Below are 230,686 nucleotides of genomic sequence, written 5' to 3'. Positions count from 1 at the left end.
TAGATAAATTTTAGAAAGCGTATCTTTTCTGTAAGGAAGAGATGCAGAAAAACAAGCCGCCATTACATTTTTAGTAAGGGTGGCTTGTTTTTTGGGTTGAGGTTGTAAGTTTAAGTCTTTAAGTCAAGAAATCCAAATTTGATTTGTATAGTTGAAATAAGAAATGATATTTTGATATTTGTGTTGGATACTTGTAGTCGATATATAATTACAATATAATGTAAGTAATGTATATAGTATATAAGAATAATAGGTGCACTTCCCATGATAAGATCATGATGACAAAGTTCAAAATTGGAGAAGAGAAGTTTTTTCAATTATAATTACTAGATAATAAAATCTTTAATATGGAGGGTAATGTAGAATGGAATATACATGCTTCAAATGCAAAACTAAAGTGAAAGCAGAAGAAAGATTTATAGCTTATTATGGAGAGGTACTTTGTCCTGAATGTTCAAAGGGAGTAGAACCATGTTCAGATGAATTTGAACTCTTATTTGATATTCCTAATGATTTTAGAGAAGTGTATTATTACTTTAATAAAACAGATTTAATGATTAAGGCACAATTAGAATCCATAGAGCATAGCAGAGAAGAGGTGTTTATTAGATTTGCAGGAGGAAGTTTATCAATTTGGAAGGAGTCAAAAGTTTCCAAGGTAGAAAAGCCAAGAGGATGTAAGGGAAAATTTGAGTTTTGCTATTCAATTCGAAATTGTGATGGAGATTCATTAGGATACATAGGTAAGCCATGTAAAGATTAGTTGCAGAGTTTTGATTGAAATGGAGGATATAAAGTATTGAAATCAAGTTTTATAATGGAATTATTACTGATATCATTATTACCGTTAATTGTATTGCCTACATTTATTTTTATAATTTATAAGCTTTTTTTTAGCAAAGAAAAGGAAAGCTTTAGGAATAGGTTAGAGGCCAATAATATTCTGTCTCTAAAAAGTATAATTTGCATGCTTATTTTACTTGCAGTGTGTCTGTTTGGAGTATTTTATAGTATCAACATGTGGAGGGACTTACCTTATGTTATAACTGAAAACTATCCTGTTGTAGAGGGACAAGTCACCAAAAAGATAGATATTGCTGGAAGAGACAGTCATATACTTATTGAAATAAATAATAATACATATACTTTACATGGTTCAGTAGATCTTTCAGTTGGAACTAAGATAAGGATAAAATATTTGCCTAATACAAAAGAAATATGTGAAATAAGTTGGCTATAGAAGACGTTTTATTGCATCAAGTATTTAAATGTAATGTAATAGAAAGACATTAATTGCATTTCTCAAGGTAATTAATGTAGAAAAGTGATTTTCGCAGAGGATTGTATAACCCAAAAGTGCAAACTAATTAAAATTAGTCTGCACTTTTTTATTTATGAATTATAGGCAGTGCATATAAAATGCAGGTTATTTTATTTCTGTTCCACCCCATTCAACAACGGCAAATCCCTTTCTTTCAAATGGAGTAAGTTTCTGCTCTTCTATTTTTATAGACTTATTTAATGGCTTGAAAACCATCATTACTCTTAATATAGAATCTGGTTTTGGTGTTATATTAAGTTTAGCTAGATTATTGTATTCTTCGCCAGCAAAGGTTACAAGATTGTATTTGTTATTTTGCATAATAGGAAGCCAATATACTATAAACTCATTATATTCTTTTGGAGTTAATCCTAAGTATTGTAGCTTTTCTTGAAGAAATTTTTCAGTATCAGATCCTTTTACTACAAATCCTTTTGACATATCCCATTTATGATTAGAGACACCTTCCCAATACAAATAAGAATATTCCTTATTATCAGAGGTATTTATTAACGTTCCATCAGGGTGGGCAATTACTTTCCAACCATCGTTATATTTAGGATAGGTACAAGTAAGTTTACCTTTATAATCTAGTTTTACATTTACAGTTTGATTTGAAGTTGGATAAAGATAAATTACAGGTTTTTTAGTGCAACCTGAATCACCACAACCTACTAAAAACATTGATATAAGGGCTAAGGTTAGAATAACAACTTTGCTTTTGATATTTTTCACAATAATTTTCCCCCTTAGAAATTAGCATTGTTTCCTGCTTGAATTATTTGATAGCATGGAATTTTGCGGAAGTTATATACACCAATAATACCATTTATTTCTATATAATGTAAATAGCAAACAATATGATAAAGAGTATAATTATTGATGAATTAATGGTTATGTTATAATTAAAAGTTGTATATTAAATGTAAAAGATAGATACTACTTATGATAAATTTTTTGGGAGGATATTATTAATGGATAAAGAAAAACTTTTATGGATACGTGATTACTTAAAAGAAATGTATAAAACTCCGATTCTTGAAAACTTTCTTCAACTAGAAGTGGATGAAATAGAAGAGGGAAAAGTTAAGTATAGTATGAAAGTTATAGATAGACACTGCAATATATATGGTTTTGTGCATGGAGGAACTTTAGCATCTATTTCTGATGTGGTGATGGGAGTATCATGTTTAACTTTGGGGAAGCGTATAGTGACCACAGATATGGGAGTTAGTTACATAAAAAATGTTTCAGCAGGAAGTACAATTACAGCAATTGGTGAGGTTATAAGTGATGGTAAAACTATAATGCGAGCAGTAGGAAGGATTTTTGACGAGAATCAGCAGTTACTTGTTAGTTCACATGCGTCTTATTATGTTCTTGGTGATTTTTCTGAGGATGATTATAAAATATAAGGTATCTGAAAGCAAATAGGTTTATGCGCTAGTCTGTTTGACTTGTTATTTATTTTCAGAAACCTAAGGAATAAAACTGGAGAGACTGTTCCCAGTTTTATTTTTTTAGGCAAAATCAATTATATTTAAGTGTATTTTATTCAAGCATCATTTCATTAAATGCATTAAATACGTATTCAGGATCTTCTATAACTGCCATATGACCATAGCCTTCTCCTACAAATAATTTTCCATGTTTTAGATTAGACATAATTTCTTTTTGCTTTTCAAGGGTTGTTAATGTGTCTACAGAACCATAAAAAGCGTATACTGGAATATTAATGTGAGGTAAACCAGAGTCGACATTTAAAACTTTATCTATGGCAAAATCATTGTTACAGGCCTCTGGTGATGCTGTTGTCAGTGGCAATTCACTTGCAAGTCTATCTACAACTTCTTGTGATACATTAGAGCTTTTTAGATTATTAAGAAATGCAGTTAAAGCTTCTATCTTATTATCATAATCTGTTATATGACCTAAGTCTAGATTATTCCAATTTGAAGAACCATCAACACTTCCTATACATTCAACAATATCACCATATCTTATTGCAATATCATAGGCAATGGAGCCACCTAAGGACCACCCTTGAACAATTGACTTGCTATTGAGTTTACCTTCTTTAATGAGTACCTTCATGAACTCAGCAACACTATCTGTTAGTTCTGAAAAAACTGATTTAGATTGTGCTAAATCTCCATAGTGGCCAGGGGTATCTACTAATACTACATTATATCCTTTATTAGCATAAAGTCTTCCATATGGAACCATTCCTAAGGCATTAAATGTAGAACCGTGAATTATAACAATAGATTTTTTTGATGTTGGATCACCTAATTGAATGTACGACATTTTAAGTCCATTTACATCAACTATTTTCCTTTCTAAATTTTCTGAATTCATTACAATATCCTCCTTAAATTAAAAAACCATAGTAATATAATATTTATCCTGTCAGTGGGTTAGTACTAATTCATATTTAAATAATTTGTAAATTGTATATAATATATAGGTTTAATTTTTATCCGATAGCTAGCATCCGTAACACTCCAACCGTATATGAAACTCCTCTTCCTAAAGTCAGATGAGTACTCACAGAGTAAGCGACCATCATCAAATCATAGATTTGAGATGTCTGCTTAACCGATTCACACTAAATCATAGATTTAGGTTTTCTGCTTAAGTTGGAGATAACGGCTGCACGCTCCTGGATAAGTTCAACTAAGATTCAGATTGGGATCAAACCCCACCTGAATCAAGTTTCACTTGATGTATATATTTGTTGATTGTAGGATTGTAATATCTTATAATTGTGAAAAACATTAAGTGAATGAGAGTTATGAATTGATTACGGATAGTGCTTGAAAAAATATTAATAATCTTGGATTTCAAGCAATTGGAGAATAGGGATAGGTGATTGAATGAAGAATTTAATTGGATTTAGAATATTAAAAACAGCAGTAGGAGCATCACTTGCCATAATTATTGCTCAAGGTATGGGATTAAAGTATGCAGTAGCAGCAGGAATTATAACAATTCTAAGTGTTCAAAACACTAAAAAGACTTCTATAAAGTTAGCTTTGCAGAGAATTGAATCTACAGCGTTAGCCTTATTAATTGCGAGTATATTATTTTTTATACTGGGCTATAATCCAATTACTTTTGGGCTGTATTTAGTGATTTTTATTCCTATTACTGTATTTTTGAAAATTACAGATGGAATTGTAGTAAGTTCTGTTTTGGTAACGCATTTATTAGCAGAGAAGTCAATATCTTTGTTTTGGGTAAGAAATGAGTTTTTGCTTATGGCAGTTGGTGCAGGGATTGCTATACTATTAAATATATACATGCCTAAAATAGAAAATGAGATTAAAGAAACTCAACAAGATATTGAGGAACATATGAGAAGCATTTTATTTCAGATGGCACAAAGTTTGAGAAAGCAATCAGTTAATGTGGAAGAAGAAGCTTTATTTAATGAATTAGAAGTTAAATTGAAGCAAGGCAATGAGAGTGCATATAGGCATTTGAACAATTATATTATTAATGATACGAAATATTATGTTCAATATATGGAGATGAGGACTTTACAATATGAGATATTAAAATATATGAGAAGTCATTTTATTAAATTTTACATGACTTTTGAGCAGACAGAGATAGTTGCAGCATTTACAGAAAAGGTAGCATTAGATTTTGGTGAATATAATACTGCAGAAGAGCTCTTGCGGGAGTTAAATGAAATTGTAAATATATTTAAAAAGCAAGAACTACCTAAAACAAGAGAAGAATTTGAAAACAGAGCAATGCTTTTTCAGTTTTTAAATGACATGGAGACTCTTTTAGAGTTAAAAAAGAGTTTTAGTAAGAAGTTCAAGGTTAGTTAATATATTTAATATGGTTTGGAGAGAACAACAGTAATATTTTAAATTTCAAACGTATTCCAGTGTTCTATTGAGGAGATTTTTCTTTTTTAAGAAAGTGAAAGAAAATCAAGAGCACAACAAAGTAGGGGGAGTGATTTAAATGGCATTGAGACAGCTTAGATTTTCTGATGATGAAATATTGAGAAAAAAGAGTAGAGTTGTTGAAGTGGTTGACGATAGAATAAGGCAGATACTAAATGATATGGCAGATACTATGTATAATACTGAAAATGGTGCAGGATTAGCAGCACCACAAGTTGGTATATTGAAAAGATTAGTTGTAATTGATATGGGACAGGGACTAATAAAGTTAGTAAATCCTAAAATAATTAGTGAGGAAGGAAGTCAAGAAGTGATAGAAGGCTGTTTGAGTGCACCAGGCATTTGGGGTAAATTAACAAGACCTGCTAAAGTAACAATACAAGCATTAAATGAAAATGGTGAAGAAATTACATTGACAGGAGCAGGCGATTTAGCAAAATGCTTTTGCCATGAGATAGATCATTTAGATGGAGTGCTTTTCACAGATTTGGTTACTGAATATATAAAGTAGTTTTCTTTTTTGATGGGATGAAAAATAGTAAATATAGTGTTTAGTTAAATTCTAAACACTATATAAGTAAACTATTGTAGTGGAGAAAAGGATATTTCCCCAGTACCAACCATTACTATAATATCTCCTTCTTGAATAGGGCCGAGTTTTACTAGTTCATTTGTCTTCTTAAACCTTAAAAATGTTTTTAGAGTACCACTACAATCAATTACCGTTACAGTAAGAGGCTTATCAGGAGTTATCAGTTTAGCTGTAATATATTGTCCGGTATATGTGGTGGCATTATAGATACCTTGCTTATAAGTAGTGGCAATAGGGAGTGGTTGTGGTTGTGCTTGTACTTGTGGAATTTTAGGAAATATAAAAATAGATATTAGAAAAAATACTAAAAGTTTTTTTATTTTCATATAGCACCTCCATTTTATTAGTATTTTGTTTTTCAAATTACAATATACACTTTATTGATAATTAAAGTGTAAATAGTCTTTTATATTACAAAACTAAAATAAGCAAATTGTAGATTTGACCAAGTAAGATATAGAAATGGTCTTTGAAAATTGAATAGTGTGATATTTTTTTGCGGAATTCTAGAAATATTATGTAAATAGAGGTAAAATAAATTTATTTAGTATCCAAAAAGAGACTAGATAAATTGGTTAAGAAGATTCAAAATGGTACATTTAATTTAAGATAAAATACAAGGTATAAAAGGAGAGAAGCATTATGAATATTTTTATGAGATTTCCAGAGGGACGAGCAAAGGCACTTACATTAAGCTATGATGATGGAGTGGAACAGGATATAAAGCTTATAGATATTATGAATAAGTATGGTTTAAAGGGTACTTTCAATTTAAATAGTGGAGCATATGCTGATGAAGGGACAGTCTATCCAGAAGGACACATTCATCGTAGAATGACTGAAAAGCAAGTTACAGAACTATATAAGAATTCAGGACATGAAGTTGCAGTACATGCTTTAACGCATGCGTTTCTGGATCAATTACCTACACATGTGGCCATTAAAGAAATATTGGAAGATAGGGAGAACCTTGAAAAGCAGTTTGGAACTATGGTTCGTGGAGCAGCATATCCATATGGTACTATGAGTGATGAAGTTGTTGAAGCACTTAAACTTTGTGGCATAGTATATTCAAGAACAGTAGTATCAACAAATGATTTTAGAATTCCTAGGGATTGGCTTAGATTAGCAGCAACCTGCCATCATAATTCACCTGAACTTCAGAACTTAGCAAAAAGGTTTGTTGAGGACAAGATAGAATGGACACCATATCTATTTTATTTATGGGGACATAGTTATGAATTTGAGGAAAACAATAACTGGAATTTAATTGAGGATTTTGCTAAGTACGTAGGAAATAGAGATGATATTTGGTATGCAACAAACATAGAGATATATGATTATATTGATGCTTATAACAGATTAATATTTAGTGCGGATGGTAAATGTGTAAAGAATCCATCTAGCAGAAAGATTTGGTTCCAATATTCAGAGAAGCTTGTTGAAATTGAAGCAGGTGCAATGATAGAGATTTAAGATTAAAGATAATTAATATAGGAGAATAATGAATATGGCATATGAATATATTTTATTTGATTTAGATGGAACCCTGACTGATTCAGGGGTTGGAATAATAAATTCTGTGGAGTATGCTTTACAAAAGTGTGGTATTGAGGTTAAGGATAAAAATGAACTATATAAATTTGTTGGTCCTCCCTTAACAGATTCTTTTGAGATGTATTATGATTTTTCAAAAGAAGAAGCAAATACAGCTATAAAGTATTATCGTGAGTATTTTAGAGAAAAGGGTATGTTTGAAAATCTAGTTTATGATGGGATTGAAAAATTGCTTAAGGAATTAAAAGTTAACAACAAGAAACTTATTGTAGCAACATCTAAGGCGGAAGTATTTGCAAAACAAATCTTAGAACATTTTAATATTGCAGAATATTTTTCATACATTGCAGGTAGCAATCTTGATGGGACAAGAGTTAAAAAGGCTGAGGTTATTAAATATGCTTTAGAAAGTTGCAATATTGAGGATTTATCAAAAACTATAATGGTTGGAGATAGAGAGCATGATATTATTGGTGCTAAAGAGGTAGGTTTAAAATGTATTGGTGTTTTGTATGGCTATGGAGATAGAAGTGAGTTTGAAAAGGCTGGTGCAGACTTTATTGTTGAGACGGTTTCAGATGTGGAGCAAGTTCTATTAGGATAGTATATTTTTATTGGTTAATAATTAGTAGTTTTTATGGATATTAGGGGGAGAATATTATGAATTCAAAAAGTACAACTTGCAAGAAACCTGTGAATATTAATGGTGCAGGAGTATTACTGATAGATAAAGATGGTAAAGTGTTATTACAACTTAGAACAGATAGTAATTCATGGGGAATTCCTGGTGGTTGTGTTAATGTAGGAGAATCATTACAAGATGCTGCCAAAAGAGAAGTTTATGAAGAAACAGCATTAATAGTTGATGATTTACAACTATTTAATATTTATTCAGGGGAGAAACAACACTGGATTTATCCTGATGGTAATGAAGTATATATTATTAATACTGTATTTATTTCAAATAGTTTTCATGGGATTATGAAGGCAGATGAAGTAGAGAGTAAAGAACTTAAATTTTTTAATATAAATAATATACCAACAGAAATCATTCCAACAAATGTGCCTATTTTAGAAGATTTGAAAAGTAGAATTAATAATTAAAAGGATAATTTTAAATCACTTTGGAATAATAAAATTGATACAAATACAAGAGCATTTTGTAGTTAATTTTGTTAAAGAGGAAGTGGTTTTATGAAAATAGAAGGATTTTTCAGTGATATAAAATCAGCAAATGGAACTGTTGATAAGCTTAAGAGTGCAGGTTTTACAGGGGCTTTTGTAGATATAAATGAGCACAATAACAATGCTTATTCAGAAAGAGGTCGTTTAGGAACAGAAGAGATATCAACTTTGTCAGAAGCAGTTTTAGGAGAAGGGAACAATAGAGGAGAGAGTGTAAATTCTCCATTAGCAGCAGCTAGTCCAATGGTTAGTGGCATGGGTGGTTTTGAAGAAATAGCTAATATTAATTGCAAGGTAGTAGTTGAAGTCAATGATGGAAATATAGAGAATGCAAAACAAGTAATAAAAGATATGGGCGGGACTACTGACGACCCTAATGCTAGAATACCTAAGGGGCTTGATAATATAAATGAAGAAGCTCTAATACTAAGTAACATAAAAGAATAAATTACTGAGGAGATGGTGCAAAAGCACCATCTTTTTTTAAAATTAAGTAGAAGGAAAGTAGAAGTTATTCAATGATAGTAACATTATAGATTCAAACTTACAAAATGTTTCAATTTGTAATTGTAATACAGAAGGCATGACAATTGATGGGGTGCTTGTAAGTGACCTTATGCAAGTATATAGATTAAGCACAAACTTCAAAAAGTAAGTAAGCAGAAGGGTTACTTACTTTTTGAGGATATTTAATATCAAAGTAGTTAATTTAAATATGATTTTTTAGATTACTATGATACAATTTATGTATAAAGTTTTGAAAGGAGAGACTGCCAATGAGAAAGATGATTAGTTTAGGCTTTAAATTTATAACTACTCCTGATATGATCATCGAATGCAGTTTAGATTTATAACTAAGATAAAAATTATAGTTATGTTTCATAATGTACCGATAGATTGATTCAACTGGAGTAGTAAAAAACTATTTCAGGGTATTTTTTATGCCCAAGTTTTGATTTTATGGAGGCATAGTGATAATGAATTGTGAATTAATTAAGGAAAATGGAACTAAAGATATAATAGAAGTAGACTCAAGGTTATCAACAGAAAGGTTAATATTATTACCATTATATCCACATCAACTTGCATTAGCTGTGGATGATTATTCAAAAATGCAAAGTGACTTAGGACTAAAAGTTGTAAAAACATCTCTTGATGAAGAGCTGGAATATGCGATGAAGATAAGGTTACAGAAGGTATTATTAGATGTTGATAATTACTTATGGTTAACCAATTGGGCTATAATTCATAAAGAAGACAAGCAGATAGTAGGTTTTATCATGATTAAGGGATGCCCCAATGAAAATGGTGAAGTAATTGTTGGATACGGTATTGATGAGAACTATAGAAGAAAAGGATATGCTACTGAAGCATTGCGAGGATTAACTCAATGGATTTTTAAAGATTCAAAAGCACTTTTTGTGATTGCAGATACGGAGAAGACTAATATAGCATCTCACAAGGTATTACAAAACGTGGGTGCTCAGAAATATAAGGAAGCTGATGAGTTAGTATGGTGGAGAGTCCAGAGACAAAAATAAAACTTAACGTTAATTTATATAAATATTTGAGAAATATTCTTATAAATGGTACATAATTGTTTATGAGATTGAAGAAAAGCAAAAAGCTGTGGTAGCATTATGAGTGTTACCACAGTTTTTATTATTTAAAAACTAAACTTAGTGAAAGTTATAAAGGGGTTTTGAATATTATACTTAAAGCTATGTAATATATTCAGTAGTTTTAAAATTCTATAATTGTTTTAAGTAATATTTATATAAAGGGGAGTTTTATATGGGATATAGTATAAAAGATAAAATAGCAAGTTTGTTAGGAGAAGTTTCTAGTTTAAGCTTAATAAATGCAATAGGACAAACTGGTGATATTAACTTTATTCCTAAAGCAGGTGAAAGTGATATTGATATATTTGTGTTTGGGCAAGAAATTCCAAGTTATGAACAGAGAAAAGTTATATATGATAAGAATAGTGATTTATATGAAGAGTGTTCTATGAATGTTTGTGAAGGAGGAGTTTGGGGAACAGGAGATGTATTTATTATAGATGGTGTTGAAACAATGCTAATGTACTTTACCATTGACGAAACTTTACAATATGTATCAGATGTTTTAGAAGGGAAAAGGTTAGATAGCGTTGAGGGGTTTTATCCAGTTGGTCGTTGTGCAACATTAAAAAATATTAACATTATTTATGATGAAGATAAATTTTTGAGTTCTTTAAAAGAAGAGCTTTCTATATATCCCCAATCATTAGCAAAACAAATGGCAGAATTTCATATGAGTAGGGTGAATGATGAAGAAGATTTTAATAGGGCTTTACTAAGAAAAGATGTTATATTTTATCATCAAGTTCTTGAAGCGTCCATTGATCATTATTTACAAGCATTATACGCAGTTAATAAAACATATTATCCAAGTAGAAAAAGAACTAAACAATATATAGATTCTTTTGAAATGAAACCTGTGGATTGTTATAAGAGGTTACTTGAAGTGATTAAATTTGGAGCAGATCCAGAACAGCTTGAAAAATCATATAATGAGTGGTGTAACTTGGTTAAAGATTTAAAAAATATCACTAATATTTAATAATGCTGTTTGAAGAAATATTAATACTATCATATACCTTGAGAAACTTTACTAGCGAGATAACCATAAGGAAAATATTAGAAAGTAAGTATTCTTTAGTTACATGCATGTGGTAAAATATAGTTTAAGAGATGTGAGTAATATTATTATTTGGAGGTATAGTTTATGAAAGTTCAAGGTATTTACATTCCACTTATAACACCTTTTGCTAATGATAAGGTAGATTTTGATTCCTATAAAAGAATGCTTGATTACTATATAGGTAAAGAAATCAATGGGATTATTCCTTTAGCAACTACAGGAGAGATTCCAACCATTTCTGAATATGAGTATGAGGAAATAATAGAGAAAACTATGGAATATAATAATAATCGACTTCCAGTGTTTATTGGTCTAGGTGGAAATAATACTAAAGAAGTTATAAATAAGCTAAAGATAGTAGAGAAGTATAAGGTGGATGGAATACTATCAGTATGTCCATACTATAGTAGACCAGATCAGAGAGGAATATATGAACATTTTCTAAAGATTTCAGAGGCCACTGCTTTGGATATTGTTCTATACAACATACCATATAGAACAGGTAGAAATATAGAAAATGATACTATATATAAACTTGCAGAATTAAAAAATATTGTTGGAGTTAAAGATTCTTGTGGAGACATAAAACAAACAACTGATTTGCTTCTCAACCCACCTAAGGATTTTTCAATAATGACTGGAGAGGATATATTGTTTTATACAAACTTAGTTTATGGAGGGGATGGTGGTATTATGGCATCTTCGCATCTAAGAACAGATGAGTTTGTTGAAGTTTATAAGGCAATTAAAGATAATAATCATAAAGTAGCCCTTGATAAGTGGAAAGAGTTAGCTAAGTTTATTCCAATGCTATTTGAAGAACCTAATCCTGCTCCAATTAAATATTGCCTAAGTAAACTGGGACTTATTAATTCTGATGAGGTGAGATTACCTTTAGTTGAGATAACAGATACTTTAAAGAATAAGCTTGATAAAGCTTTATCTTTGTAATTTGAGAAGAATATAATTGCTGAGGAAAGATATTAGAGACATTAGACTTATAGATGAATATATCAAAAATAATAAATAAAATCTTGGTATTATAGTTATATCCTGAATAAAATAGGTCAATAATATAAAGGATTGATTATTATTTTAGGAGGATAGATGCTATGAGCGAAAAGAAAGATCCTAGTTGTGCAAGCCAACAAGAAAAGGAAAAGAAAGCAAATAACGCTGGAAATAAACATTCTAAAAAAACAAATAAGAAAGACTAATATTGAAATAAACTAAAGCATAGTGCAGGGAAACTTCTAGATTCTCTGCACTATTTGTGTTTAATAATAAACTTTTGAATATGAGATATATTAATATATAAAACTTCATCCAAAGATAAATTTTTCATTATTTCGCTAACTCCTTTAGAGCTTCATCATATTTATCAACTATGTTATTGATTAAATCTTTAGTCTCTTTTTCTTCTTTTAATTTAAGATATTCAGCAAGGTCAATAACCTCAGATAATTTTTCATCAGAAATATCTTCAACAACTTGTAATAATTTTTCTGCTAATGTCATATAAATTCCCCATTATTAATTAGGTAATATGTTAATATTATATCCTATAATTCTAGTGTTATAAAGAAAATAGATATATGGAGAATAAATAAAAATGTTTTTATAGGCAAGATTTGTATTGACAATATCGATACTCGATATTAAAGAGGTGAGAGATATGGCAAGGGAACAATTTCAAAACTTAACAGAACCGATGTATTACATACTGATGTCTTTACTTGAGGAACGGTGCGGAGTAGATATCATGGATTCAGTAGATAAAATTTCAAAAGGGCGTGTAAGTGTTGGTCCAGGAACTTTATATGCTCTTCTAGGTAAGTTTGAAAAAGAAAGTATGATAAGAGAAACTGAAGTGCAAGGTAGAAAAAGAAGTTACATAATTACTGACAAAGGAAAAGAAATATTATTGGAGGAATACAAAAGATTAATTTCGCTAGTGGAGGATGGAAAGATGTATATGGGGGAGAGATTATGAGTTGGAAAGATACAAAGATAACATTTTTTAATTATTTTCCGTATGACTGTGCAGCTGTGGAAGAATACCTTGAGAGAATGGAAAGACTGAAATTTTTTGTACTGAAGATGATAAGAAAATTAGACCTATCCATACTGATGCAGAGGAGAAATTCAAAGAAGTCCTTAAATCATCAGTATATTATGTGCTTTGTCAACTTTTATCAGTGTTTGTATTGATTTTAGCTATTAAAAACACCATATTTAGTGGAAATACTGAGCATTTATTAGCTTCAAATCTTTTTATAATACTAGGAATGTTAATGATATTTTTCTTGATTTTAGGAGTTATACAAATAACGAGTTTTCTTATTTGGGCAATAAAAGCTAGGCATCAGATAGTGAAAAACAAATTTATGCCATATAATACCTATAGGCAGTTAAGAGTAAGAAATATATTAACCAATGCATGCATTTTGATTTATATGTTTATATTCTTAAAATATTTAATTTTCACAACTACAAATAAGTGGCAATTTGCTCTGCTTATTTGTATAATTATATTTTCTGTAGTAATTATGATTTATGTTAATTCAGTGATAGAAAAGAAGGCGTTTTTAGGAAAGACTAATGAAGCAATAATTATTCTTAGTACAATATCTTTTGTGGTGTTTATAGTTTTTCTCATAGTCAATATAATTAGGCCGAGTATTACAACTAGTAATGAAGGGAGTATCCAGAGAGAGAATGCTAGTTTGCTGTTAAGTGATTTTGGATATAAGGAAGACAAAAGTGCAAATATTAATTTTTATAAGAGTATTTTAGCCACAAGAACAACATGTTCTGAAGAAAATAGTAACAACACTTTATCGTATACAGTATTTCAAAGTAAGTATTCATGGGTGATGGATATTCAAAAGAAAGAACGATTAATGAGATTTAATAAGCTTGGCATTTATAAGATACAGCACAGTGTCAATATACCAAGTAATATTGAAATTTTCACATATGATGATAAGAAATCATTTGTTTTAGTGTCTAAAGATAAGATAGTAGATATTAATAGAAGCTTCTATTATACAAGTGATCAGGAATTCTTGGATAAGGTATGTAAAAAGTTATTTTAACAGCTTAGTTATTGCTATATCTATGTAAGCTACTTCCACAGAGAATAAAAATTGTATACCCCTATTAGAATTGTGTATAATTAGTATATGGAAATAAGTTCTATAGAGGTTGGGGGATACAGTTGTGAGAATTGAAACTGAAAGATTAATTTTAATACCAATGGATTATGATTTTATTGTTAGTAAGCTAGAGAAAAGAGAAAGCTTATTGGAGAAGAATGGAGTAAAAATAAACGAAGAGTATTTTTATAGTTCTGATATCATAGATATTTTACCTATGATGAAGGAAGAGGTGTCTAAGAACGGTGTAGATGGCTTTGGACCTTGGCTAATTATTTTAAAAGATACTAATAGAATCATTGGAAGTTGTGGATGTCATGGAGCACCTGATGAAAATAAAGAAGTTGAGATAGGGTATGGCATAGATGCTGATTCTAGAAGAAAGGGTTATGCTTCTGAAGCTATAAAAGCTTTTATAGCTTGGTTAATTGAAAACAAAGATTTAAATGCTATATTAGCTGATTGTAATTTAGATAACTCAGCCTCTGCAGGAGTATTGAAAAACAATCATATGGTAGAAACTAAAAGAGATGATAAATTAATCTATTGGAAGTTGGAAGTTAAATAAAATTAATTTTAAATACAAGACTATTAAGTAAGAATAATAGGTAGATTTGGGTTTTATCCCAATCCACCTATTTTTTATTACATGCTACATTCCAAATTTCAGGCAATCTGGATTTTATGAAAGCAGAACACTCAGAGAAATTGGTTATTAAATTACTAGTTTAAAATCATACTTTTTATTAGTTTCATACAGTTATTAGTGGTTTTTATAAGACGAGCTTTTAATTATTATTTATTTGAGGTTAGAACAAAATTATTTATAATTTCATTTGTTACATAGACATCTTTATTTTCTGTTATAAATATAGCATCAATACCCTTTAGAGTGTTAATTATTTCTAGAGATTTCTCTAAACCAAGGACAAAGCAAGCTGTTGATAGGGCATCAGCAGCGATTGATTCTCCTGAAATAACAGTAGCACTTATTAAATTTGATTTAGAAGAGCACCCAGACTTAGGATCTAAAATATGGTGGTATCTAGTATTACCCTGTTGAAAGTATCTTTCATAAGCTCCAGAAGTTACAACAGATTTATTTTGTAGTTTTACTATTCCTAAATATTGGCCTCTAGGTCTAAATGGATCTTGTATGCCAATTTTCCAGTCTTTATTTTCTTTATTCTTCCCTAAAACTTTAACATTTCCACCTATGTTTATTAATGCTGACGTAACTCCAAAACTTTTATATATTTCGATAGCCCTATCAGCTGCAAATCCTTTAGCAATAGCACCTAAATCTATCTTTTGTTCTGGTTTCAAAAGCATTACTGTTTGCAATTGTTCATCTATTAATATATCTTTGTAATTTATTAGGGGTAATTTTTCTTTAATTTCTTTTTTGGAAGGTATTTGGGGAGTTTGGGTAAAAACTCCCCATAGCTTAATTAGTGGGGCTAATGTAATATCAAAGGCACCATTAGTTATTTCTGAAAAATACACAGCATTTTTTATAACAGTTAAAGTATCTACATTAACTTTAACTGAACTTTTACCAGCAGAATCATTTATTTTACTTACATCACTTTGAGGTAAGAAAAAGCTCATAATATTTTCAATTCGTTTCATTTTTGTTTCAACAGTTTCGTAGATGTATTCAGCATTTTCGTGCAAGATTGATTGCTGAATTATTGTTCCCATGCAATAAAATTGGTTACTATAATAATTACACATCTCTTTTTTTAACTCCAGTTAAATGTTTACTTTTCAGCTTTGTCAAGTGCTTTGGAAACAACTTCTACGAATTTGTTATATGACCAAGTTGCGCCTGAAACTGCATCTACTTTGTCTATATCTTGAGTTTGGATTAATTTGGGGCCATAGGTTATAGCTCCTTTATAATCACTTCTGCATTGTTGTTGATATAATGCAGAATTTGGGTAAACCTCCTCATAGGTTTTATCAAAAACTCGTCCATTTTGATCAACGATTTTCCATTGAACATCAGATATTTTATTATTGCTTATTTTTAAAGTTGCTTCACTATGAAATCCCTCAGTGCCAGCATCTGTTTTTGCTTCGTAGGTTCCATTTTTATACTTGTTTTTTTCTCCTTCAGCAACATTTTTACTTTGGCAACCCAAACTTGAGCTTACAGTCACTAAAATTGCAATCATAATTAAATATTTCTTTTTCATGGTAACACTCTCCTCTGTAATTTATTACCTAAAGTGTATCATATATTAAATTGCAAAGGATGAAACAGGACAAATGTGTCCTGGACAAAATTAAATATTTAAAATATTACTTTTATACCATTGTGCCTGATCTTTAAACCAAGCAATTACTAATTCTTTATCCTTATATTTCGGTGGAATCTGTTCCCATAGTTCTAGATAATAATCATGAAAAGCATTAGCCATAGTTTCTTCTGTAATGGTGTAGTGTATAATATAATTATTATTAATCAAATCAAAGGTTGATATAATAACAGTATCTGCCTTTACTTCCCAATGAACTCCTTGAAAAAGCTTTGCATATTTTTCAGTTAAAATACCTAATTCAAAATTTTCATAGGTTTCAAGTAAATATATTATATACTGTAAATGGGTATATATATCCTCTAATTCTGGCTTTTGGTATTCATTAAAATAAAGATATTGTCCAGTTTTTATCATATGAAGCAAACATTCTAAATCTACAAAATACCTAACTTTATATTTAATAATATCTTGATAGAATAACTTAATTCTTTTATTAAGCCGTTCTAGATGCAGTTTTCGTTCGTATTCTTTTTCAATAGACCTATCAATGTATTTTTTCCACAAAGAAATGGGTATTGTCAAAGAATATAGTTCTGAGGTTTGAACAAAGAGGTCTCCGGGATATCTATCTTTATTAGTAACTACTTCCCAGTATTTTTCAATATTATTATACATGGTCATAAGACTACGGGTTTGACGATACATCTTCATTACATGTTTATAAATTGCATCAATGCTTTCAGACTGGTCATAGAAGAAGGCACTATCAACAAATTGATTACTATCTGCTCCAAAACAGTGCATAGCTCCAAGCCCCTTTACAATTATAAAATCAACAGGAGGATTCTCAACTCCATACTTTACAAAGTAGGAGGGAAAAAATTTGTTGCTAAAACCACACCATTCTATAATTTCCTTAACAAGTTTTAACGACCTTTCTGTATTTCTATTTAATCGATAAAGATAATGTATCGTCCATCCATTTTCTAATAGAATCCTTATAATACTTGTCCATATACTATAAAGTTCAGGGGTTCCTTCAAAATAATTAGTTTCACTTTGAAAAGTTATATATATTTCTTTTTCTAGTAATGTTTTATTATTAGCTGCTTTTTTTAAAAGCATAATAAAAGAGCTAAGAACGTTTTCTCTTCCGCTTATAAATTTCATAATAGTATCCTTTTTAATTGATAAATTATATGGATGACCTTTTTGTAAATTAGAAGTATTATGAGTTTTTATACATTCTAAGAGTCCTAGAATGTCTTTTTCATTAGTTTCATTTTTCTTTGAAGCTTTATTTAATGATAATGAGTATATTTGAGAAGCCTTTAAAACCTCTTTTAATAAAATAGAAAATTCCTTATCGTTGTCTAAGTAAATACCTATACTACTTAATTCGTTTATAAAATTGGCTTTGCAGCTATCTGATTGATTTCTGTGCAGAAAAGCATGGGAGATTTTATTTATATATTCTGATTGAAGAGATGGAATTCTTTCACCGCGAACCCATCGTCTTACGTAGGATGGATCTACATTAATTTCTTTAGCTAGCTTACTAGCAGACCACCCTCTAAAAACTAATAATATATTAAGACATTGTCCAAATTCTAACTCCATTTTTATGCAAACCTCATTTATTCTTAATTTATCAATCTTTTTCATACGAAGTACTTTTATTAGAAATTAAGTTAATTATACACTTATTAAATAATTTTACATACTGATCATGGTGTTACTTTCTTAAAATACGGAATATACTTCATTATCTGTATATTTTTAAAGCTGGAGATTGAATAAATTGTTTTACAATTCAACTGTGTGTTAGTTTGGTACTTTTCTCTCTAGAAACAAGATAAGTGCATATAGTAGATAGGTAAATTAGAGATAATGGGACAAGATCAAAAAGTGAGTTACCAGAAAATATAGTATTTACAAAAGGACCTGGTGCATAGATTTCTCTTGTATTCCAATAATAATATTTCCAGAAAAAAATCAAGATCCCCGAAAATAATAGGAGGATATTGTAACGAAATTTACTTCTTTTATTTTTTATGAAGCAGTATAAAGTAAACATAAATATAAGAAATAACTTAGTTGTACAATTTTCTATACTTGTAATAATTGGTGAACTATCTGAATCACTAAAATCAAAAGGTAACAATAATATAAACATAGTGATCATCACTGCATACATAGCATACACTAAACCACGTAAAATTTTATCAAGAATTTTTAGAACTTTCATAATTATATCCTTTCAAATAGAAGTTTTTTGTAATTAACTATAGATTACATCTAGTGAGAAAAAATGTAAATGAGGTGTGAGTCTAACATGTGTAAAGAAGAAACAAATTACGATTAAGGTAAGTTATAAAAAATAGCATTGACATATAATTCATGTTGCGTAATTATATAAGTAAAATGGAAATAGGGGGTATATTGTGGAGGATTTTAAAAGTATTTGTATTACATATTTTATAATGCTAGGATTAACCTTTTTGTTGAAATATACAAATATATATAAATTTAGTTGGTTGTCATTCCCTTTGATAAGTTTGTTAGTGATAGTTCTCATGATAATTTTGTTTATAAAACTTAATGTCAATTTGAAAAGCGCATTAATATTTTTCGCTATTATACTATTATTAATGATGATTATTGCTATTGATAGTAATTCATTATTTGGCAAATATTCAAATTATGGATTATACATTCCACCATTAGTATTTCCGTTTGAATTATTAGCAGGAATAATAATTCTTACTTTGCCATTTCAAGGAATACTAATACTTGTAAAACAATATAATTTGTTAAACTACTCTTGCATAATGTTTCCTACATATATAATTATTATAGCTTTAATGGCAGTAAGTGCTATGAAATTATTTAAGAGAAAGAAATGATACATTATTCAAAACAGTTGACAAAAGCAGTCTATAAAGCTGCTATTTGTTTAATATTCATCAATGTTGGATTTAAAAGTAAGAATCAAATAACTAAAAGAAAATGAGTAATTTCATAATGAAGCTAACATAAAATAAGAATTTAAGTTTTATCTTGTGTTGGCTTCTTATTTTTCTTATTTGAAGCATAATTATACGGCGTATTTACAAAATAAATTTTTAGTTTTATAATATTATTTGTAATTAATTTCATACTATGTAAATTGAAGAAAATATATGAATAAAAGTGTAAAATGTAGATATAAAGTTCATGTTTCATTGCGTACAGATATGAATACATAGCACGAGCGTGATGTGTCTGGCAAAATTTATCTGTGAAATATCTTAAAATTAACAATGACTCAACTTGCAAAACATAGTTGCTAGTTGAGTCATTGTTGTAATACCTTCAATTAGGATTGATAATATAAACCTTAAGTTAAACAAAACAATTAAACAAATAACTTATGAAAGGATGGATTTTTACGTGAAGAATTACTTTAAAAGCGAGTTCAAAAGAGCTCTCTTTGGGAGAAATGCTCTTATTTCTTTTTTAATCACATTAACAGTATTAATTATAGCACTTCTAGAATTTTCTTTTCCCTTTTTTAATTTAAAAAGTTCATTTGATGCAATAGACATTTTTATAAGAATAAGAAGCACTTCAAATGCTGCTTTTCTCGTTATAATATTTCCGTTATTGGCAAGTATTATTTTTTCAGATTCGTACCTATTAGAAAAAGAAACAGGATTTACAAAATTTATATATTCAAGATTATCAATAAAAAAGTATGCTTGCATCAAAGTTATAGTGAATGCTATTGTTAGTGCTCTGGTAGGAATTACGGTAAGTTTCATAATTCTTATGCTTTTGATTTATAAATATGGAATTAGAGTAACTAATCAAGTATTAGTAGGTGGTCCTTTTAGTTATTTACTTGATTCAAATACAGGTAGAGTAGAATATGCAATTATACTTGTTTTAATTACTGGGGTATGTTATATGACTATTGCAACCTTAGCTTTGGGAATATCAGCTTGGATTAAAAATAGATATTTAGCTCTAATAATTCCTTTCTTTTATTATATTCTTTGTGGAACTCTCTTAGAGATATTAGGAGTAAATAGAGTATTCAATTTTAATTTTGCACAAATCTATGATTTAAATATTATAGTAAATACCCCTCATGTGTTCATCTATCCAATATTATTATTAGCAGTAGGGGTTATTTTGTTTTATACAGGGGTGATTTTGAAGAATGAGAAAGATTTATAATTATATAGCATTCAAAATTAGCTCAACAAAGTTATTTGTATTTTGTACAATATTAGTTATTTACCAATTTTCATTATTAATTAATTTGATTTCTAAACCTTTGCCATATAATATTTACGATTTCATATTGGAAAACTTTTCGTATTTATCGCTGTTTTTTACTATAAATTTATTTTTTCTAGTGATGATATATAATATTTTTGACAAAAAAAATTTTTATAATTATTTAAGCATTAGGTTTAGTTCAAAGCAAGAAATTTATAGAGGAAATGTATTTTTTGCATTTGTTTTTTCTATAGGAATTGTCCTTTTTATCACTATTATATCTATTCTATTAGGAAGCTTTATGAGTTTTCATAACTCATGGAGTTCATACTTTTTTCATCAAATGACAGGTAATATAAATTTATCTTATAGCAATGAAGCTATTAAGTTAATTGTACAAAAATTAACTCCAATATCATTTGTATTTATTACAAGTTTATTTACTGCATTATACTTGTTTTTTATTGCTATGTTTTTTATTGTGTGTAATATAATTTTCAAAAAAAGAGTTGTTTCCCTTATATTAGTAATTTTATTAAATGCTTTAAGTAAAGCTTTTGATTCTTTTGGTACTATAGCAAAATTTTCATTTAGTAAAAATATCTATATTGTGACTTCTTCAGCATATGAAGTTACTAATAATACTTATATACTCTTTAGATTAGCTTACTGGATCATATTAATTATATTAATGTACTTTATAGGAAATATATTAACTAAGAAAAAGGATTGTAGTTATGGTGATTAGCATGAAAAAATATTTGAGAATGATAAAAAACAATTTACAATCAGTCTTTTCTATAGGCAACCTAGGTTGTACTATTGCTATCTTTATTTATTTGTTTGCAGTGAATTTTAAATTTATTGACTATTCTCATAAATTTAGAGAGTTTATTGAAATAATATTCATGGGCCCTATTAATTTAACTAATAACATAATTCAAGTTTTTACATGGATACTTTACCAATTCTTTTTAATTTATATGATAGGAAACTATTTCTTCAAAGAGCTTGCAACAAGAAGTATATATGTTATTCCAAGACTCAGAAACAAGCAATATTGGCATATTTGCTTACAAATTACTGCCTTTTTGGTCTGTATCATATATTTTGCTTTAGGAATTTTTATTAGTTTTATATGTGGAATTTCATTAAATAAAACTTTTAATTTAAATAATGAAGTTGAAATTTTCAAAATAATAATGTTATTAGGACTCTCAAGCTATTACCTGGTAACTGTATATATTTTTAGTACTCTGATTACTAGAAAACACAATCTATCATTTTTACTTTTGATAATAACTGCATGCTTATCAAACACACTCGGTACTATTTTCAGAATAGATAAATACCTTCCTTTTAATCAAGGATTAATTATAAAACATATGATTTATAAATTCAGTTATCAGTGGTCATTTATATTTTTAGCTATTTTAATATTTATAAACTTGATTTTTATCAATAGGTTTATAGTAAAAAAAGATTTATTTGAAATTACGCATTGATTATAGGAGGAAAAACATGAAAAATAACAAAGTCGTAGAAATATCTAACTTGACAAAAGATATAAAAGGAACAAAGGTTCTTAGTAATATTAATTTGAATCTTGAAAGTGGTAAAGCATATGGAATAGTTGGCAGAAATGGTTCGGGTAAAAGTATGCTATTTAAGGCTATTTGTGGTTTAATTAACCCAACAGAAGGTGATATAAAAGTATTTGATAAACCTATTAAGAATGGCAGTTTTCCTGATAGTACAGGCATAATTATTGAAAATCCAGGATTTTTACTTCAATACTCAGCTTTTAAAAACCTAAAAATCTTAGCTAGTATAAATAATACAATAAGTGATGAAAAAATAAAGGATACAATTACTTTAGTTGGATTAGATCCTAATGATAAAAAAAGCGTAAAGAAATATTCTCTAGGTATGAAACAAAGGTTAGGAATTGCACAAGCACTTATGGAAGATCCTAAGCTATTAATACTTGATGAACCAATGAATGGCCTTGATTCAGAAGGTGTAAGGCAAATTAGAAAACTGCTTTTAGATTTAAAATGTAAATCAGTTACAATTTTATTAGCAAGTCATAACAGTGAAGATATAAGTGAAATATGTGATTATGTATACACTATGGAGAATGGTGTTTTAAGTGAAGCATAAGTTACTTTTGGGGACATCATTGTCCTCAAGGAACTTATGTAACCCCTGTTCCATTTAAAGATACCAGCATAGGAATAATAAGTGGTAAATGCGTGGAATCTCCTTCTGTATACTGTCACCCGATAATGAATTTGCTTGTATACATGTTGTAGAGTCAATCATTAATTGTGATATAGAAGATAAATGGTAGTTATATAAACAAAGTGGAAGTAAGAGGTGACTATATTATGAAAGATTTCAAAAATATTTGTATTACATATTTTCTAATTTTAGGATTAATGCTATTGATAAATCGTAGTAGTATATATGAAATAAGTTGGTTGGTATTTCCTTTAACAAGTATAATTATTTTAGCCATTATGGTTATTATATTTATAAAACTTAATGTTAATTTAAAAAGTGTATTAATATTTTTTTCTATTATACTAATATTAATGATGATTATTGCTATTGATAGTAATTCATTATTTGGAAAATATTCAGATTATGGATTATATATTCCATCACTAGTATTTCCACTCGAATTATTAATAGCTTTAGCAATATTAACTCTTCCATTTCAGTGGATAATAGCATTGTTAATAAAATATAATTTATTGAATTATTCCTGTATAATAGTTCTTATCTGCATAATTACCATAGCTATGATGACATTAAGTGTTATGAAATTATTTAAGAGAAAGAAATGATATATTATTTCAAACTGTTGACAAAAGCAGCCTATAAAGCTGCTTTTTGTTTTATATTCATCAATTTTAGTTTATGGTAATCACACTATACTTTATTATGATACTTATAAATAATATGGTAATTCCATTACAATTCAACCTTGTGTTAGCTCCATATTTTTCTTTCTAGAAACAAGATAAGTGCATATAGTAGATAGATAAATTAGAGATAATGGTACAAGATCTAAAAGTGAATTACCGGAAAATACAGTATTTATAAAAGGACCTGGTACATAGATTTCTCTTGTATTCCAATAATAATATTTCCAGAAAAAGATCAAAATCCCCGAAAATAATAAGAGGAGATTGTAACGAAATTTACTCCTTTTATTTTTTATGAAGCAGTATAAAGTAAACATAAATATAAGAAATAACTTAGTTGTACAATTTTCTATACTTGTAATAATCGGTGAACTATTTGAATCACTGAAATCAACAAATAAAAATAGTATAAACATAGTGATCTTCACTGCATACATAGCATACACTAAACCACGTAAAATTTTATCAATCATTTTTAGAGTTTTCATAATTATATCCTTTCAAATAGAAATCTCCTGTATTCAATTATAGCTTATATATAACGAGAAAAATTGTAGATGCAAAGGTTAAGTTAATATTTATATTTTATATATAATCAAGTTTTATCTTGTGTTAGCTCCTTATTTTTCTTCTTAGAAACAAAATAAGTGCATATAATAGATAGATAAATTAGAGATAATGGGACAAGATCACATACTGAATTGGCAGAAAATATGGTATTTATAAAAGGACCTGGTACAGAAAACTTACCTATATTCCAATAATAATATCTCAAGAACAAGATTATAATCCCTGACAATACAAGGAGGATGTTATAACGCAACTGACTTCTTTTATTTTTTACGAAGAAGTACAAGGTTAAAATAAATATAAAGAATAAAATGTCCAAATAACTAATATCTAAGGTTTTTGAAATGTCATAAGCCATTAAAATGTATGCTCCGTATAGTGTAAGTAGCCCGGCATACATAGCATACACTAAACAACGTAAGATTTTATCAATCATTTTTAGAGTTTTCATAGTTATATCCTTTCAAATAGAACTCTCCTGTATTCAATTATAGTTTATATATAACGAGAAAAATTGTAGATGCAAAGGTTAAGTTAATATTTATATTTTTTATATAATCAATTTTTATCCTGTGTTAGCTCCTTATATTTCTTCTTAGAAACAAAATAAGTACATATAGTAGATAGATAAATTAGAGATAATGGGACAAGATCAAAAAGTGATTCTGTAGAGAAAATACTTTGTATAAAAGTTTTTTCAAAATATCGTCTGCTGTTAAAAAATTTAAATCTAATAATAATTATTACAATTCCTAAAGCAAATATTATTAGAGTATTTTTGTTTTTTCCTGATTTATTCTTTATAAAGAAGTAGAAAATGAATGCAAATATCATACTTATTAATCCTAGTTCAGTGAAAATACGTTCAAATCTAAAATTACTAAAACTTAAACTAAACAATACAAAGAGTATTAATCCAATTGTGCACATAGCATAAACTAAACTGCGTAAAATTTTATCAATAACTTTTAGAATTTTCATAATTATAGCTCCTTATAATTAAGGATTAAAGATATTCTATATCCCTAGGATAGGTAGGCCGCCATTTCAAGTTTGTATTCTGCTCAATTGTATTAAAAAGTTTTGACCTTTCTTCTGGTGTACTAATAAAATTAAAAGGAATTAGTAATTGAGAGTTATTACTATATGTCCTGATAAATATATAATCATTAATAATGTGGAGACTTTTAAATGCAGCCCATTTATAAATCCGAGAGCTCGAAACAGTAGTAATTTTTATGCCAGAATCAACAAGTTCTATAGAACTTGTTTCAAATAAGTATTTATATTTGTTTTCCGAAAACCTTTGATTATACATATTTTTTAATAATTTAAAATGTATCTTTTTCAAATTTAAAGATAGATTTAGGACTATTAAAAATGTAATTAAAACTATAATGCTAGAGTGATATAAAATAAGTATAAGAAGAGCAATTAGAAAGCTAAAAAGTAATATTAGCAAAGTAAGTGGTGTAGTTTCACGTTTATAGCAGTTAGTACTTTTTATATGTGCAAAGTGAAAATCAAGAAATTGTTTTTTGTTTATAGTATATTCAATCATCAATAAACCACCTCAAATCAAATAAAAATAAATTTTTCTGGAAACTTTTTATTTACTATTAAATCAGTTTTTTCACAAATAACATTAACAAAATTATTTTTTTCATCTTCACATTTAAAACAATTAACAGGAATTACAATTTGCTCATTGCACATTATAATCAAATAATCATCAACTTCATGGATACTTCTTACATAATCCCACTTATAAATTGTTTCACTAAATAAATTCATATACTCTACACCTTCTGTATTTAAAGTGATGCTTGCTTCAGCGAACAAACTTGAATATTCTTCTATCTTATACATTTTAATAAGTTTTCTTTTTGTGATGTAAATTTTTAATTTTGTGTCAAATAAAATGACTAAAATAGCCATAATTATAAGCACATATTCGCAATATAAAATAGATTTCTCAGAAGATGATGGTAATATAAGATATAGTATAAGATACACTAAGACAATAAATTCTTTAGACACTATAGCTTCTAGACGAAATTTTTTTACGTCCCTTGCATGTTTCATATAAAAATCAACCAAATCCTTTAGTACCAGTTTATATTTAATATTCACTTACTAATCACTATCCTTTCTATAGCAAGTTACATAACTTTTTCAAGCTCAAGCTTTTCTGAATTTGACTTTTCTTCAAACTTTATTAGTAATGCTTTAAATTCTTCTTGATTTCTTACCACGTCAAATATATCATTTTCAAAATAATCAACATAGTTAAATTCCTTTGAAAGAGCTATATTTAAACTTTCATAAAAGGTCTTTGAGTCATTTTCAATCAAATTTATTATTGCGAGAATCATATATTCATCAAAGATGTTATTATCAATAGCAATAGCTTGCTTTATATACTCTTTGGCCTGTTTAGCTTTGTTCATCTTTAATAATGCATGAGCAAGATTTGTATATGCTGTAGCATTATTTGAATTAATTTCAATAGACTTATTGGCAGTATCTAGGGCCAAATTATAATCTCCTAATCTAATGTAAGTAGCAGATAGCAAATCATAAGTGTCACTATTTTTTTTATTTAAATCAATAACGTCAGAAAAATATCTTGCAGCTCTGCTATAGTTTTTCTTGCGAAAATATACTTTAGCTCTATAGGTATGAGCTAAAAGATTACTTGAATCCATATTTAAAATCACAGCAGTGTCTTTAAGAATACTTTCATAATCTTTGAGTTTCCAATTGAGAATTATTCTAGGCTTATAAGCTTTAGCTTTATTAGGGGCAAGTTCTATACACTTTGTTGAAAGTTCTAAGGCTTCAGCTGATTTTTTTAATTCAATAAGGGTCATAGATTTACCAACATATGCTGATAATTTATTTGGATTTATTCTTATTGCTCTATTATAGTGATTTAATGCAACATCATATTCTTTTAATTCTAAATATCTATTCCCTGCAGCAACTTGACAATAATACATAGGTTTTTTTGTGATCAGCAAATATAATAATAAGATTGCTACAACAGCGCAAAAAATTAACATAGTAAACTCCTTTCATATTTTAAAATATATCTATTAATTAGCTTACATCTAATAGGAAAAAATGTAAATAAAAAACTAATGTTATATATTCCTTTTGTGCCAATCTAATCAATATACTAATTACAAACAGTTAAAGTAAAGGGGTTTATGTAAGAAAAAATAAATTATATAAAAAATATAAAAAAATTTATAAAATCTATTTACAAACAATAATAATTATTATATAATAAAAATTGTCAAGAGGATGACAAAGAAATTTAAGAAAAACAAAAGAGTAATAAAATTAGAATATAAATAATTAGAATAAAAATTAAATTAAATAAGAATTTGGAGGAGAAGAATTATGAAAAAATTTGTATGTACAGTATGTGGTTATATTTATGAAGGAGATGCAGCACCAGAAGTGTGTCCAGTATGTGGAGTTGGAGCTGATAAGTTCAAAGAACAATCTTCAGAATTAGCATGGGCAGATGAACATGTAATAGGAGTAGCTAACGGAGTTGATCCAGAAGTTGTTGAAGGATTAAGAGCTAACTTTACAGGAGAATGTACAGAAGTTGGAATGTACCTAGCAATGTCTAGACAAGCTGATAGAGAAGGCTTCCCAGAAATAGCTGAAGCATATAAGAGAATAGCTTTTGAAGAAGCAGAACATGCATCTAAATTTGCTGAATTACTAGGTGAAGTTGTAGTAGCAGATACAAAGAAGAATTTACAAATGAGAGTTGATGCTGAGTATGGTGCTTGCGATGGAAAGAAACAATTAGCAACATTAGCTAAGAAATTAAACTTAGATGCAATACATGACACAGTACATGAAATGTGCAAAGATGAAGCTAGACATGGAAAAGCATTCAAGGGATTATTAGATAGATATTTCGCAAAATAATAAAGAGCATAGAATATAGTGTTATAAAAAGAGATATTATAGTTTGAATTTTAAACTATGATATCTCTTTTTTTATTGTAAAGTTTATTTTGTAGTGAAAGGGATATAGCTAAAGTTTTTCTGCTCTGTATTTTTGGGGCGTTATTCCAACAGAAATGCGGAATTTTTTTGTAAAATAACTTTGGTTTGTAAAGCCACTTAGTTCAGTAATTTCAATAAGAGAATATGTCGTTTGACTCAACAATTTTTTTGCATAATCAATACGAATGTCATTAACATACTTAATTGGTGTAGTTCCAAGCAGTTTTTCAAAGCACCGTTGGCACTCTCTTATGCTTACTGATACAGAACTTGCTATTTGCTTCAAAGTAAGTTGCTTCTGGAAGTTTTGCTTTATATAATCCATCATAGATCTTAGTCGATTTATTTCGAGTATGGTTTCAGTATTGTTTATGTTGTTATTGCATTTTATCTGACCGCAAATATAAAGAATTAGCTTTGAAAGGCAAATTTTCACTTCTAATTCATAACCCCAAGAAGCATTTTCTAATAGTTCAAAAGCTTCATATATAAGATTTAAAGCAAAATTATCATTTTCACAATCAGCCTTGAAAATAATATGTGAAATATCAGGATTGTTTATAACAGGATTAATATATTTGGTCTTAATAATACTATCATTGCTATCGTATATCAGAGAAGAATGAAACAGTATATTTGGTAGCATACACATGATATTTTCCTTACCGTTGGCATACTTATGTATAATTTTAGAGTTTATAAATATTCCATCATTTTCACAAAGTGTATACCTAAGATTGTTTATATATATATCAACACTACCTTTCGAAGCAAAGGCAATTTCAAACTCATCATGCCAATGCCAGTGATATGAATTATTGAAATAAGTATCTATATAAGAAATACATTGAATACCACCTGCATCATGAGTGGCAATTTCTCGACGATTTATATCAACAGGAAAAACCTTTGTTTTTTTATTTGACATAATTTCATCCTCCAATTTTCTTTGTCGCTTTTGTTATATAATATCACAGTTTTGTTATAGATTTAGAGAAACAATTGAAATATTATTATAAATAGCAAATAAAAATAATTGAGAGGAGTTATGAAAATGAAAAAGAATGTAATAGTAATACTTGATGACTACTGGCATCCTAAAGCAAGCATTGAACCGCTTATTGACCTGCTTTTTCCAGAGACTTTATGGAACTTGATAGTAACAACAAATCCTAATGAACTTTTGAACTGCAAAAGTGCGCCAGATTTGTTTGTTACTTTCAAAGATCCGATTGAAAATGACCAGATTCCAACACCTATATGGTGTGATGATGATTGGAGTAAAGTAATAAAAAAAGATATTATCAATGATGGTATGGGATTTCTTGCTGTACATTGTGGGTTAACAGATTTACCAGAGGATCATATGATAACAAAAGATATTTTATATGCCCATTTTGTTAGTCATCCACCTTTCTGTGAGGTTACTTTCATCCCAGAAAAAATGCATCCCATAACAAACGGTATTGATAAATTTATTTTTCCCACAGGCGATGAACATTATATAATAGATATGATTCCTGATTCTCCAACAGAAATACTAGGTTATACTGTATCCCAAAATGGAAGACAACCCGCGTTATGGGCGCATGAACTTGGAAATGGGAAGGTATGTGGGGTTACTCCAGGTCATAATACTGAAAACTTGACTTGTCCTCAGTATTTAAAGCTTTTACAAAATGCTATTGAGTGGTGTACGCGAAAATTATAAGGACAATAGTTTACTTCATTTTTTGAGTTTAAGAAGTCTCTATTTGATTTGAAATAATATTTATATTAAATCAGATAACAGGAAATTTAATATATGATACACAATATTTCAAAGAATTATAAGGATATTTTTATAGACAGCATAAATAACTTAAATCTTCTTAAAATAATGCTATAAAGCAATTTTAGTTAAATAGTGTTCTAATATTATTCAATAGGGTAATGGATGTGAGAGGGGGGGATTTATGAAAATAAATTATAGAAAAATAATAGTTTTAGTACTTCTTATCACATATTGTATTGGATTATGTAAAATATGTAGTGCTGAAATTATTAACAACCCAACTCCAAATAATATTCTAAATAAGGATAGGCTAGAAAATATAAAAGAAAAAGGAGTATTAACTGTTTTAACAACTAATCTTCCTCCATTTTCGTTCATAGATCCTAAAACTAATAAGGAGACTGGAATATATATAGATTTAATAAATAACATTGCAGAACAACTGGGTGTACATAAAATAGAATTCAAAGGAGTCCCATTTTCAGAGTTATTTAAAACATTAAATACTGACCCTAGCATAGATGTAATAGTTACTGGACTTACCATTACAGACGAACGTAAACAATTAGTAAGTTTTACTGACCCATTATCTAAAAGTTCAGAAGTTATTATTATACCTAAAGTTTCATTAATTAATTTTGAAGAAGATTTAAAGAATGTAGTTATTGGGGCACAAAGAGGGACAGTTCATGCGGAGTACGCAGAAGAGTGGAAAAAGAAAGGTAAAATAAAAGATTATATACTTTTTGGAGATATTTCTGAATTATTATCGGCAGTAGAGACAGGAAGAATAGCTGCTGCAATAGCAGATTCCACTGTTTCAGATTACCTAATACATAGAGATAAGTTATATTTAAAAATAATAAGACCATATACGCCGGAATATCCCAAATTTGTAGCAATAGCAGTAAGAAAAAGTGATACTAATTTGTTAAATGAGTTAAATAGAATAATTAATGATATGAAAAATTTTAAAGTTATCGATAAAATTTTTGAAAAATACGGCCTAGGTAATGAATATTCAGTGGGCAAAGGACAATAGATAATTTAGGAATCTCCAAAAAACAATAGATTGTTGTTTAAATATAGTTCTTAGAGTATAAAAGTTATTGTAAATAAGCAGGCATCTACTAAATAGCAGATGCCTGCCTCATATTTTATAAGGTTAATCTAGCAACCAATTCCCCATCTTCAATTTCACCTGTTTCTTTAAAACCAAAAGATGCATAAAGTGTCTTTGCTACTATATTTTCTGGTTCATAGGAAAGCTGAATTGATGAAGCTTTTCCATGAGGAAAGGTTTTGATCAGTTCAAGAACTTTTTCCATAGTTTTTCTGCCATAGCCTTTGCCTTGGTATTGCTTATCAACCATGAATCTCCAAATCCAATAGGTATTTTCATCAGTAGATTCATTTGCTTTACTATATGCTAACATTATAAAACCCACCATAGTATCATCACTATAGATGGCATAAGGCATAGGAATGCATTCATCATTAACTAAGGCAACATATGCTTCTGCAAGACTGTTTACATTAGGTGCTACAAAGTTTTTTGGTCTTCATTTGGTTGTAACTTCACACATTCATCAAAATTGTAATATGTGATTTTTCGTAATTCTATCATAAGTCCCCCTTGAATATATAATTATTTGGATAAATATTGATATAATTATATTTTATAGCATATAATTAGGAAATACCAGTATATAGATTGTTTATTAGGCATCAGAAAGGTACATACATTTATATCCATCATATAGAAAACTATGTATTTTTAGATGCTTTACATGATTAAAACTAAAAGAGTACAAAATCGCATATTACTTCGATTTTGTACTCTTTTTTTAGTATTGTCGAAATTTTATTAATATTACAAATTACTCTGCACTCTTAAGGGATTCAATCATATCAATTTTATCAAACCTTTTGTACATAGCTACATTTACAACAATAGAGAAGAATAGTGTAAGTAGTATTGAATATAAGAAGTAGATTGGACTTATGCTTCTCATAAACATCATTACATTTGTTTCTGCTGTTGAAACTACATAAGTGTCTAGGAAGATACCTATAAATATACCAGCTAAGCTTCCTAAAACAGTAAGGATTATATTTTCTCTATAAATATAAGCAGCTAATTCATTATTATAGAAACCTAAAAGTTTAATTGTAGCAAGCTCTCTTCTACGTTCATTAATATTAATGTTTGTTAGGTTGTAGATCACTACAAAGGCTAGAATTCCTGCTGAAATTATAAGAATTAATACAACAGAGTTTATACTGCTCATACTTCTATTAAAGTCAAATTTCACATTGTTTTTAAAAGTTGTGGAGTTTATTTTATCTATTGTTTGTAAATCCTTTGATAAAATTTCTTCACTAGCTTCTGAAGTATTTTTCAAAAGTCCATAGAAACTATTTACCACAGGGTCTTTACCAGTGACCTTTTTATAATAATTAGGACTCATGTAAATATAGTGTTGTATATAATGCTCTGTTATAGCAGATATTTTTACATTATAAACTTTATTATCTACAGTTAGTTCAAAGGTATCACCTAACTTTTTATTTATAAGCTTTGAAAGCTTTTGAGTGATGATAACTCCATTATCATCTAGTTTTAAATTTCCATCCTTATTTGACAATTCAATGTATTGATTAATGTCAGTATTGTTCTCAGGTACTATTAAATAAGCATCCTCACTAGATGAATCTACTTTTTTTGCAGTACTATTTTTTGAGTAGTAGAATAATGTTGATTTTATATTAGAATCTTTTGAAATTTTATTTTTTAAATCATCTTTTTCTTCAAAATTAATAGTGTCCTTAAGTGAAGTTGTCATCTGATACTTGTATATTTCATTGAATTGTCTTTGTGTTGCTCCTACTATACCTTCTTTAAGACCAAAGCCTGTTACCATCAAACCAGTACAAGCACCTATACCTATTACTGTCATAAAGAATCTTTGCTTATATCTAAAGATATTTCTTGCAGTAACTTTTTGAGTGAATTTAAGTTTTTTCCATACAAAAGGCATATATTCAAGTAATATTTTTTTACCAGCCTTAGGTGGCTTAGGTCTTAACAATGAAGCTGGAACTTCTCTTAATTCTTCCACAGTTGCACCAACTGCAGCTATTGTAGTAAATAATATTGCAATTAAACATGCCTGCAAGGCAATTCCTACATTAAAGAATGCTACTTTATTTGGAATAGAGTACAGGGAACTATAGGCATTCATTATTAGTGGTGGGAATAGCTTAAATCCAAAGGATATACCAAGCAAGCTTCCAATAAGACTGGCAGCAAATGAGTATATCAAATAGTGCGAAATTATAGCTAGTCTAGAATAACCTAATGCTTTGAAAGTACCTATTTCTATTCTGTTTTCTTGAACCATTCTTGTCATGGTTGTAAGACTTACCAAGGCTGCAACTAAGAAAAATATAAGAGGGAAGGCCTTGCCTATGTTATCAATTCTATCACTATCTTGTCTATAGGTTTCATATCCTACGTTAGCGTTTCTTCCTAATACATACCATTCTGGATTTTTCAAATCTTTAAGTTTTTGTTTGTTCTTACTGATTTCAGCTTCTCCATCAGATATTTGTTTTTTTGCTTTTTCTTCTTCAGTTTTAATTTTAAGTGTGTTTTTTTCAAGTTCTTTTTTCCCATTTTCAAGAGTAAGTTTTCCTTGAGTTAATTTATTTAGCCCATCTGCTTTAGCTTTACTAAGAGCTAATTCTCCCTGGGCAATTTTTGCTTTATTCTTTTCCAATTCTGATCTTCCAGCATTTATTTTAGCTTCTCCTTCTGCAAGAGCTTTTTCATTAGCAGCTAGTTGTTGTTTGCCAGAAGCTATTTGTTTCTCTGAATTATCAAAGGTATTTTTTAAAGCTTGTATATCGAAACTTCCACTAAATAAGGATATCATTCCACTTTGCTTCAGAGAATCATAGATAGTGTCGAAATTCTTTCCTTTTATATCATTTTCATAAAAGTGTTTTATAGTATTATATTTAGCAATATATATAGGGTTATTTGGAGCTGAATCTATAAGGGCTTTAGCTTTTGCAACTTCTCCTGCTACAGCACTATCAATATTAGAAGCAGCTTTTTGCTTTCCAGCAATTAAGTTGTTTTCACCAGTCTGAAGCTTAATCTTTGCCTGCTGTAATTGAAGTTTACCCGCTTCTAATTCTTTAGCTTTTGAATTTAATTGATTTTCTCCAGCTGATAGAGCATTTTTGCCATCTTCAATTTGCTTTTCTCCATCTTTCATTTTCTGATTGAAAAGAGCTTCATTATCTTTTAAATCTTGCTCACCTTTTGTAAGTTTATTTTTTGCATCATCTAAGGCCTTATAACCATCAGTAAACTTTGTTTCGGCTTCCTTTTTACCTTTATTAAGCTTATCTTCAGCTTCTTGAATTTTTTTGTTTGCTGAATCTAAGACTTCTTGATAACGTATTTTTCCTCGTTCTTCTCCAAGAGATTTAAGCTTTTCTTCAAGTTTTTCTACTGAAGTTTTATATTCTTCATTGTTTGATAAGCTTTCTTTTGATTCATTAGAATTTGTCTTAACGTAGATTTCAGTGTAAACCTCACTTTTGAATACAGAAGGAAGTATATACATAAATCCTCTAACAGCACCATTTCCTATGGAACTTAATTGTCTCTGTGCTGAAATATATAGGGGAGACTGAGCTGTTCCAACTATAGTGAACTTAGTATTTGTGAGATTGTCCTCTATTTTTTTATCAGTACCTGATTTTATTTCAATAGAATCACCTAGATTTAGCTTATATTCCTTTAAAAATTTAGCTTCTACTACAGCTTCATTAGCGTTAGAAGGTAGCCTACCACTTAACAGTTTTATTTTATTGATTTCATCTTGGTCTGGAACTGAATTGATGTTTAAAACTAATGATTTTTCATCTTTTTCTGTAACTGCATCTAAGGAATATGAACCTTTGGCATCAGCTACACCTTGAACATCCTTCACTGCTTTTAAATCAGCATCAGTAAGACCTAAAGTAGAGATTAGTTTATAATCCATAAGATTATTTTGTTCAAAATAAATATCTCCAGACTTTTTCATGTCTGGACTGGTTGATCTAACACCTGCATAAAAAGATACACCAATGGCTATGATTATCACTATAGATAAAAATCTAGAGAGAGTCTTTTTTATATCTCGAAATAAGTTCTTAAAAAATGACTTTCTCATATGCTTACCACTCAATGCTTTCTATAGATACTGGATTAGGGTTTTCTTTAATGCTCTCAATTTTACCGCTTTTAACTGTTATGACTTTATCTGCAATTGGTGCTATAGCTGAATTATGAGTTATTATTACTACTGTCATGTTATATTTCTTAACTGTGTCTGAAAGTAACTTTAGTATGGATTTTCCTGTATTATAATCAAGTGCTCCTGTAGGTTCATCACAAAGAAGTAGTTTAGGATTCTTTGCAAGAGCTCTGGCAATAGACACTCTTTGTTGTTCTCCTCCGGAAAGTTGTGATGGGAAATTATACAGTCTATGCTCAAGACCAACATTTTTTAGTACTTCAACAGGATCCATAGGATTTTTGCATATTTCTACTGCAAGTTCCACATTTTCAACTGCATTTAGGTTTTGAACTAGATTATAAAATTGAAATACAAAGCCAATATCTTCTCTTCTATACTGGGTTAGCATTTTTTTATTATATTTGCTTATGTCGTTACCATCTATAAAAATACTGCCCTCTGTTACATGATCCATGCCCCCAATAAGATTAAGGATGGTGGATTTTCCTGCCCCACTTGCACCTAAAATTATAACAAGTTCACCTTTACCTATTGAAAAAGAAACATCGTCAACTGCTGTTATTGCTACTTCACCTACGTTGTAGCTTTTCTTTACATTTTTTACTTCTATGAAACTACTCATAAATTACCTCCTATGTAACTATTTCTGAACCGTTGTTCTCTTTTGAATTTAAAAATAACTGTTACTCAAGGTTCTTAAGAATAAATAGCATTATTCACTACACTGGAATATTGCTTACTTATTTTTGGAGATACCAAAGATTAAGTAACAGATTAAATCAATTATACATTGAGTTTTTTTTCTATATCTTTGTATAGGATGTCAATTATACTTAATATTAAACTTCTGACTTCTTCACCATCATTTTTTTGGTCCACGATAATAGAAATGCTTTCAACAAGATTATTTGCAAGTAAATATATAAGAAAATTATCTTGAAGAACCTTCCCTTGTGTAGATAGATGGTAGCACATAATATCAGTGACTATTTTAGTAACAAAATCTATAAAGGTATTTTTACAGTTCTCATATTTAGAACCTTGACTTTTATTAAGTAATATAGCTATTTCTAAACTACTCTCTTTAAAGATTCCAGTTACTTCTTCAGTGAGCTTATAAAATACGTTGCAAGCTTTATCATTTAATTCAACTTCATGAAATTGATTTATATAATTCATAAGTCTATTATATACAGAGCCAATAATGTCTTCATATAAAGCTTCTTTACTGTCAAAGTATTTGTATAGATTTCCTACAGATGTATTAGAATTTGAAGCTATGGTCCTTATGGATGCACCTTTATAGCCTACAGTTCGGAATTCCTTTATAGCTTCTTTTCTTATTTTATCCCTAACTTCATCCTTTAAATATTGCATTAGAAAACCTCCGTTCTCTTTTAAAGAATACTCCTAATAGCATTAGCTTGTCAACAATAAACTTAGTTTATAATAGGACAAAATAAAGCATAATAGAATGTGAGTAAATTACTTTATTTTGATATACTAGAGTTGATAAGATTGGAAAAAATTGATTTGTTATTAGGAGAAAATTAAATGAGTAATTGTTATAAAATTAGAGGCAAAGAACTTTATACAGAAGTTCTAGGGGAGGAATCAGCTCCAGCATTGTTGTTTATTCATGGTGGACCAGGTGGCATTGGTGCTGCAGATTTTATTGAATATCAGGGAAATAAATTATCAAAGAATTTTAGGATTATAGCTCCAGATCAAAGAGGTGTTTGGAGATCAGAAGGAATTTCAGAGGAAGAAAGTATTTCTCTTGAAGATATCATTGAGGATTTTGAAGAACTGAGAAAAAAGTTGAATATAAAAAGCTGGTCATTACTTAGTCATTCATTTGGTGGATATTTAGCTGTTCTTTATGCTAATTTATATCCAGATTCTATTGAAACCATGATATATGAATGCCCGTCTTTTAGTTTTGAACTTTCAGAGCGTTCAATGTTAAAGGCTGCAGTAGATGAATTGATTAAGTTAGGTGGTTCAGAATCAGCAGAAAAATATTTAAAAGAATTAGAAGAGGTTAAAGATTATAAACAAATCAATAAATTACTTATGGAAGTAATAAATGAACTTGGAGCCAATGCAAATAACTTTATGTGGTTTGGTGATGACAAGCAGATTATTGAGAAAATAGCTATGAGTACTACGGATGGTGGAATTCTGTGGGCAAAATCCTGCAATACAAGGTGGAGATTACTTAGTGATTGGAGAGTATACAAGGATGTGTTTTCAGAACTAGAAAATATAAATAAGCCATGTTTGTTGCTTAAAGGGAAATATGATCCTATAACCTGTGAAATTCAAACTAAAGAATTTATAAGTAGAGTAAAAGATTCTGAAGTGATTATGTTTGATTTCTCAGGGCATTACGTTAGAGTAGAAGAACCTGATAAGTACTGTGAAGTTGTAACTAATTATTTATATAAGCATAGGAAATAGTAGTGGATGTATGTTTTAACGAGTGTGGTTGATAAGTTTAGGGTCATGTCAAAGGGTGCTACAAGAAGTGTGGCACCCTTTGACATATACATTAAATTGCTAGTGCTTAATTGGACGAAATTCTACATGAAGTTCTTTTTCTAAAGTCTTGGAATATCAATATTAATTCTAGTACAAATATAATTGACAAATAAATAAAGGTTGTATACAATATAATTTATAACAATGAATTTTATTTATATTAAATTTAGAAGCAATAAAGGAGTAATTTATATGATAGAAATAATTTTAGCCATTTTAATTTGTGCAGTAGCAGTTGAACATATTTTTATAATGTTACTTGAGATGTTTTTTATTCAATCTTCCGTTGCTAAAAAAGCCTTTGATTTAGATAGTAAGTTACTTGAGAAAAAAGAAGTTGGAGTTATGTTCGCTAATCAAGGATTATATAATGGATTTTTAGCGGCAGGGTTACTTTGGAGTTTTGTTTCACCAGCAGTGATGGTGAATCCATTAAGATATTTCTTCTTAAGCTGTGTAATAGTAGCTGCTATATATGGTTCAATTACAGCTAATAAGAAAATAATATTTACACAGGGTGGGTTAGCTATTTTAGCAATGATTATGCTAATTTTAAGCAGATAGTTTAATATTAAGAATTTTTCTATAGGTTATATTTGAGAATTATATTTTGAGCTTAAGGAAATATTAATTTATGTATTTAGTTAGATATATTTTTATAAGAGATTTTAGTTGAAGATATCAAAGTATATCTAGATATTAGATTTTAACTTATAAATAAAGGAGGAATTAATGATGAATCATTTAATAATTTTTGCACATCCAAATCCAAAAAGTTTTGGAAAAGGGATATTAGATACTGTGGTTAAAGCGTCTGAAGAAAAGGGAGCAAAGGTAGTAGTTCGTAATTTATATGAAATGGGCTTTGATCCAATACTTAAACCATCAGATTTTGAAGCATTTCAAAGTGGAAGGGTACCAGAAGATATTGCAGCAGAACAAGAACATGTAAAATGGGCAGATGTTATTACCTTTATCTATCCAGTTTGGTGGGCTTCAGTTCCGGCGATATTAAAAGGATATGTTGATAGAGTTTTTTCATATGGCTTTGCTTATGAATCTGTAGATGGAGTTATAAATGGATTATTAAAAGGTAAAAAGGGACTGCTATTCTGTACAACAGGAACACCAAATGAAGTGTATGCTGCAAATGGAATGCATGATTCAATGAAACAAACAACAGATCAAAGTATATTCAATTTTAGTGGCATAGAGGACGTAAAACATGCTTTCTTTGGAGCAGTTCCATATGTTTCTGATGAAACTCGTGGGGATTATTTAAATGAGATAGCAAAAATAGTTGCAGAGACATTATAATTTTAAATTAAGAAGAAAATATAATAAAAATAAAAAAATCGCAGTTCACTGAATTTGCGATTTTTTTATGTGCTTATAATATTAGTTGAAGTATAAGTTTTTATTTTAGATATTCTATTTTTGATTAATATCCTCAGGAAATAGTTTATCTTTGTAGTAAGTATCTGCTTGATATATTACTGCTAAAGGATTGTGGCATAAAACTCTATCTTTTACAGCAAAGATAGTTACAGGAGCTTTTGAATATTTTATAAATAAAGAATCGTGTCCAACACATAGACCAACAATGATATTAAGCTCTGTTTCAGATTCATTTAAAAATGTTGCTTGGCCAATTGGGTTACACATAGCTACTTTTGTATTATTTATATCAATTAACTCTCTAGAAAGGTGTCCGTTTTTACATATTACAGAACTTACTTCAAACCCATGATAGGAAAGCACCTTACTAATAATCTTGCTTTCTTCAACCAATCCTATGCAAAAAGCTAATCCTATTTTCTTATACCCACATTTCTTTGCAAAGGCAATTGTTTCTTCTAATCTTGTTTTTGTTCCATAAGAGTCACTTACAATTAAAGAAGAAGCTTGGGCAATATTATGATTTTCTTCATCTTTATATAATGATTTTATTTCATCCATCTCATCATTTAAACATGGACAGTTTTTTGGAGCCATATCTAATTTACCACTACTACATGCATGAATTGAGCATAAAGCACAGTTGTACATAATTAATAATTTCCTCCTTTAATTTTGTATTTGGGTTAACTATGGTTGTTAGAAAATACATTAACATCTATAATATAGTTAAATTTTGTCCTATATAAAAGGTACAGATTTTATAAAATTATGGGTACAGAAGGAGATGAGAATCATGTTTTCTTTTAGTCCACTTATAGATAAAACAGCAGATAAACCTATATACTATCAGTTATATGAGTATATAAAACAAGAGATTATTAATGGAAATATTAAAGGAAACGAAAAGTTACCATCACTCAGAAAACTATCACAAAGTCTTCAACTTAGTAAAAACACTGTTGAATCTGCATATGAGCAATTATATTCTGAAGGGTATGTGAAAAGAATTCCTAAGGTTGGTTATTTGGTTGAGGAAATACAGTTCGAATTATTAAGAGAAGATAAATTTATAGATTCATCAAGATTTACAGATGAGAATAGTGATGCAAAAATGAAATTTAAGTATGATTTTGCACCATTGTATATGGACAAGGAATGTTATGATGTAAAACCACTAAAGCGTATAATTAATTCAATTTTAAATAAAGAGTTTGAAAGTATGTTAAGCTATGGTGATCCTCAGGGTGAATATGAATTGCGTTGTGAACTTGCAAAATATATCTTTGAGAATAGAGGAGTTCATTGCCAACCAAATCAAATAATTGTAGGAGCAGGAACCCAGTATTGTTTAAATTTAATTTGTCAGATGTTACGAGAGAATTTTGAGTGTATTGGGATGGAAGAGCCAGGGAGTAGTTATATAAGATATATTTTTGAGAGAAATCAGTTTAATATTCAACCAATTAATGTAGGTATGGAGGGGCTAGACGTGGGGCAACTTGAAAATAATAAAGACTGCAAAATTGTTTTTGCTACTCCATCACATCAATTTCCAAAAGGAGTAATTATGTCTGCAAAAAATAGATTGCAGCTCTTAAATTGGGCTCAAGAAAACGATGGAATTATTATTGAGGATGATTATGATAGTGAAATGCGATTTGTTGGAAAGCCTATTCCTGCATTAAAAAGTTTAGATAAAGTTGATAGAGTAATATATTTAGGGACGTTTTCAAAACTGTTTATTCCATCTTTACGAGTGAGTTTTATGGTATTACCTAAATGGTTACTAGAAGCATACTTTGAAAAATATAGAATGCATTCTCAAACCGCTTCAAAATTAAATCAAATTACTTTAGCAAGGTATATGAAGCAGGGGTATTTTGAAAGTCATCTAAGAAAAATGAAAAGACATTATGAAAATAAGTATAAGATAATAACAAAAGCAGTTCACAATTATATGGGAGATAGGGTGAATTTAATAACAAGTAGTGCGGGAATGAGAGTTATTTTAGAGATTAAAACAAATTTGACAGAGGCGGAAGTTGTTAATCTTGCAAGCTATGCTAATATAAATATCTCTCCTATCTCAAAGTATTATATAGAAAAGAATTCTTCTAGCAGCAATGGATTAGTTAGAGTTTTAATTTCATATAAAGGAATACCAACCAATGAAATAGAACAAGCTATTAGATGCTTGAATGATGCTTGGTTCAAAAAGTAAACAAAACTATATAGAAGGTTTTAATGGTATTGCTATAAATTGGGGTTCTGTTACAATTAAATTAGTTAGTTTTTATCATAGAAGTATTAAAAATAATGAGAAAATGGGGAGATAATATGGGTTTATTTAAAAAGAAAAAGAAAGAGGAAAAGAAAGAAGTAGAAAGAGGGGTAATGACCTTATATTCTGTAACCATAGATAGTGAAAATCTTTATAAAGCTGCAAAGAAAGAATTTTCAGAGGTAACAAAGTCTATTGAAGAAATAGAGGGTGGCATAGAGTTTACTTTTAAAGATAATACAAAGTTGGAGTTCCATTTGAATGATGACATAAATTATGTAGCTAGACAGATAGATGGCATGGCAAATTTCTTTTCTGAATCACCTTTAGAAAATAAGGAAGTATTAGAGCATGCCATAATTCAAATTCGTATGTTTACTTGTATTGTTGGGATTATTTTTGATATGAACGCGGATGAAACAAGAACAAATTATATTATAAATACAATATATAAGATAGCTGGAGAAACACAAAGTTTGATATTATATCCTACTATGGAATTGTTCACTTCTGAGGGTAAATTACTTATATCTAGAAGTGGAGAAACAGAGTTTGAAAATTATTATCCAATTGTGCCTTCAGAACTTTTAAAAAGAGATATGGAGACAACACCTAAGGATGAAGAAAGATATACACAAATCATTAAAGAATGTGATGAAAAGAATATACCTCATACAAGCTTCATGTTAGGAACTCAAATTATGGAATCTGAAGTAGTTGTTCCACCAGTAGAAGAAATTGCAAAGAGAGTTGTGGCAATATTTTGTGTGGCATTAAAGGGTGAATGCTTGCTAATGGAAGGTGGATCTTTGGAACTTGCAAAAACTGAAGTTGAGCAAATGAATGCAAGGTATGGAATCAAAGAGTTTTTTAGTAAGCGTGAAAAAGAGTATATTGAAATGGATGAGCCAGATAGAGTTACATCTATACAATTTTCTTGGCAATATGAAAGATGTGCTGTGTTGTTGTGGGCGCTAGGTTTTATAGAACTAAATGCACAAACTGAAATTTGCAATGTAAGAGAGATAGCAGGCATATTGAGGAGTTATAACTCAATAGATGAAATGGTACAAGCATCCAATATTAGAAGCAATGAAGAATTACTTGATATGCACACAAGAATTCTATACTATGATTGGGCATGTGTAGATGCAAGAGTACAGGGAAAAGAAGCTCCAGCATCATTAGATTCAGGAGTGGTTCAGGAACAACACTTTGCTTTAAATTGGTTAATAAGTGCTAATGGACAATGTGATTGGGATGATATTTGTCCTAATACTTAAGATTTATATTATGAAGGGTTAATACACTAAATTTGATGTATTAGTCCTTTTTGTTATAGTAAGGATTCTCAATCAAGTCTTTAATTACACCTTTGTATATTGAACTTATTATATCTCGTACAAATGAAGCTAGCTCTTCTGGTGTTTCTTTCATTCCACTTTTAAGCCATTTTTGTATAATGCCAAGTTGAGCAGATGATGCGATTGCTGCAAGGTATTTTATAGGCAACTTTTCAGCTGCATCACTTACTGGTACGTTTAAGACAAGCCAATCTTCAACTAAGTTTCTAATCTTCATTTGGAAACTCAAGTCTCCATTTGGTCCTAATATGATTTTCATGAAATCAGCATTCTCATTTATGTATCTATAAATAGAAATGAAAGTGTTTAATACAGCTTCTTCATTAGCAGGAAATATAAAACCACTGGTAAGTTTCTTTTGTGAAGTCACTACTATTTCATTAATTTCTCCTAGAATCTCATTTTCTATCTGCTCCAGCAAATCATATTTATCTTTATAGTGAAGGTAAAATGTACCTCTATTAATATCCAGAGCATCAGTAAGATCTTTAACTGTTATCTTATCAAAATCTTTTTCACCCATTAGCTTTACCAAGGTATCTATTATCAATTTTTTTGTTTTATCACTTTTTAAACTCATAAAGTCCTCCAAAAGTACAATAATAAACATATTGCACATAAGTGTTCATAAATTAACACTTTGCATTACGGTGATTATTGTTAATATAGCTATCTTAATTATAATGGAATTATGGAGAAGCAAGCAATAGGAGAATGATAAGGAGGATGACTATGGATATTGTAAAAGTTTCTAATGTAGTTAAGAAATATTCAAAGGTAACAGTTTTAAATAATATAAACTTAGAAGTAAAAGAGGGCGAAATTATAGGTTTGATTGGACCATCAGGTTCAGGAAAAACTACTTTAGTTAAGTCAATAATGGGTATGGAGAAAATAGATAGCGGAATGGTGGAAGTGTTGGGAGAAAAAATTCCTAACCTTAAAGTTCTAAATAATATTGGATATATGGCGCAATCTGATGCTTTATATGAGGAGTTAACAGGAAAAGAAAATCTAGAGTTTTTTGCGAAGTTATTTAGGCTATCAAAAAGTGAAATAAGGGAAAGAATTGAGTATACAGCAAAGCTTGTTAATCTTGAAGAAAACTTGTCTAAAAGAGTAGGAAACTATTCTGGTGGAATGAAAAGAAGATTATCCTTAGCAGCTTGTTTGATTCAAGACCCTAAGTTACTTATACTAGATGAACCAACAGTTGGAATTGACCCAAAACTAAGATTCAGCATTTGGAAAGAGCTAAAGGCCTTGAAGCAGCAGGGAAAAACAATAATTGTAACTACTCATGTAATAGATGAGGCAGAAAAATGTGATAAGTTGGCCTTGATTAGAGATGGGCAGATAATAGCCACAGGCAGTGTTGCAGAGCTAAAAGAGAAGTTCAAGGTTAATACTGTGGAAGAGATCTTTATGTAAGTCTATTTTGATTTATTATTGATTGTTAGATGTCTTATGAGGAGGAAAGAAAAATGATAGTAATGGCGTTAGTAAAAAGAATATTGCTTCAGAATATTAGAGATAAGAGAACATTGGCACTGATGATGTTTGCTCCTTTGGTTATCTTATCCTTGGTGAATTTTATGTTTACTTCAGATGATACTGTAAAGCTTAAGGTTGGTGTGTACTCAACCAGTGACAGCTTCAATGATGAGTTAAAAGCAAATGATATTGATGTTATAAAATATAATGACAAGGAAGATTTGAAGAAGAAAATAACTAGTGATAGCTTAAAAGCATTTATCAATCAAGAGGATGACAAGTTATATATAACATATGAAAATAGTACTCCTTCTGATAGTACAAAGGTAAAGGCAAAGGTTCAAGGAGCCTTAACTAAAATACAAGTAAATGATTTAAGAAAAATGACGCAAAAAATGAGCAAAAATGCTGGAAGTTCCAAAGCAAACTTATCAATAGAAAATAACTATGTGTATGGGGATGAAAATTTATCTTTCTTTGATACTCTTAGTCCTATATTAATCGGTTTTTTTGTATTTTTCTTTGTATTCTTAATTTCAGGAATATCCTTATTAAAAGAAAGAACATCAAAAACACTAGAAAAATTGTTATCAACTTCAATTAAAAGAAGAGAAATAGTACTTGGATATTTACTTGGATATGGAATATTTGCTGTTGTGCAAACTATAGTAATAGTTCTTTTCTCAATTTATGTATTAAAGATTAGAATGGCAGGGAGTATTTCATTAATGTTATTGACCAATATTATTATAGCCTTTGTAGCCTTATCCCTAGGAATATTATTATCAACCTTTGCAAATTCAGAATTTCAGATGATGCAGTTCATACCTATTGTGGTAGTGCCACAAATATTTTTCACTGGATTGATTCCTATAGATACTATGGCTGATTGGCTTCAAAAGCTTGCTCATATCATGCCACTATATTATGGAGCACAAGCCTTACAAGGAATAATGGTAAAAGCTTATGGATTTGCAGATATACAATTTTATCTTGGAGTCTTATTATTATTTGCTTTAGTGTTTTATGTATTAAATGTATTGGGATTAAAGAGATATAGGAAGATATAAATTATAAATCTATGATATAATAATATTTTTAAAAACTAAGGGTTTTAAAGTCATAATTAAGTTTATGGCTTTTTTATTTTATCCGATAGCTAGCATCCGTAACACTCCAACTTCTTTAAGTTGGAGATAACTGCTGCACGCTCATGGATAAGTTCAACTAAGATTCAGAGGGGGATCAAACCCCACCTGAATCAAGTTTCACTTGATGTGAGATATTTTTAAAGAGTTTACGTTTATATAGATGAAGGTACCTTTAGAAAGGAAGAAACGAATGATAGATGAGAATAATTTTATTCAAGCACTAATGTATAAGGATTTCAAAGCCCTAGATTATTTGGTAGATAAATATTCTGATTTGGGGTTAAAGGTAAGCTATAGCATATTAAACAACAGGGAACTTAGTGAGGAATGTACTAATGATGCTTTGCTTAAAGTTTGGAACAACATAGGTTCGTTCAAGGGTGATAGTGAAAGTTTTGCCAAGTGGTTTGTGGTTATAACTAAAAGACAAGCTATAGATATTTTAAGAAAAGAAAAGAAGCATAGCTGTAAACTAGAGTTAAAGGAAGAACTGGCATATTCACTTGAAGATACTGCATTTGAAGCAGTAAATAAGAAATTAGAGAGGCAATCATTAAGTGGATGTTTAGAAAAATTAGATGAAGGTAGCAAGGATATAATCACTAGACGTTATTTTAAAGATGAAAGTGTAGCTGAAATAAGTACTGATCTGGGTATAAGTAAAAGTGCTGTTAGCAACAAATTATTACGAATAAAGAAAAAGCTAAAGCATGTATTCATGGAGGAAATTTATAATGAGCGATGATTTCAATAATATAAATTTAGAAGATGTAAACTTAGAAGAATATGATTCTATAGATGTTAGATTTTCAGAAGAGGAAAAAGAGAAATTAAAGAAGAATTTAAGAAAGAAAATTATTAAAGATAATAGTAAAGTTAATAAACGTGGTTTAGTGGCAGCAGTAGTTGTTATATTAATATCAGTACTAGTAATTACTAATGGTAATAATGTGTTTGCGAATATGTTACCTGTATTTAATAAATTATATGAGGGTTTTGGTTTTAAGTCAGAGTATCTACCTCAATCTGTTTATGTGGGTAAAACTTATGAAGAAAATGGTGTTAAGATTACCTTAGAAAATTTGATAGGCACGAAACATGTTATAAAGGTAGCTGTAAAGATTCAATATAATTCTAAGTGGGCAAAGTCAAAGAGACCTTTGGTTCATTTAGGGTATGATTTTGAGGGGCAATCTCCTGGTTCCACTGGAGGATTAGGAAACATTAATGATAATACAGAATTGAGAGTTACTGATTTTATGTCAGAAAATGAATTCCCAAGTAAGGGAAATTTCAAGTTTGAAGCTATAAGTGATGCTTTTAAACAACCGTTAGTTTGGAATATGAAAGTAGATTTTTCAAAGATATTTAGTGAAACTATTGAGAAGCAAGCAACTATGGGTAAGGATATTGGGGTTAATATTAGCGATATTGAAGCCAATAGATTAGGTGTAGTTGTTACTAGCAATAAAAGTTTGGGTTTTACAGAGTATTTCTTTAAGATAAATAATAAGATATATCCTTTCAGCGGAGAAGGTTTTGGAGTTGAAAATGGTAAGTGTTACAATGTATCGCCAGATATAGGATATAACCTAATAAAAAATAATAAGACAGTCCAACTTATAAAGCATACCAACGAAGGTTATGAAAATACAAATAGAAAAGAAGAAACAAAAGAAGAAGGGTTAAAGCATGATGAAATAGAGGCAAAACAACTAGATGCTTTTCCAAAGGGAGAAATTAATGGAGTAAGTTTTACAAAATCTATTACATTTAAGGATGGCAATAAAGCTGAAATATATAAAATTGATAGAAGCAACGGTAAAATCCATGCTTATGTTAGAGGCAATGATAAAAAGCAAGTATTTAATATGATTTTAAGTTTATATTTAAATAATGGTAGTTTTGCTGAAAATATAGAAGATATAGGTGATGGATATATTGTAGAGTTTAATGATTCCTTTAAGTCTGATAAAGTAAGTATTAAAATGAGTGGAGGCGTATTAGACTGCAAGGGAGATTATAAGGAAGAGCAGTCAGAAATTACATTGAAGTAGAAAACTGAAAAGCACATATATAGCTTCAAATAAGACAAAGAGCTACCTGGATAAACCAGGTAGCTCTTTTATAATATTATCTATCTTCTCTAAGCATGTAGTCATTTCCGTCTTGATCTTTAAAAGTCATCATTTTTCCATAAGGCATAGCTTTGATATCTGTAAGTTCAACGCCATTTTCCTTCATTTTATTATGTGCATTTTCTATATCACTAGTGCTTAATATAACAGAAGGATGTAGAACATTAGCTGATGGATTTTGAGAAAGCATAGCATTTTTATCATATAAAATGAAAGTGGTAAATTCATTTTCACTTGGACCTACCTCTAACCATTTCATTGTTGGACCCATGGCTTGCTCAAATTTAACTACAAAGTTTAACTTTTCAGTCCAAAACTTTTTAGCTTCCTCTTGATTATTTACATATAAAGTTATTTTGCCTATCTTGTTTATCATTTGCATATCTCCCTAATCATAAAAGTATTATTCATTTTAAATTAGTATACACCATAAATATAAAAATTACTTGCTTTCTTCTAGATTAGACTTCTGTTTGATGAAATATCTTTTAGATGGATAGGTAAGCATAAGACCTAAAAAGGTTTCTGTAAAACCGGGCATACTATATTGTGGTTTAATTTGGGTTACCATAAAAATTATAGATGTTGTTAAAAAGAATAAATTATATGATAGAAGTAAGTAATATGCCCAACCCTTAATTTTATAGTAACCGTAGGCGATAGTTAGAAGAATTATAATGTTTAATATAGTAATTACCCAATCTATAAAGCCAGACATTGGGGAAAAGTAAATATTAACTTTTTCGAAGATTTTATGAATTGGTAGCATTGCTAATATGAACAAAAATGCATAAAACAAAGTTAAATCTGCAATAAAGGTTACTAACATAGGCCTTTTTTCTTTCATAACTATTCACTTCCTAAATATTGATAAATAAATTATACCATGCATATATTGTAAAATATATACTTACTAGGAGTGTTTCTATGAATAGAAATTTATATGGGGAATTTAGTCTTTAAAGAGATTGTTTAGCATAATTCCTTGATTTAAGAAAAAAGTATACTATTATCAAAACAGTAAGCAGTGGTGAAATATATTCAGGTACTTCAATATGAAATCCTTCAAGGACCATAATAATACCAAGACACATTACTGAGTACATAGCTCCATTTTTAAGATAAACATATTTTTTTATTTTATCTACACTTCCTAGTGTAATCTGTCTAACTACAATAGCCCCGATTCCATTACCTAAGATAATTAAGGGAATTGACATTGTAAATGCAAAGGCACCTAAGACTCCATCAATTGAGAAAGTAGTGTCTATTATTTCTAAGTATAGTATTTTACTTATATCTGACATTTGATTGGTATTGTTAAGCAAATTCTGTTCATTTTCTTCTGCATTCTTTTTGAATCCATCTGTTATGAAAAATGCAGAGGAACCTATTACAGCTGATAAAGCAAGAGCTGGATTGTATTTTAATGATACTGCCACAATAATAACTAAAATAATTGAAGCAACAGCGTAAAACCAAGCACCATTTTTTAAAAAGAATTCTTCAGTTGGGAGCCCTAAATGTTTGTCTTCAATAAATAACCAATGAAGAAATAAGAATACAAGAAACACTCCACCTCCAAGCATAAGTATAGGAGTTGAATATTCTATAGATTCTATTATGTGTGGGTCGTTTGAGAAGGTTGCTGTTAATGCACCAATAGGACCAAGACTTGGATTTGTGGCCCATACAATAGCCCAAGGCAATAAGCCTCTCACTATAAAAACTGCAAACAATATTCCATACAGTAAGAACCATTTCTTTGCCTTTGGGGACATGGTGGATAAAACTTCAGCATTTATTACAGCGTTATCTATACTTGAAACCACTTCAAATAGACATAACCCTATTACTATAAAAATAATTGATATGATTTGCATAAAAAGTTCATCCTTTCAAATAAGAATTATATTTTTAAAAATAAGTGATAACAGTATTATTTACTTTCATCAATCAATATATTTATTTTTTTATGATTTAATTATAGAGGAATTTTGACAATTTGTTATTGCATTTATCAAAAAATGAACTCCTAATTTTGGTTGAAATATGATATAGTGTACAGAGACAAGTTTGCAGTTTATAGTAGAGATTAGATTAATTGAAGATATTTTTGATTTTTTTAGTTGTTATTGCAATAATAGTATGTTGTTATTATTCTAATAAGTCTGGATAAACAAAAAAGCTAAATAAATATTTAGTTTTAAATGCTTATGATAAATAAATGTTTAAGAAACACAATAACATTGATTGTGATGTTATAAGTAAACCAAGAAGTTTTGATAGTAATGTAAAATCCAAGGTATTTTTTGCAATAGGAAGATTTGAATATCAAAACTATAGGAGAGAAAAATGAGTAAAATAGTTTTATTACGTTTAATATTTATATTTTTAGGATATATATTTTTCAATAAGATGTATCATGGAGAAAATAAAAGAGAGTATATTATGATATCACTAGTCATAATTACATGTCTTAATGTAGGTATTAATATGCATTATAGTACACATTTTATGAGGCTAGTGCAACAATGGTATATACCATTAATAGCTGTAGTATTAGCTATAGTGTTCATAGTGAATTTTAACTTAAAGAAAAGTAAGCCAACTTTAGATACTATTTTGATATTAATTATAGTGATTAGTAATTTAGTAATTTATGCTTATGGAAACATTGCTAATCAAATTAAATTTTTCAATATATGTATAGTGTATGTCTGCATAATTTTAATTGGATATTTATATAAGTTTCTTGAGGGTTATGATTACATAAAGATAGTTGATTTTTTTAGTTATATAGCAATTGCAAATGGTATTTTAGCAATTGCTCAGTATATAACTAATAAAAAGTTGTTGATAGGACAAATTAATAGTAATATTTTTTATGAACAGTCAGGTGTGTTAGTAAAAAGAGTAGTTGGATTGGCAGGTACTAGTAATGCAGCAGGAAACTTGGGAACTATATTATTTGCAGTGGTATTTTTTAATTACTTAAGAAGTAGAGAAAAAAAGCATCTAATAGCATTAATTATTACATCATTTTTTTCTATTTTAACTTTGACAAGGATAGGTTATTTAGGGATTACACTTGTAATAATCACTGATTTATTAATGTTTTATAAAGAAAGTTTAAAAATACTAAAACAAAATAAAGTAATTATATTTATATTATTGATTATAGCAGTTATTTTAGTCACAATATTTGGGTATAAAGTTTATAATATTTTATTTTTGCAAAGAGGAAATACACAAGGTTGCAGAATAGATCAGTTTAAATTAGTATATAAAAATATAATAAAAAATAATAGCTTCTTTCATGGTATTGGAGCAGGTCAATATCAATATTATATTTATTATTTCTTCAGATATTGGGATATAGATATACATTCACAGTATCTGAACTTATTGGCAGAGAATGGATGGGTAATGCTGATTGTATTTATAAGCTTCAATATATGTGTATTTATAAAAGCATTGAAAAGATGTTCAAATAAATTAGAAAAATCATTTATAATTGGACTGTTCTTAGCTAATCTAGCTTGCTGTAATTTTAACCCTAATCAGGATTATTTTATAAACAATATCATGTATTACTTGGCAATATATTTATTCGTATATAAGACTAAAACAGAAATAGCATATGATTAATATTGCTTAATGTCAGATTAGTTATTGTTAAGTTTTGACCAGTTACAAAAATATTGCCAGTGCTTAATTCTGTTATTACAACATCATCTTCTCCCTTAATATTAAAAGCAAAGGTGTATATTGTGTTTTGTTTGCAATTCTTAGTCAGTACATATAAATCTACCATTTTAGCGTTTCTTGATATCAAGAAATATAGATATTTTATTACATGAATAAGGCTCTCATAGTATAGATATACAGCTATGAGAGTCTTATTTTATATACTATGGTTCGAATTATCAAGGGATATAGAAACAACTCAATCCATTTTTGGCCAGTATTTCATATAAGGTTCCATCAATCTTCATTTCCTGTAATTTTTCATTAATTGCAGCTAATAAGGTAGAGTCTTCTTTCTTTAAAGCATATCCCGCAACTAAATTTATCTCTGACTTATACTGACTTGGAGATAAAATTCTAAAATTTGAATTTGGTTTTTGTAAAATAATACTTACTTCTGTCATGGAATCAGCAAGCATTGCATCAATAACATTGTTTTCTAAGGCTGTTTGCAAAGAAGTATTGTCAAAGAATTTAATATAGTCTCTAATAAGTCCTTGATCTTTCCATTTTTGTGCCAAAGACTCATAAAGTGTACTTCCAATTACCCCAATAGTTTTATCTTTTAAGTCAGCTTTACTTTTTATATTTGAAGTTTTTGTAGTTAATATACCATCCATTTCAGTATAAATTGGCATTGTAAAATTCACAAATTGCTTACGTTCATCAGTGATATACATTCCTTGTGCTATTAGATCAATTGAAGGATTCCTAGTTAATTCTTGTATTATGTTAGGAAAAGATATGTATGTTGGTTCAATTTTTTTAACTCCTAGTCGTTTTGCTACCTCTGTTAGTATATCTACATCAATGCCTTTAAGTTTCCCAGTAAAAGCATCTTGGTATGAATAAGGAATTATGTTAGGGGATAATACATTTAATATACCAGTACTCTTTATTTTCTGTAATCTATCTGTTAGTTGCACAGGAGCTGGTTTTTCAGTTAGTGTTTTTATAGGCTGTGCATTTGCAAACATGGGAATACTTAAGCTAAGAATTAATAAAGTTATGAATTTAAAAAAACGGTTCACATTAACTCCTCCATTAGCAATATATAATTTACTAAATAAATTTATCTTTCCTTGAATTTAAAAAGATTATTCTTAAAACATTATAAACTTATTGCCAAAATGGTCAAAAGTATATATTATTAAGATATACGAGTTAAATTATAAGAAGGTGAGCTAACATGGATGAAATATTAAAAGAATTATCGGACAGAGAATTAGGCATACTTAATATAATTCAAAAGAAAGGTTCTATTACAAAAAAAGACTTACAAATAGCAGCAGATGTCAAACTGACCACATTAAATAGAGCAATGAAAATTCTTGCAGATAACAATTTAATAGTAGAAGTAGGTACTTGTGAGTCTACTGGTGGTAGAAAAGCAGTTGAGTATTCTGCAGCAGAAAAAGGCATTTATGTTATTGGAATTGATATATCAAGAACATATGTAAAATTAATTTTATCAAATCTAAGGATGGATATTTTAAAAAATGAACAGTTTTCATTAGATCATACTTTTTCACCTGAAAAAACAGTTAATGAAATATGCATTCTAATAAAAAAATTTTTATTAGAATTATCAATAGATAAAACAGAAGTTCTAGGAATAGGTATAGGAACTGTAGGACCAATGGACAGAGGTAATGGGATTATTTTAAATCCTAAAGGTTTTTTTCATTCTGGTTGGGCCAATGTCCCATTGAAAGAGATGATTGAAAGTGAACTATCTATTCCCTGCTTTATAGATAATGGAGCTAATACTGCTATTTTGGCTGAATACTCTATTGGAAAGGGTAGAGGGTTAAAAAATGTTGTATACATACATTGTGGAGTTGGAATAAGGTCTGCAGTGATAACTGATGGTAGTATTATTAGAGCAATTAATGATTCAGAGGATGCATTTGCTCATATGGTTGTAGATATAGATGGAGATGATTGTGGTTGCGGCAATCAAGGGTGTATCGAAAGTTATGTCTCTCTTAAAGCTATTGCAAAGAGGTCAAAATTAAAGAGAGAACAATTCATATCTAGTAATGAAAAAGAGAATAATTATAATGAGAGTCTAAATTCTGAGCAACTAGATAATGAAATTACTAAAGAGATAATAAATAAGAGTGCTGAGGTTTTAGGAGTTGGGATAGGGAATCTTGCTAGAATATTAAATCCACAATTAATAATATTAAGTGGTCCTTTAATAATGAATTATGATTTATTTTACCCTAGAGCAGTTGAAGTTTTTCATAAAAATAATTGCATGAATAACCAAGTAGAATTCAGTAAAGGTGGAGAATTAAAAGAAAGTGTTATAGCTATTGGTTCATGCCTTATGGTGATAAATCATTATCTAAAAAATTAAATAAGAATTTTTAGTGAGGGAGAGATATAAGTGACAATTATAATTTTACAAATATTTTTAATATCCATTTTAGCTGGTGTGTTAGGATCTATTCTTGGCCTTGGAGGAGGTATTATAATTACCCCAGTATTAACTTTACTTTTTGGTGTAGACATAAAGTATGCTATAGGAGCAAGTATTGTATCAGTAATTGCTACATCTAGTGGTGCTGCCATTGCATATATAAAAGATAGAATTACTAACATTAGAATTGGGATGTTTCTTGAAATAGGAACAACTACAGGGGCAATTACAGGAGCATTTTTAAGTGGAATTATTAGTACTAAATACCTTTATATTATTTTTGGATTATTGTTATTATATTCAGCTGTTGCCATGCTAAAAAAATCTAAAGATGAACTTCCTAAAGATGTGGTGACTCATCCTATGGCAGAAAAGTTAAAATTAAATGGGGAATACTATGATAAAGTTTTGCAGAAACAAGTTCAATACAATGTAGCTGGAGTTTACGGTGGCTTTGGAATGATGTATGTAGCAGGAGTTATTTCAGGTCTTCTTGGTATAGGTAGTGGTATATTTAAAGTTATGGCTATGGACATATTTATGAAGCTTCCTCTAAAAGTATCAAGTGCTACTAGCAATTTTATGATAGGTGTAACTGCAGCTGCAAGTGCTGGAGTATATTTACTAAGAGGTAATATAGATCCTAAAATATCTGCGCCTGTAGCTCTTGGCGTTTTATTCGGAGCCACTATTGGTACTCGAATTATGCAAAACTTAAAAAGTAAAACAATAAGAAAAATATTTATACCAATTGTTGCCTATGTTTCAATACAGATGATTATAAAAGGAATGGGGGTTAAATAATGAGTGATAGTAAAATTGATGAAATGGAAATAATAATAAGTAAGTTTCTTAAAATAGGAGTTTTATTAAGTGCATTTATTATATTTATTGGATTTGCAATGTTCTTAGTTACTGGAGACAGTGGCTATGCAAATAACACTTTTCCAACAAATCCTGGAGATATTTTCAAAGGTCTTATACAACTAAAATCCTATGCAATAATTCTAACAGGGTTATTACTATTAATTGCTACCCCTGTTTTTCGTGTAGGAGTTTCAATTATAGTATTTATAAAAGAAAAAGATTATTTATATGTAAAAATTACTTCTCTAGTTTTCTTAATATTACTTATTAGCTTTGCCCTTGGAAAAGTTGAATAAAATCGTATGGGAACTTTTTAACGAGTTCCCATTGTTTTTGATTTTTTAAATCTCTTTACTAACATTCCAAGTCCATATCCTATAAAGCAAGTTATTAAGCCTAAAGGGGCTGTTACCAATGCTAAGGCAGGTCTATCTATCAAAGTATTTACATTATAAAATAGAAGTCTAAATCCATAGAGAGGCCCACTATACCATATATAAAATGGGTAAAGCACTAAATCACTAAATTGGGTATTTGAAAAAATCCAAAAAAGTAGAGAAGTAATGATATCAATACTCCAATATATAGAAATGTATTTTATATATTTTCTTTGATTGGGTAATCCAAAGAAAAGGCTAAATATAAGCCAAGCTAATAGAAATATTATTCCAATATAAAGATTATCAATACAAAAACTATAACCTTCATAAAATTCTGGCCAATTATAACACAGTGCAGTGCAGGTAACGGCTATAGCAAAAATAAAGATAATAAATTTATATAAAATTTTCAATGGAAGCATCCCCTTAGTTTTATGTTTTCATTTAATTTTACGATATATTATTAAATATAAAATAACATTTTTATTAAATTTCCTTAAGTAGAAATTAATAAAAATGTTATTTTTTACATGTAATTACTGCTTGAATTGAATGGTGTGTAAAAATATAATTAAATTATATAAATTTTACTTTGATTAAATTATATGGTAAAGAAGATTGCGTGGAATAAAAAGTACATTTTGAATAGTATTACCTGTTATAAATGCTAGTTCTTATTTAAAGAATCATATTTTAAAAATCACTAGAAGGAGAACATTGCGTAATGAATAACTATTTTTTAAGTGAATTAAAAAGGGCTATTTTTTCTAAGAAAGCTTTAATTTCTTTTCTTATATCAATAATAGCATTGATTTTACCATTTATATTGTTTATAGACTTTCCAATAGGTCTTGAAACTATAAGACGCCATTATGATGCAGTAGATATTTTTATAAGAATAAGGAGTACTGCAGAAGGAGCTATACTTGTTGTTATATTTCCATTACTAGCTTCACTTATATTTTCTGATTCTTACTTAGTAGAAAAGGAAACCAAATTTGTGAACTTTATATATTCTAGAATGTCAGTTAAAAAGTATGTATTTATAAAGATTATAGTTACTGCTATATCTAGTGTAATAGTAGGAACAGTATCAAGTTTTGTAATGTTCATATTTTTGTTTTCAATATTTGGAGTTAAATCTACTGATGTAATTGAAGTAGCTGGTCCATTTAGCGCTTTATATTATTCTAATAAATATTTATATGGGATTTTAATAATAACTATTACGGGGATATGCTATGCAGTGATATCAGAACTATCATTAGGATTATCAGCATGGATAAAAAATAGATACTTAGTTCTAATAATTCCATTTTTTTATTATATCTTTTGTGGCACACTGATTGAGATTTTAGGGATAAATACTATTTTTAATTTTAATTTTTCACAAATATATGCTTTAAACATAATAATGTCAACAAGCCATGAAATTTTCTATCCAATTCTGCTGTTGATGATAGGAATTATTTTATTTTGCATAGGAGTTATAAAACGTGAAAAGGATTTATAATTATATTTTATTTAAGATTAATACAACGAAAATATATGTATTTTCTATAATTTTGATTATATATATATTTGCATTAATGTTATTCTTGATCCGTTCAGGGAATAACATTAATGTTTATGATTACATTATAGATGTTTTTTCATATTTATCATTATTTTATAGCATAAGTGTACTGTTTTCTGTTATGATTTATAATATTTTTGGCAAGGGAAACTTTTACAATTACTTATGCATTAGATTTAAAACAAGTAGGGAAATATATATTGCTAATATATTAAGTGGATTTGTTTTTGCAATAGGAACTGTAATTTTTGCAGTTATTGTATGTTTATTAACTGGAAGTTTTATGAGTTTCCATAATAATTGGAGTCAATATTCCTCATATATTATGAATTCAAAGGTTAACCAATCATATTATAGTGAAGTAATTAATAATATAAAGGCAAACTTAACTCCTGTTGAGTATGTTTCTATCCTTGTATTGTTTACCACATTATATCTATTTGTTATTTCTATGGTTTTTAATATATGTAATTTAATTTTTAAAAAACGTGTAATTTCTTTTATAATTGTAATTATTTTAAATATGTTAAACATGGTTATTAAGTCAGGGGGCATGGCGGATATATCCTTTGTTAGTAATATTTACATATTAAATGCGAAATTAAGTGAAGTTACTAATGGTATATATATAATATCACGATGTATGTATTGGATTATATTAATCTTCTTATTATATATTTGTGGGTTAATATTGACAAAGAAAAGGGAATGTATTTATGGAGAATAATTCAAAAAGTATTTTGCAAATCACAAAAAATAATATCAAAGTAGTTTTTTCAATACCAAATATATTTTTTATAGTTGCTATTTTTATTTATATTTTACTGACACAAACAGATTTAATAAAGAACACTGGCAATTTTGGAGAAATAATTAAAAATATATTTTATGGAGTAGATACTTTAGAGGGTAATATGATAAAAATATTTTCATGGGTGTTATATCAATTTTTTATTATTTTCATAATAGGTAACTTCTTTTTTAAAGAGTTAGGTGTAAGAAGTTATTATACAGTTTATAGATTTAGAAGTAAAAGACATTGGCATTTGTGTTTACAAATAGCAAGTCTTTTATCATGTTTTATATATTTTATATTTGGAACGATTATAGTATTCCTATATAGTGTTGTATCAAATAATAATACTAGTTTAATTAATATTAAGGATATAATAGAAGTAATCTGTTTATTGTGTGCTTCAAGTTATTATCTAGTAACTGTTTATATAATATACGCTTTAATCAGCAAAAAACATGCTCTATCATTTATAGCCATATTAATTACAGTTTTATTTTCAACCCAATTGGGATACATTTTTAAGGTTGATAAATATATTCCTTTAAATCAAGGAATAATTGCAAAGCATGTAGCAAACAATTTTAATTTTGCATGGTCAATAATATTCTTGACGATTTTTATAATTATAGATGTGTTTATAATTAACAACATAATAGTAAAAAAAGATTTATGTGAACTTACTCACTGATGGTATTGTAGGAGGAATAGTTGTGGAAAAGGAAGAAATAGCTGTAAAAGTTACTAATGTAACAAAGGATATTAAGAAGACAAAGGTACTTAATAATATAAATTTAACGGTTAAAAAGGGACAAGCATATGGAATAATTGGGAGAAATGGTTCTGGTAAAAGCATGTTGTTTAAAGCGATATGTGGATTGATTAATATAACAGATGGAGAAATAGTGGTATTTGATAAGTCTATAAAAAATGGAAATTTTCCTGATAAATTAGGCATGATCATTGAGCATCCTGGTTTTCTACCACAATATTCTGCCCTTAAAAACCTTCAAATATTAGCAAGTATAAATAATGCTATTGACGATAGTAAAATAAAAGAAACCATTGCTTTGGTGGGATTAGATCCTAACAATACGTTACCTATAAAAAAATATTCCTTGGGGATGAAGCAAAGATTGGGCATTGCTCAAGCACTTATGGAAGATCCAAAACTATTGGTACTTGATGAGCCAATGAATGGCTTAGATTCAAAAGGAGTGGAAGAAATACGTAAAATTCTCTTAAACCTAAAATCCCAATCAGTCACAATTTTATTAGCCAGCCATATGCAAGATGATATAGATGAAATTTGTGATCATGTATATAATATGGAAAATGGATTTTTAACAGAAATTAAATAAAATTTCTGTTATTTTTTTATAAGTTCTATTTGATAACACAAAAAAACAGCCAAGCACCTATAGAGCTGGCTAAATAAAAAATGACCTTTGCATCATAATACTCTTGTGTTTTTATAGTGTTGGAATTGTTTTTAGTATTTGATTCTCTTTCGACGATAAATTTGACATCATATTTATTATCATTTAAGTTATATGCTTTTTGAAGTTTTATACTAGTTTTTAAATTTTCTTTATTAGCATTTTCCCCTATCTGATTGAAAAGATGATCTAATAAATTAAACTGACATAAACCAGTACTATTATCAAAGGTTTTGGAATCTCTAAATAAAGAAAAATATTTTGAAGTAATACCATGCCAAAATGTATCACTATCTAAAGAATCTTCAATCTTAAAGATGTCTGTAAGTATATCATGTGTAGGTGAAGTTATATTTTCACTAGTAATTTCTTTCATTTGAGATAATTTCTTTTGTTCTTGTTTTATAGAATTTTGTCTTTGAATAAAGCAAAAAATGAAAAGTGAAGATATAGCTACAATTATAGAGATAAAAAAATTTTAAAGAATTTAGATTTACCTTTCATATATAAACTCCTTTTCGGAATATTTAATTATTTGTATATTATTGTATCAAAAGTGTTTAATAATATCTATTTCAAGTTAATAATTAGTACTAGTCTATGTTTTAAATACTTATGATTCCCAAAGTAGATAATTTTATTTAATTGTGATATAAATTTTAAGTTAAGTTATTTTATATTAGGCATATAAGAGCAAAGTATTAATATAAAAGTAATTTGTTGTAGTTTTTGGATATATGTTAGAATTTACTTAAACGTGCACTTTGCTATTAAGTTTGGTTATATATTCCGCGAAAATAAGAGTGTATAATTTTAAATAAAGGGGGAATATATGATGAAAAATGTAAAACGAAAGATAAGTTTAGTTTTAAGTGTCTCATTGATAACTAGCTTATTAAACACTGTAAGTTTTAATGGAGTTGCAATAGCAGCTAACAACAATGTTTATGCCCAGACATTAACTAAAAAGGCTATAGGGGTAACATCAGTAAAGCTAAATAAAGTAGCAGCTACCCTAACAGTAGGAAGCAAAGATAATTTAGTAACAACAGTATCTCCAAGTAATGCAACAAATAAGGCAATAAAATGGACAACTTCTAATGCTAAGATAGCAACAGTAGATGCTACAGGAAAGGTAACAGCAGTAAGTACAGGAAAAGTTAAGATTACAGCTACTACAGTAGATGGAAGCAAGGTAGCAAGTTGTAATGTAACTGTCAATCCAGTAGTTAAAGTAACATCAGTAAAAATGTATCAAACTTCACTTACATTAAATGTAGGAGGTGGCAGCTTTTTAGAAATAATGGTACTTCCAACAAATGCAACAAATAGGGAAATAAAATTAACATCTTCAAATGTTAAGGTAGCAACAGTAGATAACATGGGAATAATAAGAGCAGTAGGTGTAGGAAAAGCCAAAATTACAGTTACTACAGTCGATGGGAAAAAGACAGCAAGTTGTAATGTAACTGTTAATCCAGCAATTAAAGTAACATCAGTAAAGCTAAGCAAAACAACAGATACCCTAACAGTAGGGGGCAAGGATAATTTATCTGCAACAATAGCTCCAAGTAATGCCACAAATAAGGAAATAAAGTGGACAACTTCTAATGCTAAGATAGCAACAGTAGATGCTACAGGAAAAGTAACAGCAGTAGGCGTAGGAAAAGCTAAAATTACAGCTACTACAGTAGATGGAAGTAAGATTGCAAGTTGTAATATAACTGTTAATCCAGTAGCTATAATTAATAAAGCAGTAACCTTCAAAGATGCAGAATTAGAACGAATTATTAGAAATGTTATACATAAAGAAACTGGTACTCTATATAAGAATGATGTTGTAGGTATTACAGATTTAAATGCAGCAGACTGGTATGTAAAAGATATTTCAGGAATTGAAAATTTAACAAATATACAAAAACTTAATTTACAGACTACATCCGTAAAGGATATAAGTCCATTAAAAGGCTTAACTAAGTTAAAAGAACTTAATTTAAGTGGTGTTCAAGTATCAGATATAAGCCCATTAAAGGGGTTATATAATTTGCAGTCAGTGAATTTACAATCTACAAATATAAGTGATATAACTACATTAAAGAGTTTAACTAATTTACAAGAGCTTAGCTTAGGATATAATAATTTAGGCAATAAATTAGATTTACTTAGTGGATTACCTAAATTAAAAGTTTTACATTTAAATAATAATCAAATAAAAGATATAACTATGTTGAAAAACTTAGTTAACCTAACATATGTTGATTTGAGTGGAAATCAAATAAGTAATATAAGCACATTGGGGAATTTGACAAACTTAACAGGCATTAATTTCGCTGATAATCAAATAAGCGATATAAGTGTGTTCAAAACTTTAACTAAGTTACAAAGCATTACTGCATATAATAATAAAATAAATGACATAAATGTATTGAGAAACTTGACTAAGTTAACATATCTTGATTTAGGTGAAAATCAAATAAGTGATATAAGTCCATTACAAGGATTAATAAATTTAGAATCACTAAGCTTAAATGATAACTCTGGCATAAGTAATATAACACCATTAAAATCATTAACTAATTTAAAAATTCTTATTCTAGCTTCTGATTATAATATAAGTGAATTTAGTTCTTTAGAAGGATTAACTAAATTGCAACAATTAAACTTACACAATATTGTAGTATATTATGATCAAATGCAAGCTTTAAAGAAAGCATTACCTAAATGTATGATAACTCAATAAGCTTAAATCTTCACAATATTAAATAAGGTTTAATTATATTACAATAATCAACTTGTTTTGTAATATTAATCTTTTGTGGTGCCACACTAGCAGTTTTCAACAACTAATGTGGCACCCTTATTTTTTACGATTTCTTACTTGTATCTTCATCTTTTATATCTTCATTTTTACCTATATAATATATAGATGCTAAAAGTTCTATAAAAACTGTAGAAGGAATATTTTCTTTTACTTAATCATTTTTAGTTACAATATATATTTGTCCATCTGCTTGCAATCCTGCAAATATTACATCTTCTAAGTTGTGAACATTTTTCAATTTTAACTGTTCAAGAACCCATTCTTCGTTCTTTTGAATTTGTTCTAAGTGTGTATACAGTATATTTCCATCTAAGATGAGCTCTACCATCATGCCTGATTTAGGCTTTTGAATATGCATATCTTCTGCTGTCACTGTATTCTTTTCTGCTTTTTTTAAGACACTAAGTTTACCGTCAGGCTCCAATATGGCTATTTCAACATCAGTAATATAAAATATATCTTTTACTCTAAGTTGCATGAGTAAATCTCCAATATTATATTTAGCCTTTTTCATATTTTTAGATATAACTTTTCCATTATTTATTATTAATAGAGGTTCACTATTTATCAACAGTCTCAATTTTATATTTTTTAAAGTTATCTCTGAAATTAATAAAGTAATAAGACTCCATATGATAATTGAAAAGCATCCCTCAAATACATTTACATTTTTATCAACTGAAGCAACTGCTGCTATAGAGCCAATTGTTGCTCCAAGAACATAGTCAAAATATGTTAGTTGAGAAAGCTGTTTTCTACCCATAATTCTTGTGAAAAGAAGCATAACCAAATATGTAGCAACTGACCTAAGAAATAGAATTAAATAATTATTCATTTATCCACCTTCCAATCAAATAATACCTATATATTATTTGCAATTCATTTCAACTTATTTATTTTAATTTTCATTAGAGATAAAAATAAAGAAATTAGTGTGTAAAATTTAACAAAAAGTTATTGACCATTACCTTAGGTCACCCTCTATAATTAAATCAATGAGAATTTAGATGTATTAAAATAATTAAGTTTATATGCCTTACTAGGAGGGTTTTATGGAGGAAAAGTTATATACAGCAGGCATTTTCGCCAACAAAGCTGGAGTTACTATTAGAACTATAAGATTTTATGATAAACAGGGTTTGCTTAGGCCATCGGCCTATAGTGATTCTGGTTATAGGCTTTATACAGATAGTGATTTTGCTAAACTTCAAAGGATATTAACATTAAAATATATAGGATTTTCATTAGCAGATATTAAGACGGCTATAGATAAATCAGATGCCGAGAGCAATTTAAAGACTTCTCTACAGATGCAAAAAGAAGCTATGCATAATAAAATTGCCCATATGAAGCTGGTTATAGATGCAATAGATAAGGCTGAGGATATGGTCAATACAAGTGAGAACTTAGATTGGGACAAGGTGATTGACATTATCAGGGTTATTAATGCGGAGAAGAGTATTTTAGAGCAATACAGAAATTCATCCAATCTTGTTAAGAGAATAAATATTCATGATAAGTTCAGTGTAAACAAGACAGGGTGGTATAAGTGGCTTATGTCTAAGTTTAGGCTTGCTTCAAATATGAAGGTTTTAGAACTTGGATGTGGAAATGGAGTGATGTGGCAGTACTATATTAATGAAGTACCTGAAAGTTGTGAGATTATGCTTACTGATCTTTCAGAGGGGATGCTTAATGATACTAGACTAAACCTAAAAGAGTATGTTGATAGGTTCAACTTTAAGCTTGCAGATGCTCATAATATTCCGTTCAAAGATGAAAGTTTTGATGTAGTTATAGCTGACCACATGTTGTTTTATTGTAACGATAGAAGAAAAGTTTTTGAAGAAGTGCAAAGAGTGCTTAAAAAAGGTGGATATTTTTACTGTTCAACAGTAGGGAAAGGGCATATGAAGGATTTGGAGAAGTTACTTTATAGTTTTCATAAAGATCTTGTTATGTCAGAATTTGATATAGCTTCAGAATTTGGTTTAGAGAATGGTGAAAATCAGCTAAGTGAATTTTTTCAGCAAGTTAAGAGATATGATTATGAAGATAACTTGCTTGTAACTGAAGCTGAACCTCTAGTACAATATGTATATTCTACTCATGGCAATGTAAATGAAGTTTTAAAGGATAGAAGGGAACAGTTTGAAGAATATGTAGAAGAGGAAATGCATAAGGCAGGCAGTATATTTATTACTAAGAAATCAGGTTTATTTGAAAGCAGAAAATTATAGGGGATGATTATTTATGGAGATATCAGTATCAACGGGATTATATTATACAAAAACTTATATTGAAATACTTGGTATGATTAAGGAGACAAGCTGCAAGAATATAGAGATATTTTTGAATCAAGCTTTTATTGATGTTCCAGTAGAGGAACTAAAAGAAGAAGTTGAAAAGAGAAATTTAAATGTGTTAAGCATTCATACACCATTAGAATTTATAGCTTTTCCAAGAAAAGAAGATGAAGAGTTTTGGATAAAGAAAGCTATTGAAATGGCCAAAGTTTTTAATGCACAAACTATAGTAACTCATATGGTTTATGAGGATTATTCTAAAAGATGGATTAACTTAGATGAGCTTCATAAAAAGAATATTTTAAAATACAAGGATACTAAAGAAGTATGCTTAACCACAGAAAATTTCCCTTATGTTGAGGCAGCGAGCTTTCTAGGAAAAGAAGCAGAGTTTATAGAATTTATTGAGGACAATGATGTAAACATAACTTTTGATACAACACACTGTGCTGCAAGTAACGTATCCATTCTGGATTTTTATGAAAAAACCAAGAAACACATAAAAAATATACATTTAAGTGATTTTAAAGATGGAGTAGAGCACATGATTTTAGGACATGGCAATCTACCATTAAAAGAACTGCTAGGAAAGTTAAAGGAAGATAACTATAAGGGAACCATAACTGTAGAGTTAGACTTTGACAATAAGAAAAGAAACAATGTGGAGAATCTTAAACAGGCATCAGAAGAAATTCAGAAGTGTATAGGTTATATAAATAAGTCCATATGCTAGTTTATTTTGAGATGCCTAAAGAACTTTGAGAATTGATGAAGAAAGTAATGTTAAATTAAGATAAACTACCTTATTAATTGTAACTATGAGTGGAGTTACAACTAGTAAGGTAGTTTTAATTATTATAAAGGTAAATTAGATGAGAAGTTTCTTTTATTTAGTATTCTAATAGTGATATTAAACAGAAAATATCCAATTAAAGAAAAGATAAAATTAACTATAGCATAATCTATATGACAACTACCAAATCTAAATATAAGTTCAACAACTTCAAATAAAATTACTACAAAAATTAAAGCTTTTACATTATATATAATGTTATGGATTTTATTTAGTGCTGATGGGATAAGGTAGCCAATTGGTATAAAAAAGGGGGCTATCGAAAGTTCTGTAATAATAAATCCATCTATATGATGATTTACAATTCTCATTATTATCATTCTGAAAGGAACTAAATTTGCAAGTTGATAACAAAAATTGGGACTAAAGGTAAGACATAAATTTGTTCGTAAAATTAGAAAAAATAAATCAATGCTTATTAATATTATCGATAGGTATTGCATGAGTTTGGGTACAGTGTTTATGTTTGAATTTAATTCATATGAAAATTCTTCTTCAGTTCCTAATTCATTTAAGGCTTTATTTAAAGCTGCATTTTTATCTAAACCTGCAGCTATATAGTTATCATATTTATTATTGAAGCTCGAATATAAATATTCCTTTAAATCACTTTTTTCATCTTTTGAAAGATTTGTATTTCTAATTATTTTATTGATGTGTTTATCAACGAAACTATTCATTATTGATCTTCCTCCAAATTTATTAAATTATTTATTAGTGAATTAATATTTAAGTAGTCTGAAAGGTTGGTTGTTAGATATTCAGAGCCTAAGGGTGTTATTTCGTAATACTTTCTGCGAGGATACGACAGAGTTTCAGACCAAGAAGATTTTATATATCCTTGTTGTTCAAGTCTAAGTAATGCTGTATACAAGGAACTTTCCTTTAGCGTTATAGTACTATTGCTTAATTTATCTATAGTGCTAGCTAGCTCATATCCATAAGTTGTTCTTTTAGATAAAACAAGTAGAAGTATGATATTTAAAGTTCCTTTAAGCAACTCTTTGTTCATATAAATTATCACCTCTATTACATCATAACAAGTTATACTTCGTATTACAAGGTATAAATGAAAAAAATGTATATTATGACAAATTTAATTATGGTATAATTTAATCAAGATATTTAAGCAGTGAGTAAGCATATATATTAAATTATTTGGAGGAAACATATATGTATAATATTACGCAAATTAAGGCTGGTTCTAATTGTTACCTTGTATCACAAGAAGATTCATCTATCTTGATAGATACAGGATTAAAAGGAAATGAGAAGAAAATATTAGAAGCATGCCAAGGGAAAAATGTAAAACTAATTGTGTTAACCCATGGTCATATTGATCATATCCAAAATGCGGCATATCTTGCAAAACAATTGCAGGTACCTATAGCAATGCATAAAAGTGATGTTGTTTTGATACAAAATAATCTATGTCGAGAAATGAAATCGAAAGGATTTCTTGGGAATATAGTGAGATTTTTCTCTGTAATGAGTGCAAAACATACAGTGATTCAATCCTTTATTCCAGAGGTGATTTTAAAAGAAGGAGATAAGCTTCTAAAATATGGAATAGATGGAGAGGTTCTTGAATTGCCTGGTCATACGGAAGGTTCCATCGGGATTATGTTAGGAAACAATTTATTCGTAGGAGATGCATTAATGAATATGTTTGGCCCTGGAGAATCATTGCTGTATGAAAATTATGAAGAGATGCAAAAGAGTGCAAAGAAAATTACAGATGAAGGGAAGAAAATAATTTACTTTGGACATGGGAAGGCAGTTGAAAACCGTAGATGGGTAAGATGATATGCAAAGAAAAATTATATAATATTTAAAATCAAAAGCACTAATCTCAGAAGATTAGTGCTTTTATTAGTTAGCAGGGTACATTTTAAAGAATATGCCTCTAGCAATTGGTCCTACTATAAGTAATTGAAGAGGTAGTGCACATATAAAGTTCATTCCCCAAGCTTTTAAAAACAATAGTGGAAAGTCTGCTGATATTCCCATGTGAGCAGCTGATACAATTAATGTTATACAAAAACTCATGCCACAAACCATGAAAAATGAAATAAGTAAAACTTTCTTAATTAGTGGAGCATTATGATCTACTATTTTTGCTACAATTGATTTTGCAATTTTACCAACAACGAACCAATCTAAAATTAGTGCTACAAAAAAGACAGGCAAAAAGCCCATTAGAGTTTCCTTTAGTAAAGAACTATTAATTCCATTTCTTAAAATAACATTGTATAAAGCCATTCCGAAAACCATTAGTGCACAACATATAAGTGTAAATATAAAATTTTCTTTTTTATTTTTTCCCATTATGAATCTCCTTTTATAATAAATTGTAATCTTGGTTGACAATTTATTATAGCATCAAAATTTAAACATTGTCAACTTGGTTGACTATACTTTAAGCTATAAATGTATTATAATAAACATATGAAATTCAAAAAGAAATCTATATCAATGCCAAGTATAGTGCAAAGGAATGTGTATTTTATTAGAATATAAATAGTTTACTGGTATAATAGGTTGTTCAAGAAAAAGAGTTTAAACAAAAGAGAGGTTATTCTTATGATGGATGATTATTTACAAGAGTTGAATTTAATAGATTTAATTAGTGAAAAGCATAAAAAACTTCGAAGGGAAGTTATGAAGTTATGGTTAGAAAATGGAGGAGAAGAAGTGACTGACACTGAAGCTCATATGCTTGCAATGCTAGAGAAAAGCAGCCTTACCATAGCAGAAAGTGCAAGAAAGGTAGGGGTAACAAGACAGGCAGCTCATAAATGTGCCAAAAAGTTAATTGAGCAGGGTTACATTAAGATGGAAGATATTGAAGGCAACAAGCGTGATAAGCTAATTGTCTTAACGGAAAAAGGCAAGGTTTATTGCAGTGAAATGTTGAAGATAAAAAAGAAGATGGAAGAAGAAATCTCTATGAAAATAGGTAGAGATAATGTTGAGATGATAAAAATGTATCTAAGAAGAGATTGGATAGGAGATTAAATAAGTGGAAATAAATAAGAAATCACTATCATTGAAAACATGATAGTGATTTTGAATATATAATCATTAAGCTTGAGGTTTCAATATAACCTTTATGCAGTTGTCTTCTTTGCCATCAAATATTTTATAGGCATGTTCACCCTTATCAATGGAAAGCTTATGAGTTATTATATCTCTTGCATCAAATTTACCATTTTTAATTAAGTCTAATATAGGGTCTATGTAAGAGTTAGCAGGACATTGACCCATTTTCAATGTTACATTTCTAGAGAAGAAGTCGCCTAAAGGAAAGTTATTGTATCTGGCTCCATAAACTCCTGTTAGCATGACAGTTCCACCTTTTCTTACTGCCTGAGTTGCTATTTCAATGGCGGATTTTGATCCTCCTTGAAGCTTAAGCATTGTTTCTACCTTTTCAATATTAGACATTTTACCATCCATTCCAACGCAGTCTATAACAGCATCTGCTCCTCCATGAGTGATTTCTTTAAGGTATTCTCCAGTATTATCATGTTCCTGAAAGTTTACTGTTTCTACTTGGTTGTATTTTTTGGCATGTTCTAATCTATAATCTATACAATCAACAGCAATTACTCTTTTTGCTCCCTTATATATAGCCCATTTTTGTGTTAATAAGCCTACAGGACCGCAACCTAGAACTACTACAGTGTCTCCTACCTTTACTCCAGCCATATCAACGCTCCAAAGGGAAGTTGGTAAAATATCAGTTAAAAATAGAACTTGCTCATCAGTTAGTTCTTCTGGAATGACTTTAGGACCTACGTTAGCGTAAGGAACTCTTAGATATTGTGCTTGACCGCCATCATAACCTCCAAAAGTATCACTATAACCTAGTATTGCACCAATTTCTCCATTAGAATTAGAATTATCGCACTGACTCCATAAATCATGTTCACAATACCAGCAGTGGCCACAAGCAACAGGAAAGGGAACAATGACTCTGTCACCTTTTTTTAAGTTACTTACCTCTTTGCCAGCTTCCTCAACTATTCCCATAGTCTCATGACCCAATATAAAGCCCTTTGGCATATTAGGAACAAGTCCATGAATTAAGTGAAGATCTGATCCGCAGATAGCTGTTGAAGTTACTCTTACGATTATATCATCAGCTTTTTCAATTTTAGGGTCTTTAACTTCTTTTACTTTAACATTTCTTATACCTTCATAAACAATTGCCTTCATTAATTTTCACCTCCGTTTAATACTAATTAGTATGACCATGTGTAATTGTTAATATAGCTATTTTTAAAGAAAATTCAGCTCATATTTAAGAGACAAAACGTTTCACTGGTAGTATAATAATGTTAACAGAGTAATAAATATACACAAAATACTATGGGAAAAGAGGGGTAGAAATGGAAGAAACAAAATTTTTCGTACAAGAGATTTGCAAGGATGTTTATTTAATTGATGCTGATGGAAAGTGTGCAGCATACTTAGTAGTAGGTGAAAGTAAGGCAGTCTTAATTGATACAACTTTGGGCTTCGGAGATATATATTCTTTGGTAAAAGGGCTAACAAATTTGCCAGTAGTTGTTGTAAACACCCATGCACATTGTGATCATGTATGGGGAAATTATCAATTTGAAGAAGCATATATATCAGAAGCTGATATGACCTTGTATAAAGAGACTTTTTCAGCAGAGGAAAAAAGAAAGCTATTTGAAATGAACATGAGTCATAATCCATCTGCTGATATTAATGAAGAAGAGGTTGAAAGCTGGATCAATCTTAAATCATGCAAGGTATTACCAATAAAGGCTGGAGATGTGATAGATATAGGTAATAAGCAATTGAAAGTTATTGAATTACCAGGACATACTGCTGGAAGTATTGCCTTATTAGATGAGCAAGATAAAACCTTATTTGGAGGTGATTCTATAATAGGATGGTTGTGGATGCAGTTACCAGAGTCTGTAACTTTAACTAAGTACCTAAATAGCATGAAAGAACTTAAAAAACATTGTTCTGAGTTTAATTATATATATACTGGACATGCTAGATGCAATGATAAGCCATTTAATGTATCTATAATAGATGATATTATAAATGATGTGGGGAAAATTATTGACGGAACTGTAGTTGGGTCTCAGTTTAAGGATGAGAGATTTGAAGGTTTAGAGTGCAAATTTGAAAATTGGAGCATTTTATATGATGGTGAGAAGGTTAAATAGAGGAAGAAAAAATATATAAATTTATATTAGTATTGCAAATAAATTGTTAATACTATATAATGATTACAATTTAATTTTGATAGGGCATCTGAAAATAGACTAGCATATAAGCCTATTTGTTTTTAGAGGTCTAAATAAGGAGAGGTATTATGAACGCATTTAATATAAAACTAATAAACTTTATACATCATCATCACTAGCAAGACTTGGTCTGTAAAAAGCAGATGCAAGTCTATGTTTGTAGGCTTGTATCTGCTGGTGATGATGAATTAAATGCATTCATAATTTGTTGAGCCATGTAGGAGATACGCCTACATGGTTTTTTTGCATTTAAAATATTATATGAGGAGAGATATATATGAAAAACAATAAAATAAAACCAAGTATACTACCAGGGTTTATGGAATTACTACCAAGAGATCAGCAAGCTTTTAATGACATAGTAAGAAAAATCACAAAGGTTTATGAAGAAAGTGGATTTCTGCCAATGGATACACCAATAATAGAAAAATCAGAAGTGCTACTTGCAAAATCAGCAGGAGAAACTGAAAAGCAAGTATATAGATTTAATAAGGGAAGCAATGATTTGTCCTTAAGGTTTGACTTAACAGTGCCAGTGGCAAGATTTGTAGCTCAATATTTTAATGAGCTGACCTTCCCATTTAAAAGATATCAAATAGGAAAAGTATATAGAGGGGAAAGAAATCAAAGGGGAAGATATAGAGAGCTTTATCAATGCGATATAGATGTTATAGGCAATGAAAAGTTAAGCATAAATAATGATGCGTTGGTAATAAGTATGGCATCCAAAGCATTTAAGGCGATAGGCCTAGAAAATTATAAATTTCAGATAAGTAATAGAAAAATATTAGCTGCAATATTAAAAGAATTAGAGATAATTGAAACTACTGAAGTTATGACTTTAATTGATAAGTATGACAAGATTGGTGAAACTTCATTTGCTGAGCAATTAATTGAAACAGTTGGAGCAGAGAAGAGCAGTGTTATAAATAAGGTAATTAACATGCAAGGAAATGGTGATGAGATGATAGCTAAATTAGAAGAGCTAAGGATAAACTCACAAGAACTGAAAACAGGAATTGAGGAACTTAAGCAAGTATTAAGTATGCTAACAATTTTAGGGGTAGGGGAAGATGAATATGTTGTAAACTTAAAGATTATAAGAGGATTAGATTATTACACAGGAACAGTGTTTGAAACCTTTTTGTTAGGCAATGAAGTTTATGGCTCTATTTGCTCAGGTGGCAGATATGATAGCCTAGCGCAAAATTATACAGATAAAGTCTTACCTGGAGTTGGGATATCTATTGGGCTTACCAGGTTGTTCTTTGTTCTAAAAGAAATTGGTTTTATAGATAAATATGTAGTTGAAAGTTCAGTGGAGTATTTAATTATACCAATTGGGGATACCTTGGAGTTTTGCGGAGAACTCTATAAGAAGTTGTTAAGCAGTGGTAAAGGTGTAGAAATTTATTTAGAAGATAACGATAAGTTAAAGAAAAAATTAAGTTACGCAAATAAATTAGGCATACCTAAGGTTATTATTGTGGGTGAAGATGAAGTTGCAACAGGCGTAATAAAGGTTAAAGATATGATAAATGGAGATGATTATATATTAAATGCTGATAAAATATAAGATTATATTAGAGAAGTGTATATAGCAACACTATACAAAGGCATATAGAATATTATATAATTTAATCATATTTGGGAAAGACTGTATTCAAAATTTTAAGAGAAAGGAGAGTTTGTTATGGATCAACTTTGGCCAATGAAGACACGCAGATGCTCCAAGCGAAGACCACAAGAAAATATATTTAGAATAATTCGTTTGGAGCTAAATTTTTAAATAACTGATATTATGATAGAGCATATCCATCATAAAAGGGATTTAATAATTTTGCTCTAAAGAAATATAATTGTGGTTTTTGCTTTTAGGCATCTGAAAGTACAGAGGTTTATATACTAGTGTATTTGGACTGGGTGTTTATTTTTAGATGTCTCAACCTAAAGAAATATTAGGGAGGAGCAAATATTATGGATTATATTAAAGCACAAAATGTTCTGCCAGAACACATAGTGAAAATAATTCAACAGTATGTTGATGGTGGATATATATACATTCCTAGAAAAGAGGAAAATCACAAAGCTTGGGGAGAAAATAGCGGTACAAAAGAAAGCCTTAAAATGCGCAATAATGAGATCTATATTAAATATATAGAAGGAATGAAGATTGCAGAATTGGCAAAAGAATATTTTCTCTCAGAGCAGAGTATACGTAGAGTTATAAGCAAAGAAAAAGAACTTTTCTCAAGAACTCTACATAAATGTTTATGAAATTGAATAATTGGCAAAAACTGTGGTACTATCAAGGTATAGCCACAGTTTTTTTATTTTTAAGGCAAACATGATATGAGGGATTAAGAAAGTGATTAAAGTTAAGGAAATTGTGGGACCTTCAATTTAAAGAAATAAGAAATAGTAAGGGGATAGATTGATGAATAATGTGGATATAGAGAAAGATTGGAATGATATGGCTCAGGCATATGAAGATTTTACTGCAGGTGAAGATTCATATAGTAATAAAATTGAGTGGATGGCAATAAAAACTATGCTTCCAAATCTTAAAGATAAGAGAATAATTGATTTGGGGTGCGGAACTGGAAGGTTTAGTTTTCTTTTTGAAGAGTTTCAACCAAAGCAAATTGTTGGCTTAGATATGTCAGAAGCAATGATCAAAATAGGTAAGGAAATTAAAAATGAAAGAGGATCTATTGTACAATTTTTGCACAAAAATATAGAAGATATGTCTGAAATTCAAGATAATAGTTTTGATTTTATTTTCTCATCAACTACTCTACATTATATAGAAAATTTGAATAGAGTAATGAGAGATATTTATAGGATTCTAGCTAAGGAAGGTACATGTATTTTATCTGTAATCAATCCTGTTTATTCAGCATGCTATCCAGTAATAAAAGATGCTGTAAGCTTTCCAAAGGATGAGGATTGGACAATTAGATATTTAGATAAAAGCTTAAGGGCCTATATACAGCCTTGGATTGAATACAATGATAACATTGAGGATAGTCTTTCATATAGTTATCATCATACTATGGCAGACTATATAAATGCTATTGTTAAATCAGGAATAGTAATTGAAGAATTAGTAGAACCATTACCACCAGAAGAATGGAAGACTTGTAATTTGGACAGATATTTAGGGTATATAAATACTCCAGTATATACAGTTTTTAAACTTAAAAAGTGTATATAGAATTTAACTATTATGTTTGGAGGGATTCGATGATTTATTATAAAGATGAGAAGATCATAATTAGAGATATTTGCAGTGAAGATGCTATTAATCTGTTTATTTGTAGGATAGATAGAGAAATAAATTTACATGATCCAAGACCACTTCCTCACACCAGTAAGGAGTTATTGGCTGAATGTAGGGATTATTGTAATACATTTGATAAGGAAGTAATGAACGAAGTTATTGAGGAAAGAAAGTACAAGTATTTTATTATTACAAATAATACAGGTGATTTTATAGGCTTTGTTAATTTATTTGGTATAGATAAGGCTAAAAAGCAAGGTGAGATGGGGATAATTATAGGAGACAAGAGATACTGGAGAAGAGGAGTTGCATATACTGCACTAAAATTAGTTATAAAATATATATTTGAGAATATGGATATTGATAGAATATATATTGAAACTGGTGAAACCAATGAACCAGCCTTGAAATTGTTTGATAAGCTTGATTTTAAGCAGTGTGGTGAATACATTGAGGATGAGAATTTCAGGTTTATAGTTATGGAAAAATGCAGGAGTGAGTTGATAGTATGATTAAAGGGAATAAGATATCTTTTAGACCAGTACAAATATCTGATGCTGAAATTTTATGCAAATGGTATAACAATGGAGAGTTGATGAAGCATGTAGGCTTTAATAATGGACTTAATACAAGTGCAGACAAGCTTTCAGCGAATATAGCTAAAGAAGTTGAAGATAAAGATAAAAATAGAAGCAGAAGGAGATTTATTGTAATAGAAAATTCAACAGATATGCCAATAGGTGAAGTATCATTTGGAAATTTGGATTTAAAAAATAAATCTTGTGATATAGGAATAAAAATTTGTGTTTTAGACAAGCAAGGCATGGGGTACGGATATGATGCTTTGAATACATTCTTAAATTACCTGTTTAAGACCTATAATCTGCACCGTATAGAGTTAGACACTCTATTGGAAAATGTAAGAGCACAGCATCTTTATGAGAAGGTTGGGTTTAAGAGAATAGGCCTGAAGCGAGATTGCTGGTTAGACCCGCAAAATTGCTACAGAAGTGCAATATTGATGGATATTTTAAGAGAAGAATTTATTGTGAAGAGGATAATTAGGAAAAATTAAAAGTGTTATGGGGGAGCAAGTGAAGTAATGAAAGTACATTTTCAAGAATTTAAAAACGAAATAGATACTCTAGTTGAGTTTCTAACATCAGATACTTGGGAGTTTTATGGAACACCAAATCCGAAGCCAGAAAGAATTAGAGCAAGTTATGAAAATAATTATTATACTGGTGATGACTGTAAAACATTTTGGATTATTTCAGAGGATGACATAAAAGTAGGGACATTAAGAGTATATGATTTAGAAGATGGTGATCCATTATTTGATATAAGAATTTTAAGTAAATGCAAAGGTATGGGAATTGGAACAATAGCTGTTAATTGGCTTGTTGCATATGTATTTAATAATTATTCTGATAAAGATAGAATAGAAGCTAATACAAGACAAGATAATTATGCGATGAGATGTGTATTCCACAAGTGTGGTTTTGTTAAAGAAGCACACCACAGAAAGGCTTGGGTAGGTCAAGATGGGATACCCTATGATGCAATTGGCTATGGAATTACTAAGGAAGATTGGCAAAGTGGAAAAGTTACTCCTCTAAACTGGAATGATTTTAAGTGCTAGCACTTAAAATCAATTAATAACTTGTAAATACTTGTAGGACAGACATAAATATGTTAAATTAAACTAATAATATTTAAGAAAATTATGTTTTTAAAGGGGTATTTATGAGTGAAATTATTAAAATAACTGAGGAACAAATAATTGAATGTACAGACCTTTATATAAATGTGTTTAACGCAGCACCATGGAATGATAATTGGACAGTAGAAACTGCACGTAGAAGATTGAATGATATGTATATTGCACCTAATTTTGAAGGGTTAGCTTATGTTGAAGCTGGAAAGGTGAAGGCAGCAGTCTTTGGCAACTATGAACAATTTTATGATGGCATACATTATAATTTAAGAGAGTTCTTTGTGTCTAATGAAATGCAAGGAATGGGAATAGGCAGCAGATTGATAGCTGAATTGGAGAGAGCCCTAAAGAAAATAGGAATTACAACAATATATCTATTTACTTCTAAAGGAAATAAAACAAGCGAGTTTTATCTGAATAATAATTACAGTGAGTGGGACGGTATGGCTATGATGGGGAAGGATATATAATTTATTAGAGTGTGGACAAAATCCACACTCGTGTTTTTTTATTAAAAGATTATTTGTAGACATATGAGATTGATATAGAAATTTTTTGATTATACCTGAATAGAAGATTCTTGTGATTTATGGTGTGATTTTAGTTTTGATAATAAAACATATACTATATAACCTAATAAAGAACCTAAGGTATTCATAAGAACATCATCAATTTGTGCATATCTGCCAGAAAACATTTGAAGAAACTCAATGCTTCCAGAGAATATCAATGCAATTAAAAGATTAAGTAACCACTTGCTCTTTATTTTTTTAAATATTATTGGTGTGAAAAAACCAAATGGAGCCAAGAGAAGTAAGTTTAATAACATGGCAGCTGATAAGCCATCTTCAAAGGGCTTAAGACTATAATGAATGTGACCATTTAACACTTCTGTAAATCTAAACTCCATACCGATGATTCCTGTAATCCTTAATATTGTATAAACATTAAGAATCCATGCAAACTCACAGAGCATAATAGCAGGTTTAAATTCAATCTTCCTTTTTATAAGCCATTTTATACAAGTTATAAACATAAAAATAATAAAAGATATAGGTACACTTTTTATAACAAAACCAATTCCCTCTCTAACATAGTTTGTTAACATATTAGCAATCTCCTTTTACTGTACAACTATAATGTTTAATTATATACATATTATACAATTATTTCAATATAAAAGATAGAAGGTTTTTATTATATGGCATATATTTATGATACTGTGAAAAGAATGTAAAAAGTTGTACAATAGTAGGAAATGTAGATGTTCAATATATAAGATAAAAGATATAAGTATTAAGGGGGAAATAAAGTGGAAAAAGATACAGATTTAAAGATTTCAGACATGTTAAAGTTATCAAAGGATTTATGGGAGTTACATAAGGACACATGGTCACCTATGGAGCCTGCCTACGGGAGAAACTCCATTCTTTATATGATTGAAGAGATAGGAGAGGTCATTGCAATAGTAAAGAAGAAGGGTGAAGAAAATATTATGGAAGACCCTGTAGTAAGGGAAAGATTTGTTGAGGAGCTTGGGGATGTTGTGATGTATTTTATGGATGTTTTAAATAGATACCACATAAGTGCAGAAGAATTTTCTAACGAATATCTTAAAAAGATGGAAACAAACATGAAGAGGGACTATGAAAAGCAATATAAGGAATTGAAATAATTTTTGCAATTTAAAAGGCTATGTACTAATTTTAGTGCAATAGCCTTTTAATGTATTATATAGACTAATTAGCGAGCAGATACAAGCTTCAATCCAACTATGCCAACTACTATAAATCCTATACAAATTAATCTAATTATATCAAAAGGTTCTTTGAATAATATTATTCCTAAAATCACTGTACCAACCGTACCAATTCCAGTCCAAATCGCATAAGCTGTGCCTAGCGGAAGATTCTTTAATGCTAATGATAAAAAATAAAAACTTGTTATCATACCTGCTATTGTAAATATACTTGGCAGAAGTCTTGTGAATCCTTGGGAGTACTTCAATCCTACAGCCCAACCTACTTCAGAAAAACCTGCTAAAATTAAAAAAAACCATGTCATAAGTTTCACTCCTTATAGCTATGAATCTGTTTAGTTACATATCTAGCAGTGCTTTTGAAATTTCATCCATTCTTTCATCAGATATTCCAAGTTTTTTCTTAAATCTTTCATCATTTATTCTTTCTACAATTACCTTGTCTGGAGACAATTCACTAATAACATTTTTTATCTTATTAACAGATTCATCTGTATCGTTGTAGCCTTTAATAATTGTTACTTCTAAAATAAATTTACCTTCATATTTTTTATTAAATAAAATCATATTTGAAATATATTCTTTAAGTGTATATCCTTCAATTGGTCTTTGGATTTTTTGAAAGTCTTCTTCAGAAATTGCTTTTATCTCTCCAATGACTTCATCACACTTAGCAGCTATTTGTGCATATTCATCTCTACCCAATAAATAGCCGTTGGATAATAACCTTACAGGTACCCCTTTACTTTTTATTAGAGCTAAAATATCACTAATTTTACTATTTACAAGGGCTTCACCTTTTGAATTGATATAAACTAATTCTGGTTTATGATTTTCTATCATATCTTCAAGTTCCTTTAGTGAATTATCCATTTCATCAAATGACCGCTGTGTATCCACTTTGTTATAAGACCTTCCAATAGGGCAGAATATGCAGTCAAAATTACAATGCTTTTCAGGAAGTATATTTACTTCCAATACCCTTTTACCATCTTCAATATAAATATCTTTGTAACTAAAATTACTCATTACTATATCCTCCTTGATTAAAAAAATTAAAAATAAAAAAAGCCTAGGGAAATATTATTAAAATATCTCCCAGGCTTTTATCCTTCCGTGTACACAGTAAACTGTGCGCTTTCTCTCGGACCTGCCAACGATAAATTGCGGAACCCTAGAAAACTAAACTATATTTTATTATGGTTTATAAACATAAGTGAATTTTATCATAATATATAGCCTAAATCAACTTTATTATAACTAAGTTTTTAATAGGAACGGTTATTCTCATAAATGAATAAGATGGCAATAGAAAACTAATTAAATTGAATTAAAAGCTGAAGTTTTTTATTGAATTATATGTTTATTTAAATTTGGAGGATAACTGTATGAATAGAATGGTTTATAATTTTCTTGTTAATATGACATTTGATAATAGTGACGTAGTTAATGTTAAAGAAAGATCAATCACATCAAGGCAATTTCCTTATGAAGTTAAAGTTATAGCTGAAAACTTGTATGTACCTTGGGCTATTGCAATAAGTGATGAGGGGAAATTATATGTTACAGAGAGGTCTGGAACTATTAGAATCATTGAAAATGGTAAGTTGTTGTCACAGCCCTTAATTACATTTAATGCACCTTTTATAAGTCAAGGAGAAGGTGGGTTGATGGGAATTGTTTTAGATCCAAATTATTCACAAAATCATTATATGTATGCTATGCATTCATATTCAGAAGGGAATAAACTTTATAATCGTGTTGTCAGATTAATTGAAAACAATAATACAGCATCTATTGACAGGATTCTTATAGATAGAATTCCATGTGGATCAATTCATAATGGTGGAAGGATTAAGATAGGACCAGATAAGAGATTGTATATAACAACAGGGGATTCAGGGAATCCACAGCTGGCACAAGATCCTGCAAGTAAAGCAGGAAAGATATTGAGAATAGAATTGGATGGGAGAATTCCTAAAGATAACCCAATTATTAATTCACCTGTTTATAGCTTAGGTCATAGAAATCCAGAGGGGTTAGCATGGAATTCAAAAGATGTTTTGTATGAATCTGAGCATGGACAATCAGCACATGATGAGATAAACATAATACAACCAGGAGCAAATTATGGATGGCCAATTGTTCAAGGAAGTGATAGTTCCACTGAGATTACAGTACAAAAACCATTAATACACAGTGGCGAAGATACTTGGGCACCATCAGGTATTACCTTTGTGAGTAAAGGTCCATGGGAAGGAAAATTACTTGTTGCAAATTTGCGAGGACAGCAATTACTATCTATATCCTTTAATGAAAATGGGGTAGGAGTGAAAAATGTAGAGTCTTGGCTTAAAAATCAGTATGGACGATTACGTGAGGCAATTGAAGCAAAAGATGGTTCAATTTACTTAACAACAAGCAATAGGGATGGCAGAGGAAATCCTGATATATCTGATGATAAAGTTATTCAGCTCATTCCAAAATAAAGTAAGTATTGATTGCAATAATTTGACAATATAAATTATGATAAGTATAATTATGGTAATGAAATTGAAAGGAAGTGTTTTTATGATGTTTAAAAAGAGCAGTGTATTAAAGGTGGTTTTTGAATAACACGCCTTAGATACTATATAAATATATTATCACTTTGCGTGTTGTTCTTTTACCACGGTAACTTGAGTTAAAAAGAATAACATATCAAAGGAGATTATAAATAATGAGAAAATTTGAATGCTGTGAAGAATATTACAATAAATATGGAAAGTTTTTTGAAGATAATAAAATGCTTGGACCTAATGCTATGTGGCTGATTGAGATTCTTTGCGAAAAGATGGATTTAAAGCCAGGTATGCGTGTGTTAGATATGGGATGTGGTATGGGACTTACATCAATATTTCTTGCTAAAGAGTTTGGTGTAACTGTATTTGCAAATGATTTATGGATAAGCCCTACTGATAATTATCATCGTTTTGTTGAAATGGGGGTAGAGGATAAGGTATTCCCAATTCATGCAGAAGCTCATGCATTACCTTATGCAGAAAATTATTTTGATGCAGCAATAAGTATTGATGCATATCATTATTTTGGTACAGATGAGATATATCTACCTAACTATTATTCTAAGTTAGTTAAGCAAGGTGGACAATTTGGAATTGTTAGTCCAGGTCTTACAAGAGAGTTTAGTGATGGCTTACCAGAAGCTATGAAGGCATATTGGGAGGCAGACATGTACTGTTTCCATAGTGCAAAGTGGTGGAAAGATTTGTGGCAGAAGACAGGTATAGTTGATGTAAACTATGCTGAAACTATTGAAGATGGTAAGGAAATCTGGAGGTCAACTGCTGATTATGATTTACATGATGCAGATTCAGAAAATTATCTTACACTTATAGCCATGACTGCTACTAAGAAGTAATAATAGCATAAGTGTTTATATTAACAATAAATAGTAGAAGTATTTGATGAATTAGAAAATCCTCAGATGATGGGGGTTTTCTTTTTTGTACTTTTCAACATGACTATAATATGACATATAGTTGTTCAATTAAGTATGTTATCATTTCAACAAAGAGATAGATAAAGTTTATCTATCTAATTTGTTTAGGAGTGTTATTATGAACTTAAACTTTAAAATACAGTCATTATATGTGTGTGTAAAGGACATGAATCGAGCAATAAAATTTTATGAAAGATTATTAGGACAAGAAGTTACTGAAAGAGATGAAATATATAGTGTTTTTGATATTAATGGTTTTAGATATGGCTTGTTTGCTCACGAAAAGATGAAGGAAGAGAAGTCTTGGGGGAATAATTGCTTACCAAGTCTAGAGGTTAATGATATAGATTCAATTCAAAAAAGATTATATGAATTAAATTGTCCAATAGTCTTTCCATTAACAACTATTAGATGCAATGAGGTTTTAGAATTTAAGGACAGCGAAGGAAATTGCATAGAGGTTACTTGCAGAATAAAATCTTAAAGAATTAGAACATGTGAAATGTAATTTGGAAATAATGTAATAACAGCAAGTAAAATCAAGCAGTAAGCTCTCTATTTTCCTATAATAAATGTAGGGCAGTTGAAATGAGGTGAACAAACGAATGTATGAGTGGCAGAAGCAAATTCAGATAATCGTTGATGAAATTGACAAATGTATTAAAAATTACAATGATGAAGCATTAACACTACGATTTCTTTCTCGCAGACTGGGTTATTCCGAATTTTATACAACGAGAAAATTTAAAGAAATATCAGGTATGCAATTTAGGGAGTATCTAGGAAACAGAAAATTAGCCTTTGCACTAAAAGAAGTGAGGGATAGTGAAAAAAGCATTTTGGATATTGCTTTTGATTATGGTTTTTCATCACATGAAGCTTTTACTAGAGCTTTCAAGAGAACATATGGTGTAGCTCCAAGTGAATACCGAAAAAATCCTAGTCCTGTCGTTCTTCGCACAAAAATAAACCTTTTCGACCGCTACTTTTTAGGATTTGGAGAGATTGGTATGATAAAATCTACAGATGATATTAAAATTTATTTTGTGACCATTCCTGCACACAAGTTTTTGCACATTAAAAACTATGAAAGTAATGGTTATTGGGACTTTTGGCAAAAGCAAAGTCTTATTCCGGGACAAGATTGCGAAACAATTTCAGGATTACTCGATAGTATCAAGGGCAAATTGGATGACCATGGTGGGAGTGAATGTAACAGTGGAAGTGGTCAGATTATGGCATACATTAATGACCCAGAGGGCAGACTCTGCGATTGGGGTATTCCACGTACAGAGTGTTATGGTGCACGTCTTCCCGTTGATTATAAAGGCGAAGTACCCCCACAAATGCTTATGATAGATGTTCCCGAAGCTGAGTATATTGTTTTTGAACATGGGCCATTTGACTATGAGCAGGAAAATCGTAGTGTGGAGGAAAAGATTGAAAAGGCAATGGCAACTTTTGATTTTACAGGCACCGGTTACTGCTTTGATACTACCCCTGGTAGAATAATTTACTTTTATCATGATCCAGAAAGGTTTTTTAAGTATATCAGACCAGTGCGTAAGTAAATAAAATCCACTTAAATGACCAATTTGTAATAGAAAATGCAAGATGGCTGACCTCAATGAGTGTAAGCCATCTTGCATATATAAATATATATATATTTATTTTAGCATGTTGCCATATACTGACCGAATGTAAAAAAACATTTCTATATTGTTTATTATATAAAGAAGCCAGCATTCTAGGTAGTTTATCTTACATTCTACAGACAGAAAACAAACGTAAGGAATGAGGCAACTGTATGCATTTAAAGCATAAATTGTAATCATATAAAGATATATTGAAATATGGGATATGTTAAATTATACTAATTATGTAAGGGAATATAATAGGCTTTGTCTTACTGCTACATTGCCATGGTATAATTCTGCACTTTATATTGCAGGTATTATATCATTCAAGTATTAGAGCATATCTACATAAGTGATAAACAAATTATAAATTTATATTTAGGAGAAGAATATGTATACTTACAAGATTATTATTTTTGATTTAGATGGTACTTTATTTAAAACGGATACAGTATTTATAGATGCCATGCATGATACCTGCATGTCAAGAGGAATGGAACGAATTGATAAAGAAAGACTTCTTAAACTTATAGGAAAACCTTCAACTGCAATATGTAGGGAATTATTTGGAGAAAATTTGAGTGAAGATGAAATCCAAAGTATTAGGAATGAACTTAAAATTAATGAGGATAAGCTAATTGTTAAATCGTCACAGTTATACGAAGGTGTTAAAGAAATGTTAAGTACCCTTAAAAATGAGGGGTATACATTAGGAATTTGCACTAATGGCAGCAGAGAATATATGAGTAAAATATTATCTCATTTTAACATAGAGGAATATTTTGAAATTAAAAAATCAAGAGTTGAGGGATTGAAAAAATTTCAAATTATAAAGCAAATACTAGATGAAAATGCAAGCTGTAGTGCCATTGTAGTTGGAGATACTGTTATAGACTTTGATGCAGCTGATGCCACTAGGTGCTTATCTATAGGTGTATCATATGGATATGGTGGAGATGACTATAAAAATTCAGATTTTATTGCAGATAATCCAGCAGATATTTTCAAGATTATTAGTAAGATTAATGGAATTTACAAAGAAGTTGCAGGACAAATTCTGAATATAAAGCAAAAAAATAAACCATTAATAGTAGGCATTAATGGTGTAGATACCTCTGGAAAGTCAACATTTACAAAAGAACTGGTCAGATACCTATTTAAGATTGGGTTTAGAAGTCAGACTATTTCTATAGATGACTTTCATAACCCTTCAATGATAAGAAACAAGGAAAACAATCCTATTATTTCATATCTCAATAATGCATTTGATATTGCGAAAATTGAGAATGAGATTATGAAACCTCTTGTAACTGAAAATAAATTAGATAAAGAACTTTTACTGCTAAATCTTGAAACAGATAGGTTTATCAATAATAAGAGGTATGTTATAGATGAAGACACTATTGTACTTTTTGAGGGGGTACTGCTCTATAGAGAGCCACTTAATCAATATTTTGATTTAAGAATATTTATAGATGTTTCCTTTGATGAAGTATTAAAAAGAGCAGCCAAGAGAGATTTGAGTATACTTGGAGCCGCTGTAATTGAAAAGTACACCAATAAGTATATACCTATACAAAAATTATATATAGAAAAATATAATCCGAAGGTTTTAAGTGATATTGTTATTGATAATAATGATTATTTGAACCCTAAAATTATAAAAAGCCCTAATGTTAATTCAACAGGATATTTGTAGAGATGAAAGCTTAAGGAAAGGGCATTTTATAAATCAAATTCAAATGAACATTGTAAGGAATGCTCAAATCAGAAAGAAGCTTTGTGAGGGTCTTGCTATTGATGAATTGGCAGTAGAGTATTGTCTTGCAATTGATAATAAATTGGCTTATTTATTGAATTATCTAGTGATGGAGTAAATGAAAGCATGATACTTGTCCCAATCTGTACCTTAGAGTTTTAAGGAAACTGTCACTTTTAAATATGACAAAATCCATTTACACTATACATGTTAACATAAATTGAAGAAATTACTATGCAAAATACAATAAGGAATTTTTAGGAGGGTCAAGTATGGTAAATAAGCAAAGATTAATAGATGAATTCGTAGAACTAGTACAAATTTATAGTGTAAGTTTAAAAGAAGGTGCTGTAGCTAAGGTTTTGGTAGAGAAATTAAATCAATTAGGTTTGGAAGTATATATAGATAATGCAGGAGCTAAAGCTGGTGGAGAAACTGGCAATATTATAGCTACATTGAAGGGAAATAAACCGGGGAAAACTGTATTGTTTGGTTCTCATATGGATACAGTTAGAACTGGCGAGAAAATAAAGCCTGTAATAGATGAAGCAAATGGTATAATTAAAAGTGATGGAACTACAGTGTTAGGTTCTGATGACAAAGGCGGCATAGCTTCTATATTAGAAGCTATAAGAATAATAGAAGAAAATAATATAGACCATAGCGATATACAAATAGTATTCTCTGTTTGTGAGGAAATAGGGTTATTAGGTTCTAAATACTTAGACTATAGTAAGGTAAAGGCAGATTATGCATTCATGTTAGATGATGGTGGAGCCCCTGGAAAAGTAATAGTCAAAGCTCCAGCTCAAGATAGTATAAAAGTAAAAATAAAAGGTATACCATCCCATGCTGGTGTATGTCCAGAAAAGGGTATAAGTGCAATAATGGTTGCAGCTAGAGCTATAGAAAATATGAAGTTATTAAGAATAGATGAAAATACTACAGCTAATATAGGTGTTGTAAATGGTGGAATTGGTACTAATATAGTTATGCCAGAACTAGAAATATTAGCAGAAGCCAGAAGTTTAGATAGCTCAAAGCTAGATGCTCAAACTCAACACATGGTAGCAACCTTCGAGCAGGCAGCAGCTGACTTTGGTGCAGAAATAGAAATAGAAACACAAAGAATGTATGAAGCTTTTTCTATAGATGAGAATGATGAAATAGTTAATACATTAAAGAAAGTTTTCTCTAAAATGAATATAGACCCTACTGTTGTTGCTTCAGGTGGTGGAAGTGATGCAAATATATTAAATGCTAATGGTGTAAAAGCTGTTACCCTAAGTGTGGGAATGGAAAACGCACATACATTAGAAGAATATATAAAGATAGAAGATTTAATCACTTCAGCTAGAATGGTGGTGGAAATAATAAAGCATATTTAATTACATTGTCGTAAAATTTTCAGGATAATCTACTTAAATGCAAGAAGAAAATATTACTTATAAAAATTTACGTTATAACTGTTACGGGGGAGTGTATCATAAGTAACGGGAACTTGTAGCCTTAGCTATTGATTTTACTTAGCTAAGGCTATTTTTATAAATAGAAATAGTATATTATAAGCAATATTGACCTTACAAAATATGTTACAATAAGGGAAGAAAAGCAACTTTTAATGAAGTTAAGTATACAGTAAACAATAATTTATAGGGGGTAAGTTATGAAGAATATATTAGTTACAGGTGGCACTGTGTTTGTTAGTAAGTACATAGCAAAATATTTTCAATTAAAGAAAGATTGTGAGGTTTATGTTTTAAACAGGGGAACTAAACAACAATTAGAGAACGTTAATCTAATATGTGCAGATAGGAACAATTTAGGAGAGTGTCTACAGAAATATTCCTTTGATACCATAATAGATGTATGTGGATATAATCAAAAGGATATTAAAAATATACTAGATGCTGTGGGAGAATTTAAAGATTACATATTTATTAGTTCGTCAGCAGTTTATCCAGAAACAAATATGCAGCCATTTTCTGAAGATCAGAGTGTTGGTTTAAATTCAATATGGGGCAAATATGGAACAGATAAGATTGAGGCAGAAGAGTATTTATTATCAAGAGTTCCTAATGCATATATTCTAAGACCACCTTACTTATATGGACCGATGCAAAATGTATATAGAGAACCATTTGTATTTGAATGTGCATTAAAAAACAGAAAATTTTATATTCCTAACGATGGAAGAATGAAATTGCAGTTTTTTCATGTAGATGACTTATGTAAGGTTATTGAAAAAATTTTAGAAAAACATCCTAAAGAGCATATATTCAATGTTGGAAATTTAAATTTAGTAGATATAAATACATTTGTTGAACTATGCTATAAGGTGGTAAGAACGCCTTTAGAAAAAGTATATGTAACTAATCATGATAATCAGAGAGATTATTTTAGTTTTTATAATTATGAGTATAGTTTAGATGTATCAAGACAAGCTGAATTATTGCCAAAGCAAAAAGATTTATTTGAGGGATTAAAGGAATCTTATGAATGGTTTAAGGATAATTCTAATGAAGTTGTAAAAAAGGATTATATTAATTTCATTGAGCAAAATTTTTGATTTATTAGTTTTTTGGATGAAGTATAAAAACTTAAGTTAAAATAATTGCTCCAATTATTTTAATGGATAGATTGAAAGAATTAATGATTTAGGTGTGTTTTAAATGATTAATGCTAAATAAATATAGATAATAAGAGGTGTGGATCATAATAGGATTTGCACCTTTTGTATATCATTATAATGTTAACTTTATTATATTGAATAAAAACTGAAATATATTAAAATATAACTTGAAGACGTGTAATTTTATAAGTATGTATAAGATAGTTGCTAATAAGTATATTGAAGTATATTGAAAATTAAATTTGGGGTGTTTTATGATAAATAATCTAAGAAAGAAAATGAATCAAAGTGAGAATGGAATATATCAGATCTTGTATAAAGCATTAGTTTCACTTAGTTTTGGTATTCTGGGCTTTATTGGGATCTTTTTTTCGTTAAGAATAAAAATTAATCAATTTAATTTAGATTTTATTTGGAGCCTAATGTTCCCCATGCTTGTTACTCAAGCGTGGGGAATAAAATATGGACTTTTAAGTGCAGTTATTGGATTAAGTGTGTTTCATCCTTTTTATCTTTGGGGAAATGAGGGGTGGGCATGTTTTGTTAGTTTTTTTAGTTCTATTTTTTGGTTTGGGTTGCATGGATATGGAGCAGAGAAAAGAAAACAGTCCACAGTGTATTGGTATAATCTTTATTTTATTGAGATGCTTTGTTGTTTACTAAATTTAGTGTTGTATTTTTTTATCTTTCCACTCTCAATAAAATACAATACACATTATTTGTATAAGGATGTTATTACCACTGTTGACACTTGGGATATTAATACGTTTTTGGTAAAAAGAACGGCTCAAGATTTTTTCATTATTATTGGATGTGATACAGTTCTATTACTACCAAGTACAAAAAAAATATTTTTGTTTAATGTAGAAAATAAATCAAGACATAATGGGACTATTTTAGCAAGAGCTTTGATTAATTGCATAATATTTTGTTTTCTTTCAGTATTTATAGAATATTTATTAAATTTAAGAAATAAATTATTTGAAATATCTCAAATCTTAGATGCTAGGAATGGAGTATATTTCATTATTCTTACAATGTTCTCTATGGTTACAGGAAATGTTATAGTACGTTACCTCGAGAGAAAACAGAAAGCAGAGGAGCTTGTTAGACAAAGCGAGAGAAAATATAATGATATTTTTCAAAATATCATGAACCTTTATAGTGAGACGAAAATTGATGGAACAATAGTTGAAATATCCCCTTCTGTAAAAAAGATATTAGGATACGAACAGCATGAGATTATAGGGAAAAACATAGGAATAATTTATAAAAAACTAGAGTTTAGAAAGCAAATATTAAAACAGTTGTTGGATGAAAAGAATATTGAAAATATAGAATTTCAAGGGAGAAAGAAGGATGGTACAGAATGTATTCTTCTGGCAAACTTTAAATTGGTTATTGAAGAAGATGGAACGGAAAAAATCATCTGTATTGGAAGGGATATTACTGATTATGTAGAAGCTAAGAGAAAGCAAGCTGAGATTCAAGAAGAATATAAGATTATTTTTGATAAAATGCTTGATGGGATGATCGTAAGCGAGTTTATATATGATGAAAATGGTGAAGTTGTAGATATAATAGCAACTAAAGCAAATCAAGCAATTGAGACACATCTTGGTTTAAAGGTTTCGGACGTTATCGGGAATACATATATAAAATCTTTTGGGGGAAACAAATTAACTATGGAAAAGTTCCATAACATATTAAAAACAGATAAGCCGTTAAAATATGAGGCTTTTACAGTAAGATTTAATAGAAATTTAGTATTAAATGTTTTTAAACTTAATAACAAACAGGTAGCGATCATGTTTCATGATATCTCTGAGATAAAACAGTTAGAAACAAAGCAGAGAGAAATGACAGAGCGTTTAGAAGCAGTCTTTGAAAGTACTGATGATAACATATATTCAATAGATAAGAATTATCACATTTTGAATTTTAATTCAGCATTAAAAAATCATATAAAACAAAGTTATAATTCTGAGATTTGGAATGGAAAGAGCATACTAGAACTTTTACCAGACGATATTGTAAGTGAGTGGAAATCACTTTATGATAATGCAATGAGCAAAGGAAAATATAGCTTTGAATATTACAACATTAATGATAAAAGATATATGGAAGTAGTATTTAATCCGATATATCATAACAAGGAGATTTGTGGAACAGCTGTATTTGCTAAGGATATTACAAAAAGAAAAAAAGCAGAGCAAGAACTTATAAAGATTAACAAAGAGCTGGAATACCTTGTAGAAGAACGCACTAGAGAGCTTAGAAGTACATTAATAGAATTAGAAGCGTTTACTTATACAGTGTCACATGATTTGAAGTCTCCTTTAAGGACAATTGATGGATATAGTAGAATAATTCTTGAAGATTATGAAGAAAGCCTTGAAAAAGAGGTTGCGAATATGATCGGTAATATTGCTAATGTAAGTTGTGATATGATAGAGCTCATAGACAGGGTACTACAATATTCAACTACTTCTAAAGAAAATATTCAAAAGGAAAAAGTAGATATAAGAGAAATGTTTATAAATGTATTTAATGAGATAAAAGCAACCTGTGTAGAAAGAAATATTGATTTTAATGTAGAAGAAGTAATGCCAATTGTAACTGTAGATAAAACTCTTATAAGGCGTGTAGTTTATAATATATTAAGTAATGCAGTGAAATTTACAAAGAACAAGAAGGTTGCTATTATCAATGTTAGGTATTTACAAAAATCTAATGAGCAAATATTTTGTGTAGAGGACAATGGTGTTGGTTTTGATATGAAATACTCGAAGAAGCTTTTTACTATGTTTCAGAGACTTCATAATAAAGAAGATTATGAAGGAAGTGGAATCGGATTAGCTACAGTTCATAAAATAATTCAGAAGCATGGAGGAGAAACGTGGATAATGAGTAGGTTAAATGAGGGTACTAAGGTGTTTTTTTCTATACCTATAGAAAAAGGTGATTAAATGTATAAGGTAATGATAGTTGATGATATGGAGATAATTAGGATTCAGTTGAAAAGACTAAAAGTATGGGGAGTAGTTTCAGATTTCGAAATAGTAGATGAAGCTAGGAATGGACACGAGGCACTTATAAAACTTCAAACTAATACTGTGGATTTAATTATAACTGATATACGTATGCCTATGGTAGATGGTGTTGAGTTACTTGAGCAAGTGATGAAAAAAAAGCTGGCGTCTTGTGTTGTACTTTTAAGTGAATATAGTGAATTTGAATATGCCAGAAAAGGATTAGTATTAGGTGCTTTTGATTATCTTGTTAAACCAATAAATTCAAATGATATTAGACAGTTACTTGATAGAGCTAAATTGTTAATCAGTGAAAAGAAAGAAGAAGAGAAAAAATTAAAAGAATATAATCCTTTATTAGATGTTGCACAGATATTAGAATTGCTTGAAAGTGGTACAACAGTAGAAAATTTAGCTCATTCTATTTTTGATAAATTAGTTTTGGAACATTTTGATAAAATAAGAATGCATCATTTTATCACAGAGTTTTTTCAGGCAGTATTGGAAGCAATAAACAATAATATGCCGTGGTTTATAAAATTTGCTGATTTAAGTTGCATTAAGACTTTAAAACTGTATAATGCAACTTCTTTAGAGGAATTAAGGGATATATATATTTCTTGTATCAAAGATTTAGAAGTGCAAATTATGTATCTATATTTAGGTAAAAGCTATGGAAGTTTAATAAATGAAGTAAGTATATTTATTTTGAATAATGTGGAAAATGAAATCACATTATCTACAATAGCAACTTATATGCATATGAATAAAAATTATCTATGTGAAATATTTAAGAAAAAAACCAGGATGTCACTATTAGAGTACATAATAAAAGTTAAAATAGAAAGAGCTAAAAAGATGCTTAGAGAGTGTGAAGATAGAGCTTATGAAATAGCAGATAAACTGGGTTATAAGGACCCAGAGTATTTTAGTAAGCTATTCAAGAAGTGTTCAGGTATGTCACCAACAGAGTATAGAAAATTAAAAAGTTAAGTAAGAAGTGAAAGCTTGTTTAGGAGTCTAATTATAAATGTATAGAGTAATTTATTCTGAAAGGTAATACTTTTTCTAGTTATTCAATAAAAGCAATGTATCATTTGAAATAAAATGTACATTGTTTTTTATTTTTAAAAGCTGAATTTTTTCTGGGTAAGATATAGACTTTTTTCATTAAGTTTTCAATAAAAGCAATGTATAATTAAAGCAATTTGTAATAGAATTTATTTTTTATAATCTATGAAGTAGTTGAAATTGGAATGTGGAGATTTTAACTTTTTATTAACAGATAATTGAGTTGATTAAAGAATGAAAAACAAAAAAAGAAGAGAAGATTTTGCGAATATGGAGGGATATTAATGAAGTTTTTTAATAATTTAAAAATGTTATATAAGCTGATAATAGCTTTTGTAATAATGATAGTATTTATTGGAAGCGTTGGGTTTATAGGAATATCAAATATGAAAAAGATTAATTCAAATGTTTCAAATTTGTATAATGTAGATTTGATAGGTGTAAATGACGTAGGTACTATTTATGCTAATCTTCAGAATATTAGAGCAGATATTTTACAGATTTTAGATCCTAAAAAAAGTAGTCAAGTTTCTAGTTTAGTTGATGATATAGACAAATTGCAAGAGAAAGATAAGAAACTAGTTGAAGAGTATAAAACTACAATTACTACTACACTTGATAAGGAACAGTTTGCACAGTTTGAAAAATTATTAGGTGATTATAGAACTGTTCGTAATCAAATTATAGATAAAGTAAAAGCTTCAGATTATGATGGAGCTAATGCCATTTATCCTGAGGTTTCTAAAATTAGGGAAGAGATGCTTACGGCATTAGATAAAGAACGAGATTTAGCTATGAAAATGGCTACTAATGATTATAATAGCAGTGAGGAAATTTTTCATAGTAGTACAATTACTGCGGTTAGTATAATAGTAATAGCTATTATAGTAGCAATTATTTTAGGTACCTTTATATCTATTGTAATCTCAATGAGACTAAAAGATATTCTAGCATTTTCTGAAGCTATAGGTGATGGAGATCTTACAAGAACTATTAATATTGATTCAAATGATGAGATAGGAAATGTTGCTAAGGCATTAAATAAATCTAATGATAATATTAAAATTCTGATAAGTGAAATAATGAACGGTGCTAGTGATATGAGTGCAACAAGTGAAGAGTTATCTGCAACTGTTGAAGAAGTATCATCTAAAATGCAAGTTGTAAATGAATCAGTAGAACAAATATCTAGAGGAGTTCAGGACTTAAGTTCAACTGCCGAGGAAGTTAGCGCATCAACAGAAGAAATAAGTGCTAGTACAAATGAACTTGCGAATAGAGCAAATGATTCTAAGGTAGCTGTAATTGATATAAAACAACGTGCTTTTGATATAAAGGTTAAAGCTTCAAAAAATATAAAAGAAGGTACAGATGTATATAATCAGAATCGTTCCAATATTTTAAATGCAATTGAAAAAGCTAAAGTTGTAGAAGATGTTAAAATTATGGCTGATTCAATTGGTAATATAGCACAACAGACGAATTTATTAGCTTTAAATGCTGCAATAGAGGCAGCAAGAGCTGGAGAACAAGGAAAGGGATTTGCAGTAGTTGCTGATGAAGTAAGAAAACTTGCAGAGGGAGCCTCACAAGCAGTTGAAAATATTCAGAGTATGGTTGGTGAGGTAAAGGCAGCAGTTAATGAACTTTCAAAGAGTGGTCAAGATGTACTTGATTTCATGGAGAAAGATGTAAAACCAAATTATGAATTCCTTCTAAATACAGGTATTTATTATGAAAAGGATTCTGAATTTATGAATGATATTGCAGAGGAAATTTCGACTTCTTCTGAACAAATGAATGATGTTATTGAGCAAGTAAGCATTGCTATACAAAGTGTATCCGCAACTGCAGAAGAATCAGCTGCAAGTTCTGAGGAAATTGTAAATAGTGTCAATGAAGTGACTTTTGCTATTGATGAAGTTGCAAAATCTGCTCAAAGTCAAGCAGAACTTGCTCAAAAATTAACTGATATGGTACAGCAATTTAAATTGTAATTTTGATGTTAGCTTGTTGAATAGTGATAAAGTGGAAAATCTTCTAGTGTGAGGATTTTCCTTTTTTGTTTAGAATATTATTAATTTGGCATTGGTATTAAAAATTAAAGCTGTGAATATTGATATAATACTAGGTTAGTAACTATCAGGATTTTTAAATAAATTATTTAAGTGCCAACAATTATATATGATATAATTAAAAAAATGGGCTGGATAAACATAAGGTTATTTAGATATAAACATATAAAACAATAAAATTGTAAACATATAAATATAGAAATATATATAAATATTTATAGACAAAATCAGTGTTGACATGAATTTTCATCTTTTAATAAGTTTAAATATAATTCAGATGGGGGCTTTTTATGTTAATTAGAGAAATAGAAGAAAGAGATAATGAGCAAGTTGAGTCGCTTATAAGGACTTGTTTAATAGAATTTGGTGCTAATAAACCTGGATGTGCATGGACTGATCCTAATTTGGGATGTTTTTATCAAGTTTATCAAGATCAGAAGTCTAAATATTGGGTGGTTGAAAAAGATGGCAAGATAGTGGCTGGTTGTGGTATAGGGCCAGTAGAGAAGAAGAAGGATGTATGTGAATTGCAAAAGATGTATTCTCTAAAAGAAGTTAGAGGAGCTGGGATAGCAGAGCAATTACTAAATTTATCTTTAGAATTTGCAAAGAAACATTACAAACAATGCTACCTTGAGACTTTTGAAAATATGGTGGCAGCGAATAAATTCTATAAAAAGCATGGATTTACTCAATTAGACAAACCTTTAGTTGAAACAGAGCATTATGCTTGTGATGTTTGGTACATAAAAACATTATAGAATAGCTATCATAATGGGTTTTGAATAACTTAAAAACAATATATAAATTAGGGGTGAATGGAATGTTTGGATTTGGAAAGAAGAAAAAGGAAGAGGTTAAGGTAGAAGAACAGGAAGAGGAAGTAATAAAAGATGGATTTATGCCCGTTTATAATGTGAAGCTGCTTTATACTGAAGAGCCCAAGCTTAATTTAGAAAATATATTGGCAAGACTTAAGAAAAGTTGCGGAGAGATTGATGTTATCACTGCAGACAATAATGGAGATATGATGGCAGTAGCTTTCAGAGAACATGTGGTTACATATAAAGATGATAAGAAAGTGCCATCGCAAGGAGTTATACTAAAGGCAAAGTTCGAATATGACGTTGATAAGCTTCAAGGAGCACTGCAACAAAGCTGGATGTTTAGAGATGTTGAAGAAACTGTTATAAAGGCAAGGCATCAGTTAGTAATAACAGATATGATGGCAGCTGGACTTGAATACAAGGAAAGACTTAGCTTATTTCAGAATCTAGTAATTGCAGTGTTAGAAGAAACAGATTGTATAGCAGTTAATTGGGATCCAAGTGAACAATTTGTTCATAAGGAGGATTATCTAAAAAATGTAGCAGAAGATTGTCTTTATGCAGCAGTTAATGTGAGATTTTATAATGTAAGTGATGGTGATGAAGGTGATATGCTAATGGATACCTTAGGTTTATCAGCCTTAGGAATACCAGATTTGCAATGTCACTTTAGAAATTTAGATCCTAATGCAGTAAGTAATATGCTATATAATACAGCACATTATTTATATGAAAAAGGGGATATTATTGAAGATGGACATACAGTACAGGGATTAAAACCAGAAGATAAATGGTTATGTCAACATGAGGTAGCCTTAGCTGGACCTGAAAGAATAGTTATAGATATAAATCCAGGCAAGGGATTTGCTTCTGGTAATAGAAATTAAAGATTGAAACTGGAATTGTAAAATCTGAAACTTTGAAATATTTGGAAATGGATATAGAAAAGCTTTTTCAGTAACAATAATGTATTAGAGGTGATATTTATGGACGATGACAGAGAACTATTTTTAATGCAGCAAAATTATGGAACACTTTTTTCTCTTACTAATAAGATTCAAGTAAAAGCTGATAAATGCTTTGGAAGTTTAACTTCAAGACAACTAATGGTTATGATAGCAATAGTTCATTTACCTGAAGAGGAAACAACGATTAATAATATAGCTAGAAAGTTAGGGACAACGAAGCAGAGTGCAAAACAACTAATAACTATAATGGAGAATAAGGGTTATGTTGTTACTGTACCGAGTAAGAAAGATAAACGTGCAGTGAATATTAAAATCACAGAAGCTGGAAAGCAAGCAACTATGGAATGTGGCGAAAAAGGAATGTATTTTATTCAAAAACTTTTTAAAAGTTTTTCAATTGATGAGTTAGAAACCTTATGGGGGTTTTTAAGGAGATTATATAATTTTGATGGTGAAGAACATGATGGTTTTGAAGATAGAATTGATTTTGAACGAGTTGTAGATAATAGAAATGAGTTAGAAGATTCATAGGAGTTTTCTAACTCTTATTTTTTGCCTAAAACTAAAAATAGGTTTTTATTAAACAGAGTGTAAAAAATTATAATTTTTATTTAGACAGTATATTGACTAAATAAAAATGCAGTGTTATTATAAATTAGACAGTATACTGACTAATTAAAGAGGTGAATATATAAATGAGTAATGTAGTTACAGTTAAAAACTTGGAAAAAAGTTATGCTAGTAAGAAAGCAGTGAATGGAATAAACTTTGTGGTTAACAAAGGTGAAGTTCTTGGTTTGTTAGGTCCTAATGGGGCAGGAAAAAGTACAACCATTAATATTTTATCTACCATTTTATCTGCTGATGGTGGTGAAATAAATATTTTAGGACATGATTTACAAAAGAATGCAAGGCTTATTAAGCAAGAGATTGGAATTGTTCCTCAAGATTTAGCTATTTACGAAGAAATCTCAGCTGAGAAAAATGTTCGATTTTTTGCAAGTTTATATAAGTTTAGTGGAAAGCAGTTAGAAGCCTGCGTTAAAGAAGCATTAGAGTTAGTGGGACTTTATGAAAGAAAAGATGATAAACCAAAAACATTTTCAGGTGGAATGAAGCGAAGGTTAAATATTGCCTGTGCCATAGCTCATCAACCAAAGCTTATTATTATGGATGAACCAACGGTTGGTATTGATCCTCAATCTAGAAATCATATTTTAGAATCAATTAAAATCTTAAAAAAGAAGGGAGCCACAATCATATATTCCACCCATTACATGGAAGAGGTAGAGGCAATTTCAGATAAAATTATTATTATGAATGATGGAAAAATTATTGCCAATGGTACAAAGGAAGAATTGAAAGAGAAATTTGATGATGAAGTCGAATATTCTTTTCATGTAGATAAAATAAATAAATTAGATGATAGTATGTTTAATAAAGTTGATGGAATAAAAAAGGTTAAAGTTTTTGATAACGTAGTTGAGGTTACAGCTGAAAAATCAAAGGATAATCTTAATGGAATTATATCTGAAATTATTGCAAAAGGATGCATGATTCAAAATATGAATGCTAAGGAAGCATCTTTAGAAACTGTATTCTTAGAACTTACAGGAAGGAATCTAAGAGATTAGGGGAGAAAGTATATGAGATTTATAAGAATAATTAAATTTGATTTTATGAATATTCTAAGGAATCCAATGTTGGTAATCTTCAATACAATTTTTCCTTTGATGATGATTGCAGTTATGGGATTTATAACAAAAGGAGGATATGAAGGAAGTATAAGTTCTTATGATTATTATGGAGTTACAATGATGATATTTACAGCTCTATTTGTGGCTGCCACAGCTACAAATACCTTTATGGAGGAGAAAGTTAAAAGAGGTAATACACGTATTATATATGCTCCAATATCAAAAACACAGATATATTTATCTAAATTGATTGCTACTTATATTTTGGGCACAGTATCATATAGCATTATAATGCTTTTGGGTCAATATGTTTTGAATATTAACTTTGGAGGAGGAAATATATTTTATATAATTCTTTTAATTAATGTGTTAACTCTATTTGGATGCTGTTTAGGCATTATGTTCTGTTGCATATTGAGAAGTGAGGAAAGTGCCAATTCTGTAATGCAGCTTCTATTGTATTTCTTTATTTTCTTTGGAGGTTTATTTTTCTCTGTTGACAGTCTTGGAAAAGTTATTGCAAAAATATCATGTTTATCACCAATAAAATGGGTTACAGAATGTGCATTTAAAATCATTTATGATAATGATTTTAGCTTGTATTTACCTACTATTGCTATAATGCTTTTAGGATCTATTGCTTGCATTGTAGTATGCCAAATTGCTTTTAAACCGGAGGAGTATGTATGATGAATGTAATAAATATATTTAAAAATAATTTTCAGAGGATTTTAGCAAAAAAAGCAGTCATCATCGTGGCATTAGTGGTGATACCAATTCTAATTGGAATTGCTGTATTCTTTTCTGGAAGGATAATGATGAAGCAACATATTGCGATAGTTTCAACGCATGAATATAAAGTACCACAAAGTGATATAGTTGAGGTAGACGTACTCAACAAAAAACCATCAACTTCAAATCTCCTTTTAGGAAAATATGATGCCATTGCAGAAGAAAAAGGTAATGGAGATTATGAGATAACTTCTATAAAAAGCAAGGCAGATAAACAAGCTGTTGAGAATTTTTTAAAGCATAAAAAAGCTTCACATGATAGTAAAGAAGGACAAACCAATACTGGTACAGGAACAAAAATTTTAGGTTTTATTTTAATGATTGTCTTGATGCAAGGTGTTGCACTAATCACACTATATCCTGAGGATAGAACTATGAAAACTTTGAAGAGGGTATTGATATCCCCAGTGAGTGAAAAACAATATATTTTGGCTCAAGAGATATTTACATTTATTTGTTTATATGTACCTACGTATTTAGCTGTTGTTGTTACAAAAATATGTTTTGAAGTGGAAATTGGGTTTAGCTTAGGGATGATAGGAATATTGATAGCTATTCTTTCTGCTCTTTCAACAGCGCTTGCTTTATTTTTTGCATCAGCACTTGATAGAGATATATCTTTAGTAGCTAGTGGAATTTACACCATAACGTCTATACTAGCAGGATGTTTCTATTCATTCACTGACAATAATAAGATTCTTGATAGCATTTGCAGTATATTGCCACAGAAAGCATATATGACGATGATAAAAGGAGTTGAAAATGGCAAAGGGATATTAGAATTTAAAGGACAACTTATTTATCTACTTGGGTGGATAGTAGTGTTCTGGCTTTTGGGAAGTGTTATTACTAATAGAAAAATGAAAAAGGGTATTTATTAATGTGCCAAGCTATGTCAGATGGAGATATTTCTGATATAGCTTGGTGTTTCTAATTTAAAACTTATAATTTTAACCATTCGTTTATCTTAATTGCCATGTATAATTTGAAAATATGTTTTCCATTGGTTAAATCTAAGCCGGTAATTTCACTAATTTTATTAATTCTGTAAGACATAGTATTTCTATGGATAAACAGCTTTTCAGCGGCAGTTGAAATACTATTGCCACAAAGAAGATATTCATAGAGGGTGTTACAATATTCAGTACCATTTAACCGATCATACTCTAATAATTTATAGTAGCCAGGGTGGCAGAATATCTGAAGATCTTCTCTTTTTTGAGATTTTGAAAAGAAGTGAAAAAGAACTATATCCTCGTAATAATATATATTTGAATCTTCTTTATCAACAAGCTTTCCAATTTCATATGCTTTAGAGGCTTGATGATAGTAAATTCTTAAATCGTCTAATACAGAGAAAGTTCTGCTAACTCCACATTTTAAGTTGTTTTTTTCCAAGACATCTGTAATATTCAATATTTCATTTTTGTACTCATCTTCACAACTATAATTTACAACTATTATTAGGGAGTTGTAGTATTTTGCAAACTTGCACATGCTTGTCTTCCTTATTAAGGTGGCGTATAAGTAATCAAAAAACCAAATCGTATCATCCGATTCAGATAAAGGAATCTTTATAAGGCATAAAAATTCTTTCAATGTCCAATTAGCAGTTGCCAACCTATTTTGCAGAATGCTGGTTGTTGGCACTTCATTATTAAGCAAGTCTATTATTATATTTTCATAAGCCTTATGAGTCAGACCTTCTTCATAAATGTTGTTACTCATTTCGATAGAAATGATATCAGCCAGAACATTTACTATATCTAAGTTGCTTTGCTCAAATTTATTATTAATTTCATAAACAGCCATGTAGCCTACAATTTTATCTTCAATTTTTATTTTCGTTACAATTCTATGAATATTTTTAGCTATGCCGCTTTTTAGCAGAATAGCCTTATTGCTCGTAAGTGTCATTTTAGTGATACCTTCATTTCTAAATTGGTTAATAGATTTTTGACTACAATATCCATGAATTCGAGCAAATGCCCAAGTAGGTTCGTCTATATCAACATCCGACATTGCTAAAACTTTATATGAAGTATTAGTTATAATAAGGGGATTTCCAAGGATTTCACTTCCTACCTTCACTAACGCCTTTAAACTGTTTCCTTTAGTTAATGCGGAAAGAATTGATGGTAAATTAGAAGCTAAATCGATTACTTTACGAAACTGCATTTGTATAGTATTAAAAAGTACATCAAATGGAATGAACTTGTCCCATATAACAAATTCACATTTTATATTTATATCTTTTTTGAAAGGAATATCTGGTATTAAAATAAGACCTATATTAGGATTTTCTAATTGGATATTTTTAATATCAGAAACAAAGCCAATATATAGGGTATTATCTTCTAGTGGAATAGATTTGAAAATTGGATTAACCATATTATATGAGGTGTTTTTTTTATTATTAGTTTGAATATATAAATTATCTTTATTAAGCCGCATTAATAACTTTTTTAGTGTTAACATTTATATTCTCCTTTCAATCAGATATGTGCGCTTTGCACTTTTTATAATGACTATATTTTGAATTCTGCCCAATGTCAAAGAAATAATGAAACCTTATAATATATTAGGCGAATAAATACATAATATGTCGATTTTTAAAAAAATTAATAAGCTTATCTATGTAAAAAACTATGTTTTAAATTTGAATCGTAAGTAAAATAATAATTTCAATTAATAATACGTAAGTTATTATAACATATACTAACAGATATAGATTATTAATGATTTGAGGGATTTTATGGAAAGATACCAGATTTAATAAATGAAGCATAGAACAAAGATTTAGTTATATTAATTAAAAATATAAATATAAGATTATATAATTAAGGATACAAGGGGGATATAAATGAATTTTATAAGAAATGTAAAAGTAAAGATTAAGTTGTTGGTGTCGTTTTTGATTGTTGCTGTATTTATAGGGATTGTAGGTGGAGTTGGTATAGTATCACTTAAAAATGTGGATAAGAGTGCACAATTAATGTATTCTCAAAACCTACGTACGGTATACATATTGACAGATATGGAAAAAAACCTTACTGAGATAAGAGCTTGTTTAGTATCGTTAGTTTTTAAAAGAGATAGTTCTCAAAAAAGTGAATTAGAAAAGACTATTACAGACAATCAAACTCAGGATGAAAAATACATGAGAGAATATGAGAAATTTTCAGTAAGTGATGATGAAAAGAAAATTTATGATTCATTTTTAAGCTATTTAAAACAATATAGAAGTTTAAGAGATGATATTATTAAATCTATAAATGAAAATGATTATGGGAAAGCAGCTGAAAAATATTCTGAAGTACCACAAGTTAGAGTTGCAATGATTAGTAGTCTGGATAAATTAATACAGACAAATTTAAATGATGCTAAGGTTGCAAATAATGATATTAATTCAATATATAAAATGTCAAACATAACTATATGTATAATTACTTTATTAGGATTTGTAATGGCAGTTATTCTAGGAATATTTATGACTAGTGATGTGAGTAAACCACTAGAAAAAATAAGAGATTATGCAAACAGATTAGCTGCATATGATTTTTCAATTCCAATTAATATTACAAGGAAAGATGAATTTGGACAAACTGGTGTTCAATTAAATAGAGCTCAAGAAAATGTTAGTACTTTAGTTAAAGTTATTCAAGAAAAATCTCAAGATATAGGGGCTTATAGTGAAGAACTTTCTGCAACAGTTGAAGAATTAGCATCAAAGACTTCAAGTATAGACGAAGCGGTAATTAACATTAATAATAATATGCATGATTCAAGTGCAGGAACTGAGGAAATAAATGCGTCTATCCAAGAAGTAGATTCAAGTATTAACATACTTTCTCAGCGAGCTATTGATGGAAGTAATAATGCAAGTGATGCAAAAGAAAGAGCAATAGAAGTAAAAAATAACAGTCAAAAGGCAATAGAAGATACTAGAGCGATATATTCTGAAAAGCAACAAAGGATGTTAAAAGTTATTGAGGACGGGAAAGTAGTAGATGACATTAGAGTTATGGCAGATACTATAGCAGATATATCTGAACAGACTAACTTGCTTGCATTAAATGCAGCAATAGAGGCTGCAAGGGCAGGAGATTTAGGTAAAGGCTTTGCAGTTGTGGCAGAGGAAGTTAGAAAGCTTGCGGAAGAGTCAGCACAAGCAGTAGGTAGTATTAAGCAAACAATTATAATAGTACAAGAAGCATTTAAGAATAGTGTTGATACAGGAAGTGATATATTAGGTTTTATAAATAAGGATGTGCATGAGCAATTTAATTCATATGAGGAGACAGGAAATCAATATTATAAAGACTCCGACTTTGTAAGTAAGATTTCAGAAGAAATTGCCACGATGTCAGAAGAAGTGACTGCTACAGTTGGACAAGTAAGTGAAGCAATGCAGAGTATGGCAGAAGCTGTTCAGAAATCCAGTGAACAAGCTGAAATAATAAAGGAAAGTGTTAGTGAAACTACTGAGGCTATAGCACAGGTAGCAGTAACGGCTCAAAATCAAGCGGAGCTTGCTGAGAATCTTAATGAGATAGTTGAAAAATTTAAAGTTTAATATAGGATTATAGTAAGGATAGCGGATAATTTTAAGATAAATTATCTACTATCCTTGCATCTTTATATAGAGAAAAATGACTAATGTTAATGATTTAATAACAGATCCAACCTTGTTCTGAAGCAATGTGACCATGCTGGAAGATAACCTGCTTGAACTGCTACTCGTTGAGAAATAACATTGCTACAATCCGTGCTGTAATATGGAATATATCCACGCTTAAGTACTTCAAGTGTTAAGGCATTTACCAGAGTGGTCGCAAGCCTATTCCCCCTATATGATAATAATACATCAACACTTATCTGCCACATAGTTTTGCAGTCAGCACTTGCAGTTGCTATCCCAACAACTGTATCTTTATGTTTGGCTATAACTGCTACCATTTCGGGATGTTGGCTATTAATATCATATTGCAAAGCATAATTAAAGTCCTTCAGCGCATAAAGCTTTTGTATATCATCTTTTTCAATAATTTCATATTCAAACTCGTTACTTCTATTTAAAAGAGAGAGATGGTCTAAATTCGGAAGAAAATAAGGGTTGACCCCATAAACAAATGGCATATTCAATGTTTCGTATCTCGTCTTACCTTCAAGTTGCTGATAAATCAATGGCAAAATATCAGTAGATGCATTGATTACTACCCCATTTCCCATTGTAATCATCTCCAATCGTGGTGTTACCCATGGGAAAGGTCGCCTTCCTTCATTTTTCTTTGCTTCTGTGAAAATTAAGCCGTCTTTAACAAAATCATCAGGCGAGCAATTATAATCAATGGCAAGTTGATTGAGTACACTGCCAATCATAATTTTTTTATCAATCATAAACTTATCCCCCTTCTTTTAATCAAAAATATAAATTAACATCCATTTTCAACACTAATTTAAAACATGTCCTTATTTTTATCATAGAAGAATTAAAGTAATGTTTTTTCAAGTTCCTCTAGGTTTCTAATGATATTTTGATTTTTATCTATGATTTTATTGTAGATATAAGATTGCTTGTCTCTACATAGTAAAAATGAGGTAATACCAAGTTTTTCAGCTCCATCACAATTTCTTTTGTTGTCATCTATGAATATTGCTTCGCAAGGAAGTATATTAAGTTCCTCTAGTGCTGTTTTGTACATTAATTCATTGGGTTTTGTGATTCCAAGCTTTGAAGAGATGACAAAGGATGGGAAATAACCCCTTAAACCAGCTGCCCTAAATATATTTTCAAGAGAAGGCCAAGCGTCTGATATTACAGCTAGTTTATATGTTTTACTTAGTTTAGGAATAACATTTATGGCATCTTCAAAAAAGCAATATTTATTAGGATTATATACATAATCCTTTGTAATGTTAGTTATGTCTTCTTCAGTTAGCTTCAGTTCAGGAAGGCACTCTGTAAATATACTATAATACTTAAAAAAGTGTGTATATTCTTCAGTTTCATCTACAATTAGCTTTTGAGAATTGATGTAGTCACCAGCTTTAGTAAAAGCAAGGTCTATTCTAGATTTTGATATGTTATTAAATATTTGCTTATCTACATAAGTGAAAAAGTTAGGCGTTATAAACCAATGTCCCGTACTTGAAACATTTAATACTCTGCCTGAGTCAAATAAAATAGCTTTAATGTTGTTTTTATTAATTGATGTTTTCATTAGAAATCCCCCATAGCTTATTTTAGAAGTAATGTTAATAAAATTCATTTCTATATTTTTCAAAATGCATCTTTATGGTAATATATTAAGTAACATACCTCAATAAGTATGTATAACTATCAAATCTACTTGAAAAGAGTAGAATATTAAGTTGAATACTTTTCAAGTAACTTGATAATCAATATAGAATAAGATGTGGTGATGAAATTGAAAAAGGATTTATGTGAATTGAGGGAAATAGATGAAAAAGTGAAAAGTAAGCTGGATTTTATTAAGAGCAATCCAGAGGCTACACTTGATGATATTAACATAGTAAAGGCTGCGAAAAATAATATATACGAGCAGGTTTCAAAAACATTTATATATAATTTAAAAAAGCTTATTCAACTAGAAGCAACTCAAAAAAGACTGGCAAAGAAAATTGGACTTTCAGAGGATTTGCTTTCAAAATATAAGTCGGGAGAAGCTTTTCCATCTATAGAAACCTTGATTTATATCTGCAAAGTATATGGTATAAGTTTAAATAAGTTTATATCAGAGCCATTAACTGCTGTAGATATTGAGAAATTAGAGAATGAAGAAGAAATAGAGTTTAATATATTTGAAGATAAATATTATGTATATTTCCTAGTAACAAACATAGCTATAGAAGGTGCAATTCATGAGGGAACTGTTGAGTTTTCTAACGATGATGTGAGATTTAATATTCTTTCAAATGATGAGGTAATTAAATATTTTACAGGTAAATATACAATTTCAGATAAACTAATATTTTTCAATTTAGAAAGTATAGATGATGGAATCTCTTATATTAATATGATAAAACCTAATGTAAATAAGAATAAGTATGTTGGTGGGTTAGCTATGCTTATGTTACCTTCAGATGCTAATAGCAAGCCTTGTGTGCAAAAGATTTTATTTAGCAAGATAAAGTTAGATAGGGAATTACATTCTAATGATATAAAAAAGCTTTTGAACTTTTCTGTTGATGATACATCCTTTGGTAATATGAAGATATCTCAAGGGGAAGATGAGGGAGCTTATAATTTTATAAGAAAATTAGGCATCTGAAAATAGACTAGCATATAAACTTAATTGTTTTCAGATGTCTTATTATAAAAACTTAAAAGGCGGGGGAAATATAATGACAAGTAAAGAAAAAGAGTTAAAAGAGAAATTAACCAAGATTAAAAACAATAATTATATACTAGATGGGGAAGAAAGTTATTTCAAATTAGCGTTAGAAATGATGGAGAATATAGGTTCAACAGATCCAGAACTTCGAGATGAACTTATATATGGAATTTTATTTAATTGGATTATAGAGAATAAACTTGTTCAAGAACAACTTAAGGAATTGCTAAGCATTAGTTTAGATAAAGCACATGTTTTTTACAAGTTAGGGGATAATGGTGAGGATTCTGTTTTTACAAGAACTTTCTCAGTTTTAATAGTAGCACTTATTATATACAAGCATAATCAGGAGGCTTTCTTATCAGAAGAAGAACTGCATGATGTTAAGGATAAACTTGTAGAATATATGCTTAAGGAACAAGATATTAGAGGGTATGTAGAAGTGAAAGGATGGGCTCATTCTGCTGCGCACACTTCAGATGCTTTAGATGAATTGGCACAGTGTGATTGTTTTAATAAAGAAGATTTATTGGATATATTAAATTCAATAAAAATTAAGGCGTGTACAGGCTACTATGTGTATATTGATGAAGAAAGCGAAAGAATGGTCAATGCAATTGAGAATTCATTTAAAAGAAAACTTCTTAGTGAGTCTGAAATAAAAGAATGGTTGAATGGTTTTACAATTAAAAATGCAGAATACAATTATATGCAAGGTTTTCATTCTAAGGTGAACATAAAAGATTTTTTAAGGAGTTTATACTTTAGATTATTAGAGCAAGAGGAATATAAGTCTATTGTTGAAGAAATAAAGAATATACTTAATTCAAAAACATTCAACAGATATTAATTTATACAATTATAAAATCATAGTATGAAATTATTTGCGTTCTATTTGATAAACATAATAAATTCAAAGGATGATAATGTTAAACTGATAAAATGGTAATGATTACTGCATAAGTTTTATATTAATGAATATAAATGAAATAAAAAGCTCTTTATTTTTTGAAATAAGGAGAGTATGATGTAAATATTATATTTGAAAGGGATGATTTTATATGGGTAATGTTCAACAATTTATTTTGCCTGTAGTGTTAGGTGTAGTGGGCTTGATCGCTTTATACTTACTAATATTTAAGGTATTGGGACTTAGAATAATTGGAACAAATGAAGTGGGGGTTGTAGAGAAGTGGTGGTCTCCAAGTGGAAACTTAAAAGATGGGAAATTTATAGCTCTTAATGGAGAGGCAGGTTTTCAACCAGATGTTTTAAGAACAGGTATACACTTTAAGTCTTGTTTAGTTTATAAGGTGGCAAAATGTCCTTTAGTAACTATACCTCAAGGACAAATAGGGTATGTATTCGCTAGAGATGGACAACCTTTAAGTGAAACTCAAACTTTAGGTAGAGTAGTGGAATGTTCTAACTTCCAAGATACTAGATCATTTTTAGCTAATGGAGGACAAAAAGGACCTCAAAGATCAATACTAAGAGAAGGAACTTACGCTTTCAACTTAAGTGCATTTATTATTTTGACAGAAGCTACTGACTATTATATAAACATAGGAAACAACAGAGAAGTAGAACAAATAAAAAGAATGTCTGATGACTTAAGAGCTCAAAATGGATTCAGACCAGTTGTTATTAAAGAAGGTACAAGAAATGCTGCTGGGGAACCAATTAAAGATCCAATGGCAATTATAACAATACAGGATGGTCCATCTTTAGCTAATGGAGAAATTATTGCTCCAGTAGTTGGACAAGATCCTTCACAACCAGAAACCTATCATAATAACTTCCAAAATCCAGAGGCGTTCTTAAAAGCTGGTGGATATAGAGGAAAGCAGTATCAAGTAATTAGTGATGGTACTTACTTTATAAATCGTCTATTCGCAAGCATAGACATTATTCCAAAAACAATAATTCCAGTTGGTTTTGCTGGAGTTGTAAACTCTTTTGTTGGTAAACAAGGAATTGATGTAAGTGGAAGTTCATATACTCATGGAGAACTTGTTGAAGAAGGCTGCAAAGGTATTTGGGCAAATCCATTAAAGCCAGGTAAGTATTCATACAATCTTTCAGCTGGAATTTTAACTCAAGTTCCTACTACAAACTTTATATTAAAATGGGTTCAATCTGAGGTTGGCGGACATAAGTTTGATGAAAATTTAAAAGAAGTAACTTTAATAACTAGAGATGCTTTTGAACCAACATTACCACTTTCAGTTGTTGTTCATATTGATTATAAAAAGGCTCCACTTGTTATACAAAGATTTGGAGATATAAAGAGACTAGTTGATCAAACTCTTGATCCAATGGTTTCATCATATTTCAAAAATGTTGGACAGAAGATGACTTTGATCGAGCTTATTCAAAACCGTTCTGAAATTCAAAAACAAGCTACAGAGGAAATGAAGTCAAAGTTCCAAAACTATAACTTAGAGCTTGAAGAAGTATTAATAGGAACACCTTCACCAAATGGAGATAAGAAGATAGAAGAAATCTTAAAGCAATTAAGTGATAGACAATTAGCTAAAGAAAAGATTGAAACTTATGGCAGTCAAATGAAGGCTAGTGAGAAAGAGAAGGAATTAAAAGAATTCCAAGCTAAGTCAGAGCAACAAGCAGACCTTACTAAATCAGAAATCAATATTAAGATTCAAGATAATGTTGGTAAGGCTGAACTTCAAAAAGCTATACAAGATGCAGAAAGACAAAAGACTCTTGCAGATGCAGAGGCTTATAAGGTTAAGAGACTTGCAGAAGCAGAAGCTGAAATGAAGGCTAGACTTGGTATCGCTCAAGCGATTGCAACTCAAGAACAAGTTAATGCTTACGGTGGACCTCAATATCAAGTAATCCAAGATGTAATGACTAAGTTTACAGAAGCTATTAAGGCTGGTCAAATCAATATAGTACCTAATAATGTAGTTACTATGGGGGGCGCTGAAGGTAGTGGCAATGTAAATGCTGTAGAAAGTCTTCTTGCAGTTTTATTATCTGAAAAATTAGGAGTTGATTTTAAATCTACTGCTGAGGAAGGTGACTTTGCAAAGAAGATGAAGGAAGATATTTATAGAAAAATGAATGAAGAGAAACACGATAATAATGTAAAGCCTAAGGAAGAGCTTGAAGTAAAAGATAGTGTTACTGAAAACAAATAATTAATATAGTTTATAAGCTTGAAAATTCTAGATGATTATAGGAATTTTCAAGCTTATTTTTTATTTATTTTTGTTCCATAGGGCCTCTACTCTTGGTATAATGAAATTAAGCATAACTTGGCTCAAGTGGAGTCAATCTCCATGGTGATTTAATTAAATTTATTTAGGAACCGTAGCTGCTATATTAAACTTAAGGCAGTAGGAATGTTACACAGGCTATCTATTAGATAGCAATATAGAATGGGGGGTAATGTATGAAAAGATTTTTAAAATCAAAGAATTTTGTATTAGCATTCGTTTTAGTATTCTTATTACAAAATGTACAAGTACTTGCTAGTACTACTACATCAAGTAGTGTTCCAACAACTAGCATTAAACAAGTTTCCACATCATCTATAAAAGTTTCAGCAAGTTCAACTGTTGCTGTAAAATCACTATCAATAAATAAGTGGTCTTTATCAGCTCCTATAGCATATAAGGAAACTTTAAAAGCAACTATATCACCAAGTAATGCAACAAATAAGAGGTTGGAGTGGAGCTCTAGTAATCCCAAAGTAGTTAAAGTTGATTCTACGGGAACAATTACTGCATTAGCAGTAGGAAATGCGACTATTTGGGCAGAGTCAGCTGATAATTGGAGGATTTTTGATACTTGTTCTGTACAAGTTCTTCCTTCTGTGTCTGGAGTAAAACTTAATAAAACTTCTACAACAATAGCGAAGAATGGAAAAGAAACATTACAGGTTTCGATACTTCCTAGTAATGCAGGAAATAAGAGTGTAACTTGGAGTTCTAACAATTCTAAAGTTGCTACAGTAGATAAAAATGGTGTAGTAACTGGAATAAATGATGGTACAGCTGTTATAACTGCTAGGACAGTTGATAAAGCAAAAACAGCTACATGCACAGTTAAGGTTGTAACAGTTCCAGTTACAAGTGTAGGTCTTAATAAAACTTCTACAACTTTAGCGAAAGGATATAAGGAAGCATTAGCTGCTACAGTAGCCCCAAGTAACGCTACAAATAAGAATGTAACTTGGAGTACAAGTAATCCTAAGATCGCTACAGTAGATAGCAATGGTGTTGTCACAGCAACAGGAGTTGGAAGCGCTGTAATAACTGCAAAAACAGTTTCTCAATCAAAGGCGGCTTCATGTAAAGTAACTGTAAATGATATAACCGCTCAATATAAACCATCTAATTTTAAGAATCAATACATAGAAGTTAAAGCAGTAAATTCTAATACATTAAGAGTAACAGGTAAGCTTATCAATGGTTCTAAGTATTTATTAGCTGATGTAACAGATGTAAAAACAGGAAGTACACTAAAAAATGTAATGTCACAAGCAGATGCCAATGGAATGTTTTCTTTTGACTTTCAATATAATTTTAATGCTGGAAGTTATAATATAAATGTTTTTGAGGGCGATGTTCAATATGGAACTTATCATGATTTCTATTATGGAATTCAATTTAATAAAAGTTCTAGTGGAATATCATTCCCAGTGTCTAAAGTATATCAGTATGATGTGGACAAGTTCAAAGCTTATAAAGTAGAAGCTAAAGATACTGTAGTGAACGTAAACTCACAAGCAGATAGAAACAAGATTAAGGATTTGGCACTTCAAATTACTAAAGGAAAGACCAACAATTATGATAAGCTTTTAGCAATAAATAATTGGGTAGCTGATAATATATATTATGATTATGATATGCTTAGTGGAAAAACAGGATACAGAGATGCCATAGGAACTCTTAATGCAAAGCGCTCTGTTTGTCAAGGATATGCAGAATTAACTGCTGCCTTAACAAGATCAATTGGTATACCATGCAAAATAGTTATTGGCTGGGGAAATAACAATCATACAGATTGGAGTACTCTTAAAAATGGACAAAGTAATCATGCATGGAATGCAGCTTATGTAGATGGAAGATGGGTAATATTAGATACTACTTGGAATTCACGAAATGAGTATGAAAATGGAAAGTATACAAAAGGTGAGAAGCGCTATAAGTATTTTGATGCAACAATAGAAGGTTTTTCATGGGATCATAGAATAGAATCAACATACTAATTAAAAAATTTTAGAAGAGATAATTTATATATAGCAAGCTGTTTAAGCTAGAAGTTCTATCAACAATAATGAACTTCTAGCTTTTTATTTATAAGATTGTGCCAATAAATTAGAAGTATGCTATTATTTTAGTTATAGACCAAAATAGTATAGTAAGTTAAAAACATTTGTATGAGAGGAATTTAGTATGGATATAGAAATAAAGCAGACCACACATGAATTAAGAGAAATTGTTAGATTTATTTATAATGTTTCAAATGAAGATTTAGAAGAACAGTTTTATGGAGAGTTACAGCAGCAAATATATGAAGAAAATAAAATTAAGTTGGAGAATTTCATAAAGAAGGAATATACCAAAATTAAAAAGAGCAGTAATAAGTTTAAGAAATTAATGACTTTAGAAGATAAAGATAGGGAATTTTACTTTATTAATATGTGTAAGAAGACAGCCTGCGTAGCAGAAATTCTAATTTATAATATTAATATGGATTTGATAAAAGAATTACATAATGATATGAATAACTATGATGAAAATTTCTTTAGAGAACAATTAATATTGGGAATTAATCAGGAATTTGCAGATGAAATTTCAGAAAAAGGTGATCAATTTGAACAATTATTAGATGATAAAAGTATACTAAATTTTATTGATTTATTAGATACAATAGAGATAAATGAAGATGCTAAGTGGAAACTTATACAAGTATATAAGAACCCAAAACCTCATTACATGGTATTAGTCGAAATAATATTGAAAAATGAGGATGCTCACAAAAATGCTTATAAGGAAGTTGAACAATTAGTTCATAAATTTATAGAAGATTTTCAGAAAGATCCTCAGGGTAAATATGTTTATATACAAGAAACTATAGGAATTAAGTTAAATAGTAATAAGTTAATAATATATCCAGCAGTAGCAAGATTTAATGCTTTGACTATGGATTTAAAAGATGGTTGTGAAATATTGCATTATGGAATTTTGTTTGATAAACTCATGGAAGGAGTCAGAACTATTGGAAGTGATAAGGCTCCAATTATTAATGTGCTAAAGCCATTAAGTGATAAAAGTAAGTTTGAAATAATAAGATTACTAAAGAATGAAGAAATGTATGGTCAGCAAATTGCAGAAAAATTAAAGCTTACCACAGCTACAGTATCTTATCATATGAATGATTTAGTTGTTGCCAATTTGGTGTGTTTAGAAAGAAGAGACAGTAAAGTTTATTATAGCTTAAATAGAAAAGCTATTAAAGAGTTTATATCTGAGTTAGAAACTTATATGCTTTAACGCATATGAAAGTATATAGGTTTATAGGTGAGTCTATTTGGACTGGTTATTTATTTTCAGGTGCCTAATATACAAAACTACAGAAAGATTTAAATTAACATAAATCTTTCTGTAGTTTTTTATATATATAAAGGTATTGTTATCAAAGATTATAGTAAGCTTTTTGAAAACGTGTTTCACTTAATTAGTATAATAAAAATATAAAATTATATTAGATGAATATCTAATTAGTAGTTGACTATCATCTAACTGAATGGTAAAATTTAATAAAAAAGGGGGCTTTAAGATGGAGATTACAAAAAGTTCGTATGGAGTTGTATTGAAAGAAAAGAATTATTTATTGTTTATGATCGCAAACTTGATTTCAAGATTTGGGGATTCTGTGGATGCGATTGCTTTTGGATTTATGGTATTTAAGTTAACAGGATCAGCATCCTTGATGGCATTATTATTTGGGGTTAATGCCGTACCTACAATGATATTTCAACCTTTTGCAGGAGCATTGGTTGATAGGTTCAATAAGAAGAAGGTAATTGTTTGCTGTGATTTAGGCAGAGGATTAATAGTAGGAGGCATAGCCATTTTATTTATGACAGGACTTTTAAGTGTTCCAGTTGTATTTATAGCTACATTCATCAATTCTACATTTGAGTCGTTTAGATCACCAGCTGGTGGGGCAATTATACCATTAATACTTTCTAAGGAGAATTATACTTACGGGATGTCATTATCTTCTACTTCATCAAGAATTGTAGAAATTGTAGGATTAGCAGTTGCAGGTGCAATTGTAGGTATACTAGGGGTAAGTGGTGGAATACTAATAGATTCTTCTTCATTTTTTATATGTGGTTTAATAATGTGCTTATTAAAGCCTGTTGGAGATATTAAAAATAAAGTAGATATTAGTTTCAAATCATATAAGGATGATTTAAAGAGTGGCTTTAAATATTTAATGAAGAGCAAGCTGTTGTTAAACTTAATTTTATTTACTCCGCTAGTAAATATGCTATTGGTTCCCATAAATACATTAGGAATTGTGTATGTAAGTAACAGTTTGAAATTAGGACCAGAGGTATATTCAATCATTCAAATTTCATTAATAGTAGGAATTGGACTAGGAAGTTTTGTTTTTCCTAAAGTAAGTGAAAAGGTAAAAGGTATAAAAATATTTATAGTATCTGGAGTGCTGATTGGCATACCATATGCAAGTTATTATTTTATACCTGGAACAACGTGTGTAGAGATAATTTTAGTACCAGTAGGCATTATATTTGGATTGGGAGCAGGTTTGATTATGATGCAGCTTAATGTGCTTGCAATGCAAAAGATAGAAAAGGAGTATATGGCGAGAGTTTTTGGGATAATGGGAGCTTTGGCTATGAGCGCAATGCCTCTTGGTTCAGTAATAGTTGGAGGACTATGTTTAGTGCTAAGCACAACTCAAATATTCTTAGTGGTAGGAATACTTACTGTACTTTTGTTCTTATCTCAAGTTTTTAATAAAAATATTAGATCGTTATAAAGATTTAAACAAATCTTAACAATAACTGTGTTAAATTTAATTTATTTGTAAATATATTCATTAATAAAAGTGTTACTCTAATATAAGAGTGACACTTCTATTTTTTATGAGTGATAAGGCGTCTGAAAGGATATAGGTTTATAGGCTAGTTTGCTTAGACTTGTTATCTATTTCTAGATATCTAAAATAATATTTGAATTAGTGCGAACTGATGAAATTTAGATTATATTTAAATTACGATAACATTGGGGGATGTTGAAGATGAAAGAAAACAAATTGGAAGATTATATGAATTTTACAAAAGCAGTTTATGGTGATAAGGATCCAGCGCATAATTTTAAGCACATTAGGAGAATCTCTAAAAGATTAAAAATGTTTATTGAAGCAACGGATGAACAGATGAATTTGCAATTATTATATTTTCTTGCTGCCTTCCATGGATTAATAAAAAAGATTGCATCAGATAATTCTTTTAAAGAAGAAATCATAGTTTTTCTGAAGGGTCTAGGATGGTCAGACTCAGAAATAGAAAATGGCTTTATTTCTTTGGGGAGACATATAGACAATCCTATTACAATAGAAGAAAAAATAGTTCATGATGCAAATTATGTTGAGTTGGTAGGTGCGTTTGGTATTGCTAAAGCTTTCACAACAGGTGGAGCTAAAGGACAAAATTATGAGGAGACCATAAAGATTTTTGAAAATGATTTTCTAGAAAAGATAGAATTCAAAACAGCTTTAGGTAGAAAGATAGCAAACAAGAGAAAAGATTATACACGAGAATTTTTAAACATATTAAAAACAGAATTATAATATTAGTATGTTAATATTTTTATAAATAAAGGTTGTGAAATTTGAATTATAAACTTCATGACCTTTGTTCATTTTCAACTATAAACAGTAAACATAATTTATAGATTATTTTAGTATAAATAATTAGATTGTGGTAAAATAGAAGAAATGAATTTGTCGTGTGTTCATTTTTATAATTTTATTATAAGTAATTATATTGTAGGGGGAAAGGTTATGGGAAATTTTTGTACTAAGTGTGGTAGACCATTAGAAGAGAGTGAAGTTTGTAATTGCGAAAATAGTAAAGTTGTACAACAAGTAGCTCAAGAAACGAACGTTCAAAGTGAAGAAGTTAAACCAGAAGGTGAGCAGTCTGTTAAAGTTATGCAACCAGAATGTCAACAAGAAACATACCAAGAGGAACAGTTACAGTTTGAACAAAAATCTATTGAAGGTGAACAAAGTGGATTTAATCCACCAGTAATGAGTTCAAATCCACAGCAGCAATATCAAAAAAATGTTGCTCCAGATGCTTTTGGGTTATACATAAGACGATTTTTTATGGTTGCTAGGAAGACAGTAAAATCACCAGCTTCAATGCTTAAAGCATTTGTAAAAGCCAATGACTATAAAGTTGGACTAGGCTTTATGGGAGTTGATTCAATCATATTTGCATTGTTTGTAACACTTTTATTTGGTAAGCTTAATTCAGCTATTTCAGATTTCAGCAGTACATTAGGAATATTTAGTTCAATAGGGATGAGCGCTTCTTTACACTTTCCACTAGCAAAGATATTTTTTGCTACTTTGATATTAACTTTCTGCGGAGCTTGTGTTTTAGCTGGGATATTATTGTTCTTTACAAAGGTTATATTTAAGTATAAAACAAATTATAAGCAAATGTTATGTGTAGCCAGTGCAAAGAATTTAGCATCAGCTCCATTTGCTTTAATAGCTTGCATAGTTTTAGTAGTAGTACCATCATGGAGTTTATACATTATATCTTTTGGAACTTTACTGGGATATTTTTATGTAGCAGTGGCTATGAAGGGTACAGGAGTAGTTGATGAAGATAAATTAACATATATTTTATTCTTATCTTTTGCAGCTATGGTAATTATTTCTGGACTAGTTATGAGAGTAGCATACAAAATGTATCTACCATCAGCATTTACAAGTAGCCTAAATGGAATGAGATCATTTAGGGGATTTAACAATTAATCAGTATAAACAATAAAAGAAACCTCAGTAGATTTATTAAAAGTCTACTGAGGTTTTTATATAGTCTATTGAGATATTTTAAAGTTTATAGAGTGAACTTACCAAGAAGTTCTTCTAATGTGTTTACTAAGTTTTTAAGTGATTCAGAAGCTTCTCTAACATTAGCTACTGAGCTTAATTGCTCATGTACTGTAGCAGACACTTCTTCTGTAGCAGCTGCTGACTGTTCACAAATAGCAGTTATTCCTTGAATTGAATCTACTACAGATTCTTTACTAGTTTTAATATCATCTATGTTTGATATTAATGTATCTACTTTTGAACTAAGGGTTTGGAAAGATAATTTTATATCTGCGAAGGATTGCTTTGATTCATTTATTGAATTATTAACTTCTATAATGTTAGAAGTTGAAGCATCCATATTCTTTTCAGTAATACTAATTTCGTTACGAATATCATTTATTATAGTCTCAATTTTCTTAGTAGAATCGGCAGTTTGTTCTGAGAGAGCACGAATTTGTTCTGCCACGACTCCAAATCCTCTACCGGCTTCACCAGCTCTAGCAGCTTCAATAGCAGCATTTAAAGCTAATAGATTTGTTTGAGTTGAAATCCCGTTTATTGTAAGGACAATATTTTCTATAAGTGAAGATTTTTCAGCTAGTTCCTTAACACTATTACTTGTCTTAAGTTCTATTTCAGTAGTGCTTTTGATTTTATCCATTAAAGTATCAATAGATTTGATTGCTTTATCATTATATGTTTTAGCTGTCTCAAATTCAGAGTTAAAAGTATCTGTGATGCTTATGATGTTTTCAACTTTATCAGATAAAACTCCTAATTTTTCAGAACTATCTTGTGCATCATTTGCTTGGGCTTCAGCACCATTAGCAAGTTCTATAACTGTACTGTTTATAGCAGTAAGTGAATCTTGTAATTCTTCAGTTACTGAATTTAAATTAATTGAGTGACCAGAGGTAGTATCAGAACATTTTTTAATATCTATTAATACATCTTTTAATATTTCACGCAGATTTAATACTGCTTTTCCTATAATACCTGATTCATCTTTGAAATTATTAATCTTAGAAAACTTATCATTTTCCCTAAAATCAAGAGTAGAAGTAAGATTAACAAGTCCTGTAATAAACACTATTGGGTCACTTAGTCTCTTTCCTATGAATAAAGCTATTATAGAAGTTATAATACATACAATTAAAGTTATAATTATTGATAGTATTATATTGTTATTTATAACTTTAAATATATCTGATTCATCAGCTGATACAATCATTATGTTGCCATTATACAGTTTGGTATAAGCTAGTACTGATTTTATACCATCTTTTTCATAATACTGTATTCCTGAGTCTTTTGATATTACATCCACTGTATTGCCTAATACTGTTTTTAAAGTATCTTTGTCAGTATATTTTTTATCAACTAAGTATTTAGTATCTTTATTAAGCAAGGAGGCATGTCCTTTGTCATAAATCTTTACATTATTTATCATATTTTTATAATCATTAAAGAATAAGTCAACAGCGATTACTCCGATTAATTGATTATTTATGTATATTGGTTTTGTGTATGCCATTCTCATGCTAGTAGAACTTGAATCTGTATGTGGGTCACTCCAAAGAGCAGTTTTACTGTTTATAGGATTGTAGTACCAAGTCATATCTGGATTGTTAGTTTGAAATTGGCTCTTAGTGAATTTTTGCAATTGTGTTACATCTTTTTCACCAGCTTTTCTTTCAAAGATTACTTGATAAGCTGAATCTGTCAATTCTGGATTTATTATTAGAGCTACGCCTAGTAAATTAGGTTGTCTTGAAATTAAATTTTTCATTATTGGAGACATAAACTTAGCATAACTGTCAGCATATGCTTTATCAGTTTTTACTTTATTTAAATCAAAACTTTGAGAAAAAAGAGACTCTAAGTTATCTACAGTATTTTTAGTAGATATAAGTCCTTCATTTATTGTTTGAGCTTTATTAACAGAAGTCTGAAGTAAATTGCTCTCGGCATCAGTTTTTAGTGCGCCTTTACTTACTATATTTGTTGCAGTAGTAATAATAATTGACGTTACTAAGCAAAAGAAAACAATTGCTGCAATTATTTTTGTAGATATTTTTTTCATAATTATATACCCTCCCGTGGAATTTAAAAAAAAATTTAATTATATAATAACATTATCGAAAATATTTTAGCAAAGTCGACAGGAAATGTTTAGACATACTTGCATATGAAGGAATGGTTCAATTCTCCCTATTCCACTTTTTACAACACCAAGCCATAATTTTTAATATTTGCTGTAAGTTTATCGCTATAATAAAAAATAGAATGCTAAGTTGTTTTATAGCATACAGGAGTAAACTTATGAAAAATTTAAGATTTTAACTAATGAAACTACAGAGATAAAACTGTATAATTTATACATAGATAAAATAATTTAATATTATTATGAAATCAAAATTAAGCAAACCAAAGCAATAATTTGGCTTGTTTTTTTAATAGGGGGAAATATGAAGTTAGTTTTAAATAATGTTCAAAAGCAATTTGGTGATAAGCAAGTATTGAAGGATGCTTCTTTTACTTTTGAAAAAGGAAAAATATATGGGTTATTAGGACGTAATGGAGCTGGTAAGACTACACTTTTTAATTGTATAAGTGAGGATATCGGATGCGATGGTGGAGAGATTATGCTTCAAGAGGGGGAAGATGATAAGAACACCTTAAGTTACTCAAAGGTTGGATATGTATTTTCAGAACCAGTATTACCAGAATTCTTGACTGGACACGAATTTTTAAAGTTTTATATAGATATAAACAAGGACAAGATAAAAGATCTAAGAACTATTGATGAGTACTTTGATTTTATGAAGATTGGTAAGGACGATAGAAATAGACTTATAAGAGGGTACTCTCAAGGAATGAAAAACAAAATGCAAATGTTATGTTACTTAATTACAAGACCAGCAGTAATTTTGTTAGATGAACCATTAACTTCATTTGATGTTGTAGTAGCAATTGAAATCAAAAACTTACTAAGGAAAATCAAACATGATCATATAATAATTTTTTCTACACATATTCTAGAGTTAGCCACAGACCTTTGTGATGAAATTGTAGTTTTAAATAATGGAGAGCTTGAGCATATAGACGATAAAATACTGAAAAGTCCTGATTTTGAGAAGAATATTGTAGAGATATTAAAGGAGGAAGGAGATGCTTAGTACATTCATAAACAGCTATAAGGTATCTTTTGCTGAAGACGCCAATGTATTGATACATTTTCTAAAGAGGGTGCCTTTAATAGGAAAGAAGATTCCAGATAAATTGTATGGACAAACAGATGCTAAGATAACAGTAGGAGTAATAAGACAAGTTTTAAATGTTATAGGACAATTTATAAAGAAATCTCTATATTTAGGACTTGTAGCTTATCTGCCAGCATGGTTTATAAATAAAAGTGTGAGTCCAAACATGTCAATAATGGCTACAGTTTTGATTATTTTTACTTTTATGAACTTTTTTGAAGGTTCCATAGTAAATGTAGTGATTTTTAATCCAACCAAGGAAGCTTTCAATATGATAAATCTAATGAGAGTAAATCCAAGAGATTATTTTCTGTCACAGATAATATACAAATTGGTATCTAGCATAATTTACTTTATGTTACCATTACTAGTAATAGGATTTTCACCTATACAAACTATTATGCTGTTATTAGAATTAACAGGGTTTAGACTTTTGGGAGAGTTTATACATGTATACTTTTATGAAACAAAAAAGGTAGCTCTTGTAGATAAAAATTGGTTAGCAGGTCTAATTGTTTTGTTAGCTTTGGTTGGTGCTTACGGACTTCCAATATTAATTAATGGCAGTATAGATTTTGCAACAGTTATTTTTAATCCTATATTTTTTATAGCAGTGATAATTATAGGAGTTTTAAGCTATTTATACTTATATAAATTTAAGCATTTTATGATTTTAGCAAAAGCAACAGTGACCAAGGCTGTTATATTTAACAAAGACAATATAATGAAGGATGCAAGGTTTGCAGATGTAAAGATAGATGATAAGAAGATGTCTGCAGATTTGCTTAACACTGAAAGATTTAATAACAAGCAAGGGTTTGAATATTTAAATTCTATATTCTTTTTCAGACACAGAAAGATAGTAGAGAATGCAATAAAAATGAGGGTAATACTCATAGTTGCAGTATTTATTATATTTGGAATAATAATGTTTTTTGTACCAAAGTTTAGAGAACAATCTATAAATTTAATTACAAATGCAATGCCAGTTTTAGTTTTTATTATGTACTGTTTATCAACTACAGAAAGAATTTGTAAGGCAATGTTTTTTAATTGTGATAATAGTCTTTTAAGATATGGATATTATAAAGAAGGCAAGGTTATACTTGCTAATTTTAGAGCTAGGGTTAAAAAGATAATATTCTTTAATAGTATTCCGGCACTTACAATATGCTTAGGAATGCTAATTATAGGTATTGTTTTGGGGGGAACTGGCAGCATATTAAAGATAATTCCTAATCTTTTATGTGTATTATGTTTATCGGCCTTTTTCTCAATACATCATCTATTTATGTATTATGTTCTTCAGCCATATACATCAGAGTTAACAGTGAAAAGTCCACTATTCTCTGTGGTTAACGCGGTAGTATACTTTATTTCTTATATGTGTCTTAGAATTAAGGTTACATCATACTTTTTTACATTAGGAGTAATTGCAGCAACAGTTGTTTATATGATAGTTGCAGTTATATTAACTTATAGACTTGCACCAAAAACTTTTAAATTAAAGTAGGTAGTAATATGGGAAAGAAAAAAACAATAATTATTTCAATTACCACAGTAATTTGCTGTTGGATTTTTAACATAGGATATTTTTATATGAACAAATTGAAAGCACCTGTTTTCATTGAAAATTATAAGGAAATAGAGGTATATGAGAGTTTACCTTCTAAAGAAGAAATGAGTCAATATGAAGATGGTTCTACATTTGAGGGATTAACAAAGGAAGAAAAAATAAAACAACTTACTCAGGTGAGGTTTCCTAATTTTAGTTTTTTTTATATTACTGATAATAATGAGGATGAGATAAGGCAAGTGCAGTTTCCTGAGTTAGGGAATATGAATATTGATGTATTTCCACAGCTTGTTAATAGTTATAATAATCATAATCTTATGAGTATTGATATATCTGACACCACAGGAAGTGGGCTTGAGTTTAAAGATAAAATATTAGCAGAATTAAAGGAGGGTAAGAATAAAATAACTAAGATGACCTACTATACTAGAACAGGCAAAAGGTATGAGGTTAATTTAGGAGAAATATATTTCATTGGTCCTTTTAAAAATACTGAAGATTTCTCCATTTGCAGTAAATGTGGTAGTGGAGGTTCTACTGATGGTACTGGGTATGCATATTTTAATGCAAACCGAGATTGCTACATTACTTCAATAAAAAGTAACATTAGAAAAGAAATTGATGAGATATTTGAAATAAATATGAACTCTACTAATATTAATAAATTAAATTTTCCATATAAGGTGAAAAAAGATGTGAATATTAAAATAGATTATGTAATAAAAAAAGAATCTTATAAATCTATACAAGGAAATATTACATTAAAGATGGAAAAGGGAGAGATTAAGCAAGAAGTACCTATGGATTTAGAAATGAACTCCATAGGAAGTAATATAAGATTAGATAGCAAATTCGTCAAGGCTATAAAAGAAGGTGGAGGACAAGCACATGAAGTGGGGACTAAATAGAATTTTTTGGGGATTCATAATAATAACCTTTCACATTAATATAGGACCTATCCCTATTCTACCTGATTTTATAGGATATATATTGATAGGCAATGGTCTATATTCAATTATTAATATAGACGGAACGGATGAATCCTTTCTAAAAGCTAGAAAAATTACAACTATTATGGTTATTATATCTATAATTAATCTGTTACTAAATATAGTTCCTACAGAGAATAAAACTCCTAATATTTTAATGTCTATTTATGGAGTGCTTGTAAGTTCAATAGCATATGTGCTTTACTATTACATTATAAAGGGATTAAAAGAAGAGGCAATTAAGAAGGAATTGTTTGATTTTGCTCGCAGTTTAGAAAGAGTATGGTATGCTATTCTAGCATGTATGACAGTACACTTATCATTATTAGCCTTCAATATTAATTTTATCAGAAATGAACATTTTACTATTGTACTTTGGGGGCTTTGGATTCTTATTCTGATAGTAAGAATTGTATTCTTAAGATATTTAAGAGTTGCATATAATGAGTGTGAAGAAGAAAATTGAGAAAGAATGACAGGTATAGTTAAAAAAATAAATGACTATAAAAAATAGAGGTACCCGCAGAATTAGGAACCTCTATTTTTTATACAATTGGGTTTAGAAAACTTCTTATCTACAACCTAGAAAAGGTTTATTTTGATGCTTTCTTACTTTTCTTTTGGCTATAATTTTTCTTTGGAGATTTTGAATCTCTTGAACTCTTTTCTGGAGTAGCAGTGAGCTTTTTATAATTTCTATCGTATTTTGAGTATTCTTCTATAAGCTTTTTATTTTTAGCAACAGAAAAGCCGAACTTACCTATAGCAAATTTACTCATTGGATAATATTCGCCATGGCAATAGGATATAAGTTTTGCTTCTTCAAAGTGGATTTTACCACTATCATCAATTAAAGAATTATCAATATGAGAAGAAACCACTTCAGCTAAAATCATATCATGAGAACCAAGGGAAATTATTTGTGTAACCTTACATTCTATATTTATTGGACATTCGTTTATGTAGGGAACAGATATTTTTTCTCCATCAATCATAGTGAAGCCTAATTCTTTAATCTTGTTTACATCTCTACCTGATCTAACTCCACAAAAATCTGTTTGTTTAACTAAGTTATAGTTAGGAACATTTACTGTGAACTCCATAGTTTCTTTAATATATTCATAAGAAAGACGTTCAGGTCTTACAGAGATTGAAAGCATAGGTGGTTTGGTACAAACTGTCCCTGTCCAAGCCACTGTAAAGACATTAGTATCACCATTTTTATTTTTTGAAGTAATAAGAACTACAGGTACGGGATTTAAAATCACGCTGCCTTTAAAATCAACTTTATTCATTTTGTTAACTCCTTAGATAAGGCATACTCACAAAACAAATAAGTGCAGATGTTAGTTTATTTGTTTTTAGATGCCTAATAATTCATAGTATATCACATCACTAGATTATATATAAACAGGATAATTTTTTAAAGATATTGATGGAGTAATTTTCAGTAAAGCATATTTATGGTATTCTTGTTTATATGAGTATGTAGTTAAGACAGTTTTAAAAATAAGTCAGTTAATATCTTTGATTTATTGCTTATTTTAATATGTTTAAGTATGGAGGAAAAATCTATGTCCAATGAAAGAATATTAGTAGTAGAAGATGATGTGGATATAAATGATCTACTATGTGATTTGTTAAAGAAAAATGGATACGAAGTTACAGCAGCTTATTCCGGAACAGAAGCAAAGATGTGTATAAAGAATGAAAACTATCAAATAGTATTGTTAGATTTGATGTTGCCTGGAATCAAGGGAGAAAGTCTAATTGAGGAAATAAGAAAGGAAAAGGTCATGCCTATAATTGTTATTTCTGCAAAGACTTCTTTAGATGATAAAGTAAATGTATTAAGATTGGGTGCAGATGATTTTGTGGGGAAACCTTTTAATGTAGATGAGGTTTTGGCGAGAGTTCAAGCTCAACTTAGAAGATATACTGAATTTGCAGAAACACAAGAAAATCCTAAAATCTTAAAGTATAAGAACATAGTTCTAAATAATGAATCTAGAGAAGCATCTGTTAATGATAATTTAGTGAACTTAACTCTAAGAGAGTATGATATATTAGAACTACTTATGTCAAATCCTAAAAAGGTATTTACAAGAGCAAATATTTTTCAATCTGTTTGGAAAAGTGAGTTTTTAGGAGATGACAATACTGTAAATGTGCATGTAAGTAATTTACGTTCGAAGCTTGCTAGTTTTGATAAGGACACAGAATATATTCAAACTGTATGGGGAATAGGTTTTAAACTTAAAGAATAAGACTTATAAGTTAATCTTAATACTTTCTTAATATCTTCTTTATGGCATCTTATAAGTATAAATTTATAATGTGTTTATGAGCTTAGGAGATAATAATAAGGCATATAAAAAATAAGTAAGTCATAGGTAAGTTTGTTTGGCTTATTATTTATTTTAGATGCCTAAGGTGGGAGGAAATTATGAAAGATATTGTATTAAAAACACAAAGCTATTCGAAGCAATATGGTAGCTATTTTGCAGTGAATAATGTTAATATGACCATTGCAAAAGGTGAAATTTACGGATTCATAGGACAAAATGGGGCTGGTAAGACAACTCTTATAAGAATGATAACAGGTCTTATACACAAAACTTCAGGGGATATAGAGCTTCTAGGGGTATCAACAGATAGAGAGTTAGATGAAGCAAGAACTCAAATAGGAAGTCTTGTAGAAATGCCAGCATTTTACCCTAATATGACTGCAAAAGACAATCTAGAAGTTTCAAGATTAGTTAGAGGGATTACAGGTAAAAATTCAGTAGATGAAATATTAGAACTTGTAGGATTAAAGGATGCTGGTAAGAAAAAGGTTAAGAACTTTTCCCTAGGTATGAAACAAAGGTTAGGGATTGCAAATGCCTTGCTTGGTAATCCAAGACTATTAATTTTAGATGAACCTATAAATGGGCTTGATCCAGTTAGCATAGTTGAAGTTAGAGAGTTATTAAAGAAAATTAATAAAGAACAAGATGTCACTATTTTAATTTCTAGTCATATATTAAGTGAACTTTCAGAGCTTGCAACAAAGTACGGCATTATAAACAAGGGCAAACTTATTGAAGAGATATCAGCAAAGGAATTAAAGGAAAAATGCAGACAGTATATAGAAATAGAAGTTGATGACAGCAAAAAGGCAACAGTATTATTAGAGGAAAAACTTAATATATCTGACTATGAAGTTATGCCAGAAAAAATTATTAGAGTTTATGAACATTTAGACATGGTGGGAGAAATAAATACTATTCTTTCAACAAACTCAGTAGTGGTGAAAAAGATATTGTCAAAGGGTCAGAACCTTGAAGAATACTTTATAAACGCTATTGGAGGTGGAAAAAATGAGTAGATTGTTAAAGGCTGAATTATTCAAGTTAAGGAAAAATAAAACCTTTATAGTTTTATGTATAGTTATTGCAGTGTTTGCTTGTATGACTACAGGAATCACTAAACTTGTATGCAATGAATCATTTTTAAGAGGAAGTTTATCAGGAATGACTGAACAACAAAAAGATCAGTATATACAAGGGTTAAAAAATAGTGCTAATAATCAAAATCAAAATGCTTCTGGGAATATGAGTATAGGAGTTCACGTGAGTACTAAGGATTTATTTAATCCAAAGGCAAGAGATTTGTTTTATAGTTCTTTTGGTAGTGGTTTAATAGAAATCTTTTTATCCATTTTAGTTGGAGCAATGGTAGCAAAGGAGTACTCTTCAGGAACAATAAAAAATACATTGGCTTATGGTAAGAAGAGATGGCAATATTATGTTTCAAAAGTTATAGTTAATACAGTGGGGGGAACCATATTATTAGCAATAACAGTTGGCATCTCTACATTATTAAGCTGTATGTTATTTGGGTGGGGAGATCCATTTACATTTAGTGAGTTGGTTAATATGCTTAAAACCATATTAGGATGTATAGTTATGATATTTGCTACATCATCATTATTAGTATTAATAGCAACTTTCACTAAAAGTAATGGAGGAACTATTGCTATAGGAATAATATTACTAGTGATAGGGCAATCTGTTTTATCTGAGTTATATTTATTGGAAGTTTTTAAGTGGTTGAAACCTATATATAATGTAACAATTACGCATAATTGGGCAGAGATGATAAAGCCACCAGTTGAAAATGCAGCATTATTAAAAGCAGTGTTTATAGGAGCTGCAATTACTGTTATTTCAAGTATACCTGGCATAGCATTAATTAAAAATCAGGATATAAAATAACTCATTAATATAGATATGTAGGTCTCAAGTGGTACTTTTACAATATGGTAGGCAGTAATGTTTAAATTTATCTTGTATATCTGTAAGGCAAAATAAACAATAAGAGATTAAAAATAAGGAGGATTGCAATGGAAGTTATAATTTTAATACTTTTAATAATAATACTAAGTTTGCTCCTTCTTATAATTTCTTATAAAAAGGACATACGATATATATCAAGACAGATATCAAAAAGTAAGGGTGATCTTACAAACATTAAGATGAGTAGCTTAAATAAAGAGATTGAAGAATTGGGTATTAAAATAGATGAATTATATCTAACAAACCACAAGATAAATTTAAAGATAAGAAATAATGAAGAAAAATTACGAGAAAGCATAGAAAACATGTCTCATGATTTAAGAACTCCATTAACTTCAATAATGGGATTTGTACAACTTTTAAAGGATGAGCAATTAAGTAAAGAAGAAAAACTAAGATATATCAGTATAATTGAAAGAAGAACTGAGAATCTTAATACATTAATTAATTGCTTTTATGACCTATCAAGGATAGAAAATAACGAGTATAAATTTAAATTAGAGTATGTTAATCTTTCTGAAATATTAGTTGAAAATATCGCTGCCTTTTATGATGATTTTATCAATAATGGAATTGAACCTAAAATCCAGATTGCTGAAAATAGATCTAATGTAATTGCTGATAAAAATGCTGTTATGAGAATTTTTTCGAATTTAATCAACAATATGATCAAACATGGGGATAAGTCTGTGGATATCTCACTGTATAATGTGGATAACTATGTGGAAACTGAGTTTATTAACAGTGCTCCAAACTTAAAGCCAGAAGAAGTTGAAAAAATATTTGATAGATTTTATACAGGGGATGCTGCAAGAACAGACAAAAGTACAGGCTTAGGTTTGTGTATAACCAAGGCATTGGTAGAACAGATGGGACATAAGATTGAAGCCAATCTTGAAAATGGTAGTTTGAAAATTAAGATTAGGTGGCAGATAAAGAGAACAGTTAAATAAATTAGAAAATCGGAAATTATTAAAATGTAGTAAAAATAAGTAGTTGATATAATATATTTAAGAAATTAAGATGATTTATAAGAAAGAGATGGATCGAGATGAAATTTACAAAAATAGATATTTTAATATTAGTAGTACCAATAGTCATAATGCTTTTACTCACACCTATTTTACCAGCCAGAGTACCTATTCATTGGGGATTAAATGGTGTTGCAAATGGATTTATAGATAGAAAATTTGCATTTTCTTTGGGATTACTTCCGTTTGTAATATATAAAGTTTTAAAAATTAAGTATGGTGTTAAATAGTGAGATAAGGTCTTTCTAGTTGTGTATTTATTGTGAGTTTGCAAATGAAGTTACATAATATAATATCACACTAGAAAATATATAAAGTAATAGCAGTTGTTATATTATGATTTCAAAGATAACAACTGCTATTTTTGTTGAAGTAAAAAGTATAAATGAGATGATTCTATTTTCCTTGGTTTTTATCATTAAACATCTTGCTTGTAGATTCCATAAATGTTTTAGCACCATTTGATATTTCGTGACCTAACACCTTAGCACTATCAGCCATATTACTCATAGCTTTAGTTGTAGTTTCTTTTAGATTTTGGGCACTATGCTTAGCTTCATCACCTAAAACAGCAGTACCATGAGAGATTTCTTCTTTTATATTACCTAATGTATTTTTAAAGTCATTTAGTTTTTCATCTCTAGACATAGTTTTCATCTCCTTTTATAGAAAATTTATCATTACTATGTTGTACTACTTGTAGAAAATTATACATTATAAAATTGTGGAAAACACTTGACTAAATAAGTGTATTACTACTATAATACACTTATGGTAAGTTACTATCTTATATTTAAGTAACAATGTATAGATTCTTTTAGATTTCATATAATACACTTATTTTTACAAGAAAATTGAACTTAAGCATTAGGAATTACATAAGAATAAAGATTAAACAAAGGAGATGAGAATGATTAATGAGTATAAATTTCAATACTAATGAACCGATTTATATTCAAATTGTAAGATATTTTAAAGAGCAAATTATTTTAGGAAATTATAAGTCTGGGGATGAAATACCATCAAGAAGAGAATTGGCAGCTACCTTAAAGGTAAATCCAAATACAGTGCAAAGAGCCTACAAAGAGATGGAGGATCTAGGAATGATAGAAACTGTCAGAAATTTTCAAAGCACCATAACAACCAATACAGAGAAGATACAAGAAATAAGAAATGATATTATAAATGAAGCTGTAGATATATTTATGAATGCAATAAAGGCAATAAACGTAAATAAATCAGAAGTTATGAACATTTTAGAAGAAAAATGGAAAGAGTAAAATTTTATAGTGGTGTGTTAATGAATTAATACAATAGGGGGATAACATGATTGAAGTTAAAAATGTGGTGAAAAAGTATAAAAAATTGAAAGCTCTAGATGAGGCATCCTTTACTATAAAAGAAGGAAGAGTAACCTGCCTTTTAGGTATCAACGGAGTGGGGAAGTCAACAATCTTAAAGGCTATAATGGGACTAATACCAATAAACAGTGGGGAAATTCTTATAGATGGTTATAAACTTTCACCAAAAGTTTATAACAAGCTAGGATTTATACCTGATATATCAGTGTATTATCCAACCATGACCATTGAAGAATCCTTTAATTACATGAATATTTTCTATGACAATTGGGATATGGACAAAGCTTATAGAATGTTAGAGTATTTTAAACTAACAAAAGAAAGAAAAATAGCAGAACTTTCAAAAGGGAATATGGCTAGAGTTAAGATAATAATGGGTTATTGTCAAAAGAGTAAATATCTATTAATGGACGAACCATTTTCAGGCATGGATTTCTTCACAAGGGAAGATTTTATATCAGCTATGACAGGAGAGTTTTCAGAAGAAGGACAAGCTATTATTATTAGTACTCATGAAATAGGAGAAATTGAGAATTTAGCAGATGATGTAATTCTTTTAGAGGACGGAAGAGTTGTAAAGCAATTTTCAGCTGAAGAAATAAGAGAGGAAGAGGGTAAATCTATTATGGACGTAATGAGGGAGGTATATAAGAATGCGTAAGTTTATGACTTTGATAGATATTGAAATGAATAGAATTTTTAAAGTATTTTTACCGGCACTTTTGATTTATATAATACTAGGTGTTGGAAATTCTATAATTAAAGCTAATAATATAATGAATTCATATAAAGATAAAGCTAAAATAGCTGGACAATCAGTAGAGGAGTATTTCAAAAAGGTTCCATATGATCAGGTTACAATAAAATCTGTATGCTATGATAATTACGTTATTAATTATGGAATTGCACTTGTTATCTTTGGGGTATTAGCTTATTCGTTAATGATTTGGTATAGAGAATGGTTTGGAAATAATAAAACTATTTATACTCTACTAGTGCTTCCTTTCAATAGAACCAAAATTTATGCTGCAAAGTTTATTACCATAATAGCTATGCTTTTATGTAGTATATCTGCTTTTATGTTTACTTTGATAGGATTTTATGTAGTAAATAAAAAAATAATTATTCAACAAGCAATAGCACCTTATAAACTTAAAGATGTTATAGGTGAGAATGGCATATATAGTAAGGGATTATCACTTAATGGTTTATTAGTTATAACAGCACTTGCTATTATAAGTTTTCTATTTTTTTTCTGTGCTATGGAGAGGAGTTTTAGGATAAAAGGGTTAATTTTAGGATTAATATTAGGTGGAGTTATTTTAGGGGTTACAATTTTAATTTTTACGCAAAAAAACTTATATTATATAGAGAAAAAATGGATGATTTCAGGATTCTATTTCATTACAATGATAGGAACAATAGTATATTGCAATTACCTATTAAAAAATAAGGTTGCTGTTTAGGAGGGTATTATGAAGAAGAGATATTTTTATATATTAATTTTATTTGCAATAATACCTGTACTTGGCTGGATTATATTTAATGCTTCTACAAGTGAAGTGAAATATGATATTGGTAGTGAGTCAGGAGATATAAAGGAATTTGGAAATGTAAAATTTCAAGTGTATAAGCAAGTTGGAGAATATGGAGTAAATTCTGTTTCTATTGGGAAAGATGGTGTTCAAGTCTCTAAAGCTAATTATTTTCATGATTATGGTCCCTACAAAAACATAGTGGAAAATAAGGATTTACTAAGAGGAAAAACTATATATGATGAATTTATTGATGAAAATGATAAATTTTGTGTATATGCATGTATTGAGAATGGATCTTTAGATTTAAACATAAAGAATAAAGAATCAAAAAAGATAGTTAGGACTAAAGATGATGTTAAAGATTCAAAGTCTACACTACAGGTAAGAATTATAGACAACTATGTAGAGGTAATTACAGAAGGTTATACGGCAGAAAAACCAAATCAACGAATTGATCATTTGATTAAGGCATATAAGTTTGATTTAGATAGTGGAAAATTATTAAAAGAAAGCATAGTGGCAAAAAACTTACCAGATATGAACATATTAAAAGGGCAAAATGGGAAAAGTTATTTCATTTATTCAATACAAAATGAAATTAAAGAAGAAACGCATTATATGATTATATATGATTCAATACATGATCAGTTAACCAAGGTTAATCTTCCAGAAGAAGTAAAAGAAACATTAAACTCTTTTTCAGCTTTTAATAATGGAATATTATATATGGCAACACAAGATGGTGATACAGTTTTTGCGATAAACGAGCAAGGACAAGTCATTAAGAAATATAAAATAAATGTAAAAGAACCTGTAGAACAAAGAATGATAGTTGATGATGGCAAAATATATTTAATGGATATGGCTTCTGATTCAGAGCGTAAGCAAAGAATATATGTTTATTCTTTAGAAAGTGGTAAGTGTTTATATAGTTGTAAAGTAGATACATCAATTTTTTGTTACAAAGCACCCGAATTTGAAGTTAAATAATATGTAATTGAAGAGGTTGGAGAAAAATCTATTTCTCCAACCTCTTCATAAAATCTAAGTATTATAGACGCTAAGTTTTCTTGCAAATTATCCAAAGTTATACTTGCAGCCTCATACCATCCATCATCTTTAGAATACTTAAAAGGATTATTTACTATATCTTTATAGGTATAAGAAAGTTTAGCACTATCAATGAAAACTGTATTGCAGTACTCCATAAATGTCATATCTTTAAAGTCATCATATTTGGTACTATGGCAAACTAAAAAATCAGCATTTCTGTGATCTACATACTTTTCATAAAAAGCATGAGTACTATTAAGTGCAGTTAGATTTGCTGCATGATGTGGTTCGTTCACATCTTCGAAGTAATGAATCGCCCTACCAAGTTCAGTCAACGCATATTCTTTGTTTGTTGAATAATAATTTACAGCATTATTAAGGTGCTTATTAAATTGAGTAAGGCCGGTGATATTTTGAATTTTGGATGATATAGGCCAATAGTTCTTATTGGTATATGGATTATAAAAATGATAAGCATAACAATAATCTTTTTCATCTACATCTGGTAAATCAGCAGATGCAACTATAGTCCGTTCACCCCTTAATATGGGTTTTATTTTTTCTACTCCATAATCATTAATTAAAATTTCAATTGCTTGAGCGCAGAAAATTTGATGCGAGTGAGTAGGTCCACCAGATTCATATCTTTCTATTTCTTGAGCAAAGGCTATATTAGAAAATAAAATTAGAAACATCAGTGTTAAGGAGATAATACTAAAAAGTCTTTTCTTCATTTTAACCCTTCTTCCAATAATTTTATATGTACAGAGTCTCAAAAGGCGCATTTTTACTATAAATATTTATATATAAATCTATAAACATAGTTAAATATTTATATATAAAACATTTTAACTATTTAAATATATACATATAAATATAGTGAAAAACCTATCTAAGCATTTCTGTAACTTTTAAATGTAAGCAGGAGAGTATTTATTGTTTACACTTACTACTATGCTCAATAAAAAAATATCAATTCTAAATTAAGGAGAGTTTTATTTTATATTAAGAATGTGTTATTTTTTGGGAAGAACTAATTATAAGAGAAAAGTCTCTTCTACTTATCCATCCCTTAGAGTTTATATTGCCAAGAGAAGGGATATTTATATAATACCAAGAAGTATTTTCTACACGAACTTCATCATATATAAATACTTCACTTTTATTAGAAACAATATTAATAATATTACTGTTTTCTAGAGGAGCTAATCTAAGTGGCACATTTTCGTTTGTAATTCCATTAGTTGAAGAAAGAGGAACAGATGTTATTTTTAAATTTTTATTTATGCTTTTATTTTCATTTATAAGATTATTATATTGGGTCTTAAGATTATTATATTGTTTTGCCTTACGAGTTAAATCACGTTTATAGCCAATAATCTTAGTTTCATATATATAGTACATAACGGCTAGAGCTCCTATTAGTAATAATATTATAATGAGTCTTATCATGATTGAGGACACCTCTTTAAAATTATTACTATAGTATATTTGAATTCAAAAGAAAAAATGAGTGATTAAAAAAATTAAGGTATCCTCTTATTAATCATAAAAGAATACCTTAACTTAATTAGATGTTGCTGAGTTTGACAGCTTCATTTAAAACTTTACCTATAGAATCATTAATAACTAAATTAGCTTTTGAGTCAGCAGAAGTAGAACTCTTATTTATAAGTACAAGGTTTTTTCCTTTGAAGTAATTTATAAGCCCTGCCGCTGGATAAACAACAAGAGAAGTTCCTCCAATAATAAGAGTATCAGCTTTAGAAATTGCATCTACTGCCCCCATAATTACAGTATCATCTAACCCCTCTTCATATAAAACCACATCAGGTTTAACTCTTCCACCACATTTTGTACAAGTAGGAACTCCTTCTGATTCTAAAATGAATTCTGCATCATAGAATGCATGACAATTGGTGCAATAATTTCTATGAACAGATCCATGAAGCTCAAAAACATTTTTAGACCCTGCTGCTTGATGAAGACCATCAATATTTTGAGTTACAATAGCTTTTAATTTTCCTATTTCCTCAAGTTTAGCTAATGCTAAATGTGCTGCATTAGGCTTAGCTTCTGGGTATATAAGCTTAGATTTATAAAAGTTGAAAAATTCTTCTGGATATCTTATATAAAATGAATGGGATACTAACTGTTCAGGAGTAAAGGTAATGTTTAGTTTTTCATTAAACAACCCATTTGAGCTTCTAAAGTCTGGTATACCACTTTCACAACTACAACCAGCGCCACCGAAGAAAACAATATTATTACTTTCCTTTATAATCTCTGATAATTTTTCAATACTCATAAAAACATCTCCATAACATATTGGTCATCTAGAAAAAAATAAATAAGTTTATATGCTAGTTTATTTAGACTTGTTATTTATTTTCAGATGCCTTAATTATTTTTATTATGCCACAAATAAAGTGAAAAATAAAATCATGTTATTATGGGAGGCTTCTTTAATGTGTATCGAGTTAAAATTATATTTTAATTATTAAGATGGTTATGAATAAAGAAGCTAGTTTTTTAAAATAATAATCTTATGTTTTAAATAGGAGATGATTTGTTCTATGAAAAGAATTCATAAGAAGATTAGTATATTAATTATATTTATGTTTATATTAAATTGTATATTTTCTTGTAAGGTAATATTTGCTGATAGTACAAGATCTGAACTCAATTTTGGAGTATTTAGTGATACGCATTTAAGAGAAGAGCAATCTGAGCAGGATGAAAAGCTTAGAAGTGGATTTCAGACTATAAAGTCTATGGCAAATATAGATGCTATGGTTATTGCAGGAGATATTACTGATTCAGGAAAAACTGCTGAGTATAAAAGATTTAAAGCAATATATGATGAAGCCTTTTCAAATAAGGTTCAGAAGTTATTTGTAATGGGCAACCATGATTATATTAATGGACTTTCTCCTGAGGCAGCAAGAAATAGATATAAAGAAGAAACTGGGGGATTAATAAATGAACATAAAGTAATAAAGGGATATCACTTTATTACTGTAAATACTGAATCTTCAGAGTTGCATGGAGCTTTTGGAGTTAGTGCAAAGCAATGGTTAAAAGAAGAATTAGAGATGGCAAAAAGTCAAGATTCTAAGAAACCTATATTTGTTATAGTTCATCAACATATAAAAGATACTGTGTATGGGAGTGATGATTGGGGAAATACTGCTCTTTATCCGATACTTAAGGATTATCCTCAGGTGATTTGTTTTTCAGGGCATTCCCATTATCCAATAAGTGATGAAAGATCAATAAATCAAAAGGATTTTACCTGCGTGGGTACGGGGGGCTTTAAAGATGTAGGTGTAGAAAATAATAAAATAAATTCGGAAGAAATATTAAAAGGACAATTAGCACAAGGGTTATTAGTTAATGTTAAAAATAATGTTGTAACAATAACAAGGTTGGATTTTTATAATAGAAAGATTATAAATAATAAATGGATAATTGAAGAACCTAGTGATAAGAGTAAATTTGTATATACCGATGAACGTAAACAAAAAAGATCAAATCCATATTTTAAAAATGATGCTGTTATTAAGGCATCAAAAATCACAGGGGATTCAGCAAATGTAAGTTTCTCTAAAGGATATCATGAAGATTTTGTTCATTCATATAAGATACAAGTATTTAATAAAACGACAGGTAAGCAAGAAGAAGAGTTTTTATTGTTATCAGATTTTTTTACAAGTAATTCTGCTGATAGATTTACAGTAACACTAAGTAATTTATCTAGAGGCACTCAATATGAGGTTGTAATAAAGGCAATAGAATCTTTTGGTAGAGAGAGCACAAATGCTTTAAAAGTAACTTTTAATACAATAGTAGGTGTTAAAAATAATTAGTATCAATAACATTATGTTATTAAAGTGCATAAGTGTTATTGATAAACATTTCCTAGTGTATCAATATACAAAAAAGTGTACTATATTGAGAATAAAGTAGAAATATAAGAATAATTTAGATAGTTAATAAAATATAAGACTCTTTACTTTGGAGGATATGATAATATAGTCAATGTCGCTGAGCGATGCATGAGAAATTCGAACTAAAATAAGGTTTGAATCTCATAAAAAACTTTTCAAAAAAAGTGTTGACACAAAACACTTTGGATGATAAGATAAACAAGTCGCCAAACGGTGACAAAATAAAACAAGATGATCTTTGAAAATTAAACAGAGGAAACTAATAGTTCATATGAACTTTTTTTAAGACCAGCAATTCTTTTAAGCGAAAGCTAAGATGAGACTTAAAATGATACTTCCGCAAGGTGTAAGGAGTTTTTCAAAAGGAAACTTCCCGCGAGCGTGAAGTAAGCATCTGTGCCAAATGTGAAATTTGGAACATCTGCTTAAATTGAGAGTTTGATCCTGGCTCAGGACGAACGCTGGCGGCGTGCTTAACACATGCAAGTCGAGCGAGAAAGTCTTCTTCGGAAGACAATCTAGCGGCGGACGGGTGAGTAACACGTGGGTAACCTGCCTTATAGAGGGGGATAGCCTTCCGAAAGGAAGATTAATACCGCATAACATGGTTTTATCGCATGGTAAAATCATCAAAGGAGTAATCCGCTATAAGATGGACCCGCGGCGCATTAGCTAGTTGGTGAGGTAACGGCTCACCAAGGCGACGATGCGTAGCCGACCTGAGAGGGTGATCGGCCACATTGGGACTGAGACACGGCCCAGACTCCTACGGGAGGCAGCAGTGGGGAATATTGCACAATGGGGGAAACCCTGATGCAGCAACGCCGCGTGAGTGATGAAGGCCTTCGGGTTGTAAAGCTCTGTTTACAGGGACGATAATGACGGTACCTGTGGAGGAAGCCACGGCTAACTACGTGCCAGCAGCCGCGGTAATACGTAGGTGGCAAGCGTTGTCCGGATTTACTGGGCGTAAAGGGAGCGTAGGCGGATTTTTAAGTGGGATGTGAAATACCCGGGCTCAACTTGGGTGCTGCATTCCAAACTGGAAGTCTAGAGTGTTGGAGAGGAAAGTGGAATTCCTAGTGTAGCGGTGAAATGCGTAGATATTAGGAAGAACACCAGTGGCGAAGGCGACTTTCTGGACAATAACTGACGCTGAGGCTCGAAAGCGTGGGGAGCAAACAGGATTAGATACCCTGGTAGTCCACGCCGTAAACGATGGATACTAGGTGTAGGAGGGTCCAACCTTCTGTGCCGCCGTTAACACATTAAGTATCCCGCCTGGGGAGTACGGTCGCAAGATTAAAACTCAAAGGAATTGACGGGGGCCCGCACAAGTAGCGGAGCATGTGGTTTAATTCGAAGCAACGCGAAGAACCTTACCTAAACTTGACATCTCCTGCATTACTCTTAATCGAGGAAGTCCCTTCGGGGACAGGAAGACAGGTGGTGCATGGTTGTCGTCAGCTCGTGTCGTGAGATGTTGGGTTAAGTCCCGCAACGAGCGCAACCCTTATTGTTAGTTGCTACCATTTAGTTGAGCACTCTAGCGAGACTGCCTGGGTTAACCAGGAGGAAGGTGGGGATGACGTCAAATCATCATGCCCCTTATGTTTAGGGCTACACACGTGCTACAATGGCAAGTACAAAAAGATGCAATACCGTGAGGTGGAGCAAAACTCAAAAACTTGTCTCAGTTCGGATTGTAGGCTGAAACTCGCCTACATGAAGCTGGAGTTACTAGTAATCGCGAATCAGAATGTCGCGGTGAATACGTTCCCGGGCCTTGTACACACCGCCCGTCACACCATGAGAGTTGGCAATACCCGAAGTCCGTGAGCTAACGCGTAAGCGAGGCAGCGGCCGAAGGTAGGGTCAGCGATTGGGGTGAAGTCGTAACAAGGTAGCCGTAGGAGAACCTGCGGCTGGATCACCTCCTTTCTATGGAGAACATCTAAGTGATGGAAACATGTACTTGGATAAAAACGAAGACTGGTTATCCTCTGTTTAATTTTGAGAGATCTTCTCTCAGAATTTTGTTCTTTGAAAATTGCACATAAGTATATAAAAAATTACATTTTAATGTAATATCTCAAATGTCAAATTCAAATGCGAATTTAGATTTAGTAACTTTGTTAAGATAGGCACGATGTGTTTTGATAACACATCAACAAAAAAGAAACGAGTAGTACGCGGAGCTGACGAGCGAGCAGCAGAGCTTACTTAGGTAAGTGAGCAGCGCAGCGAGGAAAGCGACAAAGTAATACGAAGTTAGTTTTTTGTTAGAGGTCAAGCTACAAAGGGCGCATGGTGAATGCCTTGGCATCAGGAGCCGATGAAGGACGCGATAAGCTGCGATAAGCTTCGGGTAGGCGCACATAGCCTGTGATCCGGAGATTTCCGAATGAGGGAACTCACATGGGAAACCCCATGTACTGTACAATGAATAAATAGTTGTATGGAGGTAAACCTAGGGAACTGAAACATCTAAGTACCTAGAGGAAGAGAAAGAAAACTCGATTCCGTAAGTAGCGGCGAGCGAAAGCGGAAGAGCCCAAACCAGAGATTTATCTCTGGGGTTGCGGACAGAACATAACGTGAAGGTATCGTAATTGAAGATAGCTGGAAAGCTACACCGTAGAAGGTAATAGTCCTGTAAGTAAAACGAGAAGATCATAGTTCTGCTCCAGAGTACCACGAGACACGTGAAACCTTGTGGGAAGCAGGGAGGACCACCTCCCAAGGCTAAATACTACCTGATGACCGATAGTGAAGAAGTACCGTGAGGGAAAGGTGAAAAGAACCCCGGGAGGGGAGTGAAATAGAACCTGAAACCGTGTGCCTACAACCGATCAGAGCACCATATGAGTGTGATGATGTGCTTTTTGTAGAACGAGCCAACGAGTTACGGTATGTAGCGAGGTTAAGTACTTAAGGTACGGAGCCGAAGGGAAACCGAGTCTGAATAGGGCGACTAGTTGCATGCTGTAGACCCGAAACCGGGTGACCTATCCATGGCCAGGTTGAAGCGAGAGTAAAATCTCGTGGAGGACCGAACCACGTTGGTGTTGAAAAACCATGGGATGAGCTGTGGATAGCGGAGAAATTCCAATCGAACTCGGAGATAGCTGGTTCTCCCCGAAATAGCTTTAGGGCTAGCGTCGAATATGAGTAATGGAGGTAGAGCACTGAATGGGCTAGGGGGCATAGCGCTTACTGAACCTTATCAAACTCCGAATGCCATATACTATTAGTTCGGCAGTCAGACTACGAATGATAAGATCCGTGGTCAAAAGGGAAACAGCCCAGATCGTCAGCTAAGGTCCCAAAGTGTAAGTTAAGTGGAAAAGGATGTGGGATTTCCAAGACAACTAGGATGTTGGCTTAGAAGCAGCCACTCATTAAAAGAGTGCGTAATAGCTCACTAGTCGAGAGATCCTGCGCCGAAAATGTTCGGGGCTCAAACTTACCACCGAAGCTACGGCATCAGTTATACTGATGGGTAGGGGAGCGTCGTAATCGGGCTGAAGTCGTACCGTAAGGAGCGGTGGACTGATTACGAGTGAGAATGTTGGCATTAGTAGCGAGATGTGGGTGAGAATCCCACAGGCCGAAAACCTAAGGTTTCCTCAGGAAGGTTCGTCCGCTGAGGGTTAGTCGGGACCTAAGCCGAGGCCGAAAGGCGTAGGTGATGGACAATCGGTTGATATTCCGATACCACTATTAATCGTTATTACCGATGGAGTGACACAGGAGGATAGGATGTGCTAGCTATTGGATGCTAGTCTAAGCACTTAGAGAGTTGTGATAGGCAAATCCGTCGCAACAATCTTGAGGTGTGATGGGGAAGGAACTACGGTTCCGAAGTATCTGATTCCACGCTGTCAAGAAAAGCTTCTAGGGAGAGAAATAGTGCCCGTACCGCAAACCGACACAGGTAGGTGAGGAGAGAATCCTAAGGCCGGCGGAAGAATTACAGTTAAGGAACTAGGCAAATTGACCCCGTAACTTCGGGAGAAGGGGTGCCTACGAGAGTAGGTCGCAGAGAATAGGCTCAAGCAACTGTTTAGCAAAAACACAGGTCTCTGCTAAAGCGAAAGCTGATGTATAGGGGCTGACGCCTGCCCGGTGCTGGAAGGTTAAGGGGAATACTTAGCGCAAGCGAAGGTATGAACTTAAGCCCCAGTAAACGGCGGCCGTAACTATAACGGTCCTAAGGTAGCGAAATTCCTTGTCGGGTAAGTTCCGACCCGCACGAATGGCGTAATGACTTGAGCACTGTCTCAACTGTAAATCCGGCGAAGTTGTAGTACCAGTGAAGATGCTGGTTACCCGCGATTGGACGGAAAGACCCCGTAGAGCTTTACTGTAGTTTAGCATTGAGTTTCGGTATTGTCTGTACAGGATAGGTGGGAGACTGAGAAACCAGGGCGTCAGCCTTGGTGGAGTCACCCTTGGGATACCACCCTGACAGTACTGGAATTCTAACCGGGCGCCATGAAACTGGTGACGGGACATTGTTAGATGGGCAGTTTGACTGGGGCGGTCGCCTCCAAAAAAGTAACGGAGGCGCCCAAAGGTTCCCTCAGAACGGTCGGAAATCGTTCGAAGAGTGCAAAGGCAGAAGGGAGCCTGACTGCGACACCTACAAGTGGAGCAGGGACGAAAGTCGGGCTTAGTGATCCGGTGGTACCTCGTGGGAGGGCCATCGCTCAACGGATAAAAGCTACCTCGGGGATAACAGGCTGATCTCCCCCAAGAGTCCACATCGACGGGGAGGTTTGGCACCTCGATGTCGGCTCGTCGCATCCTGGGGCTGAAGTAGGTCCCAAGGGTTGGGCTGTTCGCCCATTAAAGCGGCACGCGAGCTGGGTTCAGAACGTCGTGAGACAGTTCGGTCCCTATCCGTCGCGGGCGCAGGAAATTTGAGAGGAGCTGTCCTTAGTACGAGAGGACCGGGATGGACTGACCTCTGGTGTACCAGTTGTTCCGCCAGGAGCATGGCTGGGTAGCTAAGTCGGGAAGGGATAAACGCTGAAAGCATCTAAGCGTGAAGCCCACCTCAAGATGAGATTTCCCATAGCGTAAGCTAGTAAGATCCCTTGAAGAACACAAGGTTGATAGGTCAGAGGTGTAAGTGTGGTAACATATTTAGCTGACTGATACTAATAGATCGAGGGCTTGACCAATAAAATAGATTAACAAAAAGAGATAAAACTTGTGTGCAATTTTGAAAGAACATAAAAGTTCTTTTAGGAAACTCACTCAGCAAAGCTGAGGAGTACAAATTTGCAAAGAAATATAAAATTTCTGCAAATTAAGCATCTGGTGATGATGTGTTTTTGGGTTACACCCCTTCCCATTCCGAACAGGATGGTTAAGCCAATTACAGCTGATGGTACTGCATGGGCGACTGTGTGGGAGAGTAAGTGGTCGCCAGGTCTGCATGGATCTTTAGCTCAGTTGGTTAGAGCAACCGGCTCATAACCGGTAGGTCCGGGGTTCGAGTCCCTGAAGGTCCACCATTTTGGGGGTATAGCTCAGTTGGGAGAGCACCTGCCTTGCACGCAGGGGGTCAAGAGTTCGAATCTCTTTATCTCCACCAAGACATAAAGCCGTATTGCATAAGCAATACGGCTTTATTCGTTAATACATATTGTTAATATTTTTTTAAATTATTTCCAAAAGCAGAAAAGATCATTACAATATTATATAATTAAAGTTATCCTAGAATTATTACAGAATAAAGGAAGATTATTTATGAGTAAAATTAATAAAATGAAAAAAACAATAAAATACTTTATGTTTTTTATTTTGGCTAATATTATTATAGGATGTACATATTCAATTCCTATGGTATACTATGGTCCAATGGTCAATATAAAGGAAATGCTAGTAACTACGGCAATGAGCACATTTAGACATCAATATATAGTAAAGTGGTTTTTATCAGATCAAGAAATTGCAGAGATTATGGCAAGAAATAAAGTAAATGATACTGGAAGAAGTAGAGTTGATGATATTCAAGTCATGAGCAGTGATACACAAGAGAGTAAAGAACATTCATTAGATGGTATTGAAAAAATAGATATAAATGAAGATGGAATGAAAGGAAAGCTATTAATAATTAAAGATAGCAAGCGTGTTTTTCTAGGGATCACTCAGAATTTGGGTAGTTATGGAGAGAAGTTAGATGATATGTGCCAGCGCTATGGGGCTGTTGCAGGAATTAATGCTGGTGGCTTTGAAGATGAAAATGGACAAGGCAATGGGGGAACACCTACAGGTATAGTGGTTAAGGATGGAGAAATAAAATTTAAGCCACAAGAAAGTAGCATAGGTTCCACATATAAAGAAGGAGATGCTATTTCTATAATAGGCTTTAATAGCAAAGGAATATTAATTTTAGGTCAATATACAATAGATGAATTAAAAGCAATGGATATAAAAGATGCAGTGTCATTTTCACCATTCTTTATTTTAAATGGTAAAGGAACAATAAAATCAGGTAATGGTGGAGGGGGAATTCATCCAAGAACTGTAATTGGACAAAGAAAAGATGGTGCTGTTATGTTTCTTGTGCTAGATGGAAGACAACTTAGTACTCTTGGGGCAACATATAGGCAGGAACAAGATGTAATGCTTAAATATGGAGCATATAATGCTGCAAACTTAGATGGTGGATCTTCAACTACAATGTTTTATAATAATTCAATAATTAATAATCCAAGTAGTAATGATGGAGTAAGATTCATATCAACGGCATTTTTAGTTAAGTAGGAGGAGTACTCATGAAAAAAAGTTTTAAAATATTTGGGGTATTCATTGTTGTCGCATTAGTTTTACAAACTTGTATTCTTTTAGTTTTAAATTATAAAGTATTTGCGGGGTTCAAGCCTAGTGATACAGTTATAGCGGAGAATAATAAGCAATCACAGAAGAGTGTGGATAAAACTAAAGAAGAAAAGAAGATATCAATAGAATCTGATGCCAAGGAATTAAAAATATCATATGACAATAATTATATATCTTATATAAATAAAGATAATAAGTTAGCTTATATTGATATTCAAAATAATAAAAATAAAGTAATCGATGATATCATTCCAGTTATGTATAGATGGAGTGAAGATAATCTTGTTATTGTAGGCAAAAATGAAACTAAAAGAAATGCTTATGATTTCTATGAGTATAACACTAAAACTCAAGAACTTAATAAATTACAGACCTTATCATTGACAGATAGAAAAGGTACTATTGAAGATATAAAATGTTCGCCATTTAAGACTTTGATTTTTGTGCATGTAAAAAATTATGGTGAGGATCAAATATACAAGTTGAATGTTAAAAATGAATTTGACAAGGTTGATTTGAAAATAAATACTATAGACAACATAGCGATGATACCACATGAAGATAAAATTATTTATAATTCAGGAAAATCAAATAATTTTTATATTACCTATGTTGATAAGAAAGTAGTTCTTCAAGAAGAAGGTAAAAAAGTTCTTTTGGGAGTAGATAATGGAGATAAAATTTATATTGGCATAGAGCAAGATAATAAGATAAAAACTATATATAGTGGAAGAATGACAGAGAGTATAGCTAACTGGAAGAAGAATGACTTGACTGAACCAATAGATGAAGGAAGTCTTTATATCAATGGCAACTCTATATATAAAGTAGATAATCAAAAACTAAAGGTTACAGATTTAACTTCTAATAAGGAAGAGTCCTTTGAAGGGAAGTTTATATCTATAGATAGCAACACTTTAATTTATAATTTAGATAATCAAATTAAGATAAAAAAGTTAGCAAAGTAACTTAATATCAACCCCTTTTACATATTTAAGATGTGAAAGGGGTTGTTTTTATGGACTCATTAAATTTAGATGAAAGTCTGGTTATTAAATATAGTATTGGCAAAGATGAAAAGGGAAATGATATATTTAAAAAGCAAAGATTTTCTAATATTAATTTAGGAGCAGGTGATGATGCTATTTTTGAAGTAGCAAAGGTTATTGAAGGAATAATTGATTCTAATCAGGTTTATTTAATCAAGGAGGAATCTAATTTGTTTATGGATAGTTAGAAAATATTAAACTATTAATAAAAGAGTTGTAGATGCAACTCTTTTTATTTTTATGAAAAATATATACATATAATGATTTAAAATCGGTTATGTTTACATAATAATCAAATTTAATATAGCAGTATTAAAAAAAGAAATTGATATATGTAAAAAAATGATGAAGGAAAAAAAAGTAAGTTAGTGGAAAATAGTTTATAATAATCTATGGAATTTAAAAAAATGTATAAGATAAAAAAGTATATATCTCAATGGGGGAAATCAAGATATATACTTAAAAATAGGGATGATTTTATATCTAGTAATATACTATGAAGCTTGTTAGTAAAGTGTACTAAATTAATTGAAAATTCATAATAATATGAAACGGTTTCAATTAACAGATTCATAAAAATTGGAATTAAATGTTTATTTAAAAGGTTATGTAGTATAAATGTAGAATAACTATATTAATATAGTGGTGAGGAAAAATGTGGAGGCGAGAATTATGAGTAATAAAGATGGTATTGAGGAAATAATAAAAAAGGTTGAGAGAACAGAGAAAGAAAGTAAGAAAGCCTCAACTAATGCTAGTGTGGAGGTAAAAGATGGAGATGCAAATGACTCTGAGAAAAAGAAAAAAACAACTAGGCAATCAAATTTAAAAAAGAAAAATACTACAAAGTCATCTATAAACAAGAAGGGCAAAGTTACTGAAAAAAACAAAGAAGTCATAGCTTCAGATAAAAAAGATGCAAGTAGAACTTCATCAGAGGTATCACCTGATACCAAAGTATCAAAAAAGACTACTGTTAAAAAATCATCAAAAAAAGCACAAAAAAAGGTGCCTAACGAAAAGGCACAGGTCACAAAGGAAGTTGGAATTACACAATATGATAAGTATTTGTTTCATGAAGGGCACAGCTATAAATGTTATGAATTCATGGGAGCACATGTGGTTAAAGAAGGAAGATATAAAGGAGTACGTTTTACAACTTGGGCACCTAATGCTAGTAAAATTTATTTAGTTAGTAATGTAACTGATTGGAAGATAGATGAGAAGTATCAATTAGAAAAAATTTCTGAGATGGGAATTTGGAGTTTCTTTACTAGAGACATTAAAGAAGGAGACATATACAAATATGCAATAGTAAATAAGGATGGAACTAAAGTTGTATTAAAATCAGATCCATATGCATTCTATTCTGAGCATAGACCTAATACTGCTTCTATAATATATAAATATGATTCATATAAATGGAAGGATGAGGAGTGGTTAGCGCATAAAAAAAGTTGTAATATATACGAAAGTGCAGTAAATATATATGAAGTACATTTAGGGTCTTGGAAAGTTAAAGAGAATGGAGATACTTATTCATATACTGAGTTATCCAAAATTCTTCCTAAGTATGTTAAAGAAATGGGATATACACATGTAGAGTTAATGCCAGTTATGGAGCATCCATTAGATGATTCTTGGGGCTATCAAATTACAGGATATTTTTCACCTACAAGCAGATATGGAACTCCAGATGAATTTAGACAGCTTATTGATGATTTTCATAAAGAAGATATAGGAGTTATTCTAGATTGGGTGCCAGGACATTTTTGTAAAGATGAGCACGGTTTATATAGATTTGATGGGACTCCAACTTATGAGTATCAGGAACCTAATAGAAGTGAAAATAAAGGTTGGGGAGCTTCAAATTTTGATTTGGGAAGAAGAGAAGTAAAGTCTTTCTTAATATCAAATGCTATATATTGGTTGGAACAATTCCATGTTGATGGATTAAGAGTGGATGCTGTTGCAAATATGCTTTATTTAGATTATGACAGAAAAAATGGTGAATGGACACCTAACAAAAATGGTGGCAATCAAAACTTAGAAGCAATAGAATTCTTTAGAGAACTAAATAAGGAAGTCTTTAGAGCTTATCCAGAGGTTCTAATGATTGCAGAAGAATCTACATCTTGGCCTTTGGTTACTAAGCCAAGTGATATTGGGGGATTAGGTTTTAATTTTAAATGGAACATGGGCTGGATGAATGATATTCTTGAGTATATTAAGTTAGATCCTGTTAATAGGAAGTGGCATCATAATAAGTTAACATTCCCAATGATGTATAACTACTCAGAAAACTTTATATTACCTATTTCTCATGATGAAGTAGTACATGGAAAGAAATCTTTAGTAGATAAAATGTGGGGGGATTACTGGAATAAGTTTGCTGGATTAAGAGTATTTATTTCATTTATGCTAGCTCATCCGGGAAAGAAAACATTATTTATGGGGAGTGAATTTGGTCAATTTATTGAGTGGAGAAACAAAGAACAGCTAGATTGGCATCTATTAGAGGAATTTGAAATGCATCAAAAAACACATAGTTTTTTTAAGGATATAAACAAATTATATTTAGATAATGAGGCGCTATGGAAATATGATTATGATGGCAAGGGATTTGAATGGATAGATGCGAATAATAGAGATCAAAGTGTATTAGTATTTATGAGAAAAACAGATGATCCTAAAAATACATTAATATTCATTTGTAATTTTACACCATCAGTTTACTATAATTTCAATATAGGAGTTCCATATCTAGGAAAGTATGAAGAACTGTTCAATTCAGACAATGAGATATATGGAGGTTCAAATCAGTTAATTGATGAAACATTACTGTCAGTTAAGTCATATTGGCATAATCAAAAATATAAGTTAACAATAAAAATTCCACCTATGGCTACATTAGTATTAAAGGTAGTAGATATAATTGACGAAGAAAAATCATATTTTGATAAGGATGAAGTAAAAAAAATAAATTATGAGGAGTCAATGATTATAGCTGAAAAGGAAATAGAATCTAAAAAAGATAATTAGGATATGATAAAAGGGAGGGTTTTTATGAGAAAAGTTTTATTTGTTGCTTCAGAGGCAGCTCCTTTTATAAAAACGGGAGGCTTAGGAGATGTGATGGGGGCATTACCAAAAACATTAGTTCAAAAAGGTATAGATGCTAGAGTTATAATCCCTAAATATCAAAAAATAAAACATGAATTTGTGAAAGATTTTAGGTTTTTAAAGTGGATAACAGTTCCAGTAGGGTGGAGAGATTCTTATTGTGGAATATTTGAATATGAATATGAGGGTGTGAAGTTTTATTTTATAGATAATGAATATTATTTCAACAGAGAAGGTCTCTATGGATATTATGATGATGCAGAGAGATTTGCTTTCTTTGATAGAGCTGTGCTTATAATCCTAAAAGAAATAGATTTTAAGCCTGACATTATTCATTGTAATGATTGGCAAACTGGTATGACTCCAGTTTTATATAAGTTAGAATATAGCAAAGATCCATTTTATTATGATATAAAAACAGTATTTTCAATACACAACTTACTTTTTCAAGGAACGTTTGATCCAGAAATATTGCCAGAGCTATTTGGATATGATATGGAGCCATTTTTGAATAAAAGTCTTGAACTTTTTGGAGGCGTAAGTTTCATGAAGGGAGGATTAAATTATTCTGATAAAATTACAACAGTTAGTAACAGCTATGCTGCAGAGATTAAATCACCAAAGTATGGAGAAAATTTAGACGGGTTATTAAGATGTAGATCTAATGATTTATGGGGAATATTAAATGGAATAGATTATAAGGAGAATAATCCAGAAACTGATCCATATATTTTTGAAAACTATACTCTGGATAACATAGAAAGGAAAAGTGTAAACAAGGAGAAGTTGCAGGAACAACTTGGATTACCACAGCGCAAAGATGTTCCTATGATGGCAGTTATATCAAGACTTACACCTCAAAAAGGAATGGACTTGATAACTAATATTGCGGACAGACTTCTTCAGCACAACATTCAATTGGTTGTGTTAGGAACTGGTGATAGAGGTTATGAAGATCATTTCAGAAATCTTCAATATAGATATAGAGATAAAGTTGTAAGCTATATAGATTTTGATGAAAAGTTGGCTCATAAAATTTATGCAGCTGCAGATATGTTTATCATGCCTTCATTATTTGAACCATGTGGTTTAGGGCAGTTAATAGCTTTAAGGTATGGCACAATTCCTATAGTTAGAGAAACTGGAGGTTTGAAGGATACAGTACATCCATACAATAAGTTTTCAGGTGAAGGTAACGGTTTTAGCTTTGCAAATTATAATGCTTGGGAATTATTAATTAGTATTGAAAGTGCAATAGCTTGCTATCATAATAAGTCAATTTGGAATGGGCTTATAAGATATGCTATGACTTCAGATAATAGTTGGGAAAAGGCAGCAGATGGATATATAGAATTATATAATAGCTTACAGTAGTAGTAACAATAATTTGACTTATAAGGAGGAAGATTAATGCTAAATATAAGCAAGAAAACTTTTAAAAAAGATTACGTGAAAAAATTTATAGAACTGCACGGAAAAGAATTAGAAGAAGGAACGCCTCAAAATAAGTATGAAACTTTAGGTACTTTAGTAAGAGATTATATAGCAGAAATGTGGATTGCTACAAATAAAAAATATAATAAAACCCAAGAAAAGCAAGTCTATTATTTATCTGCAGAGTTTTTATTAGGAAGATTGTTAGGCAACTCATTATTGAATCTTGGGATAAGGGATATTTGCAAAGAGGGACTTGCAGAGTTAAATATAAATTTGGAGGAATTGGAAAATTTAGAACAAGACCAAGGGTTAGGAAATGGTGGACTAGGGAGACTTGCAGCATGTTTTCTAGATTCAATGGCTTCTCTAAATATACCTGGTCACGGATGTGGTATAAGATATAAATATGGATTTTTTGAGCAGAAGATAATAAATGGTTCTCAAATTGAGGCTCCAGATAATTGGTTAAGGGGGGGAAATGTATGGGAGATAAGAAAACCAGATAAAGCTGAAATTGTTAAATTTGGTGGTGAAGTAAAGGTTGAAATGATTGATGGAAATATGACCTTTATACACATAAATTATGAACCAGTTTTAGCAGTTCCTTATGATACTCCAGTAGTAGGATATGAGAATCAAGTTATAAATACTCTAAGGCTTTGGAGTGCAGAACCTGTATCAAATGAGTTCGATTTTTCGTCTTTTAGTAGAGGAGATTTTTTAAAGGCTATAGAATACAAAAATTCTGTAGAAGCAATTTCTCATGTCCTTTATCCAGATGATTCATTTTATGAAGGGAAGCTGCTTAGATTAAAGCAGCAATACTTTTTTGTATCAGCAGGTCTTCAAAGTATAATAAGACACTATGTTAAACATAATGGAGACCTAGAGAATTTAGATGAAAAAATAGCTATCCACATTAATGACACTCATCCTACATTAGCGATACCTGAATTGATGAGAATTCTAATAGATGAAGAGGGTTTATCTTGGGATGATGCATGGAGGATAACAACAAATTCAGTTTCGTATACTAACCATACAATTCTGGCAGAAGCTTTGGAAAAATGGCCTGTAGATATGTTTAAGAAGATATTGCCAAGAATTTATATGATAGTTGAAGAAATAAATAGAAGATTCTGTGAGGAATTATGGAGTAAGTATATTGGCCAGTGGGATAAGATATCTAGAATGGCTATCATAGGAGATGGATATGTAAAGATGGCGCATTTAGCTATAGTAGGTAGCCATAGTGTAAATGGAGTAGCAAAACTTCATACAGAAATACTTAAGAAGCAGGAAATGCAAGATTTTTATTATCTATATCCAAGGAAGTTCAATAATAAAACAAATGGAATTACTCATAGAAGATGGCTTATGAAATCAAATCCAAAGCTAACCAAGCTTTTGGTTGATACTATAGGAGATAGTTGGATTAAGCACCCTACAGATATGGAGAAATTTGAAAATCATCTTGATGATAAATCTGTACTGGAAAGATTACAACAGATAAAGACAGAAAATAAGATAGACCTTGCTAAAACAATAAAACAATCATCAGGAATAATTGTGGATCCAAATTCTATCTTTGATGTTCAGGTTAAAAGAATTCATGCTTATAAAAGGCAAACATTAAATTGTTTGAGAGTAATGAATTTATATAATAAACTTTTAGAAAATCCCAATCTTGATATAGTACCAAGAACTGTTATATTTGGGGGAAAAGCAGCTCCAGGATATTTTCTTGCAAAGAAAACTATAGAGCTTATAAATGCGGTAGCTGATAAGATAAATAATGATCCTAGAGTGAATGAGAAGCTCAAAGTAGTATATCTTGAAAACTATAGGGTGTCTTTGGCAGAAAGTATAATTCCAGCTGCAGATATAAGTGAGCAAATTTCAACAACTACTAAGGAGGCATCCGGAACCTCTAATATGAAATTTATGATGAATGGAGCTATAACTATAGCAACCTTAGATGGTGCAAATGTTGAAATAAGAGATGAAGTTGGCGATGACAATATAGTAATCTTTGGTATGAATGAACGAGAGGTATTAGATTATTATAAAAATGGTGGATATTCTTCTTGGCAAGTATGTAATGAAGATGAAAGATTGAAAAGAGTCACTCAAGATTTAGTTAATGGATATTATTCACCAGATAAAGAAAAGTTCAAAACTATATATGAACATTTATTGACATATAATGATGAGTTCTTTGTACTGAAAGATTTTGATTCTTATTTAAGAGCGCAAGACAAAGTTGATGAAATATATAGAGATTCCATTAGGTGGCAAAAGATGGCTGGAGTTAATATAGCTCATTCAGGTATTTTTTCGAGTGATAGAACAATACAAGAATATGCTACAGGAATATGGGGATCAGGATTTTTATACAAAAACTTATAGTAGATGAGAGTTATTACAGGTATTTATATACTTGTTAGAAATGTTGATGTTTCTCGGAGGCTGCATTGATGCTTCTCTGAGATTCATTAAATTAATGTTAGGAGCAAATATATGAGCTATACAATGCATGATTCACAAAATTTATGGTTTAGGAATCCGTTTGGTGCAGTTAGTACAGGAACAGATGTAATGATTAAATTTGAGGGCGATAATATAGATGAAGTATGCCTAAATATTGTACATCAGGATTCAAGAATTGAAAATTTAGTCATGGATAGGTATGCAAAAGAAGGATATATAAATTCATGGCTATTTGAGAAAAAGATAAATGTTGGAGAGACAGAAGGGCTACTATTTTATTTTTTTAAAATAAAGCAGGGAAGTAATACGTTTTTTTATGGTAATAACCAGGAATCATTAGGGGGAGCTGGACAAACATATGATTATAATCCAAAGTGGTATCAAATAACTGTATATAAGAAAAATATTATACCTGAATGGTATAAGGATGGAATTATATATCAAATTTTTGTAGATAGATTTTATAACGGAAATAAGAATAATAAGATTGAAAATAAGAAACCTAATAGTTTTATATATGGTTCATGGAATGATAGGCCAATATATGTTAAGAATCAAAGCGGAGCTATAGAGAGATGGGATTTTTATGGCGGCAATTTATTGGGGATTATCAAAAAGTTAATGTATATAAAGTCATTAGGTGTTAATACAATATATTTAAATCCAATATTTGAATCTGTGTCATCCCATAAGTACGATACAGGAGATTATATGAGTATCGATCCTATGTTTGGAAATGATGAGATATTCAAGCACCTTTGTGAAGAAGCCGAGAATTTAGATATTCACATAATTTTAGATGGGGTATTTAGTCATACAGGAGCAGATAGCAGGTATTTCAATAAGCATGGGACTTACCCGGAGTTAGGTGCATATCAGTCCAAGGAATCACCTTACTACAGTTGGTATAACTTTAGTGAGCATCCTAATAAATACGATTGTTGGTGGGGGTTTGATAATCAGCCAAATGTAAATGAGTTAGCACCGTCATATTTAGACTACATTATATATAATGAAAACTCTGTAATAAAAAAGTGGATGTCCTTAGGTGTATTTGGTTGGAGATTAGATGTAGCAGATGAATTACCAGACGAATTTATAAAAAGGTTAAAGAGTAAAATAAGAGAACTTAATGATCAATCTATATTGTTAGGTGAAGTATGGGAAGATGCTTCAAATAAAATTAGTTATGGGGATAGAAGAAAATATTTTTATGGAGAGGAACTGGATGGTACTACTAATTATCCATTAAGAGAGTTAATAATTAATTTTCTTTGTAATAGGATTGATAGTGAGATGTTTAAAAGAAGATTTATCAGTTTAAAGGAAAATTATCCTCCTGAAAATTTCTATTCTCAAATGAATATAATAGGTACTCATGATACTGAAAGAATATTAACAGTATTAAACAGAGAATGTTGTGATAAGGGAGCAGATTTGTTAAAGTTAGCAGTTACAATTCAGATGACCGTGCCAGGAGTACCGTTGATATACTATGGAGATGAGGTTGGATTGCTTGGTGAAGCTGATCCAGATAATAGAAGACCTTATCCTTGGGGATTTGAAGATAAGGATATTTTGATTTATTATAAGAGATTTACCTCATTAAGAAAGCATAGTGAAGTATTGAAGAAAGGTGACATTAGGTTTTTTTATACACATCGGGATATATTAGCATTTGAGAGATTGTATAAAAGGGAAAGTATAATAATTTTAGTCAATAGAAATAAATCTGAGGTTATTAAATTTGATATTGGTGGAATAAGGGGAGCATTTAAGAATTTATTTAGAAATGAAGAAATCCATCATTCAGCTAATGGCATGTTAAGTATGTCTTTGTCACCACTGGGTGTTGATGTATTAATAAAAATAAAAGATTAAAATTCAAATAAATAAGAATAAATTATCATAAGTATTCATATTGTATCATGAGATATTATTTATCCATGGGGGTGAATTTATGATAAGAACAGTTGTATGTGAAAAAGAAGGTTGCAAAGGTAGTCGCTTTTTTATTAGGACTGAAAATGGGAATCTATACATGAAGTGCAAGGAGTGTGGAGAGGAATATTGTTATGATGTAAGTTATTATGACTATACTATGTTATCTTCTTGTGCAAGTTGTAATAACGATTTATTTAAGATATTTAAAGATACAGATCGTGAGGGAATTTATGCAAAGTGTTCAGAGTGTGGCAATCCGCCAGAAAAGATCTACGTGGATAGTAGGGGGATGCAAGTAACTTATGAACAAAAAAAGTTAGATGAATTAGCTAATATGATTTATAAAGTAGATGAAAAAGTAAATTTAATAGAAAATAAGCTTCAAACAATAAAGGAAGAGCAAGATATATTAGAAGAATCTATGGCATATATAAATAAATTTTTAGCTAGTAAATGAAAATTTATTTCAGCTTACAATTTGCTGAAAAACAAGGTGGGTTGTAAGCTGAATGAAATGATTTTTGGGGAATAACTAAAAAATATAGCTATATTTTTGTAAGAAAAGTCAAAATATATTGAAGATTGAAATTATAAACTGATATAATTATATTATAAAAATGGGTATTTAAGGAATGGTATAAGAAAAATGGGCGATTTAGAAGGGAGTGGGAAGTTATGGCAAAGAAAGAAATAGTGGCGATGATTTTAGCAGGGGGGCAGGGCTCTAGATTAGGAGTTTTAACAAAGAAAGTAGCGAAGCCAGCAGTACCATTTGGGGGAAAGTATAGAATAATCGATTTTGCATTAAGTAATTGTGCGAATTCTGGAATATATACAGTAGGAGTTTTAACACAATATAAACCATTAGAACTTAATTCACATATTGGTATAGGAAGTCCATGGGACCTTGACAGAAGAGATGGAGGAGTATTTGTTTTACCTCCATATTTAGAAGAAAAGGGTGGTAATTGGTATAAGGGAACAGCTAATGCAATTTATCAGAATATTTCTTTTGTAGACAACTTTGATCCAGAGTATGTTCTAGTATTATCAGGTGATCATATTTATAAAATGGATTATGAGATAATGTTAGATTTCCATAAAGCCAAGGGAGCTGATGCAACAGTAGCAGTTATTGACGTTCCATTAAAAGAGGCTAGTAGATTTGGGATATTAAATACTAACGAAGATGGATCAATATATGAATTTGAAGAAAAACCCAAGGAACCAAAGAGTACCAATGCTTCTATGGGAATATATATATTTAACTGGAAGGTTTTGAAGAAGTTCCTTAAAGAAGATGAAAATGATAGGAATTCAAGCAATGATTTTGGAAAAAATATTATTCCCAATATGTTGAATGATGGAAGAAAGATTTTTGCATATGAATTCAAGGGATATTGGAAAGATGTAGGCACAATAGAAAGCCTTTGGGAAGCTAATATGGATCTTTTAAAAGATGATAACATGTTAAATTTATATGATGATGACGGCAGAATATATTCAGTCAACCCTGTGAGACCAGCTCAATATATTGGAGCAAATGCTGATGTGAGATCTTCTCTAATTGTTGAGGGATGCATTATACATGGAGAAGTTAAAAATTCTGTACTTTTTCCAGGGGTTACAGTTGGAAAAAATTCTATAATTAAAGATTCTGTAATTATGCCTAATACAAAAATAGGCGAGAATGTAGTTATATCCAAGTCTATAGTTGGCAGTAGTGTTACGATAAGAAAAGACTGCAGAATTGGAAATGGTAAGTCTGTGGTAGTTGTAGGGGATAGGGAAGAAGTTAAGAGTTCAACAATAATAGAAGGATAATTTTTGGATAAAGTTCGGGGGTAGAGAAAATGAAGGATTTTGTTGGAATAATCAATTTAGACGAGAGAGAAGACAACATAAGAGAATTAACAAATACTAGGCCACTAGCATCAGTACCACTTGCTGCAAGATATAGAATAATTGACTTTGTTCTATCTAATATGACTAACTCAGGAATAGAAAGTATAGGAATTTTTGCGAAAAATGATTCTAGATCATTAGTAGATCACTTAAGTAATGGTCGTCCATGGGATTTACACAGAAAAAGAGATGGACTTAGGTTTTTTAACTTTGGGCAGGCTGCACCAGTAGATGATGATGTTCATATGTTTGCAAATAATTTGGATTTTATTAAATACAGCAAGGAAGAATATGTGATAATAGCGCCATCATATATGATTTGTAATATAAATTTAATTGAAGCAGCCAACTATCACAAAAGCACTGGAGCAGATATAACAATAATTTATAAAAGTGTAAATAATGCAAATGATCATTTTTATGGTTGTGATTTGTTGAATATAAATCAAGAAAATAGAGTTGTAAGTGTTGGAGAGAATATAGGAAGCTCTAAAGATGCTAACATAGGAATGGAAATGTTTCTAATGAGAAAAGACTTATTTGTCTCAATAGTATACGAATGTGTCAAGACAGGAAGATGGAAAAAAATAAAACAGTGTATTTATGATAGTCTTAATAGTTATTTTGTTAATGCCTTTGCATTTGAGGGCTATTTAGCTTGCATCAATTCTTTACAAGCTTATTATAAAGCTAACATGGATTTATTAAATGTTAGAGTTAATAATGAATTATTCTTTGATAATGGACCAATTTATACAAAGAGCAAGGATGAATGTCCTACAAAGTATACAAATGATAGCAAAGTAGTAAATTCAATAGTTGCTAATGGTTGCTATATTGAAGGAACTGTAGAGAATTGTGTTATAGCTAGAAGAGTTCGCATTAAGAAGGGAGCATATTTAAAAGATTCTATAATACTACAAAATACTATTATTGGACCTGATGCTATTATTGTTAATGCTATAACTGATAAGTTTTCTTACATTCCAAAGGGTGAAGAATTAAGAGGAAGCAAAAAGTTCCCTGTAGTAATAGAAAAGGCAAAGATGTTTTAGTTGAAATATAGATTTTAATGATGATAATTTAGTGTTTTTTAACTATATAATAAACATAAGTAGAGTAAGCGGGAGTAATGATATGAAAATTTTATTTGTAACGGCAGAAGCATATCCCTTTATGAAGACTGGTGGTTTAGGGGACGTAGCGTATTCATTACCGAAATCACTGAAGAATTTAGATGTAGATATACGAATAATAATGCCAAAATATAAATTTGAAAAGAAAGTTAGAAGGCGAATGAAAAAAATAGCTTCTTTCAAAACATATATAGGATGGACAACTGTAGATTGTTCATTATGGAGTCTTAATTTTGAAGGAATACAATACTACTTTATAGATAACCCATATTATTTCTATAGAGAGAATGCATATGGATATTATGATGATGGTGAACGATTTATATATTTTTCAAAGGCAGTTTTAGAGGCAATAAAATATTTAGAAAATTTCTATCCGGATATAATACACTGCAATGATTGGCATACAGCTCTAGCTGTTCCTTTAAAGGATGTATATTATGGTGATAATGAATTTTATAGCAATATAAAAACTGTATTTAGTATTCATAATATCCTTTATCAAGGGATATATTCACCAGATATACTTTGGATGCTAGGTTTGGATAAGGAGAAATATTTTAAAGAAGATTGTTTAAAATACTACGATTCTGTATCATTTATGAAGTGGGGAGTTTTATCAAGTGACGTAGTTACTACTGTTAGTAAATCATATGCCCAGGAACTTACTAAGGAATATGTATCATATGGATTAAGTTCTGTATTTATTAACAAAAAAGATAAGCTTAAAGGTATTTTAAATGGGCTTGATTATGATATGTTCAATCCTGAAACAGACAAAGAAATATTTAAAAATTTCAATATAAATACTATTCAATATAAATTAGATAATAAAAGAGATTTACAAAAACAACTGAGTTTAAATGAGGACTTAAACATACCATTAATTTCTATGATTACTAGGCTTACAGATCAAAAAGGCATAGATTTATTGGAAGCTGCTATGTACCAATTGATGGAGCGAGATATTCAATTAGTGGTTAATGGAGTTGGAAATAAAAATTATGAGATTATGCTTAAACATATGGAAGAAAAGTATAAAGGTAGATTCAAAGCATTAATTGAATTTAAACCTGAATTATCAAAAAAAGTATATGCTTCTTCAGATATGTTTTTGATGCCATCTAAATTTGAGCCTTGTGGCTTAGGACAAATGATTGCAATGAGATATGGAACAGTACCTATTGTTAGAAGTACAGGTGGACTTAAAGATACCATTCAGGAATTTAATAAGTATTCAATAGAAGGAAATGGTTTTACTTTTCAGGGATACTCTGTTGAAGATTTACTTACAGCTATAGATAATTCATTAAAGATATTTAAAGATAAAGATTTATGGCTAAAACTAATTGAATTGGATATGCAGGCGGATAATACATGGAATAAGTCTGCTAAAGAATATAAAAAATTATATTTTAAGTTAATAAAAAATAAATCTAAGTAAGATACTTATGAAGCCTAGAAGAGATTAAATTTAATAAAAAAACTAAAAGGAGAAATTCATTTGTAAGTTTCTCCTTTTTTGTTTAAAAAAAATTATATATTTTTTTAAAAAATATGTAGAAAAGAAAGTGTAAATACTATAATATTATATAAAATTTATTTATAGCATTGGGGGCTAATTTTATTATGAAGGACTATAGAAAAAAACTTAAAGATTGCAAAAGAGTGGTAGTGAAGGTAGGAACATCTACATTAACTTATGAAAATGGCAATATTAACTTAGGAAAACTAGAAAAGTTATCTAGAGAAATATCAGATTTAGTTAATAGAGGTTATGAAATAGTTTTAGTTTCATCAGGTGCGATAGGACTTGGATGTAGTAAGCTTAAGTTGAGTGAAAGACCTCAAAGTATAAGAGAAAAACAAGCAGTTGCGGCAGTTGGTCAATGTGAACTTATGTCGTTATATAGCAAGCTATTTGGTGAATATGGGCATGTTGTAGGTCAAATACTATTAACAAGAGATGTAGTTGAGGATTTACATATGAGAGAGAATGTATGTAATACCTTTCAGATATTGTTAAGCAAAGGGATAGTACCAGTTGTTAACGAAAATGACTCTGTTGCCATTGATGAAATAGAAAACATATGTAATTTTGGTGATAATGATAATTTAGCTGCAATTGTGGCAAAACTTATAAATGCAGATTTATTAATTATTTTATCAGACATAGATGGACTTTATGATTCTGATCCACGAGTTAACAAGGCTTCTAAACTTATGCCGGTAGTATTTGAGATAAATGAACAACTAGAAAGCATAGCAGGGGGAGCAGGATCTAGTGCAGGCACTGGTGGAATGAAAACAAAGATTGAGGCAGCGAAGGTTGTTATCGGGGAAGGAATAAATATGGTCATAGCTAATGGAGCAGAAGATAGATCTATTGATAGAATATTAGGTGGTGAGGATTTGGGAACTCTATTTTTAGGTGAGAAGGGAGAAAAGTAAATGGAAAATTTAAAAAGTCTAGGCGAAAAGGCTAAAGTAGCAAGCAAAGAAATTGGGATAATGGATACTTGTAAAAAAAATAAGGCTATAGAAGAGATTGCTAAATTTGTTGTACAGCATAAAGACTTTATAATTAAGGCAAATGAAATTGATATTGAGAATGCAAGAAATAACTCTATGAAAGAAACACTTATTGATAGGTTACTCTTAACCGAGGATAGAATAAATTCTATGGCTAAGGCAGTAATGGAAATAGTGGCACTTGATGACCCTGTAGGGGAAGTTGATGCCATGTGGAAGAGACCAAATGGTTTAGAGATTGGACAGAAAAGAGTACCTTTAGGCGTAATAGGGATAATATATGAAGCACGTCCAAATGTGACATTGGATGCAGCGGCGTTGTGCTTAAAATCAGGAAATGCAGTGATTTTGAGAGGTGGAAGTGAGGCTATTAACTCTAATAAAGCAATTGTTGATATAATCAGAGATGCTCTTGAGAAAAGTGGTTTACCAAAAGATTCAGTACAGCTTATCCAAGATACCTCAAGGGAAACTACAAAAGAAATGATGAAAATGAATGAATATATTGATGTATTGATTCCAAGAGGAGGAGCAGGATTAATAAAGGCAGTTAAGGAAAACTCTTCTGTTCCTGTAATTGAAACTGGAACTGGGAATTGTCATGCTTATGTAGATGATTCCGCAGATTTTGAAATGGCATTAAATATAATTATTAATGCAAAGTGCAGTAGGCCATCTGTGTGCAATGCTTTGGAATCAATCCTAATTAATGAGAATATTGCTGAGAAGTTTGTGCCAGTGTTATGTGAGAAGTTAAGGGTAAATAAGGTCGAAATAAGGGGTTGTGAAAAGGTAAAGGCAATTTGCACAGACGTGGTTTCAGCAAGTGAAGAGGATTGGGCAAAAGAGTATTTAGATTATATAGTATCTGTAAAGATAGTGAACTCAATTGATGAAGCAATTCAGCATATAGATAAATATAGTACAGGACATTCCGAGACTATAATAACTAATAATTATCAGAATGCGCAGAGGTTTTTGAATGAGGTAAATTCAGCAGTAGTATACGTAAATGCATCAACGAGGTTTACAGATGGAGGCGAGATGGGATTTGGAGCTGAAATTGGAATAAGCACGCAGAAATTACATGCAAGAGGACCAATGGGATTGAAGCAACTTACTACTATAAAATATATTGTTTACGGAAATGGGCAAATAAGATAAAACGGCAGTATATACGCATGAAAGTGAAATTTAAGGAAATGTTAAGGTAAGTTTATAACTAATTGGTATATAATTAACTATAACATAGCTAGTTTAATGGAATGTTATAGGAGGAAGTAAGGATGTTAAATAAAAAAGATAAAAATTTAGATGTTATTCTATTAGCATTGGGAATATTGGCCTTGATGCTTATTAAGAATTCAACAAGATTTTTAGGAGTAGGCTTGATTTCTCTATCACTAACATACTTTTTTATTGATGGAGCTATTAAGATGAATACTAGAAAACATAACAAAATAAGTTAATAGTTAAAATGTCTAATTATATTCTCTATATTGATTATTTTTTATATGCTTGTACTGATGAAATACATCAGTTATTTGTAATAGGCAGAAATGGCTGTATAAGAGATGTGTTTATTGATACATTTGGTGGGTCAACATATTTAGTGTTAGCTTATATTTATAATTATCTTAAAAAAGAAAATAATAATGATTTGGGATTAATTGTTTCAGTATTAGAAAGTTTGACTATGAAACAATTAATCCTATATTTTTATAGGAGTGCAGAAAATATTCTAGCAAAACTATCGATAAATTTTTTGAAGAAATTCTGATTTTCATATTCTTTTAAGGTGAATTCTCTACATTTTTTTAAATCCTCAATAAATAGCATATCTAACTTTTGGGTGGTTTTTTTATCATAAATTACTGCATTAAGTTCATAATTTAATTCAAAGCTGCGTCTATCCATGTTTGCAGTTCCTAGTGTAGCCAACATACCATCAACAGTAAGTGTTTTAGAATGAATAAAATTCTTGCTATCATAAAAATATACTTTAGCTCCACAACGAAGAAGTTCTGCAAGGTAACTTCTAGAAGCACGGTTCACTAAAAAATGATCAGCTTTTTCTGGAAATATAATTTTTATTTCAACTCCACTCAAGGAAGCTAATACAAGGGCATCCATTATGCTTTCAGATGGTATAAAGTATGGTGTTGATATATATACATACTTAGTAGCCATAGATATCATTTTTATCATACCATGCATTATAGATGGAAACTCAGAATTTGGGCCACTTTTTACTAGCTGCATGTAATTTTTTTCAGCTGTTATGGAAGGTGGAAAGTAACTAAGGTAGTCTTTTTCGTAAAAGTTTAATCCTGTATTTGCTTTTTGTATATTCTTAAAGTCATTAAAGAAAGCATCTTGTAGTCCTAAAACGAAATCACCTTTAACCATAATATGAGTATCTCTCCAGTAACCAAGTTTACTCTTACCAATATACTCATCTCCAATATTAATTCCGCCTATGAAACCAATCCTACCATCTATAACAACAAGTTTTCTATGATCCCTATAATTGATTTGAGTGTTAATCCATTTTACTAATGGTGCCAATATATATGTGTATATAATTAGTTCAATGCCAGCATTTTTTAGTTCATTAATTGTTCTTCTTTTCAATTTAGATGATCCAACTTTATCAATAATAAAGCGAACTTTTACTCCTTCTAGGGACTTTTTAATTAATATATCTTTAATTTCATTACCAAGAGAATCATCTCTAAATATATAATACTCTAAATGAATATGATGCTTAGCTTTTAATAGTTCTTTTTTTAGAACTGCAAATTTTTCTATTCCATCTTTAAATATAGTTATTTCATTATTTACAAATATAGGTGAGTGGCTGTTATTAGCTAAAAGTGCAATGAGTGGGGTATATTGTTTATCTGGAAAGTTTTGAATTACTGAATCAACTAATGTGTTTATAGCTTCTGTATTAGAGGAATCTTTAAGTCTGCTTATTTTCCAATTCCTCCCCAGAAATATATATAATATAAGTCCGATGGGAGGTAGTGTTAACAATATTAATAACCAAGCAATAGTTTTAGCGGGTTGTTGCCTTTCTAATATAACTATAGTTATTCCTAATATTAGATTTATAATAAATGTTATAAAGAAAATTATTATAACAACTGTCAACTATAAATACCTCCCCCAATAAAAGATTAATGTATATTTGTATTATGCTCAATAAACCTATTTATAAAACTATTTTTGAATAATTGGGAAAATTAATCTATAATACACAGTGAAAATATATATTTCAATAAGTTACATATAATTAATTAAGTAGCAAAAATAAGTTTATCAAAAAAGGTAGGGTGGTAACTAATGAACAAGAAGATTATAGCAGTTATAAGTTCAATAACTATTTTGACTACATTATTAGTAGGATGTGCTGAGGATAAAATAACAGGGAAGCCAGAAAAAAATAATGAAATTAAGTCAGTAAAACTAATAGTTCCAGATGGCCTTCCATCGATAGCTTTATCAAAGTTAATTAAAGATGATAAGAAAATTGGCAGCGTTAATATAGAATCGTCTATTGAAAAGACAACAGAAGCCTTAACTAGTGATATATTAAAAGGGGAGCCAGATATAGCTGTAGTTCCATCTAATTTGGCAGCGCAAGCTTATAATAAAGGCATAGGCTATCAAATTGTTGGTACAGTAGGCTGGGGATCAATGTTTTTGGTATCCTCAGATCCAGAAATTAAAACTATAGATTCTGTTAAAGGTAAAGAAGTGTGTAATATAGGTAGAGGGCTTACTCCAGACATTGTTTTTAAAGGGGTGCTTAAGAATAAAGGGATAGATGCAGAGAAAGATTTGAATTTGTCTTATGTAAGTGCGGCTTCAGAATTACCACCTTTATTAATAAGTGGTAAGACTAAAATTGCAGTAGTTCCAGAGCCGGCATTATCAGCTATAGAAGTTAAGAAAAAGGATTTAAGGATTATTTCAGATTTAAATGAAGAATGGAAGACAATATTAAGTTCGCAGTATGGTTTTCCACAATCAACGTTGATTGTTAAGGAAAGATTGTTGAAAACTAATAAAGACTTTGTGGATAAGTTTATAAAATCAGTTGAGCAGGATGTAAACTGGGTGACTGAAAATAAAAAAGAAACTGCAAGTATTTCTAAGGAATTAGGAATAACAATAAATAATGCCATTGTTCCAAAAGCACTAGAAAAAGCAAATATCAAGTTTGTTAATATAAAAGAAACAAAAAGTGTTTATAAAAAGTATTTTGAAAAGCTAAAGGAATTTGAACCTAAAAACATAGGTGGAAAGGTACCAGATGAAAAAATATTTGGGGAATAAAATAAGAACAAAATTGATTTTCACGGCTGTTTGGGTTTTCATATGGTACTGTGTAGCAGAAGGAATAGATAATGAAATACTTCTGCCATCACCTCTAAATGTAGTCAATTGTGTTATGCAAATTGTAACAACAAACGAATTTGTTAATGTTTTATTTAGTTCTCTTGAAAGAGTAGTATTAAGCTTTATAGTATCTTTAGTTTTGTCAATTATAATAGCAGCAGTGTCCTCTAGGTATAATATCTTTAACGATTTTCTATCACCAATTATATTAATATTAAAATCAATTCCTACTATGGCATTTGTAATAATTATTTTGATTTGGTTAGATAAAAATAGTGCACCTTTTTTAATAGGAGTGATGATATCTTTTCCTATATTTTATGATACAACTCTTAATGCCATAAAAAGTGTAAACAAAGATCTTATAAACATGGCAGATATTTATGAAGTTGGAGCAGTTAAAAAAATAATATATATATATATACCATCAGTCAGCTTTGCAATACAAGGAATATTAAGTTCAACTTTATCATTAATTTTAAAAGTAGTAGTTGCAGGAGAAATATATGGACAACCTAAGTATGGAATAGGAGCATCATTACAGTTGGAAAAGATGTATCTGAATACTGCTGGAATATTTGCTTGGATAGTTATCATTGCTTTAATAAGCATAGTGTTTACGTTTCTTAGTAATATCGTAGAAAGGATTGTCTATAGATGGAAGAGAGAATAAAAATAGTAGGTATAAATAAAAGATATTCACAACGTGAACTATACAATAATTTTAATATTGAAGTGGTCAAAGGGAAAGTTACTTGCATATTGGGTAAATCAGGTTGTGGAAAGACGACTTTGCTAAATTTGATTTGTGATAAAGAAGAGTTTAAGGAGGATGTTAGCTATATATTTCAAGAAGATAGACTGATCCCATGGCTTAATGTATATAAAAATATAGAATTTGTAATTGCAAAGAAATATAAAAAGCAACAGAGGAAAAAGATTATTGAAAAGCATCTTAATATGCTTAATATTGAAAAGTATGCTAATTATTATCCAGAACAACTAAGTGGGGGAATAAGGCAACGGGTAGATATTGGGAGAGCCTTTGCATATCCATGTAATATTCTTTTAATGGATGAACCCTTTAAATCTTTAGATATAAAAACAAGAAATGATATAATAACTGATTTTAAAGAACTGATTGCTAAGGAAGAGAAGACTGTTATATTAGTGACTCATGATGTTGAAGAGGCAATATCTTTAGGTCAGTATATATATATTATAGGGGATGAACCAGTAAGGATTTTAAACTACTATGAAGTTTCTAATTATAAAAACGACATAGGTACCTTAATAAAATATATTTCTCAAGATTATAATTCTATTTAGCTAGATTTACATACTCTAATGCATTGTAATATTAAATGCATTAGAGTATTTTATATTTCAAGTGCTACAGTTTTTTAGGAGAATACTGATTTTTACACAGATTGTTTTACAGAGGGAGTGATGTTATTTATATTGGTTATCAAATGAAATTGTTTTATTATATGTGGATATGATTCTATATAAAAGTACACATTTCCTAGTGTATCAATATAAGAAAAAATGAATTATATTGAGAATAAAGTAGAAATATAAAAGTAACTTAAAAATTTGATGCAATATAAAACTTTTTGCTTCAGATGATATGGTAAGATAGTCCTTGTCGCTAAGGCGATGTGTGAGAAATTCAAAACAGATTGAATCAAATCTCACAAAAAACTTTTCAAAAGAAGTGTTGACACAAAACACTTTGGATGATAAGATAAATAAGTCGCCAAACGGTGACAACATAAAACAAGATGATCTTTGAAAATTAAACAGAGGAAACTAATAGTTCATATGAACTTTTTTTAAGACCAGCAATTCTTTTAAGCGAAAGCTAAGATGAGACTTAAAATGATACTTCCGCATGGTGTAAGGAGTTTTTCAAAAGGAAACTTCCCGCGAGCGTGAAGTAAGCATCTGTGCCAAATGTGAAATTTGGAACATCTGCTTAAATTGAGAGTTTGATCCTGGCTCAGGACGAACGCTGGCGGCGTGCTTAACACATGCAAGTCGAGCGAGAAAGTCTTCTTCGGAAGACGATCTAGCGGCGGACGGGTGAGTAACACGTGGGTAACCTGCCTTATAGAGGGGGATAGCCTTCCGAAAGGAAGATTAATACCGCATAACATGGTTTTATCGCATGGTAGAATCATCAAAGGAGTAATCCGCTATAAGATGGACCCGCGGCGCATTAGCTAGTTGGTGAGGTAACGGCTCACCAAGGCGACGATGCGTAGCCGACCTGAGAGGGTGATCGGCCACATTGGGACTGAGACACGGCCCAGACTCCTACGGGAGGCAGCAGTGGGGAATATTGCACAATGGGGGAAACCCTGATGCAGCAACGCCGCGTGAGTGATGAAGGCCTTCGGGTTGTAAAGCTCTGTTTACAGGGACGATAATGACGGTACCTGTGGAGGAAGCCACGGCTAACTACGTGCCAGCAGCCGCGGTAATACGTAGGTGGCAAGCGTTGTCCGGATTTACTGGGCGTAAAGGGAGCGTAGGCGGATTTTTAAGTGGGATGTGAAATACCCGGGCTCAACTTGGGTGCTGCATTCCAAACTGGAAGTCTAGAGTGTTGGAGAGGAAAGTGGAATTCCTAGTGTAGCGGTGAAATGCGTAGATATTAGGAAGAACACCAGTGGCGAAGGCGACTTTCTGGACAATAACTGACGCTGAGGCTCGAAAGCGTGGGGAGCAAACAGGATTAGATACCCTGGTAGTCCACGCCGTAAACGATGGATACTAGGTGTAGGAGGGTCCAACCTTCTGTGCCGCCGTTAACACATTAAGTATCCCGCCTGGGGAGTACGGTCGCAAGATTAAAACTCAAAGGAATTGACGGGGGCCCGCACAAGTAGCGGAGCATGTGGTTTAATTCGAAGCAACGCGAAGAACCTTACCTAAACTTGACATCTCCTGCATTACTCTTAATCGAGGAAGTCCCTTCGGGGACAGGAAGACAGGTGGTGCATGGTTGTCGTCAGCTCGTGTCGTGAGATGTTGGGTTAAGTCCCGCAACGAGCGCAACCCTTATTGTTAGTTGCTACCATTTAGTTGAGCACTCTAGCGAGACTGCCTGGGTTAACCAGGAGGAAGGTGGGGATGACGTCAAATCATCATGCCCCTTATGTTTAGGGCTACACACGTGCTACAATGGCAAGTACAAAAAGATGCAATACCGTGAGGTGGAGCAAAACTCAAAAACTTGTCTCAGTTCGGATTGTAGGCTGAAACTCGCCTACATGAAGCTGGAGTTACTAGTAATCGCGAATCAGAATGTCGCGGTGAATACGTTCCCGGGCCTTGTACACACCGCCCGTCACACCATGAGAGTTGGCAATACCCGAAGTCCGTGAGCTAACGCGTAAGCGAGGCAGCGGCCGAAGGTAGGGTCAGCGATTGGGGTGAAGTCGTAACAAGGTAGCCGTAGGAGAACCTGCGGCTGGATCACCTCCTTTCTATGGAGAACATCTAAGTGATGGAAACATGTACTTGGATAAAAACGAAGACTGGTTATCCTCTGTTTAATTTTGAGAGATCTTCTCTCAGAATTTTGTTCTTTGAAAATTGCACATAAGTATATAAAAAATTACATTTTAATGTAATATCTCAAATGTCAAATTCAAATGCGAATTTAGATTTAGTAACTTTGTTAAGATAGGCACGATGTGTTTTGATAACACATCAACAAAAAAGAAACGAGTAGTACGCGGAGCTGACCAGCGAGCAGCAGAGCTTACTTAGGTAAGTGAGCAGCGCAGCGAGGAAAGCGACAAAGTAATACGAAGTTAGTTTTTTGTTGCATTGGCAAAAAGAAGCGAGTAGTACAAGAAAGTGACGAAACGAAGCGTGGAGCTTACTTAGGTAAGTGAGCACTGGAGTGAGGAAACTGACGCAGTAATACGAAGCTGATTTTTGACAAAAGGTCAAGCTACAAAGGGCGCATGGTGAATGCCTTGGCATCAGGAGCCGATGAAGGACGCGATAAGCTGCGATAAGCTTCGGGTAGGCGCACATAGCCTGTGATCCGGAGATTTCCGAATGAGGGAACTCACATGGGAAACCCCATGTACTGTACAATGAATAAATAGTTGTATGGAGGTAAACCTAGGGAACTGAAACATCTAAGTACCTAGAGGAAGAGAAAGAAAACTCGATTCCGTAAGTAGCGGCGAGCGAAAGCGGAAGAGCCCAAACCAGAGATTTATCTCTGGGGTTGCGGACAGAACATAACGTGAAGGTATCGTAATTGAAGATAGCTGGAAAGCTACACCGTAGAAGGTAATAGTCCTGTAAGTAAAACGAGAAGATCATAGTTCTGCTCCAGAGTACCACGAGACACGTGAAACCTTGTGGGAAGCAGGGAGGACCACCTCCCAAGGCTAAATACTACCTGATGACCGATAGTGAAGAAGTACCGTGAGGGAAAGGTGAAAAGAACCCCGGGAGGGGAGTGAAATAGAACCTGAAACCGTGTGCCTACAACCGATCAGAGCACCATATGAGTGTGATGATGTGCTTTTTGTAGAACGAGCCAACGAGTTACGGTATGTAGCGAGGTTAAGTACTTAAGGTACGGAGCCGAAGGGAAACCGAGTCTGAATAGGGCGACTAGTTGCATGCTGTAGACCCGAAACCGGGTGACCTATCCATGGCCAGGTTGAAGCGAGAGTAAAATCTCGTGGAGGACCGAACCACGTTGGTGTTGAAAAACCATGGGATGAGCTGTGGATAGCGGAGAAATTCCAATCGAACTCGGAGATAGCTGGTTCTCCCCGAAATAGCTTTAGGGCTAGCGTCGAATATGAGTAATGGAGGTAGAGCACTGAATGGGCTAGGGGGCATAGCGCTTACTGAACCTTATCAAACTCCGAATGCCATATACTATTAGTTCGGCAGTCAGACTACGAATGATAAGATCCGTGGTCAAAAGGGAAACAGCCCAGATCGTCAGCTAAGGTCCCAAAGTGTAAGTTAAGTGGAAAAGGATGTGGGATTTCCAAGACAACTAGGATGTTGGCTTAGAAGCAGCCACTCATTAAAAGAGTGCGTAATAGCTCACTAGTCGAGAGATCCTGCGCCGAAAATGTTCGGGGCTCAAACTTACCACCGAAGCTACGGCATCAGTTATACTGATGGGTAGGGGAGCGTCGTAATCGGGCTGAAGTCGTACCGTAAGGAGCGGTGGACTGATTACGAGTGAGAATGTTGGCATTAGTAGCGAGATGTGGGTGAGAATCCCACAGGCCGAAAACCTAAGGTTTCCTCAGGAAGGTTCGTCCGCTGAGGGTTAGTCGGGACCTAAGCCGAGGCCGAAAGGCGTAGGTGATGGACAATCGGTTGATATTCCGATACCACTATTAATCGTTATTACCGATGGAGTGACACAGGAGGATAGGATGTGCTAGCTATTGGATGCTAGTCTAAGCACTTAGAGAGTTGTGATAGGCAAATCCGTCGCAACAATCTTGAGGTGTGATGGGGAAGGAACTACGGTTCCGAAGTATCTGATTCCACGCTGTCAAGAAAAGCTTCTAGGGAGAGAAATAGTGCCCGTACCGCAAACCGACACAGGTAGGTGAGGAGAGAATCCTAAGGCCGGCGGAAGAATTACAGTTAAGGAACTAGGCAAATTGACCCCGTAACTTCGGGAGAAGGGGTGCCTACGAGAGTAGGTCGCAGAGAATAGGCTCAAGCAACTGTTTAGCAAAAACACAGGTCTCTGCTAAAGCGAAAGCTGATGTATAGGGGCTGACGCCTGCCCGGTGCTGGAAGGTTAAGGGGAATACTTAGCGCAAGCGAAGGTATGAACTTAAGCCCCAGTAAACGGCGGCCGTAACTATAACGGTCCTAAGGTAGCGAAATTCCTTGTCGGGTAAGTTCCGACCCGCACGAATGGCGTAATGACTTGAGCACTGTCTCAACTGTAAATCCGGCGAAGTTGTAGTACCAGTGAAGATGCTGGTTACCCGCGATTGGACGGAAAGACCCCGTAGAGCTTTACTGTAGTTTAGCATTGAGTTTCGGTATTGTCTGTACAGGATAGGTGGGAGACTGAGAAACCAGGGCGTCAGCCTTGGTGGAGTCACCCTTGGGATACCACCCTGACAGTACTGGAATTCTAACCGGGCGCCATGAAACTGGTGACGGGACATTGTTAGATGGGCAGTTTGACTGGGGCGGTCGCCTCCAAAAAAGTAACGGAGGCGCCCAAAGGTTCCCTCAGAACGGTCGGAAATCGTTCGAAGAGTGCAAAGGCAGAAGGGAGCCTGACTGCGACACCTACAAGTGGAGCAGGGACGAAAGTCGGGCTTAGTGATCCGGTGGTACCTCGTGGGAGGGCCATCGCTCAACGGATAAAAGCTACCTCGGGGATAACAGGCTGATCTCCCCCAAGAGTCCACATCGACGGGGAGGTTTGGCACCTCGATGTCGGCTCGTCGCATCCTGGGGCTGAAGTAGGTCCCAAGGGTTGGGCTGTTCGCCCATTAAAGCGGCACGCGAGCTGGGTTCAGAACGTCGTGAGACAGTTCGGTCCCTATCCGTCGCGGGCGCAGGAAATTTGAGAGGAGCTGTCCTTAGTACGAGAGGACCGGGATGGACTGACCTCTGGTGTACCAGTTGTTCCGCCAGGAGCATGGCTGGGTAGCTAAGTCGGGAAGGGATAAACGCTGAAAGCATCTAAGCGTGAAGCCCACCTCAAGATGAGATTTCCCATAGCGTAAGCTAGTAAGATCCCTTGAAGAACACAAGGTTGATAGGTCAGAGGTGTAAGTGTGGTAACATATTTAGCTGACTGATACTAATAGATCGAGGGCTTGACCAATAAAATAGATTAACAAAAAGAGATAAAACTTGTGTGCAATTTTGAAAGAACATAAAAGTTCTTTTGTTTGTAGAAATTTCTGCAAACCATGAATCTGGTGATGATGTGTTTTTGGGTTACACCCCTTCCCATTCCGAACAGGATGGTTAAGCCAATTACAGCTGATGGTACTGCATGGGCGACTGTGTGGGAGAGTAAGTGGTCGCCAGGTTATTCTTATATATAAGAATAATAATGTTCCGCGATAGCTCAATGGTGGAGCACTCGGCTGTTAACCGATAGGTTGGAGGTTCGAGCCCTCTTCGCGGAGCCATTTTTATTTTTAGTGTATAATATAAAGAAAGCTAGTTTAAGGATTTATAATTAAATCTTTGAACTAGCTTTTTTTCGTTATAATAGATCAATAAATTTAGTGTGATATTAAGTGAATGAGTAATGATGTTAAAATTACTAATTAAGGTATTTTTGCTATATACGAAGTTAAGGGATGAGAGTGGATTTTAATTTAAATTATTTGCAATAGTAAATACGGATACTTTTTTTATTATTGAAGGAAGGTTAATATTAACACAATAGTTCATATATAAGAAATAAACATTTCCTAGTGTATCAATATAAGAAAAAGAACATTATATTGAGAATAAAGTAGAAATATAAGAATAATTTAGTTATTTGATAAAATACTGAAATCTTTGCGTTAGAGGATGTGATAATATAATCATTGTCGCTGAGCGATGTATGAGAAATTCAAACTAAACGAGATTTGAATCTCATAAAAAACTTTTCAAAAAAAGTGTTGACACAAAACACTTTGGATGATAAGATAAACAAGTCGCCAAACGGTGACAAAATAAAACAAGATGATCTTTGAAAATTAAACAGAGGAAACTAATAGTTCATATGAACTTTTTTTAAGACCAGCAATTCTTTTAAGCGAAAGCTAAGATGAGACTTAAAATGATACTTCCGCATGGTGTAAGGAGTTTTTCAAAAGGAAACTTCCCGCGAGCGTGAAGTAAGCATCTGTGCCAAATGTGAAATTTGGAACATCTGCTTAAATTGAGAGTTTGATCCTGGCTCAGGACGAACGCTGGCGGCGTGCTTAACACATGCAAGTCGAGCGAGAAAGTCTTCTTCGGAAGACGATCTAGCGGCGGACGGGTGAGTAACACGTGGGTAACCTGCCTTATAGAGGGGGATAGCCTTCCGAAAGGAAGATTAATACCGCATAACATGGTTTTATCGCATGGTAGAATCATCAAAGGAGTAATCCGCTATAAGATGGACCCGCGGCGCATTAGCTAGTTGGTGAGGTAACGGCTCACCAAGGCGACGATGCGTAGCCGACCTGAGAGGGTGATCGGCCACATTGGGACTGAGACACGGCCCAGACTCCTACGGGAGGCAGCAGTGGGGAATATTGCACAATGGGGGAAACCCTGATGCAGCAACGCCGCGTGAGTGATGAAGGCCTTCGGGTTGTAAAGCTCTGTTTACAGGGACGATAATGACGGTACCTGTGGAGGAAGCCACGGCTAACTACGTGCCAGCAGCCGCGGTAATACGTAGGTGGCAAGCGTTGTCCGGATTTACTGGGCGTAAAGGGAGCGTAGGCGGATTTTTAAGTGGGATGTGAAATACCCGGGCTCAACTTGGGTGCTGCATTCCAAACTGGAAGTCTAGAGTGTTGGAGAGGAAAGTGGAATTCCTAGTGTAGCGGTGAAATGCGTAGATATTAGGAAGAACACCAGTGGCGAAGGCGACTTTCTGGACAATAACTGACGCTGAGGCTCGAAAGCGTGGGGAGCAAACAGGATTAGATACCCTGGTAGTCCACGCCGTAAACGATGGATACTAGGTGTAGGAGGGTCCAACCTTCTGTGCCGCCGTTAACACATTAAGTATCCCGCCTGGGGAGTACGGTCGCAAGATTAAAACTCAAAGGAATTGACGGGGGCCCGCACAAGTAGCGGAGCATGTGGTTTAATTCGAAGCAACGCGAAGAACCTTACCTAAACTTGACATCTCCTGCATTACTCTTAATCGAGGAAGTCCCTTCGGGGACAGGAAGACAGGTGGTGCATGGTTGTCGTCAGCTCGTGTCGTGAGATGTTGGGTTAAGTCCCGCAACGAGCGCAACCCTTATTGTTAGTTGCTACCATTTAGTTGAGCACTCTAGCGAGACTGCCTGGGTTAACCAGGAGGAAGGTGGGGATGACGTCAAATCATCATGCCCCTTATGTTTAGGGCTACACACGTGCTACAATGGCAAGTACAAAAAGATGCAATACCGTGAGGTGGAGCAAAACTCAAAAACTTGTCTCAGTTCGGATTGTAGGCTGAAACTCGCCTACATGAAGCTGGAGTTACTAGTAATCGCGAATCAGAATGTCGCGGTGAATACGTTCCCGGGCCTTGTACACACCGCCCGTCACACCATGAGAGTTGGCAATACCCGAAGTCCGTGAGCTAACGCGTAAGCGAGGCAGCGGCCGAAGGTAGGGTCAGCGATTGGGGTGAAGTCGTAACAAGGTAGCCGTAGGAGAACCTGCGGCTGGATCACCTCCTTTCTATGGAGAACATCTAAGTGATGGAAACATGTACTTGGATAAAAACGAAGACTGGTTATCCTCTGTTTAATTTTGAGAGATCTTCTCTCAGAATTTTGTTCTTTGAAAATTGCACATAAGTATATAAAAAATTACATTTTAATGTAATATCTCAAATGTCAAATTCAAATGCGAATTTAGATTTAGTAACTTTGTTAAGATAGGCACGATGTGTTTTGATAACACATCAACAAAAAAGAAACGAGTAGTACGCGGAGCTGACGAGCGAGCAGCAGAGCTTACTTAGGTAAGTGAGCAGCGCAGCGAGGAAAGCGACAAAGTAATACGAAGTTAGTTTTTTGTTAGAGGTCAAGCTACAAAGGGCGCATGGTGAATGCCTTGGCATCAGGAGCCGATGAAGGACGCGATAAGCTGCGATAAGCTTCGGGTAGGCGCACATAGCCTGTGATCCGGAGATTTCCGAATGAGGGAACTCACATGGGAAACCCCATGTACTGTACAATGAATAAATAGTTGTATGGAGGTAAACCTAGGGAACTGAAACATCTAAGTACCTAGAGGAAGAGAAAGAAAACTCGATTCCGTAAGTAGCGGCGAGCGAAAGCGGAAGAGCCCAAACCAGAGATTTATCTCTGGGGTTGCGGACAGAACATAACGTGAAGGTATCGTAATTGAAGATAGCTGGAAAGCTACACCGTAGAAGGTAATAGTCCTGTAAGTAAAACGAGAAGATCATAGTTCTGCTCCAGAGTACCACGAGACACGTGAAACCTTGTGGGAAGCAGGGAGGACCACCTCCCAAGGCTAAATACTACCTGATGACCGATAGTGAAGAAGTACCGTGAGGGAAAGGTGAAAAGAACCCCGGGAGGGGAGTGAAATAGAACCTGAAACCGTGTGCCTACAACCGATCAGAGCACCATATGAGTGTGATGATGTGCTTTTTGTAGAACGAGCCAACGAGTTACGGTATGTAGCGAGGTTAAGTACTTAAGGTACGGAGCCGAAGGGAAACCGAGTCTGAATAGGGCGACTAGTTGCATGCTGTAGACCCGAAACCGGGTGACCTATCCATGGCCAGGTTGAAGCGAGAGTAAAATCTCGTGGAGGACCGAACCACGTTGGTGTTGAAAAACCATGGGATGAGCTGTGGATAGCGGAGAAATTCCAATCGAACTCGGAGATAGCTGGTTCTCCCCGAAATAGCTTTAGGGCTAGCGTCGAATATGAGTAATGGAGGTAGAGCACTGAATGGGCTAGGGGGCATAGCGCTTACTGAACCTTATCAAACTCCGAATGCCATATACTATTAGTTCGGCAGTCAGACTACGAATGATAAGATCCGTGGTCAAAAGGGAAACAGCCCAGATCGTCAGCTAAGGTCCCAAAGTGTAAGTTAAGTGGAAAAGGATGTGGGATTTCCAAGACAACTAGGATGTTGGCTTAGAAGCAGCCACTCATTAAAAGAGTGCGTAATAGCTCACTAGTCGAGAGATCCTGCGCCGAAAATGTTCGGGGCTCAAACTTACCACCGAAGCTACGGCATCAGTTATACTGATGGGTAGGGGAGCGTCGTAATCGGGCTGAAGTCGTACCGTAAGGAGCGGTGGACTGATTACGAGTGAGAATGTTGGCATTAGTAGCGAGATGTGGGTGAGAATCCCACAGGCCGAAAACCTAAGGTTTCCTCAGGAAGGTTCGTCCGCTGAGGGTTAGTCGGGACCTAAGCCGAGGCCGAAAGGCGTAGGTGATGGACAATCGGTTGATATTCCGATACCACTATTAATCGTTATTACCGATGGAGTGACACAGGAGGATAGGATGTGCTAGCTATTGGATGCTAGTCTAAGCACTTAGAGAGTTGTGATAGGCAAATCCGTCGCAACAATCTTGAGGTGTGATGGGGAAGGAACTACGGTTCCGAAGTATCTGATTCCACGCTGTCAAGAAAAGCTTCTAGGGAGAGAAATAGTGCCCGTACCGCAAACCGACACAGGTAGGTGAGGAGAGAATCCTAAGGCCGGCGGAAGAATTACAGTTAAGGAACTAGGCAAATTGACCCCGTAACTTCGGGAGAAGGGGTGCCTACGAGAGTAGGTCGCAGAGAATAGGCTCAAGCAACTGTTTAGCAAAAACACAGGTCTCTGCTAAAGCGAAAGCTGATGTATAGGGGCTGACGCCTGCCCGGTGCTGGAAGGTTAAGGGGAATACTTAGCGCAAGCGAAGGTATGAACTTAAGCCCCAGTAAACGGCGGCCGTAACTATAACGGTCCTAAGGTAGCGAAATTCCTTGTCGGGTAAGTTCCGACCCGCACGAATGGCGTAATGACTTGAGCACTGTCTCAACTGTAAATCCGGCGAAGTTGTAGTACCAGTGAAGATGCTGGTTACCCGCGATTGGACGGAAAGACCCCGTAGAGCTTTACTGTAGTTTAGCATTGAGTTTCGGTATTGTCTGTACAGGATAGGTGGGAGACTGAGAAACCAGGGCGTCAGCCTTGGTGGAGTCACCCTTGGGATACCACCCTGACAGTACTGGAATTCTAACCGGGCGCCATGAAACTGGTGACGGGACATTGTTAGATGGGCAGTTTGACTGGGGCGGTCGCCTCCAAAAAAGTAACGGAGGCGCCCAAAGGTTCCCTCAGAACGGTCGGAAATCGTTCGAAGAGTGCAAAGGCAGAAGGGAGCCTGACTGCGACACCTACAAGTGGAGCAGGGACGAAAGTCGGGCTTAGTGATCCGGTGGTACCTCGTGGGAGGGCCATCGCTCAACGGATAAAAGCTACCTCGGGGATAACAGGCTGATCTCCCCCAAGAGTCCACATCGACGGGGAGGTTTGGCACCTCGATGTCGGCTCGTCGCATCCTGGGGCTGAAGTAGGTCCCAAGGGTTGGGCTGTTCGCCCATTAAAGCGGCACGCGAGCTGGGTTCAGAACGTCGTGAGACAGTTCGGTCCCTATCCGTCGCGGGCGCAGGAAATTTGAGAGGAGCTGTCCTTAGTACGAGAGGACCGGGATGGACTGACCTCTGGTGTACCAGTTGTTCCGCCAGGAGCATGGCTGGGTAGCTAAGTCGGGAAGGGATAAACGCTGAAAGCATCTAAGCGTGAAGCCCACCTCAAGATGAGATTTCCCATAGCGTAAGCTAGTAAGATCCCTTGAAGAACACAAGGTTGATAGGTCAGAGGTGTAAGTGTGGTAACATATTTAGCTGACTGATACTAATAGATCGAGGGCTTGACCAATAAAATAGATTAACAAAAAGAGATAAAACTTGTGTGCAATTTTGAAAGAACATAAAAGTTCTTTTAGGAAACTCACTCAGCAAAGCTGAGGAGTACAAATTTGCAAAGAAATATAAAATTTCTGCAAATTAAGCATCTGGTGATGATGTGTTTTTGGGTTACACCCCTTCCCATTCCGAACAGGATGGTTAAGCCAATTACAGCTGATGGTACTGCATGGGCGACTGTGTGGGAGAGTAAGTGGTCGCCAGGTAAATATATGGCTCGATAGCTCAGTCGGTAGAGCAGAGGACTGAAAATCCTCGTGTCACTGGTTCGATTCCAGTTCGAGCCACCAGAAATACCTAGTGATTACACTAGGTATTTTTTTTTATTATAAACTCCATAAAAGAAAATCTTTACTTTAAATAAATTCATTTAGAAATCTATATATTTTTAATACTATTTTAAAATGTAGTGAAAAGAGAAAATGTAATAAATATTTATAAACATTTAGATTAATTTAAGCAAATTGTAAGAAATTCTTAATAACTTCCGAATATAATTAACGTATAAAGTATATAGAAGAAAATAACATATATGGAGATGGTAGTCGTGGAAAAAATGACAAGGACCAATTTAGAGTTAAGTGAAAAGGAAATTAAATATTTAAGTATAGGAATAGCAAGTGGGTCAGGTATAGGAATAATAAGTGGAGCTATAGTGAATAATGTACAGTTATTCTTTTCATTAGGATCTGTTTTAGGAATTATAGGAGCAGTGGCATACTCTTATTACTTGAGATATAAAAAATAAGGCTATCTAGCTTTTAAGACAGCCTTATCTTTTATATATTCTCAATCTGCCAATCAATTGGGGGTTTATTAATTGACTCCAAAAATTTATTTGTTTTAGAAAAAGGTTTGCTACCAAAAAAACCTCTAGAAGCAGATAGTGGACTTGGATGCACAGATTTTATTATATAATGAATAGGGTTTGTGATTATTTTTTCCTTTGATATAGCATTATTTCCCCATAAAATGAATACTACAGGATCTTTTCTCTCATTCAACAATTCAATAATTTTATCCGTAAACTTTTCCCAACCTATGTTTTTGTGGGAATTCGCTTCACCAGCTCTTACAGTAAGCGAAGTGTTAAGAAGTAGAACACCTTGCTCAGCCCATTTCTTTAAAAAACCGTTATTAGGAATATAGCATCCTAAATCAGTATGTAACTCTTTGTATATGTTAACCAATGATGGTGGAATTTTAACACCAGGACTTACTGAAAAACTTAATCCATGAGCTTGATTCTCACCATGATAAGGATCTTGGCCAAGAATTACAACTTTTACTTCTGAATATGGGGTTAGATTCAGTGCTTGAAAAATATTATACATATTAGGATATACAGCATTATGTTTATATTCATTCGCTAAGAAAGAACGTAATTTTGTATAATACTCCTTAGAAAATTCATCGTTAAGTAGGTCTAGCCAGTCAGTATGGATGTTTATAGACATAACAACATTTGCTACTCAAAATATGGCCAAATATAAATATATTGACGAGTAACTTCTCCTTCCTTTTTTATTTCTCATTTTAAACTTTCATATTTCCTTGAAAGTTTTCTTTGTTCTTAAATTAGTTTGATTTATCTACTACATATTATTTTACAACTTCATCTACTATTATTCCTTTTGTACTAACATATTGTTTAACAAAATTAACTTAGTTTTTTTAATCATCTATGCATCTATTTTATTTTTAATAGCACATTTTATAATTTCTAATTGTGTTTGCCTACACTTTTATAAATTAAATACATTACTATTTTATTGTATTTAACATAATTATACAATTAGTGCAAATGATATTAAATCAATTTAAGAAATATATTAGCAAGTATATTAAAATTAGTATTATAAAAATGCATTATAATCAATTAATAATATAAGTAAAACAGGTGAAATTTATAAATAAATTAAAGAAAAGCAGTTTTGTACATTAAAATTGTAAAAACATTAAAAAGCCCTTTACAAGAGAAGAGTTTTATTTCACACTATATACTGAAAAGAGTTTTATTTAATAATAAAATAAAAATGATAAAAGACATATAATGTTAATGAATAACTATTAGGAGGGCTATAGTTTATGTTAGTAAACAAATTAAGAAAAGTAGCTGTTGTGGGCACTGGGTTAGTGGGATCTAGTACAGCATTTAGTTTGGCAAATCAATGTGTTTGTGAAGAAATTATTTTAATTGATATTAATAAGGAAAGGGCATTTGGTGAAGTACTTGATATTTCACATGGTGTTGAGTATTTTTCCAGTAGAACGCAAATAAAAACAGGTGAATACAAGGACTGTGAGGATGTAGATGTAGTTGTTATAACAGCTGGAGCACCACCAAGAGCAGGACAGACAAGATTAGACACGCTTGAAATGAGTGCTAAAGTAGTAGAATCAATCATAAATCCAATAATGGACTCTGGATTTAATGGGATTTTTGTTATGATATCAAATCCTGTAGATATTATAACGTATCATGTTTGGAAGCTATCTGGATTACCTAGAAATAAGGTAATTGGAACTGGTACATCTTTAGATTCAGCTCGATTAAAATCATTATTATCTGAACAGTTGGGAGTTGATCCAAGAAGTATTCAGGCATATTCTATGGGTGAACATGGGGATTCACAAATGGTACCTTGGTCACATGTATATGTTGGGGGAAAACCTTTTTCTAAAATCAGAGAAGAAAATCCAGATACATATGGAGCTTTAGATTTAGATGCTTTAGTACTGAAAACAGCTAATTTGGGTTGGGATGTTGTTAATAGAAAAGGAACTACTTATTATGGAATTGCATCAGCAGCAGTTGGAATAATAAAGTCTATACTTCATAATGAGAAGAGAGTTATTCCAGTATCAACAATAATAGAAGGGGTTTATAATCAAGATAAACCTATAGCAATATCTGTTCCAGCTATAATCGGAATAGATGGGGTAGAAGATGTTGTAGTTATTGATATGACTAAAGAAGAAGAAGAGAAGTTTGATAAATCAGCAAAGGTGATAAGAGATTATATAAGCAAGTTAGGATATTAATATAAAGTAAGAAACCCATTCAAGCAGAAAACTAATTCTATTTGGATGGGCTTCTATAAAAAGATATCGAATTTTTGTAATCTTATAAATTTTTTAGATTTATTATAAAAATATTTTCGAAATGGGTTGACAGTATATGAAATATTTGATAAGATAAACGAGTCGCTAGTAGTGACACGATAAAATGATCTTTGAAAATTAAACAGAGGAAACTAATAGTTCATATGAACTTTTTTAAGACCAGCAATTCTTTTAAGCGAAAGCTAAGATTAAACTTGAAACTTAAATTGAGAGTTTGATCCTGGCTCAGGACGAACGCTGGCGGCGTGCTTAACACATGCAAGTCGAGCGAGAAAGTCTTCTTCGGAAGACGATCTAGCGGCGGACGGGTGAGTAACACGTGGGTAACCTGCCTTATAGAGGGGGATAGCCTTCCGAAAGGAAGATTAATACCGCATAACATGGTTTTATCGCATGGTAGAATCATCAAAGGAGTAATCCGCTATAAGATGGACCCGCGGCGCATTAGCTAGTTGGTGAGGTAACGGCTCACCAAGGCGACGATGCGTAGCCGACCTGAGAGGGTGATCGGCCACATTGGGACTGAGACACGGCCCAGACTCCTACGGGAGGCAGCAGTGGGGAATATTGCACAATGGGGGAAACCCTGATGCAGCAACGCCGCGTGAGTGATGAAGGCCTTCGGGTTGTAAAGCTCTGTTTACAGGGACGATAATGACGGTACCTGTGGAGGAAGCCACGGCTAACTACGTGCCAGCAGCCGCGGTAATACGTAGGTGGCAAGCGTTGTCCGGATTTACTGGGCGTAAAGGGAGCGTAGGCGGATTTTTAAGTGGGATGTGAAATACCCGGGCTCAACTTGGGTGCTGCATTCCAAACTGGAAGTCTAGAGTGTTGGAGAGGAAAGTGGAATTCCTAGTGTAGCGGTGAAATGCGTAGATATTAGGAAGAACACCAGTGGCGAAGGCGACTTTCTGGACAATAACTGACGCTGAGGCTCGAAAGCGTGGGGAGCAAACAGGATTAGATACCCTGGTAGTCCACGCCGTAAACGATGGATACTAGGTGTAGGAGGGTCCAACCTTCTGTGCCGCCGTTAACACATTAAGTATCCCGCCTGGGGAGTACGGTCGCAAGATTAAAACTCAAAGGAATTGACGGGGGCCCGCACAAGTAGCGGAGCATGTGGTTTAATTCGAAGCAACGCGAAGAACCTTACCTAAACTTGACATCTCCTGCATTACTCTTAATCGAGGAAGTCCCTTCGGGGACAGGAAGACAGGTGGTGCATGGTTGTCGTCAGCTCGTGTCGTGAGATGTTGGGTTAAGTCCCGCAACGAGCGCAACCCTTATTGTTAGTTGCTACCATTTAGTTGAGCACTCTAGCGAGACTGCCTGGGTTAACCAGGAGGAAGGTGGGGATGACGTCAAATCATCATGCCCCTTATGTTTAGGGCTACACACGTGCTACAATGGCAAGTACAAAAAGATGCAATACCGTGAGGTGGAGCAAAACTCAAAAACTTGTCTCAGTTCGGATTGTAGGCTGAAACTCGCCTACATGAAGCTGGAGTTACTAGTAATCGCGAATCAGAATGTCGCGGTGAATACGTTCCCGGGCCTTGTACACACCGCCCGTCACACCATGAGAGTTGGCAATACCCGAAGTCCGTGAGCTAACGCGTAAGCGAGGCAGCGGCCGAAGGTAGGGTCAGCGATTGGGGTGAAGTCGTAACAAGGTAGCCGTAGGAGAACCTGCGGCTGGATCACCTCCTTTCTATGGAGAACATCTAAGTGATGGAAACATGTACTTGGATAAAAACGAAGACTGGTTATCCTCTGTTTAATTTTGAGAGATTTAAAAAACACATTAGATTAGTCTAATGTGTTTTATTTTTTTTGTCAATTATAGTAAAGTTAGATTTTGAAGAAAATTTAAAATAGAAAATCAAAGTTCGTGAAGCAAAATTCTTTATAAATTTATTTTATATTATATGATGGAGTTATAATATTAATTATGGTAATATTAAAATGGTTTAAAAATTGAAATGAGGTGAATTATTTGGAAATAGCAATTTTAATACCATGTTATAATGAAGAAAAAACGGTTGGAAAAGTAATTGATGACTTTAAGAATGAATTGCCAGAAGCTAAAATATATGTTTATGACAATAATTCTAAGGATAAAACTTCAGAAATTGCTAAAGAACATGGAGCTATTGTAAGAAGAGAATATAGACAAGGAAAAGGAAATGTTGTAAGGTCTATGTTTAGAGATATTAATGCTGATATATATGTAATGGTGGATGGAGATGATACTTATCCAGCAGAATTTGTACATCAATTAATAGACCCTATTGCCAAAGGAAGAGCAAATATGACTATTGGAGATAGATTGTCTAATGGTTCGTATAAAGGAGAGAATAAAAGAAAGTTTCACAACTTAGGAAACGATATGGTGAAAACATTTATAAATCTTCTATTTAAAAGTAAACTAAATGATATAATGACTGGATATAGAGCTTTTGATAAAGAGTTTGTGAAAAATATGCCTGTATTAAGTGATGGATTTCAAATTGAAACAGAGATTACTATCCATGCATTGCATAGAAAGTTTTTAGTTGAGGAAATTCCTATAGCATACAGAGATAGACCTGAAGGAAGTTTCTCTAAATTGAATACTTTTAGTGATGGATTTAAAGTATTAAAGACAATAGGTGGTTTATTTAAAGATTATAAGCCTATGATATTTTTTACAACATTATTTATTATTTTGTTAATATTAGGTGTTTTGACAGGTGTACCTGTAATTGATGAATTTATAAAGTTTAGATTTATAAGAAAGGTCCCTTCAGCTATTTTAGCAGTAGGTTTTGTAGTATTAGCAAGTATATCATTACTTTGCGCAATAATTTTGGATAATAATGTAAAGAATGATAGGGCCGCATACGAATTGAATTTGAATAGATATAAAGATATAGAGCAAGAGAGGAGTTTAAGGGATGAGTAAAAGGAATTACTCTACATTAAAGTGGACTGTACTTTTTGCGATACCATTGACAATAGTTTCTTTGATTATATTAGCTGGATTTTATCCTGGAATTATGACTTCAGATAGTTTGAGTCAATGGTACCAAATAAAGGATCATGACTTTGGAGATTGGCATCCTGTAATTCATACATGGTTTATGATGTTAATTCTTAAGGTATGGTACAGTCCAGCAGCAGTAGCTCTTGTTCAAATTATTTTAATGTCATTAGTACTTGGATATGGCTTGGCATTGTTTAAACAATATGGAGTGGATAAAATTAAGCTTATAATAATTAGCGTGATAGCAGCTATTTTGCCTGAGATACCAGTAATGACAGTATGTATTTGGAAGGATATAATTTATGTTATTTTTGTTACGCTATTAACAATATTGATGATTAGAATCTACTTTGAAGGTGACAGCTTACTTTCACAGAAAGGCTTTTGTATAGCATTATTTATAGTGACCATAGGAACTATGCTTTTCAGACATAATGGAATTATACCAGGAATAATGACGTTGATGCTATTATTTATTTTATTGAAAAAGCATAGAAAAAGGGTGTTTATTATATTTAGCTTAGCATTAATAACACAAGTAATAGTAACAGGTCCTATATATAAACTTTTTAATGTAGAACCAGGCTCTAAAAGTGAAACCTTTTGTGTATTAATTAATTCTATAGGCAGAACTGCTAAATATCAAGGAAATAAAATTAGTGAAGCAGATAAAGCTAAAATGAGTGAAATCTTACCTTATGAAAAATGGGGGCAAGATTATAATGAGTATACAACAGATTATATAAAGTTTGATAAAGACTTTAAAAGGGAGAAAATTAATCAAGACACCATAGGTTTTGTTGGGTTATGGTTTAGTATATTTAAATCTGCTCCAATGGAAACAGTAAAAGCATATGTGCAGTTGTCCAACTTAATATGGAATCCAGTTAGTGGATTCGTAAATAATAATATAGCTTATCCTATAGATAACAATACGTTAGGAATAAAGAGTACTAAGATTTTAGGATCCATATCAGATAAGATTTTAAATCTATATTTAAGAATTAGAATGCATAGAAGTTTTTGGAGACCAGCAATCCCAATGTATTTATTTTTTATATTAATGCTGTTTGCGTTTGTAAAAAATAGGAATATAAAATTGCTATTAATAATGAGTCCAGTAGTATTTAATATACTAAGTTTAGTGTTAACTATACCAGCTCAAGATTTTAGATATTTATTTTCAAATTACACAGTCCTTTTAATCACAGCACCTATGCTATTTATAAAAGGAACGAAAATGAGAGAGGTTGAAAATGGATAAGTTTATACAATCAATTAAGAATAATAAAATAGGGATAATGTTAATTGTTTTAGCTTCCTTAATGACATCAGTGGGACAATTATTTTGGAAGTTATCTTCATCAAATAAAATTATATTCTTATTTTTGGGATTTGTGCTGTATGGTATAGGAGCTATAGTAATGATTTTAGCCTTTAAGCATGGAAGTTTATCTGTAATTCATCCTATGCTTAGTTTTGGATATGTTTTTGCATTGGTACTTGGGACGATTGTTTTAAAAGAAAAGATATCCACTTTTCAGTATGTAGGTATTTTACTAATAATTATTGGTGTAGTTTTAATTGGAGGCGGAGATGAATAAGTACTATTTACTATGTCCTATATTTACACTTATGGGAGCTTTTGGCGCAATGTTTTTTAAAAGAGTCACTAACAATAATAAAAGTTTCTTTAGATATTTTACAGATTGGAATTTTTATTTAGGTGGTTTTTTATATTTTGTAGGTGCACTCTTAAACATATACGTGTTGCATTATTTGAAATACACTGTAGTTTTACCTATTACATCTATAACATATATTTGGACTATGATAATCTCATATTTCATTATGAAAGAAAAAATAACAAAGAAAAAGCTTATTGGTGTATCATTAATTCTTATAGGAGCATATTGTATAACTTTATAATGTATAAATTTTAATTAATGTTATTAATATTTTTATGATGAAGTAATATTGTTGATCATTAAAAATACAAATTAAATTTATATGATGAGGTTTTTCTAAATATATATTACAGCAATTGTAAAACATAAATTATGAATTTTAGCATGATTTATGTTTTATTTTTTGTTGATTTTCAAAAGTTGAAATGAGTATAACTGTAGAGTATAATTTTATTGATTAACAAGTTATATATACTTGAGTGATTAATATATTAGTTCTTTGGGATATTTTGCGGAGAAAGGAATTTAAAAATGAGAATATGTTTTTTTTGTGTGAATATATCACATACAGGTGGTACAGAAAGAGTATCAAGCATAATAGCAAATAATTTGGCTAAAGAAGGCCATGAAGTATATATGATGAGTTTAGTAAAGTGTGAAGGGCCAGCTTTTAAATTGGAGGATGGCATAAATACAATATACCTTGAGAATGGCTCTGGAGATAATAAGAAAAACTTTATTCCTATAGTTAGAGAGTTAAAGAAAATAAATAAAAAATACAAGTTTGATTTGTTGGTAGAGGTGGATGTAATTTTAAGAATCTTTACAGTACTTGCCACAAAGAGAACTAAGACAAGAGTTATTTCATGGGAACATTTTAACTTTAGAACTAATTTGGGAACAAAATTAAGAGATATTGCTAGAAAGATTGCAGCAAGGACATCTGATTATATTGTTACTCTGACCGAAGAGGATAAGGAAGATTATGAAAAATCTTTAAAATGTAAGGCAAAAGTTAAGGCGATATCTAATCCGTTAGTGTTTTATCCTAATGAGTATAGCAATTTGAATAATAAAGTAGTTCTTTCTGTTGGAAGAATGCACACTCAAAAAGGATTTGATATGTTAATAGAAGCTTGGGCTAAGGTGAAAAAGCAAGATAACGAATGGAAACTTAGAATTGCAGGTGATGGTGATGAGTTTGAAAAGGTAAAAAATAAAGCTGTAGAACTACAGGTAGAAGATAGTGTGGAATTTTTAGGACTTATAAATAATGTAGCTGAAGAATATCTTGATGCAAGTATATATGTAATGAGTTCTAGGTTTGAAGGATTTCCTATGGTTTTATTAGAAGCAATGTCATTTGGGTTGCCTGTTGTGAGTTTTGATTGTCATACAGGTCCTAGAGATATAATAAAACAAAATGAAGATGGATTATTAGTGTCACCTAATGACACAAATAAACTCGCTAATCAGTTAATTAAATTAATGAAAGATGATGAACTTAGACATGATATGGGACGAAATGCTAAGGAAAATATAAAGAGATTTTCTATTGATAATATTATTAAAGAATGGAACGAAATATTGAATACATTAAAGTAGTTTTATTATATATTGAAGTCAAATAAGTGTTTGATTTTGGTGGAATTTTAGAAAATTATAAATAACTTATAAAAAACAGATATAAAAGTATTGACAATGCTTTTATATCTTTATATAATAACATTTGTCGCTACGGAAATGTAGTGATTATAAATTGGTAAAGTAAAGATTATTATTTTTTCTCTAATATTAATTTATAGGAAAATGTTCTTTGAAAATTGCATACAAGTATATAAATTACATTAATGTAATATCTCAAATGTCAAATTCAAATGCGAATTTAGATTTAGTAACTTTGTTAAGATAGGCACGATGTGTTTTAATAACACATCAACAAAAAAGAAACAAGTAGTACGCGGAGCTGACGAGCGAGCAGCGGAGCTTACTTAGGTAAGTGAGCAGCGCAGCGAGGAAAGCGACAAAGTAATACGAAGTTAGTTTTTTGTTGCATTGGCAAAAAGAAGCGAGTAGTACAAGAAAGTGACGAAACGAAGCGTGGAGCTTACTTAGGTAAGTGAGCACTGGAGTGAGGAAACTGACGCAGTAATACGAAGCTGATTTTTGACAAAAGGTCAAGCTACAAAGGGCGCATGGTGAATGCCTTGGCATCAGGAGCCGATGAAGGACGCGATAAGCTGCGATAAGCTTCGGGTAGGCGCACATAGCCTGTGATCCGGAGATTTCCGAATGAGGGAACTCACATGGGAAACCCCATGTACTGTACAATGAATAAATAGTTGTATGGAGGTAAACCTAGGGAACTGAAACATCTAAGTACCTAGAGGAAGAGAAAGAAAACTCGATTCCGTAAGTAGCGGCGAGCGAAAGCGGAAGAGCCCAAACCAGAGATTTATCTCTGGGGTTGCGGACAGAACATAACGTGAAGGTATCGTAATTGAAGATAGCTGGAAAGCTACACCGTAGAAGGTAATAGTCCTGTAAGTAAAACGAGAAGATCATAGTTCTGCTCCAGAGTACCACGAGACACGTGAAACCTTGTGGGAAGCAGGGAGGACCACCTCCCAAGGCTAAATACTACCTGATGACCGATAGTGAAGAAGTACCGTGAGGGAAAGGTGAAAAGAACCCCGGGAGGGGAGTGAAATAGAACCTGAAACCGTGTGCCTACAACCGATCAGAGCACCATATGAGTGTGATGATGTGCTTTTTGTAGAACGAGCCAACGAGTTACGGTATGTAGCGAGGTTAAGTACTTAAGGTACGGAGCCGAAGGGAAACCGAGTCTGAATAGGGCGACTAGTTGCATGCTGTAGACCCGAAACCGGGTGACCTATCCATGGCCAGGTTGAAGCGAGAGTAAAATCTCGTGGAGGACCGAACCACGTTGGTGTTGAAAAACCATGGGATGAGCTGTGGATAGCGGAGAAATTCCAATCGAACTCGGAGATAGCTGGTTCTCCCCGAAATAGCTTTAGGGCTAGCGTCGAATATGAGTAATGGAGGTAGAGCACTGAATGGGCTAGGGGGCATAGCGCTTACTGAACCTTATCAAACTCCGAATGCCATATACTATTAGTTCGGCAGTCAGACTACGAATGATAAGATCCGTGGTCAAAAGGGAAACAGCCCAGATCGTCAGCTAAGGTCCCAAAGTGTAAGTTAAGTGGAAAAGGATGTGGGATTTCCAAGACAACTAGGATGTTGGCTTAGAAGCAGCCACTCATTAAAAGAGTGCGTAATAGCTCACTAGTCGAGAGATCCTGCGCCGAAAATGTTCGGGGCTCAAACTTACCACCGAAGCTACGGCATCAGTTATACTGATGGGTAGGGGAGCGTCGTAATCGGGCTGAAGTCGTACCGTAAGGAGCGGTGGACTGATTACGAGTGAGAATGTTGGCATTAGTAGCGAGATGTGGGTGAGAATCCCACAGGCCGAAAACCTAAGGTTTCCTCAGGAAGGTTCGTCCGCTGAGGGTTAGTCGGGACCTAAGCCGAGGCCGAAAGGCGTAGGTGATGGACAATCGGTTGATATTCCGATACCACTATTAATCGTTATTACCGATGGAGTGACACAGGAGGATAGGATGTGCTAGCTATTGGATGCTAGTCTAAGCACTTAGAGAGTTGTGATAGGCAAATCCGTCGCAACAATCTTGAGGTGTGATGGGGAAGGAACTACGGTTCCGAAGTATCTGATTCCACGCTGTCAAGAAAAGCTTCTAGGGAGAGAAATAGTGCCCGTACCGCAAACCGACACAGGTAGGTGAGGAGAGAATCCTAAGGCCGGCGGAAGAATTACAGTTAAGGAACTAGGCAAATTGACCCCGTAACTTCGGGAGAAGGGGTGCCTACGAGAGTAGGTCGCAGAGAATAGGCTCAAGCAACTGTTTAGCAAAAACACAGGTCTCTGCTAAAGCGAAAGCTGATGTATAGGGGCTGACGCCTGCCCGGTGCTGGAAGGTTAAGGGGAATACTTAGCGCAAGCGAAGGTATGAACTTAAGCCCCAGTAAACGGCGGCCGTAACTATAACGGTCCTAAGGTAGCGAAATTCCTTGTCGGGTAAGTTCCGACCCGCACGAATGGCGTAATGACTTGAGCACTGTCTCAACTGTAAATCCGGCGAAGTTGTAGTACCAGTGAAGATGCTGGTTACCCGCGATTGGACGGAAAGACCCCGTAGAGCTTTACTGTAGTTTAGCATTGAGTTTCGGTATTGTCTGTACAGGATAGGTGGGAGACTGAGAAACCAGGGCGTCAGCCTTGGTGGAGTCACCCTTGGGATACCACCCTGACAGTACTGGAATTCTAACCGGGCGCCATGAAACTGGTGACGGGACATTGTTAGATGGGCAGTTTGACTGGGGCGGTCGCCTCCAAAAAAGTAACGGAGGCGCCCAAAGGTTCCCTCAGAACGGTCGGAAATCGTTCGAAGAGTGCAAAGGCAGAAGGGAGCCTGACTGCGACACCTACAAGTGGAGCAGGGACGAAAGTCGGGCTTAGTGATCCGGTGGTACCTCGTGGGAGGGCCATCGCTCAACGGATAAAAGCTACCTCGGGGATAACAGGCTGATCTCCCCCAAGAGTCCACATCGACGGGGAGGTTTGGCACCTCGATGTCGGCTCGTCGCATCCTGGGGCTGAAGTAGGTCCCAAGGGTTGGGCTGTTCGCCCATTAAAGCGGCACGCGAGCTGGGTTCAGAACGTCGTGAGACAGTTCGGTCCCTATCCGTCGCGGGCGCAGGAAATTTGAGAGGAGCTGTCCTTAGTACGAGAGGACCGGGATGGACTGACCTCTGGTGTACCAGTTGTTCCGCCAGGAGCATGGCTGGGTAGCTAAGTCGGGAAGGGATAAACGCTGAAAGCATCTAAGCGTGAAGCCCACCTCAAGATGAGATTTCCCATAGCGTAAGCTAGTAAGATCCCTTGAAGAACACAAGGTTGATAGGTCAGAGGTGTAAGTGTGGTAACATATTTAGCTGACTGATACTAATAGATCGAGGGCTTGACCAATAAAATAGATTAACAAAAAGAGATAAAACTTGTGTGCAATTTTGAAAGAACATAAAAGTTCTTTTAGGAAACTCACTCAGCAAAGCTGAGGAGTACAAATTTGCAAAGAAATATAAAATTTCTGCAAATTAAGCATCTGGTGATGATGTGTTTTTGGGTTACACCCCTTCCCATTCCGAACAGGATGGTTAAGCCAATTACAGCTGATGGTACTGCATGGGCGACTGTGTGGGAGAGTAAGTGGTCGCCAGGTAAATATATGGCTCGATAGCTCAGTCGGTAGAGCAGAGGACTGAAAATCCTCGTGTCACTGGTTCGATTCCAGTTCGAGCCACCAAAACACCTAGTGAATATACTAGGTGTTTTTATTATGCAATAGTTAATTAGTAAGTAATTAAAAAACAGTTTTATTGACAATATTATATAGGGAGATAACTGTTGTTAAAATAGATAAGCATATTAATTGCAGTAACAGGGTAAGTAGAACAATAATTATTGTAATAAGATTTATAACATGCTAGAATAAACGTATCCATTGATAAAAAAATACTAAATAAGTTAGGTAGTGGGATTAATGAAAAAGATATTATTTGTGATAGATACTTTAGAAGGAGCAGGTGCAGAAAAAGTTTTAATAAATATATTAAAGAATATGGATTATACTAGATTTGAAGTGGATTTGCTATTAATTTTTAAATGTGGTGCATTTTTAAAGGATGTCCCTAAAGAAGTAAATATATTAAATATATATAATGATTATAAAAATAAGCCATTCAAAAAGGTATATTCAATTTTATTTCATCGAAGTATTTATAAGAAAGTAGTAAAAAAACAATATGATGTGGAAGTTGCATTTTTAGATGCAAGTCCTGTATTTTTTGTAGCTCATAGTCCAAATAAAAAATCTAAAAAGATAGCATGGATTCATATAGATAGATTGCAAAGTAAACCAATCATACATAGAATTCAAAATGAAGAATTATATTTGCCTTTTGATAAAATTATATGTGTATCCAATCAAGTAAAAGAATCTTTTAGTACTTTGTTTAAAAATATTGAAGATAGAAAATTAAAGACTATATATAACCCTATAGATTCTGCAGATATAATGAAGAAAATAGATGAAAAAAGAGAAGAGAGAAATCTATTAACATTTACTAGTGTAGGTAGACTTACATATCAAAAAGGATATGATATTTTGTTAAAGGTTCACAAAAGATTAATTGATGAAGGACTAGTTCATAAAATTGAGATATTAGGTCAGGGACCAGAAAAAGATAAATTGCAAGAAATGATTGAACAATATAATGTTAAAGATACATTTATATTATTAGGATTTCAGCAAAATCCATATAGGATAGTAAATAATTCAGATGGTTTTATATGCTCATCAAGATATGAAGGATTTTCTCTAGCAATAGCAGAAGCTTTAGTACTGGGAAAACCAGTAGTATCAACTGATGTTGCTGGACCAATGGAGTTATTAGATAAAGGAAAGTATGGATTATTAGTAGAAAACACAGAGCAAGGATTATATGAAGGCTTAAAGAAGTTTATTCTTGATGAGGAACTTAGAAATAAATATGCTGAGAAGGCAATGGAAAGACGAGAATTTTTTGATATTAAAAAGGTTATGCATGAAATAGAAGATTTATTTGACTAAAATATTTGCATTTAAATAAGGGTAAACTATGAAGAAGCTAAATTAAGAAGAATATTTTTCTGAGGCTTCTTTTTAGTTTGCATACAAGAAAGTTACAAATAAATGAATTTTAAAATAAAGAATATAAAATATCTATTAATTATGGTATGATATAATGTGTTCAACTATAAAAGTTAAAATTCGAAGGAGAAATATTATGGAAGATAAAGTTATAGCTATAGTAGCAGGAAAAGAAATAAGAGAAAGTGATTTGAATGAGGTTATAGCAAGATATCCAGCTGAACAACAAGGAATGTTTCAATCAGAGCAAGGGAAAAAACAAGTTTTGGAACAAATGATTGGATTTGAATTGGTTAACAAATTCGGAAGAGAAAATAATTATGAGGAATCTGAAGAATATAAAGTTCAATTAGAAAAGATAAAAGCAGACTTATTAACACAAGTAGTAATAAATAAATTAATCTCAGAAGTTACAGTAACAGAAGAAGAAGTTAAAAAGTATTATGATGATAATGCAGAAGCTTTTGTAGAACCAGCTAGAGTTTCAGCAAAGCATATATTAGTAGATTCAGAAGAATCAGCAAATGAAATAAGAAAAGAAATTTTAGCAGGGTTAAGCTTTGAAGATGCAGCAAGAAAGTATTCTTCATGTCCTTCTAAAGAACAAGGTGGAAATTTAGGAGAGTTCTCAAAAGGAATGATGGTTCCAGAATTTGAAGAAGCAGCATTTCAATTGCCAATAGGAGAAATAAGTGTGCCAGTTAAAACTCAATTTGGATACCACTTAGTTCAAGTAGATTCAAAATATGAAGAAAGTACTAAGAGTTTTGATGAAGTTAAAACTATGGTTTTATCTAAGTTATTACAAGAAAGACAACAAAAGAAATATTTTGATTTTCTTAAAGGATTGTCAGCAAACTATGGGGTAGAATATAAATAACAGTTTTTTAGATAGCATGCTAATTTATTAGTATGCTATCTGTTAGTCCATAGATAGTTGGAAAGGAATATAACGAATGAGCAATGAAAAATCAATATATAAAAATACTATTTACAGCATATTATTAAGAGTCTTTAACATAGCTGTTCCGGTAATAGTTGGTGCATATCCACTAAACATATTTGGGGCAGATTTAATGGGTACTGCCAATTATAGTGAATCAATATATAATTATTTCATGATTTTTGCAAGTTTTGGTATGTACAATTATGCTCTAAGGGAAATAAGCAGAATTAGAAATGATAAGAAAAAAGTTGCTCAAATGTTAACTAGCTTCTTTATATTTGGCGTAGTAACACATTTGGTTGTAGCTGTAGTTTATTTCGCATTCATAACTGTTAGATTCAAGGGACAATTTATTTATCCAGTAGCTATTTTATATGGCATAAATATGATTCATCATTTGTTTTATATTGAGTGGCTAAATGAAGCTCAAGAGAATTATAACTTTATAACTATAAAAACTATAGTGAATAGATGCATTTATATAGTTCTATTATTTACATTGGTTAGAACTAAGAATGATTTTTTAATCTATGTTTTTCTTAACACACTTAATCTTTTTTTGAATAATATTATAAGCTATTGGTATATTAAAAGATCAATTCCATTTGATTTTTCTAATATAGAAATAAAGAAACATATAAGACCTTTAGCATATATAGCAGTTATTGCAAATGCAGATATACTATATACACAATTAGATAAAGTACTATTAGGAGCTTCTTCTAAAAAAGGGCTTTATTCATCTGTAGCACTTTATAATACACCTCAACTGATAGTAAGTTTAATTACTCCAATGATATTATCAATTGTAGCTGTAACTGTACCTAGGTTATCTAATGTAATATATGAGAAAGGAAACGAAGAATATGAAAAGTTATTATCAAAAATAACAACTATATGCTTTATGTTTTTATTTCCTGTAGGTATAGGATTATGCTTATATTCAAGAGAAACTATATTGTTATATGCAAGAAATAAGGAGTTCATAGGAGCAATTAATGTATTGCAGATATTTTCAATATATTTAATTATTACAGGGATAGGCTCAGTATTTACAAATCAAATTATGTATGTAAAGAAAAAAGAAACTGTATTATTTAAACTTTTATTGGTATGTGGAGTTTTGAATGTGATCTTTAAAATTGCTTTAAGTAAGTTAGGAACTTTTACACCAGTAACAGCTATTTTAACGACAACTATATCTAATTTTATATTAATAGTGATGCAGTATATTTATATTAGAACTAAGCTGAAAATGGAGTTTAATATTTTTAATTGGGAAAAGATGAAGTATTTTGTATATTCTCTATTATTTATACCAATTACATTGTTGCTTAGGGGGTTAAATTTAAGTACATTATTAATGGCAATAATAGGTGTATCAGTAAATGGACTACTATACATGGGAATATTGTATTTTACAAAAGATAGTGTTTTCTTAACTTTACTAGAGAAGATAACTAAGAAAGCTAGATAATATATGATGTAGGGGGATAATTAATGAAGAGGGATTTTAATCAAATGTTTCCTGATGAAAGAGAAAAATATGAGGCGGAAGGAAACTTAAAGCAGGCACAGTATATTATGCTTAGAATATTAAAAATAGTGTCTACAATTCTGGATGATAATAATATTACATATTGGTTAATTGGAGGAACATTATTAGGAGCAATCAGGCATAAAGGCTTCATACCATGGGATGATGATATGGATATAGCTATTCTAAAAGCAGATTATGATAAGGCAATGAAAGCGTTACAAGAAAACTTGCCAGATGATTTGTTCCTTCAAACTTTAGAAACAGATAAGGATTATATTATTCCTTGGATAAAGGTAAAGGATAACAATAGTTATTTAAGAGAGTATAGACCTGGAAATTATCATAAAGGAATATTTGTAGATATATTTCCTATGCAGTATGTTATAGAAGATGAAAAAGAAGTACAGAGAGTTAGAAATCAAATGAATTCATTGCATGCGTTATATACAGAGATAAAAGAACCTTTTTATAAAGTAGAGTCTTTTAAAATGTTCTTAAAGAATATAATTAGATTAGTTATAAAGATATGTACTTTTCCTGTAGTTCTTATGGGTAAAAAAAGAATTAATAGAATGATTAGAAATTCATGTGATAAACGTTCTAAAAAGGTTGAAGATAAGGAAAGTGGTAAGTTAGATTACTATATTGGAAGTTTATACTTTACCAATAGAGTAGATACTGAGACTATTTTCCCACTTAAAAAGTTACCATTTGAAGATTTTGAATTCTGTGTTCCTAATGATTGGCATAGATCTTTAGTTGACCAATTTGGGGATTATATGCAGATGCCACCAGAAAGTGAAAGGATATACCACAATTTAGAGATAATTCCACAGTTAAATAAGAATAAGGTGAATGAAAGGAAATAACCATGAAAAAAAACAAGTTATATTTTATATTTGTTTTCATAGTATTAATTATTTCAGCAGCATATAATTTAATGCCACGTGTAGCCAAAAGTGTAGAAAGCAAGCGTATATTGGCTTCAATTGACAGGGAAACTGTCGATAGAAAAGATATTGTAAACGCTATAGGGAAGGTTTCTCACAAGAACTTCAGCATAAAAGTTGATGATGAAGAGGATTGTGATGTTATAGTAAAATACAAGTCTAGTATAACAAAGGAACAATTGAAGAATTACAAAGTTGTTGAAGTAAAAGATGATTATATAGTTCCAATAGCAAAGAAAGAAAAAAATATTTTTAATATTGATTTAAATTCTAAATCTGATAATTACCTTATAGCAAGTAATGATGTAGCAAACTTTGTGGAATCTAAAGTGCAAGGTGCAGTGAAAGTGTATAAGCAGCCCAAGGATACTTATAAATTAGTAAAAAAAGAGGATGTTTTTAATGGATTTGTTCATTTAGTAGATTTATCAAAGGGGCAATTGGAATCTGTAAATATACTTAATTTTAATGGAATAAGCTATACAGATCCTAAATATCCGTTAAAAGACAAGTTGTGTGTACTTATAAAGAATGATGGTGTTGTAAGCAATATAGATATAGAAAGTATAAAATCTAGTATTAAATTGGATACTGAGGAAAAGAGGTAAGCTATGAGATATAAGAATAAAATTAACAACTTACGCTTGTATTGTATTACATATATTATATTAATTTTTTTATCTATTATTTTTGGGTATTTAATTAAAAATAGAGTTTATCAGATTGAAGAATTTAAACTATATAATATAAATGAAGATAAGATAACGTCAGATATATCATTTGTTGGAGCCAAGCAATTGAATGAGGCTAATAGTAGATTTAAGAGTAGTATAGGAGATATACATATTAATATCTATCCAGTTAGTGCACAGGATCATTTTTATAGGATGAATATATCAAGTAAGAATATATTATCAGAGCAAGATATAAAAGGTATCAATGAGGAGTACACTAAATATATAAAAAATGATGTTAAAGAGATATCTTTAGTTTCATTTAAAGCAATATCTAAAGATGCTATTGCAAGTAAGGCAGTAGACATTATTAAAAATATTTTTAATGTTAGTATTGTATTTTTTAGTTTTTGTTATCTTATATCTAAGTTAGATATGAATAAATGTAAGAAGTATGCAAATGAAAAAGTTTTAAATGTAATTGGAGGAATTCTGGCAATATTAACAATATTAATAGGTTACTCAATTACTCTATCTATAATGCTAATTGTTTTAGGTCTTTTCTTTAAATACAAAAAAGAAAATAATAAATTTTTAGCAATTACGTTTCTATCAGCATTTGTTATCAGAATAGTAACTTTAGTAGGAATGGTTATTGTTAGTAAAGTTAAATCAGGAATTGGAATGTCATATTTTCAACCAGATGAGATATTTTACTATTGGACAGGTAATCAAATATACACATCATTAGCTAAAGGAATTTGGCCTAACTTAGCTGCTATAGTAGAAAATAATCAGTATGGATATAACTTATTTATGGGATTAGTAGAGTTATTTAATAAGGAAATATTCTTTACAGCTAAGTTGATAAATTGTTTAGTATCATCTATGCTTATTCCACTAACTTATAGATGTACAATAAGATTATTTAATGATAAACGAGTAGCTAAAGTAACTACATTAATTTTAGTAGTTGTTCCTACTTTTATTCTCTTTTCAACATATGCGTTAAGAGATATGTTCATAACTATTCTAATACTTTTAATATTCTATGAAGTTATTGAAGTTATGGAGACAAAACGTAATATATTTAGCACTGTTTTTAAAGTTTGCATTTTCTCAATTATGTTAGTAACTTTAAGAATATATGCGGCTATAATGATAACAGCTATTTGGATTTTATATTTAATCTTAAGATTTTTTGAAAAAAGAGAAAAAAATATAATAATTATTTTTTTAATATCATTATTATTATTAATACCTGTAGAAAAGTTGGCTTCACATTTTTATGGTTTCAATATCTTTAATACATTTGTTTCTTATTTTACAAACTTAGGAGTAATAAAATATTTTACAGGATTAATTTGTAGTCTTGTGAACTTAGATTTTTTAACTAACATTGGTGGTGCTGTATATTCTGGAAAAACAATAATTATTAGAATGTTTTATCCTGATACAGTATTGTTAGTGTTATCCGCTCCACTATTTGTTATGGGGATAGTGGCAGCATATAAGAAAAATAAAAGTGCTACTATTGTTTTAATTTTATTAGCAATAGGATTTATAACAGTATATAAGTTCCAATATGGAGGATGGTTCCTAAGAACTCAATTACAGATATTTGTGTTCCAATATATGTTTATTGCTTTAGGATTTTCTAAATTCATTGGAAATAAGCATTTAACAGGAAAATTTAAATTTTTAGAATAAGACAAAAAATCTACTATAAAATATTTATAGTAGATTTTTTATTTTGGTATTTGAAAATAAGCAAAAAGTTCAGTATAATCTTTTATGCTGAAATCAGATATCTGTTGAATGTAGTTCCAAGATTCTTTATTATGATCATCATACACTCCTACAACCTTCATACCGCCTTTTTTAGCACCCAAAATAGCAACTGGTAGGTCTTCAAATACTAAACAATGTTCTGGAGGTATATTAAGTTTTTTAGCGGCAAGCAAATATACATCAGGAAAGTCTTTATTTCGAGATACTTCAGCAGTAGTTGTTATAGTATCAAATAAATCATATATATCATGACTTTTAAGAGCAGTTTCTAGTAAGTCAATAGAATTACTAGTAGCTAGTCCTATTTTTATTTTGGATTTATGTAAAAATTCTAGAAACTCCTTTGCGCCAGATTTTAAAGGTGTTTCATTTTTATAGGAATCTAATGCCATGTCATGCCAATCACCTATGATTTTTTCAATAGGCTCATTTATGTTAAAAGTTTGTTGAAAATATTGAGCAGTTTCCTTAAAAGTAAGATGTGATATTTTTTGTTGAAGATTTTTTGGACGTTCCTTGCCATACTTATTTAAATAATCTATGTCTATTTTATTCCAAACACCAATTGAATCTATTAGTGTACCATCCAAATCAAAAATAACAGCTTCTATATTGGTTAGCATAAAATTACCTCCTTATTATTTGCATTATGAACTTATACAACAAAGAACAAATCAGAATTAATTAATGTATTAAAAATAATAAATGAATAAGTTACATTATATTGTGCAAAATATATATATAAAGTATAGGGAAAGGTGATATATATGTTAATAGGTTTAGGAATAGTTATAATCTCAACAATTATAACATTGTCATTTTCATTATGCAAAGCAGCTGGGAAAGAAGATGAATTTTATATTACAATTCAAAATAAAAAGAAAAATTCATAATCCAGTGTTTTATCTATAAAAAAAAGGAATTGCATTGCAATTCCTTTTTTGGTCGGGGTGACAGGGATTGAACCTGCGACCTCATGGTCCCAAACCACGCGCGCTCCCATCTGCGCCACACCCCGAGAACAATATTTATTATAAATAAAAAAATATATAATGTCAATAAAAAAATAAGAATTATTGAAAAAAATATGTGGATATCAAGATTTTTCTAAATATCCACATATTTTTTACTTTTGTCTTTTATTCATAAGTTTATTTCGCATTTCTTTAAATTTAGGAAAGGCTTTTTTGTAAAGACTATATATAAAATTATTAATAACTAAATCAAATTCACCAATAAATTCTACGAAATTGCCGTTAAAGCCCTTTTTGAATTTATATAGTCCATATAGTGGGTTTTCAGGATTTAAATCTCCGGAAACGCCTCTAAAGTCATATATGGAGCAATCAAGATCAATACTGTCTTGAATCATGGCCCACTGCATAAGGAAATTTGGCATTGTATCTCTAAGAATATTTTCAGATGCACCATATAGATACCAAGCTTTATTTCCATAATATAAATAAATGGAGCCAGATAAATAAATTTCTTTGCCTTTGTATGGTTCTATTTCAGATAACTTGTTTTTAAAGCCTTCAATTTGTCTTTCAGCTTCTTTTAATTTATTCTCTTGATCTTGAATTTTCTTATTAAGTTTTTGTGATTTATCTTCATCGGTTTCGGTTGCTAGTTTAGATTTTAATTCTTCAATCTTTGGGATAGCTCTTTCCTTAACTTGTTCTTGTTTTTGAAGTTTTTCATTAAGTCTTTCAGAATCCTTTTGGTAACTATATTTAATCATATACAATCTACAATGAGGAGCTAAATCCTCAATCATATCTCTAAAGTATTGCCTATTTCTAACTATAAAATTATCTCTTTTCCCAGTAGTAACCATGATATCGTGGAAAGTAGTTAATACATCTTCATCAAGATTTTCTTTATCATATACTTCACAGATAAGACCTCTATCTTCAGCAACTTTTATATTATATCTTGTTTTAGATGAAAAGTTTTTAAATGTAGAATTTTTGATTTTGTTTTTATCATCTCCAACTTCTAGAGGCAGTCTGAAAACAAAGTTTGGTTGGATTCCTTCAAAGTTTTTAGAGTCGGAATTTTTATAACCTAAACTTCTTAAAAATTCTTTTGTAGATTCTCCTTCAGAAATAATTTGTTCGTTTTCTGATAAATGAATATCTGGATCTATAGTAATAAAAGCAATTTTGTTTCTCTTAGAAAAATCTCTTAGGTATTCAGTAAAATCAATTAATATTTTATTGTTAGAATAATCACAAATAAAGCCTCTTGGTATATAACCCATATATGCATTTATATATGGAGCTTTTCTAAGAAGCATGGTTGCTGTAAGAATTATATTATCAGATTCATCATAGCCTATTATATATTTATGTTTCCAATCCTTTTTCAAAGAAGCCCAATAAGACGTTTGGAATATATGTCCTTTAGAATTATTAAGATTAAATGAATTTATATTATCCTCAGTAGTTTCAATAAATTTATACAAAAAGTATTCCTCCCTTAAATTATAGGTTTTTAAATTAACTTGAACGCATATAACTATTTTAATACAATGTACTTTTGAATTTCAAGGTAAAGTGAGTTATAATAAAATTATTAACATAATATATAAATAATTTCAAAACAATAATATATTTATTATTTCATGTTTATAATTAATGAATAAATTGTAAAAGTTAATGATTTTAGATAGAATGTTAATCATTACCGTTGTTTATTAATACTATTTAATGTTATAATAAGAATTGTAATTAAATTGTAATGAATGTGTTAGGGGGGAGAGTAGTTCGTTGTATATATGTCGTATATACAATGAGCAATAGTAGTTATGAAAAAGAAGACGATTTCAGTACTTGTGACTTTAAGCTTACTAACAGGAATGAGCCAAGTGGCTTTTGCAGCTCCAAATACAGATACAAGTACTCAAAAGCAACAAATTGAACAAGATAAAAAGAAGCTAGATGATGTTAACAGTAAAATTAATGATATAACTGCAAAGATAGATGCGTTGACAGATAAAATACAACCATTAATGGCTGAAATAGACAAGAATGATAAGAAAATAGAGGATATAAAAGTCCAAATAGTATCAACTCAAGAAGAAATTAAAAAAATTAAGGAAGACTTAGATAAAAAGGAAGATGCCTTTGGTTCAAGGATGCGAAAGATATATAAATCTGGAGGAGAGACAGATTATCTATCTTTAATATTCAGTGCCTCAAGTTTAAGTGACTTAATTGATAAGATTCAAGCTGTTGGTAATGTAATGTCATTAGACAAGCAAGTTATTAATGATATAAAAAGTCAAAAAGAGTTACTTGATTCGAAAGTGAATTCTTTACAAGCAAAACAGGATGAAATTGTTAAGATTAATGACGATAATAAGTCCAAGGCTGCACAACTTCAAACAATGAAGGATGAACAACAGAAAGATGTTGATCAACTTCAAGAAGAAAAGAAGAAGGTTGTTGGAGATTTGGCTTCAAGCGAAAAAGCATTACTTGATTATCCTATTTCTATAATAAATAATTCTTCAAGTAGTACTTCAGATTTAAGATCAGCTATTGAAATGATACACTCAGCTAGAGGCAATATTAGCCTTAAAGAAGTTGATGACCAAGCTAAGCAATATATCGATAAGGCTCAAGATATAATTAAACAAAGAGATGCTGCACAATCACAATCACAATCACAATCAAATGCGGATTCAAGCAATGTAAATAGAGGGAACTCTGTGGCAAGTGGTGATGCGTCAACATTGTTAAATTATGCATATAAGTTTATAGGAAAACCATATGTTTGGGCAGCTAAGGGTCCAGATTCATTTGATTGTTCGGGTTTTACTTCTTATGTATACAGACACTTAGGAATAGATATTGGAGGAGATACTTATACACAGATAGAACATGGGACTCCAGTATCTTATTCAGATTTAAAGCCTGGTGATTTAATCTTTACAAGAGGCGTGCAACATGTAGGAATTTATGTTGGAAATGGACAAATGATACACGCTCCAAGACCAGGAGAAACTGTTACTGTTGGACCTATATATGAGTATTCAAGTGCAAGAAGAATACTTCATTAAATAAGATTAGTTAAAGAATCAAGTTTGAATTTTATATTTTGAACTTGATTCTTATTTTTTTTATATAAATTTATTAAGAGTGTTAAAATCTAGTTTTGTTAATATAACAATATTAGTTTATAATAAATGTAGTTAAAATAAAAAAGTATGGAGAATTGCAATGAAGGAAATTGATAAAAATGATTTAATATATGAAGATGAAACTTTAGATGATCTTCAATTGAAAGGAATACATATAATACAAAAAAAAGATGCCTTTAGATTTGGTGTAGATGCAGTGTTATTAGCTAATTTTGCAAACATTAAAAGAAATAGCACAGTTATTGATTTGTGCACTGGCACAGGAATTGTACCATTTGTGATAGCTGGGAAAACAGAAGCAAGATCTATATTAGGAATTGAGATACAAGAAGATTTTGTTGATATGGCTAATAGAAGTGTTAAAATCAATAATTTAGATGATAGGGTTCAGTTTATTTGTGAAGATTTAAAAAATCTTTCAGCATTGCACCAGGTAGAAAAAGCTGACGTAGTAACAGTTAATCCTCCATATAAACTTATGAGCTCAGGGATAAAGAATCCAAAGGATAAATTAGCGATTGCTAGACATGAGGTTTTATGCACATTAGAAGATGTTATAATAGCCTCTAGAAAGATTTTAAAGGATAATGGAAGGTTATATATGGTTCATAGACCAGAACGCTTAGCTGATATTCTTTGTCTTATGAGAAAGCATAGAATTGAACCTAAGAGAATCAGACTAGTGCACCCTAATTCTCAAAAGGCTCCTAACATAGTCCTTGTAGAAGGGCAACGCGATGGAGGTGCATTCCTAAAATTTGAGAAGCCATTATATGTTTATAATGATGAAGGTAAATATAGTGAAGAAATAGATAAGATATATGGGAGGTCTTAATTATGGGAAAGTTATACATAGTACCAACTCCAATAGGAAATTTAGGTGATATAACTCTAAGAGCATTGCAGGTACTAAAAGACAGTGATTACGTTGCAGCAGAGGACACAAGGCAGACATTAAAATTACTAAATCACTTTGAAATAAAGAAATCTTTAATAAGTTATCATCAACATAATGAACAAGGAAAGAGTTTAGATTTATTGTCTATATTAAAAGAAGGCAAGAATGTAGCACTAGTTAGTGATGCTGGAACACCAGGAATATCTGATCCAGGAAGTGTTATTATAAAAAAATGTATAGAAGAAAATATAGATTTTGAAGTTTTACCTGGTGCTACTGCAATTACAACTGCGTTAGTTAATTCAGGATTGGACACTAGAGGATTTCTATTTAAAGGATTTTTGCCAAGAGAAAATAAAGAGAGAAATCCAATAATATCAGACATTAAGAATTTGAAAGAAACGTTAATATTTTATGAAGCACCACATAGATTGTTGGAGACATTAACATTCCTTTCTGATGGGTTAGGAAATAGGCAGATAGCTGTTTGCAGAGAATTAACAAAATTACATGAGGAAATTTATAGAGGAACAATAGAGGCTGCTATTGAATACTTTAAAAATAAAGCTCCTAGGGGAGAATTTGTTTTAGTTGTTAATGGTAAAAGTGAAGAAGAAATAGAGCAAGAAAATAAAGCTATGTGGGAAAACTTTACGATTGAACAACACATTAAGAATTATATAAAAGAGGGGTTATCAAAGAAGGAAGCTATAAAGAAAGTGGCAAAAGACAGAGGAATACAAAAATCAGAAGTTTATAAATATTCGTTAGAAATATAAAAGGATATAAAAAAGACACAACTTATTTTATAAGTTGTGTCTTTTTTTTATATTATCTATTTTCTTTTATTTCATTTAAACAGCTTTTGCAGATATTCTTACCTTTGTAGTTAATAACATCTCTAGCGTCTCCGCAGAATATACAAGCTGGTTCATATTTCTTTAAAATTATTTGTTCACCATCTACATATATTTCTAGAGCATCCTTTTCTGCTATATCTAAAGTTCTTCTTAATTCTATAGGAATAACTATTCTTCCTAATTCGTCTACTCTTCTTACTACACCTGTTGATTTCATTATTTTTTCCTCCTTAAAATTACATATTTTAAAATACATACTTCGACAAAATACAAGAATAATACTAACAAACTTGTAATATAAAGTCAATACATTTCCAAAAAATAATATATTTTTTTTAAAATAAAAATTCTTATAGGTAAAATATACTACCATTTTTTTGTAAAGTCAATAGTAATTTAAAAAAAAGGAGAAAAAAATTTTTCTTAGAATGGCTTGTACACTTAAGTTATCAAAAAAGGTAAAAAAAAAGCTAAAAATCTGCTTACAATATTAAAAAAAAAATTAAAGTAATATGATGGAATAATAAAAAAGAATGTCGAATTTAAAATAAACGATTACTCATGTAGTATATTTCATATTTTTTGCCAATGTTTTTTACCAAGATATCAAATATTATTGAAATAAGTATTAATTTTATCATTTAACTAGAATTTTTTAGAAAAGTTAGAATGTAAAATTAGTATTTATACTAGGTTAAGCTATCATTTTACGAGTATTTTTGCATAGTTAATTATATAAAAAAAATAATTTGTTAAATAGATAGTTATAAACATATATTAGAGCGTATTTTGTTGATTAATTTATTATTAAGACACAGCTGTTCCACAACAAATCAACACATTATCCACATACTGCTGTGGATAATGTGTACAAGTACTGAAAAAATTTAAATTTGTAATATTATTTTCAACAGGATTCACAACTTATCAACATATATTGTTGATAAGTTGTGAATAACTTAGGCGCATTGTCGTAGATTACAAAAAGAAATTAAAACACAAAAACAGATTGTGGTAACTTGTAAAAAGGTTATGCATACTATATAATACAGGTGTAGAGTATTTTATAGAAGAGGTGATAGGATATGGAAGATACTTTTACAATAAATGATATTATAAAATTGGCTGAAGAGATTTCCAACAATAACTTAGTACCTTATGAGGATTTACCTAAGTATGATTTGTTTTTATCACAGGTTATTGATTATCTAAATGATAAATTTACTGATGAAAAATATACAAATAACATAGTGCAAAATTATATTAAAAGTGAGGTAATCACCAAACCAGAGGATGGGAAAAAAAGAGGATATACAAAGGTTCACTTAGCTCAGTTGGTATTACTTAGTTACATGAGACCAATACTAACTACAGAAGAAATGAAAAAGGTAATGAAATTAGCATTTAATGAAATTAATGATAGAAATGATGATATAATTTCATGGGAAGATGCCTATAAAATTTTTGCGGATATACAAGATGAGAGTCTTTCAGAATTTCTTACTGCACCATTATTTAATGAAAGCAAACTGGAAGAAAGAGTTAAGTCATTGAATTTAGAAGGAAAAGATGAAGAAAGAATTAGAATTTTTTTGATGGTCATGACATTAATAGCTCAGGCATCTGTCATCAAAAAATTGGTCCAGAAGATAGTAAAAGAATATGATATTGAATAAAAAATATAGTATATAAAAATTATGTTTAACTATAGGATAATATTTATTATCCTATAGTTTTTTATTGAATTTCATCTAGTGGGATATTCAATATAGGGTATTTATCTGCTTCAGAATCATCGAAATGCCACCATTCTGTTTCTATAGGTTTAAATCCATGTTTGATCATAGTGCTAGTTAACAAATCAAGATTTTTCTTCGCAGTTGCACTCATATTAGGATTATTTCTATAAGCAGCAGTGCTAAATTCATCAAAACCTGTAGGCATTTCTAACTCTTTACCATTCTCATCTACAAGAGTAATATCTACAGCGCAACCTCTATTGTGTCTTGACCCATGAAGATATGGATCAGCTATAAATCTTCTGTCCTTTACTATACTCCAAAAGTACTTTTGAACATCAGCAGGTCTATAAGCATCCCAGATTTTTATTCTATAACCTTGCTTTTTTAAATCATTGTTACATTCTATTAATTTATCTAGAGTATTTTTTTGCAATAAGCATACAGGTTTTGGGTAAACAACCTTACCTGTAAAATTGTTAGTTGTAGCATATCTTAAATCTATTTTTAGACTAGGATCATAATCCACTACAGGAACTAAACCAGAATAAGATACTGGCTTACCATAGGTAACGATTCTTCCTTTAAAGGGTAACTTATAGACAGATGAAACTACAGGTGATAATTTATTTATAGAAACTAAATAATCAAAATAAATACCGCATATAAAGCCTAATAAAGAAATAAAAATTACAAAAAATATGTATATAAGTTTTTTTGATGGATTCATTATAATGATTATATTCCTTTCAATTATATTTTTAAGTTATAATAAACTATGCTTTTATTATAAACATTAATATAAAAAAAAAGAAGGTTAAAATATGATTATTTCAATGTCAGTTAGAGATATAGTGAATTTTTCACTATATAGTGGTAGTATAGATTCACGGTATGTTGGTAAATCAAGAGCTTTGCAAGGAACCTTGATTCATAAAAAAATTCAGGAGAAAAACATAAATGACATCAAAGGATACGAAAAGGAAGTTTCTCTTTCTAAAGATTTTACTTTTGATAATTTTACTTTAAGAGTAGAGGGTAGGGCTGATGGAGTAATATATGATGATGAAGTTATTGTTGAAGAGATAAAGACAACAAACAAGAATCTTATGTATGTAGATAAGGATTTTAATGAATTACATTGGGCTCAGGCTAAGTTTTATGCATACATAATTTGCTGCGAAAAAAATCTTAAAAGCATTAAAGTAAGATTAATTTATTATTGTATAGTAACAGATGAGATAAAAAAATTTGAAGAGCAGTACTCCGATAGAGAGCTGGAGGAATACATAACCAAGATAATAGCAGACTTTAAACAGATGGCTGATTACAGCATTAATTGGAGAATGTTGAGAAATAAATCAATAGATAATATTGAGTTCCCGTTTGTTAATTATAGAGAAGGGCAAAGAAATTTATCAGTAGCAGTTTATAATACAATAAAAGAACAAAAAGAACTATTTATAAAAGCACCTACAGGCATTGGAAAAACTATATCAACTATCTTTCCAGCAGTAAAAGCTGTTGGGCAAAATAAGATAGATAAAATATTTTATTTAACAGCTAAGACCATTACAAGAACGGCAGCAGAAGAAGCTTTCAAACTCTTAAGAGATAAGAAACTTAAATTTAAAATAGTTACATTAACAGCAAAAGAAAAGATTTGTTTTAATGAAGAAGTTAAATGCAATCCTGAAGAATGTAAATTTGCTTGTAACTATTATGATAAATTGAAAATATCACTTCATGACATTTTATTGCAGTATGAAAATTTTAATAGAGAAAGTATAGAAAAAATTGCCAAGAAATATGAAATATGCCCATTTGAGCTAAGTTTAGAAATTGCGAAATGGTGTGATGGAATTATATGTGATTATAATTATATATTTGATCCATCAGCTGCTTTGAAAACTATTTTTGAGGATAGTAATGATAGATTAACTGTATTGATAGATGAAGCTCACAATTTAGTAGGCAGGGCACGTGAAATGTATTCTGGTGAACTTATAAAAAGTGAAATATTAAAAATTAAAAAGTTATTAACAGGTAAAGCTCCAAAGATTTCAGGAATACTGGGAAAAATTAATTCTGAACTCATTTCATATAGAAGAGAGTTACAAGAAGAGAATATAGAATATAAGGTGATAAATGAAGTTTCATCAGAATTAAAAAAGAATCTAAGATTGTTTTTGAAGGAAACAGATGACTTTTTGGTTAAAAACCAAAGTTTAGATTATATAAAAGATGTAATGGAATTATATTTTAATATTAATAATTTTATGAACGTAGTATCTGAAATAGATAACAATTATGTTAATTATGTAGATACAAGTAATAAAGATGTTTATGTAAAATTATTTTGTATTGATCCAAGTAAAAAATTAAGAGAACGAATGGATAAGGTTAGTAGTACTATATTATTTTCAGCTACTATGTTACCTATGACTTATTATATTTCATTATTAGGAGGTGATGATAATACATATAGGATGTTTTTAGAATCACCATTTAATAAAGAGAATTTAAGTATAAATGTATTACCATTATCCACTAAATATAAATTTAGAGAAAATACTTTAGAGGATGTTATAGATGCAATCCATGATATAAAAAATGCTAAGAAGGGTAACTATATAGTTTTTTTTCCTTCATATTCTTATATGAATAAAGCATATAAACACTATATTGATAAATATGGGAGTGAAAACACAATTCTTCAGCAATCGGATATGAGTGAAAAGCTTAAAGAAGATTTTTTGGAGTATTTTGATGAAAATGAAATATTGGCTTTTTGCGTTATGGGTGGTTTATTTTCAGAAGGAATAGATCTTAAAGGAGATAAGCTGATTGGAACAGTAATAATAGGGGTTGGATTACCTCAGGTATGTTTTGAGCAAGAACTAATAAAAGATTATTTTAACAAGAAAAGTGTGAATGGATATGATTATGCATATACTTATCCAGGAATGAACAAAGTTTTGCAGGCAGTAGGCAGAGTAATAAGAACAGAAGAGGATGAGGGGGTAGCGATTTTAGTAGACGATAGATTTTTATCTATGAAGTATAAAGAACTTATGCCGTCGGAGTGGAGTAATTTGCATGTAGTTAAGAATTGTGAAGAACTTATAAATAATGTTGATGAATTTTGGAAGGTAAAAAACCAGATGTAAATTCAATACATCTGGTTTTTTATAGTTTATTTATTTTGATGTTGGGGTAATATCTTCAAAAATGTATTTACGGACATGTTCTTTCGTAGCAGCTTCATCAAACACCCAATACCAGACGTTATTAATAATTTGTCCTTTTCTATAGTTTTCTAAGGGGAATTCTTGCTGTTGTAAGTTTGATAATCCACTTGAAATCATACTTAAACCAAGGTTAAGAATTTCAGATGAGGACATACTTGTCTCTATGTAAGGTAAAATTTGGTTTACTATGTTTGGATATTGGGAGGCACCAGCTGATTTTATTTTGTTAAAAATAGAATTTAAGACAGTTCTTTGCCTTTCAGTTCTTTCAACATCACCATTTCCAGCATATCTAACACGAGTGTAACCTACTGCTTGAACGCCACTAAGGATTTGAGGACCAGCAGTAATGTGTTTTGAAGTTTGATTAGTTTCTTTAGCAACATCATCAATATATTTATTTACTTCTTTCACTTCGTAGTCCTTTATTGTTACATTTACTCCACCTACAGCATCTATAACATGAGATAATTCGCTAAAATTGACTTTTACAAAATCTTTAATGTTTAGTCCAAAATTTTCATTGAGTGTTTTTATTGACAGTTGAGGCCCTCCGTAAGCATATGCATGATTAAGTTTTGTTTTACCGTGTCCTTCAATAGGTACATAGCAGTCTCTTAGAAATGAAGAAATTTTAGTTTTGTTATGTTTCTTATCTATAGTTAATACCAATGTAGCATCTGAACGTCCTACATCCCCTTCTCTTTTATCCACTCCTAGAAAGGCTATGTTTATAATATCTTTAGAAGCATCAGTGTTAAAGTAGGTTGAATCTATACCTAAAGAAGAGTTGTCCTTAGCTATATTTACTTTATTAATTTTTCCAAGAGTACTATATATGTATACAGCAGTAAAAACTACTAAAAATATCAATATTGAACCTATAGATAAAATTATTTTCATTTTTCTTTTCTGTTTTTTCGTTTTAACTAATTCGTTATTAGGTTTCATAAGCTTGACTCCTTTTAATTATAATATAAATATACTATTGAATAGCAGGTACATAAATGTTGCATTATAAAAAAGAATACAAAAAATAATAAGCATTTATTAATTCATATACAACTTGTAATTTATGTTTTATAATAATGTAATTAAAAAATGTATAATTGAGGTAAGAAGTATATATTATATTAAAGTATAAATGTAAGTTGTATATATAGGTAGTATATATAGAAACAGGTGTTAGTATACTAGGGATTATAGGTGATTAGATGATAAATAATGAAGATATTCGAAAAGATAATAGTATAATTCACTTTATTAAGGAGTTAATAATGCGAATAATTAATCATGATATAACAGCAACAGCAGCATTCTTGGCATATAATTTAATGTTATCCTTTATTCCATTTTTAATGTTTTTATTTATATTAATAGGATTTAGTAATTTGAATCAACAGGAAGTTTTAGATTGGTTAAGCTATATTATACCTAAGAGTTCATTTGCATTAATTGAATCTACTGTGGTAGAAGTATTGAAAGTACAAGGTTCAGGAGTTGTATGGATTACTATAATATTAGCAATTTGGACTGCTTCGAATGGGTTTGGTGCTGTTATGAGAGGGCTAAATAGAGCATATGGTGTTAATGAGAAGAGAGGATATATTTCAAGAACTATAAGAGCCATGGTAACCACAGTGTTCTTAGCATTAGTGATAATATTAACTATGGTTTTATTAGTTTTTGGAGATATCATAAAAAATTTAATAGGAACACATATTAACGTTACTCCAGTAGTAATAGTCATTTGGGATGTAATAAGATACTTTGTATTAATATCAATACTAATATTATTTTTTGCAGTTTTATATCATTTTACCCCAGATAAAAAATTAGGTTGGATTCAAGTTTTACCCGGAGCTATTTTGACAACTTTGGGTTGGATAATTATATCAAGCGGGTTCGCATTTTATGTAAATAATTTTTCAAACTATTCGAGGCTTTACGGAAGTTTAGGAGCAATGTTTATTTTGATGACATGGATATATTTAACTTCATTTATTTTGTTGTTAGGAGGAGAAGTTAATGCTCTTTTATCAGAAATGGATTTAGAGGATGAAAAAAGTAACAGTGATGAAACAAAGATTAATATATAAGAAAACTAAACAATTTTATATGTAAATAAAAAATAAAACTTCTTGTATAAAAAGAGTTATTGTGGATAGAATTTACAATAACAAATAGCAGGAGGTTTTTATTATGAATAAAATTATTATATTAGGTAGGTTGGTTAGGAATCCTGAATTAAAAAAAACTGAAGATGGTGAACGTGTTTTCACAAGATTTACTGTTGCAGTAGAACAAAATTTTAAGGCAATAGATGGAACACGAAAAGCTGATTTTATTCCAGTAATAGTTTGGGGTAAGAAAGCTGAGATTATTTGCAAGTATTTAAAAAAATCTGATTTTATTTCTGTTAGTGGTAGATTAAGAGCTTGTAGCTATGATGATGCAGAAGGTAAAAGAAAATATATTGCAGAAGTAGTAGCAGAAGATTTTAAGTTTATTACTTACAATAAAAAAGAAGTGGAAAATGAAATTCTTGATCAAGTAGAATAAAAATTTTAAATTTCTCTTGAAAAGATTTCATAACATGCTATAATAAAACTGTAATGATAACGTATTCAAAAAATTCAATTATGGTATTTATGAGAGTAAGAGAGAAAAAATGTGGTAGAAGAAAAGCTAGTTAAACTAGCTTTTTTTTCTGTCTAAAAATAAAATATATTTTTACTCACAACTTCGACATAAATATAAGCATGAATATAAGAATTTCTACAAAATAAATAATGGAAATAATATAATCTGTGGATAAAATAAATATTAATGTCAAAAAAAACTTAAAAAAAATTTTTGATTGGATACTAATTATGACAAAAACATCATAATATAAGTGCTAATATGGTATTTAAGAAAAGGGTTAATAAAAAAATAGGGGTGAATATTTATGGAGGTTATAGAGAATCTAACAAAGAATGTTGAAAGTGAGGGAGAAAGATATCAATATAATTATAGGATGACTAGATCAATGTATTCTAATATTCATGTATATGGTATTGAAATTGAAAGACTTGACATAAAAGAAGATGAAAAAATAACTAACATTGAAAGAAATCAAATAGCACTAATTTCACCAAAAAGATATAAGGTTAAGGAATTTTTGAAAATATTATATGATAATACAGTATCCCCAGTTCATCTTATAGATATCTTAGGAGAACACGTTGATGAATGTGTGTTAGACTTCGAAGATAGTTTATTATTAAAAGCAATGGGATAGAAAGCATATTAGAACCTACAAGCGTATACTTGGTAGGTTCAATGTTTTTATGGTTAATATTAAGTAAGCAATATTTTATGTTACAATTATATGTATAATAACTTAATAGGATGTGGCAAAATGATAGTTGGAATTGGAACAGATATAATTGAAATAGAGAGAGTAGAAAGCGCTATAAAATCAAATGAAAAGTTTTTGAAAAAGATTTTCACAATTGAAGAACAAAAAATGTTTACAGAGAAGTATATGAGAAATGAAGTAATTGCGGGAAACTTTTCTGCAAAGGAATCTATTAGTAAAGCATTAGGGACAGGTATTAGAGGTTTTTCTCTAAAAGATATAGAAATATTAAGGGATGATCTTGGAAAACCAGTTGTGAAGTTATATGGTAACTGTAAAGAGTTAGCAGATAAATTGGGTGTAACAGATATACACATTACTATATCTCATAATAGATCTATGGCAATTTCATATGCAGTCATGGAACGAAAAGATAACTAGGATTTGTAGGATAGTGTTATATATGTCTATTTACAAATATGATGTGGGAATATTATCATTAAGTACAGATAAATTTTGTTATAAATGAATACGATTAAAGATTAAATAATTTAAGAATATTTGCAGAAAAAAATTAATATTACTATTAATAGGAAAAAATTATTAGGGAGGAAATATGAAAAAATATAGGATACCGTTAATAATACTATTAATAGTAGTATCAATATTTGGAGCATTAGCTATTTATCAAAAAATATTTAAGCAGACTCCAGAAAATATTCTTGATAAGTTCAAAAGCATAAAGTGCTATTCTTGTGATGTGGAATACTTAATTATTAATTCACGTGGAGAAGTTAAACAGAAGGCAAACCTAACGTCTACAAATTCAGGAAAAGAAATTGTACTTAATTTTGAAGATGGTAGAAGCCAAGTATATAAAAATAACGAAATAATAATTAGCAATAAGCTAACAAATGAGAAGTTTACTGTGAAGAATAGTTTTGACAAAATGTACAAACTTGCATTTGTAGAAAATATAAGGGAGAATATTTTGCTTAATGGAGAAAACATGAAGAAGAGTTATACAGAAGGAAATAATATGGGATTTATGCAAGTTGAGTATAACTTGTTTGATAATAATAAAGAGTTAAATAAATGCAAGATGTTTATAAATTCAGATTCAAAAACACTAACTAAATTAATTATATATGATGATGCAAATAAGGAGAGAGTAGTAGTTACATATAGTAACTTCAAAGTACAAAAGTATATTTAAAAATAAAATTAATTTTTACATATTGTTAGAACAAACTTATATTTTGGACTAGCAATATGTATTAAAATTAAGAATATTTATTATTTGAGGGGGTGATGAAGGAGAAAATTAAGTAAGTTTTTCTTTGCTTACATAATAACACTAAAATTCAACATAAAAGTTCAAAAAACTTATGATAGAACTTTGACAATGCGACATAATTTGCTATATAATGTATATATACATAGATTCTTTTTACATTAGAAAGGAGTAAGTAGTTATGTCAAGTTCAATGAGTATAGAAACTATTAACCAAATTTTTTTGGAAAATAAAAATTTTGAGAAACTCTTAGAAGAAGAAACTATATTATATAGTATGGTTGGAAAAAGTGATAGTATTTATGGTCAAATGGAGAAAGGATATCAGGAGATGGCAGCCTTAAATCTAGAGTATGCTGAATTTGGCAGTGACAATCTAGCGTTTAATGACTATGTCAATTGGCTTAGCGGAGAGTGATTTAAAACATGGCAATAATATCTAATGTAAAAAGAGGAGACATATTTTATGCAGATCTTAGTCCAGTGGTAGGCTCAGAGCAAGGCGGTATTAGACCTGTTATTATAATACAAAATAATATAGGTAATAGATATAGCCCTACTGTTATAGTAGCAGCTATTACATCACAAATAAATAAGGCTAAGTTGCCTACGCATGTGGAGATATCTTCAGAAGAATATGGACTCAACCGAGACTCTGTAGTTTTATTAGAGCAAATTAGAACTATAGATAAAAAGAGATTAAAAGAAAAGATTGGTCATATGACTGACAGTGATATGAAGAAAGTGGACAAGAGCTTGCTGATTAGTTTAGGATTAGTCTAATATTATTAAAATAATTATGAATAGTATTTAAATAAATATAAAAAATAAGTCTGTAGTATGAAAATGTTATCCTACAGGCTTATTTTTTATATTAACTTTTCAAGGGAGTATGCTTAGTAAATTCTTTAGAAGTTCAAGTAATGCTGCAAATAAATGTTTCTAAGGTTATAGTAGAGTATATAACAAGACTATTAGTGTAGCACAATTCTTTAAATAGTATATGCTATTTTGGTGGCGTAAGAAAATATACTATGCAAATAAAGAAGATTATGATAAAATGGAAGAAATTAATGGTAGGAGGTTATTCGAAATGAATGTTAAAGAATTAAAGGATATGGCAGTGGTAGTACGTAAAGATATTATTACAATGCTAACAGAATCAGCTTCAGGACATCCAGGTGGTTCATTATCTGCTGCGGATATAGTAACTACATTATATTTTAAAGAAATGAATGTTAATCCAAATGATCCAAAGATGGAAGACAGAGATAGATTTGTACTTTCTAAGGGGCATGCAGCTCCAGTATTATATAGTGCATTAGCAAGAAAAGGGTTTTTTGATATAAAAGAATTACATACTCTTAGAAAAATAGGTTCAAAGCTACAAGGGCATCCAAATATGAATGATGTACCAGGAATAGATATGTCTACAGGGTCATTAGGTCAAGGAATATCTGCAGCAACAGGAATGGCTATAGCAGGTAAGCTTGATAAAAAAGATTATAGAGTGTTTGCATTATTAGGTGATGGAGAATTAGAAGAGGGTCAAGTTTGGGAGGCAGCAATGTCTGCAGCTCATTATAAATTAGATAATTTAACTGCATTTATTGACTCTAATGGGTTACAAATAGATGGGAAAGTGGAAGATGTAATGAATCCAGGTCCTATAGATAAGAAGTTTGAAGCTTTTGGATGGAATGTTTTAAATATAGATGGGCATAACATTGAGGCAATAATAGAAGCTATAGATGTAGCTAGAAGTACAAAAGATAAACCAACAGCAATAGTTTGCCATACAATTAAGGGCAAAGGTGTATCTTTTATGGAAAATGAAGCTTCATGGCATGGTACAGCACCAAGTAAAGAACAATGTGAAAAAGCAATAAGTGAGATTGGAGGAGAAAATTAATGGGAACTAAAATTGCTACAAGAGAAGCTTATGGAAAAGCTTTAGCTAAATTAGGAATGGAAAATGAAAAAATAGTTGTACTTGATGCGGATCTTTCTAAATCTACAAAAACAGCAGACTTTAAAGGTGTATGCCATGATAGATTTATAAATATGGGAATTGCAGAAGCTAATATGATGGGAGTAGCAGCAGGATTATCAACATGCGGAAAAATACCTTATGTAAGTACATTTGCTATGTTTGCAGCAGGTAGAGCATTTGAACAAATTAGAAATTCAATTTGCTATCCAAATTTAAATGTGAAAATATGTGCCACTCATGCAGGGTTAACAGTAGGAGAGGATGGAGCATCTCATCAAGCTATTGAAGATTTATCATTAATGAGAAGTATTCCAAATATGACGGTAATCAATCCATCAGATGCAGTAGAAACAGAAGCAGTGATAAGAGCTATAGCTGCATATAATGGACCATGTTATGTTAGACTTGGTAGAATGGCTGTAGAAACAATAAATGATGAAAATAACTACAAATTTGAAATAGGAAAAGGTGTTGAACTTAGAAGTGGAAATACTGCTACTATAATCGCAACTGGAATTATGGTAGAAGCAGCACTTAAGGCTGAAGAAAGTTTAAGAGCGGAAGGAATAGATGTAAGGGTAATTAATATTCATACATTAAAACCTATAGATAAAGAAATAATTGTTAAGGCTGCAAAAGAGACTAAGTTTATAGTTACGGCTGAAGAACATAGCATTATTGGTGGTTTAGGTTCAGCTGTAGCTGAAGTTGTTACTGAAGAACAACCAACAAAGGTTATAAGAATAGGTGTAAAAGATGTTTTTGGTGAGAGTGGAAAACCAGATGAACTTTTAAAAGAGTATGGATTAACCTCACAGGATATAATTAATACAGTAAAAAAAGAATTAAGATAAATAATTAAATAACAGTATGAAGTTAGACTTCATACTGTTATTTAATTTTGTGCTTTTAAAATTTTAATGATAGAATATATATTGGTATATTTTGAGTTGCTTTTTTGGAACAATATAATTATACAATTAACTCTACATTATTGATGAAATATTAAAGGAGCATAGAATTATGAAAAAGAAGGTTGTTAAAGATTATTTAATGATAACTTTAGGTGTGATTTTAACTGCCATAGCAGTAGAATATTTTCTAGCACCTAATAAATTAGCTGCAGGTGGTGTAACAGGGTTGGCTATAGTAGTAAACCATTTCTTTCCGTTTATATCTAATGGAACAATAGTTTTTATAGTTAATTTAGTTTTATTTGGTGTAGCATTTGTTGTTATTGGTGGTAACTTTGGAGCTAAAACACTATACGCCTCATTTGGATTATCTGTTGTTATGTGGATAATAGAAAAGTTTTTTAATCCTGTTGCTGTAAGTAAAGATTTAATCATTGCAACTATTTTTGGAACACTAATTTCTGCTGTAGGCATGTCAATAGTATTTAATTATAATGCATCTACAGGAGGTACAGATATACTTGCAAAGATTTTAAATAAAATTTTTCATATAGCTATTGGAAAGGCACTTTTAATAGTAGATTTTTTAATAACATTAGGAGCTATAAAGGCATTTGGAATAGATGCGGCTTTATATGCTTTGCTATCAGTTATTATTTTAGGTGTGACAATAGATAGATTTATTGAAGGTATAAACACAGTTAAGGAAGTAACTGTAATAAGTACAAAACAGGATGAAATCAGAGCTTTTATAATAGATGACTTAGAAAGAGGTTGCAGTTTAGTAAGAGGTATTGGCGGCTATAAGAATTCTGAGATATTAGTGCTTTATACAGTATTAGGTAGAAATGAATTTATAAAGTTGAAAGATTTTATAAAGGAAAGAGATCCAAGAGCTTTTATTACAGTAAATGAAGTACATGAAGTTTTGGGAGAAGGATTTAAGGAATTAGATGATACAATTTAATATAAATATTAGCCAGTAATGTTAATTAAATCAAAGGAATCATTATGAATTTATATGATTTAAATGGAAGGACACCAATAAAGTTACAATAATCGGCAAAAATTATGGACATGTAACATAAAAGTTCATAAACAATTAAAAAAATAAAATATTATTACTATGTGTCTTATGATATAATGTTTTATGTATTTAAAATGATACAATTATCAGTTTTGTATTATGCAATAATTTTTAAGGAGTGTCTTTATATGATAGAGTTTAAAAATGTTAGTAAAGTCTATAATAATAATGTAAAAGCTTTAAATGATATAAATGTTACTATAGAGAGAGGAGAATTTGTTTTCCTAGTAGGACCAAGTGGAGCTGGTAAATCTACTTTTATAAAAATGTTATTAAAAGAGATTGAACCAAGTACCGGAAGCTTAGTTGTAAATTCTACTACTTTATCAGAAGTAAAGAGAAGAGAAGTACCATATTATCGAAGAAAGATAGGAATGATATTTCAAGATTTTAGACTTATACCAACATTGAATGTTTATGAAAATGTAGCTTTTGCTATGAGAGTAGTGGAAGCATCACCAAAAGAAATAAGAAAAAGAGTACCTATGGTTTTATCTTTGGTTGGATTATCGCATAAATATAAGATGTTCCCTAGTGAACTATCAGGAGGAGAACAACAGAGGGTTTCAATAGCAAGAGCATTAGTTAATAATCCTCAAGTTTTAATTGCTGATGAACCGACAGGAAATCTAGATCCAGAAACAGCGCATGAAATAATGGCTCTTATAGATGATATAAATAAAGCTGGAACTACTGTTCTTATGGCAACTCATGCTAAAGAAATTGTTAACAACATGAAGAAAAGAGTTATTGCCATAGAGAAGGGCGAGATAGTAAGGGATGAAAAGAGGGGAAGATACGAAGATGAAAATGAGTACATTTAATTATTATATTGGAGATGCATTTAAGAGTTTAAAAAGAAATAAAACTATGACGATAGCTTCTATAGCTACTATATTAGCCACACTTTTTATTTTTGGTATATCATTGATTTTAAGTTTAAATGTGAATAGTGGAGTAAAAAGTGTAGAAGATAAGGTAGTAATAAAGGTATACCTAAAAAAGGATATTAATATTAGTGACAAAAATACTATTCAAGCTAAATTATCAGAAACCAAGGGAGTAAGGGAAGTTACCTATGAAAGTAAGGAACAAGCATTAGAAAATGCAAAAAAGCAGTTTGCAGATTATAAGGAAATTTTTGAAGGATATGATGATCCTGCAAAGAATCCCTTACCAACATCATATACTGTAAAAGTTGAGAATCCTGATGATGTAAAAAATGTAATTAATGCAGTAAAAAATCTATCAGGAGTAGAATCTTATAGAAATGATCAACAATTAATAAATTCAATCTCAAATTTTGCTAAGACATTAAGATGGGTGATAATTGCTTTTGTTGCAATATTAGCGTTTGTTTCAATATTCTTAATAGTAAATACTATAAAGCTTACAGTATATTCAAGAAGAAGAGAAATTGGAATCATGAAATTCGTTGGAGCGACAGATGCATTTATTAGATGGCCATTTATTATAGAAGGTATGTTTATTGGGATAGTAGGTGGAATTATATCTACAGTTGTCTTATACTTTTCATATAAATGGGTATATCATAAGATAGCAGAAGCATTTATTTCATTTAAATTAGTAGACCCATCTTACATATTATATGGAGTATCATGGGAATTCTGTTTGGCTGGAATTGCTATAGGTGTATTTGGTAGTGTTATTGCTTTAAGAAAGTTTTTAATAGTGTAATAAATTATTCACCTTGTTAGTCGTTGAAACAATGGAAAGGAGTAATAATTTATATGCAAAATGAAGAACAATCTACTGAAGAAAGTAATAGAATGTTAAGAAACAAGAAACAAAAGAAAGTTATAATAACAGCATCAATTGTAATATTATTAATAGTTACTAATTGTACCTCTTTTGTTGCAGGTGGGTTTTTAACATTTAATGGTGTTTTTCCGTGGATAAGAGATAAAGTAATTGCTCAAAAATTGGATGGTATTTCAGATGTAAGTAAATATAAAAAGTTATTTGCTATTAGAGATACAATCTATAAAAAGTATGATGGAGAAATAGATGATAATAAATTGTTAGATGGGGCAATAAAAGGAATGTCTCAAGCATTAGGTGATCCATATACATATTATATGGATGCTAAAGAATATAAAAATTATATGGATAAAGTTAATGGTAGCTTTTTAGGGTTAGGGATTAACATAACTGCAAAGAATGATAAAATATATGTAATAAAACCACAAAAAGGTTCACCAGCAGAAAAAGCAGGTATCAAATCAGGCGATTATATTTTAAAAGTTAACGGAAAATCATATACAGGAGCTCAGTTGGATGATGCTATTGCTGTAATGAAAGGTGATAAGAAAGAAGAAGTAAAGCTTACTATTTTAAGAGGTGATAACCAGACTTTAGAAATAGGTGTTGTTAGAGATGAAATAAAAAATGAATCAGTATCTGGTGAAATGGTAACATCAAATATAGGATATATAATGGTATCAGGATTTGAGTTATATACAGCTGATGATTTTAATGCTAAGCTAGCAGAACTAAAGAAAGCTGGAATGAAGGGGTTAATCCTTGATTTACGTGATAATCCAGGAGGATATTTATTTGCAGCAGTAAATTTGGTATCAAATTTTATTCCTAAGGATAAACTAGTAGTATCTACAATAGATAAATATAATAGCAAAGAAGAAAGTCTTTCAAAAGGCGGAGAGGCTATAGGAATGCCATTGGTTCTACTTGTAAATGGCAATTCAGCTAGTGCTTCAGAAATAGTTTCAGGAGCAGTTAGAGATTACAAAATAGGAACTTTGGTTGGAGAAAGAACTTTTGGTAAAGGAATTGTTCAGGTTACGTTAGAAGATAAAAAGGATGGATCTGCGTTAAAGGTAACAATTTCAAAGTACTACTCTCCTTTGGGAATTAATATTCACAAAAAAGGTATTGCGCCTGATGTTGAAGTTAAGTACCCTAAAGAATTGCTTGATAAACCATATGATAGAACTAAGGATCCGCAATTTAAAAAGGCATTAGAAATTGTGCAAGATAAAATAAAGTAGGAGGAATTGAAGTTATGGATTTAGCAATGCATTCTCTAAAATCCATAGCAGCTGCAATAGTTGAACCTACTTCAACTTTAATACTTATAACCTTGAGCGTTATATTTTATTTTAAGAATAGAAGAAATACTTTAATGCAAAAGATGATTATGGGGGATCAATTAGAATCCCCATTAGAGCTTACTTTATCGCAAATAGTATTAGGTATTTTTGCAGGAACTGTGGGAAGTATAATATTAACTTATTTAGGTGTTGCGTTTAATGAAAATTCAGGAATTGAACTTTTGTTTTTAATATCTATATTACTTATGTTTTATAAGCCACGACTTTTTTGTTTTTCGTATTCAGCATCAATTTTGGGATTTTTAGCTCTAATAATAAATGCATTTTATTCTATGGAAAATATGACCTCATCAATTAGTGTAAATGTAGTTGCACTGATGACTTTTGTAGGAGTGTTGCATATCCTGGAAGGCATCTTAGTTGCATTTGATGGACATAAGGGTTCCATCCCAGTATTCTCTAATAAGAATGGAAAGATATCTGGAGGTTTTGCATTAAAAAGATATTGGCCAATGCCAGTAGCGTTACTTTTTATATTAAATGGAAGTAGTACAGTGGGTCAAAGTGTAATATCTACACCAAGTTGGTGGCCATTAATACAGCATAATACAATGGTAAGTATATTAGCTGTAGGAACTATACAAATAGCGTCATTATATGGTGTGATTGGGTATTCATCATATACATTTACTATGACCAAAAGAGAAAAATGTAAGTTGTCTGGAGTCTGTATTTCTTTATACGGAATTGCTTTGACAGCGGTAGCCCAAATTGCTGATATAGGGATAATTGGACAGCTGATAGTATTAGTTTTTGCACCAATAGGTCATGAATTAATGTTGCATATTCAGAGAAAAATTGAAGATGCTAGAACTCCGTTATATATTAGTGATGAGAATGGAATATGCATATTGGAAGTATTACCAAATTCTGTAGCTGATGAATTAAATTTAAGAAGTGGGGATAGAATACTAACTATAAATAATAATGATATACCTAATGAGAAGTCTATATACAAGATTATTAATGAAAGTAGTATAGGAATACAGTTAGAGGTTAAGAAAGTTAATGGAAAGTTAGAAACTTTATTAATAGAACCGCTCAGAGGTAAGAGGTTAGGTGTGATTTTAGTGCCTAAAGCTGTAGCTTTAGATGAAGCTATTCCTTTTGATAAAGCTAAATTTCAAGATATATTAGATAAATTAAAAAAGACAAATAAAAAATAAAGTTAAAGAAGTCCACTATGTGGATTTTTTTTACTATACAGATAAATAAATTAATTTATAATTTTGGAAATTGATTAATAAAAAATAGTATAGTATAATAGAACATATATTCGAAAGAAGAGTGGAGAGAAATTGTTTTAAATTATGAGGAGGACTACAATGAATGAATTTAAAATAGTATCTAAGTTCAAATCCACCGGAGATCAGCCACAGGCTATAGATAGTCTGGTTAATGGGATTGAAAATGGAGAAAAGTTTCAAACTCTTTTAGGAGTAACAGGTTCAGGAAAAACTTTTACAATGGCAAATATAATTGAGAGGGTAAATAAACCTACTTTAGTACTAGCTCATAATAAGACTTTAGCTGCTCAATTATGTAGTGAATTCAAAGAATTTTTTCCAGATGCAATAGTAGAATATTTTGTTTCTTATTACGATTATTATCAACCAGAAGCATATGTACCACAGACTGATACATTTATAGAGAAGGATGCTTCGATAAATGATGAAATTGATAAGTTAAGGCATTCAGCAACATCAGCTCTTTTAGAGAGACGAGATGTAATTATAGTAGCTTCAGTTTCTTGCATTTATGGGTTGGGAAATCCAGAAGAATATAAAAAGTTAACTGTTTCTCTAAGAAAGGGAATGGAGATAGGGAGAAATGAGATTATAAGAAAGCTTATTGATATACATTTTGAAAGAAATGATATTGATTTTTCTAGAGGAACATTTAGGGTCAGAGGAGATTCATTAGATATAATTCCAGCATCGAAAGATAATACAGGAATAAGAATAGAGTTTTTTGGTGATGAAATAGATGATATTAAAGAATTTGATGTTTTGACGGGAAAAATATTAAATAGTAGAAAACATGTATCAATATTTCCGGCATCTCACTTTGCTGCATCAGCAGAGAAACTTGAAAAAGCAATAAAGATAATAGAAGATGAGCTGGAGGACAGGTTAAAGCAGTTAAATGCTGAGGAAAAATTATTAGAGGCTCAAAGACTAAAACAAAGAACAAATTTTGACATAGAGATGATTAGAGAAGTAGGATATTGTACTGGAATTGAAAATTATTCGAGAATTTTAGACGAAAGAGATCCTGGCACTCCACCACAAACATTAATTGATTATTTCCCGGGAGATTATTTGTTGTTTATTGACGAAAGTCACGTTACTCTTCCTCAGGTAAGGGCAATGTATGGAGGAGATAGGTCAAGAAAAAATTCTTTAGTGGAGTATGGCTTTAGATTACCTTGTGCTTATGATAATAGACCATTAAAGTTTGATGAATTTGAGGAAAAAATGAATCAAGTAGTATTTGTTTCTGCAACACCATCAACTTATGAAATAGATCATTCAACCAATATAGCGGAGCAGATAATAAGACCAACAGGTCTTTTAGATCCAGAGATTGAAGTAAGATCTGTTAATGGCCAAATTGATGATTTGTATGGAGAAATTCAGAAAACCATATCAAAAGGATTTAGAATTTTAATTACTACCCTAACAAAAAAGATGTCAGAAGACTTAACAAAATATCTTAAGGACTTGGGTGTGAAAACTACCTACATGCATTCAGATATAGAGACAATAGAAAGAATGAAGATTATACGTTCTTTAAGAACTGGAGAAGTAGATGTTTTGGTTGGGATAAATCTTTTAAGGGAAGGTCTTGATATACCAGAGGTGGCTTTAGTAGCAATTTTGGATGCAGATAAAGAAGGTTTCCTTCGTTCAGAAACATCATTGATTCAAACTATTGGAAGAGCAGCTAGAAATTCTGAGAGTAAGGTAATAATGTATGCAGACAATATTACAAAATCCATGAACACCGCTATAAGTGAAACTAATCGAAGAAGAGCTATTCAAATGAAATACAACGAGGAGAATGGTATTACGCCTCAGACTATAATAAAGGATATAAGAGAAGTTATAGAAGCAAGTAAAGTTGCAGAAGAAAGTGCAGAATACATCATAAGTGAAGAAGTGGAGGTTTCTCCTAAGGATAAAGAAAAGATAATTAAGAAATTAGAAAAAGAAATGAAAGAAGCAGCGAAGAATTTACAATTTGAAAGAGCCGCAGAATTAAGAGATAAATTACAAAAGTTAAAAGAAGTATAGAGATGAATGGGAGGGTAAAGAAATGATTGATAAAATAAAAATTAAAGGAGCTAAGGTTCATAATTTAAAGAACGTAAGCTTGGAAATACCTAGAGATAAGCTTGTAGTATTTACTGGATTATCAGGTTCAGGCAAATCTTCTTTAGCTTTTGATACGTTGTATGCAGAGGGGCAAAGAAGATATATGGAGTCTATAAGTGCTTATGCAAGACAATTTTTAGGGCAAGTGAATAAGCCGGATGTGGAATCTATAGAAGGGTTATCACCAGCAGTTTCAATAGAACAAAAGACTACTAGCAAAAATCCGAGATCTACAGTTGGAACAGTTACAGAGATTTATGATTATTTAAGACTTCTATATTCAAGAGTAGGAACTCCACATTGTCCAAAGTGCGGTAAGGAGATTTCTCAGCAATCTATAGATCAAATAGTTGATAAAGTTAAAGAATTACCTGAGAGAACAAAGTTTCAAGTTTTGGCACCTATAGTTAGAGGGAGAAAAGGAACTCATGAAAAACTTTTAGATAATGTGAGAAAGAGTGGATATATTAGGATTAGAATTGATGGTGAAATCTATGATTTAAGTGAAGATGAAATAAAACTTGAAAAAAATATAAAGCATAATATAGAAGTTATAGTTGATAGACTTGTTGTTAAAGCTGATATGGAAAGTAGATTGACAGACTCTGTAGAAGCGGCATTAAAGCTTGGGGAAGGTTTAGTAATTATTAATGTTATTGGCGAGGGAGACACACTTTATAGTGAAAATTTCGCATGCCCAGATTGTGGTATAAGTATAGGAGAATTAGCGCCAAGACTATTTTCATTTAACTCTCCATGGGGAAAATGTGATCATTGTGATGGGCTTGGAACTTTATTAGAAATAGATGAGAATTTAATTATACCTAATAAATCTATAAGTGTCATGGAAGGAGCCATAGCTTCTTGGGGTGAAGGCAGATTGAAGGAAGATTCATGGACTTATGCTGTGCTTCAGGCTCTAAGTAAAAAATATAAGTTTGATTTAAAAACACCAATAGAAGATTTGTCTAAAGAAATAGTTGATATTTTATTGTATGGAACTAATGGAGAAACTGTAGAAGTTCATTATGTTAAAGAGGGTGTGAAAAAGAAATATAACCATAGCTTTGATGGAGAAATTAATTCTCTCAAGAGAAGATACATGGAGACAGGTTCAGATTACATAAAGGATGAAATTGAACAATTCATGAGTAATAATCCATGTCCAAAGTGTAATGGTGCTAGATTAAAACCAGAAGCATTGGCAGTTACTATAGGTAGTAAAAATATTAATCAGTTCACAAGGATGTCAGTAAGAGATGAACTAGAATTTATAAAGTCTATTGAGTTCTCTGAAAAGAATAAAATCATTAGTCAACAAATTGTAAAAGAGATAAACTCAAGATTACAATTTTTAATAGATGTAGGCTTAGATTACTTAGATTTGGCTAGAAATGCTGGAACATTGTCAGGTGGAGAAGCACAAAGAATAAGGTTAGCTACACAAATAGGATCTCAACTAATGGGAGTGTTATATGTATTGGATGAACCAAGTATAGGACTTCATCAAAGGGATAATGATAAGCTTATCGCTACATTAAAACACCTTAGAGATATAGGTAATACATTAGTTGTAGTAGAACATGATGATGATACTATAAAAGAAGCTGATTATGTAGTGGATATAGGTCCAGGAGCTGGAGAACGTGGTGGAGAGATTATAGCTGCAGGAACTGTAGAAGAAATAAAACAATGTGAAGCTTCAATTACAGGACAGTATTTGACAGGAAAGAAGAAAATAGAAGTACCAGAGGTAAGAAGAAAAGGAAATGGTAACTTTATAACTGTAAAAGGTGCAAAGGAAAATAATTTAAAAAATGTTAACATAAAATTCCCTTTAGGTGTTCTAACAATGGTCACAGGAGTGTCAGGATCAGGAAAGAGTACTTTGGTTAATGAAATATTATACAAAGGGTTAATGAAGATAATAAATAAGAGCAAACCAAACCCAGGTGCTCATAAAGAAATTCAAGGATATGAAAATATAGATAAAATTATTGCTATAGATCAAAGCCCTATAGGAAGAACACCTAGATCAAATCCAGCTACTTATACAGGAACCTTTGATATAATAAGAGAATTATTTGCTACAACACCAGAAGCTAAAATGAGAGGATACAAACAAGGTAGATTCAGTTTTAATGTTAAAGGTGGAAGATGTGAAGCTTGCAGTGGGGATGGAATAATAAAAATTGAAATGCAATTTTTATCTGATGTATATGTACCATGTGATGTTTGCAAAGGAAAGCGTTATAATAGAGAAACTCTTGAAGTAAAATATAAAGGTAAGAATATTGATGAAATACTTAATATGACAGTAGAGGAAGCGTTAGCTTTCTTTGAGAATGTACCTAGAATAAAAAATAAAATTCAAACTTTATATGATGTTGGTCTAGGCTATATTAGATTGGGTCAGCCATCTACTCAATTATCAGGAGGAGAGGCACAAAGAATCAAACTTGCTTATGAGCTTTCAAAGAGAAGCACAGGGAAGACATTGTATATTTTAGATGAACCAACTACAGGGCTTCATGTTGATGATGTAAAAAGATTGGTAGAAATTCTTCAAAGACTAGTTGAAGCAGGGAATAGTGTAGTTGTTATTGAGCATAATTTAGATATGATTAAATGCGCTGATTATATAATTGATTTAGGTCCAGAAGGTGGAGATAAAGGTGGAACTATTATAGCTACAGGAACCCCAGAAAAAATTATAGAAGTAGAAGAATCATATACAGGTAAATATTTAAAGAAATATTTATAAAGATATTGAGTTAAATGTCTATAAAAAATACAATATCACTATGATAAATTTTTCATAGTGATATTTTTAGTGTATAATCAATATGATAGACATTGAAAATTAGTAATATATATTTAATATGTATGCAGTGGAAAATGGCTATATAAATAAAAGTGGATGTATATATAATAAATATTTTGAGGTGAAATCATGAGTTTTAGCAAGCTTATTAATTTTGTATTTGGAATAATATTTGTAGTAATTTTATATTTTATTATTACTTATGCATTAAAGATTATGTATAAGGATGTTAAAGGTAGTAAGAAAGGTAAAAGAAGGCAGATTAGGCAGGCACATGGCTTAGAAGTTATAAAAAGTTCAAGTAACGAAAACTTAAAGCAAGGGTCGATAATTCCAGTGAGAGAAACTATATCATTTGGAAGAAAAGAGGATAATTCTATAGTATTAAATGATGAATTTATATCAGGTTATCATGCTAAGCTATACACAAGAAACAATGTGTTTTTTATAGAGGATGTTGGAAGCACTAATGGAACCTTTGTGAATGGCAGCAAAATTGAAGGAAGAACAAAGTTAAATATTAATGATGAAATTAGATTAGGTAATATTGTCCTAAAGGTAATAGATTAACGAGGTGAAGTAATATGAAGTCAGCAAAATATGAAAGAAGACTACTGGGTATAGTGTTTTTACTATGTATAGGTTTATTCGGTAATCTTGCTTTATTAAAGGATCCAATAGACAAGACACCTCTAATACTTGCAGGAGTATTAATTGCATTTACATGCTTTGCTTATTTTGTAATAAGAAAGTTCTATCCAGATGGAGATAAATATTTTATGATATTTGCAGCAGTTTTATCTATGATAGGCATTGCTGTACTATATAGATTAGGATTAACTGTAAAAACGGATCAAGGAAAAGCGATAAGACAACTATTGTATTTTGCAGCAGGGTTAACTTCTTATATATTAATTGTGGTTGTAATACCTGATTTAAGAAGTTTCGCAAAATATAAATATGTTTATATGGTGTTCACACTAATATTCATGGGAATGGCATTAGCACTGGGGGTTGAGACTATTAATGGATCTAGAAACTGGGTCAGATTTGGAGGATTTGGTTTTCAACCTTCAGAAATTGGAAAGATATTTTTAGTATTATATTTGGCCTCAGCCCTTCAAAAGTTTGAGGACAAAGGAAATATTGTAGGAAACTTTAAGCAGTTAATTGAACCTGCAGCTATTGTAATGGCTTCGTTGGGGTTTATGGTATTGCAGAAGGATTTAGGGTCAGCTCTTTTGTTTTTTGCAATAGCAGTGACAGTTTTATATATAGCTACGTCTAAGGGCAAGTATTTAATTACATGTTTAGGTCTATTTATTGTAGGCTCTGTGATAAGTTATAAACTTTTTAGTCATGTAAGACAGAGAGTTCTAATATGGGCACATTTATGGGATTATGCTAATGACAAAAGTTATCAATTGGTTCAAGGCCTTTATAGCATATCTTCTGGAGGAGCTTTTGGGGTAGGATTTAAACAAGGATTGCCACAATATATTCCAGAAAGAGCTACTGACATGATTTATGCTGTAATATGTGAAGAACTAGGAATAGTATTTGCAGTAGGAATAATGCTGATATATTTCTTACTATTTTATAGAGGAATGAGAGCAGCACTAGCTACAAATGACAAGTTTTCACAACTTAGTGCAGTTGGATTTAGTACTATGATAGTAATGCAGGTGTTAGTTATAATTGGAGGAGTATTTTCAGTTATCCCATTAACAGGAATAACATTACCATTGATAAGCTATGGAGGAACATCAATGCTTACTATATTTTTTGCACTAGGAATTCTCCAAAAAATATCAGAGGAGGGGAATTAGATGAAGAAAACAGAACTAAGTACTACGATTCAAAGAGTATTAATAGTATATTTATTTTTATTAATAGGATTAATAACATATATAGCTTATTTTCAATTATTTAAGGCTCCACAGATAGCTGAAAAGCCAAACAATGTTAGACTAATGGCAAAGAGAAATGAAGTTTTAAGAGGAACTATCTTTGATAGAAATGGTTTGGCCCTTACTAAGAGTGAGAAGGTTGATCCAGTTACACAGAAAAGAACTTATACTCAAGGAGAATATTATGGAAATATTATAGGATATGCAAGTCCTAAGTATGGTTATTCTCAATTAGAAAAGTCTTTTGATAATCAGTTAATTAATTATGATAGCATAACTTTACAAAAATTTCTTAAATCTCTTGATCTAAAGTCAGCTTGGGAGAATAGAAACAAGCCAGAACAAAAGGTGGGAAATAGTGTTTACACAACTTTAGATACTAGAATTCAAAAAGCTGCTTATGATGCGTTAGGTGACTATAAGGGAGCAGTAGTAGTATTAAATCCTAAAAATGGAGATATACTAGCAATGGTTTCAAAACCATCTTTTAATCCTAATGAATTGGATAAAGTAATACCTAAAGCTAATTCTGGAGAACTAAAGGATTATCCATTAATGAATAGAGTGTTATCAGGTATGTATCCACCAGGTTCAACATTTAAAGTAGTTACTCTAACTTCAGCTCTAGAAAATATATCTGGTGTTAGAAATAGAGTGTTTCAGGATGATGGTAAGATAGTATTTAACTCTAAGCAATCACTTAGAAATTTAGATGGAACAGCTTATGGACCAATAAGTTTAAAAAAAGCACTTGAAGTATCAAGTAATGTTGTTTTTGGAACATTAGCAGGAGAACTTGGAAATGATAAACTAAAGGCAACAGCAGAAAAGTATGGATTTAATCAAACTTTACCAACTCAAGGATTATATTTGGAACAAAGTAAATTTCCTACAATCAGTAAGAGTGAGCCAGGAAGTATTGCACAATCTGGTATTGGTCAGAGTAGTGTTTTGGCAACTCCAATGCAGATGGCATTAGTAGCATCGACTGTAGCTAATGACGGAACAATGATGGAACCAACAATTGTGAATAAGATTGTGAATAAAGATGGAGACCTTGTGGAAAAAACATCACCTAAGATTATAAAATCAGGAATAGTAGCTAAAAATGATGTGGCCACAATAAAAGAATATATGAAAGCAATAGTTGATGATAGAATAAATGCTGATTGGGGTGTATTTGCAGGTACAAATGCAGCTGGAAAGACAGGAACTGCAGATTATAATCTTGCAAATGGACAGGATGCTACTCCTCATTCATGGTTTATAGGTTTTGCACCAGCAGACAATCCACAATATGCTATTGCAGTAATTGTAGAAAGTGGAGGTCATGGTGGATTAGTAGCAGCACCAATAGCAGGAAGTATATTAAAGACAGCACTATCTAAATAGGAGGTGCATTAAGATTTTCGATTTTGAATATCAATTAAAAATATTACCTGATAAGCCTGGGGTATACTTAATGAAGAATACCCTAGGCGAAGTTATCTATGTAGGTAAAGCTAAAATACTAAAAAATAGGGTGAGACAATATTTTCAGAATTCAAAGAATCATTCTGAAAAAGTAAGGGCTATGGTGAAGAACATAGCTGAATTTGAATATATAGTGACAGATTCAGAGATGGAGGCATTGTTACTTGAGTGTAATCTCATAAAGAAATATAGTCCTAGGTACAATATACTGCTAAAAGATGATAAGTTTTATCCATTTATAAAAATAACGACAAATGAAGATTTTCCTAGAGTTTTTGTTACAAGGAATTATGCCAAGGATGGAAATAAGTACTTTGGACCATATACTAATGGTACGGCAGTATATGAAACTGTGGATTTAATAAAAAAATTATATCCACTAAGGACTTGTAAAAAAGCAATAAATGAGGGCTCAGAGCCTGTAAGACCTTGTCTGAATTATTTCTTGAATCTTTGTAAAGCACCTTGCGCAGGGTATGTATCTAAGAAAGATTACTTGGTATATGTGCAGAATATAATAGATATTCTTACAGGCAAAGATACAGATATAGTAAAAGAACTTAAATTGCAGATGGAAGAGGCCTCTGAAAATTTAGAGTTTGAAAAAGCTGCAAAGTTTAGAGATAAAATTTTAGCAATAGAAAATATTGTTCAAAAACAAAAAATGTTTACAGCTAAAGAAGATGATGAAGATTTCATAAATCTATATAGCGATGGCAAGGACGTTTGTGTGCAGATATTCTTTGTACGAGATGGGAAAGTTTCGGGTAGAGAACATTTTATGCTTGAAGATAGGGCAGCGGAAAATATAGCAGAAATATTAGAAGAATTTATACCATCATTTTATGGAGGTACTGCTAATATACCAAAGTATATATATGTTCCTGAAATAGCGGAACAAGAACTTATAGAAGGCTTTTTAACAGTAAAAAGAGGCTCAAAGGTTTGGGTCAAGATACCTAAAAAAGGTGAAAAGAAAGATATGCTTGATATGGTATCAAAAAATGCAAAAATAACCTTAGAAAGTTTTAAAGATAAGATATTGAAGGATAAAGAAATAAATAAGATATCCTTATTAGAGTTAGCAGATCTTTTAGGATTAGGTGAAAGCCCAAGACGAATTGAAGCTTATGATATATCTAATATACAAGGTGTAGATTCTGTAGGTACAATGGTAGTATTTGAGGATGGAAAACCTAAAAATTCAGATTATAGAAGATTTAAGATTAAGACTGTCAAAGGGGCTAATGATTATGAAAGTATGAGAGAAATTTTAACCAGAAGATTTTCAAGAGGGCTTGAAGAGGTAAAGGCCATATCAGAAAGAAATTTAGAACTATCAAAAGGCAAATTTTCTTTCTTTCCAGAGCTTATAATGATGGATGGTGGCAAAGGACAAGTAAATATAGCGTTAGAAGTGCTTAAAGAATTTAATATAGATATACCTGTATGCGGCATGGTAAAAGATGATAAGCATCAAACAAGAGGATTAATATTTAATAATGAAGAATTTATCATTAATCGCAGCAGCAATCTTATGCACATGATAACTAGAATTCAGGATGAGGTTCATAGATTTGCGATAACTTATCATAGAAGTTTGAGAGATAAAAGAACTTTACATTCAATTCTTGAGGATATTCCTAATGTAGGTGAGAAGAGAAGACGAAATTTATTGATGAAGTTTGGAAGCGTAGAGAATATAAGAAAAGCCACTATGGAAGAATTGTTGGATACTGCTTCTATAGATAAGAAGGCAGCAGAAAGCATACTTCAATTTTTTAAAACGTCTGGAAGTAAATAATAAATTTTGATAGCTGAGTATATAAACCTATGTACTTTTAGATGTCTAAATGAAAAAAGTTAGATTTAATCCTTGATAAGAGGGCAATAATTATCATATACTAAGTAAGTAACAGTAAATTTAAATGAGGAGTCAAGTCATGAAATATAAGGGGTTTTATAATATTTTATTAAGTGTGTATAAAGAAAACCAAATAGAAATTGATACACTTATGAGTAAGCATATTTATTTTAAAGTTGGAGGACCGGCTGATTTTTTAGTTAATCCAGTTAATGTTGAACAAGTTGTTAAGACTATTAACTTATGTAAAGAGCATAATGTACCTTATATTATAATCGGAAATGGATCTAATCTTATTGTAAGAGATGGTGGAATAAGAGGGGTTGTAATTAAACTTTGTGCCTTAAATTCTATAAAAGTTAAAGGTAATGAAGTAAAAGCTGATTGTGGAGCATTATTGTCAGATGTTTCTAAGGCAGCAGCAAATAATAAGCTTACAGGATTCGAATTTGCATGTGGTATACCAGGAAGCATTGGTGGAGCAGTTTTTATGAATGCAGGAGCATATGATGGAGAGATGTCATATGTTATTAAAGAAGCAGAAGTTATAGATGACAGTGAAAATTTAATTACACTTAGTAAAGAAGATCTTGAGTTAGGATATAGAACAAGCAAAGTAATGAAAGCAGGATATGTAGTAGTTTCAGCTACGTTGAAATTACAGCATGGCATTAAAGAAAAGATAGATGATAGAATATCAGAACTTACAAGGCGAAGAGAAGAAAAACAACCTTTGGAATTTCCTTCAGCCGGGAGTACTTTTAAAAGACCAGAAGGATACTTTACAGGAAAGCTTATACAAGATTCTGGGTTAAAGGGATTTTCTATAGGAGGAGCAGCAGTTTCAGAAAAACATTCTGGCTTTGTAATTAATAAGGGCAATGCTACTGCAAAAGATGTTCTAGAAGTAATAGCACATGTGCAAAGAGTTGTTAAAGAAAAGTTTGGAGTTGAACTTCATACTGAAGTAAGGATAATAGGTGAAGACTAATATTAAGCAATTAATTTGAAAAGTAGTCCTTGGAATAGTAGCTAAATAAGGTTATAAACTGTAAAGTTTTTAATGATTTTTAAAGCTAATTATATCTCAAGGACTTTATTTAAGGCATCTGAAAATAAATAACAAGTCCAAGTATCCGTTGGATAAGGACTTAATTATTTTTTCAAGATGCTTTATACATATATTGAAGAATATTACAATAAGTAAATTAGTACATTTATATAAATTACACTAAATTGTATTGAAATACTTATTGCACACTGTGAATTATTAATTTATATTGATATAATAATAATATAAACTGAAATGTAAATGTCAGAGGGGGTTAAAATATGAGATTTGTAATAGTAACAGGATTATCAGGAGCAGGAAAAACTCAGGCAACAAGAAGCCTAGAAGATTTAGGATATTTTTGTGTAGACAATTTACCTCCAAAGTTAATATCTAAATTTGCAGAGGCATGTATGCAAAGTGATGGTAAAATTGATAAAGTGGCTTTAGTTATAGATATTAGAGGTGGAGTTTTCTTTGATGATTTATTTGAAAGCTTATTAGAACTTAAAGAAAATAGTTTCACCTATGAAATATTATTTTTGGAAGCAACAGATGAGGTTCTTGTAAAGAGATTTAAGGAATCAAGAAGAAGTCATCCGTTATCACCAGAGGGAAGAGTAATAACAGGAATTGAAGAAGAACGTAAGAAGTTAAGAGAACTTAAAAATAGGGCTGATAATATTATTGATACATCAAAGTATGCAATTAAAGATTTAAGGGAAAAAATGAATACCCTTTATGGAGATGGGAAGGTTATGGCCCAACAGCTTAATTTAACAGTGGTTTCTTTTGGATTTAAGTATGGAATACCTACAGATGCGGATTTAGTATTTGATGTTAGATTTATTCCAAACCCATTTTATATAGATGAATTAAAACCATTCTCTGGTAATGATGAGCCTGTAAGAAATTATGTTTTGGGTCAAAATGAAACTGAGGAATTTTTGAATAGGTTACAAGATATGTTAAAGTTTTTAATACCTAACTATGTTAAGGAAGGAAAAAGACAACTTATTATTGCTATAGGATGTACTGGTGGAAGACATAGATCTGTAGCAATTGCAAATGCAGTATATGAACTGTTTAATTCCACAGAATATAATGTAAGTATAGATCATAGAGACGTTAACGAGGATGTTAATAGAGGTGGAAGAAAGTTATGAGGTTAATTGATTGGCTTAAGCCAGGAATAAAGGTTAAGAGGTGGATAGTATATGCTATATTAGGTGTATTAATGATAGCATTTGGACTGAATGAACTTGTAGTTCATAGGGTATATTATTTTTCCTATAAACTATTTTATTTATTCCTCAATGTTACTGGAGTGTTAGTAATATATGTTTCAGTAACGGAGGGAATAAAATCTGTAATAGCACTTATAAATAAAGGTTATATAAAATTATCTTTAGATAATAAAAAAATGGAAAACTTAATATATGAAAAAAGATTGCTTGTAAAAGGGCCTAAGATTGTTGTAATTGGTGGAGGAACTGGATTATCAACAATGTTGAGGGGATTAAAATATTATACTTCTAATATAACTGCCATAGTAA

The 230,686-nt window shown here is 31.1% G+C and carries 202 protein-coding genes, 6 tRNA genes, 12 rRNA genes and 1 riboswitch (1 of these 221 only partly in view); of the genes, 172 read left to right on the top strand and 48 right to left on the bottom strand.

All coding sequences use genetic code 11. The features are described from left to right. Positions 1 to 364: 364 nt before the first annotated feature. Both OCU47_RS17615 and OCU47_RS17610 read left to right on the top strand, forming a co-directional pair. Entirely contained in the window at positions 365 to 763 is a 399-nt protein-coding gene (locus tag OCU47_RS17615; RefSeq protein ID WP_261829907.1) for a hypothetical protein, read from the top strand. Between the two features lie 36 nt (positions 764 to 799). Continuing rightward, positions 800 to 1,240, top strand: coding sequence for a hypothetical protein (locus OCU47_RS17610; protein ID WP_261829906.1), 441 nt, complete (start codon positions 800 to 802; stop codon positions 1,238 to 1,240). A 186-nt stretch (positions 1,241 to 1,426) separates the two neighbouring features. Here OCU47_RS17610 and OCU47_RS17605 read toward each other — a convergent pair whose 3' ends face one another. Beyond that, positions 1,427 to 2,056, bottom strand: coding sequence for a hypothetical protein (locus OCU47_RS17605; protein ID WP_261829905.1), 630 nt, complete (start codon positions 2,054 to 2,056; stop codon positions 1,427 to 1,429). Positions 2,057 to 2,295: 239 nt separating this feature from the next. Here OCU47_RS17605 and OCU47_RS17600 point away from each other — a divergent pair, with 239 nt between their 5' ends. After that, on the top strand, positions 2,296 to 2,736 hold the full coding sequence (locus OCU47_RS17600) for a PaaI family thioesterase (RefSeq protein WP_261829904.1): 441 nt from the start codon (positions 2,296 to 2,298) through the stop codon (positions 2,734 to 2,736). Positions 2,737 to 2,872: 136 nt separating this feature from the next. Here the strand turns inward: OCU47_RS17600 and OCU47_RS17595 are convergent, their stop codons facing one another. Next, on the bottom strand, positions 2,873 to 3,679 hold the full coding sequence (locus tag OCU47_RS17595) for an alpha/beta fold hydrolase (protein ID WP_261829903.1): 807 nt from the start codon (positions 3,677 to 3,679) through the stop codon (positions 2,873 to 2,875). Positions 3,680 to 4,197: 518 nt separating this feature from the next. On the opposite strand from OCU47_RS17595, the gene OCU47_RS17590 reads away from it, so the two are divergent. Further along, on the top strand, positions 4,198 to 5,163 hold the full coding sequence (locus OCU47_RS17590) for an aromatic acid exporter family protein (protein WP_261829902.1): 966 nt from the start codon (positions 4,198 to 4,200) through the stop codon (positions 5,161 to 5,163). Between the two features lie 139 nt (positions 5,164 to 5,302). Beyond that, positions 5,303 to 5,755, top strand: coding sequence for a peptide deformylase (gene def / locus OCU47_RS17585; protein ID WP_261829901.1), 453 nt, complete (start codon positions 5,303 to 5,305; stop codon positions 5,753 to 5,755). A 71-nt stretch (positions 5,756 to 5,826) separates the two neighbouring features. On the opposite strand, the gene OCU47_RS17580 is transcribed toward def, so the two are convergent. Then, positions 5,827 to 6,162, bottom strand: coding sequence for a hypothetical protein (locus OCU47_RS17580; protein WP_261829900.1), 336 nt, complete (start codon positions 6,160 to 6,162; stop codon positions 5,827 to 5,829). Between the two features lie 316 nt (positions 6,163 to 6,478). On the opposite strand from OCU47_RS17580, the gene OCU47_RS17575 reads away from it, so the two are divergent. The 7 genes from OCU47_RS17575 to dapA all read left to right on the top strand — a co-directional run bounded on the left by OCU47_RS17575 (position 6,479) and on the right by dapA (position 12,214). Beyond that, entirely contained in the window at positions 6,479 to 7,312 is an 834-nt protein-coding gene (locus OCU47_RS17575; protein WP_309297456.1) for a polysaccharide deacetylase family protein, read from the top strand. A gap of 28 nt (positions 7,313 to 7,340) precedes the next feature. Further along, a complete protein-coding gene (locus tag OCU47_RS17570) occupies positions 7,341 to 7,997 on the top strand; it encodes an HAD family hydrolase (RefSeq protein WP_261829899.1) in 657 nt (218 codons plus the stop codon). 56 nt (positions 7,998 to 8,053) lie between these two features. Next, positions 8,054 to 8,497 carry an NUDIX hydrolase gene (locus tag OCU47_RS17565; protein ID WP_261829898.1) on the top strand — a complete coding sequence of 148 codons (444 nt, stop codon included), beginning with the start codon at positions 8,054 to 8,056 and terminating at the stop codon, positions 8,495 to 8,497. Between the two features lie 90 nt (positions 8,498 to 8,587). Further along, on the top strand, positions 8,588 to 9,025 hold the full coding sequence (locus OCU47_RS17560; RefSeq protein ID WP_261829897.1) for a hypothetical protein: 438 nt from the start codon (positions 8,588 to 8,590) through the stop codon (positions 9,023 to 9,025). Between the two features lie 530 nt (positions 9,026 to 9,555). Next, positions 9,556 to 10,119, top strand: a complete 564-nt coding sequence (locus OCU47_RS17555) for a GNAT family N-acetyltransferase (protein ID WP_261829896.1) — start codon at positions 9,556 to 9,558, stop codon at positions 10,117 to 10,119. A 253-nt stretch (positions 10,120 to 10,372) separates the two neighbouring features. Continuing rightward, positions 10,373 to 11,182, top strand: coding sequence for a DUF4037 domain-containing protein (locus OCU47_RS17550; RefSeq protein WP_261829895.1), 810 nt, complete (start codon positions 10,373 to 10,375; stop codon positions 11,180 to 11,182). A 165-nt stretch (positions 11,183 to 11,347) separates the two neighbouring features. Beyond that, on the top strand, positions 11,348 to 12,214 hold the full coding sequence (gene dapA / locus OCU47_RS17545; RefSeq protein ID WP_261829894.1) for a 4-hydroxy-tetrahydrodipicolinate synthase: 867 nt from the start codon (positions 11,348 to 11,350) through the stop codon (positions 12,212 to 12,214). A gap of 393 nt (positions 12,215 to 12,607) precedes the next feature. On the opposite strand, the gene OCU47_RS17540 is transcribed toward dapA, so the two are convergent. After that, positions 12,608 to 12,781 (bottom strand): DUF2281 domain-containing protein, encoded by a 174-nt coding sequence (locus OCU47_RS17540; protein WP_261829893.1) that lies wholly within the window; start codon positions 12,779 to 12,781, stop codon positions 12,608 to 12,610. 157 nt (positions 12,782 to 12,938) lie between these two features. Between OCU47_RS17540 and OCU47_RS17535 the strand changes: the two genes are divergently transcribed. The 4 genes from OCU47_RS17535 to OCU47_RS17520 all read left to right on the top strand — a co-directional run bounded on the left by OCU47_RS17535 (position 12,939) and on the right by OCU47_RS17520 (position 14,989). Then, positions 12,939 to 13,256, top strand: a complete 318-nt coding sequence (locus OCU47_RS17535) for a PadR family transcriptional regulator (RefSeq protein ID WP_261829892.1) — start codon at positions 12,939 to 12,941, stop codon at positions 13,254 to 13,256. Further along, positions 13,253 to 13,474, top strand: coding sequence for a hypothetical protein (locus OCU47_RS17530; RefSeq protein ID WP_261829891.1), 222 nt, complete (start codon positions 13,253 to 13,255; stop codon positions 13,472 to 13,474). The genes OCU47_RS17535 and OCU47_RS17530 overlap by 4 nt, the downstream gene beginning before the upstream one ends. Next, on the top strand, positions 13,471 to 14,361 hold the full coding sequence (locus tag OCU47_RS17525) for a hypothetical protein (RefSeq protein WP_261829890.1): 891 nt from the start codon (positions 13,471 to 13,473) through the stop codon (positions 14,359 to 14,361). Before OCU47_RS17530 ends, OCU47_RS17525 begins: the two co-directional genes overlap by 4 nt. 124 nt (positions 14,362 to 14,485) lie before the next feature. Further along, positions 14,486 to 14,989 (top strand): GNAT family N-acetyltransferase, encoded by a 504-nt coding sequence (locus tag OCU47_RS17520; protein ID WP_261829889.1) that lies wholly within the window; start codon positions 14,486 to 14,488, stop codon positions 14,987 to 14,989. Positions 14,990 to 15,216: 227 nt separating this feature from the next. Here OCU47_RS17520 and OCU47_RS17515 read toward each other — a convergent pair whose 3' ends face one another. The 3 genes from OCU47_RS17515 to OCU47_RS17505 all read right to left on the bottom strand — a co-directional run bounded on the left by OCU47_RS17515 (position 15,217) and on the right by OCU47_RS17505 (position 18,353). After that, on the bottom strand, positions 15,217 to 16,158 hold the full coding sequence (locus OCU47_RS17515) for an FAD:protein FMN transferase (protein ID WP_261829888.1): 942 nt from the start codon (positions 16,156 to 16,158) through the stop codon (positions 15,217 to 15,219). Between the two features lie 26 nt (positions 16,159 to 16,184). Further along, positions 16,185 to 16,622 (bottom strand): FMN-binding protein, encoded by a 438-nt coding sequence (locus OCU47_RS17510; protein ID WP_261829887.1) that lies wholly within the window; start codon positions 16,620 to 16,622, stop codon positions 16,185 to 16,187. Between the two features lie 90 nt (positions 16,623 to 16,712). Continuing rightward, entirely contained in the window at positions 16,713 to 18,353 is a 1,641-nt protein-coding gene (locus tag OCU47_RS17505; RefSeq protein ID WP_261829886.1) for a helix-turn-helix domain-containing protein, read from the bottom strand. A gap of 779 nt (positions 18,354 to 19,132) precedes the next feature. Here OCU47_RS17505 and OCU47_RS17500 point away from each other — a divergent pair. The 6 genes from OCU47_RS17500 to OCU47_RS17475 all read left to right on the top strand — a co-directional run bounded on the left by OCU47_RS17500 (position 19,133) and on the right by OCU47_RS17475 (position 23,806). Then, on the top strand, positions 19,133 to 19,594 hold the full coding sequence (locus OCU47_RS17500; protein ID WP_261829885.1) for a hypothetical protein: 462 nt from the start codon (positions 19,133 to 19,135) through the stop codon (positions 19,592 to 19,594). A 526-nt stretch (positions 19,595 to 20,120) separates the two neighbouring features. Then, positions 20,121 to 20,909: a hypothetical protein gene (locus tag OCU47_RS17495; RefSeq protein ID WP_261829884.1), complete on the top strand. Its 789-nt coding sequence runs from the start codon at positions 20,121 to 20,123 to the stop codon at positions 20,907 to 20,909. Between the two features lie 346 nt (positions 20,910 to 21,255). Continuing rightward, positions 21,256 to 21,702 carry a hypothetical protein gene (locus OCU47_RS17490; protein WP_261829883.1) on the top strand — a complete coding sequence of 149 codons (447 nt, stop codon included), beginning with the start codon at positions 21,256 to 21,258 and terminating at the stop codon, positions 21,700 to 21,702. Position 21,703: 1 nt separating this feature from the next. Further along, complete coding sequence (locus OCU47_RS17485) at positions 21,704 to 22,459, top strand: hypothetical protein (RefSeq protein WP_261829882.1); 756 nt, start codon at positions 21,704 to 21,706, stop codon at positions 22,457 to 22,459. A 16-nt stretch (positions 22,460 to 22,475) separates the two neighbouring features. Further along, positions 22,476 to 23,117 (top strand): ABC transporter ATP-binding protein, encoded by a 642-nt coding sequence (locus tag OCU47_RS17480; protein ID WP_261829881.1) that lies wholly within the window; start codon positions 22,476 to 22,478, stop codon positions 23,115 to 23,117. Between the two features lie 227 nt (positions 23,118 to 23,344). Next, positions 23,345 to 23,806 carry a hypothetical protein gene (locus OCU47_RS17475; protein ID WP_261829880.1) on the top strand — a complete coding sequence of 154 codons (462 nt, stop codon included), beginning with the start codon at positions 23,345 to 23,347 and terminating at the stop codon, positions 23,804 to 23,806. A gap of 1,209 nt (positions 23,807 to 25,015) precedes the next feature. Here OCU47_RS17475 and OCU47_RS17470 read toward each other — a convergent pair. From OCU47_RS17470 to OCU47_RS17460, 3 genes are all read right to left on the bottom strand, one after another. Then, complete coding sequence (locus OCU47_RS17470) at positions 25,016 to 25,438, bottom strand: hypothetical protein (RefSeq protein WP_261829879.1); 423 nt, start codon at positions 25,436 to 25,438, stop codon at positions 25,016 to 25,018. 597 nt (positions 25,439 to 26,035) lie between these two features. Continuing rightward, positions 26,036 to 26,542 (bottom strand): YcxB family protein, encoded by a 507-nt coding sequence (locus tag OCU47_RS17465; protein ID WP_261829878.1) that lies wholly within the window; start codon positions 26,540 to 26,542, stop codon positions 26,036 to 26,038. A gap of 77 nt (positions 26,543 to 26,619) precedes the next feature. Continuing rightward, complete coding sequence (locus tag OCU47_RS17460) at positions 26,620 to 27,522, bottom strand: tetratricopeptide repeat protein (RefSeq protein WP_261829877.1); 903 nt, start codon at positions 27,520 to 27,522, stop codon at positions 26,620 to 26,622. A 343-nt stretch (positions 27,523 to 27,865) separates the two neighbouring features. On the opposite strand from OCU47_RS17460, the gene OCU47_RS17455 reads away from it, so the two are divergent. Continuing rightward, on the top strand, positions 27,866 to 28,411 hold the full coding sequence (locus OCU47_RS17455; RefSeq protein WP_261829876.1) for an NADH peroxidase: 546 nt from the start codon (positions 27,866 to 27,868) through the stop codon (positions 28,409 to 28,411). A gap of 109 nt (positions 28,412 to 28,520) precedes the next feature. On the opposite strand, the gene OCU47_RS17450 is transcribed toward OCU47_RS17455, so the two are convergent. Beyond that, entirely contained in the window at positions 28,521 to 29,420 is a 900-nt protein-coding gene (locus OCU47_RS17450; protein ID WP_261829875.1) for an AraC family transcriptional regulator, read from the bottom strand. Positions 29,421 to 29,546: 126 nt separating this feature from the next. Between OCU47_RS17450 and OCU47_RS17445 the strand changes: the two genes are divergently transcribed. Further along, entirely contained in the window at positions 29,547 to 30,203 is a 657-nt protein-coding gene (locus tag OCU47_RS17445; RefSeq protein WP_261829874.1) for a ThuA domain-containing protein, read from the top strand. Between the two features lie 244 nt (positions 30,204 to 30,447). Next, a complete protein-coding gene (locus OCU47_RS17440; protein ID WP_261829873.1) occupies positions 30,448 to 31,308 on the top strand; it encodes an ABC transporter substrate-binding protein in 861 nt (286 codons plus the stop codon). Between the two features lie 115 nt (positions 31,309 to 31,423). Here the strand turns inward: OCU47_RS17440 and OCU47_RS17435 are convergent, their stop codons facing one another. The 4 genes from OCU47_RS17435 to OCU47_RS17420 form a co-directional block, all read right to left on the bottom strand. Next, complete coding sequence (locus tag OCU47_RS17435; protein WP_261829872.1) at positions 31,424 to 31,702, bottom strand: GNAT family N-acetyltransferase; 279 nt, start codon at positions 31,700 to 31,702, stop codon at positions 31,424 to 31,426. Positions 31,703 to 32,146: 444 nt separating this feature from the next. Further along, positions 32,147 to 35,500 carry an FtsX-like permease family protein gene (locus OCU47_RS17430; protein WP_261829871.1) on the bottom strand — a complete coding sequence of 1,118 codons (3,354 nt, stop codon included), beginning with the start codon at positions 35,498 to 35,500 and terminating at the stop codon, positions 32,147 to 32,149. Positions 35,501 to 35,504: 4 nt separating this feature from the next. Then, on the bottom strand, positions 35,505 to 36,209 hold the full coding sequence (locus OCU47_RS17425; RefSeq protein WP_261829870.1) for an ABC transporter ATP-binding protein: 705 nt from the start codon (positions 36,207 to 36,209) through the stop codon (positions 35,505 to 35,507). 161 nt (positions 36,210 to 36,370) lie between these two features. After that, positions 36,371 to 36,964, bottom strand: coding sequence for a TetR/AcrR family transcriptional regulator (locus tag OCU47_RS17420; protein WP_261829869.1), 594 nt, complete (start codon positions 36,962 to 36,964; stop codon positions 36,371 to 36,373). 177 nt (positions 36,965 to 37,141) lie between these two features. Between OCU47_RS17420 and OCU47_RS17415 the strand changes: the two genes are divergently transcribed. The 3 genes from OCU47_RS17415 (at position 37,142) to OCU47_RS17405 (ending at position 39,448) form a co-directional block, all read left to right on the top strand. After that, entirely contained in the window at positions 37,142 to 38,050 is a 909-nt protein-coding gene (locus OCU47_RS17415) for an alpha/beta fold hydrolase (RefSeq protein WP_261829868.1), read from the top strand. A gap of 273 nt (positions 38,051 to 38,323) precedes the next feature. Continuing rightward, positions 38,324 to 38,695, top strand: a complete 372-nt coding sequence (locus tag OCU47_RS17410) for a DUF1304 domain-containing protein (RefSeq protein WP_261829867.1) — start codon at positions 38,324 to 38,326, stop codon at positions 38,693 to 38,695. Positions 38,696 to 38,866: 171 nt separating this feature from the next. Then, entirely contained in the window at positions 38,867 to 39,448 is a 582-nt protein-coding gene (locus OCU47_RS17405) for an NAD(P)H-dependent oxidoreductase (protein WP_261830651.1), read from the top strand. A 114-nt stretch (positions 39,449 to 39,562) separates the two neighbouring features. Here OCU47_RS17405 and OCU47_RS17400 read toward each other — a convergent pair whose 3' ends face one another. Further along, a complete protein-coding gene (locus OCU47_RS17400; protein WP_261829866.1) occupies positions 39,563 to 40,180 on the bottom strand; it encodes a DUF1847 domain-containing protein in 618 nt (205 codons plus the stop codon). A gap of 145 nt (positions 40,181 to 40,325) precedes the next feature. Here OCU47_RS17400 and pdxR point away from each other — a divergent pair, with 145 nt between their 5' ends. Next, positions 40,326 to 41,753: a MocR-like pyridoxine biosynthesis transcription factor PdxR gene (pdxR, locus tag OCU47_RS17395; RefSeq protein ID WP_261829865.1), complete on the top strand. Its 1,428-nt coding sequence runs from the start codon at positions 40,326 to 40,328 to the stop codon at positions 41,751 to 41,753. A 116-nt stretch (positions 41,754 to 41,869) separates the two neighbouring features. After that, on the top strand, positions 41,870 to 43,096 hold the full coding sequence (locus tag OCU47_RS17390; protein WP_261829864.1) for a DUF4272 domain-containing protein: 1,227 nt from the start codon (positions 41,870 to 41,872) through the stop codon (positions 43,094 to 43,096). A gap of 40 nt (positions 43,097 to 43,136) precedes the next feature. Here OCU47_RS17390 and OCU47_RS17385 read toward each other — a convergent pair whose 3' ends face one another. Beyond that, complete coding sequence (locus tag OCU47_RS17385) at positions 43,137 to 43,757, bottom strand: TetR/AcrR family transcriptional regulator (protein ID WP_261829863.1); 621 nt, start codon at positions 43,755 to 43,757, stop codon at positions 43,137 to 43,139. A 152-nt stretch (positions 43,758 to 43,909) separates the two neighbouring features. On the opposite strand from OCU47_RS17385, the gene OCU47_RS17380 reads away from it, so the two are divergent. The 4 genes from OCU47_RS17380 to OCU47_RS17365 all read left to right on the top strand — a co-directional run bounded on the left by OCU47_RS17380 (position 43,910) and on the right by OCU47_RS17365 (position 47,879). Continuing rightward, positions 43,910 to 44,608 carry an ABC transporter ATP-binding protein gene (locus tag OCU47_RS17380; protein ID WP_376778045.1) on the top strand — a complete coding sequence of 233 codons (699 nt, stop codon included), beginning with the start codon at positions 43,910 to 43,912 and terminating at the stop codon, positions 44,606 to 44,608. A 53-nt stretch (positions 44,609 to 44,661) separates the two neighbouring features. After that, on the top strand, positions 44,662 to 45,741 hold the full coding sequence (locus OCU47_RS17375) for an ABC transporter permease (protein WP_261829861.1): 1,080 nt from the start codon (positions 44,662 to 44,664) through the stop codon (positions 45,739 to 45,741). Between the two features lie 271 nt (positions 45,742 to 46,012). After that, positions 46,013 to 46,567 carry a sigma-70 family RNA polymerase sigma factor gene (locus OCU47_RS17370; RefSeq protein WP_261829860.1) on the top strand — a complete coding sequence of 185 codons (555 nt, stop codon included), beginning with the start codon at positions 46,013 to 46,015 and terminating at the stop codon, positions 46,565 to 46,567. Further along, a complete protein-coding gene (locus OCU47_RS17365; RefSeq protein ID WP_261829859.1) occupies positions 46,557 to 47,879 on the top strand; it encodes a DUF4179 domain-containing protein in 1,323 nt (440 codons plus the stop codon). Before OCU47_RS17370 ends, OCU47_RS17365 begins: the two co-directional genes overlap by 11 nt. Before the next feature lie 76 nt (positions 47,880 to 47,955). On the opposite strand, the gene OCU47_RS17360 is transcribed toward OCU47_RS17365, so the two are convergent. The 3 genes from OCU47_RS17360 to OCU47_RS17350 form a co-directional block, all read right to left on the bottom strand. Continuing rightward, entirely contained in the window at positions 47,956 to 48,336 is a 381-nt protein-coding gene (locus OCU47_RS17360; RefSeq protein WP_261829858.1) for a VOC family protein, read from the bottom strand. Positions 48,337 to 48,402: 66 nt separating this feature from the next. Further along, positions 48,403 to 48,807 (bottom strand): hypothetical protein, encoded by a 405-nt coding sequence (locus OCU47_RS17355; RefSeq protein ID WP_261829857.1) that lies wholly within the window; start codon positions 48,805 to 48,807, stop codon positions 48,403 to 48,405. Between the two features lie 112 nt (positions 48,808 to 48,919). After that, positions 48,920 to 49,843: a DUF475 domain-containing protein gene (locus OCU47_RS17350; RefSeq protein WP_261829856.1), complete on the bottom strand. Its 924-nt coding sequence runs from the start codon at positions 49,841 to 49,843 to the stop codon at positions 48,920 to 48,922. A 472-nt stretch (positions 49,844 to 50,315) separates the two neighbouring features. Between OCU47_RS17350 and OCU47_RS17345 the strand changes: the two genes are divergently transcribed. Then, positions 50,316 to 51,611: an O-antigen ligase family protein gene (locus OCU47_RS17345; RefSeq protein WP_261829855.1), complete on the top strand. Its 1,296-nt coding sequence runs from the start codon at positions 50,316 to 50,318 to the stop codon at positions 51,609 to 51,611. A 278-nt stretch (positions 51,612 to 51,889) separates the two neighbouring features. Here OCU47_RS17345 and OCU47_RS17340 read toward each other — a convergent pair whose 3' ends face one another. Continuing rightward, the gene (locus tag OCU47_RS17340) at positions 51,890 to 52,741 is read right to left on the bottom strand and encodes a substrate-binding periplasmic protein (RefSeq protein ID WP_261829854.1); all 852 of its coding nucleotides are present in this window, start codon (positions 52,739 to 52,741) and stop codon (positions 51,890 to 51,892) included. 158 nt (positions 52,742 to 52,899) lie between these two features. Here OCU47_RS17340 and OCU47_RS17335 point away from each other — a divergent pair, with 158 nt between their 5' ends. From OCU47_RS17335 to OCU47_RS17325, 3 genes are read left to right on the top strand one after another with little or no spacing between them, the layout of a single operon-like run. After that, entirely contained in the window at positions 52,900 to 54,075 is a 1,176-nt protein-coding gene (locus OCU47_RS17335; protein ID WP_261829853.1) for an ROK family transcriptional regulator, read from the top strand. Positions 54,076 to 54,105: 30 nt separating this feature from the next. Beyond that, positions 54,106 to 54,942, top strand: a complete 837-nt coding sequence (locus OCU47_RS17330) for a sulfite exporter TauE/SafE family protein (RefSeq protein WP_261829852.1) — start codon at positions 54,106 to 54,108, stop codon at positions 54,940 to 54,942. Continuing rightward, positions 54,942 to 55,301: a DUF1634 domain-containing protein gene (locus tag OCU47_RS17325; RefSeq protein WP_261829851.1), complete on the top strand. Its 360-nt coding sequence runs from the start codon at positions 54,942 to 54,944 to the stop codon at positions 55,299 to 55,301. The genes OCU47_RS17330 and OCU47_RS17325 overlap by 1 nt, the downstream gene beginning before the upstream one ends. A gap of 17 nt (positions 55,302 to 55,318) precedes the next feature. Here OCU47_RS17325 and OCU47_RS17320 read toward each other — a convergent pair whose 3' ends face one another. After that, positions 55,319 to 55,798 carry a hypothetical protein gene (locus tag OCU47_RS17320; RefSeq protein ID WP_261829850.1) on the bottom strand — a complete coding sequence of 160 codons (480 nt, stop codon included), beginning with the start codon at positions 55,796 to 55,798 and terminating at the stop codon, positions 55,319 to 55,321. A 311-nt stretch (positions 55,799 to 56,109) separates the two neighbouring features. Here OCU47_RS17320 and OCU47_RS17315 point away from each other — a divergent pair, with 311 nt between their 5' ends. The 4 genes from OCU47_RS17315 to OCU47_RS17300 are packed head-to-tail and all read left to right on the top strand — an operon-like array spanning position 56,110 to position 59,115. After that, the gene (locus OCU47_RS17315) at positions 56,110 to 56,898 is read left to right on the top strand and encodes a hypothetical protein (protein WP_261829849.1); all 789 of its coding nucleotides are present in this window, start codon (positions 56,110 to 56,112) and stop codon (positions 56,896 to 56,898) included. After that, positions 56,882 to 57,688, top strand: coding sequence for a hypothetical protein (locus tag OCU47_RS17310; RefSeq protein ID WP_261829848.1), 807 nt, complete (start codon positions 56,882 to 56,884; stop codon positions 57,686 to 57,688). The genes OCU47_RS17315 and OCU47_RS17310 overlap by 17 nt, the downstream gene beginning before the upstream one ends. Then, positions 57,678 to 58,445 (top strand): hypothetical protein, encoded by a 768-nt coding sequence (locus OCU47_RS17305; RefSeq protein WP_261829847.1) that lies wholly within the window; start codon positions 57,678 to 57,680, stop codon positions 58,443 to 58,445. The genes OCU47_RS17310 and OCU47_RS17305 overlap by 11 nt, the downstream gene beginning before the upstream one ends. A 22-nt stretch (positions 58,446 to 58,467) precedes the next feature. After that, complete coding sequence (locus OCU47_RS17300) at positions 58,468 to 59,115, top strand: ATP-binding cassette domain-containing protein (RefSeq protein ID WP_261829846.1); 648 nt, start codon at positions 58,468 to 58,470, stop codon at positions 59,113 to 59,115. 25 nt (positions 59,116 to 59,140) lie between these two features. Here OCU47_RS17300 and OCU47_RS17295 read toward each other — a convergent pair whose 3' ends face one another. Further along, on the bottom strand, positions 59,141 to 59,569 hold the full coding sequence (locus tag OCU47_RS17295) for a hypothetical protein (protein ID WP_261829845.1): 429 nt from the start codon (positions 59,567 to 59,569) through the stop codon (positions 59,141 to 59,143). Between the two features lie 459 nt (positions 59,570 to 60,028). Between OCU47_RS17295 and OCU47_RS17290 the strand changes: the two genes are divergently transcribed. Continuing rightward, on the top strand, positions 60,029 to 61,933 hold the full coding sequence (locus OCU47_RS17290; protein ID WP_261829844.1) for a leucine-rich repeat domain-containing protein: 1,905 nt from the start codon (positions 60,029 to 60,031) through the stop codon (positions 61,931 to 61,933). A 232-nt stretch (positions 61,934 to 62,165) separates the two neighbouring features. Here OCU47_RS17290 and OCU47_RS17285 read toward each other — a convergent pair whose 3' ends face one another. Next, positions 62,166 to 62,849: a DUF421 domain-containing protein gene (locus tag OCU47_RS17285; protein ID WP_261829843.1), complete on the bottom strand. Its 684-nt coding sequence runs from the start codon at positions 62,847 to 62,849 to the stop codon at positions 62,166 to 62,168. A 217-nt stretch (positions 62,850 to 63,066) separates the two neighbouring features. On the opposite strand from OCU47_RS17285, the gene OCU47_RS17280 reads away from it, so the two are divergent. Beyond that, the gene (locus OCU47_RS17280; RefSeq protein WP_261829842.1) at positions 63,067 to 64,254 is read left to right on the top strand and encodes a MerR family transcriptional regulator; all 1,188 of its coding nucleotides are present in this window, start codon (positions 63,067 to 63,069) and stop codon (positions 64,252 to 64,254) included. Positions 64,255 to 64,267: 13 nt separating this feature from the next. After that, the gene (locus OCU47_RS17275) at positions 64,268 to 65,053 is read left to right on the top strand and encodes a sugar phosphate isomerase/epimerase family protein (protein ID WP_261829841.1); all 786 of its coding nucleotides are present in this window, start codon (positions 64,268 to 64,270) and stop codon (positions 65,051 to 65,053) included. A gap of 122 nt (positions 65,054 to 65,175) precedes the next feature. On the opposite strand, the gene OCU47_RS17270 is transcribed toward OCU47_RS17275, so the two are convergent. Both OCU47_RS17270 and OCU47_RS17265 read right to left on the bottom strand, forming a co-directional pair. Continuing rightward, a complete protein-coding gene (locus tag OCU47_RS17270) occupies positions 65,176 to 65,853 on the bottom strand; it encodes a VanZ family protein (protein WP_261829840.1) in 678 nt (225 codons plus the stop codon). Beyond that, the gene (locus tag OCU47_RS17265) at positions 65,853 to 66,185 is read right to left on the bottom strand and encodes a PadR family transcriptional regulator (protein ID WP_261829839.1); all 333 of its coding nucleotides are present in this window, start codon (positions 66,183 to 66,185) and stop codon (positions 65,853 to 65,855) included. Before OCU47_RS17265 ends, OCU47_RS17270 begins: the two co-directional genes overlap by 1 nt. A gap of 161 nt (positions 66,186 to 66,346) precedes the next feature. On the opposite strand from OCU47_RS17265, the gene OCU47_RS17260 reads away from it, so the two are divergent. Continuing rightward, positions 66,347 to 66,979, top strand: a complete 633-nt coding sequence (locus OCU47_RS17260; protein WP_261829838.1) for an MBL fold metallo-hydrolase — start codon at positions 66,347 to 66,349, stop codon at positions 66,977 to 66,979. 66 nt (positions 66,980 to 67,045) lie between these two features. Here OCU47_RS17260 and OCU47_RS17255 read toward each other — a convergent pair whose 3' ends face one another. Next, on the bottom strand, positions 67,046 to 67,501 hold the full coding sequence (locus OCU47_RS17255; RefSeq protein ID WP_261829837.1) for a DUF2798 domain-containing protein: 456 nt from the start codon (positions 67,499 to 67,501) through the stop codon (positions 67,046 to 67,048). 255 nt (positions 67,502 to 67,756) lie between these two features. Between OCU47_RS17255 and OCU47_RS17250 the strand changes: the two genes are divergently transcribed. After that, the gene (locus OCU47_RS17250) at positions 67,757 to 68,191 is read left to right on the top strand and encodes a MarR family transcriptional regulator (protein WP_261829836.1); all 435 of its coding nucleotides are present in this window, start codon (positions 67,757 to 67,759) and stop codon (positions 68,189 to 68,191) included. 66 nt (positions 68,192 to 68,257) lie between these two features. Here the strand turns inward: OCU47_RS17250 and OCU47_RS17245 are convergent, their stop codons facing one another. Then, a complete protein-coding gene (locus OCU47_RS17245; RefSeq protein ID WP_261829835.1) occupies positions 68,258 to 69,394 on the bottom strand; it encodes a zinc-dependent alcohol dehydrogenase in 1,137 nt (378 codons plus the stop codon). Between the two features lie 173 nt (positions 69,395 to 69,567). Between OCU47_RS17245 and OCU47_RS17240 the strand changes: the two genes are divergently transcribed. The 8 genes from OCU47_RS17240 to OCU47_RS17205 all read left to right on the top strand — a co-directional run bounded on the left by OCU47_RS17240 (position 69,568) and on the right by OCU47_RS17205 (position 75,937). Then, positions 69,568 to 70,386: an MBL fold metallo-hydrolase gene (locus OCU47_RS17240; protein ID WP_261829834.1), complete on the top strand. Its 819-nt coding sequence runs from the start codon at positions 69,568 to 69,570 to the stop codon at positions 70,384 to 70,386. 358 nt (positions 70,387 to 70,744) lie between these two features. Continuing rightward, the gene (gene hisS, locus OCU47_RS17235) at positions 70,745 to 72,043 is read left to right on the top strand and encodes a histidine--tRNA ligase (protein ID WP_261829833.1); all 1,299 of its coding nucleotides are present in this window, start codon (positions 70,745 to 70,747) and stop codon (positions 72,041 to 72,043) included. A 401-nt stretch (positions 72,044 to 72,444) separates the two neighbouring features. After that, positions 72,445 to 72,744, top strand: coding sequence for a CD3324 family protein (locus OCU47_RS17230; protein WP_261829832.1), 300 nt, complete (start codon positions 72,445 to 72,447; stop codon positions 72,742 to 72,744). Between the two features lie 160 nt (positions 72,745 to 72,904). Further along, on the top strand, positions 72,905 to 73,684 hold the full coding sequence (locus OCU47_RS17225; protein WP_261829831.1) for a class I SAM-dependent methyltransferase: 780 nt from the start codon (positions 72,905 to 72,907) through the stop codon (positions 73,682 to 73,684). A 29-nt stretch (positions 73,685 to 73,713) separates the two neighbouring features. Then, positions 73,714 to 74,262 (top strand): GNAT family N-acetyltransferase, encoded by a 549-nt coding sequence (locus OCU47_RS17220; protein ID WP_261829830.1) that lies wholly within the window; start codon positions 73,714 to 73,716, stop codon positions 74,260 to 74,262. Next, positions 74,259 to 74,825 (top strand): GNAT family N-acetyltransferase, encoded by a 567-nt coding sequence (locus OCU47_RS17215; protein WP_261829829.1) that lies wholly within the window; start codon positions 74,259 to 74,261, stop codon positions 74,823 to 74,825. The genes OCU47_RS17220 and OCU47_RS17215 overlap by 4 nt, the downstream gene beginning before the upstream one ends. A gap of 27 nt (positions 74,826 to 74,852) precedes the next feature. Continuing rightward, complete coding sequence (locus OCU47_RS17210; protein WP_261829828.1) at positions 74,853 to 75,392, top strand: GNAT family N-acetyltransferase; 540 nt, start codon at positions 74,853 to 74,855, stop codon at positions 75,390 to 75,392. Between the two features lie 104 nt (positions 75,393 to 75,496). Beyond that, positions 75,497 to 75,937 carry a GNAT family N-acetyltransferase gene (locus OCU47_RS17205; protein WP_261829827.1) on the top strand — a complete coding sequence of 147 codons (441 nt, stop codon included), beginning with the start codon at positions 75,497 to 75,499 and terminating at the stop codon, positions 75,935 to 75,937. A gap of 89 nt (positions 75,938 to 76,026) precedes the next feature. Here the strand turns inward: OCU47_RS17205 and OCU47_RS17200 are convergent, their stop codons facing one another. Further along, positions 76,027 to 76,575 (bottom strand): VanZ family protein, encoded by a 549-nt coding sequence (locus OCU47_RS17200; protein ID WP_261829826.1) that lies wholly within the window; start codon positions 76,573 to 76,575, stop codon positions 76,027 to 76,029. A 204-nt stretch (positions 76,576 to 76,779) separates the two neighbouring features. On the opposite strand from OCU47_RS17200, the gene OCU47_RS17195 reads away from it, so the two are divergent. Beyond that, positions 76,780 to 77,142, top strand: a complete 363-nt coding sequence (locus OCU47_RS17195; RefSeq protein ID WP_261829825.1) for a MazG nucleotide pyrophosphohydrolase domain-containing protein — start codon at positions 76,780 to 76,782, stop codon at positions 77,140 to 77,142. A gap of 68 nt (positions 77,143 to 77,210) precedes the next feature. On the opposite strand, the gene sugE is transcribed toward OCU47_RS17195, so the two are convergent. Together sugE and OCU47_RS17185 are read right to left on the bottom strand one after the other, a co-directional pair. Continuing rightward, positions 77,211 to 77,531: a quaternary ammonium compound efflux SMR transporter SugE gene (sugE, locus tag OCU47_RS17190; protein ID WP_261829824.1), complete on the bottom strand. Its 321-nt coding sequence runs from the start codon at positions 77,529 to 77,531 to the stop codon at positions 77,211 to 77,213. 34 nt (positions 77,532 to 77,565) lie between these two features. Continuing rightward, positions 77,566 to 78,255, bottom strand: coding sequence for a radical SAM protein (locus tag OCU47_RS17185; protein ID WP_261829823.1), 690 nt, complete (start codon positions 78,253 to 78,255; stop codon positions 77,566 to 77,568). 64 nt (positions 78,256 to 78,319) lie between these two features. Further along, positions 78,320 to 78,415, bottom strand: a riboswitch (guanidine-I (ykkC/yxkD leader). A gap of 199 nt (positions 78,416 to 78,614) precedes the next feature. Between OCU47_RS17185 and OCU47_RS17180 the strand changes: the two genes are divergently transcribed. The 16 genes from OCU47_RS17180 to OCU47_RS17105 all read left to right on the top strand — a co-directional run bounded on the left by OCU47_RS17180 (position 78,615) and on the right by OCU47_RS17105 (position 98,096). Further along, a complete protein-coding gene (locus OCU47_RS17180; protein WP_261829822.1) occupies positions 78,615 to 79,715 on the top strand; it encodes a PQQ-dependent sugar dehydrogenase in 1,101 nt (366 codons plus the stop codon). A gap of 230 nt (positions 79,716 to 79,945) precedes the next feature. Next, entirely contained in the window at positions 79,946 to 80,644 is a 699-nt protein-coding gene (locus OCU47_RS17175) for an SAM-dependent methyltransferase (protein ID WP_261829821.1), read from the top strand. 199 nt (positions 80,645 to 80,843) lie between these two features. Next, entirely contained in the window at positions 80,844 to 81,209 is a 366-nt protein-coding gene (locus OCU47_RS17170) for a VOC family protein (protein ID WP_261829820.1), read from the top strand. 121 nt (positions 81,210 to 81,330) lie between these two features. Continuing rightward, positions 81,331 to 82,296: a helix-turn-helix transcriptional regulator gene (locus tag OCU47_RS17165; RefSeq protein ID WP_261829819.1), complete on the top strand. Its 966-nt coding sequence runs from the start codon at positions 81,331 to 81,333 to the stop codon at positions 82,294 to 82,296. Between the two features lie 457 nt (positions 82,297 to 82,753). Then, on the top strand, positions 82,754 to 84,061 hold the full coding sequence (locus tag OCU47_RS17160) for an HAD hydrolase-like protein (RefSeq protein ID WP_261829818.1): 1,308 nt from the start codon (positions 82,754 to 82,756) through the stop codon (positions 84,059 to 84,061). Between the two features lie 332 nt (positions 84,062 to 84,393). Further along, complete coding sequence (locus OCU47_RS17155) at positions 84,394 to 85,509, top strand: M20/M25/M40 family metallo-hydrolase (RefSeq protein ID WP_261829817.1); 1,116 nt, start codon at positions 84,394 to 84,396, stop codon at positions 85,507 to 85,509. Between the two features lie 278 nt (positions 85,510 to 85,787). After that, complete coding sequence (locus tag OCU47_RS17150; RefSeq protein ID WP_261829816.1) at positions 85,788 to 86,690, top strand: NAD-dependent epimerase/dehydratase family protein; 903 nt, start codon at positions 85,788 to 85,790, stop codon at positions 86,688 to 86,690. 317 nt (positions 86,691 to 87,007) lie between these two features. Continuing rightward, entirely contained in the window at positions 87,008 to 89,722 is a 2,715-nt protein-coding gene (locus OCU47_RS17145; RefSeq protein WP_261829815.1) for a PAS domain S-box protein, read from the top strand. Next, positions 89,723 to 90,778 (top strand): response regulator transcription factor, encoded by a 1,056-nt coding sequence (locus OCU47_RS17140; protein WP_261829814.1) that lies wholly within the window; start codon positions 89,723 to 89,725, stop codon positions 90,776 to 90,778. It abuts the gene before it with no gap. 362 nt (positions 90,779 to 91,140) lie between these two features. Beyond that, positions 91,141 to 92,853, top strand: coding sequence for a methyl-accepting chemotaxis protein (locus OCU47_RS17135; protein ID WP_261829813.1), 1,713 nt, complete (start codon positions 91,141 to 91,143; stop codon positions 92,851 to 92,853). A 368-nt stretch (positions 92,854 to 93,221) separates the two neighbouring features. Then, positions 93,222 to 93,692: a GNAT family N-acetyltransferase gene (locus tag OCU47_RS17130; protein WP_261829812.1), complete on the top strand. Its 471-nt coding sequence runs from the start codon at positions 93,222 to 93,224 to the stop codon at positions 93,690 to 93,692. Between the two features lie 62 nt (positions 93,693 to 93,754). Further along, positions 93,755 to 94,645 carry a DUF4261 domain-containing protein gene (locus OCU47_RS17125; RefSeq protein ID WP_261829811.1) on the top strand — a complete coding sequence of 297 codons (891 nt, stop codon included), beginning with the start codon at positions 93,755 to 93,757 and terminating at the stop codon, positions 94,643 to 94,645. A 99-nt stretch (positions 94,646 to 94,744) separates the two neighbouring features. Next, on the top strand, positions 94,745 to 95,257 hold the full coding sequence (locus OCU47_RS17120) for a MarR family winged helix-turn-helix transcriptional regulator (RefSeq protein WP_261829810.1): 513 nt from the start codon (positions 94,745 to 94,747) through the stop codon (positions 95,255 to 95,257). Positions 95,258 to 95,421: 164 nt separating this feature from the next. After that, positions 95,422 to 96,360, top strand: a complete 939-nt coding sequence (locus OCU47_RS17115; protein ID WP_261829809.1) for an ABC transporter ATP-binding protein — start codon at positions 95,422 to 95,424, stop codon at positions 96,358 to 96,360. 12 nt (positions 96,361 to 96,372) lie between these two features. Continuing rightward, positions 96,373 to 97,113: an ABC transporter permease gene (locus OCU47_RS17110; RefSeq protein ID WP_261829808.1), complete on the top strand. Its 741-nt coding sequence runs from the start codon at positions 96,373 to 96,375 to the stop codon at positions 97,111 to 97,113. Continuing rightward, on the top strand, positions 97,110 to 98,096 hold the full coding sequence (locus tag OCU47_RS17105; protein ID WP_261829807.1) for an ABC transporter permease: 987 nt from the start codon (positions 97,110 to 97,112) through the stop codon (positions 98,094 to 98,096). Before OCU47_RS17110 ends, OCU47_RS17105 begins: the two co-directional genes overlap by 4 nt. Before the next feature lie 61 nt (positions 98,097 to 98,157). Here OCU47_RS17105 and OCU47_RS17100 read toward each other — a convergent pair whose 3' ends face one another. Then, positions 98,158 to 99,693 carry a PucR family transcriptional regulator gene (locus OCU47_RS17100; RefSeq protein ID WP_261829806.1) on the bottom strand — a complete coding sequence of 512 codons (1,536 nt, stop codon included), beginning with the start codon at positions 99,691 to 99,693 and terminating at the stop codon, positions 98,158 to 98,160. Between the two features lie 385 nt (positions 99,694 to 100,078). Between OCU47_RS17100 and OCU47_RS17095 the strand changes: the two genes are divergently transcribed. Continuing rightward, positions 100,079 to 101,791 (top strand): methyl-accepting chemotaxis protein, encoded by a 1,713-nt coding sequence (locus OCU47_RS17095; RefSeq protein WP_261829805.1) that lies wholly within the window; start codon positions 100,079 to 100,081, stop codon positions 101,789 to 101,791. 86 nt (positions 101,792 to 101,877) lie between these two features. Here the strand turns inward: OCU47_RS17095 and OCU47_RS17090 are convergent, their stop codons facing one another. Together OCU47_RS17090 and OCU47_RS17085 are read right to left on the bottom strand one after the other, a co-directional pair. Further along, positions 101,878 to 102,615, bottom strand: a complete 738-nt coding sequence (locus OCU47_RS17090) for a GNAT family N-acetyltransferase (protein WP_261829804.1) — start codon at positions 102,613 to 102,615, stop codon at positions 101,878 to 101,880. Positions 102,616 to 102,707: 92 nt separating this feature from the next. After that, the gene (locus tag OCU47_RS17085) at positions 102,708 to 103,439 is read right to left on the bottom strand and encodes an HAD-IA family hydrolase (RefSeq protein ID WP_261829803.1); all 732 of its coding nucleotides are present in this window, start codon (positions 103,437 to 103,439) and stop codon (positions 102,708 to 102,710) included. A 207-nt stretch (positions 103,440 to 103,646) separates the two neighbouring features. Here OCU47_RS17085 and OCU47_RS17080 point away from each other — a divergent pair, with 207 nt between their 5' ends. From OCU47_RS17080 to OCU47_RS17045, 8 genes are all read left to right on the top strand, one after another. Further along, positions 103,647 to 104,510: a helix-turn-helix domain-containing protein gene (locus OCU47_RS17080; protein ID WP_261829802.1), complete on the top strand. Its 864-nt coding sequence runs from the start codon at positions 103,647 to 103,649 to the stop codon at positions 104,508 to 104,510. 73 nt (positions 104,511 to 104,583) lie between these two features. Then, positions 104,584 to 105,423: a DUF2785 domain-containing protein gene (locus OCU47_RS17075; protein WP_261829801.1), complete on the top strand. Its 840-nt coding sequence runs from the start codon at positions 104,584 to 104,586 to the stop codon at positions 105,421 to 105,423. Positions 105,424 to 105,634: 211 nt separating this feature from the next. Further along, positions 105,635 to 107,740 carry an SPFH domain-containing protein gene (locus OCU47_RS17070; RefSeq protein ID WP_261829800.1) on the top strand — a complete coding sequence of 702 codons (2,106 nt, stop codon included), beginning with the start codon at positions 105,635 to 105,637 and terminating at the stop codon, positions 107,738 to 107,740. Between the two features lie 254 nt (positions 107,741 to 107,994). After that, positions 107,995 to 109,815 carry an Ig-like domain-containing protein gene (locus OCU47_RS17065; RefSeq protein WP_261829799.1) on the top strand — a complete coding sequence of 607 codons (1,821 nt, stop codon included), beginning with the start codon at positions 107,995 to 107,997 and terminating at the stop codon, positions 109,813 to 109,815. A gap of 187 nt (positions 109,816 to 110,002) precedes the next feature. Further along, the gene (locus tag OCU47_RS17060; RefSeq protein WP_261829798.1) at positions 110,003 to 111,103 is read left to right on the top strand and encodes an ArsR/SmtB family transcription factor; all 1,101 of its coding nucleotides are present in this window, start codon (positions 110,003 to 110,005) and stop codon (positions 111,101 to 111,103) included. A 286-nt stretch (positions 111,104 to 111,389) separates the two neighbouring features. After that, on the top strand, positions 111,390 to 112,625 hold the full coding sequence (locus tag OCU47_RS17055) for an MFS transporter (protein ID WP_261829797.1): 1,236 nt from the start codon (positions 111,390 to 111,392) through the stop codon (positions 112,623 to 112,625). Between the two features lie 261 nt (positions 112,626 to 112,886). Further along, positions 112,887 to 113,438 (top strand): HD domain-containing protein, encoded by a 552-nt coding sequence (locus OCU47_RS17050; RefSeq protein ID WP_261829796.1) that lies wholly within the window; start codon positions 112,887 to 112,889, stop codon positions 113,436 to 113,438. A gap of 213 nt (positions 113,439 to 113,651) precedes the next feature. Beyond that, positions 113,652 to 114,638: a hypothetical protein gene (locus OCU47_RS17045; RefSeq protein ID WP_261829795.1), complete on the top strand. Its 987-nt coding sequence runs from the start codon at positions 113,652 to 113,654 to the stop codon at positions 114,636 to 114,638. An 85-nt stretch (positions 114,639 to 114,723) separates the two neighbouring features. Here the strand turns inward: OCU47_RS17045 and OCU47_RS17040 are convergent, their stop codons facing one another. After that, complete coding sequence (locus tag OCU47_RS17040) at positions 114,724 to 116,784, bottom strand: methyl-accepting chemotaxis protein (protein WP_261829794.1); 2,061 nt, start codon at positions 116,782 to 116,784, stop codon at positions 114,724 to 114,726. 385 nt (positions 116,785 to 117,169) lie between these two features. On the opposite strand from OCU47_RS17040, the gene OCU47_RS17035 reads away from it, so the two are divergent. The 4 genes from OCU47_RS17035 to OCU47_RS17020 are packed head-to-tail and all read left to right on the top strand — an operon-like array spanning position 117,170 to position 120,995. Beyond that, the gene (locus OCU47_RS17035) at positions 117,170 to 117,880 is read left to right on the top strand and encodes an ABC transporter ATP-binding protein (RefSeq protein ID WP_261829793.1); all 711 of its coding nucleotides are present in this window, start codon (positions 117,170 to 117,172) and stop codon (positions 117,878 to 117,880) included. Beyond that, positions 117,873 to 119,477, top strand: a complete 1,605-nt coding sequence (locus tag OCU47_RS17030) for a hypothetical protein (RefSeq protein ID WP_261829792.1) — start codon at positions 117,873 to 117,875, stop codon at positions 119,475 to 119,477. Before OCU47_RS17035 ends, OCU47_RS17030 begins: the two co-directional genes overlap by 8 nt. An 8-nt stretch (positions 119,478 to 119,485) precedes the next feature. Then, a complete protein-coding gene (locus OCU47_RS17025; RefSeq protein WP_261829791.1) occupies positions 119,486 to 120,448 on the top strand; it encodes a hypothetical protein in 963 nt (320 codons plus the stop codon). Further along, positions 120,429 to 120,995: a hypothetical protein gene (locus OCU47_RS17020; RefSeq protein ID WP_261829790.1), complete on the top strand. Its 567-nt coding sequence runs from the start codon at positions 120,429 to 120,431 to the stop codon at positions 120,993 to 120,995. The genes OCU47_RS17025 and OCU47_RS17020 overlap by 20 nt, the downstream gene beginning before the upstream one ends. A gap of 127 nt (positions 120,996 to 121,122) precedes the next feature. On the opposite strand, the gene OCU47_RS17015 is transcribed toward OCU47_RS17020, so the two are convergent. Then, on the bottom strand, positions 121,123 to 121,824 hold the full coding sequence (locus tag OCU47_RS17015) for a flavin reductase family protein (RefSeq protein ID WP_261829789.1): 702 nt from the start codon (positions 121,822 to 121,824) through the stop codon (positions 121,123 to 121,125). 279 nt (positions 121,825 to 122,103) lie between these two features. Here OCU47_RS17015 and OCU47_RS17010 point away from each other — a divergent pair, with 279 nt between their 5' ends. The 5 genes from OCU47_RS17010 to OCU47_RS16990 all read left to right on the top strand — a co-directional run bounded on the left by OCU47_RS17010 (position 122,104) and on the right by OCU47_RS16990 (position 126,130). Then, on the top strand, positions 122,104 to 122,796 hold the full coding sequence (locus tag OCU47_RS17010) for a response regulator transcription factor (protein WP_261829788.1): 693 nt from the start codon (positions 122,104 to 122,106) through the stop codon (positions 122,794 to 122,796). Between the two features lie 179 nt (positions 122,797 to 122,975). Then, positions 122,976 to 123,899, top strand: coding sequence for an ABC transporter ATP-binding protein (locus OCU47_RS17005; RefSeq protein WP_261829787.1), 924 nt, complete (start codon positions 122,976 to 122,978; stop codon positions 123,897 to 123,899). After that, the gene (locus OCU47_RS17000) at positions 123,892 to 124,788 is read left to right on the top strand and encodes an ABC transporter permease (RefSeq protein WP_261829786.1); all 897 of its coding nucleotides are present in this window, start codon (positions 123,892 to 123,894) and stop codon (positions 124,786 to 124,788) included. The genes OCU47_RS17005 and OCU47_RS17000 overlap by 8 nt, the downstream gene beginning before the upstream one ends. Before the next feature lie 128 nt (positions 124,789 to 124,916). After that, on the top strand, positions 124,917 to 125,822 hold the full coding sequence (locus OCU47_RS16995; protein WP_261829785.1) for a sensor histidine kinase: 906 nt from the start codon (positions 124,917 to 124,919) through the stop codon (positions 125,820 to 125,822). Between the two features lie 98 nt (positions 125,823 to 125,920). After that, positions 125,921 to 126,130 carry a DUF1648 domain-containing protein gene (locus OCU47_RS16990; protein WP_261829784.1) on the top strand — a complete coding sequence of 70 codons (210 nt, stop codon included), beginning with the start codon at positions 125,921 to 125,923 and terminating at the stop codon, positions 126,128 to 126,130. A gap of 166 nt (positions 126,131 to 126,296) precedes the next feature. Here the strand turns inward: OCU47_RS16990 and OCU47_RS16985 are convergent, their stop codons facing one another. Next, on the bottom strand, positions 126,297 to 126,548 hold the full coding sequence (locus tag OCU47_RS16985; protein ID WP_261829783.1) for a hypothetical protein: 252 nt from the start codon (positions 126,546 to 126,548) through the stop codon (positions 126,297 to 126,299). A 269-nt stretch (positions 126,549 to 126,817) separates the two neighbouring features. On the opposite strand from OCU47_RS16985, the gene OCU47_RS16980 reads away from it, so the two are divergent. From OCU47_RS16980 to OCU47_RS16965, 4 genes are read left to right on the top strand one after another with little or no spacing between them, the layout of a single operon-like run. Then, on the top strand, positions 126,818 to 127,180 hold the full coding sequence (locus tag OCU47_RS16980) for a GntR family transcriptional regulator (protein ID WP_261829782.1): 363 nt from the start codon (positions 126,818 to 126,820) through the stop codon (positions 127,178 to 127,180). Positions 127,181 to 127,226: 46 nt separating this feature from the next. Further along, complete coding sequence (locus OCU47_RS16975) at positions 127,227 to 127,922, top strand: ATP-binding cassette domain-containing protein (RefSeq protein WP_261829781.1); 696 nt, start codon at positions 127,227 to 127,229, stop codon at positions 127,920 to 127,922. Further along, positions 127,915 to 128,727: an ABC transporter permease subunit gene (locus OCU47_RS16970; protein WP_261829780.1), complete on the top strand. Its 813-nt coding sequence runs from the start codon at positions 127,915 to 127,917 to the stop codon at positions 128,725 to 128,727. Before OCU47_RS16975 ends, OCU47_RS16970 begins: the two co-directional genes overlap by 8 nt. Before the next feature lie 9 nt (positions 128,728 to 128,736). After that, positions 128,737 to 129,789, top strand: coding sequence for a hypothetical protein (locus OCU47_RS16965; protein ID WP_261829779.1), 1,053 nt, complete (start codon positions 128,737 to 128,739; stop codon positions 129,787 to 129,789). Here OCU47_RS16965 and OCU47_RS16960 read toward each other — a convergent pair. The 3 genes from OCU47_RS16960 to OCU47_RS16950 all read right to left on the bottom strand — a co-directional run bounded on the left by OCU47_RS16960 (position 129,759) and on the right by OCU47_RS16950 (position 132,160). Then, on the bottom strand, positions 129,759 to 130,586 hold the full coding sequence (locus tag OCU47_RS16960) for a phospholipase C/P1 nuclease family protein (RefSeq protein WP_261829778.1): 828 nt from the start codon (positions 130,584 to 130,586) through the stop codon (positions 129,759 to 129,761). The genes OCU47_RS16965 and OCU47_RS16960 overlap by 31 nt on opposite strands. A gap of 271 nt (positions 130,587 to 130,857) precedes the next feature. Further along, a complete protein-coding gene (locus tag OCU47_RS16955; RefSeq protein ID WP_261829777.1) occupies positions 130,858 to 131,256 on the bottom strand; it encodes a hypothetical protein in 399 nt (132 codons plus the stop codon). 166 nt (positions 131,257 to 131,422) lie between these two features. After that, entirely contained in the window at positions 131,423 to 132,160 is a 738-nt protein-coding gene (locus tag OCU47_RS16950) for an NAD-dependent protein deacylase (protein WP_261829776.1), read from the bottom strand. A 268-nt stretch (positions 132,161 to 132,428) separates the two neighbouring features. On the opposite strand from OCU47_RS16950, the gene OCU47_RS16945 reads away from it, so the two are divergent. The 21 genes from OCU47_RS16945 to OCU47_RS16845 all read left to right on the top strand — a co-directional run bounded on the left by OCU47_RS16945 (position 132,429) and on the right by OCU47_RS16845 (position 158,053). Further along, positions 132,429 to 133,721: a metallophosphoesterase gene (locus tag OCU47_RS16945; RefSeq protein ID WP_261829775.1), complete on the top strand. Its 1,293-nt coding sequence runs from the start codon at positions 132,429 to 132,431 to the stop codon at positions 133,719 to 133,721. Between the two features lie 507 nt (positions 133,722 to 134,228). Further along, positions 134,229 to 135,743, top strand: a 16S ribosomal RNA gene (locus OCU47_RS16940). A 346-nt stretch (positions 135,744 to 136,089) separates the two neighbouring features. Continuing rightward, positions 136,090 to 138,991, top strand: a 23S ribosomal RNA gene (locus tag OCU47_RS16935). A gap of 135 nt (positions 138,992 to 139,126) precedes the next feature. Continuing rightward, positions 139,127 to 139,244: ribosomal RNA gene (gene rrf / locus OCU47_RS16930) — 5S ribosomal RNA — on the top strand. The 16S, 23S and 5S rRNA genes sit together here with 2 tRNA genes alongside, the layout of an rRNA operon. Before the next feature lie 6 nt (positions 139,245 to 139,250). Beyond that, a tRNA-Ile gene (locus OCU47_RS16925) sits at positions 139,251 to 139,327 on the top strand. A gap of 4 nt (positions 139,328 to 139,331) precedes the next feature. Beyond that, positions 139,332 to 139,407: transfer RNA gene (locus OCU47_RS16920), tRNA-Ala, on the top strand. Positions 139,408 to 139,562: 155 nt separating this feature from the next. Beyond that, a complete protein-coding gene (locus OCU47_RS16915; protein WP_261829774.1) occupies positions 139,563 to 140,582 on the top strand; it encodes a phosphodiester glycosidase family protein in 1,020 nt (339 codons plus the stop codon). A gap of 11 nt (positions 140,583 to 140,593) precedes the next feature. Beyond that, on the top strand, positions 140,594 to 141,625 hold the full coding sequence (locus OCU47_RS16910) for a hypothetical protein (protein WP_261829773.1): 1,032 nt from the start codon (positions 140,594 to 140,596) through the stop codon (positions 141,623 to 141,625). 50 nt (positions 141,626 to 141,675) lie between these two features. Beyond that, positions 141,676 to 141,894 carry a DUF1659 domain-containing protein gene (locus OCU47_RS16905; RefSeq protein WP_261829772.1) on the top strand — a complete coding sequence of 73 codons (219 nt, stop codon included), beginning with the start codon at positions 141,676 to 141,678 and terminating at the stop codon, positions 141,892 to 141,894. Positions 141,895 to 142,378: 484 nt separating this feature from the next. Continuing rightward, positions 142,379 to 144,748, top strand: a complete 2,370-nt coding sequence (glgB, locus tag OCU47_RS16900) for a 1,4-alpha-glucan branching protein GlgB (protein WP_261829771.1) — start codon at positions 142,379 to 142,381, stop codon at positions 144,746 to 144,748. Between the two features lie 24 nt (positions 144,749 to 144,772). Then, entirely contained in the window at positions 144,773 to 146,203 is a 1,431-nt protein-coding gene (glgA, locus tag OCU47_RS16895; RefSeq protein ID WP_261829770.1) for a glycogen synthase GlgA, read from the top strand. A 36-nt stretch (positions 146,204 to 146,239) separates the two neighbouring features. Beyond that, positions 146,240 to 148,675 (top strand): glycogen/starch/alpha-glucan phosphorylase, encoded by a 2,436-nt coding sequence (locus OCU47_RS16890; protein ID WP_261829769.1) that lies wholly within the window; start codon positions 146,240 to 146,242, stop codon positions 148,673 to 148,675. Between the two features lie 111 nt (positions 148,676 to 148,786). Continuing rightward, positions 148,787 to 150,637 carry a glycoside hydrolase family 13 protein gene (locus OCU47_RS16885; protein WP_261829768.1) on the top strand — a complete coding sequence of 617 codons (1,851 nt, stop codon included), beginning with the start codon at positions 148,787 to 148,789 and terminating at the stop codon, positions 150,635 to 150,637. Positions 150,638 to 150,716: 79 nt separating this feature from the next. After that, on the top strand, positions 150,717 to 151,157 hold the full coding sequence (locus tag OCU47_RS16880) for a hypothetical protein (RefSeq protein WP_261829767.1): 441 nt from the start codon (positions 150,717 to 150,719) through the stop codon (positions 151,155 to 151,157). 218 nt (positions 151,158 to 151,375) lie between these two features. Then, positions 151,376 to 152,524 (top strand): glucose-1-phosphate adenylyltransferase, encoded by a 1,149-nt coding sequence (locus OCU47_RS16875; protein ID WP_261829766.1) that lies wholly within the window; start codon positions 151,376 to 151,378, stop codon positions 152,522 to 152,524. A gap of 29 nt (positions 152,525 to 152,553) precedes the next feature. Beyond that, positions 152,554 to 153,660, top strand: coding sequence for a glucose-1-phosphate adenylyltransferase subunit GlgD (glgD, locus tag OCU47_RS16870; RefSeq protein WP_261829765.1), 1,107 nt, complete (start codon positions 152,554 to 152,556; stop codon positions 153,658 to 153,660). 82 nt (positions 153,661 to 153,742) lie between these two features. Further along, positions 153,743 to 155,185, top strand: a complete 1,443-nt coding sequence (gene glgA / locus OCU47_RS16865) for a glycogen synthase GlgA (protein WP_261829764.1) — start codon at positions 153,743 to 153,745, stop codon at positions 155,183 to 155,185. Between the two features lie 185 nt (positions 155,186 to 155,370). After that, a complete protein-coding gene (proB, locus tag OCU47_RS16860; protein ID WP_261829763.1) occupies positions 155,371 to 156,192 on the top strand; it encodes a glutamate 5-kinase in 822 nt (273 codons plus the stop codon). Continuing rightward, positions 156,193 to 157,437 (top strand): glutamate-5-semialdehyde dehydrogenase, encoded by a 1,245-nt coding sequence (locus OCU47_RS16855; protein ID WP_261829762.1) that lies wholly within the window; start codon positions 156,193 to 156,195, stop codon positions 157,435 to 157,437. A 122-nt stretch (positions 157,438 to 157,559) separates the two neighbouring features. Beyond that, positions 157,560 to 157,742, top strand: coding sequence for a hypothetical protein (locus tag OCU47_RS16850; RefSeq protein ID WP_261829761.1), 183 nt, complete (start codon positions 157,560 to 157,562; stop codon positions 157,740 to 157,742). An 8-nt stretch (positions 157,743 to 157,750) separates the two neighbouring features. Further along, on the top strand, positions 157,751 to 158,053 hold the full coding sequence (locus OCU47_RS16845; protein ID WP_261829760.1) for a VanZ family protein: 303 nt from the start codon (positions 157,751 to 157,753) through the stop codon (positions 158,051 to 158,053). On the opposite strand, the gene cls is transcribed toward OCU47_RS16845, so the two are convergent. Then, on the bottom strand, positions 157,993 to 159,429 hold the full coding sequence (gene cls / locus OCU47_RS16840) for a cardiolipin synthase (RefSeq protein WP_261829759.1): 1,437 nt from the start codon (positions 159,427 to 159,429) through the stop codon (positions 157,993 to 157,995). The genes OCU47_RS16845 and cls overlap by 61 nt on opposite strands. Positions 159,430 to 159,621: 192 nt before the next feature. Here cls and OCU47_RS16835 point away from each other — a divergent pair, with 192 nt between their 5' ends. The 12 genes from OCU47_RS16835 to OCU47_RS16780 all read left to right on the top strand — a co-directional run bounded on the left by OCU47_RS16835 (position 159,622) and on the right by OCU47_RS16780 (position 174,155). Beyond that, positions 159,622 to 160,617 carry an ABC transporter substrate-binding protein gene (locus tag OCU47_RS16835; protein WP_261829758.1) on the top strand — a complete coding sequence of 332 codons (996 nt, stop codon included), beginning with the start codon at positions 159,622 to 159,624 and terminating at the stop codon, positions 160,615 to 160,617. After that, complete coding sequence (locus tag OCU47_RS16830; RefSeq protein WP_261829757.1) at positions 160,595 to 161,353, top strand: ABC transporter permease; 759 nt, start codon at positions 160,595 to 160,597, stop codon at positions 161,351 to 161,353. The genes OCU47_RS16835 and OCU47_RS16830 overlap by 23 nt, the downstream gene beginning before the upstream one ends. Continuing rightward, the gene (locus OCU47_RS16825) at positions 161,338 to 162,009 is read left to right on the top strand and encodes an ATP-binding cassette domain-containing protein (RefSeq protein ID WP_261829756.1); all 672 of its coding nucleotides are present in this window, start codon (positions 161,338 to 161,340) and stop codon (positions 162,007 to 162,009) included. Before OCU47_RS16830 ends, OCU47_RS16825 begins: the two co-directional genes overlap by 16 nt. A gap of 650 nt (positions 162,010 to 162,659) precedes the next feature. After that, a 16S ribosomal RNA gene (locus tag OCU47_RS16820) occupies positions 162,660 to 164,174 on the top strand. Positions 164,175 to 164,640: 466 nt separating this feature from the next. Then, positions 164,641 to 167,542, top strand: a 23S ribosomal RNA gene (locus OCU47_RS16815). Positions 167,543 to 167,635: 93 nt separating this feature from the next. Next, positions 167,636 to 167,753: ribosomal RNA gene (rrf, locus tag OCU47_RS16810) — 5S ribosomal RNA — on the top strand. 27 nt (positions 167,754 to 167,780) lie between these two features. Beyond that, a tRNA-Asn gene (locus tag OCU47_RS16805) sits at positions 167,781 to 167,855 on the top strand. 742 nt (positions 167,856 to 168,597) lie between these two features. Then, positions 168,598 to 170,112: ribosomal RNA gene (locus tag OCU47_RS16800) — 16S ribosomal RNA — on the top strand. Positions 170,113 to 170,458: 346 nt separating this feature from the next. Beyond that, positions 170,459 to 173,360 (top strand): 23S ribosomal RNA (locus OCU47_RS16795). A 135-nt stretch (positions 173,361 to 173,495) separates the two neighbouring features. Further along, positions 173,496 to 173,613 (top strand): 5S ribosomal RNA (gene rrf / locus OCU47_RS16790). A gap of 8 nt (positions 173,614 to 173,621) precedes the next feature. After that, positions 173,622 to 173,697 (top strand) — tRNA-Phe (locus OCU47_RS16785). A 266-nt stretch (positions 173,698 to 173,963) separates the two neighbouring features. Beyond that, entirely contained in the window at positions 173,964 to 174,155 is a 192-nt protein-coding gene (locus OCU47_RS16780; RefSeq protein WP_261830650.1) for a hypothetical protein, read from the top strand. Positions 174,156 to 174,186: 31 nt separating this feature from the next. On the opposite strand, the gene OCU47_RS16775 is transcribed toward OCU47_RS16780, so the two are convergent. After that, positions 174,187 to 174,864, bottom strand: a complete 678-nt coding sequence (locus OCU47_RS16775) for a uracil-DNA glycosylase (protein WP_261829755.1) — start codon at positions 174,862 to 174,864, stop codon at positions 174,187 to 174,189. A gap of 631 nt (positions 174,865 to 175,495) precedes the next feature. On the opposite strand from OCU47_RS16775, the gene OCU47_RS16770 reads away from it, so the two are divergent. The 16 genes from OCU47_RS16770 (at position 175,496) to OCU47_RS16695 (ending at position 193,872) form a co-directional block, all read left to right on the top strand. Then, positions 175,496 to 176,452, top strand: a complete 957-nt coding sequence (locus tag OCU47_RS16770) for an L-lactate dehydrogenase (protein ID WP_261829754.1) — start codon at positions 175,496 to 175,498, stop codon at positions 176,450 to 176,452. Between the two features lie 283 nt (positions 176,453 to 176,735). Next, positions 176,736 to 178,250, top strand: a 16S ribosomal RNA gene (locus OCU47_RS16765). 285 nt (positions 178,251 to 178,535) lie between these two features. Further along, positions 178,536 to 179,483: a glycosyltransferase family 2 protein gene (locus OCU47_RS16760; protein ID WP_261829753.1), complete on the top strand. Its 948-nt coding sequence runs from the start codon at positions 178,536 to 178,538 to the stop codon at positions 179,481 to 179,483. Beyond that, positions 179,476 to 180,828, top strand: coding sequence for a DUF6020 family protein (locus OCU47_RS16755; RefSeq protein ID WP_261829752.1), 1,353 nt, complete (start codon positions 179,476 to 179,478; stop codon positions 180,826 to 180,828). Before OCU47_RS16760 ends, OCU47_RS16755 begins: the two co-directional genes overlap by 8 nt. Further along, entirely contained in the window at positions 180,821 to 181,168 is a 348-nt protein-coding gene (locus tag OCU47_RS16750) for an EamA family transporter (RefSeq protein ID WP_261829751.1), read from the top strand. Before OCU47_RS16755 ends, OCU47_RS16750 begins: the two co-directional genes overlap by 8 nt. Next, entirely contained in the window at positions 181,161 to 181,493 is a 333-nt protein-coding gene (locus OCU47_RS16745; RefSeq protein ID WP_261829750.1) for a DMT family transporter, read from the top strand. The genes OCU47_RS16750 and OCU47_RS16745 overlap by 8 nt, the downstream gene beginning before the upstream one ends. A gap of 290 nt (positions 181,494 to 181,783) precedes the next feature. Continuing rightward, entirely contained in the window at positions 181,784 to 182,857 is a 1,074-nt protein-coding gene (locus OCU47_RS16740; protein WP_261829749.1) for a glycosyltransferase family 4 protein, read from the top strand. A 570-nt stretch (positions 182,858 to 183,427) separates the two neighbouring features. Next, a 23S ribosomal RNA gene (locus tag OCU47_RS16735) occupies positions 183,428 to 186,329 on the top strand. Positions 186,330 to 186,464: 135 nt separating this feature from the next. Beyond that, positions 186,465 to 186,582 (top strand): 5S ribosomal RNA (gene rrf, locus OCU47_RS16730). 8 nt (positions 186,583 to 186,590) lie between these two features. After that, positions 186,591 to 186,666, top strand: a tRNA-Phe gene (locus OCU47_RS16725). Positions 186,667 to 186,903: 237 nt separating this feature from the next. Continuing rightward, positions 186,904 to 187,992, top strand: a complete 1,089-nt coding sequence (locus tag OCU47_RS16720; protein WP_261829748.1) for a glycosyltransferase — start codon at positions 186,904 to 186,906, stop codon at positions 187,990 to 187,992. A gap of 196 nt (positions 187,993 to 188,188) precedes the next feature. Next, a complete protein-coding gene (locus OCU47_RS16715; RefSeq protein ID WP_261829747.1) occupies positions 188,189 to 188,932 on the top strand; it encodes a peptidylprolyl isomerase in 744 nt (247 codons plus the stop codon). Between the two features lie 76 nt (positions 188,933 to 189,008). Beyond that, positions 189,009 to 190,475 carry an oligosaccharide flippase family protein gene (locus tag OCU47_RS16710; protein ID WP_261829746.1) on the top strand — a complete coding sequence of 489 codons (1,467 nt, stop codon included), beginning with the start codon at positions 189,009 to 189,011 and terminating at the stop codon, positions 190,473 to 190,475. Positions 190,476 to 190,498: 23 nt separating this feature from the next. Continuing rightward, complete coding sequence (locus OCU47_RS16705; protein ID WP_261829745.1) at positions 190,499 to 191,407, top strand: LicD family protein; 909 nt, start codon at positions 190,499 to 190,501, stop codon at positions 191,405 to 191,407. A gap of 2 nt (positions 191,408 to 191,409) precedes the next feature. Continuing rightward, positions 191,410 to 192,096 (top strand): hypothetical protein, encoded by a 687-nt coding sequence (locus OCU47_RS16700; protein WP_261829744.1) that lies wholly within the window; start codon positions 191,410 to 191,412, stop codon positions 192,094 to 192,096. A 3-nt stretch (positions 192,097 to 192,099) separates the two neighbouring features. Beyond that, entirely contained in the window at positions 192,100 to 193,872 is a 1,773-nt protein-coding gene (locus OCU47_RS16695) for a hypothetical protein (RefSeq protein WP_261829743.1), read from the top strand. A gap of 38 nt (positions 193,873 to 193,910) precedes the next feature. Here the strand turns inward: OCU47_RS16695 and OCU47_RS16690 are convergent, their stop codons facing one another. Next, the gene (locus OCU47_RS16690) at positions 193,911 to 194,576 is read right to left on the bottom strand and encodes an HAD family hydrolase (protein WP_261829742.1); all 666 of its coding nucleotides are present in this window, start codon (positions 194,574 to 194,576) and stop codon (positions 193,911 to 193,913) included. A gap of 144 nt (positions 194,577 to 194,720) precedes the next feature. On the opposite strand from OCU47_RS16690, the gene OCU47_RS16685 reads away from it, so the two are divergent. Then, positions 194,721 to 194,846 (top strand): hypothetical protein, encoded by a 126-nt coding sequence (locus OCU47_RS16685; protein ID WP_261829741.1) that lies wholly within the window; start codon positions 194,721 to 194,723, stop codon positions 194,844 to 194,846. 49 nt (positions 194,847 to 194,895) lie between these two features. On the opposite strand, the gene OCU47_RS16680 is transcribed toward OCU47_RS16685, so the two are convergent. Both OCU47_RS16680 and OCU47_RS16675 read right to left on the bottom strand, forming a co-directional pair. Further along, positions 194,896 to 194,971 (bottom strand) — tRNA-Pro (locus OCU47_RS16680). A 108-nt stretch (positions 194,972 to 195,079) separates the two neighbouring features. Further along, entirely contained in the window at positions 195,080 to 196,420 is a 1,341-nt protein-coding gene (locus OCU47_RS16675) for a peptidoglycan bridge formation glycyltransferase FemA/FemB family protein (RefSeq protein WP_261829740.1), read from the bottom strand. 342 nt (positions 196,421 to 196,762) lie between these two features. Between OCU47_RS16675 and OCU47_RS16670 the strand changes: the two genes are divergently transcribed. The 3 genes from OCU47_RS16670 to rsmI all read left to right on the top strand — a co-directional run bounded on the left by OCU47_RS16670 (position 196,763) and on the right by rsmI (position 199,777). Next, on the top strand, positions 196,763 to 198,019 hold the full coding sequence (locus OCU47_RS16670; RefSeq protein ID WP_261829739.1) for a C40 family peptidase: 1,257 nt from the start codon (positions 196,763 to 196,765) through the stop codon (positions 198,017 to 198,019). 160 nt (positions 198,020 to 198,179) lie between these two features. Next, the gene (locus OCU47_RS16665; protein WP_261829738.1) at positions 198,180 to 198,935 is read left to right on the top strand and encodes a tRNA1(Val) (adenine(37)-N6)-methyltransferase; all 756 of its coding nucleotides are present in this window, start codon (positions 198,180 to 198,182) and stop codon (positions 198,933 to 198,935) included. 2 nt (positions 198,936 to 198,937) lie between these two features. After that, a complete protein-coding gene (gene rsmI / locus OCU47_RS16660; protein WP_261829737.1) occupies positions 198,938 to 199,777 on the top strand; it encodes a 16S rRNA (cytidine(1402)-2'-O)-methyltransferase in 840 nt (279 codons plus the stop codon). Between the two features lie 52 nt (positions 199,778 to 199,829). Here the strand turns inward: rsmI and OCU47_RS16655 are convergent, their stop codons facing one another. Then, on the bottom strand, positions 199,830 to 200,075 hold the full coding sequence (locus OCU47_RS16655; RefSeq protein WP_261829736.1) for an AbrB/MazE/SpoVT family DNA-binding domain-containing protein: 246 nt from the start codon (positions 200,073 to 200,075) through the stop codon (positions 199,830 to 199,832). 868 nt (positions 200,076 to 200,943) lie between these two features. Here OCU47_RS16655 and OCU47_RS16650 point away from each other — a divergent pair. Beyond that, a complete protein-coding gene (locus tag OCU47_RS16650; protein ID WP_261829735.1) occupies positions 200,944 to 201,534 on the top strand; it encodes a DUF1836 domain-containing protein in 591 nt (196 codons plus the stop codon). A 61-nt stretch (positions 201,535 to 201,595) separates the two neighbouring features. Here the strand turns inward: OCU47_RS16650 and OCU47_RS16645 are convergent, their stop codons facing one another. Next, positions 201,596 to 202,327 carry a M15 family metallopeptidase gene (locus tag OCU47_RS16645; protein ID WP_261829734.1) on the bottom strand — a complete coding sequence of 244 codons (732 nt, stop codon included), beginning with the start codon at positions 202,325 to 202,327 and terminating at the stop codon, positions 201,596 to 201,598. A gap of 94 nt (positions 202,328 to 202,421) precedes the next feature. Here OCU47_RS16645 and OCU47_RS16640 point away from each other — a divergent pair, with 94 nt between their 5' ends. Then, on the top strand, positions 202,422 to 204,767 hold the full coding sequence (locus OCU47_RS16640; RefSeq protein ID WP_261829733.1) for an ATP-dependent DNA helicase: 2,346 nt from the start codon (positions 202,422 to 202,424) through the stop codon (positions 204,765 to 204,767). A gap of 30 nt (positions 204,768 to 204,797) precedes the next feature. Here OCU47_RS16640 and OCU47_RS16635 read toward each other — a convergent pair whose 3' ends face one another. Then, positions 204,798 to 205,799 carry an LCP family protein gene (locus tag OCU47_RS16635; RefSeq protein ID WP_261829732.1) on the bottom strand — a complete coding sequence of 334 codons (1,002 nt, stop codon included), beginning with the start codon at positions 205,797 to 205,799 and terminating at the stop codon, positions 204,798 to 204,800. Between the two features lie 263 nt (positions 205,800 to 206,062). Here OCU47_RS16635 and OCU47_RS16630 point away from each other — a divergent pair, with 263 nt between their 5' ends. The 23 genes from OCU47_RS16630 to OCU47_RS16520 form a co-directional block, all read left to right on the top strand. Continuing rightward, a complete protein-coding gene (locus OCU47_RS16630) occupies positions 206,063 to 206,947 on the top strand; it encodes a YihY/virulence factor BrkB family protein (protein ID WP_261829731.1) in 885 nt (294 codons plus the stop codon). A gap of 103 nt (positions 206,948 to 207,050) precedes the next feature. Then, a complete protein-coding gene (locus OCU47_RS16625; RefSeq protein ID WP_261829730.1) occupies positions 207,051 to 207,410 on the top strand; it encodes a single-stranded DNA-binding protein in 360 nt (119 codons plus the stop codon). A 388-nt stretch (positions 207,411 to 207,798) separates the two neighbouring features. After that, positions 207,799 to 208,131, top strand: a complete 333-nt coding sequence (locus OCU47_RS16620; RefSeq protein WP_261829729.1) for a DUF6514 family protein — start codon at positions 207,799 to 207,801, stop codon at positions 208,129 to 208,131. Between the two features lie 120 nt (positions 208,132 to 208,251). Then, positions 208,252 to 208,632 (top strand): holo-ACP synthase, encoded by a 381-nt coding sequence (gene acpS / locus OCU47_RS16615; RefSeq protein ID WP_261829728.1) that lies wholly within the window; start codon positions 208,252 to 208,254, stop codon positions 208,630 to 208,632. Between the two features lie 175 nt (positions 208,633 to 208,807). Beyond that, complete coding sequence (locus tag OCU47_RS16610; protein WP_261829727.1) at positions 208,808 to 209,407, top strand: germination lipoprotein GerS-related protein; 600 nt, start codon at positions 208,808 to 208,810, stop codon at positions 209,405 to 209,407. Positions 209,408 to 209,666: 259 nt separating this feature from the next. Continuing rightward, positions 209,667 to 209,903, top strand: a complete 237-nt coding sequence (locus OCU47_RS16605) for a hypothetical protein (RefSeq protein WP_261829726.1) — start codon at positions 209,667 to 209,669, stop codon at positions 209,901 to 209,903. A gap of 8 nt (positions 209,904 to 209,911) precedes the next feature. After that, positions 209,912 to 210,268, top strand: a complete 357-nt coding sequence (locus tag OCU47_RS16600) for a type II toxin-antitoxin system PemK/MazF family toxin (RefSeq protein WP_261829725.1) — start codon at positions 209,912 to 209,914, stop codon at positions 210,266 to 210,268. A 310-nt stretch (positions 210,269 to 210,578) separates the two neighbouring features. Continuing rightward, positions 210,579 to 211,397 (top strand): transketolase, encoded by an 819-nt coding sequence (locus tag OCU47_RS16595; RefSeq protein ID WP_261829724.1) that lies wholly within the window; start codon positions 210,579 to 210,581, stop codon positions 211,395 to 211,397. Then, positions 211,397 to 212,332 (top strand): transketolase family protein, encoded by a 936-nt coding sequence (locus OCU47_RS16590; RefSeq protein WP_261829723.1) that lies wholly within the window; start codon positions 211,397 to 211,399, stop codon positions 212,330 to 212,332. Before OCU47_RS16595 ends, OCU47_RS16590 begins: the two co-directional genes overlap by 1 nt. Before the next feature lie 169 nt (positions 212,333 to 212,501). After that, entirely contained in the window at positions 212,502 to 213,359 is an 858-nt protein-coding gene (locus OCU47_RS16585; RefSeq protein ID WP_261829722.1) for a YitT family protein, read from the top strand. 248 nt (positions 213,360 to 213,607) lie between these two features. Continuing rightward, positions 213,608 to 214,303: a cell division ATP-binding protein FtsE gene (gene ftsE / locus OCU47_RS16580; RefSeq protein WP_261829721.1), complete on the top strand. Its 696-nt coding sequence runs from the start codon at positions 213,608 to 213,610 to the stop codon at positions 214,301 to 214,303. Further along, positions 214,284 to 215,177, top strand: a complete 894-nt coding sequence (gene ftsX, locus OCU47_RS16575) for a permease-like cell division protein FtsX (RefSeq protein WP_261829720.1) — start codon at positions 214,284 to 214,286, stop codon at positions 215,175 to 215,177. Before ftsE ends, ftsX begins: the two co-directional genes overlap by 20 nt. A 53-nt stretch (positions 215,178 to 215,230) precedes the next feature. Continuing rightward, positions 215,231 to 216,508 (top strand): S41 family peptidase, encoded by a 1,278-nt coding sequence (locus OCU47_RS16570; RefSeq protein ID WP_261829719.1) that lies wholly within the window; start codon positions 215,231 to 215,233, stop codon positions 216,506 to 216,508. Positions 216,509 to 216,522: 14 nt separating this feature from the next. Next, complete coding sequence (locus OCU47_RS16565; RefSeq protein ID WP_261829718.1) at positions 216,523 to 217,797, top strand: PDZ domain-containing protein; 1,275 nt, start codon at positions 216,523 to 216,525, stop codon at positions 217,795 to 217,797. Positions 217,798 to 217,956: 159 nt separating this feature from the next. Continuing rightward, positions 217,957 to 219,927 (top strand): excinuclease ABC subunit UvrB, encoded by a 1,971-nt coding sequence (uvrB, locus tag OCU47_RS16560; protein WP_261829717.1) that lies wholly within the window; start codon positions 217,957 to 217,959, stop codon positions 219,925 to 219,927. A gap of 22 nt (positions 219,928 to 219,949) precedes the next feature. After that, entirely contained in the window at positions 219,950 to 222,772 is a 2,823-nt protein-coding gene (uvrA, locus tag OCU47_RS16555; RefSeq protein WP_261829716.1) for an excinuclease ABC subunit UvrA, read from the top strand. Between the two features lie 189 nt (positions 222,773 to 222,961). Next, complete coding sequence (locus OCU47_RS16550; protein ID WP_261829715.1) at positions 222,962 to 223,402, top strand: FHA domain-containing protein; 441 nt, start codon at positions 222,962 to 222,964, stop codon at positions 223,400 to 223,402. 14 nt (positions 223,403 to 223,416) lie between these two features. Next, entirely contained in the window at positions 223,417 to 224,661 is a 1,245-nt protein-coding gene (locus OCU47_RS16545; protein ID WP_261829714.1) for an FtsW/RodA/SpoVE family cell cycle protein, read from the top strand. After that, positions 224,662 to 226,134: a peptidoglycan D,D-transpeptidase FtsI family protein gene (locus OCU47_RS16540; RefSeq protein ID WP_261829713.1), complete on the top strand. Its 1,473-nt coding sequence runs from the start codon at positions 224,662 to 224,664 to the stop codon at positions 226,132 to 226,134. 13 nt (positions 226,135 to 226,147) lie between these two features. Further along, on the top strand, positions 226,148 to 228,019 hold the full coding sequence (gene uvrC, locus OCU47_RS16535; protein ID WP_261830649.1) for an excinuclease ABC subunit UvrC: 1,872 nt from the start codon (positions 226,148 to 226,150) through the stop codon (positions 228,017 to 228,019). A 139-nt stretch (positions 228,020 to 228,158) separates the two neighbouring features. Further along, the gene (gene murB, locus OCU47_RS16530; RefSeq protein WP_261829712.1) at positions 228,159 to 229,070 is read left to right on the top strand and encodes a UDP-N-acetylmuramate dehydrogenase; all 912 of its coding nucleotides are present in this window, start codon (positions 228,159 to 228,161) and stop codon (positions 229,068 to 229,070) included. Between the two features lie 341 nt (positions 229,071 to 229,411). Then, on the top strand, positions 229,412 to 230,296 hold the full coding sequence (gene rapZ / locus OCU47_RS16525; RefSeq protein ID WP_261829711.1) for an RNase adapter RapZ: 885 nt from the start codon (positions 229,412 to 229,414) through the stop codon (positions 230,294 to 230,296). After that, on the top strand, positions 230,293 to 230,686 hold the 5' portion of the coding sequence (locus OCU47_RS16520; protein WP_261829710.1) for a gluconeogenesis factor YvcK family protein. It continues 935 nt past the right edge of the window; only the first 394 of its 1,329 coding nucleotides appear in the window; its start codon is at positions 230,293 to 230,295; its stop codon lies off the right edge, out of view. Before rapZ ends, OCU47_RS16520 begins: the two co-directional genes overlap by 4 nt.

Source organism: Clostridium sp. TW13 (assembly GCF_024345225.1).
In the GTDB taxonomy this organism is placed as follows: Bacteria; Bacillota; Clostridia; order Clostridiales; family Clostridiaceae; genus Inconstantimicrobium; species Inconstantimicrobium mannanitabidum.
The sequence above is the reverse complement of the archived record's forward strand: the minus strand, read 5'-3'. Positions and strand labels throughout refer to the sequence as shown.

Bases quoted from the DNA above. Each gene is read 5' to 3' on its own strand.
- OCU47_RS16990 (WP_261829784.1), top strand. From the start codon at position 125,921: ATGAAATTTACAAAAATAGATATTTTAATATTAGTAGTACCAATAGTC.
- OCU47_RS16550 (WP_261829715.1), top strand. From the start codon at position 222,962: ATGAGTTTTAGCAAGCTTATTAATTTTGTATTTGGAATAATATTTGTA.
- OCU47_RS16710 (WP_261829746.1), top strand. From the start codon at position 189,009: ATGAGCAATGAAAAATCAATATATAAAAATACTATTTACAGCATATTA.
- OCU47_RS17115 (WP_261829809.1), top strand. From the start codon at position 95,422: ATGAGTAATGTAGTTACAGTTAAAAACTTGGAAAAAAGTTATGCTAGT.
- OCU47_RS16715 (WP_261829747.1), top strand. From the start codon at position 188,189: ATGGAAGATAAAGTTATAGCTATAGTAGCAGGAAAAGAAATAAGAGAA.
- OCU47_RS17060 (WP_261829798.1), top strand. From the start codon at position 110,003: ATGGATATAGAAATAAAGCAGACCACACATGAATTAAGAGAAATTGTT.
- acpS (WP_261829728.1), top strand. From the start codon at position 208,252: ATGATAGTTGGAATTGGAACAGATATAATTGAAATAGAGAGAGTAGAA.
- OCU47_RS17600 (WP_261829904.1), top strand. From the start codon at position 2,296: ATGGATAAAGAAAAACTTTTATGGATACGTGATTACTTAAAAGAAATG.
- OCU47_RS16875 (WP_261829766.1), top strand. From the start codon at position 151,376: ATGGCAAAGAAAGAAATAGTGGCGATGATTTTAGCAGGGGGGCAGGGC.
- OCU47_RS17550 (WP_261829895.1), top strand. From the start codon at position 10,373: ATGGGATATAGTATAAAAGATAAAATAGCAAGTTTGTTAGGAGAAGTT.
- OCU47_RS16825 (WP_261829756.1), top strand. From the start codon at position 161,338: ATGGAAGAGAGAATAAAAATAGTAGGTATAAATAAAAGATATTCACAA.
- OCU47_RS17140 (WP_261829814.1), top strand. From the start codon at position 89,723: ATGTATAAGGTAATGATAGTTGATGATATGGAGATAATTAGGATTCAG.
- OCU47_RS16685 (WP_261829741.1), top strand. From the start codon at position 194,721: ATGTTAATAGGTTTAGGAATAGTTATAATCTCAACAATTATAACATTG.
- OCU47_RS16610 (WP_261829727.1), top strand. From the start codon at position 208,808: ATGAAAAAATATAGGATACCGTTAATAATACTATTAATAGTAGTATCA.
- OCU47_RS17100 (WP_261829806.1), bottom strand. From the start codon at position 99,693: ATGTTAACACTAAAAAAGTTATTAATGCGGCTTAATAAAGATAATTTA.
- hisS (WP_261829833.1), top strand. From the start codon at position 70,745: ATGAAAAACAATAAAATAAAACCAAGTATACTACCAGGGTTTATGGAA.
- OCU47_RS16780 (WP_261830650.1), top strand. From the start codon at position 173,964: ATGACAAGGACCAATTTAGAGTTAAGTGAAAAGGAAATTAAATATTTA.
- OCU47_RS16650 (WP_261829735.1), top strand. From the start codon at position 200,944: ATGGAAGATACTTTTACAATAAATGATATTATAAAATTGGCTGAAGAG.
- OCU47_RS17555 (WP_261829896.1), top strand. From the start codon at position 9,556: ATGAATTGTGAATTAATTAAGGAAAATGGAACTAAAGATATAATAGAA.
- OCU47_RS17085 (WP_261829803.1), bottom strand. From the start codon at position 103,439: ATGAAAACATCAATTAATAAAAACAACATTAAAGCTATTTTATTTGAC.
- OCU47_RS17210 (WP_261829828.1), top strand. From the start codon at position 74,853: ATGAAAGTACATTTTCAAGAATTTAAAAACGAAATAGATACTCTAGTT.
- OCU47_RS16955 (WP_261829777.1), bottom strand. From the start codon at position 131,256: ATGTACTATATATATGAAACTAAGATTATTGGCTATAAACGTGATTTA.
- OCU47_RS17425 (WP_261829870.1), bottom strand. From the start codon at position 36,209: ATGAGTAGTTTCATAGAAGTAAAAAATGTAAAGAAAAGCTACAACGTA.
- OCU47_RS17285 (WP_261829843.1), bottom strand. From the start codon at position 62,849: ATGAATAATTATTTAATTCTATTTCTTAGGTCAGTTGCTACATATTTG.
- OCU47_RS17255 (WP_261829837.1), bottom strand. From the start codon at position 67,501: ATGGGAAAAAATAAAAAAGAAAATTTTATATTTACACTTATATGTTGT.
- OCU47_RS16740 (WP_261829749.1), top strand. From the start codon at position 181,784: ATGAGAATATGTTTTTTTTGTGTGAATATATCACATACAGGTGGTACA.
- OCU47_RS16975 (WP_261829781.1), top strand. From the start codon at position 127,227: ATGATTGAAGTTAAAAATGTGGTGAAAAAGTATAAAAAATTGAAAGCT.
- OCU47_RS17015 (WP_261829789.1), bottom strand. From the start codon at position 121,824: ATGAATAAAGTTGATTTTAAAGGCAGCGTGATTTTAAATCCCGTACCT.
- OCU47_RS17125 (WP_261829811.1), top strand. From the start codon at position 93,755: ATGTTTGGATTTGGAAAGAAGAAAAAGGAAGAGGTTAAGGTAGAAGAA.
- OCU47_RS17010 (WP_261829788.1), top strand. From the start codon at position 122,104: ATGTCCAATGAAAGAATATTAGTAGTAGAAGATGATGTGGATATAAAT.
- ftsX (WP_261829720.1), top strand. From the start codon at position 214,284: ATGAAAATGAGTACATTTAATTATTATATTGGAGATGCATTTAAGAGT.
- OCU47_RS17450 (WP_261829875.1), bottom strand. From the start codon at position 29,420: ATGTCAAATAAAAAAACAAAGGTTTTTCCTGTTGATATAAATCGTCGA.
- OCU47_RS17185 (WP_261829823.1), bottom strand. From the start codon at position 78,255: ATGAGTAATTTTAGTTACAAAGATATTTATATTGAAGATGGTAAAAGG.
- OCU47_RS17465 (WP_261829878.1), bottom strand. From the start codon at position 26,542: ATGAAACATGCAAGGGACGTAAAAAAATTTCGTCTAGAAGCTATAGTG.
- OCU47_RS17045 (WP_261829795.1), top strand. From the start codon at position 113,652: ATGGGAAATTTTTGTACTAAGTGTGGTAGACCATTAGAAGAGAGTGAA.
- OCU47_RS17005 (WP_261829787.1), top strand. From the start codon at position 122,976: ATGAAAGATATTGTATTAAAAACACAAAGCTATTCGAAGCAATATGGT.
- OCU47_RS16645 (WP_261829734.1), bottom strand. From the start codon at position 202,327: ATGAATCCATCAAAAAAACTTATATACATATTTTTTGTAATTTTTATT.
- OCU47_RS17445 (WP_261829874.1), top strand. From the start codon at position 29,547: ATGAAAAAGAATGTAATAGTAATACTTGATGACTACTGGCATCCTAAA.
- OCU47_RS17025 (WP_261829791.1), top strand. From the start codon at position 119,486: ATGGGAAAGAAAAAAACAATAATTATTTCAATTACCACAGTAATTTGC.
- OCU47_RS17400 (WP_261829866.1), bottom strand. From the start codon at position 40,180: ATGTACAACTGTGCTTTATGCTCAATTCATGCATGTAGTAGTGGTAAA.
- glgA (WP_261829764.1), top strand. From the start codon at position 153,743: ATGAAAATTTTATTTGTAACGGCAGAAGCATATCCCTTTATGAAGACT.
- OCU47_RS16835 (WP_261829758.1), top strand. From the start codon at position 159,622: ATGAACAAGAAGATTATAGCAGTTATAAGTTCAATAACTATTTTGACT.
- OCU47_RS17135 (WP_261829813.1), top strand. From the start codon at position 91,141: ATGAAGTTTTTTAATAATTTAAAAATGTTATATAAGCTGATAATAGCT.
- OCU47_RS17565 (WP_261829898.1), top strand. From the start codon at position 8,054: ATGAATTCAAAAAGTACAACTTGCAAGAAACCTGTGAATATTAATGGT.
- OCU47_RS17040 (WP_261829794.1), bottom strand. From the start codon at position 116,784: ATGAAAAAAATATCTACAAAAATAATTGCAGCAATTGTTTTCTTTTGC.
- OCU47_RS17530 (WP_261829891.1), top strand. From the start codon at position 13,253: ATGAGTTGGAAAGATACAAAGATAACATTTTTTAATTATTTTCCGTAT.
- OCU47_RS16945 (WP_261829775.1), top strand. From the start codon at position 132,429: ATGAAAAGAATTCATAAGAAGATTAGTATATTAATTATATTTATGTTT.
- OCU47_RS17515 (WP_261829888.1), bottom strand. From the start codon at position 16,158: ATGTGTAATTATTATAGTAACCAATTTTATTGCATGGGAACAATAATT.
- OCU47_RS17260 (WP_261829838.1), top strand. From the start codon at position 66,347: ATGTATAATATTACGCAAATTAAGGCTGGTTCTAATTGTTACCTTGTA.
- OCU47_RS17380 (WP_376778045.1), top strand. From the start codon at position 43,910: ATGGATATTGTAAAAGTTTCTAATGTAGTTAAGAAATATTCAAAGGTA.
- OCU47_RS16985 (WP_261829783.1), bottom strand. From the start codon at position 126,548: ATGTCTAGAGATGAAAAACTAAATGACTTTAAAAATACATTAGGTAAT.
- OCU47_RS17475 (WP_261829880.1), top strand. From the start codon at position 23,345: ATGAAAGATTTCAAAAATATTTGTATTACATATTTTCTAATTTTAGGA.
- OCU47_RS16995 (WP_261829785.1), top strand. From the start codon at position 124,917: ATGGAAGTTATAATTTTAATACTTTTAATAATAATACTAAGTTTGCTC.
- OCU47_RS17365 (WP_261829859.1), top strand. From the start codon at position 46,557: ATGAGCGATGATTTCAATAATATAAATTTAGAAGATGTAAACTTAGAA.
- OCU47_RS16850 (WP_261829761.1), top strand. From the start codon at position 157,560: ATGTTAAATAAAAAAGATAAAAATTTAGATGTTATTCTATTAGCATTG.
- OCU47_RS17345 (WP_261829855.1), top strand. From the start codon at position 50,316: ATGAGTAAAATAGTTTTATTACGTTTAATATTTATATTTTTAGGATAT.
- OCU47_RS17090 (WP_261829804.1), bottom strand. From the start codon at position 102,615: ATGATTGATAAAAAAATTATGATTGGCAGTGTACTCAATCAACTTGCC.
- OCU47_RS16665 (WP_261829738.1), top strand. From the start codon at position 198,180: ATGAAGGAAATTGATAAAAATGATTTAATATATGAAGATGAAACTTTA.
- OCU47_RS17145 (WP_261829815.1), top strand. From the start codon at position 87,008: ATGATAAATAATCTAAGAAAGAAAATGAATCAAAGTGAGAATGGAATA.
- OCU47_RS17240 (WP_261829834.1), top strand. From the start codon at position 69,568: ATGGAAGAAACAAAATTTTTCGTACAAGAGATTTGCAAGGATGTTTAT.
- ftsE (WP_261829721.1), top strand. From the start codon at position 213,608: ATGATAGAGTTTAAAAATGTTAGTAAAGTCTATAATAATAATGTAAAA.
- OCU47_RS16720 (WP_261829748.1), top strand. From the start codon at position 186,904: ATGAAAAAGATATTATTTGTGATAGATACTTTAGAAGGAGCAGGTGCA.
- OCU47_RS17570 (WP_261829899.1), top strand. From the start codon at position 7,341: ATGAATATGGCATATGAATATATTTTATTTGATTTAGATGGAACCCTG.
- OCU47_RS17120 (WP_261829810.1), top strand. From the start codon at position 94,745: ATGGACGATGACAGAGAACTATTTTTAATGCAGCAAAATTATGGAACA.
- OCU47_RS17205 (WP_261829827.1), top strand. From the start codon at position 75,497: ATGAGTGAAATTATTAAAATAACTGAGGAACAAATAATTGAATGTACA.
- OCU47_RS17415 (WP_261829868.1), top strand. From the start codon at position 37,142: ATGAGTAATTGTTATAAAATTAGAGGCAAAGAACTTTATACAGAAGTT.
- OCU47_RS17180 (WP_261829822.1), top strand. From the start codon at position 78,615: ATGAATAGAATGGTTTATAATTTTCTTGTTAATATGACATTTGATAAT.
- uvrA (WP_261829716.1), top strand. From the start codon at position 219,950: ATGATTGATAAAATAAAAATTAAAGGAGCTAAGGTTCATAATTTAAAG.
- OCU47_RS17175 (WP_261829821.1), top strand. From the start codon at position 79,946: ATGAGAAAATTTGAATGCTGTGAAGAATATTACAATAAATATGGAAAG.
- OCU47_RS17155 (WP_261829817.1), top strand. From the start codon at position 84,394: ATGGTAAATAAGCAAAGATTAATAGATGAATTCGTAGAACTAGTACAA.
- OCU47_RS16565 (WP_261829718.1), top strand. From the start codon at position 216,523: ATGGATTTAGCAATGCATTCTCTAAAATCCATAGCAGCTGCAATAGTT.
- OCU47_RS17265 (WP_261829839.1), bottom strand. From the start codon at position 66,185: ATGAACAAAGAGTTGCTTAAAGGAACTTTAAATATCATACTTCTACTT.
- OCU47_RS17305 (WP_261829847.1), top strand. From the start codon at position 57,678: ATGGAGAATAATTCAAAAAGTATTTTGCAAATCACAAAAAATAATATC.
- OCU47_RS17560 (WP_261829897.1), top strand. From the start codon at position 8,588: ATGAAAATAGAAGGATTTTTCAGTGATATAAAATCAGCAAATGGAACT.
- OCU47_RS17480 (WP_261829881.1), top strand. From the start codon at position 22,476: ATGAAAAATAACAAAGTCGTAGAAATATCTAACTTGACAAAAGATATA.
- pdxR (WP_261829865.1), top strand. From the start codon at position 40,326: ATGTTTTCTTTTAGTCCACTTATAGATAAAACAGCAGATAAACCTATA.
- OCU47_RS17420 (WP_261829869.1), bottom strand. From the start codon at position 36,964: ATGCAATATTTAAAGGATGAAGTTAGGGATAAAATAAGAAAAGAAGCT.
- OCU47_RS16750 (WP_261829751.1), top strand. From the start codon at position 180,821: ATGGATAAGTTTATACAATCAATTAAGAATAATAAAATAGGGATAATG.
- OCU47_RS17350 (WP_261829856.1), bottom strand. From the start codon at position 49,843: ATGCAAATCATATCAATTATTTTTATAGTAATAGGGTTATGTCTATTT.
- OCU47_RS17360 (WP_261829858.1), bottom strand. From the start codon at position 48,336: ATGATAAACAAGATAGGCAAAATAACTTTATATGTAAATAATCAAGAG.
- OCU47_RS16705 (WP_261829745.1), top strand. From the start codon at position 190,499: ATGAAGAGGGATTTTAATCAAATGTTTCCTGATGAAAGAGAAAAATAT.
- OCU47_RS16540 (WP_261829713.1), top strand. From the start codon at position 224,662: ATGAAGAAAACAGAACTAAGTACTACGATTCAAAGAGTATTAATAGTA.
- OCU47_RS17220 (WP_261829830.1), top strand. From the start codon at position 73,714: ATGATTTATTATAAAGATGAGAAGATCATAATTAGAGATATTTGCAGT.
- OCU47_RS16845 (WP_261829760.1), top strand. From the start codon at position 157,751: ATGTCTAATTATATTCTCTATATTGATTATTTTTTATATGCTTGTACT.
- OCU47_RS17170 (WP_261829820.1), top strand. From the start codon at position 80,844: ATGAACTTAAACTTTAAAATACAGTCATTATATGTGTGTGTAAAGGAC.
- murB (WP_261829712.1), top strand. From the start codon at position 228,159: ATGAAATATAAGGGGTTTTATAATATTTTATTAAGTGTGTATAAAGAA.
- OCU47_RS16700 (WP_261829744.1), top strand. From the start codon at position 191,410: ATGAAAAAAAACAAGTTATATTTTATATTTGTTTTCATAGTATTAATT.
- OCU47_RS16960 (WP_261829778.1), bottom strand. From the start codon at position 130,586: ATGAAGAAAAGACTTTTTAGTATTATCTCCTTAACACTGATGTTTCTA.
- OCU47_RS16585 (WP_261829722.1), top strand. From the start codon at position 212,502: ATGAAAAAGAAGGTTGTTAAAGATTATTTAATGATAACTTTAGGTGTG.
- OCU47_RS16590 (WP_261829723.1), top strand. From the start codon at position 211,397: ATGGGAACTAAAATTGCTACAAGAGAAGCTTATGGAAAAGCTTTAGCT.
- OCU47_RS17110 (WP_261829808.1), top strand. From the start codon at position 96,373: ATGAGATTTATAAGAATAATTAAATTTGATTTTATGAATATTCTAAGG.
- OCU47_RS17510 (WP_261829887.1), bottom strand. From the start codon at position 16,622: ATGAAAAAGAAATATTTAATTATGATTGCAATTTTAGTGACTGTAAGC.
- OCU47_RS17245 (WP_261829835.1), bottom strand. From the start codon at position 69,394: ATGAAGGCAATTGTTTATGAAGGTATAAGAAATGTTAAAGTAAAAGAA.
- OCU47_RS16620 (WP_261829729.1), top strand. From the start codon at position 207,799: ATGGAGGTTATAGAGAATCTAACAAAGAATGTTGAAAGTGAGGGAGAA.
- OCU47_RS16970 (WP_261829780.1), top strand. From the start codon at position 127,915: ATGCGTAAGTTTATGACTTTGATAGATATTGAAATGAATAGAATTTTT.
- OCU47_RS17250 (WP_261829836.1), top strand. From the start codon at position 67,757: ATGATGGATGATTATTTACAAGAGTTGAATTTAATAGATTTAATTAGT.
- OCU47_RS17535 (WP_261829892.1), top strand. From the start codon at position 12,939: ATGGCAAGGGAACAATTTCAAAACTTAACAGAACCGATGTATTACATA.
- OCU47_RS17000 (WP_261829786.1), top strand. From the start codon at position 123,892: ATGAGTAGATTGTTAAAGGCTGAATTATTCAAGTTAAGGAAAAATAAA.
- OCU47_RS16670 (WP_261829739.1), top strand. From the start codon at position 196,763: ATGAAAAAGAAGACGATTTCAGTACTTGTGACTTTAAGCTTACTAACA.
- OCU47_RS17390 (WP_261829864.1), top strand. From the start codon at position 41,870: ATGGGTTTATTTAAAAAGAAAAAGAAAGAGGAAAAGAAAGAAGTAGAA.
- glgB (WP_261829771.1), top strand. From the start codon at position 142,379: ATGAGTAATAAAGATGGTATTGAGGAAATAATAAAAAAGGTTGAGAGA.
- OCU47_RS17200 (WP_261829826.1), bottom strand. From the start codon at position 76,575: ATGTTAACAAACTATGTTAGAGAGGGAATTGGTTTTGTTATAAAAAGT.
- OCU47_RS17595 (WP_261829903.1), bottom strand. From the start codon at position 3,679: ATGAATTCAGAAAATTTAGAAAGGAAAATAGTTGATGTAAATGGACTT.
- OCU47_RS17325 (WP_261829851.1), top strand. From the start codon at position 54,942: ATGAGTGATAGTAAAATTGATGAAATGGAAATAATAATAAGTAAGTTT.
- OCU47_RS17035 (WP_261829793.1), top strand. From the start codon at position 117,170: ATGAAGTTAGTTTTAAATAATGTTCAAAAGCAATTTGGTGATAAGCAA.
- OCU47_RS17130 (WP_261829812.1), top strand. From the start codon at position 93,222: ATGTTAATTAGAGAAATAGAAGAAAGAGATAATGAGCAAGTTGAGTCG.
- OCU47_RS17150 (WP_261829816.1), top strand. From the start codon at position 85,788: ATGAAGAATATATTAGTTACAGGTGGCACTGTGTTTGTTAGTAAGTAC.
- OCU47_RS16595 (WP_261829724.1), top strand. From the start codon at position 210,579: ATGAATGTTAAAGAATTAAAGGATATGGCAGTGGTAGTACGTAAAGAT.
- OCU47_RS16545 (WP_261829714.1), top strand. From the start codon at position 223,417: ATGAAGTCAGCAAAATATGAAAGAAGACTACTGGGTATAGTGTTTTTA.
- dapA (WP_261829894.1), top strand. From the start codon at position 11,348: ATGAAAGTTCAAGGTATTTACATTCCACTTATAACACCTTTTGCTAAT.
- OCU47_RS17160 (WP_261829818.1), top strand. From the start codon at position 82,754: ATGTATACTTACAAGATTATTATTTTTGATTTAGATGGTACTTTATTT.
- OCU47_RS17385 (WP_261829863.1), bottom strand. From the start codon at position 43,757: ATGAGTTTAAAAAGTGATAAAACAAAAAAATTGATAATAGATACCTTG.
- OCU47_RS17410 (WP_261829867.1), top strand. From the start codon at position 38,324: ATGATAGAAATAATTTTAGCCATTTTAATTTGTGCAGTAGCAGTTGAA.
- OCU47_RS17215 (WP_261829829.1), top strand. From the start codon at position 74,259: ATGATTAAAGGGAATAAGATATCTTTTAGACCAGTACAAATATCTGAT.
- OCU47_RS16630 (WP_261829731.1), top strand. From the start codon at position 206,063: ATGATAAATAATGAAGATATTCGAAAAGATAATAGTATAATTCACTTT.
- OCU47_RS16965 (WP_261829779.1), top strand. From the start codon at position 128,737: ATGAAGAAGAGATATTTTTATATATTAATTTTATTTGCAATAATACCT.
- OCU47_RS16980 (WP_261829782.1), top strand. From the start codon at position 126,818: ATGAGTATAAATTTCAATACTAATGAACCGATTTATATTCAAATTGTA.
- OCU47_RS17405 (WP_261830651.1), top strand. From the start codon at position 38,867: ATGAATCATTTAATAATTTTTGCACATCCAAATCCAAAAAGTTTTGGA.
- OCU47_RS17230 (WP_261829832.1), top strand. From the start codon at position 72,445: ATGGATTATATTAAAGCACAAAATGTTCTGCCAGAACACATAGTGAAA.
- OCU47_RS17540 (WP_261829893.1), bottom strand. From the start codon at position 12,781: ATGACATTAGCAGAAAAATTATTACAAGTTGTTGAAGATATTTCTGAT.
- OCU47_RS17485 (WP_261829882.1), top strand. From the start codon at position 21,704: ATGAAAAAATATTTGAGAATGATAAAAAACAATTTACAATCAGTCTTT.
- OCU47_RS17050 (WP_261829796.1), top strand. From the start codon at position 112,887: ATGAAAGAAAACAAATTGGAAGATTATATGAATTTTACAAAAGCAGTT.
- OCU47_RS17470 (WP_261829879.1), bottom strand. From the start codon at position 25,438: ATGAAAATTCTAAAAGTTATTGATAAAATTTTACGCAGTTTAGTTTAT.
- OCU47_RS17335 (WP_261829853.1), top strand. From the start codon at position 52,900: ATGGATGAAATATTAAAAGAATTATCGGACAGAGAATTAGGCATACTT.
- OCU47_RS16640 (WP_261829733.1), top strand. From the start codon at position 202,422: ATGATTATTTCAATGTCAGTTAGAGATATAGTGAATTTTTCACTATAT.
- OCU47_RS16745 (WP_261829750.1), top strand. From the start codon at position 181,161: ATGAATAAGTACTATTTACTATGTCCTATATTTACACTTATGGGAGCT.
- proB (WP_261829763.1), top strand. From the start codon at position 155,371: ATGAAGGACTATAGAAAAAAACTTAAAGATTGCAAAAGAGTGGTAGTG.
- glgA (WP_261829770.1), top strand. From the start codon at position 144,773: ATGAGAAAAGTTTTATTTGTTGCTTCAGAGGCAGCTCCTTTTATAAAA.
- OCU47_RS17315 (WP_261829849.1), top strand. From the start codon at position 56,110: ATGAATAACTATTTTTTAAGTGAATTAAAAAGGGCTATTTTTTCTAAG.
- OCU47_RS16915 (WP_261829774.1), top strand. From the start codon at position 139,563: ATGAGTAAAATTAATAAAATGAAAAAAACAATAAAATACTTTATGTTT.
- OCU47_RS16910 (WP_261829773.1), top strand. From the start codon at position 140,594: ATGAAAAAAAGTTTTAAAATATTTGGGGTATTCATTGTTGTCGCATTA.
- OCU47_RS17070 (WP_261829800.1), top strand. From the start codon at position 105,635: ATGGGTAATGTTCAACAATTTATTTTGCCTGTAGTGTTAGGTGTAGTG.
- OCU47_RS17095 (WP_261829805.1), top strand. From the start codon at position 100,079: ATGAATTTTATAAGAAATGTAAAAGTAAAGATTAAGTTGTTGGTGTCG.
- OCU47_RS17490 (WP_261829883.1), top strand. From the start codon at position 21,256: ATGAGTTTTCATAACTCATGGAGTTCATACTTTTTTCATCAAATGACA.
- OCU47_RS17030 (WP_261829792.1), top strand. From the start codon at position 117,873: ATGCTTAGTACATTCATAAACAGCTATAAGGTATCTTTTGCTGAAGAC.
- OCU47_RS17075 (WP_261829801.1), top strand. From the start codon at position 104,584: ATGACAAGTAAAGAAAAAGAGTTAAAAGAGAAATTAACCAAGATTAAA.
- OCU47_RS17290 (WP_261829844.1), top strand. From the start codon at position 60,029: ATGAAAAATGTAAAACGAAAGATAAGTTTAGTTTTAAGTGTCTCATTG.
- OCU47_RS16890 (WP_261829769.1), top strand. From the start codon at position 146,240: ATGCTAAATATAAGCAAGAAAACTTTTAAAAAAGATTACGTGAAAAAA.
- OCU47_RS16690 (WP_261829742.1), bottom strand. From the start codon at position 194,576: ATGCTAACCAATATAGAAGCTGTTATTTTTGATTTGGATGGTACACTA.
- OCU47_RS17505 (WP_261829886.1), bottom strand. From the start codon at position 18,353: ATGAAAAAGATTGATAAATTAAGAATAAATGAGGTTTGCATAAAAATG.
- OCU47_RS16880 (WP_261829767.1), top strand. From the start codon at position 150,717: ATGATAAGAACAGTTGTATGTGAAAAAGAAGGTTGCAAAGGTAGTCGC.
- OCU47_RS17020 (WP_261829790.1), top strand. From the start codon at position 120,429: ATGAAGTGGGGACTAAATAGAATTTTTTGGGGATTCATAATAATAACC.
- OCU47_RS17430 (WP_261829871.1), bottom strand. From the start codon at position 35,500: ATGAGAAAGTCATTTTTTAAGAACTTATTTCGAGATATAAAAAAGACT.
- rsmI (WP_261829737.1), top strand. From the start codon at position 198,938: ATGGGAAAGTTATACATAGTACCAACTCCAATAGGAAATTTAGGTGAT.
- OCU47_RS16775 (WP_261829755.1), bottom strand. From the start codon at position 174,864: ATGTCTATAAACATCCATACTGACTGGCTAGACCTACTTAACGATGAA.
- OCU47_RS17055 (WP_261829797.1), top strand. From the start codon at position 111,390: ATGGAGATTACAAAAAGTTCGTATGGAGTTGTATTGAAAGAAAAGAAT.
- sugE (WP_261829824.1), bottom strand. From the start codon at position 77,531: ATGACATGGTTTTTTTTAATTTTAGCAGGTTTTTCTGAAGTAGGTTGG.
- OCU47_RS16655 (WP_261829736.1), bottom strand. From the start codon at position 200,075: ATGAAATCAACAGGTGTAGTAAGAAGAGTAGACGAATTAGGAAGAATA.
- OCU47_RS17375 (WP_261829861.1), top strand. From the start codon at position 44,662: ATGATAGTAATGGCGTTAGTAAAAAGAATATTGCTTCAGAATATTAGA.
- OCU47_RS16885 (WP_261829768.1), top strand. From the start codon at position 148,787: ATGAGCTATACAATGCATGATTCACAAAATTTATGGTTTAGGAATCCG.
- OCU47_RS17280 (WP_261829842.1), top strand. From the start codon at position 63,067: ATGGAGGAAAAGTTATATACAGCAGGCATTTTCGCCAACAAAGCTGGA.
- OCU47_RS16855 (WP_261829762.1), top strand. From the start codon at position 156,193: ATGGAAAATTTAAAAAGTCTAGGCGAAAAGGCTAAAGTAGCAAGCAAA.
- OCU47_RS16830 (WP_261829757.1), top strand. From the start codon at position 160,595: ATGAAAAAATATTTGGGGAATAAAATAAGAACAAAATTGATTTTCACG.
- OCU47_RS17580 (WP_261829900.1), bottom strand. From the start codon at position 6,162: ATGAAAATAAAAAAACTTTTAGTATTTTTTCTAATATCTATTTTTATA.
- OCU47_RS16905 (WP_261829772.1), top strand. From the start codon at position 141,676: ATGGACTCATTAAATTTAGATGAAAGTCTGGTTATTAAATATAGTATT.
- OCU47_RS16755 (WP_261829752.1), top strand. From the start codon at position 179,476: ATGAGTAAAAGGAATTACTCTACATTAAAGTGGACTGTACTTTTTGCG.
- OCU47_RS16600 (WP_261829725.1), top strand. From the start codon at position 209,912: ATGGCAATAATATCTAATGTAAAAAGAGGAGACATATTTTATGCAGAT.
- def (WP_261829901.1), top strand. From the start codon at position 5,303: ATGGCATTGAGACAGCTTAGATTTTCTGATGATGAAATATTGAGAAAA.
- OCU47_RS16570 (WP_261829719.1), top strand. From the start codon at position 215,231: ATGCAAAATGAAGAACAATCTACTGAAGAAAGTAATAGAATGTTAAGA.
- OCU47_RS16770 (WP_261829754.1), top strand. From the start codon at position 175,496: ATGTTAGTAAACAAATTAAGAAAAGTAGCTGTTGTGGGCACTGGGTTA.
- OCU47_RS16605 (WP_261829726.1), top strand. From the start codon at position 209,667: ATGTCAAGTTCAATGAGTATAGAAACTATTAACCAAATTTTTTTGGAA.
- OCU47_RS17370 (WP_261829860.1), top strand. From the start codon at position 46,013: ATGATAGATGAGAATAATTTTATTCAAGCACTAATGTATAAGGATTTC.
- OCU47_RS17295 (WP_261829845.1), bottom strand. From the start codon at position 59,569: ATGAAAGAAATTACTAGTGAAAATATAACTTCACCTACACATGATATA.
- OCU47_RS17590 (WP_261829902.1), top strand. From the start codon at position 4,198: ATGAAGAATTTAATTGGATTTAGAATATTAAAAACAGCAGTAGGAGCA.
- OCU47_RS17455 (WP_261829876.1), top strand. From the start codon at position 27,866: ATGAAAAAATTTGTATGTACAGTATGTGGTTATATTTATGAAGGAGAT.
- OCU47_RS16635 (WP_261829732.1), bottom strand. From the start codon at position 205,799: ATGAAACCTAATAACGAATTAGTTAAAACGAAAAAACAGAAAAGAAAA.
- OCU47_RS17435 (WP_261829872.1), bottom strand. From the start codon at position 31,702: ATGTTAGCATATAGTAAAGCAAATGAATCTACTGATGAAAATACCTAT.
- OCU47_RS17105 (WP_261829807.1), top strand. From the start codon at position 97,110: ATGATGAATGTAATAAATATATTTAAAAATAATTTTCAGAGGATTTTA.
- OCU47_RS17460 (WP_261829877.1), bottom strand. From the start codon at position 27,522: ATGTTAATTTTTTGCGCTGTTGTAGCAATCTTATTATTATATTTGCTG.
- OCU47_RS17275 (WP_261829841.1), top strand. From the start codon at position 64,268: ATGGAGATATCAGTATCAACGGGATTATATTATACAAAAACTTATATT.
- OCU47_RS17355 (WP_261829857.1), bottom strand. From the start codon at position 48,807: ATGAAAGAAAAAAGGCCTATGTTAGTAACCTTTATTGCAGATTTAACT.
- OCU47_RS17065 (WP_261829799.1), top strand. From the start codon at position 107,995: ATGAAAAGATTTTTAAAATCAAAGAATTTTGTATTAGCATTCGTTTTA.
- uvrB (WP_261829717.1), top strand. From the start codon at position 217,957: ATGAATGAATTTAAAATAGTATCTAAGTTCAAATCCACCGGAGATCAG.
- glgD (WP_261829765.1), top strand. From the start codon at position 152,554: ATGAAGGATTTTGTTGGAATAATCAATTTAGACGAGAGAGAAGACAAC.
- OCU47_RS16695 (WP_261829743.1), top strand. From the start codon at position 192,100: ATGAGATATAAGAATAAAATTAACAACTTACGCTTGTATTGTATTACA.
- OCU47_RS17615 (WP_261829907.1), top strand. From the start codon at position 365: ATGGAATATACATGCTTCAAATGCAAAACTAAAGTGAAAGCAGAAGAA.
- OCU47_RS17165 (WP_261829819.1), top strand. From the start codon at position 81,331: ATGTATGAGTGGCAGAAGCAAATTCAGATAATCGTTGATGAAATTGAC.
- OCU47_RS16950 (WP_261829776.1), bottom strand. From the start codon at position 132,160: ATGAGTATTGAAAAATTATCAGAGATTATAAAGGAAAGTAATAATATT.
- OCU47_RS16625 (WP_261829730.1), top strand. From the start codon at position 207,051: ATGAATAAAATTATTATATTAGGTAGGTTGGTTAGGAATCCTGAATTA.
- OCU47_RS17225 (WP_261829831.1), top strand. From the start codon at position 72,905: ATGAATAATGTGGATATAGAGAAAGATTGGAATGATATGGCTCAGGCA.
- OCU47_RS17575 (WP_309297456.1), top strand. From the start codon at position 6,479: ATGAATATTTTTATGAGATTTCCAGAGGGACGAGCAAAGGCACTTACA.
- OCU47_RS17440 (WP_261829873.1), top strand. From the start codon at position 30,448: ATGAAAATAAATTATAGAAAAATAATAGTTTTAGTACTTCTTATCACA.
- OCU47_RS17270 (WP_261829840.1), bottom strand. From the start codon at position 65,853: ATGAATAGTTTCGTTGATAAACACATCAATAAAATAATTAGAAATACA.
- rapZ (WP_261829711.1), top strand. From the start codon at position 229,412: ATGAGATTTGTAATAGTAACAGGATTATCAGGAGCAGGAAAAACTCAG.